The sequence below is a fragment of the Exiguobacterium sp. s157 genome (genome assembly GCF_018618205.1).
Taxonomy (GTDB): domain Bacteria; phylum Bacillota; class Bacilli; order Exiguobacteriales; family Exiguobacteriaceae; genus Exiguobacterium; species Exiguobacterium chiriqhucha.
Window position 1 is genome coordinate 1 of the sequence record NZ_JACSLQ010000001.1, and the last position, 230,686, is coordinate 230,686.

The 230,686-nt window shown below is 52.4% G+C and carries 228 protein-coding genes, 14 tRNA genes, 2 rRNA genes and 1 other annotated feature (1 of these 245 cut by a window edge); of the genes, 178 read left to right on the forward strand and 66 right to left on the reverse strand.

Features of this window, described 5'->3' with window-relative positions:
• The 16 genes from KNP67_RS00005 to KNP67_RS00080 form a co-directional block, all read left to right on the forward strand.
• Positions 1-83 (forward strand): 23S ribosomal RNA (locus KNP67_RS00005); the annotation flags it as partial.
• 98 nt (positions 84-181) lie between these two features.
• Positions 182-297: ribosomal RNA gene (gene rrf, locus KNP67_RS00010) — 5S ribosomal RNA — on the forward strand.
• A gap of 8 nt (positions 298-305) precedes the next feature.
• A tRNA-Asn gene (locus KNP67_RS00015) sits at positions 306-380 on the forward strand.
• A gap of 13 nt (positions 381-393) precedes the next feature.
• A tRNA-Ser gene (locus KNP67_RS00020) sits at positions 394-484 on the forward strand.
• 19 nt (positions 485-503) lie between these two features.
• A tRNA-Glu gene (locus tag KNP67_RS00025) sits at positions 504-578 on the forward strand.
• Positions 579-595: 17 nt separating this feature from the next.
• A tRNA-Met gene (locus KNP67_RS00030) sits at positions 596-669 on the forward strand.
• A 7-nt stretch (positions 670-676) separates the two neighbouring features.
• Positions 677-752 (forward strand) — tRNA-Asp (locus tag KNP67_RS00035).
• Positions 753-779: 27 nt separating this feature from the next.
• Positions 780-855, forward strand: a tRNA-Phe gene (locus tag KNP67_RS00040).
• A 3-nt stretch (positions 856-858) separates the two neighbouring features.
• A tRNA-Tyr gene (locus KNP67_RS00045) sits at positions 859-942 on the forward strand.
• Between the two features lie 3 nt (positions 943-945).
• Positions 946-1,016: transfer RNA gene (locus KNP67_RS00050), tRNA-Trp, on the forward strand.
• 18 nt (positions 1,017-1,034) lie between these two features.
• Positions 1,035-1,110: transfer RNA gene (locus KNP67_RS00055), tRNA-His, on the forward strand.
• A gap of 6 nt (positions 1,111-1,116) precedes the next feature.
• Positions 1,117-1,191 (forward strand) — tRNA-Gln (locus KNP67_RS00060).
• Between the two features lie 4 nt (positions 1,192-1,195).
• Positions 1,196-1,270 (forward strand) — tRNA-Gly (locus KNP67_RS00065).
• A gap of 8 nt (positions 1,271-1,278) precedes the next feature.
• Positions 1,279-1,352: transfer RNA gene (locus tag KNP67_RS00070), tRNA-Cys, on the forward strand.
• Between the two features lie 9 nt (positions 1,353-1,361).
• A tRNA-Leu gene (locus tag KNP67_RS00075) sits at positions 1,362-1,442 on the forward strand.
• Between the two features lie 160 nt (positions 1,443-1,602).
• Positions 1,603-2,643 carry a DUF2332 domain-containing protein gene (locus tag KNP67_RS00080; protein ID WP_214755935.1) on the forward strand — a complete coding sequence of 347 codons (1,041 nt, stop codon included), beginning with the start codon at positions 1,603-1,605 and terminating at the stop codon, positions 2,641-2,643.
• Between the two features lie 41 nt (positions 2,644-2,684).
• Here the strand turns inward: KNP67_RS00080 and KNP67_RS00085 are convergent, their stop codons facing one another.
• Positions 2,685-3,278 (reverse strand): DUF6241 domain-containing protein, encoded by a 594-nt coding sequence (locus KNP67_RS00085; RefSeq protein ID WP_029595998.1) that lies wholly within the window; start codon positions 3,276-3,278, stop codon positions 2,685-2,687.
• Positions 3,279-3,638: 360 nt separating this feature from the next.
• On the opposite strand from KNP67_RS00085, the gene desA reads away from it, so the two are divergent.
• From desA to KNP67_RS00120, 7 genes are all read left to right on the forward strand, one after another.
• Positions 3,639-4,658, forward strand: coding sequence for a Delta(5) desaturase DesA (desA, locus tag KNP67_RS00090; RefSeq protein ID WP_021065768.1), 1,020 nt, complete (start codon positions 3,639-3,641; stop codon positions 4,656-4,658).
• Between the two features lie 225 nt (positions 4,659-4,883).
• A tRNA-Gly gene (locus tag KNP67_RS00095) sits at positions 4,884-4,954 on the forward strand.
• A 78-nt stretch (positions 4,955-5,032) separates the two neighbouring features.
• The gene (gene queG, locus KNP67_RS00100) at positions 5,033-6,181 is read left to right on the forward strand and encodes a tRNA epoxyqueuosine(34) reductase QueG (protein ID WP_029595997.1); all 1,149 of its coding nucleotides are present in this window, start codon (positions 5,033-5,035) and stop codon (positions 6,179-6,181) included.
• Positions 6,162-6,605: a methylated-DNA--[protein]-cysteine S-methyltransferase gene (locus KNP67_RS00105; protein WP_021066741.1), complete on the forward strand. Its 444-nt coding sequence runs from the start codon at positions 6,162-6,164 to the stop codon at positions 6,603-6,605. The genes queG and KNP67_RS00105 overlap by 20 nt, the downstream gene beginning before the upstream one ends.
• Positions 6,606-6,615: 10 nt before the next feature.
• Entirely contained in the window at positions 6,616-7,089 is a 474-nt protein-coding gene (trmL, locus tag KNP67_RS00110) for a tRNA (uridine(34)/cytosine(34)/5-carboxymethylaminomethyluridine(34)-2'-O)-methyltransferase TrmL (RefSeq protein WP_021066740.1), read from the forward strand.
• A 226-nt stretch (positions 7,090-7,315) separates the two neighbouring features.
• The gene (locus KNP67_RS00115; protein ID WP_021066738.1) at positions 7,316-7,873 is read left to right on the forward strand and encodes a DUF5366 family protein; all 558 of its coding nucleotides are present in this window, start codon (positions 7,316-7,318) and stop codon (positions 7,871-7,873) included.
• Entirely contained in the window at positions 7,870-8,760 is an 891-nt protein-coding gene (locus KNP67_RS00120) for a hypothetical protein (protein ID WP_058765770.1), read from the forward strand. Before KNP67_RS00115 ends, KNP67_RS00120 begins: the two co-directional genes overlap by 4 nt.
• A 30-nt stretch (positions 8,761-8,790) precedes the next feature.
• On the opposite strand, the gene KNP67_RS00125 is transcribed toward KNP67_RS00120, so the two are convergent.
• Positions 8,791-10,578 carry a transglycosylase domain-containing protein gene (locus tag KNP67_RS00125; RefSeq protein WP_236355803.1) on the reverse strand — a complete coding sequence of 596 codons (1,788 nt, stop codon included), beginning with the start codon at positions 10,576-10,578 and terminating at the stop codon, positions 8,791-8,793.
• A gap of 152 nt (positions 10,579-10,730) precedes the next feature.
• Here KNP67_RS00125 and KNP67_RS00130 point away from each other — a divergent pair, with 152 nt between their 5' ends.
• The 4 genes from KNP67_RS00130 to KNP67_RS00145 are packed head-to-tail and all read left to right on the forward strand — an operon-like array spanning position 10,731 to position 16,925.
• Positions 10,731-11,885, forward strand: coding sequence for a glucose-1-phosphate adenylyltransferase (locus tag KNP67_RS00130; protein WP_029595994.1), 1,155 nt, complete (start codon positions 10,731-10,733; stop codon positions 11,883-11,885).
• Between the two features lie 34 nt (positions 11,886-11,919).
• Positions 11,920-13,020: a glucose-1-phosphate adenylyltransferase subunit GlgD gene (gene glgD / locus KNP67_RS00135; RefSeq protein WP_214755674.1), complete on the forward strand. Its 1,101-nt coding sequence runs from the start codon at positions 11,920-11,922 to the stop codon at positions 13,018-13,020.
• A 10-nt stretch (positions 13,021-13,030) separates the two neighbouring features.
• Positions 13,031-14,470 (forward strand): glycogen synthase GlgA, encoded by a 1,440-nt coding sequence (glgA, locus tag KNP67_RS00140; RefSeq protein ID WP_214755675.1) that lies wholly within the window; start codon positions 13,031-13,033, stop codon positions 14,468-14,470.
• A gap of 22 nt (positions 14,471-14,492) precedes the next feature.
• The gene (locus tag KNP67_RS00145) at positions 14,493-16,925 is read left to right on the forward strand and encodes a glycogen/starch/alpha-glucan phosphorylase (protein ID WP_214755676.1); all 2,433 of its coding nucleotides are present in this window, start codon (positions 14,493-14,495) and stop codon (positions 16,923-16,925) included.
• A gap of 13 nt (positions 16,926-16,938) precedes the next feature.
• Here the strand turns inward: KNP67_RS00145 and KNP67_RS00150 are convergent, their stop codons facing one another.
• Positions 16,939-17,757, reverse strand: coding sequence for a sulfurtransferase (locus KNP67_RS00150; RefSeq protein ID WP_029595991.1), 819 nt, complete (start codon positions 17,755-17,757; stop codon positions 16,939-16,941).
• 99 nt (positions 17,758-17,856) lie between these two features.
• Between KNP67_RS00150 and KNP67_RS00155 the strand changes: the two genes are divergently transcribed.
• From KNP67_RS00155 to KNP67_RS00165, 3 genes are all read left to right on the forward strand, one after another.
• The gene (locus tag KNP67_RS00155) at positions 17,857-19,584 is read left to right on the forward strand and encodes a phospho-sugar mutase (protein ID WP_214755677.1); all 1,728 of its coding nucleotides are present in this window, start codon (positions 17,857-17,859) and stop codon (positions 19,582-19,584) included.
• 125 nt (positions 19,585-19,709) lie between these two features.
• Positions 19,710-20,468 (forward strand): transporter substrate-binding domain-containing protein, encoded by a 759-nt coding sequence (locus KNP67_RS00160; protein ID WP_029595989.1) that lies wholly within the window; start codon positions 19,710-19,712, stop codon positions 20,466-20,468.
• The gene (locus KNP67_RS00165) at positions 20,465-21,115 is read left to right on the forward strand and encodes an amino acid ABC transporter permease (RefSeq protein WP_214755678.1); all 651 of its coding nucleotides are present in this window, start codon (positions 20,465-20,467) and stop codon (positions 21,113-21,115) included. The genes KNP67_RS00160 and KNP67_RS00165 overlap by 4 nt, the downstream gene beginning before the upstream one ends.
• 55 nt (positions 21,116-21,170) lie before the next feature.
• Here KNP67_RS00165 and KNP67_RS00170 read toward each other — a convergent pair whose 3' ends face one another.
• The 3 genes from KNP67_RS00170 to KNP67_RS00180 form a co-directional block, all read right to left on the reverse strand.
• Positions 21,171-22,007: a DUF6671 family protein gene (locus tag KNP67_RS00170; RefSeq protein WP_029595988.1), complete on the reverse strand. Its 837-nt coding sequence runs from the start codon at positions 22,005-22,007 to the stop codon at positions 21,171-21,173.
• Positions 22,008-22,150: 143 nt separating this feature from the next.
• Entirely contained in the window at positions 22,151-23,251 is a 1,101-nt protein-coding gene (locus tag KNP67_RS00175) for an ABC transporter ATP-binding protein (protein ID WP_021066727.1), read from the reverse strand.
• A gap of 103 nt (positions 23,252-23,354) precedes the next feature.
• Positions 23,355-24,206, reverse strand: a complete 852-nt coding sequence (locus KNP67_RS00180; RefSeq protein WP_214755679.1) for a PucR family transcriptional regulator — start codon at positions 24,204-24,206, stop codon at positions 23,355-23,357.
• Positions 24,207-24,282: 76 nt separating this feature from the next.
• On the opposite strand from KNP67_RS00180, the gene KNP67_RS00185 reads away from it, so the two are divergent.
• The 4 genes from KNP67_RS00185 (at position 24,283) to KNP67_RS00200 (ending at position 28,241) form a co-directional block, all read left to right on the forward strand.
• Complete coding sequence (locus KNP67_RS00185) at positions 24,283-25,374, forward strand: DUF445 domain-containing protein (protein ID WP_214755936.1); 1,092 nt, start codon at positions 24,283-24,285, stop codon at positions 25,372-25,374.
• 35 nt (positions 25,375-25,409) lie between these two features.
• Positions 25,410-25,781 carry a YlbF/YmcA family competence regulator gene (locus KNP67_RS00190; protein ID WP_021066724.1) on the forward strand — a complete coding sequence of 124 codons (372 nt, stop codon included), beginning with the start codon at positions 25,410-25,412 and terminating at the stop codon, positions 25,779-25,781.
• 130 nt (positions 25,782-25,911) lie between these two features.
• A complete protein-coding gene (locus KNP67_RS00195) occupies positions 25,912-27,687 on the forward strand; it encodes an SLC13 family permease (RefSeq protein ID WP_251130769.1) in 1,776 nt (591 codons plus the stop codon).
• A gap of 62 nt (positions 27,688-27,749) precedes the next feature.
• Positions 27,750-28,241 (forward strand): hypothetical protein, encoded by a 492-nt coding sequence (locus KNP67_RS00200; protein ID WP_214755681.1) that lies wholly within the window; start codon positions 27,750-27,752, stop codon positions 28,239-28,241.
• A 32-nt stretch (positions 28,242-28,273) separates the two neighbouring features.
• Here KNP67_RS00200 and KNP67_RS00205 read toward each other — a convergent pair whose 3' ends face one another.
• The 3 genes from KNP67_RS00205 to KNP67_RS00215 are packed head-to-tail and all read right to left on the reverse strand — an operon-like array spanning position 28,274 to position 30,595.
• Positions 28,274-28,492 (reverse strand): YhzD family protein, encoded by a 219-nt coding sequence (locus KNP67_RS00205; protein WP_214755682.1) that lies wholly within the window; start codon positions 28,490-28,492, stop codon positions 28,274-28,276.
• Positions 28,493-28,535: 43 nt separating this feature from the next.
• Positions 28,536-29,624: a DNA polymerase IV gene (dinB, locus tag KNP67_RS00210; protein ID WP_251128724.1), complete on the reverse strand. Its 1,089-nt coding sequence runs from the start codon at positions 29,622-29,624 to the stop codon at positions 28,536-28,538.
• Between the two features lie 59 nt (positions 29,625-29,683).
• On the reverse strand, positions 29,684-30,595 hold the full coding sequence (locus tag KNP67_RS00215) for a magnesium transporter CorA family protein (protein ID WP_214755683.1): 912 nt from the start codon (positions 30,593-30,595) through the stop codon (positions 29,684-29,686).
• A gap of 172 nt (positions 30,596-30,767) precedes the next feature.
• Here KNP67_RS00215 and KNP67_RS00220 point away from each other — a divergent pair, with 172 nt between their 5' ends.
• Entirely contained in the window at positions 30,768-31,640 is an 873-nt protein-coding gene (locus tag KNP67_RS00220) for an HD domain-containing protein (RefSeq protein ID WP_214755938.1), read from the forward strand.
• A 37-nt stretch (positions 31,641-31,677) separates the two neighbouring features.
• Here KNP67_RS00220 and KNP67_RS00225 read toward each other — a convergent pair whose 3' ends face one another.
• A complete protein-coding gene (locus tag KNP67_RS00225) occupies positions 31,678-32,679 on the reverse strand; it encodes a peptidylprolyl isomerase (protein ID WP_058765782.1) in 1,002 nt (333 codons plus the stop codon).
• Between the two features lie 151 nt (positions 32,680-32,830).
• On the opposite strand from KNP67_RS00225, the gene KNP67_RS00230 reads away from it, so the two are divergent.
• Positions 32,831-33,169: a DUF1878 family protein gene (locus KNP67_RS00230; RefSeq protein ID WP_021066716.1), complete on the forward strand. Its 339-nt coding sequence runs from the start codon at positions 32,831-32,833 to the stop codon at positions 33,167-33,169.
• On the opposite strand, the gene KNP67_RS00235 is transcribed toward KNP67_RS00230, so the two are convergent.
• A complete protein-coding gene (locus tag KNP67_RS00235; protein ID WP_021066715.1) occupies positions 33,153-33,716 on the reverse strand; it encodes an HTH-type transcriptional regulator Hpr in 564 nt (187 codons plus the stop codon). The genes KNP67_RS00230 and KNP67_RS00235 overlap by 17 nt on opposite strands.
• A 59-nt stretch (positions 33,717-33,775) precedes the next feature.
• The gene (locus KNP67_RS00240; protein ID WP_251130754.1) at positions 33,776-34,132 is read right to left on the reverse strand and encodes a hypothetical protein; all 357 of its coding nucleotides are present in this window, start codon (positions 34,130-34,132) and stop codon (positions 33,776-33,778) included.
• Between the two features lie 174 nt (positions 34,133-34,306).
• Between KNP67_RS00240 and KNP67_RS00245 the strand changes: the two genes are divergently transcribed.
• Positions 34,307-34,636 (forward strand): hypothetical protein, encoded by a 330-nt coding sequence (locus KNP67_RS00245; protein ID WP_235045179.1) that lies wholly within the window; start codon positions 34,307-34,309, stop codon positions 34,634-34,636.
• Positions 34,637-34,690: 54 nt separating this feature from the next.
• Here KNP67_RS00245 and KNP67_RS00250 read toward each other — a convergent pair whose 3' ends face one another.
• Positions 34,691-35,119: an HIT family protein gene (locus tag KNP67_RS00250; RefSeq protein ID WP_214755684.1), complete on the reverse strand. Its 429-nt coding sequence runs from the start codon at positions 35,117-35,119 to the stop codon at positions 34,691-34,693.
• Positions 35,120-35,251: 132 nt separating this feature from the next.
• On the opposite strand from KNP67_RS00250, the gene KNP67_RS00255 reads away from it, so the two are divergent.
• A complete protein-coding gene (locus tag KNP67_RS00255) occupies positions 35,252-36,301 on the forward strand; it encodes a hypothetical protein (RefSeq protein WP_131472243.1) in 1,050 nt (349 codons plus the stop codon).
• A 47-nt stretch (positions 36,302-36,348) separates the two neighbouring features.
• Here KNP67_RS00255 and KNP67_RS00260 read toward each other — a convergent pair whose 3' ends face one another.
• Positions 36,349-36,603, reverse strand: coding sequence for a GlsB/YeaQ/YmgE family stress response membrane protein (locus tag KNP67_RS00260; protein ID WP_021066710.1), 255 nt, complete (start codon positions 36,601-36,603; stop codon positions 36,349-36,351).
• A gap of 167 nt (positions 36,604-36,770) precedes the next feature.
• On the opposite strand from KNP67_RS00260, the gene KNP67_RS00265 reads away from it, so the two are divergent.
• Positions 36,771-37,508: an ABC transporter ATP-binding protein gene (locus tag KNP67_RS00265; protein WP_029595973.1), complete on the forward strand. Its 738-nt coding sequence runs from the start codon at positions 36,771-36,773 to the stop codon at positions 37,506-37,508.
• Positions 37,505-38,635: an ABC transporter permease gene (locus KNP67_RS00270; protein ID WP_214755685.1), complete on the forward strand. Its 1,131-nt coding sequence runs from the start codon at positions 37,505-37,507 to the stop codon at positions 38,633-38,635. The genes KNP67_RS00265 and KNP67_RS00270 overlap by 4 nt, the downstream gene beginning before the upstream one ends.
• Before the next feature lie 39 nt (positions 38,636-38,674).
• Here the strand turns inward: KNP67_RS00270 and KNP67_RS00275 are convergent, their stop codons facing one another.
• A complete protein-coding gene (locus tag KNP67_RS00275; protein WP_021066707.1) occupies positions 38,675-39,973 on the reverse strand; it encodes an ammonium transporter in 1,299 nt (432 codons plus the stop codon).
• 129 nt (positions 39,974-40,102) lie between these two features.
• Between KNP67_RS00275 and KNP67_RS00280 the strand changes: the two genes are divergently transcribed.
• The 16 genes from KNP67_RS00280 to KNP67_RS00355 all read left to right on the forward strand — a co-directional run bounded on the left by KNP67_RS00280 (position 40,103) and on the right by KNP67_RS00355 (position 57,595).
• A complete protein-coding gene (locus KNP67_RS00280) occupies positions 40,103-40,408 on the forward strand; it encodes a MerR family transcriptional regulator (RefSeq protein WP_131472247.1) in 306 nt (101 codons plus the stop codon).
• Between the two features lie 116 nt (positions 40,409-40,524).
• Positions 40,525-41,574: a uroporphyrinogen decarboxylase gene (gene hemE, locus KNP67_RS00285; protein ID WP_021066705.1), complete on the forward strand. Its 1,050-nt coding sequence runs from the start codon at positions 40,525-40,527 to the stop codon at positions 41,572-41,574.
• Positions 41,571-42,500 carry a ferrochelatase gene (hemH, locus tag KNP67_RS00290; RefSeq protein ID WP_021066704.1) on the forward strand — a complete coding sequence of 310 codons (930 nt, stop codon included), beginning with the start codon at positions 41,571-41,573 and terminating at the stop codon, positions 42,498-42,500. Before hemE ends, hemH begins: the two co-directional genes overlap by 4 nt.
• Positions 42,493-43,878 carry a protoporphyrinogen oxidase gene (hemG, locus tag KNP67_RS00295; RefSeq protein WP_029595969.1) on the forward strand — a complete coding sequence of 462 codons (1,386 nt, stop codon included), beginning with the start codon at positions 42,493-42,495 and terminating at the stop codon, positions 43,876-43,878. Before hemH ends, hemG begins: the two co-directional genes overlap by 8 nt.
• Before the next feature lie 89 nt (positions 43,879-43,967).
• Positions 43,968-44,855 carry a Cof-type HAD-IIB family hydrolase gene (locus KNP67_RS00300; RefSeq protein ID WP_242679012.1) on the forward strand — a complete coding sequence of 296 codons (888 nt, stop codon included), beginning with the start codon at positions 43,968-43,970 and terminating at the stop codon, positions 44,853-44,855.
• 68 nt (positions 44,856-44,923) lie between these two features.
• Positions 44,924-45,913 carry a lipoate--protein ligase gene (gene lplA, locus KNP67_RS00305; RefSeq protein ID WP_021066701.1) on the forward strand — a complete coding sequence of 330 codons (990 nt, stop codon included), beginning with the start codon at positions 44,924-44,926 and terminating at the stop codon, positions 45,911-45,913.
• A 157-nt stretch (positions 45,914-46,070) separates the two neighbouring features.
• A complete protein-coding gene (locus KNP67_RS00310) occupies positions 46,071-46,544 on the forward strand; it encodes a PTS sugar transporter subunit IIA (RefSeq protein ID WP_131472251.1) in 474 nt (157 codons plus the stop codon).
• Between the two features lie 103 nt (positions 46,545-46,647).
• Positions 46,648-48,195 carry a long-chain-fatty-acid--CoA ligase gene (locus KNP67_RS00315; protein WP_131472253.1) on the forward strand — a complete coding sequence of 516 codons (1,548 nt, stop codon included), beginning with the start codon at positions 46,648-46,650 and terminating at the stop codon, positions 48,193-48,195.
• 96 nt (positions 48,196-48,291) lie between these two features.
• Positions 48,292-48,594 (forward strand): metal-sensitive transcriptional regulator, encoded by a 303-nt coding sequence (locus KNP67_RS00320; RefSeq protein WP_021066698.1) that lies wholly within the window; start codon positions 48,292-48,294, stop codon positions 48,592-48,594.
• 12 nt (positions 48,595-48,606) lie between these two features.
• A complete protein-coding gene (locus KNP67_RS00325) occupies positions 48,607-50,718 on the forward strand; it encodes a heavy metal translocating P-type ATPase (RefSeq protein ID WP_029595965.1) in 2,112 nt (703 codons plus the stop codon).
• Positions 50,715-50,921 carry a copper chaperone CopZ gene (gene copZ / locus KNP67_RS00330; protein WP_029595964.1) on the forward strand — a complete coding sequence of 69 codons (207 nt, stop codon included), beginning with the start codon at positions 50,715-50,717 and terminating at the stop codon, positions 50,919-50,921. The genes KNP67_RS00325 and copZ overlap by 4 nt, the downstream gene beginning before the upstream one ends.
• Before the next feature lie 345 nt (positions 50,922-51,266).
• Positions 51,267-51,929: a response regulator transcription factor gene (locus KNP67_RS00335; protein ID WP_029595963.1), complete on the forward strand. Its 663-nt coding sequence runs from the start codon at positions 51,267-51,269 to the stop codon at positions 51,927-51,929.
• A gap of 29 nt (positions 51,930-51,958) precedes the next feature.
• Positions 51,959-53,305 carry a sensor histidine kinase gene (locus tag KNP67_RS00340; RefSeq protein WP_241764604.1) on the forward strand — a complete coding sequence of 449 codons (1,347 nt, stop codon included), beginning with the start codon at positions 51,959-51,961 and terminating at the stop codon, positions 53,303-53,305.
• Between the two features lie 122 nt (positions 53,306-53,427).
• The gene (locus KNP67_RS00345) at positions 53,428-53,877 is read left to right on the forward strand and encodes a competence protein ComK (protein WP_251130755.1); all 450 of its coding nucleotides are present in this window, start codon (positions 53,428-53,430) and stop codon (positions 53,875-53,877) included.
• 108 nt (positions 53,878-53,985) lie between these two features.
• On the forward strand, positions 53,986-57,054 hold the full coding sequence (locus KNP67_RS00350) for an efflux RND transporter permease subunit (RefSeq protein ID WP_131472257.1): 3,069 nt from the start codon (positions 53,986-53,988) through the stop codon (positions 57,052-57,054).
• Positions 57,055-57,184: 130 nt separating this feature from the next.
• Complete coding sequence (locus KNP67_RS00355; RefSeq protein ID WP_021066691.1) at positions 57,185-57,595, forward strand: hypothetical protein; 411 nt, start codon at positions 57,185-57,187, stop codon at positions 57,593-57,595.
• A 27-nt stretch (positions 57,596-57,622) separates the two neighbouring features.
• On the opposite strand, the gene KNP67_RS00360 is transcribed toward KNP67_RS00355, so the two are convergent.
• Together KNP67_RS00360 and KNP67_RS00365 are read right to left on the reverse strand one after the other, a co-directional pair.
• The gene (locus KNP67_RS00360) at positions 57,623-57,979 is read right to left on the reverse strand and encodes a hypothetical protein (RefSeq protein WP_021066690.1); all 357 of its coding nucleotides are present in this window, start codon (positions 57,977-57,979) and stop codon (positions 57,623-57,625) included.
• 55 nt (positions 57,980-58,034) lie between these two features.
• Positions 58,035-58,415, reverse strand: coding sequence for a truncated hemoglobin (locus tag KNP67_RS00365; RefSeq protein WP_021066689.1), 381 nt, complete (start codon positions 58,413-58,415; stop codon positions 58,035-58,037).
• Positions 58,416-58,574: 159 nt separating this feature from the next.
• On the opposite strand from KNP67_RS00365, the gene addB reads away from it, so the two are divergent.
• The 9 genes from addB (at position 58,575) to KNP67_RS00410 (ending at position 74,146) form a co-directional block, all read left to right on the forward strand.
• A complete protein-coding gene (addB, locus tag KNP67_RS00370) occupies positions 58,575-62,015 on the forward strand; it encodes a helicase-exonuclease AddAB subunit AddB (protein ID WP_214755686.1) in 3,441 nt (1,146 codons plus the stop codon).
• Positions 61,999-65,601 (forward strand): helicase-exonuclease AddAB subunit AddA, encoded by a 3,603-nt coding sequence (gene addA / locus KNP67_RS00375; RefSeq protein ID WP_214755687.1) that lies wholly within the window; start codon positions 61,999-62,001, stop codon positions 65,599-65,601. Before addB ends, addA begins: the two co-directional genes overlap by 17 nt.
• Positions 65,602-65,716: 115 nt before the next feature.
• On the forward strand, positions 65,717-66,079 hold the full coding sequence (locus tag KNP67_RS00380) for a response regulator (protein ID WP_021066686.1): 363 nt from the start codon (positions 65,717-65,719) through the stop codon (positions 66,077-66,079).
• Entirely contained in the window at positions 66,076-68,634 is a 2,559-nt protein-coding gene (locus KNP67_RS00385) for an ATP-binding protein (RefSeq protein ID WP_214755688.1), read from the forward strand. Before KNP67_RS00380 ends, KNP67_RS00385 begins: the two co-directional genes overlap by 4 nt.
• Positions 68,635-68,778: 144 nt before the next feature.
• Entirely contained in the window at positions 68,779-69,159 is a 381-nt protein-coding gene (locus tag KNP67_RS00390) for a YisL family protein (RefSeq protein WP_029595956.1), read from the forward strand.
• Between the two features lie 102 nt (positions 69,160-69,261).
• Positions 69,262-70,263, forward strand: a complete 1,002-nt coding sequence (locus KNP67_RS00395; RefSeq protein WP_021066683.1) for a class I SAM-dependent methyltransferase — start codon at positions 69,262-69,264, stop codon at positions 70,261-70,263.
• Positions 70,264-70,336: 73 nt separating this feature from the next.
• Positions 70,337-71,863: a phytoene desaturase family protein gene (locus KNP67_RS00400; protein WP_125318023.1), complete on the forward strand. Its 1,527-nt coding sequence runs from the start codon at positions 70,337-70,339 to the stop codon at positions 71,861-71,863.
• On the forward strand, positions 71,860-73,338 hold the full coding sequence (locus tag KNP67_RS00405; protein WP_214755689.1) for a phytoene desaturase family protein: 1,479 nt from the start codon (positions 71,860-71,862) through the stop codon (positions 73,336-73,338). Before KNP67_RS00400 ends, KNP67_RS00405 begins: the two co-directional genes overlap by 4 nt.
• Positions 73,307-74,146 carry a phytoene/squalene synthase family protein gene (locus KNP67_RS00410; RefSeq protein ID WP_058763050.1) on the forward strand — a complete coding sequence of 280 codons (840 nt, stop codon included), beginning with the start codon at positions 73,307-73,309 and terminating at the stop codon, positions 74,144-74,146. The genes KNP67_RS00405 and KNP67_RS00410 overlap by 32 nt, the downstream gene beginning before the upstream one ends.
• A gap of 429 nt (positions 74,147-74,575) precedes the next feature.
• Here KNP67_RS00410 and KNP67_RS00415 read toward each other — a convergent pair whose 3' ends face one another.
• The 6 genes from KNP67_RS00415 to ybaK form a co-directional block, all read right to left on the reverse strand.
• On the reverse strand, positions 74,576-76,042 hold the full coding sequence (locus tag KNP67_RS00415) for a phytoene desaturase family protein (protein WP_058763052.1): 1,467 nt from the start codon (positions 76,040-76,042) through the stop codon (positions 74,576-74,578).
• 14 nt (positions 76,043-76,056) lie between these two features.
• Entirely contained in the window at positions 76,057-77,124 is a 1,068-nt protein-coding gene (locus KNP67_RS00420; RefSeq protein ID WP_029595952.1) for a glycosyltransferase family 2 protein, read from the reverse strand.
• Entirely contained in the window at positions 77,121-77,819 is a 699-nt protein-coding gene (locus KNP67_RS00425) for a lysophospholipid acyltransferase family protein (protein ID WP_029595951.1), read from the reverse strand. The genes KNP67_RS00420 and KNP67_RS00425 overlap by 4 nt, the downstream gene beginning before the upstream one ends.
• A complete protein-coding gene (locus tag KNP67_RS00430; RefSeq protein ID WP_021066675.1) occupies positions 77,785-78,537 on the reverse strand; it encodes a carotenoid biosynthesis protein in 753 nt (250 codons plus the stop codon). Before KNP67_RS00430 ends, KNP67_RS00425 begins: the two co-directional genes overlap by 35 nt.
• An 87-nt stretch (positions 78,538-78,624) precedes the next feature.
• Positions 78,625-79,323, reverse strand: coding sequence for a CDP-diacylglycerol--serine O-phosphatidyltransferase (gene pssA / locus KNP67_RS00435; protein WP_131472269.1), 699 nt, complete (start codon positions 79,321-79,323; stop codon positions 78,625-78,627).
• 20 nt (positions 79,324-79,343) lie between these two features.
• A complete protein-coding gene (gene ybaK, locus KNP67_RS00440) occupies positions 79,344-79,808 on the reverse strand; it encodes a Cys-tRNA(Pro) deacylase (RefSeq protein WP_131472271.1) in 465 nt (154 codons plus the stop codon).
• A gap of 155 nt (positions 79,809-79,963) precedes the next feature.
• Between ybaK and KNP67_RS00445 the strand changes: the two genes are divergently transcribed.
• The gene (locus KNP67_RS00445) at positions 79,964-80,698 is read left to right on the forward strand and encodes an enoyl-CoA hydratase/isomerase family protein (RefSeq protein ID WP_029595950.1); all 735 of its coding nucleotides are present in this window, start codon (positions 79,964-79,966) and stop codon (positions 80,696-80,698) included.
• A 46-nt stretch (positions 80,699-80,744) separates the two neighbouring features.
• On the opposite strand, the gene KNP67_RS00450 is transcribed toward KNP67_RS00445, so the two are convergent.
• Together KNP67_RS00450 and KNP67_RS00455 are read right to left on the reverse strand one after the other, a co-directional pair.
• Positions 80,745-82,103, reverse strand: coding sequence for an MATE family efflux transporter (locus KNP67_RS00450; RefSeq protein WP_021066671.1), 1,359 nt, complete (start codon positions 82,101-82,103; stop codon positions 80,745-80,747).
• 156 nt (positions 82,104-82,259) lie between these two features.
• Positions 82,260-84,044: a glycoside hydrolase family 13 protein gene (locus tag KNP67_RS00455; RefSeq protein ID WP_214755690.1), complete on the reverse strand. Its 1,785-nt coding sequence runs from the start codon at positions 84,042-84,044 to the stop codon at positions 82,260-82,262.
• Positions 84,045-84,415: 371 nt separating this feature from the next.
• Between KNP67_RS00455 and KNP67_RS00460 the strand changes: the two genes are divergently transcribed.
• The 11 genes from KNP67_RS00460 (at position 84,416) to KNP67_RS00510 (ending at position 97,365) form a co-directional block, all read left to right on the forward strand.
• Positions 84,416-85,681 carry an extracellular solute-binding protein gene (locus KNP67_RS00460; RefSeq protein WP_214755691.1) on the forward strand — a complete coding sequence of 422 codons (1,266 nt, stop codon included), beginning with the start codon at positions 84,416-84,418 and terminating at the stop codon, positions 85,679-85,681.
• Positions 85,682-85,786: 105 nt separating this feature from the next.
• On the forward strand, positions 85,787-87,142 hold the full coding sequence (locus tag KNP67_RS00465) for a carbohydrate ABC transporter permease (protein ID WP_021066668.1): 1,356 nt from the start codon (positions 85,787-85,789) through the stop codon (positions 87,140-87,142).
• Position 87,143: 1 nt separating this feature from the next.
• Positions 87,144-87,977: a sugar ABC transporter permease gene (locus KNP67_RS00470; RefSeq protein WP_021066667.1), complete on the forward strand. Its 834-nt coding sequence runs from the start codon at positions 87,144-87,146 to the stop codon at positions 87,975-87,977.
• 23 nt (positions 87,978-88,000) lie between these two features.
• Complete coding sequence (locus tag KNP67_RS00475; protein ID WP_214755692.1) at positions 88,001-89,512, forward strand: alpha-amylase family glycosyl hydrolase; 1,512 nt, start codon at positions 88,001-88,003, stop codon at positions 89,510-89,512.
• Between the two features lie 51 nt (positions 89,513-89,563).
• Positions 89,564-90,607, forward strand: a complete 1,044-nt coding sequence (locus KNP67_RS00480; protein ID WP_021066665.1) for a LacI family DNA-binding transcriptional regulator — start codon at positions 89,564-89,566, stop codon at positions 90,605-90,607.
• Between the two features lie 236 nt (positions 90,608-90,843).
• Positions 90,844-91,815 carry a YsnF/AvaK domain-containing protein gene (locus tag KNP67_RS00485; protein ID WP_021066663.1) on the forward strand — a complete coding sequence of 324 codons (972 nt, stop codon included), beginning with the start codon at positions 90,844-90,846 and terminating at the stop codon, positions 91,813-91,815.
• 87 nt (positions 91,816-91,902) lie between these two features.
• Positions 91,903-92,712, forward strand: coding sequence for a YsnF/AvaK domain-containing protein (locus tag KNP67_RS00490; protein WP_021066662.1), 810 nt, complete (start codon positions 91,903-91,905; stop codon positions 92,710-92,712).
• A complete protein-coding gene (locus KNP67_RS00495; RefSeq protein WP_021066661.1) occupies positions 92,709-93,116 on the forward strand; it encodes a general stress protein in 408 nt (135 codons plus the stop codon). Before KNP67_RS00490 ends, KNP67_RS00495 begins: the two co-directional genes overlap by 4 nt.
• Before the next feature lie 210 nt (positions 93,117-93,326).
• Positions 93,327-95,624, forward strand: a complete 2,298-nt coding sequence (locus KNP67_RS00500) for a glycoside hydrolase family 65 protein (protein ID WP_214755693.1) — start codon at positions 93,327-93,329, stop codon at positions 95,622-95,624.
• 146 nt (positions 95,625-95,770) lie between these two features.
• A complete protein-coding gene (locus tag KNP67_RS00505) occupies positions 95,771-96,619 on the forward strand; it encodes a YitT family protein (protein ID WP_021066659.1) in 849 nt (282 codons plus the stop codon).
• A 74-nt stretch (positions 96,620-96,693) separates the two neighbouring features.
• Complete coding sequence (locus tag KNP67_RS00510; protein ID WP_214755694.1) at positions 96,694-97,365, forward strand: 5'-methylthioadenosine/S-adenosylhomocysteine nucleosidase family protein; 672 nt, start codon at positions 96,694-96,696, stop codon at positions 97,363-97,365.
• Positions 97,366-97,421: 56 nt separating this feature from the next.
• Here KNP67_RS00510 and KNP67_RS00515 read toward each other — a convergent pair whose 3' ends face one another.
• A complete protein-coding gene (locus KNP67_RS00515; protein ID WP_029595940.1) occupies positions 97,422-98,234 on the reverse strand; it encodes a Cof-type HAD-IIB family hydrolase in 813 nt (270 codons plus the stop codon).
• 164 nt (positions 98,235-98,398) lie between these two features.
• Here KNP67_RS00515 and KNP67_RS00520 point away from each other — a divergent pair, with 164 nt between their 5' ends.
• The 11 genes from KNP67_RS00520 (at position 98,399) to KNP67_RS00570 (ending at position 105,140) form a co-directional block, all read left to right on the forward strand.
• Positions 98,399-98,593, forward strand: coding sequence for a YjzD family protein (locus KNP67_RS00520; RefSeq protein WP_021066656.1), 195 nt, complete (start codon positions 98,399-98,401; stop codon positions 98,591-98,593).
• A gap of 66 nt (positions 98,594-98,659) precedes the next feature.
• Positions 98,660-99,079, forward strand: a complete 420-nt coding sequence (locus KNP67_RS00525; RefSeq protein ID WP_214755695.1) for a thioredoxin family protein — start codon at positions 98,660-98,662, stop codon at positions 99,077-99,079.
• Positions 99,076-99,858: a phosphatidylserine decarboxylase gene (locus tag KNP67_RS00530; protein ID WP_051627745.1), complete on the forward strand. Its 783-nt coding sequence runs from the start codon at positions 99,076-99,078 to the stop codon at positions 99,856-99,858. Before KNP67_RS00525 ends, KNP67_RS00530 begins: the two co-directional genes overlap by 4 nt.
• A gap of 128 nt (positions 99,859-99,986) precedes the next feature.
• On the forward strand, positions 99,987-100,613 hold the full coding sequence (locus tag KNP67_RS00535) for a YqeG family HAD IIIA-type phosphatase (protein WP_021066653.1): 627 nt from the start codon (positions 99,987-99,989) through the stop codon (positions 100,611-100,613).
• A 134-nt stretch (positions 100,614-100,747) separates the two neighbouring features.
• A complete protein-coding gene (yqeH, locus tag KNP67_RS00540; RefSeq protein ID WP_029595938.1) occupies positions 100,748-101,860 on the forward strand; it encodes a ribosome biogenesis GTPase YqeH in 1,113 nt (370 codons plus the stop codon).
• Positions 101,857-102,642, forward strand: coding sequence for a shikimate dehydrogenase (aroE, locus tag KNP67_RS00545; RefSeq protein WP_021066651.1), 786 nt, complete (start codon positions 101,857-101,859; stop codon positions 102,640-102,642). The genes yqeH and aroE overlap by 4 nt, the downstream gene beginning before the upstream one ends.
• Before the next feature lie 5 nt (positions 102,643-102,647).
• On the forward strand, positions 102,648-102,944 hold the full coding sequence (yhbY, locus tag KNP67_RS00550; RefSeq protein WP_021066650.1) for a ribosome assembly RNA-binding protein YhbY: 297 nt from the start codon (positions 102,648-102,650) through the stop codon (positions 102,942-102,944).
• Complete coding sequence (locus KNP67_RS00555; RefSeq protein ID WP_058763065.1) at positions 102,941-103,510, forward strand: nicotinate-nucleotide adenylyltransferase; 570 nt, start codon at positions 102,941-102,943, stop codon at positions 103,508-103,510. Before yhbY ends, KNP67_RS00555 begins: the two co-directional genes overlap by 4 nt.
• Positions 103,500-104,057, forward strand: coding sequence for a bis(5'-nucleosyl)-tetraphosphatase (symmetrical) YqeK (yqeK, locus tag KNP67_RS00560; protein WP_021066648.1), 558 nt, complete (start codon positions 103,500-103,502; stop codon positions 104,055-104,057). Before KNP67_RS00555 ends, yqeK begins: the two co-directional genes overlap by 11 nt.
• A gap of 10 nt (positions 104,058-104,067) precedes the next feature.
• Entirely contained in the window at positions 104,068-104,415 is a 348-nt protein-coding gene (gene rsfS, locus KNP67_RS00565) for a ribosome silencing factor (protein WP_214755696.1), read from the forward strand.
• Complete coding sequence (locus KNP67_RS00570; protein ID WP_021066646.1) at positions 104,415-105,140, forward strand: class I SAM-dependent DNA methyltransferase; 726 nt, start codon at positions 104,415-104,417, stop codon at positions 105,138-105,140. Before rsfS ends, KNP67_RS00570 begins: the two co-directional genes overlap by 1 nt.
• A 154-nt stretch (positions 105,141-105,294) precedes the next feature.
• Here the strand turns inward: KNP67_RS00570 and KNP67_RS00575 are convergent, their stop codons facing one another.
• On the reverse strand, positions 105,295-105,843 hold the full coding sequence (locus KNP67_RS00575) for a GrpB family protein (protein ID WP_029595934.1): 549 nt from the start codon (positions 105,841-105,843) through the stop codon (positions 105,295-105,297).
• Positions 105,844-106,061: 218 nt separating this feature from the next.
• On the reverse strand, positions 106,062-106,475 hold the full coding sequence (locus tag KNP67_RS00580) for a VOC family protein (RefSeq protein ID WP_214755697.1): 414 nt from the start codon (positions 106,473-106,475) through the stop codon (positions 106,062-106,064).
• 154 nt (positions 106,476-106,629) lie between these two features.
• Between KNP67_RS00580 and KNP67_RS00585 the strand changes: the two genes are divergently transcribed.
• From KNP67_RS00585 to KNP67_RS15525, 6 genes are all read left to right on the forward strand, one after another.
• Complete coding sequence (locus KNP67_RS00585; RefSeq protein ID WP_021066644.1) at positions 106,630-107,211, forward strand: DUF2238 domain-containing protein; 582 nt, start codon at positions 106,630-106,632, stop codon at positions 107,209-107,211.
• Positions 107,212-107,319: 108 nt separating this feature from the next.
• A complete protein-coding gene (locus KNP67_RS00590) occupies positions 107,320-108,789 on the forward strand; it encodes a catalase (protein ID WP_021066643.1) in 1,470 nt (489 codons plus the stop codon).
• A gap of 114 nt (positions 108,790-108,903) precedes the next feature.
• The gene (locus KNP67_RS00595) at positions 108,904-109,443 is read left to right on the forward strand and encodes a sugar O-acetyltransferase (RefSeq protein ID WP_214755698.1); all 540 of its coding nucleotides are present in this window, start codon (positions 108,904-108,906) and stop codon (positions 109,441-109,443) included.
• A 46-nt stretch (positions 109,444-109,489) separates the two neighbouring features.
• Positions 109,490-109,618: a hypothetical protein gene (locus KNP67_RS15460; protein WP_285800915.1), complete on the forward strand. Its 129-nt coding sequence runs from the start codon at positions 109,490-109,492 to the stop codon at positions 109,616-109,618.
• Positions 109,619-109,684: 66 nt separating this feature from the next.
• A complete protein-coding gene (gene nfsA / locus KNP67_RS00600) occupies positions 109,685-110,437 on the forward strand; it encodes an oxygen-insensitive NADPH nitroreductase (RefSeq protein WP_131472295.1) in 753 nt (250 codons plus the stop codon).
• Positions 110,344-110,934: a YrvL family regulatory protein gene (locus KNP67_RS15525; protein WP_353048233.1), complete on the forward strand. Its 591-nt coding sequence runs from the start codon at positions 110,344-110,346 to the stop codon at positions 110,932-110,934. The genes nfsA and KNP67_RS15525 overlap by 94 nt, the downstream gene beginning before the upstream one ends.
• Positions 110,935-111,002: 68 nt before the next feature.
• Here KNP67_RS15525 and KNP67_RS00610 read toward each other — a convergent pair whose 3' ends face one another.
• The 3 genes from KNP67_RS00610 to KNP67_RS00620 form a co-directional block, all read right to left on the reverse strand.
• Complete coding sequence (locus tag KNP67_RS00610) at positions 111,003-112,124, reverse strand: TlpA family protein disulfide reductase (protein WP_214755700.1); 1,122 nt, start codon at positions 112,122-112,124, stop codon at positions 111,003-111,005.
• A 63-nt stretch (positions 112,125-112,187) separates the two neighbouring features.
• Entirely contained in the window at positions 112,188-113,588 is a 1,401-nt protein-coding gene (locus KNP67_RS00615; protein WP_131472301.1) for an MBL fold metallo-hydrolase, read from the reverse strand.
• A gap of 69 nt (positions 113,589-113,657) precedes the next feature.
• Positions 113,658-113,954: a rhodanese-like domain-containing protein gene (locus KNP67_RS00620; protein WP_214755701.1), complete on the reverse strand. Its 297-nt coding sequence runs from the start codon at positions 113,952-113,954 to the stop codon at positions 113,658-113,660.
• 113 nt (positions 113,955-114,067) lie between these two features.
• On the opposite strand from KNP67_RS00620, the gene KNP67_RS00625 reads away from it, so the two are divergent.
• The 4 genes from KNP67_RS00625 to KNP67_RS00640 all read left to right on the forward strand — a co-directional run bounded on the left by KNP67_RS00625 (position 114,068) and on the right by KNP67_RS00640 (position 118,079).
• Complete coding sequence (locus KNP67_RS00625; RefSeq protein WP_242679019.1) at positions 114,068-114,439, forward strand: rhodanese-like domain-containing protein; 372 nt, start codon at positions 114,068-114,070, stop codon at positions 114,437-114,439.
• 40 nt (positions 114,440-114,479) lie between these two features.
• Positions 114,480-115,259, forward strand: a complete 780-nt coding sequence (locus KNP67_RS00630) for a sulfite exporter TauE/SafE family protein (protein WP_029595924.1) — start codon at positions 114,480-114,482, stop codon at positions 115,257-115,259.
• Between the two features lie 195 nt (positions 115,260-115,454).
• Complete coding sequence (locus tag KNP67_RS00635) at positions 115,455-117,362, forward strand: LTA synthase family protein (RefSeq protein WP_131472305.1); 1,908 nt, start codon at positions 115,455-115,457, stop codon at positions 117,360-117,362.
• A 102-nt stretch (positions 117,363-117,464) separates the two neighbouring features.
• Positions 117,465-118,079: a class I SAM-dependent methyltransferase gene (locus KNP67_RS00640; RefSeq protein WP_029595922.1), complete on the forward strand. Its 615-nt coding sequence runs from the start codon at positions 117,465-117,467 to the stop codon at positions 118,077-118,079.
• 19 nt (positions 118,080-118,098) lie between these two features.
• Here the strand turns inward: KNP67_RS00640 and KNP67_RS00645 are convergent, their stop codons facing one another.
• The 4 genes from KNP67_RS00645 to KNP67_RS00660 form a co-directional block, all read right to left on the reverse strand.
• Positions 118,099-118,293: a hypothetical protein gene (locus KNP67_RS00645; protein ID WP_021066752.1), complete on the reverse strand. Its 195-nt coding sequence runs from the start codon at positions 118,291-118,293 to the stop codon at positions 118,099-118,101.
• A gap of 106 nt (positions 118,294-118,399) precedes the next feature.
• Positions 118,400-118,948, reverse strand: a complete 549-nt coding sequence (locus KNP67_RS00650; RefSeq protein WP_035385683.1) for a cysteine hydrolase family protein — start codon at positions 118,946-118,948, stop codon at positions 118,400-118,402.
• A 65-nt stretch (positions 118,949-119,013) separates the two neighbouring features.
• Positions 119,014-119,751, reverse strand: a complete 738-nt coding sequence (locus KNP67_RS00655) for an ABC transporter permease (RefSeq protein WP_021066754.1) — start codon at positions 119,749-119,751, stop codon at positions 119,014-119,016.
• On the reverse strand, positions 119,729-120,664 hold the full coding sequence (locus tag KNP67_RS00660; protein WP_029595920.1) for an ABC transporter ATP-binding protein: 936 nt from the start codon (positions 120,662-120,664) through the stop codon (positions 119,729-119,731). The genes KNP67_RS00655 and KNP67_RS00660 overlap by 23 nt, the downstream gene beginning before the upstream one ends.
• A 335-nt stretch (positions 120,665-120,999) precedes the next feature.
• Here KNP67_RS00660 and KNP67_RS00665 point away from each other — a divergent pair, with 335 nt between their 5' ends.
• From KNP67_RS00665 to KNP67_RS00675, 3 genes are all read left to right on the forward strand, one after another.
• Positions 121,000-123,846 (forward strand): 2-oxoglutarate dehydrogenase E1 component, encoded by a 2,847-nt coding sequence (locus KNP67_RS00665; protein ID WP_214755702.1) that lies wholly within the window; start codon positions 121,000-121,002, stop codon positions 123,844-123,846.
• Positions 123,847-123,864: 18 nt separating this feature from the next.
• Positions 123,865-125,142, forward strand: coding sequence for a 2-oxoglutarate dehydrogenase complex dihydrolipoyllysine-residue succinyltransferase (gene odhB, locus KNP67_RS00670; protein ID WP_058763087.1), 1,278 nt, complete (start codon positions 123,865-123,867; stop codon positions 125,140-125,142).
• A gap of 91 nt (positions 125,143-125,233) precedes the next feature.
• Positions 125,234-126,804, forward strand: a protein-coding gene (locus KNP67_RS00675; protein WP_131471677.1) for an IS3 family transposase whose coding sequence is annotated in 2 segments (ribosomal slippage) — positions 125,234-125,873 and positions 125,873-126,804 — 1,572 coding nt in all. Because the reading frame shifts where the segments join, the coding sequence is not laid out codon by codon here.
• 60 nt (positions 126,805-126,864) lie between these two features.
• Here the strand turns inward: KNP67_RS00675 and KNP67_RS00680 are convergent.
• Positions 126,865-128,460 (reverse strand): diguanylate cyclase domain-containing protein, encoded by a 1,596-nt coding sequence (locus tag KNP67_RS00680; protein ID WP_214755703.1) that lies wholly within the window; start codon positions 128,458-128,460, stop codon positions 126,865-126,867.
• 157 nt (positions 128,461-128,617) lie between these two features.
• On the opposite strand from KNP67_RS00680, the gene KNP67_RS00685 reads away from it, so the two are divergent.
• The 4 genes from KNP67_RS00685 to KNP67_RS00700 all read left to right on the forward strand — a co-directional run bounded on the left by KNP67_RS00685 (position 128,618) and on the right by KNP67_RS00700 (position 131,483).
• Positions 128,618-129,289, forward strand: coding sequence for a DsbA family protein (locus tag KNP67_RS00685; protein ID WP_021066759.1), 672 nt, complete (start codon positions 128,618-128,620; stop codon positions 129,287-129,289).
• Positions 129,286-129,702 (forward strand): disulfide oxidoreductase, encoded by a 417-nt coding sequence (locus KNP67_RS00690; protein ID WP_021066760.1) that lies wholly within the window; start codon positions 129,286-129,288, stop codon positions 129,700-129,702. Before KNP67_RS00685 ends, KNP67_RS00690 begins: the two co-directional genes overlap by 4 nt.
• Positions 129,703-129,713: 11 nt before the next feature.
• The gene (locus KNP67_RS00695; RefSeq protein WP_029595916.1) at positions 129,714-130,301 is read left to right on the forward strand and encodes an SCO family protein; all 588 of its coding nucleotides are present in this window, start codon (positions 129,714-129,716) and stop codon (positions 130,299-130,301) included.
• An 81-nt stretch (positions 130,302-130,382) separates the two neighbouring features.
• Positions 130,383-131,483 carry an MBL fold metallo-hydrolase gene (locus KNP67_RS00700; RefSeq protein WP_251128784.1) on the forward strand — a complete coding sequence of 367 codons (1,101 nt, stop codon included), beginning with the start codon at positions 130,383-130,385 and terminating at the stop codon, positions 131,481-131,483.
• A 22-nt stretch (positions 131,484-131,505) separates the two neighbouring features.
• On the opposite strand, the gene KNP67_RS00705 is transcribed toward KNP67_RS00700, so the two are convergent.
• Positions 131,506-132,723, reverse strand: a complete 1,218-nt coding sequence (locus KNP67_RS00705) for an MFS transporter (protein ID WP_131471020.1) — start codon at positions 132,721-132,723, stop codon at positions 131,506-131,508.
• Positions 132,724-132,886: 163 nt separating this feature from the next.
• Between KNP67_RS00705 and relB the strand changes: the two genes are divergently transcribed.
• Positions 132,887-133,105 (forward strand): type II toxin-antitoxin system RelB family antitoxin, encoded by a 219-nt coding sequence (gene relB / locus KNP67_RS00710; protein WP_029595913.1) that lies wholly within the window; start codon positions 132,887-132,889, stop codon positions 133,103-133,105.
• Positions 133,106-133,159: 54 nt separating this feature from the next.
• Here relB and KNP67_RS00715 read toward each other — a convergent pair whose 3' ends face one another.
• On the reverse strand, positions 133,160-133,855 hold the full coding sequence (locus KNP67_RS00715; protein ID WP_058763095.1) for a DsbA family oxidoreductase: 696 nt from the start codon (positions 133,853-133,855) through the stop codon (positions 133,160-133,162).
• Positions 133,856-133,941: 86 nt separating this feature from the next.
• The gene (gene trhA, locus KNP67_RS00720; protein ID WP_029595912.1) at positions 133,942-134,586 is read right to left on the reverse strand and encodes a PAQR family membrane homeostasis protein TrhA; all 645 of its coding nucleotides are present in this window, start codon (positions 134,584-134,586) and stop codon (positions 133,942-133,944) included.
• A gap of 124 nt (positions 134,587-134,710) precedes the next feature.
• Here trhA and KNP67_RS00725 point away from each other — a divergent pair, with 124 nt between their 5' ends.
• Positions 134,711-135,235, forward strand: a complete 525-nt coding sequence (locus KNP67_RS00725; protein WP_029595911.1) for a DUF1836 domain-containing protein — start codon at positions 134,711-134,713, stop codon at positions 135,233-135,235.
• A 41-nt stretch (positions 135,236-135,276) separates the two neighbouring features.
• Here KNP67_RS00725 and KNP67_RS00730 read toward each other — a convergent pair whose 3' ends face one another.
• From KNP67_RS00730 to KNP67_RS00745, 4 genes are all read right to left on the reverse strand, one after another.
• The gene (locus KNP67_RS00730; protein ID WP_214755704.1) at positions 135,277-135,555 is read right to left on the reverse strand and encodes a hypothetical protein; all 279 of its coding nucleotides are present in this window, start codon (positions 135,553-135,555) and stop codon (positions 135,277-135,279) included.
• A 14-nt stretch (positions 135,556-135,569) separates the two neighbouring features.
• A complete protein-coding gene (locus tag KNP67_RS00735) occupies positions 135,570-136,184 on the reverse strand; it encodes a PH domain-containing protein (RefSeq protein WP_021066768.1) in 615 nt (204 codons plus the stop codon).
• Between the two features lie 13 nt (positions 136,185-136,197).
• A complete protein-coding gene (locus tag KNP67_RS00740; protein ID WP_214755705.1) occupies positions 136,198-137,031 on the reverse strand; it encodes an aldo/keto reductase in 834 nt (277 codons plus the stop codon).
• A 61-nt stretch (positions 137,032-137,092) separates the two neighbouring features.
• Positions 137,093-138,004, reverse strand: a complete 912-nt coding sequence (locus KNP67_RS00745) for an MBL fold metallo-hydrolase (RefSeq protein ID WP_214755706.1) — start codon at positions 138,002-138,004, stop codon at positions 137,093-137,095.
• 362 nt (positions 138,005-138,366) lie between these two features.
• Here KNP67_RS00745 and abc-f point away from each other — a divergent pair, with 362 nt between their 5' ends.
• The 3 genes from abc-f to KNP67_RS00760 all read left to right on the forward strand — a co-directional run bounded on the left by abc-f (position 138,367) and on the right by KNP67_RS00760 (position 141,877).
• A complete protein-coding gene (gene abc-f, locus KNP67_RS00750; protein WP_214755707.1) occupies positions 138,367-140,061 on the forward strand; it encodes a ribosomal protection-like ABC-F family protein in 1,695 nt (564 codons plus the stop codon).
• Between the two features lie 12 nt (positions 140,062-140,073).
• Positions 140,074-140,850, forward strand: coding sequence for a hypothetical protein (locus tag KNP67_RS00755; RefSeq protein WP_214755708.1), 777 nt, complete (start codon positions 140,074-140,076; stop codon positions 140,848-140,850).
• A gap of 115 nt (positions 140,851-140,965) precedes the next feature.
• Positions 140,966-141,877: a cation diffusion facilitator family transporter gene (locus KNP67_RS00760; RefSeq protein WP_214755709.1), complete on the forward strand. Its 912-nt coding sequence runs from the start codon at positions 140,966-140,968 to the stop codon at positions 141,875-141,877.
• Positions 141,878-141,918: 41 nt separating this feature from the next.
• Here KNP67_RS00760 and KNP67_RS00765 read toward each other — a convergent pair whose 3' ends face one another.
• The 3 genes from KNP67_RS00765 to KNP67_RS00775 all read right to left on the reverse strand — a co-directional run bounded on the left by KNP67_RS00765 (position 141,919) and on the right by KNP67_RS00775 (position 144,532).
• A complete protein-coding gene (locus KNP67_RS00765) occupies positions 141,919-143,058 on the reverse strand; it encodes a zinc-dependent alcohol dehydrogenase (protein WP_058763103.1) in 1,140 nt (379 codons plus the stop codon).
• Between the two features lie 107 nt (positions 143,059-143,165).
• Positions 143,166-144,023 (reverse strand): metallophosphoesterase, encoded by an 858-nt coding sequence (locus KNP67_RS00770; RefSeq protein WP_214755710.1) that lies wholly within the window; start codon positions 144,021-144,023, stop codon positions 143,166-143,168.
• Between the two features lie 95 nt (positions 144,024-144,118).
• Positions 144,119-144,532 carry an organic hydroperoxide resistance protein gene (locus tag KNP67_RS00775; RefSeq protein ID WP_021066776.1) on the reverse strand — a complete coding sequence of 138 codons (414 nt, stop codon included), beginning with the start codon at positions 144,530-144,532 and terminating at the stop codon, positions 144,119-144,121.
• Positions 144,533-144,650: 118 nt separating this feature from the next.
• On the opposite strand from KNP67_RS00775, the gene KNP67_RS00780 reads away from it, so the two are divergent.
• Both KNP67_RS00780 and KNP67_RS00785 read left to right on the forward strand, forming a co-directional pair.
• The gene (locus KNP67_RS00780; protein WP_214755711.1) at positions 144,651-145,097 is read left to right on the forward strand and encodes a MarR family winged helix-turn-helix transcriptional regulator; all 447 of its coding nucleotides are present in this window, start codon (positions 144,651-144,653) and stop codon (positions 145,095-145,097) included.
• Positions 145,098-145,116: 19 nt separating this feature from the next.
• On the forward strand, positions 145,117-146,043 hold the full coding sequence (locus KNP67_RS00785; protein WP_214755712.1) for a CAP domain-containing protein: 927 nt from the start codon (positions 145,117-145,119) through the stop codon (positions 146,041-146,043).
• A 43-nt stretch (positions 146,044-146,086) separates the two neighbouring features.
• On the opposite strand, the gene KNP67_RS00790 is transcribed toward KNP67_RS00785, so the two are convergent.
• A complete protein-coding gene (locus KNP67_RS00790; RefSeq protein WP_131471030.1) occupies positions 146,087-146,560 on the reverse strand; it encodes a glutathione peroxidase in 474 nt (157 codons plus the stop codon).
• Between the two features lie 163 nt (positions 146,561-146,723).
• Between KNP67_RS00790 and KNP67_RS00795 the strand changes: the two genes are divergently transcribed.
• Positions 146,724-147,245 carry a VanZ family protein gene (locus KNP67_RS00795; protein ID WP_131471031.1) on the forward strand — a complete coding sequence of 174 codons (522 nt, stop codon included), beginning with the start codon at positions 146,724-146,726 and terminating at the stop codon, positions 147,243-147,245.
• 290 nt (positions 147,246-147,535) lie between these two features.
• Entirely contained in the window at positions 147,536-148,834 is a 1,299-nt protein-coding gene (locus tag KNP67_RS00800; RefSeq protein WP_214755713.1) for a murein hydrolase activator EnvC family protein, read from the forward strand.
• A gap of 33 nt (positions 148,835-148,867) precedes the next feature.
• Here the strand turns inward: KNP67_RS00800 and KNP67_RS00805 are convergent, their stop codons facing one another.
• The 3 genes from KNP67_RS00805 to KNP67_RS00815 all read right to left on the reverse strand — a co-directional run bounded on the left by KNP67_RS00805 (position 148,868) and on the right by KNP67_RS00815 (position 151,262).
• Positions 148,868-149,074, reverse strand: coding sequence for a hypothetical protein (locus KNP67_RS00805; protein WP_021066782.1), 207 nt, complete (start codon positions 149,072-149,074; stop codon positions 148,868-148,870).
• A 42-nt stretch (positions 149,075-149,116) separates the two neighbouring features.
• Positions 149,117-149,962: a GNAT family N-acetyltransferase gene (locus tag KNP67_RS00810; RefSeq protein WP_131471033.1), complete on the reverse strand. Its 846-nt coding sequence runs from the start codon at positions 149,960-149,962 to the stop codon at positions 149,117-149,119.
• A gap of 85 nt (positions 149,963-150,047) precedes the next feature.
• Complete coding sequence (locus KNP67_RS00815) at positions 150,048-151,262, reverse strand: dicarboxylate/amino acid:cation symporter (RefSeq protein WP_131471034.1); 1,215 nt, start codon at positions 151,260-151,262, stop codon at positions 150,048-150,050.
• Between the two features lie 211 nt (positions 151,263-151,473).
• Between KNP67_RS00815 and zapA the strand changes: the two genes are divergently transcribed.
• From zapA to KNP67_RS00850, 7 genes are all read left to right on the forward strand, one after another.
• A complete protein-coding gene (zapA, locus tag KNP67_RS15335) occupies positions 151,474-151,695 on the forward strand; it encodes a cell division protein ZapA (protein WP_021066785.1) in 222 nt (73 codons plus the stop codon).
• 8 nt (positions 151,696-151,703) lie between these two features.
• On the forward strand, positions 151,704-152,240 hold the full coding sequence (locus tag KNP67_RS00825) for a CvpA family protein (RefSeq protein WP_021066786.1): 537 nt from the start codon (positions 151,704-151,706) through the stop codon (positions 152,238-152,240).
• A gap of 69 nt (positions 152,241-152,309) precedes the next feature.
• Positions 152,310-154,019 carry a DNA polymerase/3'-5' exonuclease PolX gene (polX, locus tag KNP67_RS00830; RefSeq protein ID WP_131471035.1) on the forward strand — a complete coding sequence of 570 codons (1,710 nt, stop codon included), beginning with the start codon at positions 152,310-152,312 and terminating at the stop codon, positions 154,017-154,019.
• Positions 154,020-156,374, forward strand: a complete 2,355-nt coding sequence (locus KNP67_RS00835) for an endonuclease MutS2 (protein ID WP_131471036.1) — start codon at positions 154,020-154,022, stop codon at positions 156,372-156,374.
• 7 nt (positions 156,375-156,381) lie between these two features.
• Positions 156,382-156,798 (forward strand): DUF350 domain-containing protein, encoded by a 417-nt coding sequence (locus KNP67_RS00840; protein ID WP_214755714.1) that lies wholly within the window; start codon positions 156,382-156,384, stop codon positions 156,796-156,798.
• 269 nt (positions 156,799-157,067) lie between these two features.
• Positions 157,068-157,529 (forward strand): hypothetical protein, encoded by a 462-nt coding sequence (locus KNP67_RS00845; protein WP_131471037.1) that lies wholly within the window; start codon positions 157,068-157,070, stop codon positions 157,527-157,529.
• A gap of 155 nt (positions 157,530-157,684) precedes the next feature.
• Positions 157,685-158,638 carry a sensor domain-containing diguanylate cyclase gene (locus KNP67_RS00850; protein ID WP_131471038.1) on the forward strand — a complete coding sequence of 318 codons (954 nt, stop codon included), beginning with the start codon at positions 157,685-157,687 and terminating at the stop codon, positions 158,636-158,638.
• 95 nt (positions 158,639-158,733) lie between these two features.
• On the opposite strand, the gene KNP67_RS00855 is transcribed toward KNP67_RS00850, so the two are convergent.
• From KNP67_RS00855 to KNP67_RS00865, 3 genes are read right to left on the reverse strand one after another with little or no spacing between them, the layout of a single operon-like run.
• Positions 158,734-159,354, reverse strand: coding sequence for a hypothetical protein (locus KNP67_RS00855; protein WP_131471039.1), 621 nt, complete (start codon positions 159,352-159,354; stop codon positions 158,734-158,736).
• Positions 159,266-161,902 (reverse strand): FtsX-like permease family protein, encoded by a 2,637-nt coding sequence (locus KNP67_RS00860; RefSeq protein ID WP_214755715.1) that lies wholly within the window; start codon positions 161,900-161,902, stop codon positions 159,266-159,268. Before KNP67_RS00860 ends, KNP67_RS00855 begins: the two co-directional genes overlap by 89 nt.
• Complete coding sequence (locus KNP67_RS00865; protein ID WP_214755716.1) at positions 161,895-162,587, reverse strand: ABC transporter ATP-binding protein; 693 nt, start codon at positions 162,585-162,587, stop codon at positions 161,895-161,897. Before KNP67_RS00865 ends, KNP67_RS00860 begins: the two co-directional genes overlap by 8 nt.
• Before the next feature lie 205 nt (positions 162,588-162,792).
• Between KNP67_RS00865 and KNP67_RS00870 the strand changes: the two genes are divergently transcribed.
• From KNP67_RS00870 to KNP67_RS00900, 7 genes are all read left to right on the forward strand, one after another.
• A complete protein-coding gene (locus KNP67_RS00870) occupies positions 162,793-162,996 on the forward strand; it encodes a hypothetical protein (RefSeq protein ID WP_214755717.1) in 204 nt (67 codons plus the stop codon).
• A 222-nt stretch (positions 162,997-163,218) separates the two neighbouring features.
• Positions 163,219-164,985 (forward strand): DUF262 domain-containing protein, encoded by a 1,767-nt coding sequence (locus tag KNP67_RS00875; RefSeq protein WP_214755718.1) that lies wholly within the window; start codon positions 163,219-163,221, stop codon positions 164,983-164,985.
• Positions 164,986-165,054: 69 nt separating this feature from the next.
• Complete coding sequence (locus KNP67_RS00880; protein ID WP_214755719.1) at positions 165,055-165,384, forward strand: nucleoside triphosphate pyrophosphohydrolase; 330 nt, start codon at positions 165,055-165,057, stop codon at positions 165,382-165,384.
• Complete coding sequence (locus KNP67_RS00885) at positions 165,377-167,734, forward strand: DEAD/DEAH box helicase family protein (RefSeq protein ID WP_214755720.1); 2,358 nt, start codon at positions 165,377-165,379, stop codon at positions 167,732-167,734. The genes KNP67_RS00880 and KNP67_RS00885 overlap by 8 nt, the downstream gene beginning before the upstream one ends.
• A 13-nt stretch (positions 167,735-167,747) precedes the next feature.
• On the forward strand, positions 167,748-168,191 hold the full coding sequence (locus tag KNP67_RS00890) for a hypothetical protein (RefSeq protein WP_131471050.1): 444 nt from the start codon (positions 167,748-167,750) through the stop codon (positions 168,189-168,191).
• A gap of 8 nt (positions 168,192-168,199) precedes the next feature.
• Positions 168,200-168,457 (forward strand): hypothetical protein, encoded by a 258-nt coding sequence (locus KNP67_RS00895; RefSeq protein WP_131471051.1) that lies wholly within the window; start codon positions 168,200-168,202, stop codon positions 168,455-168,457.
• Positions 168,458-168,584: 127 nt separating this feature from the next.
• The gene (locus tag KNP67_RS00900; protein WP_214755721.1) at positions 168,585-170,123 is read left to right on the forward strand and encodes a hypothetical protein; all 1,539 of its coding nucleotides are present in this window, start codon (positions 168,585-168,587) and stop codon (positions 170,121-170,123) included.
• A gap of 111 nt (positions 170,124-170,234) precedes the next feature.
• Here the strand turns inward: KNP67_RS00900 and KNP67_RS00905 are convergent, their stop codons facing one another.
• From KNP67_RS00905 to KNP67_RS00925, 5 genes are all read right to left on the reverse strand, one after another.
• On the reverse strand, positions 170,235-170,591 hold the full coding sequence (locus KNP67_RS00905) for a DUF1304 domain-containing protein (RefSeq protein ID WP_131471053.1): 357 nt from the start codon (positions 170,589-170,591) through the stop codon (positions 170,235-170,237).
• A gap of 1 nt (position 170,592) precedes the next feature.
• A complete protein-coding gene (locus KNP67_RS00910; RefSeq protein WP_021066808.1) occupies positions 170,593-170,886 on the reverse strand; it encodes a putative quinol monooxygenase in 294 nt (97 codons plus the stop codon).
• A gap of 15 nt (positions 170,887-170,901) precedes the next feature.
• Positions 170,902-171,540 (reverse strand): nitroreductase family protein, encoded by a 639-nt coding sequence (locus tag KNP67_RS00915; protein WP_058763170.1) that lies wholly within the window; start codon positions 171,538-171,540, stop codon positions 170,902-170,904.
• A 23-nt stretch (positions 171,541-171,563) separates the two neighbouring features.
• Entirely contained in the window at positions 171,564-171,974 is a 411-nt protein-coding gene (locus tag KNP67_RS00920) for a MarR family winged helix-turn-helix transcriptional regulator (protein WP_034776750.1), read from the reverse strand.
• 121 nt (positions 171,975-172,095) lie between these two features.
• Positions 172,096-172,848: a hypothetical protein gene (locus KNP67_RS00925; protein ID WP_214755722.1), complete on the reverse strand. Its 753-nt coding sequence runs from the start codon at positions 172,846-172,848 to the stop codon at positions 172,096-172,098.
• 179 nt (positions 172,849-173,027) lie between these two features.
• Here KNP67_RS00925 and KNP67_RS00930 point away from each other — a divergent pair, with 179 nt between their 5' ends.
• The 16 genes from KNP67_RS00930 (at position 173,028) to mnhG (ending at position 186,697) form a co-directional block, all read left to right on the forward strand.
• Entirely contained in the window at positions 173,028-173,429 is a 402-nt protein-coding gene (locus KNP67_RS00930) for a GntR family transcriptional regulator (RefSeq protein ID WP_131471055.1), read from the forward strand.
• Positions 173,404-174,285 (forward strand): ABC transporter ATP-binding protein, encoded by an 882-nt coding sequence (locus tag KNP67_RS00935; RefSeq protein ID WP_021066815.1) that lies wholly within the window; start codon positions 173,404-173,406, stop codon positions 174,283-174,285. The genes KNP67_RS00930 and KNP67_RS00935 overlap by 26 nt, the downstream gene beginning before the upstream one ends.
• Complete coding sequence (locus KNP67_RS00940) at positions 174,275-175,408, forward strand: ABC transporter permease subunit (protein WP_021066816.1); 1,134 nt, start codon at positions 174,275-174,277, stop codon at positions 175,406-175,408. The genes KNP67_RS00935 and KNP67_RS00940 overlap by 11 nt, the downstream gene beginning before the upstream one ends.
• Positions 175,409-175,419: 11 nt before the next feature.
• Complete coding sequence (locus KNP67_RS00945; protein ID WP_214755723.1) at positions 175,420-175,887, forward strand: DUF4825 domain-containing protein; 468 nt, start codon at positions 175,420-175,422, stop codon at positions 175,885-175,887.
• Between the two features lie 137 nt (positions 175,888-176,024).
• Entirely contained in the window at positions 176,025-177,698 is a 1,674-nt protein-coding gene (locus KNP67_RS00950) for an AMP-binding protein (RefSeq protein WP_214755724.1), read from the forward strand.
• Positions 177,699-177,778: 80 nt separating this feature from the next.
• The gene (locus KNP67_RS00955; RefSeq protein WP_021066819.1) at positions 177,779-178,357 is read left to right on the forward strand and encodes a fatty acid metabolism transcriptional regulator FadR; all 579 of its coding nucleotides are present in this window, start codon (positions 177,779-177,781) and stop codon (positions 178,355-178,357) included.
• Positions 178,358-178,437: 80 nt separating this feature from the next.
• Positions 178,438-179,211: an electron transfer flavoprotein subunit beta/FixA family protein gene (locus tag KNP67_RS00960; protein ID WP_021066820.1), complete on the forward strand. Its 774-nt coding sequence runs from the start codon at positions 178,438-178,440 to the stop codon at positions 179,209-179,211.
• 13 nt (positions 179,212-179,224) lie between these two features.
• Positions 179,225-180,190 carry an electron transfer flavoprotein subunit alpha/FixB family protein gene (locus KNP67_RS00965; RefSeq protein ID WP_131471059.1) on the forward strand — a complete coding sequence of 322 codons (966 nt, stop codon included), beginning with the start codon at positions 179,225-179,227 and terminating at the stop codon, positions 180,188-180,190.
• 107 nt (positions 180,191-180,297) lie between these two features.
• Positions 180,298-180,612, forward strand: a complete 315-nt coding sequence (trxA, locus tag KNP67_RS00970) for a thioredoxin (protein ID WP_021066822.1) — start codon at positions 180,298-180,300, stop codon at positions 180,610-180,612.
• A gap of 278 nt (positions 180,613-180,890) precedes the next feature.
• A complete protein-coding gene (locus KNP67_RS00975) occupies positions 180,891-183,329 on the forward strand; it encodes a Na+/H+ antiporter subunit A (RefSeq protein WP_131471060.1) in 2,439 nt (812 codons plus the stop codon).
• Positions 183,313-183,753 carry a Na(+)/H(+) antiporter subunit B gene (locus KNP67_RS00980; protein WP_131471061.1) on the forward strand — a complete coding sequence of 147 codons (441 nt, stop codon included), beginning with the start codon at positions 183,313-183,315 and terminating at the stop codon, positions 183,751-183,753. The genes KNP67_RS00975 and KNP67_RS00980 overlap by 17 nt, the downstream gene beginning before the upstream one ends.
• Positions 183,753-184,094, forward strand: a complete 342-nt coding sequence (locus KNP67_RS00985) for a Na(+)/H(+) antiporter subunit C (RefSeq protein ID WP_131471062.1) — start codon at positions 183,753-183,755, stop codon at positions 184,092-184,094. The genes KNP67_RS00980 and KNP67_RS00985 overlap by 1 nt, the downstream gene beginning before the upstream one ends.
• Complete coding sequence (locus KNP67_RS00990; RefSeq protein WP_131471063.1) at positions 184,087-185,571, forward strand: Na+/H+ antiporter subunit D; 1,485 nt, start codon at positions 184,087-184,089, stop codon at positions 185,569-185,571. The genes KNP67_RS00985 and KNP67_RS00990 overlap by 8 nt, the downstream gene beginning before the upstream one ends.
• A gap of 7 nt (positions 185,572-185,578) precedes the next feature.
• Positions 185,579-186,064, forward strand: coding sequence for a Na+/H+ antiporter subunit E (locus tag KNP67_RS00995; protein ID WP_131471064.1), 486 nt, complete (start codon positions 185,579-185,581; stop codon positions 186,062-186,064).
• On the forward strand, positions 186,061-186,360 hold the full coding sequence (locus KNP67_RS01000; RefSeq protein ID WP_131471065.1) for a Na(+)/H(+) antiporter subunit F1: 300 nt from the start codon (positions 186,061-186,063) through the stop codon (positions 186,358-186,360). Before KNP67_RS00995 ends, KNP67_RS01000 begins: the two co-directional genes overlap by 4 nt.
• Positions 186,338-186,697, forward strand: coding sequence for a monovalent cation/H(+) antiporter subunit G (mnhG, locus tag KNP67_RS01005; protein WP_214755725.1), 360 nt, complete (start codon positions 186,338-186,340; stop codon positions 186,695-186,697). Before KNP67_RS01000 ends, mnhG begins: the two co-directional genes overlap by 23 nt.
• A gap of 108 nt (positions 186,698-186,805) precedes the next feature.
• On the opposite strand, the gene KNP67_RS01010 is transcribed toward mnhG, so the two are convergent.
• Positions 186,806-188,119: a dihydrolipoyl dehydrogenase family protein gene (locus KNP67_RS01010; protein ID WP_214755726.1), complete on the reverse strand. Its 1,314-nt coding sequence runs from the start codon at positions 188,117-188,119 to the stop codon at positions 186,806-186,808.
• A 72-nt stretch (positions 188,120-188,191) separates the two neighbouring features.
• Here KNP67_RS01010 and uvrC point away from each other — a divergent pair, with 72 nt between their 5' ends.
• Together uvrC and KNP67_RS01020 are read left to right on the forward strand one after the other, a co-directional pair.
• Positions 188,192-189,976: an excinuclease ABC subunit UvrC gene (gene uvrC / locus KNP67_RS01015; protein WP_029595863.1), complete on the forward strand. Its 1,785-nt coding sequence runs from the start codon at positions 188,192-188,194 to the stop codon at positions 189,974-189,976.
• Entirely contained in the window at positions 189,973-190,779 is an 807-nt protein-coding gene (locus tag KNP67_RS01020; RefSeq protein ID WP_214755727.1) for an aminoglycoside adenylyltransferase domain-containing protein, read from the forward strand. The genes uvrC and KNP67_RS01020 overlap by 4 nt, the downstream gene beginning before the upstream one ends.
• Positions 190,780-190,827: 48 nt before the next feature.
• Here the strand turns inward: KNP67_RS01020 and KNP67_RS01025 are convergent, their stop codons facing one another.
• Entirely contained in the window at positions 190,828-191,220 is a 393-nt protein-coding gene (locus KNP67_RS01025) for a YslB family protein (protein ID WP_242678873.1), read from the reverse strand.
• 223 nt (positions 191,221-191,443) lie between these two features.
• On the opposite strand from KNP67_RS01025, the gene KNP67_RS01030 reads away from it, so the two are divergent.
• From KNP67_RS01030 to KNP67_RS01145, 24 genes are all read left to right on the forward strand, one after another.
• Positions 191,444-192,061: a succinate dehydrogenase cytochrome b558 subunit gene (locus KNP67_RS01030; RefSeq protein ID WP_021066834.1), complete on the forward strand. Its 618-nt coding sequence runs from the start codon at positions 191,444-191,446 to the stop codon at positions 192,059-192,061.
• 15 nt (positions 192,062-192,076) lie between these two features.
• Positions 192,077-193,834, forward strand: coding sequence for a succinate dehydrogenase flavoprotein subunit (gene sdhA / locus KNP67_RS01035; protein ID WP_131471070.1), 1,758 nt, complete (start codon positions 192,077-192,079; stop codon positions 193,832-193,834).
• Positions 193,835-193,842: 8 nt separating this feature from the next.
• A complete protein-coding gene (gene sdhB / locus KNP67_RS01040) occupies positions 193,843-194,631 on the forward strand; it encodes a succinate dehydrogenase iron-sulfur subunit (protein ID WP_207391685.1) in 789 nt (262 codons plus the stop codon).
• 9 nt (positions 194,632-194,640) lie between these two features.
• Positions 194,641-195,081 carry an acyl-CoA thioesterase gene (locus KNP67_RS01045; protein ID WP_131471072.1) on the forward strand — a complete coding sequence of 147 codons (441 nt, stop codon included), beginning with the start codon at positions 194,641-194,643 and terminating at the stop codon, positions 195,079-195,081.
• A gap of 71 nt (positions 195,082-195,152) precedes the next feature.
• The gene (locus KNP67_RS01050; protein ID WP_021066838.1) at positions 195,153-195,416 is read left to right on the forward strand and encodes a phosphocarrier protein HPr; all 264 of its coding nucleotides are present in this window, start codon (positions 195,153-195,155) and stop codon (positions 195,414-195,416) included.
• A gap of 116 nt (positions 195,417-195,532) precedes the next feature.
• Entirely contained in the window at positions 195,533-196,339 is an 807-nt protein-coding gene (gene racE / locus KNP67_RS01055; protein WP_031200117.1) for a glutamate racemase, read from the forward strand.
• Positions 196,332-197,081, forward strand: coding sequence for a ribonuclease PH (gene rph, locus KNP67_RS01060; protein ID WP_131471073.1), 750 nt, complete (start codon positions 196,332-196,334; stop codon positions 197,079-197,081). Before racE ends, rph begins: the two co-directional genes overlap by 8 nt.
• Positions 197,078-197,668, forward strand: coding sequence for an XTP/dITP diphosphatase (locus tag KNP67_RS01065; RefSeq protein ID WP_131471074.1), 591 nt, complete (start codon positions 197,078-197,080; stop codon positions 197,666-197,668). Before rph ends, KNP67_RS01065 begins: the two co-directional genes overlap by 4 nt.
• A gap of 5 nt (positions 197,669-197,673) precedes the next feature.
• Entirely contained in the window at positions 197,674-198,186 is a 513-nt protein-coding gene (locus tag KNP67_RS01070; protein ID WP_131471075.1) for a metallophosphoesterase family protein, read from the forward strand.
• Positions 198,187-198,727: 541 nt separating this feature from the next.
• The gene (locus tag KNP67_RS01075) at positions 198,728-199,633 is read left to right on the forward strand and encodes a hypothetical protein (protein WP_131471076.1); all 906 of its coding nucleotides are present in this window, start codon (positions 198,728-198,730) and stop codon (positions 199,631-199,633) included.
• Positions 199,634-199,721: 88 nt separating this feature from the next.
• On the forward strand, positions 199,722-201,014 hold the full coding sequence (gene tig, locus KNP67_RS01080; RefSeq protein WP_021066844.1) for a trigger factor: 1,293 nt from the start codon (positions 199,722-199,724) through the stop codon (positions 201,012-201,014).
• A gap of 210 nt (positions 201,015-201,224) precedes the next feature.
• Complete coding sequence (gene clpX / locus KNP67_RS01085; RefSeq protein ID WP_021066845.1) at positions 201,225-202,493, forward strand: ATP-dependent protease ATP-binding subunit ClpX; 1,269 nt, start codon at positions 201,225-201,227, stop codon at positions 202,491-202,493.
• A 70-nt stretch (positions 202,494-202,563) separates the two neighbouring features.
• The gene (gene lon / locus KNP67_RS01090; RefSeq protein WP_131471077.1) at positions 202,564-204,864 is read left to right on the forward strand and encodes an endopeptidase La; all 2,301 of its coding nucleotides are present in this window, start codon (positions 202,564-202,566) and stop codon (positions 204,862-204,864) included.
• Between the two features lie 3 nt (positions 204,865-204,867).
• The gene (gene yihA, locus KNP67_RS01095; protein ID WP_131471078.1) at positions 204,868-205,464 is read left to right on the forward strand and encodes a ribosome biogenesis GTP-binding protein YihA/YsxC; all 597 of its coding nucleotides are present in this window, start codon (positions 204,868-204,870) and stop codon (positions 205,462-205,464) included.
• Positions 205,465-205,587: 123 nt separating this feature from the next.
• On the forward strand, positions 205,588-206,754 hold the full coding sequence (locus KNP67_RS01100; RefSeq protein ID WP_131471167.1) for an AI-2E family transporter: 1,167 nt from the start codon (positions 205,588-205,590) through the stop codon (positions 206,752-206,754).
• A gap of 185 nt (positions 206,755-206,939) precedes the next feature.
• Positions 206,940-208,283 (forward strand): glutamyl-tRNA reductase, encoded by a 1,344-nt coding sequence (gene hemA / locus KNP67_RS01105; RefSeq protein ID WP_021066849.1) that lies wholly within the window; start codon positions 206,940-206,942, stop codon positions 208,281-208,283.
• 60 nt (positions 208,284-208,343) lie between these two features.
• Positions 208,344-209,261, forward strand: coding sequence for a hydroxymethylbilane synthase (hemC, locus tag KNP67_RS01110; protein WP_029595855.1), 918 nt, complete (start codon positions 208,344-208,346; stop codon positions 209,259-209,261).
• Positions 209,254-209,919, forward strand: coding sequence for a uroporphyrinogen-III synthase (locus KNP67_RS01115; RefSeq protein WP_029595854.1), 666 nt, complete (start codon positions 209,254-209,256; stop codon positions 209,917-209,919). Before hemC ends, KNP67_RS01115 begins: the two co-directional genes overlap by 8 nt.
• The gene (gene hemB, locus KNP67_RS01120; protein ID WP_021066852.1) at positions 209,916-210,896 is read left to right on the forward strand and encodes a porphobilinogen synthase; all 981 of its coding nucleotides are present in this window, start codon (positions 209,916-209,918) and stop codon (positions 210,894-210,896) included. The genes KNP67_RS01115 and hemB overlap by 4 nt, the downstream gene beginning before the upstream one ends.
• On the forward strand, positions 210,893-212,197 hold the full coding sequence (gene hemL / locus KNP67_RS01125) for a glutamate-1-semialdehyde 2,1-aminomutase (protein ID WP_214755728.1): 1,305 nt from the start codon (positions 210,893-210,895) through the stop codon (positions 212,195-212,197). Before hemB ends, hemL begins: the two co-directional genes overlap by 4 nt.
• A 47-nt stretch (positions 212,198-212,244) precedes the next feature.
• Positions 212,245-212,464: a binding site (T-box leader), on the forward strand.
• A 55-nt stretch (positions 212,465-212,519) separates the two neighbouring features.
• Positions 212,520-215,171: a valine--tRNA ligase gene (locus KNP67_RS01130; protein WP_029595851.1), complete on the forward strand. Its 2,652-nt coding sequence runs from the start codon at positions 212,520-212,522 to the stop codon at positions 215,169-215,171.
• Positions 215,172-215,265: 94 nt separating this feature from the next.
• The gene (locus tag KNP67_RS01135; protein WP_214755729.1) at positions 215,266-216,042 is read left to right on the forward strand and encodes a hypothetical protein; all 777 of its coding nucleotides are present in this window, start codon (positions 215,266-215,268) and stop codon (positions 216,040-216,042) included.
• 18 nt (positions 216,043-216,060) lie between these two features.
• A complete protein-coding gene (locus KNP67_RS01140; RefSeq protein WP_029595849.1) occupies positions 216,061-216,408 on the forward strand; it encodes a hypothetical protein in 348 nt (115 codons plus the stop codon).
• A 138-nt stretch (positions 216,409-216,546) separates the two neighbouring features.
• Complete coding sequence (locus tag KNP67_RS01145) at positions 216,547-216,894, forward strand: hypothetical protein (protein ID WP_029595848.1); 348 nt, start codon at positions 216,547-216,549, stop codon at positions 216,892-216,894.
• Positions 216,895-217,094: 200 nt separating this feature from the next.
• Here KNP67_RS01145 and KNP67_RS01150 read toward each other — a convergent pair whose 3' ends face one another.
• The 3 genes from KNP67_RS01150 to KNP67_RS01160 all read right to left on the reverse strand — a co-directional run bounded on the left by KNP67_RS01150 (position 217,095) and on the right by KNP67_RS01160 (position 218,992).
• A complete protein-coding gene (locus KNP67_RS01150; RefSeq protein ID WP_029595847.1) occupies positions 217,095-217,295 on the reverse strand; it encodes a hypothetical protein in 201 nt (66 codons plus the stop codon).
• Entirely contained in the window at positions 217,292-217,468 is a 177-nt protein-coding gene (locus KNP67_RS01155; RefSeq protein ID WP_158001045.1) for a hypothetical protein, read from the reverse strand. The genes KNP67_RS01150 and KNP67_RS01155 overlap by 4 nt, the downstream gene beginning before the upstream one ends.
• 87 nt (positions 217,469-217,555) lie before the next feature.
• Positions 217,556-218,992, reverse strand: coding sequence for a protein adenylyltransferase SelO (locus tag KNP67_RS01160; RefSeq protein ID WP_214755730.1), 1,437 nt, complete (start codon positions 218,990-218,992; stop codon positions 217,556-217,558).
• Between the two features lie 108 nt (positions 218,993-219,100).
• Here KNP67_RS01160 and KNP67_RS01165 point away from each other — a divergent pair, with 108 nt between their 5' ends.
• Positions 219,101-220,345 carry a bifunctional folylpolyglutamate synthase/dihydrofolate synthase gene (locus tag KNP67_RS01165; protein WP_214755731.1) on the forward strand — a complete coding sequence of 415 codons (1,245 nt, stop codon included), beginning with the start codon at positions 219,101-219,103 and terminating at the stop codon, positions 220,343-220,345.
• 44 nt (positions 220,346-220,389) lie between these two features.
• Positions 220,390-221,973 (forward strand): hypothetical protein, encoded by a 1,584-nt coding sequence (locus KNP67_RS01170; protein WP_214755732.1) that lies wholly within the window; start codon positions 220,390-220,392, stop codon positions 221,971-221,973.
• Positions 221,974-222,017: 44 nt separating this feature from the next.
• Here KNP67_RS01170 and KNP67_RS01175 read toward each other — a convergent pair whose 3' ends face one another.
• The 3 genes from KNP67_RS01175 to KNP67_RS01185 are packed head-to-tail and all read right to left on the reverse strand — an operon-like array spanning position 222,018 to position 224,654.
• On the reverse strand, positions 222,018-223,679 hold the full coding sequence (locus KNP67_RS01175; RefSeq protein ID WP_131471083.1) for a hypothetical protein: 1,662 nt from the start codon (positions 223,677-223,679) through the stop codon (positions 222,018-222,020).
• 14 nt (positions 223,680-223,693) lie between these two features.
• Entirely contained in the window at positions 223,694-224,257 is a 564-nt protein-coding gene (locus tag KNP67_RS01180; protein ID WP_214755733.1) for a PilW family protein, read from the reverse strand.
• Positions 224,205-224,654 (reverse strand): prepilin-type N-terminal cleavage/methylation domain-containing protein, encoded by a 450-nt coding sequence (locus KNP67_RS01185; protein ID WP_131471085.1) that lies wholly within the window; start codon positions 224,652-224,654, stop codon positions 224,205-224,207. Before KNP67_RS01185 ends, KNP67_RS01180 begins: the two co-directional genes overlap by 53 nt.
• 163 nt (positions 224,655-224,817) lie before the next feature.
• Here KNP67_RS01185 and KNP67_RS01190 point away from each other — a divergent pair, with 163 nt between their 5' ends.
• From KNP67_RS01190 to KNP67_RS01215, 6 genes are all read left to right on the forward strand, one after another.
• Positions 224,818-226,044, forward strand: a complete 1,227-nt coding sequence (locus KNP67_RS01190; protein ID WP_131471086.1) for a G5 domain-containing protein — start codon at positions 224,818-224,820, stop codon at positions 226,042-226,044.
• Positions 226,041-226,322: a hypothetical protein gene (locus KNP67_RS01195; protein WP_214755734.1), complete on the forward strand. Its 282-nt coding sequence runs from the start codon at positions 226,041-226,043 to the stop codon at positions 226,320-226,322. The genes KNP67_RS01190 and KNP67_RS01195 overlap by 4 nt, the downstream gene beginning before the upstream one ends.
• Before the next feature lies 1 nt (position 226,323).
• Positions 226,324-227,982, forward strand: a complete 1,659-nt coding sequence (locus tag KNP67_RS01200; RefSeq protein WP_214755735.1) for an ATPase, T2SS/T4P/T4SS family — start codon at positions 226,324-226,326, stop codon at positions 227,980-227,982.
• A gap of 4 nt (positions 227,983-227,986) precedes the next feature.
• A complete protein-coding gene (locus tag KNP67_RS01205; RefSeq protein ID WP_021066866.1) occupies positions 227,987-229,021 on the forward strand; it encodes a type IV pilus twitching motility protein PilT in 1,035 nt (344 codons plus the stop codon).
• Between the two features lie 4 nt (positions 229,022-229,025).
• The gene (locus tag KNP67_RS01210; RefSeq protein ID WP_214755736.1) at positions 229,026-230,243 is read left to right on the forward strand and encodes a type II secretion system F family protein; all 1,218 of its coding nucleotides are present in this window, start codon (positions 229,026-229,028) and stop codon (positions 230,241-230,243) included.
• Between the two features lie 142 nt (positions 230,244-230,385).
• A protein-coding gene (locus KNP67_RS01215; protein WP_052090090.1) for a prepilin-type N-terminal cleavage/methylation domain-containing protein crosses the window boundary here: on the forward strand, positions 230,386-230,686 show its 5' portion. 161 nt of this gene lie beyond the right edge of the window; 301 of the gene's 462 nt are visible here — the first part of the coding sequence; the start codon lies at positions 230,386-230,388; the stop codon falls past the right edge of the window.

The window sequence follows — 230,686 nt, forward strand, 5'->3', positions numbered from 1 at the left end:
AGACGATGAGGTAGATAGGTCATGGGTGGAAGCACGGCGACGTGTGGAGCTGAATGATACTAATCGGTCGAGGCTTTGATCTAGTCTAAGGTTTGTATGAATTGATGAGTCTTCAGTTTTGAGAGAACAATCTCTTAAAAAATATTGACGTTATGACTAAATAATGTTAATATAATACTTGTCTGGTGGCGATAGCGAAGCGGCCACACCCGTTCCCATGCCGAACACGGAAGTTAAGCGCTTCAGCGCCGAAAGTAGTTGGGGGTCTCCCCCTGTGAGGATAGGACGCTGCCAGGCAAGATCGTTCCGCAATAGCTCAGTGGTAGAGCAACCGGCTGTTAACCGGTAGGTCGTAGGTTCAAATCCTACTTGCGGAGCCACTTTTCTCTTTTTGGAGAGCTGTCCGAGTGGCCGAAGGAGCACGATTGGAATTCGTGTAGGCGGCAAAACCGTCTCAAGGGTTCGAATCCCTTGCTCTCCGCCAGTTTTTCAATCAATAGTATGGCCCGTTGGTCAAGCGGTTAAGACACCGCCCTTTCACGGCGGTAACACGGGTTCGAATCCCGTACGGGTCACCATTTAAATTTTATATCGTCGCGGGGTGGAGCAGTCTGGTAGCTCGTCGGGCTCATAACCCGAAGGTCGTTGGTTCAAATCCAGCCCCCGCAATTAGTGTGGTCCTGTGGTGTAGCGGTTAACATGCCTGCCTGTCACGCAGGAGATCGCGGGTTCGAATCCCGTCAGGACCGCCATTTTTTCAATTAAATTACTACATACATGGCTTTGTAGCTCAGTTGGTAGAGCAAAGGACTGAAAATCCTTGTGTCGGCGGTTCGATTCCGTCCAAAGCCACCATGTGGGGGGGTAGCGAAGTGGCTAAACGCGGCGGACTGTAAATCCGCTCCCTCGGGTTCGGCGGTTCGAATCCGCCCCCCCCCACCACCTAGGGGCATAGTTTAGCGGTAGAACTACGGTCTCCAAAACCGTCAGCGCGGGTTCGATTCCTGCTGCCCCTGCTTTCTAATATAATTATGGCGATTGTGGCGAAGTGGTTAACGCACCGGATTGTGATTCCGGCATTCGAGGGTTCAATTCCCTTCAGTCGCCCCATTTTATTGGGCTGTAGCCAAGTGGTAAGGCATCGGATTTTGATTCCGACATGCGTAGGTTCGATCCCTTCCAGCCCAGCCATTATGCGGAAGTAGTTCAGTGGTAGAATACGACCTTGCCAAGGTCGGGGTCGCGGGTTCGAATCCCGTCTTCCGCTCCATTAAATTTGGCGCCATAGCCAAGTGGTAAGGCAGAGGACTGCAACTCCTCTATCGTCGGTTCGATTCCGACTGGCGCCTCCAACATAATATGCCGGTGTGGCGGAATTGGTAGACGCGCACGACTCAAAATCGTGTTCCTCTGGAGTGTCGGTTCGACTCCGACCACCGGTATCCGTAGATCCTAGCTGAGGCTAGGGTCTTTTTTTTGTATGTGAAAGTTTAAAAATAAAGGGAAGTGAGCGATGCGTAAGGAATAAGCAAGGAGTGTACGATTGTGCAAGGGGACGAAGGGGGAAGTACATTGCCGACAAATCAAATCGCTCAAGCTTTTATGAGATTTGCTTCAAACGAGTGTAGAGGTTCGAGTGTTCTTTATGAATCATTGTCGAACGAGATAGCGACAGACGTGTCGATTCTCACATTATGTGAGCAAGCCAATCCAGGACAGCCTATTCCGAACCTGTTGTTTGGAGCAGTCCATTATCTGCTCTTGAGTGGGCACCAGCATCCATTAGGCGACTATTACCCAAGCGTGGCCATTGAAGCGAAAGAGGTAGATGAAGGACTATTTCCGAGTTTTCAGCAATTTTGCAAAACTTATGAAACTGAGTTGGTTGCTCTCTTACAGACTAGGCTCGTTCAAACGAACGAAGTGAGACGGTGTGCGTATTTATATCCAGTGTTCGGTATGATTTCTAGATACTCAAAGCAACCGTTGTCTTTAGTGGAGATTGGTACGAGCGCCGGTCTACAGCTCTTATGGGACCAGTACAGCTATCGATATGACGACAGCGAACTGGTCGGGAACGTCACGTCATCCCTCGAGATTTCAGCGGAGGTGATTGGCGAAGGAAGACCTCGACTGAATCTACCGATTCCTCCAGTCCGGGAACGAATCGGGTTTGATTTGAATATCGTCGATTTGACCGATGGCGATGAAAAATTATGGTTGAATTCGCTTATATGGCCGGAACATACAACTCGTCTCGAGCTATTTGAACAGGCGAGTGCGTTGATCGGATCACAACCATTGGAGTTGATTCAAGGGGATGGAGTTCAATTATTAAAAACACGAGTCGATTCGATTGAAACGGACAGCATCGTCTGTATCTTCCATACACACGTGGCGAATCAAATGCCACTTGAAACCAAGTATGAGCTTTTGCGTCAAGTCGACTGTATCGGGGAGTACCGGGACGTCTGTCACATCTATAATAATGTCCAAGACAAGTTGCTCCACCTCGATCTTATTATCGATGGTAGGAAGAGTGAGTACGTGCTCGCTGAAACGAATGGGCATGGACGTTGGTTCAACTGGTTGCTATCACCAGAAACGGAAGAAAATCTTGAGCAAAGATTTGGTAAGCTCTAACCTCGGTTAGAGCTTTTTAGGATTAATGAAAAAAAGAACCATCACGGAGATGATTCTTCATATGACGTGTACGTCGCTTCGTCCAAAGTATGTAAGTAATCGGGTCCAAAATTGTTCAGGATAAAGAGTTCCTCTTCGTTCTCAGTCGCCAATCCGTTTGAGAATCCTCTATTCGCTTGGAGGAAATGCAACAAACGATCTTGCTCCGTGTCGGCTTTGGAGGAGTCGCCTTGTGACCAATTTTCGAGCATGATGTTCAATTCGGCGTATATGTCATCTTCGATCTTGAATTTTGATTTTAGAAGATTCAAGTATTCAGCCGATTGTTGAATATTCTGTGGTGTCATCGGAATCGCCCCCCATTTAGCACGAGCTGATATTTTTTGATGTGTCATCAAGTGCATGCTTTTGATCAATTCAGTTCGATTTGGTTTCTCTTCATTGAAAGAGACCTCTAGTTCAACGCGAGTCTTTGCGGTGGAGTTGCCTCTGCGGTCTAATGGGTCTTCCTTGGATACTTCGATTTGTAGTTCTTTGACGCGCTTTGCGTATTTGTCATCAAGATTCTCATTCTCGACACCTTGACTTAAGTTTTTATAAAACGTGTAGCTGATCCAAAAGACTGGAATGAGCAAGATGAGGACGCTAGTCGTGATGATGAGTCACTTCGGGGTAAATACCTGTTTCAGTTTTTTGAACAATATCATTGCCTCCTATCTGTACATAGTTGGATTTTAACATACTTCAAATACCATTAATCCCATATAAGGGATTAATATGGAAAAATAGATAAAAGAAACAAAAAAATGATTTGATAACTCATTTTGAATGAACGTTTTTCCATCTGTGATGTGATATAATTACCTGGTAATAATATTTTATGATGAATAAATTCTAATGACGGTCACGTTGCTCGTCAATCTCATACTGTATTTGGTTTCATATTTCATTTTTGTTGTCGTCATCGCTATTTGCAATTGAGGAGGAAGTTGTACATGAGTAAAGAAAAAATCGCCCAGCTCCGAAAGCATGTCTCGCCGTTTGAAAAGGCCGATGTGAAGAAGAGCGTCCGGCAGATGATCAACACAATCTTGCCGTTTCTTGCCGCCTGGATTCTTGCCTATCAGGCGCTCCAAATCTCGGTCTTCTTGACCATTCCACTCGCCATCGTCGCAGCTGGTTTTGTTGTCCGGATGTTCATCATTTTCCACGACTGTACGCACGGTTCGTTTTTCAAGAATAAAAAAGCGAACGCTATCGTCGGGACGATTATGGGGATTCTAACGTTGTTCCCATATGAGAAATGGAAACGAGAGCATTCGATTCACCATGCTTCGAGTGGTAACTTGGACAAACGTGGCGTCGGTGACATTTGGGTCATGACGATTGAAGAATACGTCGAGGCATCGAGATGGACTCGATTGCAATATCGTCTATACCGTAACCCGCTCGTCATGTTCGGTCTCGGGCCGTTGTTCTTGATTCTTGTCACAAGCCGTTTCAATCGGAAAGATGCGCGTAAAAAAGAACGGAATAACACATACCTCATTAACTTGTCGCTCGTCGTTCTCTATGCGCTCGTCATCGCGATTGTCGGTTGGAAAGCGTTCTTGATTGTTCAAGGCACGACGATGTTCACAGCCGGTGTCCTTGGAATCTGGTTGTTCTACGTACAGCATACGTTCGAAGACTCGTATTTCGAGGACGAGAGCGAGTGGGACTACGTGAAGGCTGCGATCGAAGGAAGCTCGTATTACGAGTTGCCGAAAGTGTTGCAGTGGGTAACCGGGAATATCGGTTTCCACCATGTTCATCACTTGAGCCCGCGTGTACCGAACTACAACCTTGAACAAGCCCATACGTCGACGCCGCCGCTCCAAAAAGCGACGACGATTGGTCTATGGTCGAGTTTGAAGTCGCTACGCTACAAACTGTACGATGCTCAGAACAAGACGTTCGTCACGTTCCGCGATATTAAGCACTTGCTTCGGGAACCGAAGACGTCATCGTTGTGACGCACATTCCTGCCGGCTTTGTCGGCAGGATATTTTTATATCGCCACAGCTATCTTATATTGAGATATGATTTAAAGAAGATAAATAAGGGAATTAGATGTACTCAGACAATAAACATATAGACTTGATAAGCCATCAAAGAAATTTCTTTAAAAGTGTTGACTTCCGAAAGGTATAGATGTATATTGATTGTAGTCGCTTTTACAGCCGACTCATATGAACCATGCGGGTGTAGTTTAATGGTAAAACCTCAGCCTTCCAAGCTGATGACGAGAGTTCGATTCTCTTCACCCGCTTCATCATCTCTCTGCCGACTGGCGGGGAGATTTTTTGTATGCGAAAATAGGCATGAAAGAGGTGATTCGATGAACGGGATGAGCCCGGAAAGACTTAAACAGAAGATTGTGGCGTACGCGACGACGATTGGGATTGACGAGTTGAAAGTGACGACGGCCGACCCGTTCATCGTCATGAAGCAACGTCTCGTGAAGCAACAAGAAAAGGGATTCGCTTCGGGGTTCGAGGAGCCTGATTTGGACAAACGGACGACACCGACGCTGTTACTTGAAGAAGCGCAGTCGATTATTGCAATCGCCATCTTGTATCCGAGCAAATTGAAGGACGCGCCGCGTAGTGTGGCCGATGAGCGCCGCGGTTTGTTCGCCCGGGCATCGTGGGGGCTCGACTACCATCGCGCTGTTGGCTCGAGACTCGAACAATTGCAGGCGTATATTGAACAGCTCGTCCCGGGCGTCCGGACACGCTCGATGGTCGATACGGGAGAGCTTGTCGATCGGGCGGTGGCCGAACGGGCCGGAATCGGCTTCAGCGGCAAGAACTGTTCCATCATTTCGCCCGAGAAGGGGTCGTACCTCTATCTAGGCGAGATGATCCTGGACACATACTTACCACCGGATGAGATGATTGAGGACGGGTGCGGAGAATGTACGAAATGCATGACGGCATGTCCGACGACGGCGCTTATCGAACCGGGTGTGCTCGACGCAAAACGTTGTATCGCCTATTTGACGCAAATGAAGACGCTCATGCCACGCGAGTTCCGCTCGAAGCTCGGTGGACGGCTTTACGGTTGCGACACGTGCCAACAAGTCTGTCCGTATAATCGGAAGAAGGATTGGCGCCATCATGAGGAACTGCTTCCTGAAGCGGAAATCGTCAAACCGTTGCTCGTCCCGTTACTGAACTTGAGCAATCGGGAGTTCAAAGCGAAGTTCGGCCATCTGTCTGGCGCATGGCGCGGCAAAAAGCCGATTCAGCGAAATGCGATTCTAGCGTTGGCCCATTATCGGGAACCATCGGCCGTGCCGGTGCTCGAAGACTTCATCCAACAAGATGAGCGCGAAGACATGCGGGCGACAGCGGTCTGGGCGATCGGGGCGATTCTCGGAGCCGAAGCCGAGACGATTTATCAACAGATTGAGTCGACGGAGACGTCGGAGCTCGTACATGAAGAGATTCGATTATTCCGAGAGGAGTGGAGTCATGAAGACCGTGTCATCTAAATGGGGAACGTTAGGCTATGAATTGAACGCCAATGGAAAGCTATGTGCGTTAGACTTTGCGGAGACGGAAGCGGATGATGGTTCGGCACCAGCTTGGCTGACCGAACTGATTGAACGTGTCGAACAAGACGGGCTTCAACCGTCTGACCGCGAGTGGATCGAGATGAACGGGACCGTCTTTCAGCAAGAAGTATGGGACGCGCTCTTAACAATCCCGTTCGGAGAGACGCGGACGTACAAACAAATCGCCGAACAAATCGGACGACCAAAAGCGGTTCGTGCGGTCGGCCAGGCACTGAACCGGAATCCGTTGCCCGTCATTTTCCCGTGCCATCGGGTCGTCGGTAGCGGAGGACAACTGACCGGTTTCGGTGGCGGTATTCATCAAAAACAACGATTACTTGATCTCGAACAAGTGAAGTGAGGAGTAGATTATGGCAATCCATGTAGTAATGTTCCAACCAGAAATCCCGGCGAATACAGGTAACGTCTCGCGCACATGTGCCGCGACGAATTCGGTGCTTCATTTGATTCGTCCGTTAGGTTTTTCGACAGACGATAAAATGCTCAAACGAGCCGGGCTCGATTATTGGCAGTTCGTCGACGTGCGGTATCACGATTCGCTTGACGAACTGTGGGCCAAGCACCCGGACGGAGAGTTCTTCTACATTACCAAGTACGGGGAACAGTACCCGAGTGACCTCGACGTGTCTGCGGTCGACAAAGACTATTTCTTCGTCTTCGGTCGCGAGACGAAAGGGTTGCCGATGGAAGTAATCGAGAATAACCTCGACCGTTGCATCCGCTTGCCGCAATCGAACCTCGTGCGATCGCTCAACGTCTCGAACACGGCGGCGATTATCGTCTATGAGGCGCTCCGCCAACAAGGATATGCTGGGTTGAAATAAAAAAAGAGCCGGATTCGTGAGAATCTCGGCTCTTATTGATTACCTTCAGGTTTTCTGTTGTATCCAGCTGTAAAGATAGCTGCGAGGAAGACGACGCTGATTCCGACCATTAGTAACAAACCCATCTGAAAATCCCCCTTTTGTTCTCCGTGACTACGAATATTATAATATACTTGATAATAGATTTGCACTGAATATGAGAAATTCTTGTGAAATTGGAGCCGATATGAAAACAAACGTGTACTTGTTAAGCTATGCCCCGTTGATTGGGATTATTCTGTTCTCGATGTCGCTTGCGATCGCCACGAGCGAGTATGTGATTCAATGGCTGACCCGTGTCGGTGTCTACAGCGAGATTATCGCCCTGTTGTCCGTACAGGAGTCAAAAGTGCTCGTGCTCGTCGTGTTCTTTACCATTTACTTCATGCTGTTCAGCGCCTTCAAGCTCGTGGCCGACACGTTCAATCAACTCGGATTCGCCTTCTTCGCGCGTGAGACGAACGGCAGCTCGCTCCATCGTCTCAAGCCAGGGGCGACGATTTTTCTGGTCGGGTCGGGAATCAGCTTCTTGTTCCTGAACTCGCTCCTTGCCGTCATCGCGGTATTGCTCGGCACATTCGTCCTCTATTTGTTCTATTACATATGGCAAGTCAGTCAGTTGATGTCGACGTTTCGGGCAATCGGTCTGCTCTTGATTCAAGCGATGATGTGGGCCATCCTGTTGAGCGGCCTCGCTTGGGCGATGCTACGCTTGTTTAACTCGGTCGGGGACATCATCCTATGACGGTGAATGCGACGATTCCCCTCATTCCGACCGAAGAAGTCGTCCAGGCATGGATGGGTTCGATGGTGCCACCGATGGACTTATTCATGGCGGATGCGAGACTCGTGACGCGACTCGGTGCGGATGCGAATGTCTTGATGATCCCACGGGCAGAATTCGACGTGCATCCGTCTTATCGGGACATCCGCATGGCCAACGCCTATACGTATTGGACCATCGACCGCGAGGCTGTTGTCGTCTTGCATGCGCCGCCGGGGTGGGTCGCGACATTATTGCCAGAAGTGAGACGCGAGTTGCTTGCCTATCAAGTCACGGTCGGACGGGGGCTCGTTTTCCCGGCGACTGACATGGAAATCGATTCGTTGGCGACTTCGATTGTGACGGTAGACGATGTGCCGTATCTCATCTTACATCAGTCAGCCTTTCAGGTGATGCCAGACGAGATGCGTCGTCAACTGACGTTCGAGTACGCCAAAGCTTGGGACGAGTGGACGGCGAGTTCTATTCCCGATACTTGCCCTGACCATGTGCGACGCCTTGCTAACACCTTCCCGGTCACGTCAGGCAGCAATTGCCTCGCGGCCACGCTGTTCGCGGTGACAGGTGCGGAGTGGATGGCGACGCAATGGGTCCATCCTGGCACATTCCTCCAGACGCTCGGTCAGGCTGGTTACATGAGAACCGAGTCGGAACTGACCGAACGAGGGGATGTGCTCACGTTCGTTGATGAGGCAGGGCGTGTCCAACACGCGACATACTGCATCGGCGCCGGACTCTTCTTCAACAAGAACGGGCAGACGCTGTTCAATCCATGGAAACTGATTCAACAACATGAACTGTTCGAGGCATGGGGGGACTACACGTGCCAGACGTATCGACGACCATAAAAAGCCAGGGACAACGATGTCCCTGGCTTTTTAGCGATGTGCTTCCGTCCAAACGATAGCAGGATAGGCCCGGTTGGCGAGCTCCGGGAACGGCCGCGGCGTGTCGGCGCCGAGCCAGATGGCCGTGATTGACTCATCGGTCAAACCGACGTACCACATGTCTTTATGCGAGTTCGTCGTACCGGTCTTCCCGCCGATATAAGGCCCTTTGATTTGGTTGGCGTAACGTCCCGTCCCGTAAGTGGTGACAGCGGACAACGCCTCCCGCATCGTCGCGACGGTCGCTTTCGACCAGACAGCTTGCTTCGTCATGCTTGGCGTGATCGTAGCTGCGCCCGACTCGAAGCGAATCTGTTTAATCGTCTGGCCGGACACGTACACGCCTTGGTTGAGAAACGGGGTATAGGCGGCGGCAAGCTCTTTGGGCGACACGCCTTGGGTCAAACCGCCGAGTGCGCTGGCGAGACTGTTATCGCTCTTAGCGTCCCACTGGCTGAACATCATGTCCGCCGTCGTATACGCTGCCTCTTGATCGATCGCGGTGAAGGCGGCGAGCGCCGGCGTGTTGTAGGAATACGCGACCGTATCGCGGAACGATACATCACCGAGGATACGATTTCCGCTGTTCGTCGGACAATACGTCCCGTAACAGACTGGCCGACCGTCGAGGATGGTATCGAGTTTCGCTCCGGTCTCTTCTATATAGGGCGCGAACACGAGGACAGGTTTGATGGCTGACCCAGGTTGGCGGAACGCTTGCGTGGCCCGATTGAATTCACCCGATTGGGTCATCTCTGAATCGACGAGGGCGATGATGCGTCCGTTCGGCGTCAGCTCGGCGTAGCCGCCGTTCAAACCGTTCGGCAGTTTTGTCATGACTTGTTTCGCCTGTTGTTGCCGGGCGACGGACAGATGCGTCTCGATTGTCGCTTGATTGGTCGCCAAGTAGTCTCTGGCTGCTTCTTCATCGAGATCATAACGTGAGCGGACGAGTCGAATCGCCTCTTTCATGACCGTATCCATATAATCGGGATAACGGACGACGTGTTGACGGTACGTCGCCGTCAGCTTCACCCCATGATGCGTTTCATACGCTTGTCTAGATATGACGCCGGCATCACGGAGCTGGGTGAGGATTCGATCTTTGCGCTCATAGAACGATTCTGACGGATCGAGCGGATCATATAAAGATGGATTGTTCGGGATGGTTAACAGGAAAGCGATTTGATTCCAGTTCAAATCTTCGAGCGGGCGGGCGAAATACGTCTCGGCTGCTGCTTGAATCCCGTAAACGTTATGTCCGAAGAAGATGACATTGCTGTATGCTGTCATAATTTCTTTTTTACTATATTGTTTTTCAAGCGCCCGGGCGAGCAATAATTCCTTCACTTTGCGCTCATATGTCCGCTCGTGCGTCAAATAGACGTTCCGGGCGAGCTGTTGGGTGATGGTGCTGCCGCCTTGGCGCGAGGATTCATTGGCGTTATTGATGAAAGCCCGAGCGATACCACCGAGGTCATATCCCGGATGGGCGTTAAACTTGCGGTCTTCGATGGTCATGATGGCTTCACGGAGGTGGGCCGGAAAGCGCGCGACAGAGACGTCATCGCGTCGACCGTTCAAATAGAGCCGTTCCGTCCCGCCTTTGTACGTCAACGTGACGGCATGTTTCGACGCGAGCGGGGTAGCGTTGACCGTCTTTTCACCCCACGTCATAATCTGTTTCGCTTGCTCAATTTCTTCTTTTAACGCTCCGCTGATCGTCCCGCCGACGGCTAACAGTCCAGCAAAAAATAGTGTCCCAATCCACGCTCGCATCGTCTCACCTCTCTCTTTATACATTATATCGTCAATCTTTCAAAAAAATTCAAAATGTAAACGTTATCATATAATAATTTGGGCAGGAATACATTAGGAAGTAGAGAAAGAGGGTAATAGATGTTTATATTATGAATTTAGGAGGCTGTACTATGAAGCAAGAAATGGTTGCGATGCTCCTCGCAGGAGGAGAAGGGAAACGACTCGGGCCTCTCACACGGAAGACGGCAAAACCTGCTGTCAACTTTGGAGGGAAGTACCGGATCATCGATTTTCCATTATCGAACTGTACCAATTCGGGAATCACGACGGTGGGCGTGTTAACACAATATGAACCACTGGAATTGAACCGTTACCTAGGCATCGGGTCAGCCTGGGATTTGGACCGCCGCAATGGAGGCTTGGCCATCTTACCACCATACCAAGCTCAGTCGGGAAAAAACTGGTACGAAGGTACGGCCAATGCGATTTATCGGAACTTGAGCTATATCGACGACTACGATCCGGAGTACGTGTTGATCCTATCGGGGGACCACATTTACAAGATGGACTATGAGAAGATGCTCGATTTCCATAAAGAGAAACAAGCCGATGTCACAATCTCAGTCATGGAAGTTCCATGGGACGAGGCGCCACGCTTTGGGATTTTGAATACGAGCGACGATCTTCGCATCAATGAGTTCGACGAGAAGCCAGAGAAGCCGAAGAGCAACTTGGCCTCGATGGGGATTTACATCTTCAACTGGAAAGTACTTCGGGAGCATTTGATTCAAGACGCGGAAGACGAGACATCAAGTTTCGACTTCGGGAAAAACATCATTCCGAACACGCTTCTCGACGGCTTAGACGTGTTCGCTTATAAATTCAAAGGCTACTGGAAAGACGTTGGAACAATTCAATCGCTTTGGGAAGCCAACATGGACTTGCTCGAAGAAGATCCACCGTTCGACCTTTACGATCCGAACTGGAAAATCTATTCGGTCAACCCGAACCAAACACCGCAATTCATCGGGAAAGATGCGTGTGTCGAACAGTCGGTCATTAACGAAGGCTGCCAAATCGAAGGCGAGGTCCAACATTCGGTCTTGTTCTACGATGTACGTGTCGGTGAAGGCTCGCTCGTCAAAGACTCGGTCATCATGCCGGGAGCACGGATTGGAAAAGATGTAACGATTCATCGAGCGATCGTCGCGAGCTGTGCCGTCATTCAAGACGGGGCGACAGTTGGCGAGCCGGGTGGTGAGATCGTTGTCATTGAACCACATGAAAATATCGAGAGCGGCACAGTCTTCAAACAACGTGTTTGATTTAAAAAAAGACCGACGCAAGGAGGCGTTACTGTTGACGAATGATTTGTTAGGAATCATCAACTTAGGAACTGAAGAGGGTTTATTTCCTGAATTCACGGGGCACCGCAATTTAGCGGCTGTCCCGTTCTCAGGGCGTTATCGCCTAATTGACTTTACATTGACGAACATGATCACTCAAGGCATCAACCAAGTTGGTATTTTCACACTTGATAAATACCGCTCACTCATGGACCACTTGGGATCAGGGAAAGAATGGGATTTGGACCGCTCACAAGGCGGCCTGCACATCTTCCCGCCGGCACTCAAACCTGACGGAGAAGCCTACCTCGGCGATTTGGCCAACTTCTCGATGCACCGCGAACATTTTGTGCGTAGCAAGCAACCGTATGTGGTCATCACAGGTTCGAACGTGTTGACGACAATCGATTTCCAAGACATGCTCGAGCATCACAAATCGATGGGGGCGGACATCACGCTCGCCTATACAGGCCATGAACAGAAGTGTGGCTATTGCCGCCCGATCCGTCTCGGCGAGAACGATCGCGTCGTCGGCATCGGTGAGCGCGGATACAGCCCGAGCGATGAGTATACGTATACGGAGACGATCGTCATGTCGAAAAACCTGTTCCTTCGTCTCGTCAATGAAGCGACGTCAAGAGGCGAGTATGACTTGCTCGACGGTGTCATCCGTCCGCAGCTTCACCGTCTCCACGTTCACGGGTATCACTATACTGGCAAAATGCAGGTGATTCACTCTGTGCTTTCATACTATAATGAGAGTATGCGCTTACTTCGTCATGAGGGAATCATTTACGACTTCCCACACATTTATACGAAGATTAAACATGAGCCACCGACACGCTATTTGAACGGGTCGAAGGTGAATGAGGCGCTCGTCGCGAACGGCTGTAAAATCAGCGGTGAAGTTCAAAACAGCATTCTCTTCCGCGGTGTCGTCGTCAGCGAACACGCCCGCGTTAAAAACTCAATCATTCTATCCAAATCGATCATCGAAGAAGGGGCTGTCGTCGAGAACGCCATTTTAGATAAAGAAGTGGTCGTCAAACGAGGGCAAGTCATTCGTGGTACGGTCGATGAACCGATCGTAATCGGAAAACGGACAACGGTGTAAGGGGGATATTATGAAAATATGGTATGTCGCTTCAGAAGCAGCACCGTTCATGAAAACGGGGGGGCTTGCCGATGTCATCGGCTCGCTCCCTCAAGCGGTGTCTAGCCTTGGTGAAGAAGTGAGTGTCATCATGCCGAAGTATGGCACGATTGCTCAAGAGTACGTAGATGAAATGGAATACATGTTCGATCTGATCGTTCCGGTCGGCTGGCGCAAGCAGTTCGGTGCCGTCCTCAAGCTTGAACGCGATGGAATCACGTATTACTTCATCGACAACGAATATTACTTTAAACGGGAAGGCGTGCTCTATGGCCATTACGATGATGCCGAGCGCTTCGCATTCTTCTCTCGTGCCGTGCTCGAGATGATCGGGAAGCTCGAAGCGGAAGACGTGCCTGACGTGCTCCACTGTCATGATTGGCAGACCGGTGTCGTCCCAGCCTTCTTGCGGATCCATTATCAACATATCGAGGCGTATCAACGCATTCGTACCGTCTTTACCATCCATAACCTGCAATACCAAGGCATCTTCCCGGAAGCGGTCCTCGGCGAGCTGTTACAGTTCGGTCCGGAACACTTCACGGCGGAAGGAATTCAACATAACGGTCTCGTCAACTACATGAAGGCGGGCATCGTCCATTCAGACCAAATCACGACGGTCAGTCCGTCGTATCGTGACGAAATCATGGAACCGTACTACGGGGAAGGGCTCGACGCGACACTCCGTTATCGGTCTGTCGACGTCCGAGGGATTTTGAACGGCCTCGATTTGGCGACGAATGACCCGAGCACGGACAAGCGCATCGCCCAGACGTACAATCTCGATACGGTCAAAGAAGGGAAGCTCGCCAACAAGCGTGAGCTTCAAGAACGGTTCGGCCTCGAGGTGCGTGACGATATCATGTTGATCGGTTTCGTCAGTCGACTCGTGGAACAAAAAGGCCTCGATTTGATTGAAGCGGTGAGTGAAGAGCTCGGGAACTTGGACTGTCAGTTCGTGTTCCTCGGGTCGGGTCAACCGGAATATGAAGGCATCGTCCATCACATGACGGCGTCGCACCCTGGCAAGGTCGGGTCGTATATCGGTTTCGATATCGAACTCGCACACTTGATTTATGCCGGATCGGACGCATTCCTCATGCCGTCCCGCTTCGAACCGTGCGGTCTCAGCCAGCTCATCTCGATGCGTTACGGGACGCTCCCAATCGTACGAGAGACGGGCGGACTGCGCGATACGGTCAAACCGTATAACGAATACACACAAGAAGGCACAGGTTTTGGTTTCTTGAACTATAACGCCCACGAGATGCTCGCGACAATCGAGAAATCGATTCGTGTCTTCTATGATGACAACAATTGGAACGCGCTCGTCCATCAAGCGATGACCGCGGACTTCAGCTGGAAACAATCTGCGAAGCAATACCGTGAGTTGTATCACCTATTTGCATGACCGGAAGGAGTTTTACACACATATGTTTACAGACAAACAGAGCTTCGTCACTTCATTCCAAGAGAGATTTGTCGCATTAAACGGGAAGTCGTTTGATGAAGGGACCGAGCAGGAAGTGTATCAAACGTTGGCCACGATGGTGCGCGAGCAGGCAATTCCGAAATGGATCAACACCCGCGACAAGCATGAAGAAAAACAAAGTAAACAAGTCATTTATTTCTCACTTGAATTTTTGCTCGGTCGTTTTCTGTACAACAATTTACTCAGTATGGACGTCCTCGAAGTCGTGCAAGAGGGACTCGATGAGCTCGGATTCAATTTCACCGATATTACCGAATATGAGCCGGAACCAGGTCTCGGTAACGGCGGTCTCGGCCGCCTAGCAGCCTGCTTCCTCGACTCGCTCGCAGCGCTCAGTCTCCCGGGACACGGGAACGGGATTCGCTACCGTTACGGCTTGTTCAAACAAAAAATCGTCGACGGCTATCAAGTCGAGTTGCCGGACAACTGGCTACGTGACGGGAACATGTGGGAGACGCGCCGAGCGGACCGGGCCATCGACGTCAATTTCGGGGGCTGGATTGAGATGCGCCAAATCGGGGATCGGCTCCGGGTCGTCCATCATCCGGACGAAGTCGTTCGAGCCGTCCCTTACGATATGCCGGTCATCGGGTACAAGAACGACGTCGTCAACACGCTCCGACTTTGGAATGCCGAGTCGCCGTTTGATGACGAGGAGTATATGGAACGGACGAAAGGTTCGTATAAAGATTTGCTGAAGTATAAGCAGTCGATTGCGACCATCTCTGAGTTCCTGTATCCGGACGACACGACGTACGAAGGAAAAGTGTTGCGTTTGAAGCAACAGTACTTCTTCGTCTCGGCGGGCGTCCAGTCGATGATTGCGTCTTACTTACGTCATAATAAATCTTTGAAGCACCTCGGCGACCATTATGCAGTCCACATTAACGATACGCATCCGGTCGTGGCCATCCCTGAACTCATGCGGATTTTAATGGACGACCACGGCTACGGGTGGGACGAAGCGTGGCGTGTGACGAAGAGCGTCATGTCGTTCACGAACCATACGCTCCTCGCCGAGGCGCTTGAGAAGTGGCCGGTCGAGATGTATGAACGGTTATTGCCGCGCATTTATCAAATCATCACCGAAATCAATCGCCGCTTCTGTAAAGACGTCCTCGTCAACTATCCGCATCTCGAGCCACATATGGGCGAGATCGCGATCGTGTCGAACGAACACATCAATATGGCGAACCTTGCCGTCGTCGGCTCACATTCGACGAATGGGGTCGCTCGGATTCACACGGACATCTTGAAGCAACGCGAAATGCGTCACTTGTATGAGATGTTCCCACTCCGGTTCAATAACAAGACGAACGGCATCACACATCGACGCTGGCTCCTCAAGTCGAACCCACGCCTCTCGAATTTGATTACGGATGCGATTGGTTCGTCATGGATCGAACATCCGAACGACCTTGAGAAGTTGATGGGTGTCTCAAAAGATGCGAGCTTCCAAGAGCAGGTCATGAACGTGAAACAACAAAACAAACTTGACCTAGCCGGCTATATCCAAGCTGAGACGGGCATCGCCGTCGATCCGGACTCGATTTTTGACGTCCAAGTCAAACGGCTGCACGCCTATAAACGTCAATTGATGGACGCGATGCACATTCACGCGCTCTATCAAAAGATTCAAGCCGATCCAACGTTCACGATGGTCCCACGGACGTTCATCTTCGGGGCGAAGGCGGCACCAGGTTATTATTACGCCAAAGAAGTCATTCGCTATATCAACGCCCTCGCCTCGATGATCAACAATGACAAACGGGCGAGCCGCTTCATCAAGGTCGTTTTCCTCGAGAACTATCGTGTCTCGATGGCCGAGCGCATCTTCCCTGGTTCGGACTTGAGTGAACAAATCTCGACAGCGAGCTACGAGGCGTCAGGTACCGGCAACATGAAGTTCATGATGAACGGGGCGCTCACAATCGGGACGCTCGACGGCGCCAATATCGAGATTCGCGACGCGGTCGGCGACGACCACATCTTCATCTTCGGATTGACACCGCAAGAAGTCATGAACTATAAGAAGTTCGGCGGTTACCATGCGGCCGACATCTATCATGCGAACACGGACGTGCGCAACGTCGTCGACGGACTCGTCAACGGGACATTCGACAAGGTTGGAGAATACCAATTCCAAGCGATTTTCGATTCGCTTCTCGTCTATAATGACGACTTCCTCGTCTTGAAAGATTTCGCGTCATACATGCAGGCACAGCGTCGTGTCGATGAAGTATTCGCCGACAAGGCACGCTGGGCCGAGAGTTCGATCGTCAATACGGCCAAATCGGGTATCTTCTCGAGTGACCGGACGATCACAGAATATGCGAACGCCGTTTGGAACATTAAACCGACGAGCGTCAAATAAAAAAATCCACCCGTTACGGGTGGACCTTGTTTTCTGGATAACTAATCCAATCAGAGTAAGAGCCGGGGTACAGACGCACATCGTCTTTACCGAGGGCGTGTAGCGCCAAAATGTTGACGCAGGCGGTGACCCCGCTCCCGCAATAAAAGATGGGATTCGGGACATCGAGGACGTCGGCGTAATGCTCTTTCAAATCGTGGAAGTCTTGAAGCGTCCCTAAGTCGGTGACGGCCTCGGTATAGGGACAGAGCACGGCGTTCGGGATATGCCCGGGCTTGCGGTCAATCGGTTCATGGCTGCCGTCGTAACGGTCGGCCGTTCTTGAATCGTATAACCCACCAGTGACGGTGGCGGCGCGCACGTCTTCAATCGTCGCGATCATCTCGTCTTGGAAGACGGGTGTATAGTCGGAAACGGGATAGGACGGGACGTCTGTCGTCGTCTCCCCGCAGTAAGTGATGCCGGATTGGATGCCGCCTTCGAGCACGATGACGCGCTCATGGCCGGCCCACTTGAATAACCACCACGCACGAGCGGCGAACGGGAAGCCGTCGTCGTAGATGATGACCAAGTCATCGCGTTGAATCCCGATGCGGCGGAGCGTTTCGGTCCATGCCTGTTTAGACGGCAGCGGATGGCGTCCGCCGTGCTCGGACAACGGTCCGGACAAGTCTTCCATCAAATCAAGGAAGACGGCGTTAGGCAGATGTCCTTGTCGATACGCATACTTTCCGTATGAGGCGTCGTTTAATGAATAGCGGCAATCAATGAAGCGGATCGAGTCCGTATGGACGATGTGTTTCAATTCTTGGGCACGCATAGTTGGAAACATAGTATCACCTCGAAGTTTCGTTACTCCCATCGTATACAAGATGGAACAAATTGGCGAGTACTTCGATTGAATTTTTGAATGTCGAAAGGGGAACTGACCATGACATGGCAACAGACATATGACCGATGGAAACAACACAAGGCGCTCGAGCCGCATTTGCGCGCCGAACTCGAGGTGCTCGAGCAAGACGAGACATCACTCGAGGATGCCTTCTATAAGACGCTCGAATTCGGGACGGGCGGTATGCGCGGTGAAATCGGTCCAGGGGCAAACCGGATGAACATCTATACGATTCGCAAGGCATCGCAAGGCTTTGCCGATTTTATCGCCGCGTCAGGGGAAGAAGCGAAACGTCACGGCGTCGTCATCGCCCACGACTCGCGTCACTTCTCGCCAGAGTTTGCGCTCGAGGCGGCACGCACACTCGCTTCGAACGGGATTAAGACATACTTGTTCCCGAGTTTGCGGGCGACGCCAGAGTTGTCATTCGCCGTCCGTCATTTGAACGCCTTCGGCGGCATCGTCATCACGGCGAGCCACAACCCGCCGGAATATAACGGCTTCAAAGTGTATGGCGCCGACGGTGGACAATTGCCACCGGCCGAAGCCGATGAGCTCGTCTCGTACGTCAATGCCATCGAAGATGAATTGAAGATTGACGTTAAAGATGAGGCACCGCTTCGGTCCGAGGGCACACTCGTCACGGTCGATGCGTCGGTCGATGCGGCATACATGGAAGCTCTCCAATCGATTCGGATTCATACGGACGTCCAAGGCGATCCGCTCAAAATCGTCTATTCACCACTTCATGGGACGGGACGTCGCCCGGTCATGGAAGGATTGAAAGCATATGGGTTCGAACACGTCACCATCGTCGACGAACAGGCTGAGCCGGACGGGGCATTCCCGACGGTCAGTTATCCGAACCCGGAAGAACGAGCTGCCTTCGAGCTCGCGATGCAGTACGGCGACCGCGTCGGGGCCGACTTGCTCATGGCGACGGACCCAGACGCCGACCGTGTCGGCTTCACGGTCCGTGACCGCAATGGCGAATGGTTCGTCTTGACGGGGAACCAGACCGGGGCGCTTCTCATGGATTACATTTTGTCTCAAAAAGTGGAGACGGGGACGCTTCCGACGAACGGCTTCGTCGCGAAGACGATCGTCACATCAGAACTCGGGGCGGCCATCGCCAAGGCGTATGGGGTCCACCTCGAGAACACGCTCACCGGTTTCAAATTCATCGGCGAGAAAATCAAGCAGTATGAAGAGTCGGGCCAGTACCAGTTCTTATTCGGTTACGAAGAGAGCTACGGTTATTTGATTGGAGACTTCTGCCGTGACAAAGATGCCGTCCAGGCGTGCTTACTCGGCGCCGAGATGGCGGCTTTCCATAAACAGCACGGGCGCACGTTGTACGATGCCCTCCAAGCCGTCTATGAGAAGTATGGCTTCTACGAGGAGTCGCTCCAATCGATGACGTTGAAAGGGAAGGCCGGTCTCGAACAAATCGGTCGAATGATGGAGGCGTTCCGCGCCAATCCGCCACAAGAAGTCGGCGGCTACGAAGTCGTCCGCTTCGAGGATTACAAGCAACAAGTCGCGAAAAACTTGCAGCAAGGCGAGACGGAAGCGATCGAGTTGCCATCGTCGAACGTACTCAAATTCATCTTCGAGGACGGCTCATGGTTCTGCCTGCGTCCGTCTGGGACCGAACCGAAAATCAAATTCTATTTCAGTGTCCACGCCGATAGCGCGGAGAAAACGACAGTGAAACGGGAAGCGATTGAACGTGATGTTATGAAGCAAGCGAAAGCAATCGATTAATCGACGACACCGCCCTGACGAGGGTGGTGTCTTTTGTTTGACAAGATATGCCCCCCTCAGTATGATGAGTGTATTGTTCATAACCATGTAATCATATACGGATTATCAGGAAGGCGGAAATTACCATGAAAAAATCATTAACAGCAGTACTTGCAATCGGAGCATCGTTCGGGGTGCTCGCGGCTTGCGGGACAGAGACAGACAGCGGCTCAGAAGAAGCCGTCATCACAGTCGGGACAGAAGCGACGTACCCGCCATTCACGTACAAAGACAAAGGTGAAATCACAGGGTATGACATCGACGTATTGAACGAAGCGGCCGAGCGTGCCGGTTACACGGTCGAATACGAGCCGATGGACTTCAAAGGACTCGTACCGGCCCTCGACGCAGAACGCATCGACATGATTGCCAACCAAATGAGTATCACGCCAGAACGTGAAGAGAAATACGCGTTCTCAACTCCGTACGCGGTATCAGGTGCGCAAGTCATCGTCGCTTCGGACAACGAAGACATTCAAGGCATCGATGACCTCGACGGCAAAGTCGTCGGCTCGACACAAGGTTCAGTCTACGCGCAGCTCGCTGAAGAAGCCGGTGCTGAAGTGAAGTTCTACAAAGGCGCGAACCAAGTGCTCCAAGACCTTCAAGTCGGACGTCTCGATGCGGCACTCAACGACCGTCTCTTCATCTTGACGGAGCTTGAGAAGACAGGTTACGACGTGAAAGCGGTCGGAGACGTCTTCAATAAGAGTGAAGCGGGCTACATGACGCGTCAAGACTCAGACGTGCTCGACAAGTTGGACGACGCGTTAGCTGAGATGCAAGAAGACGGCACGATGGCTGAGATCGGTGAGAAGTACTTCGGTGAGGACATCAGTCAATGAGTGAACTGATCACGACCGTCATCGAGAACCGTTCGGCCTATATCGAAGCCGTACAATTGACGCTGATCGCCAGTATCCTGTCGATTATCCTCGCCTTGGTGCTCGGTCTGATCATTGCGTTACTGCATAGCAGCCCAGTTAAAGTGTTGCGTTTATTTACCCGGACGTATATCTCATTCTTCCGGGGGACGCCACTTCTCTTGCAACTTCTCATCCTGTACGTCGGTTTGACCGGATTCGTCCAGTTGAGCGGAATGCAAGCACTCATCTTCGGGTTAGGCCTTCACTTTGCGGCCTATATCTCGGAAGCGTTCCGGGCAGCCATCAATTCGGTCGATCAAGGGCAAGTCGAGGCAAGTGTCGCCCTCGGCATTCCGCGTGCGAAGCGCTTTAAAGACATCATCTTCCCACAGGCGCTGTCGCGTGCGATCCCACCAGTGTCGAACTCGGTGATCGATATCATCAAATCAACGTCGCTCGGGTCGGTCATCGCGGTGCAGGAGTTGACATACGTCTCGGACCAAATCGCAGCGACGACGTATCTCGTCATGCCGCTCCTCTTGTTCTCGGCGTCGATCTATTGGATTTTATCGACGCTCATCCAAGCAGGACAGCATCGGCTTGAACGTCGCTACGCGATTCGTTAACCAAAAAAGCAGCCATGATTTCTCCTTATGGGGAGATAGCAGGCTGCTTTTTTTATTAGGGATTACACACATCACAATATCTTGGAGATGTGTATAAATCTCCAAGATATTCGGTTTGTTGATACTTACAAGTCGAGCAGGCATAAACATGTTGCATTATTTGTTTTGTGGGAGTATGACATTGCTCGCATAATTGACCAGGTACTTTGCGGACGATACGGAAGCCCGGTGTGCCACAGGATGGGCAGAGTGAGTTTGCCTGTTCAATGAGTTGCCTCGTCGCGCTCTCAATATTTTTCATTCGAGTTGGGTTGGCATACGCCCGCATGTCTGTCTCGATAAAGACCTGTCGATTCGTTGACTTATTAAAACAGTATGTAAAAGCTTCTTTTAATAGCGATTCACTGGTGATGTCTTTTAGCATAATGGATGAATGTTCATCATCTGATCGGAGAATCACATGATGATCTGGAAAACCAACTTTATTAACAAACTGCAGTGCAGAAGGGTAATCTTGAACGATTGTATGACTGAAGTTTGTGTCGAGTCCTTCATAATAACCATGTAATTCAAGCTCTAATTCGTCATCTTGCAGTAATACCAGTTCAGTATTCCAAGGAATGGGCGCGAGAGGATGGAATCCGAATGTGCCTTCGCTCGCTACCCCAACATGATGATTGGTCAGTTCCAGACCCCTAGTCGCTTTTTTTCTTGCTGTATCAAATTGAGATTGTTTTCGACTGATTTCCCGTGTGAATGTTCCGAATTGATCAGTGTCGAGCGGACTCACGTGTACGTTGCATCCGAATGCGTCCTCAAGGAGAGGTTTGATAACTTTTTCTTTTTGGTGAATTGTCACCAATAGCACATCTCGATCTTTTAAATAATTCATAAATGGTTTCCTTTCTAAGCAAATCAGAGTCCTTATAAAGACTATAAAGGAATAATTCACGCAGTGTAAACGCCTATGGAATAGTATGAAATAAAAAAGAAGTGAACCGTATGTATACGGTTCACTTCAACATATCGTAGTGCTTAACGGATGACGAGTTCTGTCTCCGTGTCGAAGAAGTGAGCTTTCGTCATATCGAGTGCGAGTGTGACATCGTCACCCATGTGGATGTTCGAACGTCCATCGATCCGTGCCGTGAACTGGTGGCCACCGAGTTCAGCGTACAAGTACGACTCAGCGCCCATGAGCTCGGCAACGTCGATGTGCGTGCGGAACGTGTGCGTCGTTGGCGAGTCGATGTAGATTGGCTCATCGTGAATCGATTCTGGACGGATTCCGAGCACGAGTTCTTTGCCGACGTAACCGCGGTCACGAAGACCTTTCATTTTGCCTTCAGGGACGTTGATTTCTTCGCCGCCGACGAGGAACTTCCCATCAGCCAATTTTCCGCGGAAGAAGTTCATCGAAGGTGATCCGATGAAGCCGGCTACGAAGATGTTGTCTGGGTTTTCGTATACTTCTTTTGGCGAACCGACTTGTTGGATGATTCCGTCTTTCATGATGACGATCCGAGTCGCGAGTGTCATCGCTTCCGTTTGGTCATGGGTAACGTAAATCGTCGTCGTGTCGAGACGGTTGTGCAACTGGATGATTTCCTTACGCATTTGAACGCGAAGCTTGGCATCTAAGTTTGAGAGCGGCTCATCCATCAAGAACACTTTGGCATCACGAACGATGGCACGGCCGATGGCGACACGTTGACGCTGACCACCAGAGAGTGCTTTCGGCTTACGTTGAAGGTATTCTTCAAGTCCGAGGATACGGGCCGCATCTTGGACGCGACGGTCGATTTCATCTTTCGGGAACTTGCGAAGTTTCAAACCGAACGCCATGTTGTCATAAACACTCATGTGCGGGTAAAGTGCATAGTTTTGGAAGACCATGGCGATGTCGCGGTCTTTCGGTGCGACGTCGTTCATGCGCTTGCCGTCGATGATGAAGTCGCCGCTCGAGATTTCTTCGAGTCCTGCGATCATACGGAGCGTCGTCGATTTACCACAACCTGAAGGTCCGACGAAGACGATGAATTCGCGGTCTTTGATGTGCAAGTTGAAATCGCTGACTGCCTTCGAGTCACCACCATCGTATATTTTATCAATGTGATTTAATTGAATTTCTGCCATGTCGTTAGCCTCCTGGGAATCTGTTCTTGTATAATAGCGCTTACAAGACTGATTATACGATGAAACCGCTTGCATCGAATATGTACACGTTGCACAAAAACGATTACTCAGATTTGTGCAACGTGACAATCAATTGGAGCAGACCGGCATCGTAGAACTGCCTAGCGTCATAACCGGTCGCTTCGTAGAGCCGATCGAGCCGATAGTTGAGCGTATTTCGATGCATGAATAACGCCTTGGCCGTGTGCGATACGTTCAACGAGTGGGCGAACAACGCCTCCAATAAATCGATCGTCGTCTTATCGAGTGACGCGACGACAGGGGCCGTCAGACGGGGACGTACATCAAAAGTCTCATGGCGTTGTAGTAAATAATGGTATAATAATTGACTAGCAGGGTAAGCTTTAGTAGAGAGCTTGGCGAGTGGGAGTAGCGCCTGATGCTGGTGATAAAGTGGCGCAAGGTCACCGAGCGGACGTGCGCTATAGACGACATGCGCCTCGACGTAACAATCGCTCGCGATCGCCCGCAAGACGTCTTCGAACTCGGTCAGCTCGACGAACTGATCGGTCTCAATGATTTCAACGTGAGACCGGGTCATGAGAACAATCTCTGCTTCAGGCATAAAGTCAGCTAACACGTCTAAAAATTGTTCGAGTGCCTCAGGGTCTTGATAATGCAGGACGAGCGACATGAGACGGAACGGCCGGTCGAACCGGTACGCATCGGTGAGTAGACGGTCCTGCCATTTGGCTTGTCGTGGGTCGAGTCTTGTCAGGAGTGGGGTGGCGAACCATTCAAGCAGCTGTCGCTCACGCTCCGTCAGCTCCAGTTTAGGGAGACCGAAGACCGTGCCGTCCTGGGCTTGATACCAGCGAACGTCACTGGACGCTTCTTCGGACCGATGGACAGCCATCGGGAAAATCGATTTAATTCGTTCAAACGTAGTCAACACAATCACCTCTTCAATAAATGTATCATATTTCAGATCGGAGGCAGACAGTTTGGAGAGTCTAGTCAAAGTATTCATTATGATCGCCATCGGTGCGACAATCGGGGGAGTGACCAACTTCCTCGCCATCAAAATGTTATTCCGGCCCCATCACCCTAAATATATTGGGAACATGCGCGTCCCGTTCACGCCAGGCTTGATCCCGAAACGGCGCGATGAGTTGGCGACGAGCCTCGGTAAGACCGTCGTCAAACACTTGTTGACCCCGGAAGGGATGCGTAAGCGCCTGCTCGATGAACAGGTCGGTGGCCACATCACGTATTACGTCCAAGGTGAGGTGCGGACGATGCTGCGCTCGGATCAGACGATTCGATCGCTCATCGAACCACTTTATCCGGATGCCGAGACTCGTGTCTTGGCAGAAGCGGACACGAAGCTCCGCCAAGAGCTCCGGCTCGTCCTCGCAGATGTGAAGTCGCGTAAACTGTATGAGATTCTCGGTGAAGACGGCATGGACCGCGTCCGGGGCATCATTCCGGAGATTGTCGATACCTTGCTCGTCAAGTCGGAGGAGTATTTCTATTCCGTCGAGGGTGAGGCCCAACTTCGACACATGGTCGACTCGTTCGTCCAGCGTCGACTTGGATTCATCGCCGGTTTCGTCCAGAACTTGAATTTTGTCGAGATGATTCGACCGGAGATTATCAATATCCTCCGCGGCGGCTCGACGCGATCGGGTATGGCGGAAATGATTACACGTGAGTTCGAACGGTTCAGCGAACGGTCGGTCGATACGTTGCTTGACGACCGTCTAGAGGAACGGTTGATTGACGGTGTGACGACGGAAGTCGTCTCGCGCTTGCCGGTCGGGGAGTTGCTCGATCGAACGGTCCACTCGTACACACGGGACATTGAAGACCGCGTCGTCGACGAGCTCGTCCCGGCTGGAGTACGACTCGTCATTACGCGCTTCACGGATCAAATGGAGACGATCATGGACCGCCTCAAAATTGACCAAATCGTGCAAGAGCAGGTGAGCTCGCTCGATACATCGTACCTCGAAGAGATTGTTCTCTCGATCTCGAAACGAGAGTTCCGGGCAATAACATGGCTTGGCGCCTTGTTAGGTGGTATGATTGGGTTGATTCAAGGGTTGATTGCCATCATTTAAGAGGCACGCCCTAATAGTATTTAGGAGGACGTCACATGTCACAAACAAACTTGTACGATCATGCTTACCAATTGGAAAAAGCACTTCGCGATTCTGAGGAGTTCACAAATCTCTCTTCACTATACGACCGTGTCAATGCGGATGCAGAAGCGAACCAGTTATTCGCTGACTTCCGTGACATCCAAATGACCCTTCAACAGAAGCAGATGCAAGGCGAAGAAATCTCTGAACAAGAGATGATGGACGCGCAAACGAAAATGATGGGCGTTCAACAGAACGAATTGATCATGGAGCTCATGCAAGAAGAGCAACGCATGCATCAACTCGTCACAGAAGTGACGAAAATCATCATGAAGCCACTTGAAGAGCTTTACGCTCCAATGGTCAATGATCACGAAGTTCAATAAGACGTGATGCGGATGGCAATCGAGCCATCCGTTTTTTTGTTGCCAAGATTGTCACCCACTTTATGATAACGCTTACATGATGCGTGGTATAGTAAGCTTGTAGAAACTTTCACAAGGAAGGGTGGACGTGATGGTCACCTTGGTGATTTTAACGATCATGATTATCGGGTTTATTGGAGGCTGGCTCCGAGCCGACTTGGTTGCGCTCATCGGTCTCTTGTTGCTCGTCTTGACGAATCAATTGACGCCGGTCGAAGCGATGGCCGGTTTTTCGAATTCGGTCGTGCTCATGATCGCCGGACTGTTCATTGTGGGGGCCGGCCTATTTCACACAGGTTTGGCCGAACGGTTAGGTGCTGCGCTTATCCCGTTCGCAAAAGGGAGTGAGGTGCGTCTTTTTCTCGTCTTGATGGTCACGGTGACCTTGTTGTCGAGTCTCATGTCGAATACGGGGACGGTCGCCTTATTGATTCCGGTCGTCCTCGCCATGTCGAGACAGATGGGGACGAGTCCTGCCAAACTGTTGATGCCGCTCGCGTTCTTCTCGAGTATCGGCGGAACGATGACGCTGATTGGGACGCCGCCGAACCTGGTGGCGGCTGAGACGTTACGGAACACGTCCGCTGGCACGCTCGGTTTTTTCGCGCTCTTACCGATTGGGCTCGTCATGGCAGTCGTCGGGCTGTTCTATTTCTACGTCATCGGCAATCGATTGCTCGGTACGAGCGATGTGCGCGCCGCGACGATGCCACGCTTGGCGGTGCCGCACGTGAGCCTATTCGCCTTATCCCTTTCGAAAGGGCACCCTTTAATCGGGCGGACGCTCCGCGACGTCAATTGGTCACGAGACGGTCTAATCGTCGTCGGCGAACAACAAAAAGGCATGACGCACCGCTTTGTCACGGCACGTGCGGATACGCGTCTCACTGAAGGTCAAGTGTATGTCAGCGGAGCAGAGGCGGATGTCCGGCGAATTGCCGGAAGGGAAGGGGTGACGGTGGAACACGTCGACTTGAAGGCCGTCTACGGGAAAGATAGCGGCGTTGCCGTCTTCACCATCCCAACGGATAGCCCGCTCGTCGGTCGTTGTTTATCGGATAGTCACTTGCGCAACGAATATCGGTTGAACGTGCTTCAAGTCATCCGTCCGAACGAAGAGATTGCCATCACGCGATTGAAAGATGTTTCGCTCGAGCGCGGAGATATGCTCGTCGCGCAAGGGGAGTGGAGCGATTTAGAGCGAGCTGGGGACGAGACGTCCCTGTTGCTCGCCAATGAGCGGGTGACCGATGTCGCGAACCGGGCCGTGTCCGAGCGTCATCAGCTGGCAGCGGGTCTCATCATGCTCATGATGGTCACGCTCCTTGTCTTCGAGTGGGTCGACCCGACCGTGGCGGTATGGCTCGCAGCACTGGCCATGGTGCTCACCGGAGCCGTGCGGCATATGGATGTCGCCTATGACTCGATTCAGTGGTCATCGTTGTTATTGATTGCCGCGATGATTCCCGTCGGTCAAGCACTCGACAATGCCGGGATTATGGCCTGGCTCGTCACGTGGATCAGCGACTCGTTCGGTCAAGCCGGACCGGTCTGGGTGCTCGTCGCCATCTTCCTCGCGACGATGGCGCTCAGTCAAATCATCTCGAACACGGCGACGGCCGTCTTGTTCGCACCGCTCGCCGTATCACTCGCCGCGGCACTTCAAGTGAGTCCGGTCCCATTCGTCGTCGCCGTCGCGATTGCAGCCTCGCTCGCGTTCATGACCCCGTTCGGTTCGCCGACGAATGCGATGGTGTTCGGAATCGGCGGCTACCGTTTCTTTGATTTCGTCAAAGTCGGCTTGCCGTTGCAAGTAGTGACAGCGGTCATTGCGATTTTCACGATCTTACTCATCTTTCCGTTTTGAAGGACATGTTGATTTATCTGCCTAATATGTAAAAAAATGCTAAATAATGAGGTGGAGAAACGATGTGGAAACGAATCGGAATCATTGTATGTGCCCTGCTGCTTGCAGCCTGCTCGAATGAGAGCGAACAGCCGGCACCGACGCTCGGGGCGGATGCCAAAGTGGCCAAGGCGTACTTAGAGGAGCAAGGCTATGACGTCGTCTCTTATAGAGGGAATAGAACGTCGAGTTTTGAAAAGGAAGATCTGCTTGAGTTGCCAACGCAAAGTACGTGGCAAGTCCAGACGCCGCCGCCGGATGACTATATCGGACGTGACATTCGACATGAGTACTTTATCGTCCGCGACCATCCGCTCGATGATGTTGCAGAACTCGGCCAGACGAACGTCTCGGTCATGATGGTGGACGGCGAGATCATCGGCGGGACGTCATATCCGGATTCGGCCGAGCCGCTCGTCGGCAGTGCGTACTCGCTAGACGGCAAGACGGTGGAAGAGCTGCATCCCGATTACATGGAGTGGCGCAGCGAGTGGGAAGCCAAATATAGCGAATGAACAAGCGCCTCGGGATTCCCGAGGCGCTTCTGTTATGAGGCCGTGCCTTTCAGTTTTCCTGGCAGTTTACAGCGCTCGAAGTAGATCAGTTGGCCGCGACGTGCGATGCGGGCCCCTTTATGGAGGTGCCCGGCTTCCTCAAGCAACGTGAGTCCTTTCGTTTTCGCCTCGTCATTGCTTGCCGCAGTAAATGAATCGTTCAAGACGACCGTGCCGTCGTTCTCGAACGCTGTGATCGTATACTGTTCCATCCGTTCGCCCCCCTTTACTTCCATTGTACTGAATGACCATTCATTATTCAAGCGAAGGTTTCGTCAGCTCCTCGAACGTGAGCTGACGCGCCGTCTCAGTACGGGGAATCAAATCGGACACCGTCATCCCGATCAAGCGGACCGGTTCAGTGATCGCCATCTCGTCGAACAGGCGGCGGGCGAGCCGTTTAATCTCGTCGTGGTCGTGCGTCGGATGGTTCAGTTTGATTTGGTGGCTCCGGGCCTGGAACTCGCTCGTCTTGATTTTAATCGTCACCGTCTGGCAACTGAGTTCGCGTCGGTCGAGTTGATGGAGCACGTCTTCGATTTCCGGGACGACCCGTTCATACACTTCTTCCGGGTCATCGAGGTCGAACGCGAACGTCGTCTCGGAGCCAATCGATTTTTGTTCCCGCGTCGGGACGACGGGACGGTTATCACGACCGGACGCGAGTTCATATAGTTGGCTCCCGCGGTCGAATCCGAAAATGGCCTTCAGTTGTTCAGGTTGCGCACGCTGTAAATCGGCAATCGTATGGTAGCCGTGCTTGAACAGTGTTTGGGCCGTCACTTTACCGACCCCGTGCATCGTCGTGATCGGGAGCGGGGCGAGGAACGACTCGACATCGGCTGCTTCGACGACAGTCAGTCCGTTCGGTTTGTTGAATCCTGAGGCGATCTTGGCCACGAACTTCGACGGGGCGACTCCGGCCGAGGCCGTCAGTCCCGTCCGGCGTTTGATTTCCCCGAGGATATAGCGCGCGATATAAGGGCCGGACGTGCTCATGAGTGTGTTCTCGGTCACATCCAAATAGGCCTCGTCGAGCGAGAGCGGTTCAACGAGCGGCGTGATAGACTTGAAAATCGCCATCACTTGTTGGCTGACGTGCCGATAAACGTGAAAGCGCGGTTTGACGAACGTCGCCTGAGGACAGAGCGCAAACGCACGCCGTGACGACATGGCGCTGTGCACCCCGTATTTTCTCGCCTCATACGAACAGGTGGCGACCACACCACGGCTGTGGGGGGCGCCACCGACGATGACAGGCTTATCACGTAAATCAGGACGGTCCCGCTGTTCGACCGAGGCGTAAAACGCGTCCATATCAACGTGGATAATCAATCGTTCCATGTACATCACCTTTCTATGGCAGCTGCTCCTTTTAGTATACCGAACTTTTGTTCGTTTTTTTACTGTTTTCTCTTTTTCCGTTGTTTTTCTAGACGTTTTTGATTGTGGACTTGATTCGGGAACTGTAAGAGCGAGCCAATCCAATTCTTCCGTTTCAACCACGCATAGACCAAGCCTGTGAAGAGCATGATCATCATCCAGGCGAACAGATAACCGAGCGGCCACTTCAGTTCAGGCATCGCTTTGAAGTTCATTCCCCAGATGGCACCGAAGGCGACGACTGGTGTCGTCAATGCCGTGAAGACGGTCAACGCCTTCATAATCTCGTTACCGCGAAAGTTCGACAGCGTCGAGGCGAGGTCGGTTAACGCGATGACATCGGCTTGATAATGTTCGATTAACGTCAAGAGCCGGTCGACCCGGTACGTGGCAAGTCGATAAGCGTTCAACTCGTCCAAGTCGATATCGAGGAACGCCTCACGTCCGGCCATGAGCAACTCACGGTATGGGACAACGGTATCGGACCACCGTTCAATCTCGCTGCGGAGTCCGAAAATCTCATTCATAAATTCGGGAGGGACTTGCCCGCTCATCTCGCGTTGGGTCATCATCAAGCGTTCTTCATACTCATCGATGCCGTGGAAATAATAGTCCATTTTTTCAGAGAGCAGGTCATAGAATGCCTCGATTGGCGAGTCATACTGCTTCGCGGCGACCGTCTCGCAATATAGCTCATCAAACCCGATTGTCCACAGGAAATCTCGGGTCACGAAATAGTGCCCGATTTTTTGTGGTTCGCGTTCCAACTGTTCATAATCGAGCGTGAGCGATCCGTACATATAATCGCGTTCGACGATGATTTTTGTGACTTTCGCCGTCGTCAATTGTTCGAGCCAATACGTGTACGCTTCCTCATAGTGATTGTCGACATGTACAATTTCTTCTGGTCGTGTATACCAATTCCAATTCATCTTCCATTCCCCCAATATGCTTCTCTCTCAAGTATTCCCGCTTTTCTTAGAAAGTTGGCATCTGACCTGAACTTTCGTTAAGATGTAGGTACTGACAAGAAGAGAGGTGCTTTTTTTGACGACTACTAAAATTGGTCAGCTCAAAGTGGGCGACACGTTGAACCAATATGTGATGATTAAACAATCGTATCGAGGACTCGCCGGGAACGGCAAACCATATTTGACGCTCATCCTATGCGATGAGAGCGGAGAGATTGAGACGAAAGTATGGGACAGTGCCGATACGGACAAATATGCGACGAAAAAAATTGTCCATGCTTCCGGGGAAGTGATGGACTACCGTGGCCGGACCCAGTTGAAGTTGAAACAAATCTCCATCATCGAAGGTGAGACGGACATCACGCCATACGTGCGCTCGGCCCCAGTGCCGAAGTCAGAACTCGAGACAGGGATTCGCGGCTATATCGAGGCAATGGAGCACGTGGGGATGAAACAACTCGTGACGGCGCTTGTCGACCGGAACGAGGAAGCTTACTTCACGTATCCGGCAGCGGTGCGCCATCACCATGCGGTCTATTCGGGACTCGCCTTCCACGTCCTGTCGATGCTGAAGCTGGCTGACACGATGTGCGACCTCTATCCGCAATTGAATCGGGACTTGCTCGTTGCAGGCGTCGTGCTCCACGACTTGGCGAAAGTAATCGAGTTGTCGGACGCAATCACACCGGAATATACGCTCGAAGGCAAACTGCTTGGGCACTTGTCGCTCATGGCATCTGAAATCGAAGTCGTGGCACGCGAGCTCGGCACCGACCGTGAAGTCGTGACGTTGCTCCAACACCTCGTCCTCAGCCATCACGGGAAACCGGAATGGGGATCGGCGAACGCGCCGCAGCTCCCGGAAGCCGAGATGCTCTTCTTCATCGACAACATCGATGCCCGGATGAACATGTTCGATAAGGCGTTCGAAGGGGTCGAACCTGGTACGTTCACAGAACGGATCATGGCGCTCGATAACCGGGCGTTCTATAAACCGAAGTTATGAAGGCATATAAAAAGACGTCCCGCGGGACGTCTTTTGTTTATTGCTGCTCTGTCGATTCCTCGGCTGGAGCTTCTTCTGTACCTTCTTTTTCCGCTTTGAGAGCGTCTTTCACGGCATCGAACTGTGTCGATGCTTTCGCATCTTTCACATCGACGTTATATTTCTCGATCAACTCGGCATAGATCTTATTCGCGTCGACAGAAGCGGCTTTTTCAGTCGCCAATGCTTCACGGATGCGATCTTTCTCGTCTTCGAGTTTAAGGTCTTTTTCTTTACGGTCCATGACTTTGATGACGTGGAAGCCGAACTGTGACTGAACCGGCTCAGAAACTTTGCCAACGACGTCTTCTTGGAACGCGTACTCTTCAAATTCAGGGACCATGGCGCCGGCTGAGAAGTAACCGAGGTCGCCACCTTTTTCACCAGAACCTGTGTCTGTCGATTTTTCTTTCGCGATGTCAGCGAAGTCGCCACCGTCGTTCAATTCTTTAATAATCGCTTGTGCTTCTTCTTCTGTCTCGACAAGGATATGGCTCGCCTTGACTTCGACGTTTTCTTTCGCGAACTGTGCTTCGATATCTTCGTCTGTGACTTCAACGAGTTCTGATTTCGCAGCATCGACGAGCATTTGACCGCGGAGCGCTTCTTTGAACTCGTCCGTGTTCGTCATGCCGGCTTGTTGAATCGCTTGCTCAAACTCTTCTTTCGAGTTGAACTGCTCTTCGGTCTTGCTGAACTCTTCGTCGACTTTTTCTTGCTCGACTTTATCGCCGTACTCTTTTTCAAGCAATTCGTTCATCGTTTCTTGGAACGCAAGTTGTGGGACCATGCGGTCGTAGCTCATGTCGGCGATTTCGCCGCGCGTCACTTCGCCGCCTTCAAATGAAACAACTGTAGAGTTGTCAGAAGACCCGCCGTTTGTCGCCGCGTACGTGCCGCCGACACCGATGAGAAGTGCAATCGCTGATGCGCCGACGAGGGCGCCTGTTGAAAACTTCTTATTCTGTTTGTTCGGTTCATTCGTCATTCCGTTTGACATATATTCCACCCCTATAAATCTATAAGTTTCTAAATCCGACTATACCACATTTTGTTAATGATAACAGCTGTTCTCTTGCCTGTGTAGTATCATAGCACAGAAACGTGTCGTATAATGATGAAAGAGAATGTGAAATGATGGGGTGGAGAACGTGTCGTTAGAAGAGAAAATCAATCAATTATCGTTTCAAATGGAACTGTTGCTCGGGGCGGTCGATTGGTCGGAACGGCCCTTTGAACATGAGGTGCTCAAGGCAAATCTGACACGGCAAGAAGTCGTTGCGTTTTTCGCGTTGTTGGATGATATCCGAGAACGACAAAACGAGCAAATGCGCTACGGGCTGTCGTCCGTGGAGCCTTTGCTCGTTCATTTCGTCGGGATGCTTCATCCCCATTTAGAGGCCGAGACGATTCTCGCGGCGTGTGTGCGCCAAGGGATGGCGCTAGACGTCACGGAACCGCTGTATCGGCAGGTCAAGCTTCTTTACTGATCTCGTCGTCCTCAGGGCGACGTCCGGCTTCTTCCGTGATCATCTTCGACGTTTCTGCAAAGATGTCCATGAAGTTGTCGCCATACAAGCGGCGAACGATTGCGGTGATGTCCGTCAAGTCCGGGAATTTCCCGTACAATTCTTGGAGCGGGAGCGAGGCGCGGAAGACGCCGTTCTCTTCCGGATCGAACGCATGAATCGTCTCGAGCAAGAGCGCTTCACCTTCAGGCGTCAATTGGACGTACGTATTTCGTTTGTCCGTCTCCTTTTTCGAGAACGTGAGCAAACCGCGGTCTTCTAACTTCTTCGAGAAGTTGAACGCCGTCGATACGTGCATGACCCCATATTTGGCGATCTCTGAGATCGAAGCGCCGCCGAGGGCGTGAGCGATCCATAAAATATGGTGCTCGTTTATGTTCAAATCGAACGGTTTAATCCAATTTTGCCAGTCTTTCTCGACCGTCTTCCACAGTGCCTTACTAAGCTGAATGATTTTATGACTATAGAGCATGGCCTCAGGGCCAGTGAATTCTTTTTCGTGTTCCATGTCGATCCATCCTTTCCGATACAATGTGACTAAAACGACGGGCGATGACGACAGACCGGTCAGTTGGCCTTTTCCGCTTTCGCTTCGGTCGCATCTGACTGTACGTTCGAAAGCTCGTTTAGGTTTCCTTGGATCCGCTCGATTGAAGGCTGAATGTCTTGTTGATAGCGTTCGACTTCGGCTTTCACTTGATTTGTCAATTCTTTTCCTTGTAACTTACCTGCCGCCGCAACTTGCGACGCATCTTTAGCGACTTTTTGGAATTGTTCTTTCAACGTAGTGATTGTAGACGCTCGGTGTTGATTGGCCGCCGCGTCATTCGCCGTTCCACGGGCGAGTTTTTTCACGGTCACAGCTCCTAGAAACGCTACGACAAAGCCGAAAGCAACCCAATCGCGACGATTGTGATTCGACAATACATTCCCCTCCTCGAGCACGCTGATACTAGAATACATTCTTTTCATATTATTTTACCAAAAAAGAGAGATTAAAAACCTATATCTTAAATAAAATTTTTCAGAACATTCAATTTTGACCGAAAAATCATTTTATTTTAAACTGTAGGTAAAGGAAGGTGACCTCCAGTGAATATGCAAAAGCGTTGGGTTGATGACATGTTAGACCTGTATAACGCGGCCAAGCGACTGGGAGATGACCCTTGGGCACAGACAATAATGGAAGCACTCGAGGCGGGATATGAAGCGTCGGAACATAATGAACAGACGCGGAAACAAACTTTGCTTGAAAAGCGACTGATTGAAATAGACGCCCGTCTAAATTTGTTAAGAAAAGAATTCGAACAAGCGGAATCTGTCAAATCGCGGCAACAGTTATACGAGCAGGCGATTAAATTACAAGTCGAGCGTGCCCAAATCGAAGAGGAGCGGAAACGCCATCTCGATTCAATCAACTCGTCATGAGGCGCAAGACAAAAAATGGACCGGTCGCTCAACAGGCGGCGGTCCATTTGTTCGTTACAGGTTTGCTTTGATGCCTGCGGCGATCGTCTGCATGTCGTCAGATGAGTATGCGTCTTGATGCGTTTCCCACTTGGCGCCAAACCCGTCCGCCTCGCCGTAGCGCGGCAAGAGGTGGATGTGGAAGTGATAGACGGTCTGTCCAGCAATCGCTTCGGCGTTAGACAACACGTTCATCCCGATCGCACCTGTTTCACGCTGAATCGCGTTCGCGACGGCAGGGACGGCTTGGAAGACGTCACGGGCCACGTCGGCCGGCAATTCATAGATGTTACGGGCATGATGTTTCGGAATGACGAGCGTATGCCCTTTCGTGACTTGAGAGATATCGAGGAACGCGACGACGGCTTCATCCTCGTATACCTTATACGACGGGATGTCGTTGTTGACGATTTTACAAAAGATACAGTTGTCCTCAGTGTGCATGCTGACTCCTCCATTCATGAATGACTAATCCATCTCATCATAACATGGAAATTCGGGCGGAAGAACGATTGTCCGGACAGACGATGCCCCTTACACTGAAAACAATAGCAAGTAGAGAGAGGAAGGGAACGGATGGCGTATGTACGATCGAAGAAACCGTCGCGGCGAAGAAATATCTACCTCGGGCTCCTCGTGACGCTCGGTGTCGGCCTCGCGGTCGGTGTTTTCTATCAATGGGGATATAAACCGGCTGCCGCCAACGACAAGATTCACGTTCGCTTCAAGGACGCCTTGTTGACCGAAGACGTCAGCTTCTTCCAGGAGAATGTCGAATATGAATCAGAACCGCTCACGCGAGCTGAGGCGCTCCGGTTCATGGGGTGGTTGAATGAAGAGAAGTCAATCCGCGGTGAGGCCATCTCGGAAGTGGCACAGGACCGGTCGGACCGAGCACAAGGCATGGAGACGGATGGATTGTTCCGGCTCGTCGATACGGGCGAAGGGCGGTTCGGCTTTGCGGATTATCAGATTGAGTTGTTGCCAAAGACGTTGCGTGCTTCGGCAGACGTTCCACTGACGAATATTTGGATAGACGGGGTGCAGGAGGGACGGATTGATGAGGCCGGCGAAGCAGTTGAGATTGTTCGCATGCCGGGCCGCTACGACGTCAAAGCCGTCGCCGTCGTCGATGGGGAAACGGTGACCGAGACCGAGGCCGTGACGTTGACGGAAGATGCGCAACTGGCGTTTGGCTTGTTGCCGGACCAGGACGAGACGGTGGCCGGACAATTCGACCTCGAGCGGGCCGAATTGATTGAAATCGAGGTCGAGGCGCAAACCGGTCATTCGATTGAGACGCTTGAGGCGCTCATGAACAAACGGGAACAGACGGTCGTCGACGAGATCGGTGAACCGATGGAACGGGGCGACGTCTGGCGCTATGATGGGATGGAACTCCGGTTTGTCGACGGCCGGGTCGATCGCATTGATATCGATTTACAGAAGCGGCCCGACGACCTGCTCGCGCTCTTGGGCGAACCGAATGAAAAAGTCGAGACGGACCTCGGCCTCGAATGGCGCTACGACCGGACGTTGCTCGAGTCGATTTTCACGTTCTTGCGCTTACAGAGCGAGAAACGGTTCATCGAGCGGGATGAAGCCATCTATCTCATTTTGACATGACAAAAAAAGGGACCCTCGGCGAGGGTCCCTTTTACGTGAGCCGTAGATTAACGTTTACGGTTCATTGATTTCATAACGAACGATACGATCAAGATCAAGATAATCGCACCGAGAAGTGCTGGGATAATCGCGATGCCGCCAACTGCAGGACCGAAGTCTCCGAAGATGAGGCCACCGAGCCAAGCACCGATGATACCAGCAATGATGTTCCCGATGACGCCACCTGGTACATCCTTACCTAAAATAAGACCTGCTAACCAACCGATAATACCCCCGACGATTAAAGTGATAATCCAACCCATAAAAACATTCTCCTTTCTGTTTTGTCCATTGTTCTCACTAACAATTTTATGGAACAATGGAAGTAATGAATAAGTTTTAAAATGCCTTACAGTTCAGATTATTCCCATGTGACAGCTTTTAAAACATATATCACAAAAAAAAGTTGAAAATGAGGGGTGGAGTTTTCATGTTGCACGTCGACCATTTGAATGGCGGTTATATAGGTAAACAAGTGTTGCACGATATTTCGTTTGATGTAAAAAAAGGTGAGCTCGTCGGGCTGATAGGGCTAAACGGAGCCGGAAAATCGACAACAATCAAACATATTTTAGGATTGCTTGATCCGATTTCAGGATCGGTCGAAGTCGATAGTCAAACACTCAGCTCGTCAGAAAAGAATTATCGTAAGAAAATAAGCTATATACCCGAGACCCCTATTTTGTATGACACGCTGACGTTGCGTGAACATTTGACGTTGATCGGAAAAGCGTATGACATTGATGCGGCAGATTTAACGAACCGGACCGAGCGATTGGCACGAGATATGCGGATGGAGAAGCAACTGGACTGGTTCCCGTCCGTCTTTTCGAAAGGAATGCGTCAAAAAGCGATGATTCTATGTGCGCTCGTGACGAAGTCCCCGCTTCTCATCGTCGATGAACCGTTCGTCGGACTCGATCCACTCGCGATTCGTCAACTATTGCGATTGTTTGACGAGTATAAGGAAGATTGCGCCATCTTAATGTCGACACACATTCTAGAGACGGCCGAGCGCCACTGCGACCGTTTCGTCTTCTTGCACCAAGGGGCGGTCATCGCGACCGGGACGGCCGCGCAACTGCGCGAGACATACGGTCTGCGTCCGGACGCCACGCTCGATGACATCTATGTCGAGGCGATTGAGGCCGAGGAGCGGAAACGATGAACGTATTCAAACAACGATTTGGCGTCTGGGTGGAAGACGTCGTGAAATACAGCCGCTACGTCGCGAACGGTGGCTTGTTATTCACGCTTTATTTCACGCTCATCTACGGGGCGTTCGTGTATAACCAATTTTTGACGGATTTGGACCCGGCTTTTCCGAGTGAATGGATCGTGGCGCTGATTTGGTTGCTCCTTCCGCTCGGTCATCGTCCCCGAACGTTGATTCAAGAAGCGGATCAAGTCTTCCTATTGCCGCGTCTCGGTGAGATTCAAGCGTTCATGACAGGCATCCGCCTGTTCAATGTCGTCTTTGCCGCCGTCCGCGCCATCCTCGTCATGCTTGTCGTGTTGCCGCTGCTCGTCCGGACGCAAGCGCTCACGTCGGTCGAAGTCGGAGCCATCCTCGCCACGAGTGTACTCATTTCAGCCGCGGGTCGTCTCGCCAAGTTGGAGGGGATTAAATACGTCGTCTTGCCGAGCGCACTCGCCAGCGGCTTCCTCGTATTGTTCGGTGTGCCGTTGTTGACGCCAGTGCCCGCACTCGTCCCGTTTGTCCTGCTCCACGTGCGACGGAATCGGCGCATCCCGCTGCTTGACTGGCTCACGCTCGAAGAAAAGAGCAAAGCCCAGTTCAACCGGGTCGTCAGTTGGTTCGTCGATGTGCCGACGATGCGGGAAGACGTGCGGGAACGGTCGTTCATCGTGAGCCTGCTCGAGCGGTCGGTGTTGAAACAGGCCGATGCCGCCCGATACGTGTACGGGCTCCGGGTCATGCGGTCGAACGATTCGCTCGATCTCGTGTTGCGTCTTTCCGTCGTCGCGCTCGTTGTCATGTGGCTCTCGGGTGGATGGTATGTCGGGTTGGTCGTCCCGCTTTTCGTTGGGTTGACGGCGCTCCAGCTCGTGCCATTATTTAAACGGCTCGACACCGTGTCGATGGCGTCGTGGTTGCCAATCACACGTACCGAGCGGCTCGTCGCCTATAAATGGTGGGCGACGCGGCTGTTGTTCGCGCAACTGCTCGCCCTTGGCGTTGCCTCGCTCTTGTTTGGGGCGACGTGGGACGCGCTCGTCGGTCTCGGACTCGCGTACGTGGTCGTCCGATACTACTTGAGTCGATTGACATGAAACAGGGACACCCGCATTGGGTGTCCCTGACTGTTGTCGTTATTTTTTTGGTGACATGACCGATACGCTCGACCCGAGAATTTTCGGGAGACGTGCCGGAGTTTCAGGTTCTGTCTCGACTTCACCGTATGCGGATACACCGTGCTCGGCGATGTCGAGGCCGATATCTTCTTGTTCTTCCGTGACACGAAGACCGATCGTGACGTCGAGGAGTTTCAAGAAGGCGTAGCTACCGCCACCGGCGATGACCATCGCAATCAAGACGCCGAGTGCTTGCACACCGAGTTGAGTCAAGCCGCCGCCGTAGAAGAGGCCGGCCGAACCGATGCCTGTGATCTCGACCAAGCGAGGCGAGGCGAAGAATCCGAGCGCGAGTGTCCCGATGATTCCCGCGACACCGTGCACCGAGAAGGCGCAGAGCGGATCGTCGATATATTTCGCCATGAGGATGCTCGTACCATACGTGGCAATCGAAGCGAGGGCACCGATGACGATGGCGGCCCAAGGTTCGACGAAGGCGCAGGCAGCGGTGATGGCGACGAGTGCCCCGAGGACACCGTTGACGATTGTCGGGATGTCGGCCGTTTTCTTGTGAATCATGACGATGGCGAGAGCGCCGAGAGCGCCGGCAGCCGTGGCGAGCATCGTCGTAAGAGCGACGTAACCGAAGAAGCCGTCCGCGACCGACATCGTCGATCCGGCATTGAAACCGAACCAGCAGAGCCAGAGCACGAGTCCACCGACGACCGTCAAGACGTGGTTATGACCGGCGAGTGATTCCGTTTTACGACGTGGTTTTAAGATGATGGTGGCCATAAGGGCAGCCATTCCGCCTTGAAGGTGGACGACAGCCGAACCGGCGAAGTCTTGCATGCCCATCGTCCCGAGAAGTCCACCAGCCCATACAGAGCGGGCGACGATTGGATACAGGATGGCGACGAAGAAGACGCCGAACAAGACGTATGCAGACAGTTTAGCCCGTTCTGCGAACCCACCCCAGGCGATGGCGAGCGCTACGGCGACGAATGACAACTGGAACAAGAATTTGATGTCGATTGAGACGTTGGCCCAATCGAGGCTCGTGAACGATCCGTTCATGAAGAATCCTTCCGTCCCGAACCAGCGGGTCCCGTCCCCGAATGAGAGGCCGAAGCCGACAGCCCAAAAGGCGAGTGCCGCCACAGAGAGGCTGATGATTTGTTTGACTGCGACGTGCCCGGCGTTTTTAGCCCGGAGCGTCCCCGTCTCGAGCAACCCAAATCCAAGTTGCATCGTCAAGACGAGCAAAGCGGCGATGAGTACGAACAGCGTGTCCATATAATATAAGATGTCTTCCATGTTGCGATTCCTCCTTTTTTTCGATTGGTGATTCAAAAGTTGTTTTCAGTGTAAGACGAAAAATTCGACTTGGATTGCAATTTGTCAGATTATCTGACATAGTTTTTTTGTGAGGGAGGAGGACGAGCGATGGACTATAAGTCGAAGAAAGTAATTGGAATGGGCGTCATTACTGAACTGACGGGACTTTCGGAGCGACAAGTCCGCTATTATGAGTCAAAAGGGCTCGTCTTTCCAGAACGGACAAAAGGCGGTTCACGTAAATATTCTTTCCATGATGTGGAACGATTAATTGATGTGGCCTCGAAGCTTGAAGACGGCTGGCGGATTCAAGACATTAAAAATCGCGAGAAGCGTTTGTCGACGAAACAGCGTGACGATTTGATTCGTGGTCAGCTCAATTCGGCATTCCGCACGTATCCGCCAAAGAAATGACACAAAGAAAACACAATGAAAATGCTTCACATTAGCATTATTCTAATTAATTTCTGTATAATGTTTTTGAGTTCACATACCTATAGAAGAAGAGTGTAGGAGAATTATAGAGGGGAATGACGCGACGTATGAACGATACTATTTTGAAGGCGTTTAAAGGAGAGGCGACAGACTATGTGCCCGTCTGGTACATGCGCCAAGCCGGACGCTACCAACCAGAATATCGTGAGATCAAAAAAACGAGGACATTATTCGAAATCACGCATGATGCCGAATTGTGTGCCTACGTGACAGAGCTCCCGGTAAAACAACTAGGAGTCGACGCGGCCATTCTGTATAAAGATATTATGACGCCACTCCCGTCGATGGGCGTGGATGTGGAAATCAAGAGCGGCATCGGTCCGGTCATTGATAACCCGTACCGGACGATGGAAGACGTGGAACGCTTAAAACCGCTCAACACGGACGACATCTCGTACGTGTTCGAGACGATCCGTTTGCTTCGGGAACGTTTGGAAGTCCCGCTCATCGGGTTCTCGGGCGCACCGTTCACACTCGCGAGTTATATGATTGAAGGCGGCCCATCGAAGAGTTACCATCGGACGAAAGCGCTCATGTACGCTGAGCCGGACGTATGGAACGCACTTATGGAGAAGCTTGGCGACATGGTCATCACGTATGCGACGGCGCAGGCGGAGGCTGGCATCCAAGCGTTCCAGTTGTTCGACTCATGGGTCGGGACGCTTAGCCGCAAAGATTATGTTCGTTATATTAAACCAACGACAGAACGGATCTTCACCGAGTTGCGCAAGCTCGACATTCCGCTCATCATGCACGGTGTTGGAGCGAGCCATCTCGTTGAAGAGTGGCAAGACCAGCCGCTCGACGTCGTCGGACTCGACTGGCGTCTGTCGATTCAAGAAGCGCGCGACCGCGGCATCACGAAAGCGGTCCAAGGTAACCTTGACCCGTCATTCTTGCTGGCTCCGTGGCCGATCATCGAAGCGAAAGTGAAAGAAATCCTCGATGAGGGGATGAAACAACCTGGATACGTCTTCAACTTGGGACATGGGGTGTTCCCGGAAGTCGATCCGTCTGTGCTCGTCAAATTGACAGCATTTATCCATGACTACTCACGTGAAAAAATGGGAGGCAAATCATTATGAAAACCGTCGGATTACTCGTAATGGCTTATGGGACACCGTACAAACCTGAAGATATCGAGCGCTACTATACGCACATTCGTTATGGCCGCAAGCCTTCACCGGAAGCACTCCAAGACTTGACGGAGCGCTATGAGGCCATCGGTGGCGTGTCGCCGCTCGCGAAAATCACAATCGATCAAGCGGAGACGCTCCGTGACATCTTGAACGAGCGCCACGTGGGCGAAATCGACTTCAAGCTCTATATCGGGCTCAAGCACATCGAACCGTTCGTAGAAGACGCGGTCGCGCAAATGGCGAACGACGGCATCAAAGAAGCGGTCTCGGTCGTATTGGCCCCGCACTACTCGTCATACAGCGTCAAGTCGTACAACGGACGGGCGCATGAAGAAGCCGCGAAATACGGCATCGAGATCCGTTCGGTCGAATCGTGGTACGATGAGCCGAAATTCATCAATTGGTGGGCGGAAGCCATCAAAACGACGTTCGCGAACTTGCCGGTGCCGGCTGAGAAGGCTTGCTTGATCGTCTCGGCGCACAGTCTGCCAGAGAAGATTTTGGCAGGTGGCGACCCGTATCCGGATCAATTGAAAGAAACGGCTGACAAAATCGCCCAAGCGGCGGGCGTACCGAACTATGAGGTCGGTTGGCAGTCGGAAGGCAACACGCCTGACCCGTGGATCGGGCCGGATGTCCAAGATTTGACGGCTGAACTTTATGAAAAGCATGGCTATGAAGCGTTCGTTTACACGCCGGTCGGATTTGTCGCGGATCACCTCGAGGTGCTCTTCGATAACGACGTGGAATGTAAAGTCGTCTGTGACCGCCTCGGCGTTCACTACGCGCGTCCTAACATGCCAAACGCGGAGCGGAGCTTCATTGAAGCCATCGCCGATCGCATGGAAAGCGTGATTGTACATCATGCGTAATGTAACGATTGTCGGTGGTGGGATCACAGGTCTCACCGCCGCTTTTTATGCCGAGCGCTATTTACCGAACGACGTCACGATCAAGCTCGTCGAGACGAGCGGACGGTTAGGCGGAAAAATCGATACGTTTGAAACGGGGGAATTTGCGGTCGAACGAGGGCCCGACTCGTACGTGTTCCGCAAGACAGCGATGACGGATTTGATTCATGACGTCGGTCTCGGTGATGAAATCGTCCGAAACGGGGTCGGTCAAGCGTACGTGCTCCATCATGACGGGCTGCATCCGATTCCGAAACAGACGGTCATGGGCATCCCGCTCGACGTCGATGCGTTCAAGGACACGACACTCTTATCGGACGAAGAACATGCCGCACTCCGGGCGATGCTCTTATCGCCACCGGACGTCGAAGCACCGGAAACGGACGTCTCCCTTGGCTTGTACTTGCGTGAACGGGTCGGGGACCCGATCGTCGACCGGCTGATCGAACCGCTTCTTTCCGGGATTTACGCGGGAGACATCGATCAGATGAGCGCCTTGTCGACGTTCCCACAGTTTATCGAAGGCGAGAAGAAACATGGGAACTTGTATGAAGGGATGCGTCACTTGCGCCCTGAACAACGGGTCGCGGAAGTCGGCGCCAAGAAAGTTGGACAGTTCGCTTCACTCAAACGAGGATTGAAGTCGCTCACTGATCGTCTTGCCGAGCGGCTAGAGCGCACCGAAATCATCTTGAACTGTTCGGTCGAACAAGTCGAGGAGATTGAAGGCGGCTATCGCCTGCTGACGAATCGAGGCGATATCGAGTCCGATCACCTCATCTTGACGGTCCCGCCCCGGCTCATCCGTCAGTTCTTACCGAAAGTCGACAGTAATTTTCTCGCGGATATGAAACCGCACGCGACGGCGACGTGTTCGCTCGTATTCAAAGAAGACGATATCGAGCTGCCGTTCGTCGGGACGGGCTTCGTCACGAGCCAGGAGGCGGATGTGACGATTACGGCGTGCACGTTCATCGACCAAAAATGGCCGCATGCCGTGCCGGAAGGGTATCACGTCCTGCGCGTCTTTCTCGGACGTCCGGGCGCCGATGAGATCGTAGATGCGTCCGATGAGGAGATTGTCGCGACGGCGTTACGTGACCTTGGCGGCTTGATGACGATTAAAGCAGCACCGCTCGAGACGGTCGTCAGCCGGCTCCGGGACGGGTTGCCACCTTACGCCGTCTTCCATTCCGACCGGGTCCGCGCGTTGCGCGCCGAGATGGGCCGCGTCTATCCAGGCATCTTGCTCGCAGGCATCGCCTATGACGGAATCGGCATGCCAGACTGCATCAAGAGCGTCCATGAACAAATCAAAGCGCTCGCAGAAGAAGGTTAAAGATTCGTGAAGGGAGGTGTCGGATTATTCCGATGGCCTCTCTTTTTGTTATAGTTATAAGCGAAACAGAAAAAGAGGAGTGGATGTTGATGACAACGTACAAATTGTTCGTATCCGATATGGATGGCACGATCCTGCACAACCACACGAAAATTGCACCCGAGACGGCAGAAATCGTCCGTGCGGCAGAAGCACAAGGGATTCGCTTTGCGATTGCGACGGGACGCAATTACTTCAACGCGAAAGAGATTCTCGACGAAGTGGGCCTCACGTGCCCGATCGTCTCTTCGAACGGCGGTCGCGTGCTGACGGAAACGGGTGAAGTGCTACATGAAATCGATTTGACGACAGAAGAGGCGCTCGAGGTCGTGTCGGTGTTGCATCAAGACCACAAATATTCGGACGTCTTTTATGAAATGTATTCAGAGGCGGGCCTCGTCGCGAGCCGACTCGATTTGATCGATGCGACGATGGAGAACTTGAAGCAGAACGGCGATGAGCGGTCGCTCGAGATGTATGAGTTCTTCCAAAAACGTTATTACGTCAACGAGGACGTCCGTCTCGTCGAAGACATCGAGGATTTCATCAAGAATGAGGCCGGACGCGTCTATAAATTCATCGCCTTTTCGAGTCATTTCGAGAAGATGTCCTCACTATGGACGGAAATCGATGAGCGCGTGGAAGGCGTTTACGTCACGTCTTCAGGCAATGACAATATCGAAGTCATGGCGAACGGGGCCGATAAAGGGCACGGCGTCAAAAAATTGGCCGAGCATTTCGGCGTCGATTTATCGGAAGTCGTCGTCATCGGGGACAACTTGAACGATGTCCCGATGTTTGAGGTGGCCGGTAAAGCGATCGCGATGGGCAATAGTCACGAAGAGTTGATTGCCATTAGCCACCACGTCACAGAGCGTCATGACGAATACGGCGTCGCGAACGCATTGAAGCGCGTCATGAACGGGGAATGGAAGTAAACAAGTTGTAGCGTCGGGCCGCCGTCTCGTATAATACAATTAACGATTATCCTTAGGAGGAACCTACTGTGAAATTTATTTTCAACCCGGATATCCGGGACCCGAAACTCAACTTGGCGGTCGAGGAGTATATCCTCAAACATTTGAACGTCGAGCATGAGGATTATTTCTTGTTCTATATTAACGGCCCGTCGATCATCATCGGCAAGAACCAGAACACATCAGAAGAAGTTAACTTGAAGTATATCGAAGAGAACGGGATTGACGTCGTCCGTCGTTTGTCGGGCGGCGGTGCTGTCTATCATGATGAGGGCAACTTGAACTTCAGTTTCATCACAAAAGATGACGGCAACTCGTTCAACAACTATAAGAAGTTCACGCAACCGATTGTCGACGCCTTGAAGCAACTCGGCGTCGAGGCAGAGTTGACGGGACGTAACGATATCCAAGTCGGCGAACGAAAAATCAGCGGGAACGCCCAGTTCACGACGCGCGGCCGTATGTTCAGCCACGGAACACTCATGTTCAACTCGAACATCGAGGAAGTCGTCAACTCGCTCAACGTCTCGGAAGAGAAGATGCGTTCTAAAGGGATTAAATCGGTCCGTAGCCGTGTCGCTAACATCACAGAGTTCTTAGAGGAAGAGATGGCGATGGAGCACTTTGTCGAGGCGCTGCTTCATTCCATTTATGACGGACAGGAACCAGAACGTTACGTGCTTCGCGATGAGGACTGGGAAATCGTTCAAGATATCTCGAAAGAGCGCTATGCGAACTGGGACTGGAACTTCGGAAAATCGCCGAAGTTTGATGTCGAGTCGAAACGTCGATTCCCGATCGGTACGATCGACGTCCGCTTGAACGTCAACAAGGGTACAATCACGGAAGCGAAAATCTATGGGGACTTCTTCGGTGTCGGGGATATCCATGACGTCGAACAAGCCCTCGTCGGAACGCGGTTCGAACGCGGCGCGATTCGGGAACAATTGTCACAGCTTGACGTCAAACATTACTTCGGCAACGTCGAGCTCGAAGAACTCGTCGATCTCATTAGCTGAAGCGGGTTTTCATGCAGAAGGGCCTCCCTACAGAGGTCCTTCTTTTTGGCGTTTTCGTGACAGGTTGTCTGGACCGTTGCGTGTCGTTCCGGCGAGGCGTATCATAATCAGTGCAAGCGCTTTCGTGAGATGGAGTCAACCAATGGGAGGAAACGATATGTATCGATTTATCACTGAATGGATGGACACGAATTTGATGTGGGTGACGGAGCAACCGACATTTGATCTCGCCGTCCAAGCGATTGGACTTGAACTCGAAGGTCGAGGTATCGTCAATGACACGTTCGCGCGCGTCGTGACGGAGCAAGAGCGGACGATCCCGTCGGGCGTTACCGATGTCGCCGTACCGGTCGCTGTCGTCGATGTACCGCTTCACGTCGCAAAACAAGACGGCATCACCTTGTTGCATCTCAATCAACCGTTTGCGATGCAGACGATTGCGGGAGAGAGTATTCGGGCCGAAGCGATTTTCTTCATCACGGCGACGACGGAAGCGAAACAGTCGGCGCTCCATAAGTTGATGGACGACTTGCTCATGGACGATGAGACGTTACAGGCGCTCGTGCACGTACAGAGCCGGACCGGATTGTATCATTTGCAGACGATGGACTTGAAAGCGTTTTCTTATTGAGGCGTTTCATGTACAATGAAGATAACTGAAAAAGAGCGCGGCTGCCGTGCTCTTTTTTACGGCTCAAAAGTGAATAGTCATTCATTTTCAAAGGGGGATTATCATGGCAAACTTAGTCACGGCACTACAAGGCGTGGTGGCCGCGCATCCGAACAAGGCGGCCTACGTGTTTGGGGAAGACACGGTCAGCTACGGACAGTTCTATGGACAAGTCGAGGCGATGGCGGCGACGCTTGAGCAAAAAGGCATCGGTCAAGGCGACCACGTCGCGCTCGTCCTCGGCAACAGCCCCGCGTTCTTGATTTCGTATTTCGCGGTGCTCGCCCGAGGTGGGGTCGTCATTCCGATCAACCCTACATACACACCGGATGAGATGGCCTACATCTTGCTCGATGGCGACGTGAAAGCGATTGTCGCGTTGTCGCCGCTCGTCGCGCAAGCGGAAGCCGCACTCACGAAATTACCGCAACTCCGACTCGTCATCTCGGTCCCGTATGCAGACGTACCGGCGTTGAAGCGGGATGGGGACATCGAGTTCTTACCGTTCAGCGAGGCGTTCGCGACGACGAAAGTTGAAGTGGTCGAAGTCGATGAGGACGAGGTCGCTGTCATCCTGTATACGAGCGGGACGACCGGGAAACCGAAAGGCGCCTTGTTGACACATCTCAACTTGTTCTCGAACGCCCATTCGATCGGGGAGTATTTGGAGATCACGCCGGAAGACAAAGCGCTCGCCGCCTTACCGATGTTCCACGTCTTCTGTTTGACGGTCATCGTCAACGCACCGCTCCTGCGCGGGGCGACGATTGTCATCTTGCCAAAATTCTCACCGCAGGACGTGTTCGACCTCGTCCCAAAACATCGCGTCAGCATTTTTGCCGGTGTCCCGACGATGTACAACTTCCTGTTGCAGACGGCGATGAAAGTTCCAGCATACGCTTCGGCGCTCAAGCACGTCCGCGTCTTCGTATCCGGTGGAGCGAGTCTGCCGGTACAGTTGCTCGAATCGTTCGAGCAAAAGTTCGAGTGTAAGATTCTCGAAGGATACGGTCTGTCCGAGGCGTCACCGGTCACGTGTTTCAATCCGCTCCACGGCGAGCGGAAAGCCGGATCGATCGGTCCGTCAATCGTCCACGTCGAGAACAAGGTCGTCGACGAACTCGGCGAAGAGGTCGGGATCGACGAGGTCGGTGAACTGATCGTCCGTGGACCGAACGTGATGAAAGGCTATTATAAACTACCGGAAGAGACGTCGATGACGCTTCGCGACGGGTGGCTCTATACAGGCGACTTGGCGAAACGTGACAAAGACGGTTACTTTTATATCGTCGACCGGAAGAAGGACATGGTCATCGTCGGTGGCTATAACGTCTATCCGCGCGAAGTCGAAGAAGTGCTTTATCAACATCCGGGCATCGTCGAAGCAGCCGTCATCGGGGTACCGGATGCCGAACAAGGGGAAGCGGTCAAAGCGTTCATCGTCACGCGAGACGAACAGGTGACGCTCGACGAGATCCGAGCGTTCGCGGCGACGAAACTGGCGAAGTACAAACAGCCGACGCACATCGAGATCATCGAGGAGCTGCCGCGGAACACGACCGGGAAGATTTTACGGACCGTCTTGAAGAGCGAGCAATTCCAACGCAATTGACGGGAGAGAAGGACGACGAAATCAGTCGTCCTTTTTTTGTTCAAAAGATTTGACACCGTTACCGGGTAGGGGTATATTGGTGGTGAGGTGATAATCATGGAAGAATTCATGCATGACCAACCAATCGTTCCGCGTGAAGACGCAGAACGTGAAGCGCTCAGCAAACGGCTGCGCCGGATCGAAGGACAAGTACGTGGGATTCAAAAGATGGTCGAGAGCGACCGCTACTGCGTCGACATTTTGACCCAGACGTCAGCCATTCAAGCGGCACTCAAACAAGTCGAGATGCAACTGCTCGAACGTCACATGCGTAAATGTTTAGTCCATGCGAGTGAAACGGAAGACATGGACCCGTACATTGACGAATTGATGACAATCGTCAGCCGCATCAAGAAGTAAGGAGGTGTTCCGATGAAAACCGTCGAACTGTCGATTCAAGGGATGACATGCGCCGCATGCTCGGCCCGCATCGAGAAAGTGTTAAATAAAATGGACGGTGTTGAAGCGACCGTCAACTTGCCGCTCGAGACGGCGACGATTCGCGTCGACGACGGCATCACCGAAGACGAACTGATCGCCCGCATCGAAAAAATCGGTTATGGCGCAGAACGAAAGGCGGAACTGACGCCAAAACACGACCTGCGCCCGCTCGAGCGAAAAGTGCTCATCTCGGCGCTGTTGTCGGCACCGCTTCTGCTCGTCATGATTACGCACATCCCGGGTGTGACGTTCCATGCCGATTGGCTCATGAATCCGTGGTGGCAATTCGCGCTCGCCACACCGGTCCAGTTCTGGATCGGGGCCCAGTTTTATAAAGGGGCGTATAAGAGCCTGAAGAGCGGCGCGGCCAACATGGATGTGCTCGTGGCGACAGGGACATCGGCGGCTTACTTTTATTCCGTCTTCGAGATGCTCGTGCATCCGATGCATCCGTCGCTCTATTTTGAGACGAGTGCCGTTTTGATTACGCTCGTATTGCTCGGGAAATGGTTAGAGGCCCGAGCGAAAGAAAAAACGACGGACGCGCTCAAGTCACTTTTATCGTTACAGGCGAAAGAAGCGATTTTACTTGTTGACGGTGTGGAACGGCCAGTCGCGATCGACTTGGTCAAAGCCGGTGACGTCATCGTCGTCCGCCCTGGCGAAAAAGTGCCGGTCGATGGAAAAATCGTCGAAGGTGAGACGGTCATCGATGAGTCGATGTTGACCGGGGAATCAATCCCATCTGAGAAAAGTGTCGGCGCCGATGTTGTCGGCGGAACGATTAACCGCTCGCACCGGGTCTTGATGGTCGCCGAACGTGTTGGCAGCGAGACGATGCTCGCTCAAATTGTTCGTGTTGTTGAACAGGCGCAGACGGACAAAGCCCCGATCCAACGACAAGCGGACCGGATTTCCGGTGTGTTCGTTCCAATCGTCGTCGCCATCAGCGCCTTGACGTTCGCCGTCTGGACGCTTGGCTTCAATGATTTGGACATGGCGATCCGGGCCTCGATCGCCGTTCTCGTTATCGCTTGTCCGTGTGCGCTCGGTCTCGCGACACCGACATCGATCATGGTCGGGACGGGCCGTGCCGCCGAACGTGGTGTCTTGTTCAAAGGTGGCGGTCAGCTCGAATCGTTGAATGGGGTCGATATCGTCGTCTTCGATAAGACGGGGACGCTCACGAAAGGTACGCCGGAAGTCGTGGCGACGTTCGGAGAGACGTCGTTCTTGAAACAAGCCGTCATGGCCGAACGTCAGTCGACGCACCCGCTCGCCGAGGCAATCGGTCGGGGCGAAGGGGACGGTCAGGTCGAACGCGTTGAAGAGTTGGCCGGTCGAGGATTGAAAGCGGTCGTGGATGGGAAACCTCTTCTTATCGGCTCGGTCCGCATGATGCAAGAAGCTGGATTGGCATTACCGGAGTGGGACATGCAGGCGATGACGCCGGTCTATGTGGCCGACGAGTCTGGGGTCGTTGCGGCGTTTGGTCTGCAAGATCGGTTGAAAGACCAAAGCCGTGCCGTCGTCCAACAACTTGCCAAGACGAGACAAGTCTACGTCTTGACCGGTGATCGGAAAGAAGTCGCATTCGACGTCGCCCGTCAACTCGGGATTCCGGAAACGAACGTCATCGCCGAGGTACTGCCCGTCGAGAAGGCGGATCATGTCGAGGCGCTGAAACGCCAGGGCCGTGTGGCCATGGTCGGGGACGGGATGAATGACGCGCCGGCACTTGCTGTCGCTGACGTCGGCATCGCCTTCGGAAGCGGGACGGATATCGCTCTTGAGGCGGCCGATGTCACCGTGATGGGGCAAGATATCGATGGGGTGAACCGTGCCATCGAGATGAGTGCGTTGACGATGCGTAACATTCGTCAAAATTTGTTCTGGGCGCTTGCCTATAACAGTCTCGGTATCCCGGTCGCAGCCGCCGGTTTGCTTGCCCCGTGGATTGCCGGGGCGGCCATGGCGTTCAGTTCGGTCTCGGTCGTCTTGAACGCGTTACGATTGAAAACACAAGGAGGAACATCCAAATGAATGAAACGACATTAAAAGTAGAAGGTATGACATGTAATCACTGCAAGGCGGCGGTCGAAGGCGCCTTGACAGAACTTGAAGGCGTCGAGTCAGCGATCGTCTCGTTACAGGACCATCGGGTCGATGTCATCCACAACGATAAAATTTCAGTGAAAACGATGATCGAAGCCATCGAAGAACAGGGTTACGACGTCAACGCATAATCGAGAGCTCCCGCCTAGCATGGCGGGAGTTTTTTTGTCATGTTCATGCTAAGAAAAGTATGCTATATTATAGGTGATAATGAGAATCGCTATCAGTAGGAAGGTGGAACATGATGGAACTCATGATGATCAGCGGTGTACTGGCCCTCCTTAGTGGCGGCACGGTATTCCTCGCACAACAGATGCGCACTCGGCCGACGCGGTAAGGAAGGGGGAACCCTTCTTTTTTTGTGGGCTTGTTTGCGTGTCGTGAACACATTGAGCGCGGAGGAAACGGCTGCATTCCCATCATTCATCCACAATTGTTTGATATGATAAATAAAAAACGTTGCAGAGGTGACTGGAATGTACACAATCTATTTAGTCGATGATGAAATCAATTTAAATAAGATGCTCGTCACGTATTTAGAGCAAGAAGGGTATCAGGTCCGTTCGTTCACCGACGGGACCTCGGCCCAGGCCGCAATCAAAGACGAACCAGACTTATGGGTGCTCGATATCATGCTCCCGGACCTCGATGGGTTCCAATTACTGAAAGAAATCAAAGCGAAAAACGCGTTCACGCCGACGATTTTCATTTCGGCGCGAGATGAGGATATCGATAAAATCATCGGGCTCGAGATGGGGTCTGACGATTACATCGCCAAACCGTTCTTGCCGCGCGAGCTTGTCATCCGGGTGAAGAAGTTGATTGACCGGGTATACGGCTCAAAATCGAACGAACATATCGAGTATGGGGAATATACGATTTATCCCGAGAAACGTCTCATCCGACACGAACAGGATGAAATCGATTTGACGTCGAAAGAGTTCGACTTATTGCTCCTCTTCCTCGAACACCCGGGTTCGGCATTGTCGCGTGAACAGATTCTCGAAGGCGTCTGGGGCCATGACTATTTCGGTTCGGACCGCGTCGTCGATGATTTGGTGCGGCGCCTGCGGAAGAAATTGCATCGCTTGGAGCTCGAGACGCTTTATGGCGTCGGTTATCGACTCGTTAAGCCATGAAGCTCGATCACCTTCAGCCGAAGCGGCTCATGTGGAAAATCTGGGTGTTGATTCTCCTCATCATCGTGACGCTCGCCTTGATGATTTTATTGACGATTCGTTCCTCAATCACGCAGTTCATCGATGAACAAGTGTATGAGACGTTACAAGATGTCGATTATTACCTGGGTAATACGAACGAGTTGGAAAATATCCCGCAAAATCCGATTGAATATGACCGTCGCCAACAAGAGTCCCGTTCGGTCAACCAGCTCATCTTTCTGCCGAACGGACGAATCATTTATGGGTCGGCCCCACTCGAACTGACGAACCGGATGTATCAAGAGGCGATCGAACAGACGAGCGAGGTCGCTAAATATCAGACGACGATTGACGGAGAGGATGTCTACTATATCATCCGTCAAAACGAATACGACGGGGAGCTCATCTATCAGGCATCTTATGCGTGGGACGCCTATCGCCGTGAGCTCGTCTCGACGCTCTACTGGCGCATCTCGATTTTAATCGGGGTCATCAGCTTGCTGTCGTTGATTCCAGCCTTATGGATGTCGCGTGAGCTGACGAAGCCGATCGTCGAGATGGAACGGGCGGTCGAAAAAATCTCGAACCGTCAATGGGAGACGGTGCTCCCACTCGCCCGTCAAGACGAGCTCGGCCAATTGGCCCGCTCGATTGACGCGATGCGGCAAGAGTTGCAAGAGCAGGACGTGGCCCAACAGGCGTTGCTTCAAAACATCTCCCACGACTTGAAGACGCCGATCATGGTCATCCGTGGTTACGCCCAATCAATCGGGGACGGCATCTATCCGACCGGAGACTTGAAAGGGTCGGCCGAAGTCATTGATGAAGAGGCATCGCGTCTCGAGAAGAAAGTCGTCGATTTGTTGTACGTCACCAAGCTGGAATATTTCAAAGGCCAAGAGATGCGACTTGAACCAATCAATCTTGATAAATTGGTGGAGCTGCTCGTCAGCCGGTTCAAATTGCGTGGCAACTTGGACTGGACGGTCGAAGGACATGCCGGTGAGATGCTCGGTGATGGGGAACAGATTCGCGTCGCGTTCGAGAACGTGCTCGATAACGCCTTGCGCTACGCCGAATCGAGGATTCATATCCGTCTGTCTCACACTGAGGCAGGCGTCGAGATTACGATTGAGAACGATGGTCCACCGGTCGATGAGAACCTCGATTTGTTCCATCAATTCTCACGCGGAAAACAAGGAAAGTTTGGGCTCGGTCTCTTCATCGTTCAACGGATTGTGACGCTCCATGAGGGGACGGTCGCCTTGGGAAATACGAGTGACGGAGTTGCTGTACATTTTCACTTTCCGCCATCGAATTCGAATCCAAAACTAAAGTTAGATTATCGAAATTAAAAAATCAGCCACTCGTTGGCTGATTTTTTTAGTTGGAAATGTTTGAGCTCGATTTGTGGAAACGGTGACTCCTTGGTATGAATGAGAGGTAAGGCAATACATCCATGATGGAGGCAGATCAGATGACTCAGTTGACGAATGAAACAAGAGCTTTGATTCCGGTGTTTAATGAGTACGGGGAGGCGGAGACGCTCGTCTATCAATCCGATGGTGTCCGACGCTTGAAAGGCTCACCCCTTCACTTACTCGAATCCGCCTGTCTGTATTACGGTTCAAGTATCCAAGGACGGATTGAAGCGGCCCGTGACGTACTCGGACCGCACCGGAAAACGCCCGTCATCATGGATTGGCATGCAGATGCCGTATTTTTCCCGACCATTGCCAAAGAAAGCCCCGACTGTGCCTGGATCAACTTCTCTCAAGTCTATGATGCGAAGAAGAGCGGAAAAGGGAGCCGAATTATCTTTCATTCAGGTGAATCGGTCGAAGTGCCGGTGTCGAATCATACCGTCTATAAGCAGAAGCAGCGTTCCATCGAGTTATCGTATTCGTTTCAAAAACGCTTTCACTGAAACACATTCAATCAGCTTTAAAGATTGAAATCGATGACGAACCCCTCTATGATGAAGAAGAATAGTTCATATGTGTATTTGCACATCATCTGAAAGTGAGGGGTCAACATGTTTTTTCAAAAAATGATTGAACGAGGAAAACTGGTCATCGTGTTTTTACTCGTCGCAGTCGTTGTCGGGGTGCTCACGTTCTTCCAACTTCCGAAGCGTGAAATTCCGGAGACGAGTGTCAATATCGTCTTGATTCAGACGCCATATCCAGGCGCGACCGCAGAGACGGTCGAACGGAACGTCACGAATATTTTGGAGACTGAATTGAGAGGACTCGAAGGAATCGAGAATGTGTCATCATTATCCGCATCCGAGTTCTCAAACATCACAGTCGAGTATGAAGACGGCTTCGACCGAAGTGAGCTCCAGGCGAACGTGCGCCAAGCCATCTCGGATGCCGCACCGCGCTTGCCTGAGAATGCGCTGGCACCGACCGTCAATGATTCGATCGGACAATTGCCGGTCGCTTCATATTTGTTGACTTCGGACGACCGCGAAACGTTGCAAGCGGCTCGAGAAGATGTCGAGCGGTTGGAGGAACGATTGTTGCGGACCGAAGGCGTGACCGGTGTGACAATCAAAGGATTGCCAGAAACCGAATTCGTCGTCTCGCTCGACTCGGCCGAACTCGGGGAGCGTCAACTCGCCTTCCCGGACGTTTTGACGGCCATCAATGAAGAATATAAGACGACACCGCTCGGACGCCAGTCGACGGAAGAGGGCATCTATCAGTTGGCGATCGACAGTTTGACGAACGTCAATGATATGGGCCAAGTCGTCGTCGGATCGGTAGACGGGACGCCCGTTCTACTCGAAGACGTCGGTACGGTCGAAGAGACGGAAAAAGCGGTCACCGACCTCGTCTCGCTCGATGGGATGCCCGCCATTTCCTTGACGGTCACAATCGAGTCGGGACAAGATATCCCGACGCTGCAAGAACGCGTCGATGAAGTCGTCGCCGCAGAAGTCGGAGACGTCTCTGGCGTCGAGCTCGTCCCTTATTACGAGCAGGCCAAAGCGGTCGACGCGATCTTCTCGTCGTTGACAAAAGAGTTCATCGTCGCCATGATTGCCGTCATCGTCGTCACGACGATTGGATTGACGGTATCAGGATCCATCATCGTCAGCTTGGCGATTCCATTATCGTTCTTGCTCGCGTTAATCCCGCTTCGCTTCACGGGGGTCGACTTGAACCAAATCTCCATCATCGGTGCCATCATCGCCCTCGGGATTCTCGTCGATGACGCCATCGTCGTCAACGACAACATCCTGCGTCGTTACCGGAAAGGGGATACGGCGATGGGAGGTGCCGTACGCGGGACGAAAGAAGTGTGGGGCTCGATCGTCACTTCGACGCTCGCCGTCGTCTTCGCTTTCTTGCCATTGACCCTCTTGTCAGGTGCGAACGGGAACTTTATCCGCGCCTTGCCGACCGTATTGGCGTTATCGGTGCTCGCTTCGATGGTCATCAGTTTGACTCTCGTCCCGATTGCCCAATACTGGTTGAACCGGAAACAAGTCAAAGTCTCGAAACGAGAGCCGGGTTGGTTAGGGAAACCACTCAACCGTCTCAGTAATTTCTATGCGGACACGTTGTTGCCAAAAGTTGCGAAGCGTCCATGGACGTTCGGACTCGTCGGTTTCGTCATCACGACCGCCTTGTACGGATTGATTCTATTGACACCATTCGAATTTTTCCCGGCCGCGAACCGACCAGAAGTCGTGACGAGCGTCACATTACCGGTCCAGACCGACTTGGAAGAGACGGAACGGAGACTTCAAGCCATCGAGGAAGAGTTCCAAAGCATCGATGGCGTCACCGAGACGTCCATCTTTGCCGGGGGCGGGTTACCGAGCCTGTTCACGGGTGGTCTCGACCAAACAGGTGACAATACCGGCCAAATCGTCGTCCGTGTCGATAACGAGACAATCGATGCGATTCAATTGATTGATGAGTATACGACACAAATCCGGGAAAACAACCCGGACGCTGAAATCTTCTTGGATACGCAACAACAAGGACCGCCGACTTCGGCACCTGTCGAGTTCACGATGCGCGGCGAGACAATCGACGAGCTCGTGGCGGCACGGGATACCGTGAAAGCAGACCTCGAAGAGATTGACGGCGCACTCGTCCTCGATAACATTAAAGAGCCGTTCCAAACACTCACGTATGAGCTCGACCGTGACGCGATGGCGGCCGCTGGCGTGACCGCGAAAGCGATCAGTGACCAGATTCGCCTCGTCACGGACGGGATTCCGATCGGAACGTTCGATGATGGTGTCGAACAGCGCGATGTGAAAATTGTCGTCGATGCGGAAGCAAACCGTGAGGCGCTCGCTTTAGACGATATTCTCGTCCCAGTCGAAACGGAAGCCGGCCCACCGGTCGCACCGCTCAGCACGTTCGTCACCGAAACGACGACGGAACAGATTCAACAGATTCCGCGTGAAAACGGAGAACGGACCGTGACGCTCCAAATCTTTGCGAGCGAAGGTATGGACGAGGAAGCGTTCAAACAAGACGTCGACCGCGTGCTCGCCGATGCGAAGTCTGCATTGACCGATGACGGGATCGCGTTTGATCAATCGGGGGCAAGTGACACACAAAACGAGTTCTTCCTTGAACTCGCCACGTTGTTCGTCGTCGTCTTGTTCTTAATCTTCTTGATTATCGCATTCCAGTTCAATTCATTGTCACTACCGATGCTCGTCCTGTTCACGATTTACTTGGCGATTGCCGGAGCTGTCGTCGGACTGTTCATCACACAGACGCCATTTAGCTTCATGGCTTCGATGGGGATTGTCTCGCTCGCCGGAATCGTCGTTCGGAACGCCGTCGTCTTGTTCGAGTTCATCGAGCAAGGGATTCGGGACGGCATGGCTGTCACGACCGCTGTCTATGAGGCAGGGCGGGCCCGGATTCGTCCGATCCTGTTGACGGCCTTGACCGCCGTCGTCGCCCTCTTGCCGGTCGCGTTCGGACAAGACCCACTCTTCAAACCACTTGCCATCTGTATCGTGTCAGGGATTCTGTTCTCGACGGTACTGACGCTCGTGCTCGTCCCGGCCTACTACTTGATTTTGGCGAAACGTCGCCACCGGGATAAACCGTTCACAGAGTAATTGCATGACGACAAAGGATGGCCCGAGGTGGGCCATCCTTTGTTCGTTTACGTCGGGAGACGTATGTTTTTGTGAGATGCTCTATGGGTATAATAAGAGAAGGACTTCACAATATTGGAGGGAATCAACGATGAATGATTCATACACATGGTTAAATCGCCGGACAATTCGCCCGGCTTACAGTGCGACAGGGGGACGAGCGTGGACGAGCGAACGCGTCGTCCGTCCGGATGCAGCGCGGGGGAAGACGGTTCGCGGTGTCAAACGCGTCCGTCGTCCGTATACGGATGAGCATGGAAATCGCCGTTATACGACGGGGCGTGTCGTCATCACCGACGCGGCTCGCAAAGCGCGGGCCAACGGTCATGGTGAGTCGGCCGTTCAACTCGAGTTGTCGGTGCCGACACCGTACGAGCGGGTCAAAGAGATGATTCCGACGAAGAAAATCCTCGTGCCTGCCATGGCCGGGATTGCCGTCGCTGGTGGGATTGCGGGAGTCATTTATGCACTCCGCAAGAAAAAGCGGAACAAAGGAAAATAAAAAAATCGCCCAACTCGGGCGATTTTTTTATTTGAGACGATCCGCAAGAATCCGTTCGAGCTGTTGCTCGCCGAGTTCGCGCATCTCTGCTTCATTCTCTTCATCGTATGCCTCGTCAGTGAAACGTCCGACGAATTCGACTTTCCCGTTGCCGAGTTCACGGAAGACGAGGTTTTTGCGGTCCTGATAAAAGACGACGCGGTACTCTCGTCCGTTCTCGTGCATATAGTTGAACACACCTTTAATGTGGTCCATGTTCTTTTCTTCGGGTTGGTCTTCTTCCTCTTCGTCCTCTTCGAGGGCGTCGGCGAGGACTGCCGTCGGTTCTACTTCTTCCGTTTCTTCTTCAGACGAAACGGCCTCTTTCTTTTCTTCTTCTGTCATGAAAAACGACCTCCTTTACTTACTTTCTTATCATACCCGCTTTTCGAAAGGCTGACTACTCAAAATGGTGCGAGCAGACGCGGACGACGTTCGAGGATGACATGATCAAGCGATGGAACAGCTGTTGTTTGATCGACTCGGGCGCATCGACCGTTTTGAGCGCTTGCTCCATGCAGCCGAGCCAATGTCCGGCATGAGTCTCAGAGATGGGGTGGTCACGATGGATCATCGCCAAGTTACCGCCACCACGACGTTCCGTATACAGTTTCGGTCCCCCGAGCAACTGTGTTAAAAATTCGAATTGATGCGCTTTGACCCGCTCTTTGTCGTCCGGAAACAACGGCAACAAGACCGGGTCGGCGTAGACGAGATCATAAAAGGCGTCTACGAGCTGTTGGACTCCACGCTCGCCGCCGAATTGTTCATATGCACTCATGTTCATTTCCCCCTCATACGTCCAGTCTAATCGATTTTCGCTGAAATTGGGAAGGATGCGGGCTGGCCAATTTTCTTGCCGGGGTCTCGAAGGATTTCCCTCTACAAACTGCGCGGAATGGGTCATAATAAAGAAAAAAGGGAAGGGGTGTTCGCCTAAATGACGGTCACTTTTCACGTCGGGCGTTCCGGGAGCGGAAAAAGCGAATGGATGACGAAACAAGTCATCGAAGAGCTGAAGCGTGACCCGAGCGGACCGACCATCTATATGCTCGTCCCAGACCAAATGTCGTTTGAAATGGAACGGAAGATGGCGATGACCGACGGCTTGAACGGGTCGACCCGGATTCAAGTCTTATCGATGCGCCGTCTCGCCTTTTTGATGATGCGCGACCGTGGCGTCGCGACCGAACAGTTTTTGGACCAGACGGGGACACATTTGCTGTTGCGCCGTGTCGTCGAGATGAACGAGGAACGCTTGACCTTGTTCCGCCGGACGATGAATCAGTTCGGTTTCTATGAGGAATTGAATGCGTTGATCACGCTACTCAAACGAGGACTCGTCGATCCGGAGCAGTTGCTCCGCTTGAGCGAACAAGACCAACACCGTTCGCTGAAACTGCAGGACCTGTCCATCCTGTATGAAGGTTTCTTGACGATGACAGCGGGGAAATCGCTGCACGCCGAAGATTACTTTAACGTGCTGCTGCAACTGTTACCGGACATCGACTTGACCGGGACCCGGTTTTACGTCGATGGGTTCAATGAATTTTCCGAGCAGGAGCTGGCAGTGCTGGTCGCTTTGGCGGAGAAGGCGCCGCTCGATGTCCTGTTGACGATCGACCCGGATTCGCTCTACCGGCCCCATCCGTCGTTCGGACCGACACAGCGTACGCTCATGCGCTTCAAAGAGCTGGTATCCGAACGGGGTATCTCGTCGAGTGACACGCCTCATACGGGTGCGCCTCGCTTCCAACATCCGAGCTTGGCCTATCTCGAGGCCACGTTCGGGCAAGTGACGGCAGCCCCGTATACCCGTCCCGATTCGAACGTCGTGTTACACGCGGCCGTCGACCGGTCGGTGGAAGTCGAGGCCGCCGTCCGTGAAGTCGTGCGTCTCGTTCGTGAGGAAGGCTTCCGTTACCGCGATATCGCGTTCGTGTCCCGTTCGCTTGAAGCGTACGGCGATTTGGCGACGCAGGCGCTACAAAAAATGAACTTGCCGTTCTTCCTCGATGAGCGACAACCGATGCTCGATCATCCGGTCGTCGAATTACTGAAGGCGACGATTGAAGTCGCACTCCGTGGATACCGGGAAGAGCCGGTGTTTCGCGCACTGAAGACGGAATTGATTCTGCTCGATGAGGAGCATCGACGCACATCGGTCGACCGGCTCGAGGCGTTCGTGATTGAACGGGGGATTAAACATTACCATTGGCATGACGCGTGGTACTTGAAACGTCGTGCCGAGGAAGAGGCACGGTTGACCGGGGAAGAACTCGACGTAGAGACGGCGCTCAATCGCTATCGGCAAACCGTCGTCGACACGTTCGACCCGTTGTTGGATGACTTGAAGGCAGCGAAGACGATGCAGGCTTACACGCATGCCATCTACGCATTCTTGGAACGAGTCGGCGTGGCGTCCTGTCTTGCCCATTGGCGAGATGAGGAGCTCGAAGAGGCACGCTTGCTCGAGGCGCGCGAACATACGCAAGTATGGGACGCGGTGTTGCACTTGCTCGAACAGCTAGAGGCGGCCGCACCGGACGAGACGCTTTCGACCGAGCTGTTCCTCCAAATGATGGACACCGGGCTCGATAGTCTGCGCTATGCGCTCGTCCCGCCTTCTTTGGATCAATTGACGGTCACCGATTATGTTCGGGGCCGGTTGCTTGATAAGAAAGTCGTCTTCCTGCTCGGAGCGAACGAAGATCAAATCCCGCTCGTCTCGACCCAGTCGAAACTATTGACCGACCAGGACCTCGACTTCATGCACGAGAACGGCGTCCGGGCTGGGAAAGCGACCGAGCACTTGTTTGACGATGAGACGTACTATTTGTATAAGGCGCTCACTGCACCGAGTCATCGGCTGTTCGTCAGCTACGCCCTCGTCGACCGCGCCGGCAAGGCGATTCAGCCGGCCAGCTTCATCGCGGACCTGAAGGCGCGGCTTGGCGGTGGCAAGGTCGTGACGACCCACTTCGCAGAAGCCGGGGAACATCGCCCGAGCGACCAGTTGTCGTTCATCACGAACGTGAATCAGACGGCAGCGGTCACGGCGCTCGAATTACAGCGGCTCAGTCGCCACTACCCGATTCAAGACACGTGGTTCACGGTATATAACGAGCTGTTGAAACATCCGGAAGGCCGCGAGCGGATCCGGTTATTGACGAGCGCGCTCTTCTATCAAAACGTGCCCAAGCCGTTACCGGAAGACGTCGCCAAGTCGCTGTACACGAACTCGATTCGGGCGAGCGTCTCGCGGCTGGAGACGTTCCAAGCCTGTCCGTACCGTCACTTCGCCAGTTACGGCCTTCGTTTAAAAGAGCGCCGTTTGTATCGCTTAGAGGCGCCAGATATCGGCAACTTGTATCATCGCACCATCGAGCACATGTCGCAGACCGTGCAGATGGAAGGGAAAGAATGGCGTGATGTGAGCCGGGAGGAATGTTCTTCTCTCGCTGAGGCGGCCGTCGAGCTCGTCACACCAGAGATTCAAAACGCGATTTTGATGAGTTCGAACCGGTATGGCTATTTGAAGAAGAAATTGACCGACGTCGTCAGCAAGACTGCGGAAGTGTTAATCGAGCAGTCGAAACGAGACGGGTTCGATCCGGTCGCCTTTGAGCTCGCTTTCGGCAGCGGCAATTTCCCGCCGGTATCGTTCACGCTCAGTAACGGGGCGACGTGCGAACTCGTCGGTCGGATTGACCGGGTCGATACGGCTTCGATTCACGACCAATTGTACGTTCGGATCGTCGATTACAAGTCGAGTAAACGAGAGATCGACTTCGCCGAGATTTATTACGGGCTCGCGATGCAGATGCTCATCTATTTGAAAGTGTTGATTGAGCAGGCGAACGCCTGGACGCAAGAGAACGTCGCCCCAGCGGCCGCGCTCTATTTCCACGTCCATCGCCCGCTCGTCGCTCCGGCCGAGACGGATACCGACACCGAACGCAAGGTGCTCGAGTCGTATCAGATGCAAGGGTTGCTCGTCGATGATCCGGCCATTTTAGAGATGATGGACCGGACGGCGAAACTCGACCAGAAAAAATCAATCGTCATCCCGGTCAAGTACAAGAAAGACGGGACGCTCGATGCGAACACGACGAAAAAAGTCGTCTCGCCACCGCAACTCGAACAGTTGATGGACCATGCCATCGATTTGGCCCAATCGAGCGCCGAGGCGATGTATGACGGTGAAATCGGGGTCGAACCGTATGAGTATAAAGAACGCCGGCCATGCCAGACGTGCCCGTTCCAAAGTGTCTGTCACTTTGATGAGGCGTTGTCCAACGAGGCACGGCAATTGAAAAAGCTAGAAAAAGATGACGTCTTGTCAAGATTAGGAGGTGACGTCGATGCAGTGGACGAATGACCAACAAGCGGCCATTGATGCCAGAGGATCGCACGTGCTCGTCTCGGCGGCAGCCGGTTCCGGCAAGACGGCAGTCCTCGTGGAACGACTTGCGAGCCGTCTCTTGGATGAGACGGACGAACTGACGGCCGACCGCATGCTCGTGGTCACATTCACGAATGCGGCCGCGGCCGAGATGAAGCGGCGAATCGCCAAAGCGCTCGATCAAGCGCTTCGTGACGACCCGGAGAACGCATATATTCGCAAACAACGCCAAATGCTCAACCGAGCACTCATCACGACGATTCACTCGTTCTGTCTCGAGATGATTCGAGAGAATTACTATTTGCTCGACCTCGACCCGGCGTTCAAAATCGCTGAAGAGCGTGATTTGGTGCTCTTGCAGGACGATGTGCTCGAAGACGTGCTCGAAGACGCCTATGGCGAACAAGACCAAGCGTTCTTCGCCTTGATTGACGCCTATACGTCCGACCGCGGGGACAGTGAGATTGAGGAGTTGATTCTCGGACTTTATCACTATGCGCGAACACTGCCTGACCCGGAAGCCTACCTGGATGAGCTCGTCTCGTTGTATCAATTTGACGGGGACCCGGACGATGAGCAATTGCTGATCGAATTCGGTCACCTGCTTTGGGTAGACATCGAGAAAGCGTTGCGTCAACTTCGTCGCGTCGCCATCGAGCTTCGGCTCGCCGGTTATGAGGCGCAATCCGCGAACGTGCAACAGGCGATTTTGCCGTTCGCGAACCTTGATCCGGACTCGTTCAAGTGGAGCGAGCTCGAGACGGCTTCCCGCGCCGTCAAATTCGGGACGATGAAATCCGTCCAAAAGAAAGACGAACATCATGTCTACCACACGGTGTTGAAACCGGCCTACGACCAGGCGAAGAAGAAGTTGAGCGAAGCGACCGCACAGGCCGGCACGAGCGGAGCGGACTATTTAGAGGTCTTGATGACGCAACGTCCGCTCGTCGAGACGCTCGTCAAGACCGTCCGGACGTTCGGTGCCGCCTATGAGCAGGCGAAGCGGGACCGCGCCTTCGTCGATTTCAGCGACCTTGAACATTATGCGCTCGCGATTTTGCGCGACGGGGACGGACCGTCCTCGGTCGCATCGCTCTATAAACAGCGCTTCGCCGAAGTGTTGATCGATGAGTATCAAGATACGAACGAGATCCAAGAAACGATTATCGGACTCGTCAGCCACGAAGCCGAACACGTCGGCAACTTGTTCATGGTCGGCGATATCAAACAATCGATTTATCGGTTCCGCCATGCCGAGCCGCGTCTGTTCATCGAGAAGGCGACCCGGTTCAAACAAGATGGTTCGGGACAACGGATCGACCTGTCCCAAAACTTCAGGAGCCGGGCCGAAGTGCTCCATGGCATCAACGACTTGTTCGTCCGGTTGATGGACGAGGAAGTAAGTGAGATCGAATACGATGAGGCGGCCCGACTCGTGCCAGGCCGGGCGTATGAGGAGCTCGAGGCGAGACCTGAGCTGATTCTCGTCAATGGTGAGAGTCGTGATCTCTCGAAACAAGAGCTCGAAGGACGCGCCATCGCGACCCGGATTTTAGAACTTGTCTCGGGCGAGGAACCGTTCAAAGTGACCGATGAGGCGACCGGCTTGCTGCGGTCGTGCGAATATCGCGATATCGTCATCTTGGTCCGCTCAAAAAAAGAGCGCGTCGAACAGCTGATGGATATTTTGACACAGTACAACATCCCGGCCTATACCGATTCAGACGGCGGCTATTTCCAGGCGACCGAGATTCGCATGATGCTCGCCGCGTTGAAACTGATTGACAATCCGCTTCAAGACATCCCGCTCGCGGGAGCGCTCCGTTCACCAATGTTCGGCTTCAGTGACCAAGAACTGGCCAAGATTCGTCTTGAATCGGAGGACTCGTTCTTCGAGGCGCTCAAAGCGAAAGCGGACGATGAGGATGACCTCGGTCTGAAGTGCGGCGATGTGCTCGACGCGTTGTCAGCGTGGCGCACGTTCGCACGGAACCATAGTTTGTCGGAGCTGATTCAACAAGTGTTCAACGACACCGGCTTCTACGATTTCGCCGGTGGCTTGCCAGGTGGGAAAGGACGCCAAGAAAACTTGAAGGCGCTCTATGATCGGGCCTTGTCCTATGAACGGAGCGGATACCGCGGTTTGTATCGCTTCCTCCGCGTGATGGACCGACTGCAAGATAACGGTGAGGATTTGTCAGAGGCGCGTTCGCTCGGCGAAGAAGAGAACGTCGTCCGAATCATGACGGTCCATAAGTCGAAAGGACTGGAATTCCCGGTCACGATCGTCGCCCAGCTTGGAAAGCAGTTCAATAAACGCGACCAAATGCAGCGCGTCATCTTCCATAAACGGTATGGCATCTCGCTCGACGCCATCGATGTCGTCACCCGGACGAAGACGGAGACGTTCGTCAAAGAGATGATTCGCCGCGATCTCGATGCCACGATGAAAGCCGAAGAGATGCGCGTCCTGTATGTCGCCCTCACCCGTGCCAAAGAGAAATTGATTTTGGTCGGGACGATTAAAGAACCGGGGAAACAGATTCAGCAGTGGCTGCACGTCGAGCAGACCGGGACGACGTTATCGGCCGAGTCGCGTCGTGACGCGAAGACGTATCTCGATTGGGTCGCTCCGGCACTCCTGAAACTTGAAGGGGCTGCCTCGTTCTTAGAACAACAGGGCTTGCCGGTTATCGCTCCGCAACAAGAAGCGACACCGTGGACGTATCGCATCATCGGTGAGGGAGATTTGGCAGAAGTCGCCACGCTCCAAGAGATGATGGCGCAGCTCCATCACGTCAAACAGTTCGAGGCGATCGATTTTCCGGTGAAAGACGAAGCGAACGTCAGTGAGTTCGTCCACAAGGCGTTCGCCTACGCCTATCCGGCACAGGCTGCGACGGAGACAGCGGCCAAACAAACGGTGACCGAATTGAAGCGGGCGCTCCAGCTTGAACAGGCTGCGTTCGAAGAGACGTACCGGGCGACGGACACCCCGTATCGAGAACCAAAATGGAAGCAATCTCAGCAGACAGGAGCCGAACGGGGGACAACGCTACATCTCGTCTTCCAATTGATCGACCCGTCCGAGCCGCTCGATGTCCAAATCGACCGCTGGGAAGCGGAAAGCATGCTCAGCCCGGTCGAGGCCGAAACGGCACGGCTTGCGAGTCCTGAAATCGAGGCGTTCTTTGCCTCGGAAACGGGACGCGCGTTGACAGCAGCGCTTCAAACTGGGACAGGTTGGCGTGAGCTACCATTCACGTACACGGTCCCGGCCGAGCGAGTCAATCCAACGGGGACGTTCACCGACGAGCACGTGCTGATCCAAGGGATTATCGATTGTCTGTTTTATGACGGAGAGACGTATGTACTTCTCGATTATAAATCGGACTCTGTGCTTTTCTCGAGCGACTCCCGTGACGCGGCAAAACAGATGTTACGTGACCGCTATCACGTCCAACTCTCGCTTTATCGTGAGGCGATTGAGGCGATTTGGGGAATCACGGTCGGGCAGATGCTCATTTATTCGCTCGAATTGCAGGAAATTGTTGTATTATAATGTAGACGTTGTGAAGAAAAAGGGGTACGGTTATACACCGTACACCCTTATTTTTTGTGATTACGAACTGAATCCGTTAAAATAATGGAATGGGATAAAAAATGGAGGAATCGTCATGGTAAAAATTTTACTAGCAGAAGATGAAGAAGTATTACGCATGCTTGTTTTAGATACATTAGAAGATGAAGGATATGACATTGATGAAGCGCCAGACGGCCTTGAAGCCTATCGGCTAATCGAACAGAACGAGTACGACCTCGTGATTGTCGACCATATGATGCCAGGCATGACCGGTCTTGAGGTCATTGAGAAAGTACGAAAACTGCCAGGACGTCAACATACGAAAGTGATGATGCTCACGGCGAAGAGCCAACAATCTGATCGTGATTGCGCGAATGAGATTGGCGTCGACTACTTTATTTCGAAGCCGTTCAGTCCACTTGAATTGGTGAAGATTATAGGAGGCATCGTGAATTGAACAGATGGTTTAAACAAAAACTCGGTCGCGACCTCATGGTCGTCCTCTACTCGTTCCTCGCGCTCGCGCTCGTCGGCTCGATTTTCATGTATATGTACATGGAAGAACGTGTCGCGGAGAGCGAACGACGGCTACAAGACGTCGATCAACGCATCGAACGTCTGAATACGCTTTGGGACGACTGGCAAGGCGTCCAATATGAGGCTCGAGGTTATCTCGTCTTTGGTGATACGGAGGCGCTCGAGCGGGCTAAAGAGAAAGAGAACGAGTTCCAACAAGAAATAAACTGGTTCAAGAGCGTCGTCCAGACGAAGCAAGGTGAGATTTTCGCGGAGGACTTGCAAGAGTTTCATGACTTCTATTTCGGTGTCATCCTTCCGGTGACGACGGAGTACGGTCAATTGCGGGCAGAAGGTGAAATCACCGAGACGACCATCGACCCAGAGACGGTGTTGGCGTTGCCGACAGCCCAGCGTTTGATTGAGCAGGGCGTCGTCCCGTACAGCCCAGAGCGCGGGATTGATACGCTCGGACCGATTCAACAGATTGAGACATCATTGTCAGATTATAAATCTTTGATGAATAGCGAGAAACAAAAAGTGTACGATGCTTGGAAGTTGAATAACGACATTCTTCAGTTCTTGTGGATTGCGAGCATTTTGTCGTTCGCGGCCTTGATTTTATTGTTCATCCAACCGTTCTTGCGCCGTCAAACGCGTTTGATTTCACGTCTCTCGATCGCATCGGACCGTCTGCTTAAAGGCGAGATCGTCGATTTGAGCGACCAGATGGAGCGTGAAGATGAGATTGGGACGATGTCACGGTCGTTTAACAAAATGGCCGAGACGCTTCGTGACAACGAACGTCACTTGATTGAGAAGAACCACGAGTTGCAAGCGCAACAAGAAGAGTTGATTGCTCAACAAGAAGAGCTTCAAGCGCAACAGCAAGAGCTTGAAGAGATCTTGGAGCAGACGCAACAGAACGAGCAACACTTGGCTTATCGTAACGAATTGACCGAGACGCTCGCGGCCCGCGATTCGCTCACGGCCTATCCAGAAATTATCGAGAAGCTCGTCGCCATCACCGACTCAGAAGTCGGCGCGCTCGTCTTCGTCGATGCGACAGGTTCATTCTCGATCACGAGCCACGGCTTGAACGAGACGCTCACGCGTCAATTGCTCGATAGCGAGAATTCGGTCTTGACGCGGGCGATGACACTGCGGACGACCGTCCATTCGTCGAAACAAGTCGCGAGCGACCATCCGCTCCCGTATCCATACTATATGTATGAGACGGCCGTGCCGGTCCATGATCCGACGGATGACTCGATTATCGCGTTCATCTATCTCGTTCGTTATAAAGACCGCTTCACGCAGACACAGATGGGCGACATTATGTCGTTCGCCCGTCAGTTGTCGCTCTCACTTCTCCGGATGCGTCTGTTTGAAGAGATGACCCGTGAGAAAGGGAAGACGGAACGGATTCTCGACTCGATTCGCGAGGCGGTCATTTACGTCGAACACTCGACCGATGACGTCTTCGTCAACCGTCCGCTCTATGAGATGTTCCCTGAGCTTGACGACATCACGTCGAGCGAACTCGCGGAACTATCATGGAACGAATGGCGCGAGACGATTTCAACGACGGTCGATCAAGAAGATGATTTCTTGAAGTATACCGATCGTTTGTTCACGGACGACTTCCCGCATGACAGCGTGAGTTTCTCGATTCGTAAAGGGGAGATGAACCTACAGATGTATGCGGAACGCATCGTCGTCGGCGGGTTATCGAAAGGAACGTTACTCGTCTTCCGTGACATCACGAGCGAGACCGAGGCGGAGCGCTTGAAGAGCGAGTTCATCTCGACCATCTCCCATGAATTACGTACCCCGCTCTCTTCGATTTATGGGTTCACCGAGCTCATGGTCAAGAAGCAGTTGCCGAACGAGAAGCAAGCGAAATACTTGCAGACGATTCATGCCGAGACGGAGCGCTTGACGCATCTCGTCAACGACTTCCTTGACGTACAACGGATGGAAGCCGGCAGTCAAATGTATGACCGCGAACAGCTCGACGTCGAGCCGGTCATTCGCGATATGATGACGTTCTATGAGGCGTCATCGTTGAAACACCAGTTCGAGCTCGTCACGGCCGATGATCGCCCGTACGAACTGTTCGCCGACTGTCAGAAGTTCAAACAGTTGATGAGTAACTTGCTCTCGAACGCCGTGAAGTATTCGCCGCGTGGCGGGAAAATCACAGTCGAACTGGCCCATCACGACCAATCCATTTCGATTAAAGTGAAAGACCAAGGAATCGGGATTCCGAGCGATGCGCTCGACCGACTCTTCGACAAGTTCTATCGTGTCGACAATTCGGACAGCCGTGAAATCGGCGGTACCGGACTCGGCCTTCCGATCTGTCAGGAAATCGTCCGCGGTCACGCCGGTCAGATTCATGTCGAGTCGGTGCAGCATCAAGGCTCGACGTTCACGGTCGTCATTCCAAGTTATGAATACGCCGTCCGTGAACAAGAAACGACGACAGCTTAATCACGTCAGCAACGCAAGGCGCCTATCGATCATCGATGGGGCGCCTTTTTGGTGGAAGCGAAAATTTTTCAATCACCTGCTTGACCGTAAAGCGAGCGACTCGTGTACAATAGAGATTGTACATAATGGAAAGGGGGACTTTGAATGCCATTGACTGCATTCCTACACACGCACGTCACGAGCTGGATTTTATTACTCGTCTTGTTCGCTGTCGCCTACGTCGGCTATAAGAACGCGAACAAGAGCGGGAAGATTGCCCACATGGTGTTTCGACTCATGTTGCTCGTCGCGTTCGGCACAGGACTTTATTTGTATTTACAATTGAACGGTGGCGGCATGTTCTATCACGTGAAAATCACGGTCGGACTGCTCACGCTCATCTTCGGTGAGATGACGCTCATCCGTGTGAAGAAGAAAAAACCAGCGAACGCGATGTTCGGCGGTTTCGTCGTACTTGCACTCGTGACGATTTTCATCGGCTATGCGTTGCCATACGGACAGTCGTTCTTTAGCAATTTCATTTAAGGTTGATTCCCATTCCGCACATCGGAGTGGGATTTTTTTGTTTGTCCGTAAATTATTAGGGGAAAATAAAAAAATCAGTGATAACGATGATGAGGTGAAATGATGGAACAACAAATGAATGAATGGTCACGCGTCTTGCACGCGCGAAGATGGATGAAACAAACGGAATCGTTCCTGCCGCTTTGGCACGGATATATCGGCTATAAATATGGATTGTTCGATGCACTCCAAGGCGGGGCCAGCTTTGCGGAGATGACGCTTCGCTTGAAGCAACCGTTGACGAAGCTCGCGCTGGAGCGTTGGCTTGAAGTGGGGGTCGCCGTTCGTCATTTGAAGAAGAGAGGCTGGCGTTACTTCCCGACACGTAGTTTGAAATATCAATTGTCGCATGAGGATGAGCGCAGTATCGGTTTCATGCTGCAAGAGATGATGGAGCTGCATATCCCGGCGCTCATCGCTTACCCTGACTTTTTAGAGTCGGGCAAACAGAAGACGTTCGATGGGGCGACGCATGGACAGGTCGTTGCACAGACGTCGACGCTCGTCGAGACGGTCGCTTTCCCAGTCGTCCAACAACTGTTGCGTCAGGCCGACGTGAAGACGATGCTCGATATCGGATGCGGGCACGGTGGTTACTTGCGTAAACTGCATGGCCTCGAACCAGAGTGGAAGTTGACCGGGATTGACTTAGAAGAGGACGTCATCGCCGAAGCCCGTGAGCAGGATGAGTCAGGTGATATTCGTTACGAAGTGGCCGATTTCATGGAATGGGATCATGAGGACCGGTTCGATGCCGTCATGATGAACAACATGCTCTATTACTTCTCGCCAGAAAAACGAATCGAATTGCTCGAACGGATGCTCGAGAACCTCGAGGCGTCCGGTGTCGCTGTCCTCGTCACTCCGCTCGCAGAGACGCCGCTCGGCTCTCGGTTTGCCTCGGCGTTCAATGCGTTCATGACCCTCCACGACAACTTGCATCCGTTACCGACAATTCGAGAGTTGCGCCGTCAAATGCAGCAAGTCGGCTTTGAAAATATTCGCTTTATCCCATTCATCCCGGAAGGATCATGGTATATCGTCATTGCCGAGCGCGGCAATTGACACATGGCGGACACACGACGAGCCGATTCAAATTTGAACTTGTCTCCAGTCATTTCTATAATGAGATAGAAGCATAAGAGACTATTCACATAGGGAGTTGTTCAACGTGTCGGAAAAAAGAGTCGCCGTGATCGGTGCCGGACCAGGAGGACTTGCGGCTGCGATGCTGCTCGCAAGCCGTGGTGTGAAGGTAACAGTATTTGAGAAGCAGGCGTTCGTCGGTGGACGAACGTCTCGTCTTCAAGTCGGAGAATTCGCGTTCGATCGTGGCCCGACTTTTTTAAATATGCCGTATATTTTAGAAGAGATTTTCGAAGAGACGGGTCGCGATTTACATGACTACGTCGAGATGAAACGCCTTGAACCGATGTACGACCTTTATTTCGATCGAGGGAACCGGGTACTGTCGATGACGACCGACCGCGATCAAATGCATCAGGCGATTGAAGAGCAGTTCCCTGGGAACGGGGAAGGCTATGAGCGCTTCATGGCCGAACAAGCCATCAAGCTGTCGAAGTTGATGCCGGTCCTGCAGACGGCGCATGACAAGCTGACGGATTACGTGGCCACACGTGTTTTGAAGGCGTTGCCGTTCTTGTCGATTGGTAAATCGTTATATGACGTGTTATCGGAATACTTCACGAGCGAGGAGCTGAAGTACGCCTTCACGTTCCAAGCCAAATATTTAGGGATGTCGGCTTGGGATTGTCCAGGCGGCTTCTCGATTTTGTCGTATATGGAGCATGCCTACGGCGTCCATCATCCGATTGGCGGCGTGAACCAACTATGTACAGCGATGGCGCGCGTCATCGAAGAAGAGGGCGGCGAGATTCGTCTCGGAGAAGGCGTTGACCGTCTCTTGCTCGATGGGAAACGTGTTAACGGTCTCGTGGCGAACAACGTGCATTACGCGTTCGATGAAGTGATTGTCGGTGCCGATTTCGCCCATGCGATGACGACGCTCGTCCCGAGCGATGCGCTCACGCGTTGGAGTCCGAAACAACTGAAGAAGAAGCGCTACTCGTGTTCGACGTTCATGCTCTATCTCGGGCTCGATCGCGTCTATGACGACGTCGCCCATCACTCGATTCATTTCGCAGACGACTACGAGCGTAACGTGAAAGAGATGACGCAAGACTTGAAGCTGAGTGAAGACTTCTCCTTCTACGTGCAGAACGCGTCAAACATTGATCCGACGCTGGCACCAGCCGGTAAATCGTCACTCTACGTCCTCGTGCCGGTCCCGAATAATCTGTCGAACTTGCCTTGGGAGAAGCTCGAGGCGACGATGACGGAACGTGTCCTCGATGCGCTTGAGACGCGTTCACCGTATCGCGACATTCGTAACCATATCGAGGTCATGCAGCCGCTCACGCCGAACGACTGGGAAGCGTTCGGTGTATATGAAGGAGCCACGTTCAATCTCGGACACAACTTATCGCAGATGATGTATTTCCGTCCGCACAATCAGTTCGAGGAACTCGATCACGTCTGGCTCGTCGGAGGGGGCACTCATCCAGGCAGCGGACTGCCGACGATTTTTGAGTCGGCGCGGATCACGGCGAACCTATTGCGTGACCGGGCAGGTGTCGGCCAATGAACATCAGCTTCGTCGGTGCCGGAATCGGGTCGCTTTACGCGGCCTTGCTCCTGACCCATAAATATCCGTCGCTACACGTGACCATCTATGAGAAAGAATCCCGCGTCGGGGGGCGACTCAATTATGTCGAATTCGAGAACGGCGCCCGCGTCGATGAGGGGCCGACCATCGTCCTGTTACCCGGGAAACTGAAAAGTCAGCTTCAAGAAGCCGGGTTCCCGGAACGTGAGCTCGAACTGCTTGAAGTCGACCCGCTCTATCGCCTCCGTTATGAGGATGGGACGACGTTCTATAAATATCGCGATATCGAGCGCCAGGCGGCCGAAATCGACCGTCTTTTCAACGAGGGTGCCGGATTCAAAAAATATATGGCCCAAAAACGAGAAGAGTATCGCCTCGGCTTCGACGCGTTCTTGGACCGGGGCTATAAGAGCAAGACAGATTTGTTCGAGCCGAAGTTATTGATGCTCCTCATGCGCTTGAAGGCGTATGAGACGGCCCACGAGAACATGAAACGCTTCTTTAAGGACGAACGTCTTCGTGTCGCCTATAGTCTGCAAACGCTCTACATCGGCGGCAACCCCTATGACACGCCATCCCTCTATGGCTTGATTCCGTATCGGGAGCAAGAAGAGGGGATTTGGTACGTCAAAGGAGGATATTTCTCGCTGGCGACGAAAATAGAACAAGAGTTGAAGCGCCGGGGCGTCACGTTCAAGCTGAACGCGAACGTGGAACGCGTCCGCGTCGCCGAAGGTCGGGCGGATGCGGTTGTCGTCGACGGAGTCGTCCATCCGTATGATGCGGTCGTCGTCAACGGCGACTTCCCGCTCATGGAACGCTTGATTGATGGCGTCAAGCCAAAGTCGTATGAACCGTCGAGTGGGACGCTCTTGTTGTATTTTACCGTGAACGGGGACATCGACTTGCCGGTCCACCAATTCGATTTGCCGACTGATTTCGCCGGGTCGATGCGGACCATCTTCGAAGATGGTAAACTGAGCAAGTATCCAGCGATGTATACGTTCAATCCGTCCCTCATCGATGACTCGCTCGCACCGACGGGCACGAGTGTGCTGTACGTACTCGTACCGGTGCCGCGTAAATTGGAACGGAAAGACTTTGAAACGAGCGGTGCAATCGAGCATTTGATCGGCCGCATCGAACGGATGGTGCCCGATTTCAGAGACCGTGTCTTGGAAATGAAAGTCCGGACGCCGATGGACGCGGAACGATTCGGCTTGTTCGAGGGCGGAAGCTTCGGCATCGCCCCGAAATTGGCCCAGTCGGCCGCATTCAAACCGCAGGCCCGTCCGTATGCCCAGATCGACCGTCTCTATGCGGTCGGGGCATCGGTCCATCCGTGCGGAGGCGTTCCAATCGTCATGATCGGCTCGCAACTGTTAGTGAAAAGAATGGAAGAAGAAATGGGGGCATTGTACCATGACGACACAAGAAGCGTATCGTCAATGTGAAGACGTAATGAAAAAAGGCTCGCTCACGTTCTATCGGGCCTTTTCCCTGCTCTCTAAACCTGACCGCCAAGCCGTGGCTGCGGTCTATACGTTTTGTCGGACACTCGATGACGCGGTCGACGAATCTGATAGCCCCGAGGAAAGTTTGACGCATTTTTTGGCCGAGTTCGATCGTTTCTTGGCGGGCGAACCATTGCCGGATGCGCTCTGGGTGGCGCTCGAGGATGTCTGGAAGCGATACGACATGGACGTCGAACCGTTCTTCGAGTTGGCCGAAGGCATGAAATGGGACTTACATAAGACGCGTTATGCGACGCTCGAGGAGACGGAGCAGTATGGCTATTACGCGGCCAGTACCGTCGGCTTGATGCTGTTACCGATTCTCGCGCCGGACGCCGATGCGGGTGGACGCCAGCAATTGAAGCAAGGCGCCATCGATTTAGGAATTGCCATGCAGTTGACGAACATCTTGCGCGACGTCGGGGAAGACCTCGATCGGGACCGGATTTATGTGCCCCAATCGTTGCTCGCCGAGTTCGGTGTCGAGGAAGCCGATTTGTTTGCGCGGCAAGTGACTCCGGCGTTCATCGACGTCTGGGAGACAGTGGCCCGTCGCGCGGAAGCGTTATACAGCAGCGCCCGGGAGACGCATCACTTGTATCCTGTGACGAGCCGGAAGCCTGTCGCGGCGGCAGCGCTCCTCTATGAAGGGATTTTAGATGCGGCCCGGCAGAACGGGCATGACGTCTTCACGAAGCGGGCGTATGTCTCGACGATTCAAAAAGGCAAACTGTTGACCAGATTATAAGCAAGGGCGGTCGTCTTGAGACGGCTGCCTTTTTTGCGCACAAAAAAACCACTTTTGGCGGGGGACCAAAAGTGGTGTAAGCGTTATGTGATTCGTTCATCGGGGAAACGAACGAATCGGACGTGATGAACCCTAAAGATGTGCCTCGTTTCATGGGGAATGAAACAATGGGGCATCTTCGCTGAAGCAGGATGCTTGATGGACTAAGGGGGAACATCAGATGCATGCTGTTCCAGCTGCGGGATACGAGTGGGGAAACTCGCTCATCACTTTTTTCTCGGGTGTGACAAGTTCAAAACGCGATAGGCTCGGGGAAGCCATTCGATCGCTACAGGTGTAACTAACGTTACAAAACTGCTTGAACTCGAATATGATATTATCACGTCTGTCCCGTGTCGACAAGTGTCGAATCCTCTGTTCACAAAATGTTCAAATTGTCAGAGGTATGTCCTCTAACATCGATCGGGCCGCGAATTGTCCTGAAAGCGTCACCATCGGGCTACCGCCACCAGGGTGGGTCGAACCGCCCGCAAACCAGATGTTTGAGACGTCTTCGGAACGGGCCGACGGACGGAAAAACGCTCCTTTTTTCGAGTTGGCCGACGTCCCGTAAAGCGCTCCGTAGTAGGCGTAAAAATCACGGGTCAAATCGAGTGGAGTGACGCGGCGATGGAACAAGACATCGCTGTCTTCCCAATCGACACCGAACGTGCGGAGCCGTCGACGAATCAAATGCTCATACGTCTCGGCATCGATATCGGTCATATGGGCCGGCGCATTGACGAGGATAAACAAGTTATCGCCGGCTTCTCCCATTGACGGGTCGGTATGGGCCGAGTTCGAGATATAGATCGTCGGCTCATCGGCATAGCGTTCCTCTTCAAACAAGGCCCGGAACTCGGCCTCGTAGTCGTCTGAGAAATAGACGTTGTGATGGGCGAGGTTCAATCGTTTGTTCAAGCCGATCATGATGACGAAAGCGGACACCGATGGCTCGATCGTGTCGCGTGTCGGTACCGGGAACGAGGGACGGTCCATCGCGTCGACGAGACGCGGATATTGCGTGAGCAGTTCCCCGTTCAGAAGGACGGCATCGCAAGACATGACCTCTTCGTGGTCGATGACGACCGCATGGGCCTTCCCGTTCGTCACTTCGATTTTCGTCACCTCATGGCCGAGCCGGAACTCGACGCCGAGCTCGCTCGCCCGTTTCGCGAAGCCTTTCGCGATCGTCCAGTTCCCGCCTTTGGCGAAATAGACGCCGTCATTCAGCTCGAGATGCGAGATGAGCGCGAACGTGCCTGGTGTGACGTAGGGGCTGCTGCCGATATACGTCGCATACCGGTCGAGCGCTTGGATGATGCGAGGGTCCTTGAAGTACTTTTTATGGAGCGCATGCAGGCTCTTGAGCGGATGCACTTTCATCATGTCGGCCCAAAGACCGGTATCGATTTTCGAGTCCATCCGCGTGAAGAAGCGGTGATTGGCAATCTCGAACAGTTTTTCCGCCTCGTCTAAGTAAGCGGCCAATTGATTTTTATCGGCTTTGTCGCCGGTCAGACGGCGCACCTCAGCTTCCATTTTTTCGCGGTCCGAATCGAATGTGAACGTCGAACCGTCGGAGAAGTGGTTGACCGTGTGCGACTCGAGTTTGACGAGCTCAAAATAGTCATCCGGGTTGGCGCCGCTGTTGCGGATGACGGAGCGGAACACGTCCGGCATCGTAATCGTATTCGGTCCGAAGTCGAAGCGGTGTCCATCGGTGATAATCGGCATGAGCTTCCCACCGACATGCTCGTTCTTTTCAATGACGGTCACGTCGTAACCGCGGGCGGCCAAGGTGACGGCGGCACTCAAGCCGCCGAGACCGGCCCCAATAATGGCGATATGTTTCATAGTATGCCTCCTAATTATTGATACGTCCGGCCTTTCCATGAAATCGGCTTCCGTCGCCATTTGCGCACGACCGCGCTCGACAAGAGGAGCAAGTAGGCGATGAGACTGAACGGGTGGAGCCAAAACTGGCGGCCACCCGATTTGACATCGATGGCGAGGCGCGCGAGCAAAACGAACGCGCATGCCAAGAATGAAATCCAGTCCATGCGGACGAGAAAGACGATGAAAGCAGACAGCTGGATGCCGTAGTAGAGAAAGAAATAAAGGGCGATGCCCACTGCTTCATTCATTCCCTTGAATACGTTCTTTGAAAACCCATTCCAGACTTCTTCATTCGTCGCATACATGTCACACGTGATATACGGCGAGACGTTGACGAGCGACGTGATCTTTTTCCGACGTTTGAACTCGCGGCAGAGATCGATGTCGTCAATCAATGAATCATGAATCGAGGCGTGCCCTCCGACATCCTCGTAGCTCGCCCGCTCGACGAGGACGTTCATCCCGTTGGCCGCGGCGAAGGCAGGATGACGGACTTTTCGCCAAAACAGGGGCAAATGCTGGGCGATTAAGACGTGCTGCATCGGAATCAACAGTTTGCCGAGCCAAGTCGGTGTCGGGAAACGGGGGAAGCCGGACAAGAAGACCGCTCCTTCGCGGGCGAGTGTGCCGTGAAGTCGACCGATGAACGTCGGGTCGATCGTCACGTCGGCATCGAGGAACAATACATACGGCTCGGTCGTCCGGGTCGCCAACTGATGGCATGCATGGACTTTACCGGCCCAGCCTTCCGGGAGCGGCACCCCACGGAAGATGGTGAAGCGGGAATCGCCCGCAATCGCTTGAACGAGCGCCTCATATGTACCGTCCTCGGACCGGTCCTCATACAAATAAACGTGACATTCATCCGTCAAGGCTGCCTTTAAACTTGTGACGAGTTTCGGCACGTTCCGCTCCTCGTTCCGAAGCGGGATGCAAATCGCGGTCGAAGGGACAGGGGCCGGAGCGGTGAGCGGCCGGAGGAATAGCAAGTTCACCAGCGTGAAGACGAGCATCAGGGACGTGATGACGAACAGAATCATGAGCGGCCTCTTCCGAGTTGGAGCACGTGCTCTGTCCAATCCGCCAAGCTGCGCTTCGGAGGGAACAGCTCGATATAGCGGTCGGATTGTGCGATCACGTCGTCGCGCGTATCGTCATATAGTCGCTCAAGTGCTTTGGCGAGCTCTTGTTTTTGGTCACGTCGCGTCTTAGAGACGACCGTATGGTTGCGGAACCGCACATAGACGAGCGGGGCGGCGTGGGACGCGAACGTATAATAGATGGCGCACAACCGGACTTCTGGATTGTGAATCAGCATCGTTGCACCGGAACCGATCTCGAGCGGGCGATGCTCCTGTGGATACTCACGTCCTTGCGGGAACACCCAGACGGACTTGCCAGCGAGTAACAGCCGATTAGCATAGTCGAGCGAGGCGCGCACGTCCGATAGTTTGCCTTTTTTGATGGAGAACGCACCTAAGTGGCGGAAGAACGGGAAGCGGCGCAGTCCATCCTCATCCATCAAGACGTGGACGTCGTGACGCAAATAATATTCGTTCAACATGAGCAGAATCATCCCGTCCCACCACGAGCTGTGTGTGCTCAAAAACAGTCCAGGTGTCGGCACGTCATCGGCCCGGACGTGAATCGTATGGAAAAACGGACGGATTTGACGCTCTTTGACGAACGTCGAGAACAGGTTATTGAACCATTTCTTTTTGCTCGCTTCGATCATGACGGCTCCTCCGTTCTATCAAGATGAGACCTGCGGCGGTCACGAGGCTGAGGACACCGATCCCGTAGAGACCGGCGTTGACGGCCGTGACTCCGAACAAGGCGTGAAGCATGACGAACAAATAACGGCCGTGCCCGAGCAACATCGGTTCCGCCTCGACTTCAAACCGGTCGAGTAACCAAGAGAAAATGAGCGACAGTCCGAACCAACCGACGAAGTTTTGCGTCGGGATATCATAATACAAACCGTCATTGGCCCATTCCCAATAGCCTTTCACGTTCGCGGCGACCGGATCGATTGCCATGTCGAGCCAAACAGCGAGGAATGGGACGAGCCAGAGCGTGCGGTTCTTGAACGAGAACAAGCGGGCGACGGCAAAGCTCGAGCCGATGACGGCGAGCCAGGCTGCACCGATTGTGACCGGTACACCGAACACGGTCGGACCGAACGCCTCGGCGTAGATATACTCGCTGAACGGGAACCCGGTTTTGACACCGAGCGTCTCGACAGCGATTGAGCCGAAGAAGATGAACGGGACAATCCAGCGGGCGTGGCGGACGCCGTCCGCGATCACCCAACCACCGATGGCCCCAGCGAGCCATAAGAATACCGGGTTTGCCCATTCGAGCCAACTCGGCAACAAATCAAAGCCAACGAGGACGACCCCGATGACATACCAAACTAAAAACCATTTCCAAATCCATGGATACACTTTCATTTCATCACCTCTATTACCATTCTAGAGAGGTTTGTGACATCCGTCTAATAAATGCATGCAAAAAAAGAGCCCCTCGAGAGGGACCCATCAATTCGCCATCCGTTTTCGTTTCTTGACGAACGAGAAGGCGATGAATAAGACGTAGAATGTGACGGCGATGAACCAGAACGACGGCCATTCTTTCCACCGGGCCAGAATCATGTACGTCAAGTAGATGAGACTGACTGTGATGATGAACGAATGGCGCGGGAGCGGCACATCTTTGAAACTCGGGATACGCACGCGGCTGACCATGAGCAGGGCGAGACCCGTGAAAAAGATTGGGGTGAGCAGTTCATTAATCTGGTCCCCGAACGTCGTCACGACGGCGAGCAATCCGCCGGCCGCAGTGATTGGGACACCTGAGAAGTAGCTGGCCGAGACGTTCGTCGCCGATAAGTTGAAGCGGGCCAAGCGGTAGGCGCCGAACAGCGGGAATAAGGCGGCGAAGAAAAGACCGTAGTTGCCGTAGTCGATAAAAAACGTGTAGTAGGCGAGTAATGCCGGGGCGACCCCGAACGTGACGACATCGGCGAGCGAGTCGAGTTCTTTCCCGAAATCACCGGCCACACCGAGCATACGGGCCAGCCGTCCATCGAGACTGTCGAGCATCATGGCGATGATAATCAATAACGTCGCGTTCGAATAGTCGCCACGCGCCGCATAAACGATGGCCAAGACGCCACAGAACAAGTTGCCGAACGTAAATGAGTTAGGAATCCACGAGCGGATTCGTTCTTTCCACATAGATATTGCCTCCATCTTTTTTATTGAGTGAACCAGCGGCCGTCCGTGAACCGGAGCAAATCGGCCGGTGTGAGTTCGAGTTGATAGCCGCGCTTTCCGGCCGAGATGATGATCGTGTCTTTTTGTTTGGCGCTGTCGTGAAGGAACACGGGGAAGCGCTTCTTCGCACCGATCGGCGAGACCCCACCGCGGATGTACCCGGTCAGCGCCTCGAGCTCTTTCACCGGTACGGGCGAAGCCTTTTTGACACCCCAGGCCTTCGCGGCCGCTTTTAAGTCGATATCGAGCTCTCCTGAAATCAAAAAGAAGGCGAATCGGCGTTGCTCGTTCTCGAGACAAATCGTTTTATACAGTTGGTCGAGCGGTTTACCGAGTGATGCGGCGACATGCTTGGCCGAGACGTCGGACTCGTCCACTTCATATGTGTGATACGTGAACGGGACGTTCCGTTGTTTCAGTTGTCTTGCGGCGTTTGTCAGTTGCATCGGTCCCACCCTTTCGTTGAACGACTCTTTTAAGAATAGCAAATAGTGGTAGCGTCGGGCAATCGAACTCGGAAAGTTTTCATGACAAGAAGGAAACAGAATCCATGATAGAGAAATGAATAGTGATTCATTTTATCATGAAGGGGGAAATTAGGATGGAAACGATTCAACTGGAACAGCGGAACGGGGTCGGCTGGCTGAAATGGGACCGGCCGGAAAAATTGAACGCATTAAATGAGACGTTGCTTCGCGAGGCGAGGGAAGCGATGGAGCAGCTCGTGGCGGATGAGGCCGTCCACGTCATCGTGCTCGTCGGGCAAGGACGTGCCTTCTCATCGGGACAGGACTTGACGATTGAGAGTGACGCCGACTATGGAGTGTATTTAGAAGAGGTGTATCATCCGCTCGTGCGGGCGCTTGCCGACTGTCCGAAACCAATCATTGCCGGCATTCATGGGGTCGTCGCGGGGGCGGGTCTCAGTCTGGCGCTCGCCGCGGACGTCCGGCTCGTCGCAAGGTCGACGAAGTTCAGTTCGGCGTTCATCAAAATCGGTCTCGTCGCCGACGCCGGGGGACCATACCATTTACGACGCTTGATGAGACCAGATCTCGCGCTCGCTTGGATGTGGAGCGGCAGCACGATTGACGCCGAACAGGCCGAGACGTTCGGTCTCGTCACGGAGCTCGTCGAGGATGAGGCATACTTGGAGCGGTTGACGACATACGCCGAGACGCTCGCAGCCAAGTCACCGACAGCGGTGCAAGGCATGAAGGCGTTGTTCCGAGCCGATTCGTTCGAGGACGGGCTCGAGCAAGAGATTATCTGGCAACGGAAATGTGGGCAGACGGACGTTCATCGCCAGGCGATGCAGGCATTCTTAAATCGATAATCGATAAAAAAAGAAGCGGTCACAGCGACCACTTCTTTTTGATTGGTTATGAAGTTGGCTTCGGTTCGAACTGGAAGCCTTTTTGTTGCCACGTCCCGTATTTCCAGCGCCGGAAGGCGAAGAAACCGCGGAACCACTCGTCGAGTGAGAAGGCGAGCCAAATCCCGAGGACGCCGAGCCCCATCTGGAGACCGAACAAATAACTGAAGACGACGGCGACGCCCCACATCGAGGCGATTCCAATCATGACCGGGAAGCGAACGTCGCCGACCGACTTGAGCGAGCCCATCAAGACGATGTTCATGGCACGACCTGGCTCCAGGATGAGCGTCGCCCATAAAATCGGTACGCCGACGGCGATGATGTCCGGGTTCGACGTGAACAGGCCGAGCAACGACTTACCGAAGACGGCGAGTCCGAGTGAGGCCACGAGTGATGCAAACATGGCGAGCTTCAACGTCTTGACGGCGCGGGTATACGCCTCTTTAAACCGTTTCCCGCCGATGTCACGGGCAATCAACAGCTGCGTCCCTTGCGCGACGGCGACCGTGAACAAGAAGGCTAGCATCGACAGGTTCATGACGTAGACGCGGGCGGCGAGGGACGCCTCACCCATCGTGGCGATGAAACCGGTGATGATGATTTGTGAGAACTGATACGACAAGTTCTCTCCGGCCGATGGTACCCCGATTTGGAGCAAGGCACGGATATCATCGCGTTGCGGCTTAATCAATTCTTTGAGCGGGAAGCGGAGCATGAGTCGCTTCTTGACGATCCAGAACAAGAGTACCATCGCCGAGAAACGGGCGATGACGATGGCCCAGGCGACACCGGCGACACCTGTCACCGGGAGGCCGAACCAACCCATGACGGCAATCATGGCTCCGATGGCCGTGATGATATCGATGAGAAGCGTCGCGAGCATCGCATGTTTCGTCATCCCGTGACTCCGGAGGACGGAACTGAGCGCCATGATGAGCGCCTCGGTGAAGAGCGACAACCCGACGATTTGTAAAAACAAGAGACCGTGGTCGAACAGCTCATCCGATAGACCGAACAGGCGGAGGAACGTCTCACCGAACAAGAACACGACGGCGACCATGATCACGCCGAGCCACATGTTCAAGCTGACGGCAGAACGGGCGAAGTCGCGGCTCTTCTTCATCCGATTGGCGCCGATGGCTTGACCGATCAAGATGGTCGCGCCGACCGACGTCACGCTGAAGACGATTAAGAAGACGTTCAAAATTTGGTTGGCGACGCCGACTGCAGAAGCGGCGGCATCTGAGTAATGGGCCAACATGAGCGTGGCGATAATCCCGGTCCCCATATGGAGCGCGAGCTCGATGAAGATCGGCCACGATATTTTAAATAAACTGAGCTGTTCGGTGTTTTTGTTCGGCATGTGTATTCTCCCTTGTTTCTACAATTCTCTCTATGAAATATTTACGTTGTCAAAATCACAAGGGTCATGTTACTCCTTTTGATATGAAAAAGAAAGGGATTTAGCAAATTATTTTCAACAAAAAAAACACCCGCCGAAACGGGTGCAAAACCGAATTTATTTCATTTTCAAAATCGTGGCGCTGAACGGTGCGAGTTCGACTTCAAGTGAGTCTACATCGCGGTCGTGAAGCAAATCGTAAGCGCTTCCCGTATGCCAGAGTGGGTTCAGCTTCGATACCGTCTCTGAGTTATTGAAGTATATCAAATATGTCTCGTCTTTCGTGCAACGCTCAATGATGAGTGCGTTCGACTCGTTATCGACGAGGTTGAAGCGATACGACCCGGCGTTAGCAAGCACCGGGTGCTCTTTGCGAAGTCGAATCAATTTTTGGATATAGCGGAACAGCTCCCGGTCTTCCTGCGTCTCATCCCACGGCATGCAACGACGGCAGCCCGGGTCTTGTTCACCTTCGAGACCGATTTCATCCCCGTAATAGATACATGGGCTGCCCGTGTACGTGAGCATCGACGTCATGAGCAACTTGAACTTTCCTTTATGTCCTTTCGCTCGTGTAAGGGCACGCGGCGTGTCGTGCGAATCGATCAAGTTGAACGTCACTTCGTTCACGTTCGTCGTGTTCATCATCTCGACGCGCGTCAATTCATCCCGGAACTCGGAAGCGGACGTCCGGTCGAGCGCGAAATAGTTGAGGCTCGCGTTCGTGAACGGGTAGTTCATAACCGCATCGAACTGATCGCCTTGAAGCCACGGCTGCGCGTCATGCCAAATCTCACCGAGGATGTACGCTTCTGGGTTCGCTTGTTTCACGGCTTTCCGGAAGTCGCGCCAGAACGCATGATCGACTTCGTTGGCGACGTCCAAACGCCAGCCGTCGATGCCGAACTCCTCGACCCAATAGCGCGCGACTTCTAATAGATAAGCTTTTAGCGCCGGGTGCTCCGTATTGATTTTCGGCATGTTCTTCTCGAACGCGAACGTATCGTAGTTCGGCTTCGGTGTCGTCTCGATCGGGAAGTCACGAAGGTAGAACCAGTCCCGGTACTCCGACTGCGGTCCGTTCTCGACGACGTCGAGGAACCACGGGTGATTGTACCCGACGTGGTTGAAGACCGCGTCGAGCATGACTTTAATCCCGTTCTCGTGCAGAAGATCGACGAGTTGTTTGAACTGTTCCTTCGTTCCGAACTGAGGATCGATTTCCATATAATCGAGCGTATCGTATTTATGGTTCGTCGTCGCCTTGAAGATCGGGCAGAAGTAGATGCCGGTAATGCCGAGGTCGACGATGTGGTCAATATGATCGATGATCCCTTGGAAGTCGCCGCCGAAGAAGTTGGTGACCGTCGGCTCGGTGCTGTTCCACGGAAGCGTGCCTTCCGGGTCGAGTGACGAGTCACCGTTCGCGAACCGGTCCGGGAAGATTTGATACCAGACCGTATCTTTCACCCACGACGGGGCATGGAAGATGTCGACCGGGTTGATGAATGGGACGCAGAAATAGTAGCCCGTGTCATCGAGCGGCTTATCTTCGAACCAACCTTTTTCCGTATAGACGGCCGTCTCATTGCCGTCATGGAGACGGAAGCCGTAACGGAGCCGGCGGAATGGCGGCTTGATGGCGATGAACCAATAGTCGTATAGGTCGTCGTGTCCAATCTTTTCCATCGGTGTCTCGAACGTGCGCCAGAAGCTCGGCTTGTCCGGATCGAAGTTCCACATGGCCGGGTCTTCCGAATGCCAGTCATATGGGTCATTCCAAATTAAGTCAACAGATTGGATATCATTTCTTTTCGTATGGAATCGAATATGTATCGTTTCTCGGTCGTACTTGTACACGAAAGGGGACATGGCGCGATGATAGATAGCTTCTTTAATCAAATGAAATCATTCCTTTCTCTCTTAGGGTTGTTACCATTTTACACTGTATGTTCAGAAAAGAAACAACAGTTGTGAAAACGTTTGCTCAAGCAAAGGGTAATAAAGCGTTTACATTTTGTCAATCGTTCGATTCCTTGTTTCATAAGAAAAACACCTACAAAAAGTTCAAAAAGAGATAAATGGGACAACAGCAGGAAAAATTCCTAAAAAAAAGTCTTGTAAAACGCTTACACAACTGTATAATAAAAATTGAGGTGAGGATGCAAACGTTTTCACTAACCTACTGATTCTGTAGCGGAGTTGTTTAAAATCAGTAGGCCAGTGCGATTGCGCAAATCTGACCATACTATTCCTTGGGGAGGTTTTTCATCATGAAGATGAAAAAAATGGTAGCAGGACTTTCAACGGCAGTATTCGCTTTCGGTGCACTTGCTGCATGTGGTGGCGGTACGGACAACGGTTCTACTAACGAAGGCGGTTCTTCTAGCGAGAACAAGCCAGAAAAAATCGTAATTTGGGAAGATATTGAAAAGTCGGAAACGACGAAAGAAGTTGCGAAGGCGTTTGAAGAAGAACACGGCGTCGCAGTTGAAGTCGTTGAAGTTCAAATGACGGATCAAAAAGACAAGTTGGCGCTTGATGGCCCAGCTGGTAAAGGTCCTGATATCGTTCTCGTACCACACGACCAAATCGGAACGATCGCTGATCAAGGTCACTTGGCTCCAATTACGGATGAAGGCGCACTTGAAGCGTTCACAGACGCTTCGAAATCGGCTGTCATGTTCGACGGACAAGCTTACGGCTATCCGAAATCAGTTGAAACACCAGTCCTCATGTACAACAAGGATTTGGTATCAGAAGCTCCTACTTCAATGGACGACTTGTACAAGTTGTCTACAGATCTTAAAGACAAAGGCGAGTACGGCTTCCTCGGTCTTTGGGATAACTTCTACTTCGCTCACGGTGTAGTGGCTGGCTTCGGCGGTTACGTCTTCAAAGAAGACGGCGGCGCGCTCGACCCAACCGACGTCGGTTTGAACAACGAAGGCGCAGTTGAAGGCTTCGACTACATCGGCAAATGGTACCAAGAAGGCCTCTTCCCTAAAGGGTTGATCGGCGAGTCTGGTGGCCAAGCGATGGACCAACTCTTCACTGAGAAGAAAGCACACACAGTCATGAACGGACCATGGGCCGTAGATGGTTACAAAGATGCCGGCGTCAACCTTGGAGCGTCTGCATTGCCGACACTTCCAAACGGTGAGCCAATCAAGACGTTCATGGGCGTGAAGACATACGCACTTTCTGCTTACACAGAAAACCAAGAGTGGGCTGAAATGTTCCTCGCAGAACTTACGAACGAAGAGAACGCATTGAAGATGTTTGAAGCTTACAACGAGATCCCACCAGTAGCAGCACTCGAGTCGAATGAGACAATCACGTCGAACGAAGTTGCGAAAGCGGTATTCGATCAAGCGACGAACGCAATCCCAATGCCTAACATTCCTGAAATGGGACAAGTTTGGGAGCCAATGGCACAAGCACTTCAGCTCGTAGCAACTGGCAAGCAAGATGCACAAAAATCAGCTGACGATGCTGTTAAAGTCATCGAGCAACAAATCCAAGCGAACAACCAATAAGGACAAGAAATGATGGGGTACGCCGACTGGCGTTCCCCCTCATTTTCTAGAATTGAGCAAACGCTTGCTCGATTGATTTGCTCAAATTGAAAGGAGAAATTGAGGATGGCTTCAATTGCGAACCCGAAAACGCCGGATCAACGTCCGGACAAACAACCGACCAATCATGCTCGGAACGCTGCATTACTATCGATCATTCCGGGAGCCGGTCAATTTTATAACAACCAAAAAGCGAAAGCGATCGCTTTCTTTATTGTCATCATGTCTTATTTTGCAGTAAACTACGATCTCTTTTTCAAAGGAGCGGGCGCTGGACCTGGTGACCGTGGAGGTCTTTGGGGATTGATCACGCTTGGCGAAGTGGCAGGACCTCGTAACGACCATTCCATCTTCTTGATGGTAGAAGGTATTGTCGCGTTAATCTTACTTTTCTTCGGTATCGCATTTTATGTCTGGAACATTCGTGACGCTTACCGAGTCGGTCGCATTCGTGATCAGCACCTAAACGTTGCAACGTTCCAAGTGCAACTTCGCAACTTGCGCGACCACGGATTCCCGTACTTGATGTTAATCCCGTCGCTCATCTTGCTCGTCTTCACGGTTATTCTTCCATTGATCTTTACATTCTTGATTGCCTTCACGAACTATCGCTACAACAACGCACCACCGGCGAAGCTCGTCGAATGGGTCGGATTTGAGAACTTCACACGAATCTTTGAAATTGATATTTTCCGTGACACGTTCGTCGGCGTTCTTGGTTGGACGCTCGTCTGGACAGTCGCTTCGACGGTCGGTGTCATCGCCATCGGGATCTTCCTTGCAGTTCTCTTGAACCAAGAAGGTCTTCGCTTCCGTCGTTTGTTCCGCTCAATTTTGATTTTGTCATGGGCCGTACCGGCGTTCATCACGATCTTGATTTTCCGTTCGATGTTCAACGAATCGTTCGGGGTATTCAATACGACGATTCTTCCGGCGTTCGGACTTGATCCGATCAACTGGATGACCGATCCGACGGCGACACGCAGTGCGCTCATCTTGATTCAATGGTGGCTCGGCTTCCCGTTCATCATGACGCTCATGACTGGGGTACTTCAATCCATCCCGGGTGACTTATATGAAGCGGCGACGATTGACGGTGCGACCATCTTTGATAAGTTCCGTTTAATCACATTACCGATGCTCTTGTTCGCAACAGCACCGATTCTCATCACGCAGTTCACGTTCAACTTCAACAACTTCAACATCATCTATCTCTTTAACGGTGGTGGACCGGCTGTTCCGGGCCAAACTGCCGGTGGTACCGATATCTTGATTTCATGGATTTACAAATTGTCGCTCGGAGCCAACCCGCAATACGGACTTGCGGCTGCGATTACGCTCATCTTGTCATTCTTCATCATGACACTTGCCGTCATCCAGTTCCGTCGGACAAAATCTTTCAAAGACGAGGATATGATCTGATATGAAAAAACAAAAACGAATCAATTTGGCGTTCTCTTATGTCATCTTGACGCTTGCGTCGATCATCATTCTCTATCCAATGCTTTGGGTGGTCGGGACGTCATTCAACCCGGGTCGTACGATCACATCGACCATCATTCCGTCGAACCCGACATTTATTCACTATAAAAACTTGTTCGATCTATCTATTTCGGATTATAGTTTATGGTATGTGAACACATTAAAAATTGCAGTCATCACAATGTTGCTCTCAGTCGTTTTGGTAACGATTACAGGTTATGTCTTCTCGCGTTACCGTTTCGTGGGACGGAAGAACTCGCTCGTCATGTTCCTCGTCTTACAGATGGTCCCGCAATTCGTTGCCATCATCGCCATCTACGTGCTCTTGAACATGCTCAACCTTCTTGATACGCACACAGCCCTTATTTTGCTGTATGCCGGAGGCGCAATCCCGATGAACACGTACTTGGCAAAAGGTTATTTCGATACGATTCCGAAAGAGCTCGATGAAGCTGCTCGGATGGATGGTGCCGGTCACCTTCGTATCTTCTGGCAAATCATTTTGCCGCTCGCGAAGCCAATCGTCGCAACGATCGCCTTGTTTAACTTCATGGGCCCGTTCAACGACTTCATCTTGGCATCGCTCGTCCTTCGTTCACCAGAGAAACAGACGCTCGCGGTTGGTCTTTACAACATGATCTCTCGACAGTTCGACAACAACTTCACGTTGTTCGCGGCAGGCGCCGTCCTTTCGGCCCTCCCAATCGTCCTCTTGTTCTTCATGTTCCAACGCTACTTCGTCTCGGGTCTCACTGCCGGTGGTACGAAAGGATAATACTCACTTAAGGGGGAAGCGATATGAGGCGAGGCGTCGTGCTCGTTCTTCTGTCGCTTCTTTTGTTTCCAACAATCGTCGGAGCGAAAGAAGCAGCATCATGGGAACAGGAACGCATGTACTTTATCATGGTCGACCGGTTTGTTGACGGGAATCCGGACAACAATTCGCAGGTCGACAAAGATGACCCGAAAGCCTTTCACGGGGGCGATATCCGCGGCGTGATTGAAAAGCTCGATTATATCGAGTCGCTCGGGTTCACGTCCGTCTGGTTGACACCGGTGTTTGAGAACATGCCGGACGGCTATCACGGATATTGGATTAAAGATTTTTATAACATCGATCCCCAATTTGGGACGAAAGAAGATTTGCAAGAACTCGTCGACGAGGCCCATAAACGGGACATGAAAGTCATCCTCGACTTCGTCGTCAACCACGTCGGTCCGAAACATCCATGGGTCGAAGAACGACCGGACTGGTTCCATGACGAGTTGCCGATCGTGCTTTGGAACGATCAAGAACAAGTCGAGACGCACTGGCTGTTCGACTTGCCGGACTTCAAAACGGAAGATCCGGAAGTGAAAGACTACTTACTCGAGGCGGCCACGTATTGGATTGAAGAGACCGGCATTGACGGCTATCGTCTCGATACGGTACGTCACGTCGACAAACCGTTTTGGGAAGACTTCGTTAAAGCGGTCCGGGCCGTTGACCCCGACTTTTATCTGTTGGCCGAAGTGTTCGACCCAGATCCACAGTACGTCGCGGAATATGATGACCTAGGCTTCAACAGCATCACGAACTTCACGTTTTACGACCGCGTCTCGAAGACGATGACGCAAAAGTCGGCGAGTGTGGACGAAATCGACGTGGCCGCCAGCTACGCCGAGACGTTCTTCAACGACCCGAACCAAATGGCGACATTCCTCGATAACCACGACGTAGAACGATTCATGCACGTCGCGGAACTCGGCGGGGCCGAGTCGGCCGAGCGTCGCCTACGCCTCGGATTGTTCGCCCTTTATGCGTCTCCAGGCATGCCGATCGTCTTCCAAGGGACGGAGAACGCACAAAAGGGCGGAGCCGATCCGGCGAACCGGGCCATGACCGATTTCCCTGGAAATGAAGAGCTCCATGAATACGTCACGATGATGAACCGGATGCGAGAGGAATATCCCGTCTTCGCGACCGGCGAACAACGCATGATCGCCTCGAAAGACGGCATGGCCGTGTTCGAGCGTCGTGACGGCGACGATGTCGCTTTGTACGCTATCAATATGAACGCCGAGGACCGAGAGATTGAATTCGAGGTAAGCGAAGTCGGAGAAGATACACGCCTTCGTGGTCTCTTGTTCTCACAACTTGTCACCGACAAACGTGGCACGTTCACCATCAAGCTCGCAGGAGAAAGCGCGAACGCCTACATCGTCGAAGAATCGGAAGTGAACATGTGGACGATCGGTCTACTTGTCATCGCCATCCCGATTTTCTTGACTGGATTGGTCATGTGGAAGCGTCGCAAGAGCGCGAGCTGACGATACCCTGTGATAGGGAACTATGAATTAACGGAAGCAAGGGGGATCATCATGCAAATCACGATTAAAGATGTCGCCAAACACGCCAATGTCGCACCGTCGACCGTGTCTCGCGTCATCGCCAACAGTCCGCGTATCAGTCAGAAAACGAAAGAGCGTGTACGCAGTTCGATGGAAGAACTCGGGTACCATCCGAACATTCACGCGCGAAGTCTCGCCAACCGCTCGACACAGTCGATTGGTCTCGTCATGCCGAGCGCAGCGACGAAAACGCTTCAAAATCCATTCTTCCCTGAAGTACTGCGTGGAATCAGTACGAAAGCCCACCAAAACGGTTACTCGCTTTACATGACGACGGGCGTGACCGAAGAAGAGGTCTTGTCGGGGGTCATCGAGATGGTCCAAGGCCGTCGCGTTGACGGCGTCATCGTCTTGTACTCACGTGAAGACGACAAAGTCGTTCAATATTTACGTCAGACAAAATTCCCGTTCGTCGTCGTCGGGAAGCCGTTTGGAGATGCCTCGTCGATTACGTACGTCGACACGGACAACTATTTGGCCGGGCGTGAAGTGACGAAACACTTATACAACCTCGGCCATCGTTGCATCGCCTTTATCGGGGGATCCGATAAACTCGCCGTCACACAAGATCGTCGCAACGGGTACGCGACAGCGTTGATGGAGGCGGGCATCCCGGTTCGGGAAGACTATATCGCTCGTGCCGAGTTCATGACGAAGGGCGGGGCCAAAGCCGTGCGGGAGTTGCTCCAATTAGAGGAACCACCGACAGCCGTCGTCGTCAGTGACGATATGATGGCGCTCGGCGTCATCAGCACGCTCAGTGAGATGGGGCTTAAGATACCTGAGGACGTCGCCGTCGTCAGTTTCAACAACGTCTACATCGCCGAACATTCGAATCCGCCGCTCACTTCGGTCGAAATCAACATCTTCGGCCTCGGTTTCGAGGCAACGAACTGTCTGATTGAACAGATTGGAGACAGCGCGCCACCTTACGGGAAACGCGTCATCGTTCCGCATTATTTGGTCGTTCGTCAGTCATGTGGTCAGAAAAAGAAAACTGAAATCGTTGAATGAGGTCAAACCTTCCGTTTCATGCGGGAGGTTTTTTTATGTTCAATCCGGATGCATATAATAGAAGCGGAATCAATCGGTCAAAAGTCATATCGTTACAAATAGATTACAATCGTGAAAGAAATGCATGAAACGGAATTGCAAGGGAACATCTACATTACCGGCCGAATGGCAGATCATTACGAATCCGCCCAGCCAATAACCAAAAAAAATAAAGAATTTGAAAGGGAGATACAATCATGGATAACAAACGTTATGTAGGCACTTACTATCAGGAGTCAGAGCTTGTGTCAAAAATTGATGAGCTTCGCGCCCAAGGGCATCGCGAAGACGATCTGTACGTCGTTGTGAAAGATAAGTCGAACCTTTCGATGGTTCGCGGCGAAACGGATGCAGAAGTAAAAGAAACGAAAGCGTCATGGCTCGATCGTTTCTTCGGAGTAGCAGACGGCGGAGACGAAGTACGTCACACGTTCGATAAACTCGGCTTCTCAGAAGAAGAGACGGCGCGTCATCACCAAGATATCGAAAACGGCGGCATGGTCCTCTTGCTCGACAAGAATGACGGCGTGTTTGACGACGGACGTAACGATACGTTCGAAGGCGGCCGCACATCAGCTGGTTACGGATCAGAAGGTAACGAAGCGGGCAATATGACCGCGCGTGACTTCGGAACAGGGACTGGCGTAACCGGTGCCGGCATCGGTGCAACAGGTGCAGGCGTCAACTCGAACCGCTTCAACGATATGGATGAGGACATCCGTAACCGTACGGACTTGACGGACGAACAGAAACTCGAGTTGCACGAAGAGCGTCTCCTTGTGAACAAGGAACGTGTGCAGACTGGTGAAGTTCGCGTCGAGAAAGATGTCGTCGAACGCGAAGAACGCGTCGATGTCGAAGTCGAGCACGATGAAGTGTATGTCGAACGTCGCCGTGTCGATGGGGACCGTGAAGCGACAGGACATTCGTTCGATGCGACGACTGACCGCGATGAGATTCGCGTACCGGTCACGGAAGAACGTGTCGATGTGACGAAGAAAGATGTCGTTGCCGAAGAAATCATCGTCGGCAAAGAGAAAGTCAAAGATACGGAAACGGTACGTGAGACGTTGCGTAAAGAAGAAGCGCATATCGAAGGGGAAGACGACCTTCGCCATCGCGATCATGATCTCGATCGCAAACGTCGCGACGAGCGTGACCGCCTGTAATCGATTGACCAAGTACCTCGACAAGGATGGCTCTCTCTGAGGGACCATCCTTTTTTTCGCCAAGTAACCATAGGAGGAATCAATGCCATGAAACATGCGATTATCTCTGAAGTATTTGACCAGCCGGAGGCGCTGCTCAATCGAACGGTCGATTTGAAACGAGAAGGATACGCCGAAGAGGACATGTACGTCCTCGTCAAACGAGCCGACGTCGCGGACGCGGTCCGACGCCAGTCGAAGTTATATGTGCTCGTCACCGACGAACCGGGTACGGTCGCCTCACTCGTCACATCGAGCGAGCGACCGATTGAACGCTGGCTTGGTAGCATGCGGCTCACGAAGGAGCAACAGGATCGCTTCGCTCAGGAAGTCGAGCAGGGACGACTCTTCTTGTACGTCGATGCCGACCGTGGCGACCAATCGCTTGAGGCCGGCCGCCCGAAAATGAAATCAGAACCGGAGACGGAAGAACAGACACTTGCCTTGCACGAGGAACGCTTGACCGTCGAGAAACAAGCCGTTCAAACGGGCGAGGTCGTCATCAATCGACACGTCGCGGAGACAGTTCAAGAGATTGAAGTCCCGGTCCGCAGGGAACAGGTTCATGTGGAGCGGACACCAGGGTCAGAAGACGTGCTCGAGGACTATGACTTTAATCAGCCCGGCATTCGCACGATTGACGAAGGGGACCATCTCCGGATTCAAGTCATCGAGGAACGGGCGTTCATCGTCAAACGTCCTGTCGTCGTCGAAGAGATTATCGTCCGGAAACAAGTGACCGAAGACGTGAAAACCATGACGGAGACGCTCCGTAAAGAAGAAATTGAAGTGACCGAGGTCGGCCAGGCCGACGTCACGATTCATGACCAGACAACCCGAAAGGATGAGACACGATGAGCAAACGTCGATTTGTAGACACATACCAAGACGAGGCGGCCCTCGTCGCCAAAATCGATCAACTGACCGAGGAAGGCTATGAGGAGAGCGACTTATATGTCGTCGCGAGAGACAAAGATGACGTCTCGCTCGTCAAACGGAACACCGACGCAAAAGTGGAAGCAGCGAGCGCGAACTGGATGCAAAAGTTCGCGGGTGTGGCCGAAGGCGAGCAGGAAGTGAAGCGGGCGTTGCTCGACCTCGGTCTCGCTGACGACGACGTCAACCGCGCGTATGGCGATATTTTAAACGGAGGCTACGCCTTGATTCTCGATGAACCCGACACGGGGTTCAATGACGGAAACAACCCGGCGTTCGAAGGGCACGAAGCGAACGCGGCGTTCGGGCGCGACCAAGACAAGTGACTAGAGCACCTACTGCCTTCTTGAAAAGGTGGTAGGTTTTTTGTTTGCTCCAAAAAGTAAGAAAAAAGTTTATGCAAACGATTGCATTCTTGTGCGAGTCGTGTAAAATGAGAGGTGAGATTGAAATACAGCGCTTTCATAGACAAGCGGTTGCATGATTCGATTGTCTAATGACGAGTAGCCTTGTAGAGAAAAAGGAGTGGCAGACAGATGAAACGATTGTTTGCAGTCGACGAATGGAAAGTAACGGAAAAAGGCCTACATCCGGAAGAAAATCGCCTGGCGGAATCAATTACCTCGCTCGGGAATGGACATATGGGGATGCGTGGCAACTTTGAAGAAGAGTATTCAAACGATACACATCAAGGCTTTTACGTGGCCGGTGTTTATTACCCAGATAAGACACGTGTCGGTTGGTGGAAGAACGGTTATCCGGAATACTTCGCAAAAGTATTGAACGCGACGAACGTCGTTGGGCTTCGTGTCGCCATCAACGGGACGCCGGTCGACTTGGCGAAGTGGGAAGTGAAAGACTTTACGCGTGAACTTGATATGCAGCGCGGTGTCTTGACGCGGACGTTCACGCTCGTGAACGGGACGGAAGAGACGAACGTCGAAGTCGTCCGGTTCTTCTCAATCGTCGACAAAGAGATTTTGGCGATCCGTTACAACGTCACTCCGGTCAACTACGAAGCGAAAGTCGAATTCACACCTTTCTTGGACGGCGATGTCGTCAACGAAGACTCGAACTACGATGAGAAGTTCTGGTTGCCGGTCGAACACGGCGTCGAAGAGCGTTTCGGTTTCGTGACAACGAAAACGAAGAAGCTCGACTGGCACGTCACGGCATCGATGATTGCTGACGTCGAGGGGGCACGTTGCGAAGTGCTCGAAGCGACGGACCTTTACGTCGCCAACAAGTTCACGGTCACGGCACCAGCTGGTGAGACGGCGACGGCGTACAAGTACGTCTCGGTCGTCACGAACCGTGATTATGAAGTCGAGGCGTTACAATCGGAAGGGATGCAACGTGTCGAGATGGCGTTCGAAAAAGGCTTCGAAACGCTTCTCGCCGAGCAGACGGAAGCATGGCTCGCTCGTTGGGAAGACGCGGACGTCCGCATCGACGGCGACGCTGAAGCGCAGCAAGGTATCCGCTTCAACATTTTCAACATGTATCAGACGTATACGGGCGAGGACTCGCGCCTCAACATCGGACCGAAAGGGTTCACCGGCGAGAAATACGGCGGCGCCACATACTGGGACACGGAAGCGTATTGCCTCCACTTCTACTTGGCGACGACGAAACCGGAAGTATCGTGGAACTTGCTCAAATATCGTCACAACCAATTGCCGCAAGCAAAAGAGAACTCGGTCAAGAACGTCGGCATGGAAGGCGCCCTCTATCCGATGGTGACGATGAACGGCGAAGAGTGCCACAACGAGTGGGAAATCACGCATGAAGAGATTCACCGGAACGGTGCGATCGCCCACGCCATCTTCAACTATACGAACTTCACGGGCGACAAGTCATACCTAGGTCAATACGGACTTGAAGTATTGGTCGAGATCTCGCGTTACTGGGCGAGCCGCGTCAACTTTGTCCCGCACAAAGACGTGTATATGATTCTAGGCGTCACAGGTCCGAACGAATACGACAACAACGTCAACAACAACTGGTATACGAACTTGATTGCCGCGTGGACGCTCGAGTACACGCAAGAAGTGTACAACTATTTGAAAGAAGCAGAGCCAGCGCGCCTTGAAGAACTTGTCGCGACGCTCGGTCTTTCAGACGAAGAACTCGCGAAGTGGAACGATATCCAAACGAAGATGTACTACCCGAAAGATGACCTCGTCCCAGACGTGTTCATGCAACAGGACGGCTTCATGGATAAAGAACAGATTTTGGTGAAAGACCTCGATCCGAAACATTTGCCGCTCAATCAAAACTGGTCGTGGGACCGTATCCTCCGCTCGAACTTCATCAAGCAGGCGGACGTGCTCCAAGGACTGTATACGTTCAGCGATCGCTTCACGGTCGAACAGAAGCGGGCCAACTTCGACTTCTATGAGCCGCGTACGGTCCATGAGTCGAGCTTGTCGCCTTGCGTCTACTCGATTATCGCAGCCGAAGTCGGCTATGAAGACAAGGCGGTCGAGTTGTACCAACGTTCGGCACGACTCGATCTCGATAACTATAACAACGACACGGAAGACGGGCTTCACATCACGTCGATGGTCGGCTCATGGATGTCAATCGTTCACGGTTTCGCAGGAATGCGCGCCCTTGAGTCGGAGCTCACATTCAGCCCGATGATTCCTAAGGGCTGGAACGGGTACTCGTTCAACATGCTCTGGCGCGGTCATCACTTGACGGTCACGTCGACGCGTGAACAAGTGACGATCAAACAGACAGGTGGCACGGACGTGTCCATCCGCGTATACGGAAACATCGTCACAGTTCCGGCAAACGATGCCGTGACAATCGAGGCGGTGAAAGCGTGACCAAACGCATCAGCTCAACAAGTCGGCCTCGGCCGGCTTGTTTTTTTTATGAAGAGCGTGGACACATCCCATTATTTTTATGGTAGGCAGCACTAGAAAACTATGTTATCTTGATTCTTAGCCATTTTTGAAAGGGGAGACAAAACTTGACGGAAGCCGTTAAAGAACACGCTCGCATCGGAATCGTTTCGATTATCGGGGGAGTGTTCGTTGCATTATCCATGACATTATTTTTAATCCCGGCGGGGGTATACTCGACCGGATTTACGGGGCTCGCCCAAATTTTTACGCAACTGTTTGCGGGGACACCGTTTGAGCTCGGGGAAGGGATTTGGTTCTTCGTCTTGAACGTACCGCTGTTGATCGTCAGTTATTTCATGCTCGGCAAGAACATGATGATTCATACATTGATCAGCGTCGCGGCAGTCACCGTGTTCATTCGCGTGCTTCCGCAGTCGTCAATCATTTCGGACGACCCGCTTTTGAATGCTGTGTTCGGTGGGGTTTTGCTCGCCATCGGTTCGGGGATTACGATTCGTTTCGGTGCCTCGACCGGCGGATTCGATATCGTCGCCCTGATCTTAGCGAAGTTCACGAACAACTCGGTCGGCGTCTATCTGTTCCTCATGAACATGATGATCGCGCTTTGGGCCGGTGCGTTGTTCGGTTGGCAGACCGCGCTTTATACGATCGTCTTCTTATATGTGACGTCGAAAGTCATCGATGAGATTTATACGAATACGCAGCGCCAGACGCTCTTCATCGTCACGAGTCATCCGGACGAAGTGACGAAGGAGTTGCACCAGCACGTCTTCCGCGGCATCACGCTCATGCCGGCGATCGGCACATACTCGAAAGTCGAGAAAGCGACGCTCATGATGGTCGCTCAACGACACGAAGTGCGTGAAATCACACGCATCTGTAAAGACGCCGATCCAAGCGTCTTCATCAATATGGTCCCGACTGAAGATGTCGAAGGTGCGTTCCGACGCTAAAATAAACCCCCGCTGAACGCTCAGCGGGGGTTATTGTATAGGTAGAGATCAAACGAGTGTGAGGGGGACGTGTGATGATTGGAGTCAGTATTGCGACGAAATGGGAGTATGAAGCGACATTGGAGTATTATGACGTTAGCGTAGATGAGCGGTTCAGTTACCCGTATGGCGAGTATTTCAAGAGGACGCTTGATGATGTCGAACTCGTTTTCTACAGCACCGGTGTGCGGAAAGCGAACGGGGTCGGTGCTAATCAATATATGATGTCTCGCTTCAATTTAATGAAAGTGATTGTGGCTGGCACGTGCGCCGGAATCGACGATACGTTCAACCAGTTGGATATCCTCATCCCTCATCGCGCTGTTCAATACGATTGCACGGTCAAAGAAGTAGAGCCGCTGATCAAGCAATCGTTCATCGTCGACATTGAACTAGCGAACTACGGGGACGATTTTTTGACGGGTACCATTGCGACGGCCGATCGAGCGGTCGTGATGTGGAACGACTACCTGGAACTGAAAGGACACGACATCACCATCGCGGATACGGAAGCAGGCGCCATCGCGTATATCTGCAAGAAAAATGACGTCGAATGCATCGTCATCAAAGGAATCTCAGACTTCCCGACGGATGAACGTGACGCGGATCCGTATGACTCGAACGTGGAACAAATCAACGTGTACATCGCGAACACCCCGAAAGTGATGACCAAGATTTTTGACGACTATTTGTGGCGCTTTATTTGACCATGGTTAGAATCGAACGCAAAAAACACCGACTGCATGAACAGTCGGTGTGTGGATTATGCTTTGATGCCAAGTTTTTCTTCGAGGTAGATGGCGATGCCGTCTTCCATATTTGAAGCGGTCACTTCATCCGCGACGGCTTTCAACTGGCTGATGGCGTTGCCCATCGCGACGCCGGTGCCGACGTAGTCGAGCATCTCGAGGTCGTTTTCCTCGTCGCCGAACGCGATGATGTTTTTGCGGTTGATACCGAGATGTTTCGATACTTCGCGCAACCCGAGCGCTTTCGACGTGTTCTGGCTCATGACCTCGATCATGTGCTCTGGCATGCGCCATTGGCGGTTCAAGACGGCCTCGGCGTGGACTTTATTCAAACGAGCGCGGACGTTGTCGACGTGCTCTTTCGTCGCGTGGATGAGGAGCGAGGTCGGTTCTTCCTGCAAGTGTTTGAGCAAGTTGCCCGACGTGACGCTGAGCGCGCGCTCGGCGTACGGGCTGTAAAACTCTTGCGGATCTTTATGGAAGTAGACGTGGTCGGTCACTTCGACGACGATGTTGTGCGCTTTCGTTTCCGATACTTCCTCGATAATTTCGTGCGCCGTCTTGAGCGGAATCGGCCGGTGCGTCACTGCGTATGACGGATCTTTCGGGTGATGGACGAGCGCGCCGTTGAAGTTGATGAGCGGTGTCGTCAAGCCGAGCTCTTCGTAATACATGATCGAGTGGCGTTGTGGGCGACCGGTCGCGATCATCACTTCATGACCCGCCTCACGGGCTGCTTGAAGCGCGCGCACGTTGCGCTCACTGATCGTCTTGTCGTCGCGCAACAACGTTCCATCCAAATCGACTGCGATTAAATAACGTGACATAGGGTTTCCTCTTTTCTACGAGTTGCTTATTTCTCAAACCGTACCATATTTCCCGTTTCGACGGAAAGAATATACAATCGAGGTCGCACATTTTACGGTAACAATGCTATACTAAGGACGTATAAATTTTTCATGAATCATCTGTGAGATGGAGGGGACTATCGATGCGTTACTTAGTCACATTGTTCTGGGCGATCTTGCTTTCGAATACAGCAATTTTTATCATTTCTGCTGTCGATGGCGTGACGTTCAACGCGATGCTCGCGACATTCTTTGGCGTCGTCATCACGATCTTTATTGTACTCTTGGACACGCTTAACCAAGATATGGGGATTAGCGACGTCGCACAAGAGAAGTAAGACGTCTACAACCAAGCTGGCTCATATCCGAGTCAGTTCTTTTTATATTATTAGGAGGAATCGAATATGAAAAACAGTGCCAAACGGGCGAACTTCATCACGTTCGCCATCATCGGAGTCATCATCGTCATCGGTCTCGGCTTGTTGTTCTTCTTGAACAACGCGAATGAGGAGACGGGCGTCAACGCCGTCACACCTGACGAGCTCGAGACGAAGATTTCAGAAGAAGAGGAAGTCGTCGTCTACTTCTGGCAGACAGGTTGCGAATACTGTGAGCAAGTCAAACCATACGTCGAGCCACTCATCGAAGAGAATGACGCCGTCTCCATCAACTTGGCCGACCACAACGTCTGGACGACTTATGGCATCAACGGGACACCGACGATGATTCGTTTCCAAGATGGAAAAGAAGTCGGACGTGTTGAAGGAGCGGTCTCTGAGCAACAGTATGAAACGTTCTTTAAAAACGAGGAGGGCACACAGTGATCAAAAGCCGCTTATATCAGACTTTGTTTGAATTGAACGCGACCCCGGTCATTGCCAAGCGACTCCGTGCCTTCGCTGAATCGTCAGCGAGCCGGGCCTTCATCCCGTCGTTTGCGAAAACGTATCAAATCAACGTTGATGAAGCGGCGGAACCGATCGAGGCTTATCCGAGCCTGCACGCCTTTTTCACACGTCATTTGAAAGACGGGGTCCGGCCGATTGACGCCAACCCGAACTCGGTCGTCTCACCATGCGACGGCAAACTGTCCATCGTGGCCGATATTACGGACGACAGCCGCTTCGAGGTCAAGGGTCAGTCGTACACGCTCGCCGAACTGCTCGGATCGCAACAAGAAGCAAGACGTTACGCCGGCGGTACGGTCTGTGTCCTTTATTTGAGCCCGCGTGACTATCACCGCGTCCACGTCCCGCTCGCCGGGCGGGTGCTCAGTCATTATGAACTCGGTGACCGTTCGGCACCGGTGAATGACATCGGGTTGACGGAGACGGTTCGTCCGCTCTCACGCAACTATCGTCGCGTCACACGCTTCGAGACGGCCGTTGGAGTATACGAGCACATCATGGTCGGGGCGTTGAACGTCAATACGATCGAATGGACGCTTGAAGGCGAACACGCGGGCAAAGGCGACGAGGTCGGTTATTTCTCATTCGGCTCGACCGTCATCCTTTGTTTTGAGAAAGGCCGCGTCACCATCGACCCAGCCAAAATCGGCCCGGTTCGACTCGGAGAAGTCATCGGGACGATGCAAAACGGTTGATTTTTTAAAACTTTTTCAGGCCGACCGAACGATACACTAGTCGTTTAGTCGGTTTTCGTTTACCATAGAAGGGATATCACTACATGTATAGTAGTTGAATCGCTTTAGCTAATTGGAGGAATTTAACCGTGTTTAATCGACTTTATCCGAAACAGTTCGTCGCGTCAGTATTTGACATCGACCTTGAAGAATTGAAAGACCGTGGGGTACGTGTAATTTTGACGGACCTTGATAATACACTCGTGGCCTGGGACGTCCCGCACGCACCAGAGCTTCTTTTGCTATGGCTTGAAAAAGTGAAGTCACACGGCCTCGATGTCATCGTCGTCTCGAATAATAACGAGAACCGCGTACGTACGTTCACGGAACCGCTCGGCCTTCACTATGTGGCACGTGCGAAAAAGCCGTTACCGTCTGGATTCAAACAGGCGCTCGCAAAATATGGCTATTCGACGAAAGAAGCCATCTTCTTAGGCGATCAATTGTTCACGGACGTACTCGGTGCCAACATGGCCGGGATTCACGTCATTCACGTGCAACCGGTCGTCAAGACGGACGGACTCGTCACGAAGTTCAATCGCATGCTTGAAAAAGTCGTGTTCGCCCATATGAAACGTCGCGGAAAGTACGTGTTGATCACGAAAAAAGTTGAGGAACTCGCCGTCGATGCGAAGCGCGCCAAAGTGGCCGTCGCTGAGAAAATCGGTGAAGCGATGCACTCACGTTCCGAAGATTCACATAAAAAAGATGAATAAGGACCTCGAACGCACAGGAAGAAGGAGGCTGTCCATGTACGGCGCGTAAGGCGTCGGAATTAACGCTTCAGGAGTAGCGGCGAGGCGCTACAGTGAATGAAGAAGAGGCAACTTAAATGACAGCAGACAACATTATGGAAGAAACAACACGTTATTGCGCCGGTTGCGGTGTCGCTATTCAAACGGAAGACCCGACCGGTGCCGGTTATGCACCAAAATCGGCACTCGATCGCGAGATCGTCATTTGCCAACGTTGCTTCAAATTGAAGCACTACAATCAAATTCAAGACGTCGAATTGACAGATGACGACTTCTTGCGCATCTTGAATGGCATCAGCTCCAAAGAAGCGCTCGTCATTAAAATCGTCGATATTTTCGACTTCAATGGCAGCTGGTTGCCAGGGCTACAACGCTCAGTCGGCACGAACCCCGTCCTTTTGGTCGGGAACAAAGTCGACTTGTTACCGAAGTCGGTCAACCCGAACCGGATGGCCAACTGGATGAAGTCTGAAGCGAAAGAACTCGGCTTGAACCCGGTCGATGTGCACTTGATCAGTGCCAAAAAAGGGCACGGCATCGACGAGCTCGCAGAGAAGATTGAGTACTATCGTAAAGGCAAGGATGTCTATGTCGTCGGTTGTACGAACGTCGGGAAGTCGACGCTCATCAACCAAATCATCAAGCGTTTCGGAGCAGAAGACGAGGCCATCATCACGGTCAGTCATTTCCCGGGAACGACGCTCGATTTGATTGACGTCCCGCTCGACGATGATGCGAACCTGTACGATACGCCGGGGATTATCAACCGTCATCAAATGGCGCATTATGTCGATGCGAAAGATTTGAAGACGATCACCCCGAAAAAAGAGATTAAGCCGCACGTGTTCCAATTGAACCCGCAGCAGACACTCTTCTTCGGTGGACTCGCCCGTCTCGACTACATGGAAGGCAACAAGCGCTCGTTCGTTGTCTACATGTCGAACGAGTTGAAGACACACCGGACCAAGCTCGACAAAGCAGATGAACTATACGAAAACCATATCGGTAAGATGCTCAATCCGCCGAACGAGAAAACGTTGCAACTATTGCCTCCGCTCGTGCGTCACGAGTTCAGTCTCCGTGACGGCGTCAAGACAGACATCGTCTTCAGCGGACTCGGTTGGGTTGCGATTCACGGAAAAGGTGGACGCATCGCCGCGTGGGCACCAAAAGGAGTTGCCGTCACATTGCGTGAGGCGCTCGTATGAGACTGGCCGTCATCGGTCACCCGATTGCTCATTCGCTCTCTCCCGTCCTGCACGAGCAGTGGCTGAGAGCGTCTGGGCTTTTCGGGCGCTATGAGGCGCTCGACGTCACCCCGGACGAAATCGAGGACTTGTTTCAACAGATGCGTGACGGTGTCTGGGACGGATTCAACGTCACGATCCCGTATAAAGAGGCTGTCATCCCGTACCTTGATACACTCGATGTGGCGGCCGAAGCCGCTGGTGCCGTCAACACGGTGTATAAGCGGGACGGGAAGCTGATTGGGACGAACACGGACGGTGCTGGCCTCGTCGCCGCGCTCGACCGCTGGACCGATTGGACGGGTCATGTGCTCGTCATCGGGGCGGGTGGGGCAGCGCGTGGCATCATCAGTGCATTGCCGACCCGTGACGTCACGGTCACGAATCGAACGATGGAACGGGCGGAGCGTCTCGCGGACGCGTTCGGGATCGAGGCGCAGGCGCTCACAGATGTCGAGATCGCACGGTATGACGTCATCATCCAGACGACATCGGTCGGCATGGACGGGGTCGATTCACCACGATCGTTAAAAGGTTTACGACAAAACACTGTCGTTTGTGATATCATATATCGTCCACTCGTCACACCGTTTTTAAAGGAAGCCGCCAAAGCAGACGCGAAAATCGTCAACGGAACTGCCATGTTCGTCGGACAAGGCGCTTTGGCGTTTGAATATTGGACAGGTGTGAGACCGGATCAACTTGTCGGAATGAAGTTAATTGAACGCTTATTGGAGGAATAAATAGTATGTTATCAGGTAAACAAAAACGCTTTTTACGTGCCGAGGCACACCACCTCTCGCCGATTTATCAAGTCGGAAAAAATGGAGTGAGTGAAGCGATGTGCAAAGACATCAGCGACGCGCTCGAAAAACGTGAGCTCTTGAAAGTTCAAGTGCTTCAAAACTGTACCGATACGCCGAAAGACGTAGCCGGAGAATTGGCTGAAGGCACGAAAGCCGAAGTCGTTCAAGTCATCGGAAAAGTCATCGTCTTGTACAAACAGGCGACTGAGAAAGAAAATCGCCAAATCAAACTCCCATGAGCCGCATCGGCCTGATGGGAGGCACGTTCGACCCGCCACATCTCGGTCATTTATTGATCGCCGAACAGGCGCGCGAACAGTTGGAACTCGATGAGGTCTGGTTTCTGCCGGCGGCGATTCCGCCGCACAAGGCGGGCTTCAGCCCGGCTAAAGACCGAATCGAAATGACCCGGCGGGCGATTGCAGATCAACCTGCGTTCAAACTAAGCTTGATTGAGTTTGAACGTGACGAACCGTCCTATACGGTCGAGACGATGAGACGGTTGCGGGACTTGTTTCCGGACGACACGTTCTTCTTCTTGATTGGGGCGGACTCGCTCGAATCACTTGAGAAGTGGTACGATTACGAGACGCTCGTCACCCTCGTCACGTTCGGGGCTGTCGCGCGTCCGGGCAGCCGCTACCGCATCCCGAAACAGGCAGATGTGCGCACGATCGATATGCCGCAACTCGAGATCTCGTCGACCGATATCCGGGAGCGGACGAGACGGGACAAGTCCATCAAATATCTCGTCCCGCTCGATGTCGAAACTTATATCAAGGAGCGCGACTTGTATGACGTATGAGGAAGCACAATCATTGATTGAGGCGACGTTGCCCGAGAAACGCTACATCCACACGCTCGGTGTCGTCGAGACGGCCGACCGGTTGGCCCGCTTGTACGGTGCCGATGTGGAAGCGGCGCGACTCGCGGCGATGTTGCACGACTATGCGAAATATTTGGATGCCGACATGATGCGGCAAGTCGTGGTCGAGGAGAACCTCGACCCGAGCTTGCTTGCGTTCGATGACGAGCTGTTGCATGCGCCGGTCGGGGCCATCCTGTTAGACCGAGCGTACGACCTTGACCCGGCCGTCGTGTCGGCCATCAAGAACCACACGACCGGAGAACCGGGCATGTCCCGGCTCGACCAGATTTTATTCGTTGCGGACGCGATCGAACCGAATCGGTCGTATCCCGGCGTCGACGTCTTACGTGACCTCGCGGATCGTTCGCTCGAAGCGGCCGTCGTCGCGACGTTGCGCCAGACGATTGCTTATTTATTGAACAAGTCGGTGCGGATTTTCCCGCTGACGATTGAGACGTATAACCATTTTGTGAAAACACCCTAGGAGGTACAGTATGACTGTAAAAGAAGAATTAGAATTGATCGTGAAGGCCGCTGACGATAAGCGTGCCGAAGATATCGTCGTCCTCGACATGGAAGGCATCTCACCAGTTGCAGATTATTTCGTTATCTGCCACGGTAACTCAGAGAAGCAAGTCCAAGCGATCGCGCGCGAAATCAAAGACGTGGCCGGAGAGTATGAGCTTCCGCTCCACAAATTCGAAGGCATGGACTCGGCACGTTGGGTGCTCGCTGACCTCGAAAACGTCGTCGTCCATATCTTCCATCGCGATGACCGCGACTACTACAACCTTGAAAAACTGTGGGCAGATGCGCCACAAGTGGAAGTAGAAGTCGGCTAATGGCGTACGAAGGGTTCGCCTACGTCTACGATGAGTTGATGAAAGATGCCCCGTACGAGGACTGGGTCGCCTTCGTGCGCCGCCATGTCAAAGACGGTGCATCGCTTGCTGACGTCGGATGCGGGACGGGCTCGGCGACGATTCGCTTGGCGCAGTATTACGAGACGATCGGACTCGACTTATCTGAGTCGATGCTCGAAGTCGCCCAAGAGAAAGCGCTCGAGGCAGGCATCACGCTTCCGCTCTGGCAACAGGATATGCGGGAGCTTGAATTGCCACATCCGGTGGACGCCGTGACAATCCTCTGTGACTCGCTTTGCTATCTCGAGGATGAGGCCGATGTCATCGACACGTTCGAGGCGGTGTACGAACAATTGAAACCGGGCGGCATGTTCATCTTTGATGTGCATTCGCCAAACAAGATGCAGACGCTTTTCAACCAGAAGACGTATGCCTCGAACGGGGAAGATTGCTCGTATATCTGGTTCGCCGACCCAGGCGAAGCACCGCTCTCGGTCGTTCACGATTTGACGTTCTTTGTCGCCCTTGAGGATGGCACGTATGAGCGTGTCGAAGAGACGCATGAGCAACGGACGTATGAGCCGGGGCAATATATGCAATGGCTCATCGGAGCCGGCTTCCATGTGAAATCGGTCACGGCCGACTTTACGGACCAAGCTCCGGGCCCGAACGCAGAACGAATCTTTTTTGTCGCCCAGAAATAAACGAGACCCCATCGCGGATTTGCGATGGGGTCTCGAGCTGTTAACGAATCAAATCGCAATATGCGGTCTGATTCTTTTTTTTATTGATGGTTCTGCCCGAAGTGAAGCATTGCTGCAGTCATGTTTGCCCAATTCGTGTTTCCATGCCTCCAAGTCAGGTGTTTAATACTTGATTTATAAAGGCAGCTTTAGCTTGAGTATACTTTTCTCGGTCATTACGAAATTCTTTTGCTAAATGTCTTTTAAGAAGCCCGTATTCATTTACAAGCGAAGGATTGTCTCGTAATTTATCTCGAAACTCAATCTGTTTTCCCCAACGATCTTCTGTTATTTTCATGATGTGTAAATGAGCAACTCGCTTATCATTTTTTACTTTCACAAAAAATCTCCGCCAGGATTGTCCATCTAGTTCAGGTGGTACATAGTGCCAATCATGCAACGTTAACGTATCAACAATATCGTGGATTTTTTCAAACGATTCGATCCCAATCATCACATCTATAATCGGTTTTGCGGGTAGACCAGGAACGGCCGTACTACCTATGTGTTCCGCTTCCTTGATGTCAAACTTTGAAAGTAAGTCGAACAACTCTCTTGTTTCTTGTAGACCTAACCGTGCCCACTGCACATTAGAATCTTCTATTTCAATAGTCTCATAAGCCCAAATCGGAATATTTGAGTGTTCGTGTTTGTCTTCTTTCATGAGTTTATCCCATCTCCCTGAAAGTTTTTTTCACTTTATACGCAGAACCTCATTTTAAAACGCGATATAGAGAACCAGATTATTTTTATCTCATGTTGCTTACAGGCTTGTTTCTCCGTTCATAAGTAATTCAGTGTTGATTCATGGCCCCGTCATAATGCTAATCATAAAAAGAGTCGAAAAACCCCATCGCAAGTAGCATGGGGTCTTTGTCATGGTCAAGCCTCGTGACTGAATTGCCATTGGACACCGAAACGGTCTTCGACCATACCGTACGCTTTGCTCCAGAACGTCTCTTGGAGCGGCATGAGGACACGGCCGCCGTCAGATAGGGCCTCGAATTCACGACGGATGGCGTGGAGGTCATCTGTCACGACGGCGAGCGTGATGTTCTGTCCGAACGTGACCGGACCGTCCGGCATCGCGTCCGAAAACATGAGCGAAGTGCCGTGGACGCTCAGACGGGCATGGAGCACGAGGTCGGCCAGCTCATCCGGTACCGGTTCACCGTCCGGTCCAGGCTGGGCAGCGAACGTCATGATGTCCGGGGCGGGCTCGGCGAAGACGTCGGCATAAAACAGGACGGCGTCGCGACAGTCGCCATTGAAATTGAGGTAAGGGTTGATCGGCATGAGTGTTCCTCCTCGAATCGTTTCTTTCAGTATGAGACAAACCGATGACGGAAGAATCCGACAAAAGCACGAATTTTCGGAAGGGATTGTTGAAACGGTCGCTGAAAAGGGAATACGGTAGGTGAGACATTCTTACGAAGGAAGGCGCGCAGAGATGAAACTGACACGAGGACGTCTATTGGAATTCGGGTTCGTGTTGTTCATGGCGGTCATACTCGTCACGTCGATCATCGAAGGAGAGTGGTTTGACGCGAGCGTCGCCGGGGCAGGGATCGTGTCGGGTTTGATTCCGTTCATCCTCGAGAAGACGTTCAAAACCGAGTTCGACGCTAAAATGAAAGTCGCCTATATCTTATTCTTGTTTGCGTCGCAGTACTTGGGGTCGATTGTCGGCTTGTATTCGAACGGTTGGTGGGACACGTTTCTTCACGTGTTGAGCGGCGTCTTCTTGGCGTTTCTCGGCTTCGATTTCTTAAGTCGACTTGATGAGGACATCCGACTTGAGATGCCGAAGCGGTTCGTCTTCGTCTATATCGTCGTCTTCGCGATGGCCGGGGCGGCACTTTGGGAAATGTATGAATTCACATCTGACTTGCTATTGAACACGACGATGCAAGGGAACGGGAACGACGACACGATGGTCGATCTCGTTGCCGGATCACTCGGCGGCATTATCGCAGCCTTGCTCGTGACCGAGATTCACCGGAAAGAACAACACAAGAAACGTAAAAACTGAAAGCGATTGCAAAACGCCCGAGCAGTACTCGAGCGTTTTATTTGTAATAATTATTATCTTTTAATATCATTAACTTTGTAAGAATAATTATAAAGAGGAGGCAACAATATGGATCAACATCGTCGTCTAACTACTAACCAAGGCGTCCCAATCGGGGATAACGCCAACTCCATCACAGCGGGTCGCCGCGGCCCGACACTTCTCGAAGATTATCAACTCATTGAAAAACTCGCCCACTTTGACCGTGAGCGCGTGCCGGAGCGGGTCGTTCATGCCCGTGGTGCCGGAGCACACGGTGTCTTCAAAGTTAAAAATAGCATGAAACGATATACAAAAGCCAAATTTTTGCAGGAAGAGGGACAAGAGACACCAATCTTCGCTCGCTTCTCAACCGTCATTCATGGTCTTGGCTCACCAGAGACGCTTCGTGACCCACGTGGATTCTCGGTCAAGTTTTACACGGAAGAAGGGAACTATGATTTCGTCGGAAACAACTTACCGGTCTTCTTTATCCGTGACGCCATCAAATTCCCAGACGTGATCCACTCACTCAAACCGGACCCACGGACGAACTTGCAAGACCCAGACCGTTTCTTCGACTTCATGTCGCTCACGCCGGAATCGACGAGCATGCTCATCCACTTGTTCAGCGATGAAGGGATTCCAGCTTCATACCGTCATATGCGCGGTTCATCGGTCCACTCATTCAAATGGGTCAACGAATACGGAAACACGGTGTACATAAAACTCCGTTGGGTCCCAAAACAAGGCGTTAAAAACTTGTCGATGGAAGACGCGGCGAAAGTACAGGCCGAAGACTTCAACCATGCGACACGCGACTTGTTCAACGCCATCGAGGAAGGCGACTTCCCAGAATGGGATCTCTACGTCCAAATCCTCGACCCGGCCGATATGGACAACTTCGACTTCGATCCGCTCGACGCGACAAAAGACTGGTTCGAAGACGTCATCCCGTATCAACTCGTCGGCACGATGACACTCAACAAAAACGTCGACAACTACTTTGCCGAGACGGAATCGGTCGGCTTCAACCCGGGCGTGCTTGTACCTGGGATTCAACCGTCGGAAGACAAAATGCTCCAAGGTCGCTTGTTCTCCTATTCGGATACGCAACGTTACCGGATCGGAGCGAACTACTTGCAGCTCCCAATCAACTGTCCGTTCGCACAAGTGTCGAACAATCAGCGTGATGGCGTGATGCCGTTCAAACAACAAACGAGCCCGGTCAACTATGAACCGAACCGCTATGAGGACGCACCGAAACCGGACGCGGCTTATATCGAGACGGAACAACCACTCTCAGGCGTGGCCGGACGTCAAAAAATCGAGAAGACGAACGACTTCGGTCAAGCTGGAGAAGTGTACCGTCGCTACTCGGAAGAAGAGAAGACGGCACTCGTGAACAACTTGGTGGCGCATATTAAAGAAGTTCGCCATGAAAACACGGTGCTCCTCTTGATCTGCAACTTCTACCGGGCCGACCGCGACCTCGGTGCGCGTCTCTCGGAAGCACTTAACGTCGATATCACACCGTTCTTGAGTCAAGTGACGGAATAATTATTTTAAGCAGAGTCGGCAACAGCCACTCTGCTTTTTTGCGTATAATGAAGAGCGCAGGGATGGCTCGTTTTGACTAGCAGGCCCTAATCCATATGTCAGGAGGAACATGTGATGAGAGAGACCATTTATTATGAACGAGGAACTGACGCTCTGAAGCGTCAAGGAAGACGTGCACAGCGGCTCGTGCAGCGCTTCAATGCATCTGAAGTCGATGATGATACGTTACGAGCGTCAATCCTCCGTGAACTATTTGGTACAGTGGGTGAAAATCCGGTCGTTGAACACAATTTTCATTGTGACTTAGGCACTAACATTCATGTGGGAAATCGATTTTATGCAGGCTATAATTGTACGATTTTAGATATGGCTGAAGTAACGATTGGCGATGACTGCATGATTGGACCGAACGTCGGGATTTATACGGCAGGACATGCGTTACCTTCACGTGACCGAAACAAGAGTGGGATCGCTACCCCGATTCATATTGGCAACGATGTATGGATTGGAGGGAGTTGCGTCGTTTTGGCAGGAATAACGATTGGCGATGGTGCGGTTATCGCTGCAGGTTCCGTTGTAACGAAAGATGTTCCTCCGAACGTCGTGGTGGCTGGAAACCCAGCCAAAATCATCAAAGCGATTGAGCAAGAATGATGATGAAACAACGAACTAATACGTTGCTGAACAGTTCCCGTTTCGTTTGAATGAACATGGCTTGATTCCGACGCTTGAAGAAGCGGAACGCTATTGTACATACAGCAATCAAGAAGACGTGGAGACAGAATCTGTCCTTTGGCTACCGTGGGCGATTTTTGAGGTGGATGTCTGAATAGAAGCTTTCAAAATTGTCCCGATCTTGTGGTTATGCCAAGATAAGAAAAAAGGGGGATGCTTCATGAATCAAGTCATCGAAACACTACTGAACCACCGCTCTGTCCGCTCGTTCACGGACGAGACGTTGACCGACGAACAAATCCGGCTCATCGTCGAGAGCGCCCAGCGCGCGTCGACGTCGAGCTTTATCCAAGCCTATTCCATCATCGGGGTGACCGACCCGGAGAAGAAAGCACGTCTGGCCGAAATCGCCGGCAACCAGCAATACGTCATCGACAACGGTCACTTCTTCGTCTTCTGCGCCGACCTATATCGACACGAGTTGATTGGAGAACTGCGGGAGGCCGAAGTGAATGCGACGCTCGAGACGGACGAGAAGTTGCTTGTCGCGGTCATCGATGCCGCGCTCGCGTCGCAAAATGCCGTCGTGGCCGCCGAATCGATGGGCCTCGGCATTTGTTACATCGGTGGGATTCGCAATGATATGTTCGCTGTGAAGGAACTGCTCGGTCTGCCGGAGCGGGTATTGCCGCTCTTCGGACTTGCCGTCGGTGTACCGGAGCACGTCGAAGGTCAAAAACCGCGCCTCCCGCTCGAACATATTTATCACGAGAACACATACGTCGCAGACGCCGAGCAACTGAAACAAGAACTCGATGCGTACGATGCGACGATTCACGACTACTACGCGGCCCGTGGGTCGAACCAACGAAGCGACACGTGGACCGGACAAATGGGACGGATGTTATCGAAACCGACCCGGCTCGACGTAAAAGACTTCTTGAAGACTCAAGGTTATTTAAAGCAAAATTAAGAACCGCTCAGGCGGTTTTTAATTTGGGGACGCTGTCTAAACAGAAGGAGGCAATCACGATAAAAGGAATCAAACCTTTATTGATTTGTACGTTGATTATTTCAATCATATTGATTGTGTTTACATCTCTTGAATTTCTAATCTTGAAAATACTCGGTCTACAATATGAATCGTTGTGGAGTCTGCTCCTCTTCTTCCTCGTATACGGACTGTCAGAGATCCCGATTAACTTGTTTCTGTCGGCTTTATTGAAGGCGTTGACGACTCTCAATGTCATCCAATCACATACAGGGATGTTAGCTTTGTTCCTTCACATCATGAGTACATTCATCATTGTTAACATCATTGACCGATTGATGACGTCTGTGTCGATTTCTCAACTGGGGATCAGTCTGTTCTCGCTTGTCACAGGTCTAGTAGGGTGGTTATCTATTCAACAAGATCCTGATCCTCCAAAACGAGGTTCAAAAGAATTTGAAGCTTACGAAAAAAGATGAGTAGAATTACCGGCGAGACAAATAAAGGAGCGGCTTTTCTCAATCGAGAGAAAACCGCTCCTTTATTTTCAATTTGTCTGAGCATCGAGCCAGGCGTGGTCAATGGCGCCGAATTGCTTGGCGACGATGACTCCATTTTCATCGAGGACGTACGTCGTCGGCATCGCCTGAATCCGATACGCATCCCCGACGATTCCTTCTTCGTCATAGACGACTTCGAACGCATCTTCATACGGGGCGACGAACGATTCGGCATCAGCGACATCCCGTTCGCTCGTCGTCGTATTGACGGCGACGATGGTCACATCGTCTTGTTCACGGGCAAACTTGGCCATGTCAGGCATCTCGGCCCGACACGGTGGGCACCACGACGCCCAGAAGTTGACGACGATCCGTTCGCCGCGCAACTCACTCAAGTTGAACGTCGTCCCATCCGTCCGCTTCAATTCGAAGTTCGGTGGCACTTGACCAATGTTCAAACCGGTCTGAGACGAACCGGCTTCGAGTCGTGGTGTCTCGTCTGGTAGGCTGGCGTTGATGATGGCGAGCACGACGATGAGACCGAGTCCGTATTGAAGGGTCTTCTGGGACGGTCGCGCCACGTAGGCGGCGACGGCGATTAGAAGGAAGAACGGAATGACCCACCACAACTCGAACGTACCGGTGACGATTGACCCGATCAACCAAATCGAAAATGCACCGACCCCCGTCCAGAGCAGTGCTCCGAGCGTCGGTGTCCGCATCCAGCGCCACGTCGAGATAAGCAGTAAGACGATGAGGGCGGCCATATAGAGATGGAGCGGTTGCGATGAAGAAAGCAGCGGGAGCGTCCCATATTTCGGGACGACGAGCGTCATCGCAAACCAAAGGAACAAGGCCGAGAACAACCAATAGCCACGAAGGCTAGGCGAGAGCCGGTAGACGAAAAATGCAATCACACCAGCGGCGATCAGGATTGACCACGTGCCCCCGGTCGCATAAAGGGATAAGGCCAAACTACCCGTCGACGCGAGACCGAGGACGATTGCACTTCCTTTCCACGCGAGGAAACCGGCGAACCATGTGCCGAGGACGGCGTCGCGGTCTTTTTCCGATAAGCCGATTTTTTTAAAACCGATGTAGAGAATGAGCAGGCTGACCATCATAGCCAGTAAATCGAGTCGAACGTTCAATGGACCGATCGCAATCACACAATCCCTCCTAGAGAAAAAGCGCCCAGACGAGTGGGCGCTTTCTTTGTTTGTAGTATAGCATTAGCCGATTTGTTCTGCATTGAGGACAGTCTTCATCGCACCGTAGCCACCGAGGATGTTTTGGATATCCTTGTAGCCGAGTGATTGAAGCACGCTCGCGGCCATCCGTGAACGGACGCCTGACGCACAGTGAACGGCGATCGTTTGGTCTGTCGGGAGACCTTCGTGGTCGCGCGCCAACTTACCGAGTAGGATGCGCTCTGCTTTCTCATAGTGGCTCGCGTTCCATTCCGTCGCATTCCGGACGTCGAGGACGAAGACGTCACCTTTTTCAGCTGATTCAATCGCTTGTTCCGCTGTCACGTCCGTGTACGTTTCCGTCAAGAGTTCTTGATCGAGCTCTTCGACTGGGACGATGAAGCGGAGACGGTCGAGACCGATTGATTGAAGATCCGTCTGCACTTGTTCGACGTCTTCCGCGCTCGCGATGAGCGTGATGTCTTTGTCGAAGTTGACGAGCCAGCCGGCCCATGAGACGAATTTCGTGTTGTATGGGATGTTGATGGTGCCAGGGACGTGTCCTTTGGCGAATTCTTCCCCTGTACGTGTATCGACGACTTGTGTCTCGTCGACGAGCGTGTCGAGGCGGTCCGTACCGACGACTTCCGGACGAGCGATCATGTTCGTCACTTGAATGCCTTCTTTGTTTACTTTCTTCATCATTGCGAAGTAGTTCGGCGGTTCTGGTTGATCCGTCGTCAACTCTTTGATGAACGCATCTTGATCAGTCATTTGAAGTGCCCAGTTCGTCGCTTTCTCGTAACCGACTGTCGATGTCGGGATGGCGCCGAGTGCTTTCCCACAGGCACTGCCGGCACCGTGGCCCGGCCAGACTTGAACGAAGTCAGGAAGAGCTTTGAACTTCTTGAGCGAGTTGAACATTTGCTCGGCACCGATGGCTGTCGTTCCTTTTACGCCGGCTGCTTCTTCGAGCAGGTCAGGACGACCGATGTCGCCGACGAAGACGAAGTCGCCTGTGAAGATGCCCATCGGTTGTGTTTGGTTCCGGTCGTAGAGCAAGAACGAGATGTGTTCTGGCGTGTGACCTGGTGTATGCATGACTTCGAGTGTGACGTTACCGACTTTGAACGTGTCGCCATCTTTGACGAGTTTTGAATCGATGTCTTTCGCGAACGCATATTTCCATGACGCGTCACCTTCGTCTGAGAGATAAGCTGTTGAACCGGTGCGTTTCGCAAGCTCGAGTGAACCTGATACGAAGTCGGCGTGGATGTGAGTCTCAGCCGTCGCGACGATTTTCATGCCTTCTTTTTCAGCTTCCTGAAGATACGGTGTGATGTTACGGGCCGGGTCGATGACGACGGCTTCGCCGGTCATTTGGCAACCGACCATATAAGATGCTTGTGCTAATTTTTGATCATAGAAATAACGTAATAACATGTGGAATACCCCCTAAGAATAGTTGACTGTAAACGACTGTGTTTTTTTAACTGTATATATAGAAGATTGTTAGACCGTTTCACCTGTCCAGCACATCATGCCGCCATCGACGTTGACGCCATCGAAGCCGAGTGAGTCGAGGTAAGCCGAAGCGTTCATGCTTCGTCCGCCTGCCGCACAGATGACGTGAATCGGTTTCGAACGATCGAGCTCATCGACTTTCGCACCGAATTCAGAGAGTGGGACGTTTTTCGCTTGCTTGATGTGGCCACCTGCAAATTCGTCTGTCTCTCGAACATCAATCAAGTTAAGCGTCTCATCAGATTGAAGCAACTTTTCTAGTTCAGTAGTCGAAATGGTTTTCATGAGTGATAAATCTCCTTTGTGATTCAAGAATTTTTGAAGTGAGTTTCTTTCGTTGTTTTTAATATACCCCCTGAGGTATACTGAATGCAAGAAAAAGAATCGGAGGTCGAAAATTGAAGAAAATCATGATGATTGTATCGATTTTAGTGCTAGCGACGGTCGGAATCGTTCTTTTTACGTCAGATGAGAGTGAAATTACAAAAATCGACGTCGAAACACTACAAAACAGATTGGAAAACGAAGAAATAACCTTGTTAGACGTCCGAGAAGTGGATGAATACGAGGGGGGGCATATTGAAGGAGCGGTGAACGCACCACTTTCATCATTAAATGCAACCGAATTACCTTATCCGAAAGATGAACCGATTTATGTCATCTGCCAGAGCGGAAATCGAAGTGCTCAAGCGGCACAGCTGTTGCAAGAACGTGGCTACACGGAAATTTATGATATCTCAGGCGGCATGATTGCTTGGGAACAACAATAAAACTTACTTATATAGAGGGTAGGGAATTGGAGGAGTTAATATGGAATTTGGATTTATTATCACCATCTTTTTGATCGGCTTTATCGGGTCGTTCATTTCGGGGATGGTCGGGATTGGCGGATCGATTATTAAATATCCGATGCTGTTGTACATTCCACCGCTTCTCGGCTTCGCAGCGTTCAGCGCCCATGAAGTATCGGGAATCAGCGCGATTCAAGTTTTCTTCGCGACAATCGGTGGGATTTACGCATACCGGAAAGGCGGCTACTTGAACAAGCAGCTCATCCTGTATATGGGTGTCGCCGTGTTGATCGGGAGTTTCATCGGCGGCTACGGCTCGACGCTCTTGTCTGAGAACTTGATTAACGTCGTCTACGCCGTGCTCGCGACGATTGCGACAATCATGATGTTCTTACCGAAAAAGAACGTCGAGGACGTCCCGCTCGACCAAGTCACATTCAATAAAGTGATTGCAGCGAGTTCGGCGTTCGTCGTCGGGGTGGCCGCGGGAATCGTCGGGGCGGCAGGCGCGTTCATTTTGATGCCGATTATGCTCGTCGTGCTCCGGATTCCGACGAAGATGGCGATCGCGAGTTCGCTCGCCATCACGTTCATCTCGTCAATCGGCTCGACAGCAGGGAAAATCATCACCGACCAAATTGTGTGGGAACCTGCCGTCATCATGATTATCGCCAGTTTGATCGCCGCACCGCTCGGCGCGAACGTCGGTAAAAACATGAAGACGAAATCACTGCAGATGATTTTAGCGTTACTCATTTTAGCGAGTACAGTAAAAATTTGGATGGATATCATCGGGTGAGCGAATCACTCGTAATCGGCTACCGAGGCGACTCGGTAGTCTTTTTTTCGTAAACATTGCAATCGGATTGTTAAGTTTGTGTATAGTTGTAAACGTCAATTAGTTGAATTGAGTTCAAGGGAACGTTAAAATATAGCTTATACGTCTAAAAAGAAAATGAATCTTTAACTTGAATTCCATATAAGGAGTGTTTACATGAATCCCATGAATCAATCGAAAGGAAGGATGGACCGCTTCCGCCAGACGGCGCTCGACTCGTTCAAGACACACCGTCTGTTTTGGATGTTCACCATCCTGTTATGGACGAAGTCGCTGATCGCGTATCAGTTCTTCTTCAATATGCCGGCCGAGAACGCGGTCCAGGCATTCATCCTCATCATCAACCCGCTCAGTTTCACGTTGTTCCTGTTCGCTTTCAGCTTCTTCTTTGGGGGGAATAAGCGGAAGTGGGCACTGTACAGTCTGTACCTCGTCTCCTCGCTCATCTTGTTCGCGGATACGACGTACTATCGTGAGTTCACAGACTTCTTGACCGTACCGGTCTTGTTCCAGTCGTCGAACATGGAGACGCTCTCGTCTTCATTCCTGTCGCTTCTCGAATGGAAAGACTTGCTCCTATTAGGGGACCTCGTTGTGCTTCCATTCCTACTATGGAAGATGAACGAGACGAGCCAGGCATCGCAACGCCGCGTCTTAATCACGTTCGGTGCGGCCGCGGCCTTGTTCGGGTTCAACCTCGTCCTCGCCGAAACGGAGCGTCCAGAACTGTTGACGCGCTCGTTCGACCGAGAGCTGTTGGTTAAAAACTTAGGAACGTTCAACTTCCACGTCTACGACGCCATGCTCCAAACGAAGACGTCGGCCCAGAAGGCGCTCGCAGACGGTTCTGAACTGGATGAAGTCGAGAATTTCACACGTCAGAACTATGCGGCTCCGGACCCGGAGATGTTCGGGAAGTATAAAGGCAAGAACGTGGTCGTTGTCTCGTTCGAGTCGGCCCAAAACTTCACGCACAACATGAAAGCGTCGAACGGCGAGTACATCACGCCGAACTTGAACAAACTGATCGAAGAGTCCCACTACTGGCCGAACTATTACCATACGACCGGCCAAGGGAAGACGTCAGATGCCGAGTTCGCACTCGATAACTCGCTTTACGGCCTCTCACGTGGAGGAGTCTACTTCACGAACGCCGACAACGAATATAACGCGTTACCAGAAGTCATCAAAGATGACAACTATTACTCGGCCGTGTTCCACGCCAACAACAAATCGTTCTGGAACCGCGACCAGATGTATCAAAACATCGGCGTCGACAAGTTCTTTGACGAAGCCAGCTATGACCTCGGAAACCCCGAGGATATGACGGAGTGGGGTCTACTCGATGATGAGTTCTTCCGCCAATCGGTACCGATGCTCGAAGAGCTTCCGGAACCGTTCTACGCGAAGTTCATCACGCTGACGAACCACTTCCCGTATACGATGCCGAGTGAAAAGCACGAGCTCGTCCCGAAATTCGAGACGAACTCGACGACACTCAACAACTTCCCGCAAGCGCTCGCTTACCAGGATTATGCCCTCGGCTTGTTCATCGATGAGTTGAAGGCGAACGGCATGTGGGACGACACGATTTTCGTCGTCTACGGTGACCATTACGGGATCTCGACGAACCATAATGACGCGATGGCCGACTTGCTCGGCAAAGACGAGTTGACGCCATACGATGTGGCTAAACTTCAAGCGGTTCCGTTCGCGATCCACTTACCGGGCCAAGACAAGGGTGAAGTGCACGAGACAATCGGAAGTCACGTCGACATGAACCCGACGATTCAGCACTTGCTCGGAATCGATACGTCTGAACAGGTCGGATTCGGGAATGACTTGTTCTCGAAAGAGCATTATGACCGCGCCATCTTCCGTGATGGAACGGTCGTGACGCAAGACCATCTGTTCACGCAGTCGATGTGTTATGACGCCAAGACTGGCGAAGTCGCTGAAGATGGTGCAGCATGTACGCCACTTGAAGAAGAAGCGAATAAAATCCTTGAGATGAACGACCAGCTCATCTATTCGGATTTACTTCGCTTCAAGCAAGACCAATAACGAGGAGAGGAAAGGTTGGAGACAATCTTTTCTCTTTTTTTGTGGTCGTGGCGTGCTAGGAAGACTAAGATGAAAGCACAGTAGCTTTCCAAAGGAGAATTTATGACATTAGATTATACGGGAGAACGGGTCATCCCAGATCGCATGGACCCGCTGAACGGCTTGTTGCTCGAACATATCGCCCGTTACCATTTCGCCTTGTTATACATGAACGGACGCGTCCTCGATTTTGCGAGTGGGAGTGGATATGGCAGTCAATTGATTGCGAAGAACTTGAAAGGGATCGTGACCGAGGTCGTCGCTGTCGACTTGTCAGAAGAGGCGACACGTTATGCGAAAGGGCGTTATCACCATCCGAACGTCAACTATATCGTCGGCGATGTCGTCGACCGGACGTTGCCGGACAAACTGGGGACGTTCGATTGCATCGTCAGCTTCGAGACGATTGAACATGTCACCGACTATGAGGCGTTCATGGCGAACGTGTGGGACTTATTGAAGCCAGGCGGAATCTTGGTGTTGTCGACACCGTTCGGTCAAGGCGTTGGGCAACCGACGAATGAGCCCTTCCATGCCCATCAGTTCACTGAGGCCGAGTTTGAGGAATTATTTACGGCCTTCACATCGACCGAGTTCTATTACCAGCGAGGCGTGCTCGTCGAACCGAAGCGGGGGACGCGTCATTATCCAATCGGCATCACCGTCGCGGTCAAATAAAAAATCCCGATGAACGAGGTCATCGGGTAATGAAATAGTATAACAGGCCGAGCGCCAAAAATGAGACCGGGAACAAGACGATATACGTCCACGACACCATTGACCAGCTTTTCTTTTGATTGTAGTCTGATTTGTCTTTCCCGAGTCCGACCATGATCGTAAAAATGAGGGCAAGCACGCAAACGAGTAACGATAATCCAATTGTGAGATACATGTTGTCACATCCTTCATTGTTTCTTCATATATCAAGCATAGCTGAAAACAAAACGAAAAAGCCTCTGAAATGTTGGGATTCTGTGTCCAACAATCAGAGGCTTTTATCACACCTGGGTATCTTTTATATACGTGTCGGCATCATCGGTCGAAATGCCGAGCGCCTCGTGGATGACGGTCAAGGCGCTGTCGTTGCGCTTGTCCGTCTCGGCGGCGACACAGTCGCGCGGGACGTGGAGCTCATACTCGCGCATATAGCCGTCGTTCGCCGAGAACAAGATACAGATGTCCGAGGCGACACCGGTCAGGACGAGCGATGTGACCTCAAGTTGACGCAACAAGATATCGAGCTGCGTCCCGTAAAACGTCGAGTGCCTTGGTTTGATGATGAAATACTCTTTGTCTTCCGGTGCAATCCGTTTTGCGATAGAGCTGCCTTTCGACGACTCGACGTGACGGATGATATCCTCGGTGCTGTCTTTCCACTGACCGAAGTTGTCGTTGCAATAGATGACCGGCCAATCGTTCGCCTTAAAATGCCGCTTCAGTTTTAATATCGGGTCGACAATTGGCTCCGTGTTTCGAAGTAGGTCCTCCCCGCCGACAAAGTCGAAATCATTGAACATGTCGATGATGAGTAACGCCGTCTTTGACATCGTGGTCCCTCCATTCAAAATGAGTCTCACATTATGAAGTACCACTCTGCCGACTGCGTTAATCGTCATTCAGCGAACGTTTTGCTTCGGAATACGAATGCTGTGATGATATAGAACGCGACGATATGAATCAACACATAGAACGCCGAGAACCAAATCGTTACGTCCATTGTTTCCATGAAGCCAGGGCTCTGGTAATAAATCGACAGGTCCGTATGCAAGAAGACGATCCATTTGGCAATGTCCGGCTTCCAAGCGATGAGGAGTCCGCCGATCATCGTCGAAACGAAGTTCGCGAGCACGGTGAAGCCGATGACGACACCGACGGACTTGAAGACGACCGAGAACATGAGCGTCAAGAAGATGACGAAGACGCCGCTCGAGACACTAAGTAAGACGTTGCGGAACTGCTCGAACGTCAATGCTCCGTCGAGCGTCCAGGCGAAGCCATACGTGACGGCAAGGATGAACACGAATTGGACGAGCATGATCAAGAGCGCGGCGACAAGTTTCGAGAGTAAAATCCGGTCACGCGAGTAAGGGCTCATGAGCAAGTGCTTCAACGTATCAAATTTCAACTCATTTCCAATCATCTCGGCTGTGAACACGATCGTGAAAATACCGAGGAACGTCATGGCGGCCATCGTCGCATAGTTGACGAATGTTTCCGCGTCACCTGGATTGTCGCCGCTCCGGACGATGAAGTACGTCAAGATGATAATCCCGGTATACATGCCGAGCGCGATCAACGGTTTGATCGTGCGCCGCCACTTCATAAATTCATTGGCTAGTAATGAACGCATTGTTCGTGCCTCCTTCTTTCTTCGTCACTTTCAAGAACTGCTCCTCAAGGGTCTCGTGTTTCATGCCGATTTGATAGACCGCGATGTCGCGATCGACAAGATGTTTCAACAAGTGCGGGATATCCGTTTCCGGACGTGGGACGATGAACGTCTCGGCCGATTGTTGAATGATTTTCACGTCATCGAACGCGAGTGCGACGACATCGAGCGCCTCGTTCATTTGTTTGCGGTCGACTTTACAGAGGATGACGCTCTCCGTCTTCGCTTCGCCGTCACCTTGAATCGATTTGATTTGTCCTTGGTCGATGATGGCGAACCGATCGGTGATCAGTTCCATCTCGCTCAATAAATGACTTGAGATGAGGATGGCGATGCCGCGATGGTCGGCTAAATGCCGTAAGTAGTTACGCAAATCGGCGATTCCGGCCGGGTCGAGCCCGTTCGTCGGTTCGTCGAGAATCAAAACTTTCGGGTTATGGAGTAGGGCACGGGCAATCCCGAGGCGCTGTTTCATCCCGAGCGAGTATTGTTTCACTTTCATATCAAGTTTCGTCTCGAGTCCGACGAGGGCACCGAGGGCGTTCAAATCAACTTTCTTTAAGCCGGGAATCAAGTTCATCGCGTGAATCAAGTTCTCGCGGCCCGTCAAATATGGATAGAAGGCCGGGTTCTCGACGATGGCTCCGATGCGACTGAGCGCTTGTTGGCGATCTGTTGAGACGTCGAACCCGTCGACAGTCACAGTTCCGTGTGTCGCCGGCATGAGGCCGGTGATAATGCGGATTGTCGTCGTCTTCCCGGCACCGTTCGGTCCGAGGAATCCGAAGATTTCTCCAGGGGTGACGTCAAAACTGACGTTCGTCAGGACGTTCGTCTGTCCCATTTTCTTGTGTACGTTTTGTACGGATAACATAAGGTCACCTTGCTTTCGTTGAGAGTATTTTCCAACTGGATTACCGTACTATACGGGGTAGATTGAAACAAGGTTTCACCTATTTTTGAAATTGTTGAAACAAAAGCCTGATTTCACAATTTGTTGATAAGGAAAACTTATCGAAATAGTATGGACGAATTGTGAATTTGAATGGGTCTTTCCATATGGAAAGGTGTAGTATGGAGAGGAGAGAAAGAGGCAAGATTTGGCTCTTTTTGCAGGACGAATCAGAAGGATGAACTGCTTCGTGCTTAATGTTAAAATGAAAGCGTTCACACATCGGACGCACAGGAACGGATAGGGGGATTTATTCAATGGGAGAGTCGTCGAACGGTCGCGAAGAAGTGCAAGCATTTTATGGTCCAAACTTAGGCTATATCGTTGAATTGTACGAGCAGTATGTGGAAGACCCAGAATCAGTCGATGCGGAGACGCGTCAATACTTTGACGAGCACGGGGCACCGGAAGCGAGCGCACCTGTCGCGCCGGCTGCATCGTTTGATTTAGAGAAAGTCGTGGCAGCGACACGGTTGGTCAATGATATCCGGGCACTCGGCCATAAAGCGGCCGACATCTATCCGCTCAAAGACCACCCGCGCGAGCACGGCTTATTTGCGTTTGACCGCTACGGGTTGAGTGAAGCGGACCTCGAGCAAGTACCGGCTCACTTGTTGTCGGAAGACGTGCCGAAGCCGGGTGCGAACGCGCTCGAGCTCGTTCGTCACTTGCTTGACGTCTATACAGGACCGGTCGCCATCGAGCTCCGTCACTTGGATGACATGGAAGAGAAGCGTTGGATTCGCCGCCGCATCGAGCAGGGCGCATTGAAAGCGAAATACTCGAAGAACGAGAAAATCGAGTTGTTCCAACGTCTAGCGGAAACAGAGTTGTTCGAGTCGTTCCTTCATAAGACATACGTCGGACAAAAACGCTTTTCAATCGAAGGGCTCGACGCGATGGTGCCGCTCCTTGACGCGATGGTCGGCGGCCTCATCTCGAGCGGGTCAGAACATATCAACATCGGGATGGCCCACCGTGGACGCTTGAACGTGCTCGCGCACGTGCTCGGCAAACCGTATGAGATGATTTTCGCTGAGTTCCAGCACGCTCCGAATAAAGAATTGATTCCGTCGGAAGGATCGATCGGCATCAACTTCGGTTGGTCCGGCGACGTGAAATATCACCTCGGTCTCGACCGCAGAGTGTTAGAAGAGAAGAAAGAGGTCCGCTTGAACCTCGCCAACAACCCGAGTCACCTCGAGTTCGTCGGTTCGGTCGTCGAAGGGTATACGCGCGCCGCGCAAGACGACCGCTCTGAAAAAGGGATGGCCGTCCAACATGACGACAAGGCGGCATCAATCTTGATTCACGGGGATGCTGCGTTCCCAGGTCAAGGCATCGTCGCCGAGACGCTCAACATGACGAACTTGAATGGTTATCGTACAGCCGGGACGGTCCACGTCATCGCCAACAACACGATTGGCTTCACGACCGACCCGAGCGACTCGCGCTCGACACGTTATGCGAGTGATATCGCCAAAGGCTATGAGATTCCGGTGTTCCACGTCAATGCGGACGATCCGGAAGCGTGTGTCGCTGTCGCTAAACTGTGCAGCGAGTATCGCGCCAAGTTCCATAAAGACATTCTCGTCGACTTGGTCGGCTACCGCCGCTACGGTCATAACGAGATGGATGAGCCGATGAACACGAACCCAGTGCTCTATAAGGCCATCAAAGAACACAAATCGGTCCGTCATGTCTATGCCGACGTGCTCGAAGCGGAAGGCGTCATGTCGAAAGAAGACAAAGCGACGATCGAGCAATCGATTGAAGACCGTCTTAAATCGGCCCGTGACCTCGTCCCGGCTGAAGAAGAAGATGCCGACATCATCTTGCCGGAAGCGGTCCACAAAGGCTTCCCGTTCGTCGAGACAGGTGTCGAACGTGACGTGCTCCAGCAATTGAATGACGAATTGCTCGTCTGGCCGGAAGGCTTCGGCGTGTTCCATAAGTTGCAAAAAGTGCTCGACCGTCGCCGTGACGCGTTCGCGGACAACGGGAAAGTCGACTGGGGCCATGCCGAGACGCTCGCTTACGCCTCGATCATCTCGGACGGCACACCAATCCGTTTGAGCGGACAAGATTCGGAGCGAGGTACGTTCGCGCAACGTAACATCATGTTGAACGATGTCGAGACAGGCAAGAAGTTCTCGCCGCTCCATCACTTGTCGACGGCGAACGCCTCGTTCTCGGTCCACAACAGCCCGCTCTCGGAAGGTTCGGTGCTCGGTTTCGAATACGGCTACAACGTGTTCGCCCAAGACACGCTCGTGCTTTGGGAAGCCCAGTACGGCGACTTCGCCAACTCGGCGCAGGTCATGTTCGACCAGTTCATCTCGGCCGGTCGCGCCAAATGGGGACAGAAGTCAGGTCTCGTCATGCTGTTGCCGCACGGGTATGAAGGCCAAGGGCCAGAGCACTCGAGCGCCCGCATGGAGCGTTACTTGACGCTCGCCGGAGAGAAAAACTGGACGGTCGCGAACTTGTCGACGGCCGCGCAGTACTTCCACATCTTGCGTCGTCAGGCGAAGATGCTCGACACGGAACAAGTCCGTCCGATGATCATCATGACACCGAAGAGCCTGCTCCGTCATCCGCTTGCAGCCTCATCGGTCGATGAACTGTCAGACAATAACTTCCGTCCGATCATCGAACAAGTCGGTCTCGGTGAGAATCCGGACAAAGTCGAACGTCTCGTCTTCTGTTCAGGGAAGATGGCGATCGATCTCCAAGAAGCGACGATGAAGTCAGAGGAGTCACTCGACTTCCTGCACATCATCCGCGTCGAAGAAATCTATCCGTTCCCGGTCCGCGAGATCCGTGAATTGATCAGCCGCTATCCAAACACGAAAGAGATCGTCTGGGTTCAAGAGGAACCGAAGAACATGGGGGCATGGACGTACATCGAGCCGCGTCTCGAAGCGGTCACATCGAACCGTCTGAACGTCCGCTACGTCGGCCGTCGTCGCCGTTCGAGTCCGGCTGAAGGAAACCCGACAGCCCATAAACAAGAACAAGCACGCATCATCCGTGAAGCCATTTCACGTGACGCCGTCTCGGCTGCTGCCGGCACGAGCACATACCAAAAAGATCGTAAATAAGTTAAGGGGGAACTCATTGTGATCGAAATCAAAGTACCGGAATTAGCAGAATCCATTACGGAAGGAACGGTCGCGTCTTGGCTCAAACAGCCAGGCGACCATGTCGAAAAAGGGGAAGCCATCGTCGAACTTGAGACAGACAAAGTCAACATCGAGGTGCCTGCCGATGAGTCGGGTACGCTCGACGAGCAATTGGCGGCCGAAGGGGACACGGTCCAAGTCGGACAAGTGATCGCTCGCCTCAGCTCAGGTACTGGTGGCGGCACGGCTGTCGCGACGAAGACAAAAACGGAAGCGGCGACAGAAACTGCTCCAGCACCAGCTGAGACGAAAGTCGAAGCGGTCGGAGAAGCGAAGAAAGTCGAGCGCCGTGAAGAACATGTCGCGAGCCCAGGCAAAGGACCGATCGCGACACCGGCGGCCCGCAAATTGGCCCGTGAGAAAGGCATCGATTTGTCAGCCATCCAAACGAACGACCCGATCGGCCGCATCAACGTCCATGACGTGACGAGCCACGAGTCGAAACCGGCACCGACGCCAACGCCACAAGCACCGAAAGCTCCGGCAGCGGCACCGCAACCAGCAGCGAGCGGCAAAGACGAAGAGCGCATCAAAATGACGCGCCGTCGTCAAACGATTGCCAACCGTCTCGTCGAAGTGCAACAGACGGCAGCGATGCTGACGACGTTCAACGAAATCGATATGTCGGCTGTCATGGCGCTCCGCAAACGTCGCCAAGAGAAGTTCATCAAAGACAACGACGTCAAACTCGGGTTCATGTCGTTCTTCACGAAGGCGGCCGTCGCGGCACTCAAACGGATGCCGTACTTGAACGCTGAGATTCAAGGCAACGAGATCGTCTTGAAAAAATACTATGATATCGGTATCGCCGTGTCGGCTCCGGACGGTCTCGTTGTCCCGGTCGTCCGCGAAGCGGATCGCAAGAACTTCGGTGAGATCGAGAAAGACATCTTGCACCTCGCCGATAAAGCACGCAATAACAAGCTCGGGTTGAGCGACCTCACAGGTGGAACGTTCACGATCACGAACGGTGGCGTCTTCGGCTCACTCTTGTCGACACCGATCTTGAACGGCCCACAAGTCGCGATTCTCGGGATGCACTCGATTCAACTCCGCCCAATCGCTATCGACGCGGAAACGATGGAGAACCGCCCGATGATGTACGTGGCGCTCTCGTATGACCACCGCATCGTCGATGGTCGTGAGGCCGTGACATTCCTCAAGCACATTAAAGACATGATTGAAGATCCAGAACAATTGTTGTTCGAAGCGTAATACAAGAAGGTCCATGCCGAGCATGATATGCTCCCCAATAGGTAGACAGATGAAATAACAAATCTGTTTATCTGATTGGGGAGTGTTTTTTATGGCGAGAAGTCGGCATTCAATCGAACAAAAACTGAGTGCACTACGGATGATGGAAGAAGAAACATATACGTGGAAGGAAATCGAGGAGGCCCATGACGTCTCTGAGCATACCCTCCGGGTGTGGAAAGTGAAATTCGAGACCGGCGGAATCGACGCCTTGAAGGAGTCGAGGACATGGAAACTGTACACAAAGGAACAGAAAATAGCGGCCGTACGTGACTATCTCGATGGGGTCACCATGGTGGAAGTCCTCTCCAGACATCAAATCAGTAGTCGTTCGGTTCTATATCGGTGGATCAAGAAGTATACTAGTCATAGCGAGTTAACAGATTCGAGAAAAGGGAGGGATCGAGCTATGACAAAAGGGAGAAAGACCACATTCGAGGAACGCATGGAGATCGTCAGGTATTGCCTGGACAATGGACGGAACTATCAACGGACGGCCGAGATATTCGCCGCGTCGTACCACCAGGTCTACGGCTGGACGAAAAAATATGACGCCGACGGCGTGCACGGGCTCGAGGACCGCCGCGGACGGACGAAGCAAGAAGAGGAACTGACCAACGAAGAGAAGCTCGAACGTCGCATCCAACAGATCGAGCGGGAGAACGAGCGCCTGCGGGCCGAGAACCTGTTCCTAAAAAAGTTAGAGGAGATCGAGAGGAGAGGTTGATCAGCCAAATCCGGCTACAATTGCGTTACATGGCGATCGAGGAAATGTCGACGACCGACACGTTCCCGGTCGTGCTCCTGTGCGAGATCGCGCAGGTCTCACGGGCCGCCTACTATAAATGGTTGAAGCGTACCGTCTCGGTACGCGAGGAGGAGAACCTAAGCCTACTAGAGGACATCCGCCTCCTCTACGACCAGGTGAACGGGACCTACGGCTATCGACGGATCACCATGACGGTCAACCGGAGACGACGCCAGCATGGCCTGCCGGCATACAACGAGAAGCGTATCTATCGTCTCATGCGCATCCATGAGATCCGTTCGGTCATCCGCCAGAAGCGAAAACGGCACAAGAAGTCGTCACCGCAGCATGTGGCCGAGAACCTGATGAACCGAGAATTCAGCGCGTCCCGACCGGACGAGAAGTGGTGCACCGACGTCACCGAGTTCAAATATGGCGCCGGAAGGAAGGCATATCTGAGCGCGATCATCGACCTTTATGACGGCTCGATCATCGCCTATCGCATCGGGAAATCCAACAACAACGCGCTCGTCTTCCAGACGATGATCCCAGCCATCGCGGGGCTCCGTTCAGGAGCGAGTCCGATGATCCATAGCGACCGGGGGTTCCAATATACCTCGAGAGGGTTCAAACGCATGGTGGAAGACGCGGGGCTGACCCACAGCATGTCCCGGGTCGGACGTTGTCTCGACAACGCCCCGATCGAGGGTTTTTGGGGTACCTTGAAAGTCGAGATGTACTACCTGCGTGAGTTCCAGGCCTACAGCGAACTTACATCAGCCATCGAGACCTACATCTCGTTCTACAACCATGATCGTTTCCAGAAACGACTAAACGGCTTGAGCCCTGTAGAATACAGGTCTCAAGCCGCATAGTCCGGTTTTCATTATTTGCCCTGTCTACTTGACGGGGAGCAGTTCAGCATGGACCTTTGCTTATGCGATGAGCGTCTCATCGAGCGTGATTTGATGCTTTCCGTTCGCCTTTGAGCGATAGAGCGCCTGGTCCGCCCGTTCGATGGCGGCGTGTGGCACCGTCTCCGTCTGCCAGAGCGAGGCGCCGATACTTGCCCCTACGCTTGTCGTCCCGCCTTCAATGGCGATCGGTTCGGACAGGGAAGTGATGAGGTCTTGTCCGATTTGAGTGATCAATCGTTCACTCTTTCCATTCCGTTCGAACAAGAGGAAGAACTCGTCACCGCTCAACCGGACCGGATAGGCACCATCGAGCGTAACGCGTTTCAACCGTTCGGCAATCTCAATCAAGACATCATCGCCCGTGGCGTGTCCATACGTGTCGTTGACGGCTTTGAAACCGTCGAGGTCGATATAGAAACAGACGTACTCGTTCTTCGTCGCTTGGGCTTCGTTCAAATAGTGTCGAAGCGCCGTCCGATTCGCGAGTCCGGTCAAGACGTCACGGTTGACGAGTGACTCGTAATGGACACGTTCTGTCTCAGATTCGGTGAGAGACGAGACAAGTGACTCGAGGGCGAATGCGAGCGACTCAATCTCATGAATTCCAGACTGGTGCGGGAACGTCTTGGCCTTCCCTTCCTTCATCAGAGCAGCCGTTTCGGTGATCCGTTGTAACGGTCGCGTCACAATCGAGGCGAGGAACCATCCGAGCGTAGACGTCACGAGCGAGGCGATGAGACCAATCCATAATATTTTGTTCTCTAGTTCGATGACCGGGGCGAACGCGACTTCGGTCGGTTGGCGAACGACGACACTCCAACCGAGTCCGGCGTAATCCTCATAACCTTCACCGATGGCGACACCAGTCAAATAAGAAGTTCCGTCCTGCCACGTGTCGACGTGCCAGCCTTCTTTCAATGACGTCGGGAGCGGTTTGCCGACGAGGTGGTCGGGACCGAGCAACACCGTGTTGTCACGTCCGCTGACGACGAACAAGTCGGTATACTCGGACTGATGGTGGAGCGTCCGGTTGAAGTGGCGGAGCACTTCATTGCCCCATTCCCAACTGAGGTGGGTCGCGAGCACGCCTTGGAAGGTCCCGTCACGGACGAGCGGGACGCTGATGTCGACGAACTGGAGGACTTCGCCACTCGGGTTCGGCAACAGCTCGGCGAGCAACACGGCTTCATGCACATCGCCGATGAACGGCTCAGTCTGTGCCTCGAGGAAAACAGGGCGTTCTTTGATGCTGGCGCCTTCTAAGATTCCGTTCGTCGAAGCGACGACGTTCCCCGACGCGTCGGTCACGCCCATCCACGAGAAAGCGGGGATGTTCGTCTGGACCTGGTCGAGCAGGGCCCGGCTCGAGGCAGGGTCGTTCAAGGCGTCAAGCCCTTGAAGTAATTGCACTTCTTGATAGCGTGACCACATGTAAAAGTCGAGCTTGTCGACGAGCTGATGCGACGTCATCGACAACCGTTCCCCAATCTCCGCTTCGAGCGAGGCGGCGGAACGTTGACTCGTCATATACGTAAGCGTGATAGTGAGTAAAAAAACGAGTGTGGCGATGCTGAGCGCCAAAATGAGACCGAGACGCATCGAAAATGATTTCATGAACAAATTCCTCCTACAATAACAACATCCACTTTGTTCATCGTCATTTTTTCCATGACATGAAGCAAAGTTGAGAAAAAACAAGGTCGATTTCGTGGAAACAGATAGCGCTTTCGTTATAATGAAAGACGAATCGATACAAATAGAGGTGAAACGATTGAAACAGAACAAACTATTAGTCATCGCGACACTGCTCGCGGTCGCCCTCGTGGCCGTCGTGGTCGTCTTGATGAATCAACCGACCGAACAAGCCGAGACGGCGGCACCGGCGACGACAGAACACGTGTCGACGGAAGGTCAGCCGACGCTCGGTGATGCGGACGCACCCGTCTCGGTCGTCGAATTCGGGGATTACAAATGCCCGTCTTGTAAACAGTGGGGCGAAACGGTCTATCCGAAGTTGAAAGAAGACTATATCGATACAGGGAAAATCAGTTTCAGCTACATTAACGTCCTGTTCCACGGACAAGAGTCGATTTTGGCATCGCTCGCGTCTGAGTCGGTGTATAAACAAGACCCGGACGCGTTCTGGGAGTTCCATAAGGCGCTTTACGACGCGCAACCGGCGAGTCAACAGCACGACGAGGCATGGGTCACGGTCGAGCGGTTGACAGAGATTGCGAGCGAGACGACATCGGTCGATGTGGCGAAGCTCGAGGACGATTTGAGTGAGAACTCGACGGTGCTCGAACAGGTGAGTCTCGATGACGGGCTCGTCAAAGAGCACGGTGTCCAGTTCACACCGTCAATCATGATTAACGGCGTCATGCTCGAGGACCCGTTCGATTACGAGACGATTGAGCGATTGATTGAGCAAGGCACGCCATGAAGCAGTCATTCTTGACCCGTTATGGTCTGTATCTCGCTTGGCTCGTCGCCCTCACGGCGACGCTCGGCAGTCTTTATTTCAGCGAGATTCGCGAGTTCGTGCCATGTGAGCTCTGCTGGATTCAACGCATCTTTATGTATCCGCTCGTCATCTTGCTCGGGGTCGCCGTGTTCACGGACGACCGGGCGGTGAAGAAGTATGTATTGCCGCTCTCCATCCTCGGAGGTCTGGTTTCACTGTACCATTATTTGGTTCAAAAAGTACCCGGTTTCGCCGATATCAAGCCGTGCGTGCAAGGCGTACCGTGCAACGTGCAATACATCAACTGGTTCGGGTTCGTGACGATTCCGTTCCTTGCCTTGACGGCATTTACTTTGATCACGCTCCTCGTCTGGCGCGTGAGACGCAATTGACAATGAAGGAGATGGAACGTGTGAAGAAATGGATGCTCATCGGATTGATCAGCTTGATGGCGGTGCTCGCCGCGTGCGGCCAGGAGATTGAAGACCCGCTCAATTGGGAGATCGAGTCGTTCGACTATATGAATCAAAATGAAGAGATGGTTAGTCTGGACGATTTGAAGGGCAAAGTTTGGATGGCCGACTTCGTCTTCACGAGCTGTGAGACGGTCTGTCCACCGATGACGTACAACATGACGAAACTCAATGAAGCGCTCGTCGAGGAAGGCGTCGAAGACGTCCAATTCGTGTCGTTCAGCGTCGACCCGACCGTCGATACGCCGGACAAGATTCAAGCGTTCATGGCTGATTACGACTTGGCGAAAGCCGATTGGCAATTCTTGACGGGCTATTCGCAAGAAGAGATTGAGGCGTTCGCGCAACAAAACTTCAAAGCGCTCGTCCGCAAACCGTCAGAAGGCACCCAAGTGGATCACGCGACGTGGTTCTATCTCGTCGACCAGGACGGGAAAATCATCAAGGCGTATCAAGGATTCCAAGACGTGCCAATCGAGGATATCGTCAATGACATCAAGATTTTACAGAACTCATAAGACGGCCCGTGCCGTCTTTTTTGTATTCGAAAACAGGGGAATCGGCGTTGGTGCCGTATAATGAATAAGGTAGAGGAGTGGATGGAATTGAAGAAGACACTATTATTTTCATTGATGGGCCTGGCTGCCGTGACAGGTACCGTGCTCACGCAATATAAACCGTTCGGAAAAAAGCCGAAGGCGCTCCGGTCGCCGAACCTGGTGAACGGCAAGTTTCAGAATCAGCTCGAGACGCCGATGCGGTTCTCATCGGACGACATGATTTCGATGTCGAAGGAATATTTGAATCCGGACTCGCTCCGGAAACCGAGCGAGCGCTTACCGGTCGTCCCGATCGACTTCAGCGAGAAACTCGGTTCAAGCTTCACACGCATCTATTGGCTCGGACACTCGGCGATGCTCGTCCAAATGGACGGTAAGACGATGCTCGTCGACCCGATGTTCGGCCGGAGCCCATCGCCGCTCCCGTTCGCGAAGAACGAGCGGTTCAGCGAAGACTTGCCGTTCGAGCTCGACGGCTTGCCGGACATCGATGTCGTCTTGCTCACGCACGACCATTACGACCATTTGGACTATGCGACGATTCAAGCGATTCAAGACAAGGTTGCCGTCTTCATCGTCCCGCTCGGCGTCGGTAGCCACTTGAAACGGTGGGGCGTCGGGGCGGAACGCATCGTCGAGCGCGATTGGGGCGAGACGTTTGACTTCGGCTCATGGACGTTCGTCTGTACGCCGGCTCGGCACTTCTCGGGCCGCTCGCTCACCGACCGCAACGCGACGCTCTGGGCGTCATGGGTCGTCCTCGGCGAGACGGACCGCCTGTTCTTCAGCGGGGACGGCGGGTATGGACCACACTTCAAAGAAATCGGCGACGCGTACGGACCGTTCGATTTCGCGGCGCTCGAATGCGGACAATACGATGAGCGCTGGCCGGACGTGCACATGCAACCGAGTGAGACGGCACAGGCGTTCCGTGACGTGCGGGCCGACAAGATGCTCCCGATTCATTGGGGCGCGTTCACGCTATCGTTCCATGCCTGGTTCGACCCAGCTGAGCAGATGGTGGGGCTCTTACCACGAGAGGACGTGCTCACGCCACGAATCGGTGAGCGGATCACACTCGACGGACGGAACGACACGACCAACTGGTGGCGTGACATCGAAGACACGAACAAGCGATGACCGAATCGGTCACCGCTTGTTTTTATGAAGAGAGGCGTTCGGCCTCGTCCGGTTCGATATGAAGTTTGTGTTTGCGCGTATAGACGAGGAACGCTGCCGTCATGAGGATCGAGCTGATCCCGAACAAGACGACCATGAGCTGTAGGCCGATCAAGTCGAGGAAGAATCCAGTGACGAGCAACACGACTTGGAAGACGATCCGGTCGAGCATGTTCCGGAACGAGAAGAAGCGGCCGTGATAGTCTTTCGGCATCCGTGTCTGGAAAATCGTCACGGCCGTCGGGAAGAAGCAACCGACCGAGAAGCCGAACAAGACGAATGCGGCGATCGAGACGGCCGGGATGTCGGCGAAGTAAAGCATGAGCTGGGCGATTCCAATCAAAAACGAGAACGTGAACAAGATGGAGAACACGGAGAACTTCTCACCGATCCGTTTGATGAGGAACGCACCGACCATGAAGGCAATCCCTTCGGCCGTGTAAATCCATCCTTTGATTGCCGTCGAATCTTGCAGCTCGCTAATGTTGATGACGAGCAAGTTGAACCCACCGATGAAGAGGAGCGGGATGAGCGTCATGACGAGTGTCATAAAGATGACCGGAATCGATTTGATGATTGGAAAGACGTCCTTGAACCCGCCGGACGATTTCGCGTCCACTTTCTTCGCAGACGGGACGGTCGTCTCGTCGATCTTCAAGAACCACGTCGCGACGGCGAGAAGCAGATAAGCGACAAGCGAGAGCGCGTAGACGTCCCGAAGTGAGATGAGCGTGAGCAAGATGCCGGCGATGGCCGTCCCGATGACCCGGGACAGCGTCGACACGTTCATATGCACCCCGTTCAAGGCGAGCAGCTCCCGTTCCTTGACGATGAGCGGGATGGCGGCCTGGAGTGCCGGGAAGTAGAACGCGGCCGACCCTTGCAGGAAGACGAGGAAGACGACCATCCACAGCACGCTTCCCGTCTCGATGGCGACGAACATGAATAGAACGCTCAGCGCCCGGACAATACTTGAGATGAGCATGATTTTCTTTTTCGAGCCTTGGTCGGTGAGACGGCCGGCGAGCGGCCCGATGGCGACCCCGGCGAGCAATCCGCCAGCGAGGATGAGCGCCTTGACGAAGTCAGACGGCACTTTCTCCTGCATGAACTCCAAGTTACCGATGATGCCGAGCCAAAGCCCGAGACCGGCCACAAACTCCCCGGTCAAGATGATCCAGACGTTGCGATTTTTCCACATATGGTTAAGTCCTCGATTCTTATTAGGTAATAATAATTATCCTTCAGAACGATTTAGAAAGCTACAAAAAAGAAGCCGGGATTCGGCTTCCGAGAGATATAAGTTTTGACTACATGAACATTTCCATTTTGTAATACAATGTTCCATATAGGAGGTCGATTGTATGAGGACGATATCTTTTGAACTCAACGAAGAAGACGAGCGTCTGATTAGAGCGTATGCGAAGTCTAAGAACCTCTCCCTCTCGACTCTCGTTCGGGACACTGTCTTTGAACGTATCGAGAATGAACTCGATTTGAAATTTTACAACGAAGCAATGCATAGGCACAAAGAACGTTCTGAAACCATTTCATTTGAGGATATGATGAAAGATTTAAATTAACAAAAAAGCATTCGTCCAAATATGGGCGAATGCTTTGCTTTTATTCGTTTCACATCAAATATCGCAGTTATCGTCCGTGCACGTCGCGCCACCCGAGAGCACTTGAAGCGTCGGTGCCGATTCGGCCCACGTCTTCTCGAGCACTTGCGTGAACGCCTCGGTCGGCTGGGCGCCAGAGACGCCATATTTATTATCGAAGACGAAGAACGGGACACCGGTGATGCCGAGGTCGCTCGCGCGCTTCTCTTCAGCGCGGACGTCTTCTGTGTATACGTCTGAAGCGAGCACGTCTTTCACGGCGTCGGCATCGAGTCCGACACTTGTTGCGATCTCGACGAGGACGTCGTGGTCGCCGATATGTTTCGCGTCGACGAAATACGCCTTAAGGAGCGCTTCTGACAATTCTTTCTCTTTTCCGACCGTCTTCGCATAGTGCGTCAACCGGTGTGAGTCAAGTGTACCCGTGACGACCATGTTGTCGAAATCGTACTCAAGTCCGACGGTGCGGGCCTGGGCGGCGACTTGGGCCGTCGTGCCTTTCGCCTGCTCGAGCGGCATGTTGTATTTCTTCGCGAGTGCTTCGTAAATCGAACGCGAGTCCGACGTCGGTGCGTTCGGGTCGAGCTCGAAGCTCTTGAACTCCACTTCGACGTTGTCCGCGTGCGGGAACTGTTCGAGCGCTTCTTCTAGACGGCGCTTGCCGATATAACAGAACGGACAGACATAGTCTGACCAAACTTCAATTTTCATATTTAATCCCTCCTACAGTCAGTGTAGGATGTCTTGAAATCGAAGTAAATGAATGTGCTCACGAAAAAAGCCCTCGCAAGGAGGACTTAGAAAACGTACCAGAACACGCAGACGAAATGGGCGAAACTGCCGAACAAGATGAACAAATGGAACACCTCGTGGAAGCCCCAACCGCGCCAGTTGACGAACTTCGGCTTGAAGCCGTAGATGAGCCCGCCAATCGTGTACATGACGCCACCGAGGATGAGCCAGAAGATGCCGGCGTTGCCGATGACGTCATGAAGCGGTCCGATGAAGAACACCGATAACCAGCCCATGCCGATATAGAGCGCTGTCGACAAGAAGCGTGGTGCGTGGAACCAGACGAGCTTGAAGATGATCCCGAACAAGGCGAGCGCGTGGACGGTGCCGAACAACACCCAACGCGTCGGCCCTTCGAGCGCAAGCAACGTGAGCGGGGCGTACGTCCCGGCAATCAAGGCGTAAATCATCGCATGATCGATTCTCCGGAAGAAGGCGATGACGTTCGGTGAGGCGATGATGCTGTGGTACAGACCGGACGACAAATAGAGAAAGACGAGGCTAATGCCAAACAAAATCGCAGCCATAATGGCGAGCGGCTCGCCGAGCAGTGACGCTTTCACCGTCATCGCAATCAACGCGACGAACGCGAGCACGGCACCGGCCAAGTGGGTCAGTGCGTTAATCGGTTCCCGAAAAATCGAATTCATGTAAAACACTCCTTATCACGTCATGTAGTATCCATAACTACATGATAAGCTGTATACGTCAGAACGACAAGGTTTTTGTTTCGACAAATCCGGTTTGTCCGTATACTGAAGGGGAGGTGATTCGATGAAACCGCATGAAATTGTAGAGACGGAAGGGACGTTGCCGAAGCAGGTGCTCCCGACGATTGACTTATATATGGACCAAGTCATCCAGCTGTTCGAGCAACATTACGGCAAGATGAAGCGGAGTGACGACGAGACGATTTTAACGAAGACGATGATCAACAACTACGCCAAAGGTAAGCTGTTCCATCCCGTCAAAAACAAGAAGTACACGAACGAGCACTTGATGTTGCTCAGCCTGATTTACGAGATGAAAGGATTGCTCTCGATCAATGACATCAAAGAGACGCTCCGGCCGCTGAACGAGTCGGACGAGGGCTTCTCGCTCGAGGACTTCTATGACGCGTACCAGGTTCAGAAAGAACAGAACATGCAGGCGTTCGAGGAACAAGCCGAGACGCTCCTCGCCAACGTGCGCACGAGTGAAACGAACGGCATCCAACAGTCGCTCGCCATCGCCTCAGCCGTCCATATGAGCCACTTGTTCCAACGGCTCGCCGAACAGTTGATTGATGAAAGCAAATGAAAATGCCCCTTAGAATCCGATTGGAGTCTAGGGGCATTTCTTCATTTAAGGCGTTCGCGTTCAATGCGCTCGCCTTTGTGATACAGTTTGGCGATGAGAAGTGGTAATAGATAACTTACGGTCACAAGAATGGTGATAATCCATATGAGATTATAGTCTAATAATAGACGTTCATACGCGACCGATAAAAACACGATGGCGATGACGTGGACGATTAGATGTAGCTGTCCGAACAAGGCGTTGAGCATACTGCTAATAAAGACGGTCAAAATCACTAGCATGAACAAGAAGAATCCAATCAACAGCCACATGAGGTCCATACGTCACCGCCTTTTTAGTTGTTGATGTACTTCTCGAACACGTCACCGAAATCTTTGCGGTTCCACTCGTGGTAGTGACCTTTAAGCCAGTCGAAGCTCTGTTCATTCAATTCCTTGAACGTCGAGGCGACATTCATATCGCCTTGACGAAGCCCGCTCAAAATCGACACCGAATGCGTGAGCGAGGCGTTGGCATACTCCATCATCTTCCGGCCTTCGCGTTGTTTCTCGGCGATGGCGAGGAGCGATTTGTACAAGTCTTTCACATGCTCGATTTGTTTCTTGTTCACGTCAATCGAATACGGCTTGTCGCCGATGGTGAATTTGATCTCGACGTCCATGTCGACCGTGCCGGCCGTCTCGAACATGACGTTATTCAATGGGAAGTGGGCGTATGGATAGCGATACAAGACGCGTTTCGAACTCATCGCGCTCGTCCCGTCGAGGTGAATCATCGCCAAGTTCGTGAAGCAGTACTCGTCCGATTTCGACTTGATTAAGAAGTAAATCTTCTCGTTGTCCTCATGGAGGACGTAATCGTCCGAATCCGCCTTATCGAAATCTTTCGGGTCGATGACTTCACCGATATCGCTGAAGCCCGTCAAATCAGAAGCTAGTTTTTTGAACATGTCAAATCTCTCCTCAGTAGTGGATTTTGTGCATCTCGTTCGGGTCAGACCCGGTCCGCTCGTTTCGGTTGAGTCCGTCGATCGCGTGCATCTCTTCTTTCGTCAACGTGAAGTCGAACACCTCTATATTCTCACGAATTCGACTCGGCGTGACCGATTTCGGGATGACGGCGACACCGTTCTGTAAGTGCCAACGCAGGATGACTTGAGCCGGTGATTTCCCGTGCTCGGTCGCAATCTCGGCGATGACCGGATCCTCAAGCGCCTCGCGCCCTTTCATGAGCGGGCTCCACGCCTGGATTTGAATATCGTACCGCTGGCAGAACGCGATCAACTCTTTTTGGGACAAGTATGGGTGGATCTCGACTTGGTTCACTGCCGGGACGATCGAGCACGACTGGATGATCTGTTCGAGGTGGCTGACCTCGAAGTTCGAGACCCCGATGGCCCGTACCTTGCCTTCCTCATACAACTGTTCGAGCGCTTTATATGTCTCGACGAATTTACCGAAGCGCGGCATCGGCCAGTGAATCAAGAACAAGTCGACGTACTCGAGACCGAGCCGGTCGAGGCTGTCTTGGAACGCTTGGAGCGCCTCGTCATAGCCGTGGAACTCGTTCCACAGTTTCGTCGTCACGAAGATGTCTTCCCTCGGGACGCCGGATTCGCGAATCGCTTGGCCGACGCTCTCCTCATTCTGATAGATAGCGGCCGTGTCGATCAATCGATAGCCCGCGTCAAGCGCTGCTTTGACCGTATCGACCGTGACTGCCCCGTCTTCCACTTTGTACACGCCGAGCCCGAGCATCGGCAGTTTCACATCATTGTTGAGTGTTGTCCATTCCATATTGATTCCCTCCCTCTCAACTCTTACGTTACCGAAAATCGCACGGAAGTGAAAGCGAAAGCTACAGCCGAATGCTTTCGCCGTGAGACTTGATCACGATTTGGTCACGTTCGAGCTTGGCAGCGGCGACGAGTCGTTCATACGGCTCCTCGACCGGTTCGTACGATAAGACGAACGTGTCCCAATGCATCGGGAAGAAACGTTTCGCACCGTTCTGTTTGAACATCGTCCATGCCTGTTCCGGCGTGCAGTGGGCTTCCTCGAACGACTCCGGTTGATAGGCACCGATTGGGAAGAAAGCGAGGTCGATCGGTTCTTTGTTCGCGAGCCCGTTGAACGACTCGGTGAACGCCGTATCCCCGGCGAACAACATGCGGACGCCTTTATATTTCAAGACGTAGCCGTTATAGCCTATATGTTTGTCCCACGGGAAACGATTACCCCAGTGGGCGACGGGGATGGCTTGGACGTGAAGCCCGTTCGCGAGCGTCAGCTTGTCGTGCGGATGCATCTCGAGCGTCTGCAGACTCGGGTATTTACGTAACAGCTTGCTCGTGCCCGGGGCCGAGATGACGACCGTGTCGCGGGTGATCAGTCGTTTCAGACTCTTATGGTCGAAGTGGTCCATATGGGCGTGGCTGAGCAGGATGACGTCGACGTGCCCGATCTCCTCAATCGAGAGGGCAGGGGCGGTATGACGTTTCATCCCGAACGTGACCGGCCCGACGTGGACGCCAATCCGCTTCGAGAACACCGGATCCGTCAAAATTTTCAATCCGTACCAATGGATGAGCACGGTCGAATGGCCGACCCAAGTGGCACTGATCATCGTCTCATCGAACGAGGCGAGGTCCGGTTTGACCGTCGGGACTTTAAAAGCCGGTCGAGGCAGTCTTCGTTTCAATCGGGTATATAAGAACGTACCGACGCTCGCCAGGACGGCGCTCGGGACGAGCAGGTTTCGTAATCGCATAACAGTCACCTCATCATCTAAGATGGTTTAATCATACCGCTCGACCGACGACCCCGCATCCGCCGGAAGGTGTAGAAAAAATGGGAGATTGTGGTCCGGCTCTTGCGAATCCGCTTTCAATTTGGTACGGTGACAGTAACTTAGGAAAGGAAGGTACCGCGTGCCATGAAAAAGTCACACTCCCTCAACTGATGAAACGAATCATCACTGTTCGCACGAACAGTCACGGGTGAAGTGTGTCCAATTTCAGGCTAAGGGGTGACCCTTCTTTCCGCTTGACCGGATCTCTTCACACCACCGCACGTTGCGGATGGTGTTTTTTGTTTCATCGCGTATCGGACAAACTAGCGAGGTGAAACAATATGTTAAGTATGAAGCAAGTCCGGTTCGACCACGACCGGCAACCCTTATTCGACAACGTCTCGTTCGACGTCGCTGCAGGCGAACGGGCCGTCTTGTTCGGCCAGAACGGGTCCGGCAAGACGACGCTATTCAAGCTGCTCATAGGTGAACTGGCCCCACAGTCAGGTTCGATTGACGTCTTGGGCACGATCGGTGTCGTCGAACAGACGGTGTTTGATGGAGAAGAGACCGCGCTCGACTACGTCATGCAAGGCGACTTGGCGCGCTACAATCTCTACCTTGCCGTCACATCAGGGGATTCGGCGCGCGTGCTCGAAGCGTATGACGAGGCACTCGCGGTTGACGCCTTCGCGCTCGAACTTGAGGCGAGACAAGCCCTCAAACGACTTGGTCTTGACGGACATGACTCGAGCCGACTCCGCGAGTTGAGCGGCGGTGAACAGACACGGGTCCAACTCGCCCGTCTCACGATGCGACACGTCGATATCGTCCTGCTCGACGAGCCGACGAACCATCTCGATTTGGACTCAATCGAGTGGCTGACACGTTGGGTGGACGAGTTTTCGGGGACAGTGCTCGCTATCTCCCACGATCGTCAATTCATCGATGACGTTGCGACGGTCATCCTCGAGCTGAATGAGGGGACCATCGTCCGCTATCCGGGCAACTACACGGCGTATAAACATCAGAAGGCCGAGGAACGGGTACGCGACGAGCGAGCCCATGCCCGCTATATGGCGCGGAAGTCGGAGCTGCTCGATATGATCGCCCAATATAAGGGCTGGCATTTGAAAGCGAAAGCGACGGCGAGCGTGCGAAGTCCAGGCGCTCAAAAAAGCGCGGCGAACCTTGCCATCAAGATGAAGGCCCGGGAACGTAAACTCGAACAACTCGAAGGGACGCGACCTGAGCGTCCGAAAGATGCGGCCCATATCTCGGTTCGCTTCCAAGCCAACCCACTCGAGGCGAAGACGTGGATTGCGGTCGACGACATCTCGTTCGGTTACGACGACCCCCTCTTTGAGCGACTCTCGCTCACGGTGAACCGGGGTGACCGCATCTCCATCGTCGGGCCGAACGGGAGCGGGAAGACGACGCTGTTGAAACTATTGATCGGCGAACTCGCACCGAAGACCGGGGACATCAAGCGTCATCCGAAACTGAAAATCGGTTACTTCTCACAGACGCTCGCCCGACTGCCGGCCGAAGGAACGTTGCTCGAGGCGCTCCTGGCCGAAAGTGACATCACCGAGACGGAGGCGCGGACGCTGCTCGCCCATTTCTTGTTCCGCCGTGATGAGGTGTATAAGCCGATTCGAGAGGCGAGCATGGGGGAGAAGTGCCGCATCGCCTTCCTCATCTTGTACTTCTCGGACGCGGACCTGCTCGCCCTCGATGAGCCGACGAACTATTTGGACGTGGCCACACGGGAGCAAATCGAGGCCGCGCTCGAAGTGTATCGAGGCGGATTGATTCTTATCTCGCATGACCGGACGTTCCACCGCTTGACGGACCGGACGATCGAGCTCGGGGAGACGGTGCGCGTGCTCGAGTCCGGAAATACAAAGCCGGTCGACGTTGACGCGACGCTCCAGACGCTTGAGACATTGACGAGCGAACCGCATATTTTCTTCGACGAGGCAGGAAACGGCATCCCCCTTGCCGAATCCGAACAGAATAGACGAAACAAATAGGGGTGGAATCACATGAAAGAAGAAGTTCGGGCATCACGGGCCGCATCACGGAAACGGAAGCGGTTATGGCAAACGGCGACGGTCATCGCATTGATTGCTTCACTCGTCGGCGTCATCGCCTTCGCGGCCCTCATGGACACGAAGAAATCGGCGTTGCCGGAGACAGACGACATCGCGACCGAGTCGGTCAATAATGAATCAGAGCCGACAGAAGGAGACGAGCCGGAAGCGGAGGCCGACGAGTCAGCGGGAACGTACGTCTATATCGCGGCACCTTATACGAAAGTGTTCGCCGACGACCGGGCGACGGTCATTTATGAGGCCGACCTCGGTGACCGGTTCGAACAACTCGAGGCCGTCAGCGGTTTTGTCAAGCTCCAATTGAATGAGCGGACGACCGGATGGGTGACGGAAGCACAAGTGACGGGAGAAGCGACGAGCATTTCCGATGACGATGTGACCGCGGCATGGAAGACCGTCGTCCCGACGGCGGATGCGGCGACAATTGAAGTGCTCGGCCAAGACATCGACAGTGTCCGGGCCACGCTCGGTACCCCGAAAGCGGTCCAGCGTGACCAAGTGAACGAATACCATTTCTATGACGGCTTCTTCTTGATGGTACGTGACCAACAAGTGCGGGCGATCGACTGGGACCGCCAAGCGGTCGCGACGCCTGATGTGACGGCGACGAGCAGTCAAAACGCCGGCAGTTGGTATGAAGGTGAGACTCGCCAGTTGAAGTTGTTCCCCTATGACGGCGTCATGCGGGTCCGGCTCGAACAGAAATAACGACAATCGTCGAGAGGACATCCCTTTCGGCGATTGTTTTTATGTATTCATTCAAATGAACGTTTGAATGTTTGAGGTGGAAGGTATAGACTATATAGAGAGAGGGGGAGAAACAATGGGCGCACATCACGATCATCACGGGCACGACCATCACCATCATCATACGACGAACCAACGGGCATTATTCTGGTCGTTCGTCCTGATTGCGACGTTCATGGTCGTCGAAGTCATCGGCGGATTATGGACGAACAGTTTGGCGCTCTTGTCGGACGCGGGGCATATGCTTAGCGACGCGGCGGCACTCGGGCTCAGTTTCCTCGCTGTCCGGTTCGGAGCACGGCAAGCGACGCCAGAGCGGACGTTCGGCTATCGACGCTTCGAGATTTTGGCGGCGTTCGTCAACGGCTTGACGTTGCTCGTCATTTCCATCTATATCATCATCGAGGCGTATCAACGCTTGTTCGCACCGCCAGAGATTTTAAGCGGCGGCATGCTTACGGTCGCCATCATCGGGCTGCTCGTCAACATGATTGCGGCGTGGCTGCTCATGCGGGGCGAGCGTGACAACTTGAACGTCCGCAGTGCGCTGTTGCACGTGTTCGGCGATTTGCTCGGCTCGGTCGGGGCCATCACGGCGGCCGTGTTGATTATGGCGTTCGGCTGGACGCTCGCCGATCCGATCGCGAGCCTGTTCGTCGCCGTGCTCATCTTGGTCAGCGGCTATCGGGTGACGCGGGAGGCGATTCATATCTTGATGGAAGGGACACCGGATCAAGTCGACGTTGTGGCGATGCAACGGGAGCTCGGAGGTATCGACGGTGTCAAAGAAGTCCATGACTTGCACGTCTGGTCGATTTCATCGAACGAACTCGCTGTCACGTGTCACGTCTTAATCGAGGCGGATACGGACGACCAGCGCGTCTTGCATGATGTGACGGAACGAATCCGTCAATTCGCCACGTTCGAGCGTTCAACCGTTCAAATCGAACGGGAAGCGCAATGTTGTGAGAATCGAACGATTTGGTAAACGAAGAAGCGGTCCCTGACAGAAGTCGGGGACCGCTTTTGTTATGGCTTCAAGACGACTTTGACGCAGTCGTCCAAATGATCGTTAAAGATTTTGTATGCGTCGGCCGCCTGTTCAAGCGGCAAGCGGTGCGTGATGATGTCGGTCGGATCGAACTTCTTGTCGACGATCATCTGGAACAGCTCGGGCATGTAGTGGATGACCGGTGCTTGTCCCGTCCGGATGCTGACGTTACGGGTGAAGAAGTCGCCGAGCGGGAACTGGTTATAGTTCATCGCATAAATCCCGGTCAATTGAACCGTCCCGAACTTCCGGACCGCTTCTTTGGCGACTTTGATGGCGCTGAGCGTGCCGCCTTGAACCATCAACTTTTGCTCTACTTTCTCGATTGGAGACATTTTGCCGTCGAAGCCGACACAGTCGATGACGACGTCAGCACCGCCGTTCGTGATCTCATAAATGTATTTGCCCGTATCGATCGGGTCTTTCATGAGAACGGTCTCAACGTTGTTCGACAATTTGGCTCGGTTCAAGCGATACAATTCCGGGTCGACGGCGATGACGCGTTTCGCGCCACGCACCCAGGCGAGCTTTTGTGTCATTAGTCCGACCGGTCCCGAACCGAGGACGACGACCGTGTCGCCGGCTTTCATCCCGGAACTGTCCAAACTCCACCAAGCGGTCGGGATGACGTCGGAGAGGAAGAGGAGTGCTTCGTCGTCGAGTTCGCACGATTCAGGAATGACGAGCGGCATGAAGTTGCCGTAAGGCACTTTCAAATATTCGGCCTGCCCCCCAGGATGGTTCCCGAACTGCTCGGTGAATCCGAAATAGCCGCCCGCGTCCGTATGCGGGGCGTGGTTCGAATTGTCACACTGACTCTCCATCTCGTTCTCGCAATAGAAACAATGGCCGCACGAGACGTTGAACGGTAAGACGACCCGGTCGCCTTTTTTCACTTTCGTGACATCCGGTCCGACTTCCTCGACGATGCCCATCGGTTCGTGCCCGATGACGTAGCCATGTCGGGTCGGCATGTTGCCTAAGTAGATGTGCAAATCTGATCCGCAGATGGCCGTTGAGGTGATTTTGACGATAATCTCTTCCCGATTCTCAATCTCTGGGTCTTTCACGTCTTTCACTTCGATGTTCTTTGCTCCTTGATAGGTGACAGCACGCATTTGTCCACTTCCTCCCTTTTTTCAAAAACAGGTAAGTCACAACAAGAGTACTGTACCCCTCCCTCACGCATGCGAATCCGATTTTTAGGGAAAATAGGAAAAGGGGCTCACTGAGGAGCCCCGGTCCCAGTGACGTCGATGACGACGATCTCCGGTGGGTTGAACACGCGCGGTACGCTGACGCTATAGTTGAAGCCACGCCCGATGACGTGGGTGAACGACTCATGTTCGTACAGGCCGCCGGCATACTTCGGGAAGAAGCCCTGGTCCGGCGCGTACAGTCCGTTCAATAAATAGGGGATGCGAACCTGCCCGCCGTGGGCATGGCCAGACAGGACCAGGTCGAACGGTAGGGCGGCGTATGTCTCGACTTGTTCGGGCCGGTGTGACAAGAGCAGGCTGAACGCCGTCTCGGTGTCGACACCGCCGAGCGAGGTCAGGGCCGTCTCTTCCCAGCTCGCCTGAATATTTTCGGTATACGTCCGGAGTGGGTCTTCGAGCCCACCGACGAGGATATCGACCCCGTTGACGTTGACCGAGGCCGTCTCATTCTCGAGTACCGTCACGCCGTAGGAGCGGAACACGTCTTTGACGTCGTGACGGACGAAGTCGTCAGAGCCGTCAATCTCGTGGTTACCGGTCACGAAATACATCGGCGCGATGCCCTGCAGCCCTTCAATCAATTCGAATGAGGCGTCGGGTGAGCGGAAGCGGTCGAGGATATCGCCGGGAAGGGCGATCAAATCCGGTTCCTGTTCCCGCACTTTGTCGATTAAGACGCGTTGGTCGTCCCCGTACGAATAGCCGTGCAAATCGGACAATAGGACGACCCGGAACGATTGTCCCGACGCGAGCTTGTCCGACTCGATCGCGTAGTTTCGGACGGTCAGTCCGTTATAGAAAGCGGCGAGGAGGAACGCGACTCCGACGCCGATCGTCACATATTTACGTTTGCCTTTGAACATCGTCCGCCTCCTCTCGATGAATCGTTCGTTTCTTCAGTTTACTCTGTTGATGCTCCGGACGCAAAAAAAAGCCCGCTCGGAAGCGGGCCATCGAATTATGCTGCTTTAGCAGTCAACTTGACGTCGACATTGCCGCGTGTCGCTTTCGAGTACGGGCAAACTTGGTGTGCCGCTTCGACGAGACGTTCCGCCGTCGCTTGATCGACACCTTTGATTTCGACTTCGAGTTCGACCGAGATGAAGAAACCTTCATCGTCTTGGTTGAGCGTCACGTGTCCAGTGACGTTCGTGCCGTCTGTTTTAATACGTTCTTTGCCGATGACGAGGTTCAAGGCGCTACCGAAACATGCCGCGTAACCTGCTGCGAAGAGTTGCTCCGGGTTCGTCGCTTCGTCCGCGTGTTTTGAGCCAGGCATTGATACGTTCAAGTCGATGACGCCGTCCGTCGATGTGACGCGACCTTCGCGGCCACCGATTGCAGTTGCAGAAGCTGTGAATAATGGTTTCATGATTCAATTCCTCCATTTCGTTTTTGGGCAATTAAGTTGTGCACAATCTAATTATAGGGCAGTCAAACAGATAAGCAAATGATATGCTTGTCCTAAGACTATAGTCGGAGGAAATTTTATGAAAAGTTCGTTAACATTAGAGCATCAGATCTGTTTTCAGCTCTATACCGCTTCAAAAGAGCTTACGAGATTATATCGCCCGATTTTGGCGCCGTTAAACCTGACATATAGCCAGTACTTGGTCATGCTCGTCTTGTGGGAAGAAGACAATATCGATTTGAAACAGCTCGGGGAACGACTCACGCTCGATTCGGGCACGTTGTCACCGCTCGTCAAGCGGCTCATGCAACTCGATTACGTGGAGAAAGTGCGGGCGACCGACGACGAGCGCCGTGTCCTGTTGTCACTCACGCCGTCCGGGAGCGCACTGCGTGAGCAGGCCGAGGAGGTACCGCTCAAAGTGAGTGGTATGCTGAATATAGATGAAGCGACGTATATCGCTTATATGGAGATGCTCATCGACATCAAGGCACGGTTGCGTGCGTTCGGTGAGCGCAAGGAGTAGGTTTTCGAAAGGAGACACGATGTTTCGTAAACTAGTGATTTTATTGCTCGCCATCGGCGTGTATGCGGCCTGGAAATTTGAAGTGCCGAACGTCTCGGCGCCGACGAGCATTCAAGTGAAGTCGACGGAAGTGGCGGAGGACCAACAAGAACGCTCGACCGACGCCCCGCGCTTCACGAGCCAATATGCTGGGCACGACTGGTACTTGCTCGAGAAGAGCGGCGACCGTAGCCTCGAGTTGATCGATGCTGACGGATCGAAGCAAGGCCAGTATCAGTTCGAGACGGGCAGTATCTTTGAAGGGCTCATCGTGGGCGAGACGACGCGACAACAAGTCGAGCAAATCGGTTTCGATGAGGTCAAGTCATACAATAAGGGATTGAAACGCTATTTGATTCCGGACGACCCGTCGTTCAACGTCTATGCGATTGATGATGACTACGTGACGCTGTTCTTCGATCAGCATGACGACGACAAGCTGAAAGCCGTGCTCACCGTCGACCGGGACGTCGAGGAATCGAGTGAGGGCTATTACGGTGACGTGTCGGAAGACAATCTCGTCGCGAACGAACAGTTGATGCGAATACTCATGAACTGGGACCGCCAGAAGTTCGGACTGTCGGCGCTCGCCGACTATGAGCCGCTATTACCGGTCGTCCGCGCCCATAGTGAGAACATGGCCCGGAACAACTTCTTCAGCCATACGGATCCCGAAGGCCGCGATCCGTTCGAGCGGATGAACGAGGCCGGCATCGCGTACTCCCTCGCCGGCGAGAACTTGGCGATGGGGCAGATGAGCGTTTTTCATGCCCACTGGGGATTGATGAACTCGCTCGGCCACCGGGAGAACATCTTGAAAGATGGCTTCACCCACGTGTCGGTCGGCCTCGTCTACAATGAGGAGTCGAGCCCGTTCTACACGATCAACTTCATCACACCGCGTTAACAAAAAGGATGGCCTGCCGGATTGCGGCGGACCATCCTTTTACTTATAAGAGACGTTTGACGGCCGTCTCGATCTCATCCGGCGTCGTTTGCGGCGAGAACCGTTCGATGACGTTGCCGTTCCGGTCGACGAGGAACTTCGTGAAGTTCCACTTGATTGTCTTCGAACCGAGCAGGCCTGGTGCTTCTTTCGATAAGTATTGGAAGAGCGGGTGGGCGTCTTTGCCGTTCACGTCTACTTTGGCGAACATCGGGAACGTCACGCCGTAGTTCAATTGACAGAACTCGCTGATTTCCTCGTTCGACCCCGGGTCTTGATTGCCGAACTGGTTGCATGGGAAGCCGAGGATATGGAACCCTTGGCCCTGATAACGTTCATATAATTTCTCGAGCCCGTCGAGTTGCGGGGTGAAGCCGCATTTGCTCGCCGTGTTGACGATTAATAGGACGTCACCTTCGTATTTGGATAGCGGTTGGAGCCTGCCGCTCATGTCGGCTGCTTCATATTGATAGATCATGTTGATTCCCCCTTTTTTCTTTTCATTATACCAATCGCGATTTCAAGACACGACTTTGAACCGGTTGTTCGCAATCAAATTGTCATGAAATGATGAAGTCGTTGTTACAATGAAACGTGATGGACGGCGTATAATGAGACTCGTTGTAGAAAGGAAAGGTGTCATGTACATATTGAAAAATGAATTTATATGGATCGGTTTGATCCTGATCGGCTTATTCTTCTCGAGCGCGACCCCGTATTCGGACCAAAGCATCGTCTCACCGCTCGAACGCATCAATTGGACATGGGCCGAGCCCATCCTCGCGACCGTCGACTTCGAGTACGCCGGGGGACCGGTATCGCTCGAGACGAAAGGGAGTGCCGGCTTGATTGAGTTCTTGATTCGGAAAGCGGCGCACTTCACCGTCTTCTTCGCACTCGGGGCACTTCTCGTCAAAGCGGTGTCGCGCACGCGACTCCATGCTGGGCTGACACTATTGTTCGCCTGGGCGCTCGCGAACACGGTCGCCATCTTCGATGAGTTTCATCAAAGTTTGACGCCCGAGCGGACGCCGCTCATCCAAGACGTCTTGCTCGACAGTTTTGGTGCCGCCTGTGGCATCCTCTTGATTGGCGGGTTTCTGCTGTTCAAACAAGGGCGTCATAAACGGTCACGATCGGGGTTTGTCGCTCCAAGGTGGTAAAAAAATCGTATAGGTAGTTATTTGAAAAGCGCTTTCATGAAGTGCTTTTCTTTTTGATTTATAACGTTTGTGTGACAAGCAAAATTGCAAAAGCCCTTTATACCCCCATTTTTAAACGGATAAAACCTAAAACAGGTCAATGTAATGGGAATGAAATATAAGTGTAAAATAACTTTAGGTTTAGATTGCTATAATGAGTCTCAGAGCGATATCGAATTTCGCCTATTAATTTATAATTTATGCGATCTATATTATATAGAAATTCAGAGAACTCAGCGGAGGGAAGCACATTGGTTAACTTGAAGAAACTTGCAGCAACCGTCACTTTAGGAGCTCTTCTCATTAGCGGCACGACACCTGGCTATGCAGCGTCACTTACAGACAAGCAGAAAAAGGTGCAACAGCAGCAACAACAGAATAACAGTGAACAGAGCAAAGCGAACGCCTCGATCAAAAAACGTGAACAGGCGATCAGCAAAGAGCAGCAAGAAATCAACAAGTTAGATGCTGAACTCCAAGACGTCATCAACGACGTCGCGCAAAAGAAAGCTGAGATTCGTGCGACACAACAAAAAATTGCAGCCCTTCAAAAGCAGATTAAACAATATGAAGCAAAAATGAAGGCGCAAGAAGAGCTCATGAAAGAGCGCATGGCCACGATGCAAAAAAATGGCGGCGGCTCGATTGACTGGGCAGAGTTCATCTTCGGCTCGAAAGATTTCGGTGACTTGCTCACACGCATGATCACAGCTGGTACAATCCAAGAGAACGATAAACAAATCTTTGAAGAATACCAAGCGACAAAAGAAAAATTGGCGAAAGCGCAAGCTGAATTGAAAGCCGAGCGCGATGCTCTCGTGAAACAAAAAGAAGAACTCGAACAACGTCAAAAGACGCTCAACAAGAAAATGAAAGAGCGCGCAGCGAAAATCAAGAAACTCAACGCTGAGAAAGTGAAGTTCGAATCAAAATTGATGAGCCTCCAAGAGATGGAGTCAACACTCAAGTCACAAGAGAAAGCGATCAAGGCTGAAATCGAGGCACAGCGTCGTGCGGCCGAGGAAGCGAAACGTGCGGCGGCAGCTGCGGCAGCGGCTGCGAAGAAACAACAGAGTTCAAACTCGAATGCAGTCAGCACGCCGACAGCATCGGCGGTAGCCTCAGTACCAGCAAGCGGCGGCATGTTCCAACGTCCGTCGGGCGGTCGTCTCTCACAAGGATGGGGCGCGGCGAGCGGTGCGAACGGCTACACGTTCCATAATGGAATCGACTTGGCTGCACCGGTCGGCACACCGATTCGTGCGTCGCAAACAGGTACGGTTACGACTGCGGGATGGGGCGGCGCCTACGGGAACCACGTCATCATCACGCACGTCTTGAACGGTCAGGTTTGGACGACTGTATACGCACACATGAGCTCGGTATCCGTATCGGCTGGACAACGTGTGACACAAGGTCAACACATCGGCGGCATGGGTAGCACAGGCAACTCGACTGGCTCGCACTTGCACTTCGAGATCCACCGTGGCGGCTACTCGTACTCATCTTCGAGCGCAGGTAACACGGTCAACCCGGCTTCATTCTTCTAAGCCTATACAAAAAGTGATCGACGAACGCGTCGATCACTTTTTTGTTGCCTTGTACGCGATAAAGGTCAGCAGGGCGGCGCCGATGACGCTCAGCCAGAGCGTGTCCCAGTTCGGGTCGTCGAGCATGCTCCGGCCTCCAAGAAACACCATATAGCCGAGCACAGCGAGCGTGACGACCGTCAAGGCGGTCAACCGTACCCGGCGCGGGATACGGAGCCACCAACCGAATAATCTGTTCATCAAAAATCGCCTCCACCTACAGTATAGGGGAGGCGCATCAAATCAGCTAGGCAATCGAATCCACGCCGAAGTGAAGATTCTTTCATAACCGACTTCTTTGTAAATCTTGTTCGATGTCGGGTTGCTCAAATCCGTATAGAGCGTACAATATTGTTTCGACGTCAAGAGCTCCCGGCTCAGCTCGGCGACGAGCGAGCGGGCATAGCCGCGCTTGCGCAACGCTTTTGGCGTGTAGACAAACGAGACAGTGACGCCGTTCGCGGTCTCGCGCGATTTCTTCGCGCACGAGACGACCTTGCCGTCGACTTCCCAGACGTACACTTCTTGATTCTCGAGCATCGTCGCAATTTTTTGTGTCGCGTTTGCCTTCGACGAGACCGGTAAACCGGTATCCTTTTCGAACGCGTTATACGCCTTCACGAGGAATGCCTCATCGTCCTCGGTAGCCCGTCGCATCGACCCTTCCGACAGCGGGATGTCGTTGACGTGATCAAGACGATACAGACCTTGCTCCATGAAGACTTTCGGCTCTCGCGCCGTCAGGATGTACCAGAGCGTGTAGAAATTCATCGCTAGATCGGCTTGCGAGACGACCTCGGTGAAGGGGATATCCCCGTTTAACAGTTCAGGCACGAGCAGACGAAGGACGTCATCCTCTCGCTCATGCTTCACGAGCACATAGTTGAGCGGATGGGGCGGAGTCACTTGCAGGATTGCGAGCACATCACCGTCATCTTCGACGGTCAGTTGATGATACGACTCGTATCGGCCTTGCTTGATGGCATCGAGCACGCCAATCATCAAGCTGTTCTCGGCCTCATGTTCGAGCAGGTAGGGCATGACACGTTCTTCAAATCCGGACAGGTCGTTCCAACGAATCAGTTCCATATGAACACCCTTTCAGCGTATGTATACAAAACGGGCAAACCTGATGGCTTGCCCGTTTTTTCATTCTATCAAATTAGAGACGAGATTACGCGATTTCCTCGCGTTCTTTTGCGTCATCCAAAATCTTTGTGTTGCGTTTGAAGTAGTGGACGATTTTGGCGATGGCGCCGTCTCCCGTGACGTTTGTCGCCGTACCGAAGCTATCTTGTGCCAAGTAGAGGGCGATGACAAGACTGAGCATCGTTTCGCTGAATCCGAGCATCGAACCGAACAAACCGAGCGAGGCCATAACGGCTCCACCTGGAACGCCTGGTGCTGCGATCATCGTGACGCCGAGGGCGAGGATGAACGGGAGCACGATCGCGAATGACATCGGCATGCCGTTCAAATACATGAGGGCGACACCGACCGATGTGAGCGTGATTGTCGACCCTGACAAGTGGATGGTCGCACAGAGCGGCACCACGAAGTTGGCGACGCCTTCGTCCGTGTTGTTCGCTTTCGCCTGACGAAGTGTAACCGGGATTGTCGCCGCTGACGACTGTGTCCCGATGGCTGTGAAGTACGCCGGCATCATTGTCTTCAAGAGACGAAGCGGGTTCTCTTTGTTGAGAGCACCTGCGACTGAGTATTGAATCAAGAGCATCGTCAAGTGAAGGACGATGATCGTGACGAAGACGAGCGAGAACACCGAGAGAATCTCAGCGACTTGTCCGGCGTACGTCATGTTCATGAAAATTCCGGCGATGTGAATCGGTAATAGTGGAATGATGACTTTGCTGATGAGTAGTTCAATGATATCGCGGAAATCCATGGCCAAATCGAGCGAGCGCTTGCTTTCGATGGCGGCAATCCCGATGCCGATGACGAAGGCGAGAATGAGCGCCGTCATGACGCCGAATACTGGTGGGATCTCAAACTCCATGAAGCTTTTCAAAAGAGCTTCTTCCGGGTTTTCGGCAGACGCCGTGCTGCGTGACAAAATTTGCGGGAACAACGTGCTCGTCGTGAAGTAAGCGAGCGTCCCGGCGACGATTGTGGAGATGTAAGCGATGGCGGCCGTCAAACCGACCAATTTCCCAGCGCCTTTTCCAAGTTCCCCGATTCCTGGAATGATGAAAGCGAGAATGATTAGTGGGATGGCAAAGCCTAAGAACTGCCCAAAGACTGTGTTGAACGTGACAAATGTCCGGACAATCCAGTTCTGGCTTTCTGGTACGATGCTACCGAGTAGAATCCCGAATGCGATAGCGATGATGATGCGACCTAGAAGGCCAATACGTAATTTCAAATAAATCATCCTCTCTTAATGTTTGAATTGTTGCTATTTTCGCACATTTAGCGACGTGTTGCCACCCTATCTTTCATTTTTCAACGAAGATTGACGTTTGACAACTTTGAAATAGGGTATCACAAAATGTTGGAGTGGAAAAGGGAGGGACCTTCTTCTTTTCCTAATATACAAACGATGTTATGATTAATTTTGAATAGACGTAAAGGAGGGGTGACGCGTGCAGGTACAACGAACAACGATTCATATCGCGGGTCAGGACTATACGATCGTCAGCGAAGAGCCGGCCGATCATGTGAGGGAAGTGGGCTTTCTGGTCGATAGCAAGATCCGTGAGATTCGTGAACAGTCCCCTCATCTAGACGCTCGTCAGGCAGCAGTGCTCGCCGCTATCCAAATCGCGAGTGATCACGTCAAAACTAAACGAAATACGGGAGAATAAATCACTTTATGGTTACTCTACTTATACTGTTTTTCTTGTTCATCGGGATCATTAACGGATTCCGTCGCGGGGCGATTTTGCAGCTCGGCCATTGGGTCGCGCTCATCATCAGCTTCCTCGTCGCCAATGCGTACTACCGTGATCTCGCCGAAGCGTTCAAGCTATGGATTCCATACCCGTCGCAACTCGACGGGTCGCTTCCAGAAGGTGTCATCGATTTAAACGCACTGACAGGACTCGAGATGACGTTTTATAACGTCTTCTGGTTCGTCGTCTTGTTCGTCATCACGAAGCTCGTCTTGCATCTCATCCTATCGATGCTCGATTTCTTGACGGACTTGCCGATCTTGCGTCAATTGAAAGGAATCATCGGAGCGGTCCTTGGCTTCTTCGAGGCGTACGTGATCACGTTCTTCATTTTGTGGGTCATCGCGTTCGTACCGATGGCAAGCGTCCAGAGCGCCGTCGACAACTCGTCGCTCGCGACGTACATCATTCAAGACACGCCATATCTCTCTGAATGGTTCTCGAATAAGATGTTGTAACACGACAGGCCGGAATGCAAGCTAGTGCTTGTGTCTCGGCCTTTTCTGTATGGAAAAGGGGGAAGCACGATGAATAAAGTCGAAGCGATGATGCTGCTAGAAAAAATCGCGCAATATATGGAGATTAAAGGGGAGAACCCGTTCAAAATCAATGCCTTCCGTAAAGCCGCGACGGCGCTCGAGAACACCGAACTCGAACTCGAGGACATCGAGGATTTGACGACGATCTCCGGGATCGGCAAAGGGACGGCCGCCGTCCTCGAAGAGTGGCGGGACACGGGCCGCAGTGAAACGCTCGAGTCACTCCAAGAAGAGATTCCATACGGCCTCATGAAACTGCTCAAAATCCAAGGGCTCGGTGGCAAGAAGCTAGCCAAGCTCCGCGAAGTCGGCGTCGTCGATCTCGAGACACTGATTACCGTATTAGAAGACGGTACGGCTGCGAGCCTCCCGGGCTTCGGTGCCAAGAGCGTCGAGAAGTTGCTCACGGCGGCACGGAACCTCGAGTCACGCCCGGAGCGTCTCGCATACGCCATGATGCGCCCGGTCGTCGAAGAGATTGAAACGGTGCTCGAAGCTGAACCGCTCGTCTTACGCCATTCAGTCGGGGGCAGTTTCCGCCGCGCCGAGGAGACGTGTAAAGACCTCGACTTCATTATCGCGACCGAAGAGCCTGTCGCCCTCCGTGACAAGTTGCTCGCCCTTCCGTTCATCAACGAGGTGATCGCGGCCGGAGAGACGAAAGTGTCGCTCGTCCTCGAGCGCGAGGAGATGGTGTCGGTCGACTTCCGCATGGTCGAACCGGGCGCCTTCGCCGCGACGCTCCATCACTTCACCGGCTCGAAAGACCATAACGTGCGCATGCGCCAGCTCGCGAAAGCGAAAGGTGAGTCGATTTCTGAGTACGGCGTCGAGACGGCGGACGGCCTCTGGCAACCGGAGACGGAAGCCGAGCTGTTCGAACGTTACGGACTGCCGTTCATCCCGCCGGAGCTCCGGGCAGGCAACCTCGAGTTCGAGCACGACCTCTCGAAGCTCGTCACGCTCGACGACATCAAGGCCGACGCCCATATGCACACGGTCTGGTCGGACGGGAAGTTGACGGTCGACGAGCTCGTCGCGGCGATGAAAGCGCGCGGCTATGAGTGGATTGCCATCACCGACCACGGCAAATACATGTCGTTCGTCAACGGCTTGACCGAAGAACGGCTCGAGGCGCAAGGGGAAGAGATTCTCGCTGCCGCCAAGAAACACGACATGCACGTCCTGCGCGGTGTTGAGATGGACATCCGCCCGGACGGGACGCTCGACTATGAGCCTGAGTTCTTGGCGACGCTCGACTACGTCGTCGCCTCGATTCACTCGAAGATGGACCAATCCGTCGACGAGATTATGGCTCGGCTCGAGAACGCCTGCCGCTCGCCGTACGTCAACGTCATTGCCCATCCGACCGGGCGCCTCATCGGGCGCCGTGACGGTTATCCGATCGACGAGGAGCGCTTGATCGCCCTCGCGAAAGAGACGGGGACGGCGCTCGAGTTGAACGCGAACCCGAACCGGCTCGATTTGACTGCCTCGACGCTGAAGAAAGCGAAGGCGGCCGGGGTTAAACTGATGATCAACACCGATACGCACCACCCTGATATGATGGAAGATATGGCACTCGGCGTCCTGCACGCCCGGAAAGCCTATCTCGAACCGTCAGACATCATCAACTGCCTCTCGTTCGAGGACGCCAAGGCGTTCATCGACGCGAAGCGACAGAAAGGAACATGCTAGATGGATCACGCGTTACGCGTTTTAGAATATGAAAAACTCCGCCAGCAGCTCGCCGCCCACGCCGCGAGCTCGCTCGGAAAAGAACGGGCGCTCAACATGCAGCCCGACTATACGTACGATCGGGTACTGTCGAACTTGAACGTCACCCGCGAGGCGACCGAGGTCGTCCGACTCCGCGACCGGTTGCCGCTCGGCGGACTGACCGATGTCCGCAGTGAAGTGAAGCGTGCCGCCATCGGCTCGGTCCTCTCGACGAGCGAACTGCTCGCCGTCGCCGCCGTCATGTACAGCGGGCGCCAAGTGAAGAACTTCTTCGAGAAGCTGCACGAGGACAATGAAGATCTCCGTATCCCGCGCCTCGATGAGTATGCCGAGCGCTTGACGAAGCTGATCGAGGTCGAACAGACGATCCGTCACGCCATCGACGACCAAGGCACGGTCCAAGATTCGGCGAGCGACCGTCTCCGTGGCCTCCGGACTCAGCTCCGTAGCTTTGAAGGCAGCGTTCGTTCACGGATTGACAACATCCTCCGTAACAACGCGAAGATGCTGTCGGACGCCATCGTCACGATTCGGAACGACCGCTATGTCGTCCCGGTCAAGATGGAGTATCGCCAAGCGTTCGGCGGGATTGTCCACGACCAATCGGCATCAGGCCAGACGCTCTTCATCGAGCCGCAGGCGATTGTTTCGATCAACAATGAGATTCAAGAAGTCCGCTTGAAAGAGCGCGCCGAGATCGACCGCATCTTGAGCGAACTGTCAGACCTAGTCGGCGGTGTCGCTGATTCGGTCGTGACGAACCTCGACGTGCTCGCCACGCTCGACTTTGTGTTCGCAAAAGTCGCCTACGGGCATCAGCTCAAAGCGACGGAACCGAAACTGAACGATGAACGCGAAATCAAGTTGAAACAGGCGCGTCATCCGTTCATCCCGCAAGATGAGGTCGTGCCGATCACGGTCGAGCTCGGCGAGGCGTTCACATCGCTCGTCATCACGGGACCGAACACAGGCGGGAAGACGGTCACGCTCAAGACGCTCGGACTGCTCCAACTGATGGTGCAGTCAGGTCTCTATGTACCGGCCGAATTCGGGACGGAGCTGTCCGTCTTTGACGCCATCTATGCCGACATCGGTGATGAGCAGTCAATCGAGCAGAGCTTGTCGACGTTCAGCTCGCACATGACGAACATCGTCAGCATGCTCGACAAGATCGACTTCATGTCACTCGTCCTATTCGATGAGCTCGGTGCCGGGACCGACCCGCAAGAAGGGGCGGCCCTTGCCATCGCCATCCTTGACGAAGTGAAACGTCGCGGCGCCCGTGTGGCGGCGACGACGCACTACTCGGAACTGAAGGCGTACGCCTATAACCGGGAAGGCGTCATGAACGCCTCGATGGAGTTCGATATCGAATCGCTCAGCCCGACGTACCGCCTATTGATCGGCGTACCGGGGCGTTCGAACGCGTTCGAGATTAGTCGACGTCTCGGCTTATCTGAACAGGTCATCGACAAGGCGCGAAGCCATGTCGGCACCGACGCCGAGTCGGTCGAATCGATGATCAATGAGCTCGAGGCGGCCAAGCATCGCGCCGAGCAGCTCGAGAAAGAATTGATTGTCAAACGCCACGACCTCGAAACTGAACAGGCTGCGTTCGAAGCGAAGCTGACCGATTTCGAGCGTGAGCGCGACACGATGTACGGCGAAGCCGAGGCTCGTGCCGAAAAGGCCGTCGAACAAGCGAAGCGCCAAGCGAACGAAGTCATCGACCGCTTGAAGAAGCTTCGTGAGGAAGGAATCGTCAAAGAGCACGAGATCATCGCCGCGAAGAAACAGCTTGAATCGGCGAAACCGACGCTCCAAGATAAAAAGATTCAAAAAGTGAAACAAAAAGCGCAACAGAAACGTACGTTCAGTAAAGGCGAAGAAGTGAAAGTGACGACGTTCAACCAAAAGGGCTATATCGTGAAGCAATTGAACGATAATGAGTACAACGTCCAAGTCGGGATTATGAAAGTGAACGTCAAAGCGGACGACCTTCAAAAAATCGGGCCTTCGAAAGAGCAGTCGCTCCAGTCGAAAGGCAGCTCGCTCAAGCGTCAGAGCTCGACGAAGTCGGAGCTCGACTTGCGCGGCGTTCGGGTCGAAGAAGGACTTTCCCGCCTCGACAAATATATCGACGAGGCACTCGTGTCGGGGTACGACAACGTCCGCATCATCCACGGTCTTGGGACCGGGGCGATGCGCCAAGCGACGCAGGAGTATCTTAAAGGACATCGTCACGTGAAGAGTCAGCGCCCCGGTGGGATGGGTGAAGGCGGACTCGGTGTCACGGTCGTCGAACTGAAGTGAGGGGAACATGGCAATGGGGAATGTGAACGTCAACGTATTGCTTGAATCGCTCGGCCTGTATTCTATCGCCGGACTCATGATTGTCGTCGGTCTCGCCATCTTCGAGGTGACGACGCCCTACAGCAATTGGCGCGAGATTCAAAAAGGAAACATCGCCGTCGCACTCGCGACCGGCGGGAAAATCGTCGGTCTCGCCAACATCTTCCGCGTCGTCGAGAGCCACCACGACCAGACGATGGATGTGTTGGTCGGGGGGAGCTTCGGCTTCGTGCTCTTGTTGGTGACGTATTGGCTATTCGAATTTTTGACGCCGTCGCTCAAAGTGAACGAGGAGATCGGGAAAGGGAACATCGCCGTCGGACTGATGGCGTTCCTGCTCTCGATTGGGGTCTCGCTCGTCGTCGGCGCAGCGTTGGTGAGGTGAAGACATGGTATATGAGAGACTAGCGAAGATTCTCTTCATTGGGGCTGGCCTGTTTTTAGTGGCAGCGGCACTGTGGTTTATCTTTTATTGATTCGAAGCACGGAGCGTCCGAGATGGGCGCTCCGTTTTTGATTAGTTTCTAAAAACGCATGCCCCTGCTGTTTGAATTTTGGGCAATGAGTAAATCTGATTTGAATTATAATCATCTCTATCGGTAGAGAATGAAGGCAGTAAGTGCTTATTAGAACAATCGATTGGAGGAAGTATGAATGGCGATTGATTTAGATTTTTTGATGACGACGGAAGATTATGTGCTCGAGACGGAATCGTTTCAGATGAAAGGTGTCACCTATTATCCACTTGAGTGGACGTTTTTCGGGGCAAATGACCCGACGATGTTGCTGACGTGGGACGCGGAACGTGACCGCATCCTGATTCGTTTTGAGCAATATGCGGTGTTTCTCGGGACAATCGAAGACCATAGTATACATGAAGAAGGACTACGCAATGCTTACCCAATCGTGAAACTGAAGACGTCTCGCTTCACACGATTCGCCGCAGAGAACATGGGTACTGAGCGAGTCAACACGTACCGAGGCGAACTATCGCATTATGTGATTCGGACGTTCGAACAAGAGTTTCACGTCTTGGCATACGACGATCCGACCGTGCTCGACTTGGGGAAAGTCGGAGAGACGGGCGTCGTCATCGAGGTCGTAGAGGAGGCATGAACGAAAGCGAAGGAGCGAGTGATCAAATTGAACGTTCGTCCATACGCCTGTCTCTATTTTCAATCCTCCCATGGTAAAATGAAGGAAGATGAAAAAAGAGGCACAGCCTTTCAATCCATAGGCTGTACATAAAATGGGATGGGGTGGAAGGGTGTATGAACACACAATTTGAAGAATTGAAGATGTATGAGAGCTTTGACGAGCTGGCGAATGATGTCCTTGACCTCGCAAATGAAATTTTGCCCGAGCAAATGTTTTATTTGACTGCGTTCACGGATTCACAACAGGTCATCTTGAAACTGTCCAATCAAAAATCATCGATTCAGATTACGGAGAACATGGTCGTAGATTTGAGCAATTCTGTTTGCGGTCGCATCGATTTCGAGAACAATCGACCGTTGCGATATGAAGACGTCAAGCGAGACTGTGATGTGGAGGAAGTGGAGCGGCTACTCAACGATGTGAACATCCGCTCATATTTAGGCATCCCAATCTCACTGACGAACGGTGAAAAGTTCGGCACGTTGTGTGCCGTCAATGATGAGGCGAGTCTGTTGGATCCGAGAAACATCGCGTTACTCCAACGAATCGTCAAGCTGTTCTCGTATTATTTGGAACTAGAACGTTTTGTATGGCGAGATATGTTGACGGAGCTGTACAATCGACGCTACTTGACGAAGTACTTTGAAGACGACTTGAACGCGCACGGTGCGCTCTTTTTCCTCGACTTGGACGGGTTCAAAAGCGTGAACGATCGATACGGTCACGACATCGGGGACACCGTCCTGCAAGAAGTGGCGGCAAGGCTTCAAACGATTGTGAACGAACAAGGTGATGCGTTCGCGGTTCGGTTAGGCGGAGATGAGTTCGTTCTCCACTTTTCACAGGCCGCGGGTCGAGACGAATGGGGCCACATCGCGACTCAGATTATCGATGAGTTAAGTAGGTGGGATGAAGGTTACCAAGTCTCGACGAGTATTGGCATCGTCACATACATACGTGATGAGCGTACGACGTTGGTCACGCTGTTGAAACAAGCGGACGAGGCGCTATACCGTGCCAAGTCTTCCGGAAAACGAACGTTCAAATTCGTTCACGAACCATATTGAACAGACTGAATAAGACGAAAGAAAAGGAAGATTGTCCCGATGCGAGTCGGTTCAATCTTCCTTTTTTGTGCTTAGATTTAACGAAGTGATTCAGGTTAAGGCACATCAATTTTAACGGTATACACTTTCGGCATGGCGCCACTTGAAGCATACAAGACGAGCGTTTTCTCTTTCTCTGGAACGAGGAAGACCAAATCGATTTCGGATTTTTCGCCTGCGAAATAACGAAAACCGTTTTTGAACGCTTTTTTATTGTGGTTGACCATATCGATTGGACTATATTTTTTCCCGTCTGGCGTGTACATGCGGAACCCGTTCGGTCGATAGTCCATAGTGCCGCCATATCCATCATCCTCATGAAAGAGAGAGAGGGGCAGATTGACGAATCGTTTTCCAGCTTCCGGTTCGGTCCCATCCGGTGAGGCGTAGACCGGTTCCCCGACTTGGAATTCACGTTTCTTCATTAGTGGATCCCCGATAAACGTTTGGAACGTACCGAGGTTCATGATTTTTTGAAGATTATCTTCTTTTGGTGTGGTAGCTTTGGTTTCTTTCGGTTTATCAGCCTTTAAATCAGCCTGTTTCGCACCCGTTGTCTGTGCGGTTGGGGGTGGTGTCGACTTCGCCTCATCCATGACCGGTTTGACTTCTGGAGACGTGAAGACGAACAAGCTGATGATACCGACGACGAGAGCGGTCGCGGTCGTGCCGAGCACGAGACGGAACCGTTTTTCTACTTTTTTCTGGTTGACGACGTGTCCGCATCACACCGGTCACGACCGGGATGAAGATGGTCGCGAACAGGAACGGTAACTCGGACGTCGGGAACTTCTGATACATGATGGTGACGATGATGATGGTGACCGTCACGCCGAGCAGCCCGGCGAAGAAACCGGTCAACGCGCCTTCCGTCAAGACGAGGCGACGAATGGACGTGTTCTGCCAGCCGAGCGATTTCAAGACGGCGAGCTGTGGCTTGCGCTCCGAAACGTTTTGCCACATGATCTCGGTCGTCGTCAGCATGGCGATGAGCAAGGCGACACCCATGGCGACGTAATGCATCGTCCCGACTTCAAGGGCGACGAACTCGCCGATCCATGTCGTATACAAGACGCCTTGGAGGCGGAATGTGACGAACAGGAAGAAGCCGAATAGACTCGTCGGTAAGGCGATGGCGAGAATCGACAACGTCGTCCGCGGCCAATACGTCACGAGCTGGTTCAAACTCATGCCGACGCTCGAGCGGGAGCGGAGCAGACGACGTCCTTTCGACACTTCGCCAGACTGCATCGTCTCATACGGTTTGATGCGTCGAACGAGTCGAATCGGGATGAGCGTCCCGAGCCAATAAATCAACAGACCGGCCAAGCCGATCAACAGGATGCGGGCAATCGACGTCGAGCCGGCTGCCGTCCATAGGAACGTCCCAAGAATCATCCACGAGATGAGCGCGACCATCGAACCGAGAATCGTCGCCTCTAGGAACAAGAGTTTCGACAGTTGGCTCGGTCTCCAACCGAGCGATAACAGAATGGCGAACTCTTTCTTCCGTGCGTACAGCATGATGATGTTTGAGCTGAACACGTATAGCATCGCGACGAGGATGACGCTCGCGACGACGCCGGAGAAGCCGAGTTTCGCTTCTTGGAAAATCGTGATCGATGACCCGAGTTTGATCCAAGGCTGTTGTATCCATCCGAGGGCGCTCTCTTCTTTGAGTCCAGGGAGATACGTGACGGCATATTGTGGAGACGAGCCGAGTGTGACGTCCGTGATGAGACCGGTCTGATCCTCAATCTCTTTGGCCACGGCTTGCAGTTTCGCCTCACTCTCTTCGTTTAAGACGTCCACGCCTTTGACGTTGACGCGAATCGCCGAGATGGCTTTGTCGCCGGCGATGGCGAACGCGGCATCGAGTGTCGTCAACATCGAAGGTGGTTTCGTGAGGAAGCTGTACGGGTTGTTCGTCGGCTTGACCGTCGTCGGTGGGTTGACCGGCTCGTCTTTCGAGTTCATGACCCAATCGGCACTCGCCGGGAAATACGTCTCCATCGGCAGTTCCGTCAGCGGGTCTTTCGACAACTTCAGTTTCGACGGATCGAACAAGCCGATGTAGTTATATTTCACCTTCGGCGCATCGTTGAGGTCTTCCGCGTATTTATTTGACTTGCGATACATACTTTCTTGGCCGTAAGCCACTTGCCCCTCAGCGAGGAACGGTTTGATTTGATACGAGTACGGCCAACGTTTCGGGAATGGGCTCGTCACGCCTTCATATACGAGAGGTGAAGCCTTCTCGGCAAGCCAAGTATAGTCAACCGTGACACGAGGGTCTTGCGGCTGTGGTGTCCCTTCTAAAATGTGTTTCGTGATATTGTCGTGCATTTGTTGCGCTGTAAAGTCGTATGAGGCGACTTCCGTCCCTTTCAAGCTATCGAGGTATTCATCTTTTCCTTGATCGAGATACGTTTTGATGAACGCCTCTTGATCAGTTGTATCGACATCCACTTCTTCAATCGTGTAGTTGATTGAGGCATCGACGTAGTCTTTTGAACTCATCAAAATCGGAATGGTCGTGATGTCTTCATCGTAAGGCTCTGGGAGATCCTCTTCGTTGAAATAACGACTGAACTCTGTTGCTTGTACGGCATCGTCTAAGCCGACGAGTTTCGCTTCGGCGACCGGGTCGATCCCAGCCAACATGACATCGCTCCCGTAAGAGAGGGGAGACTCTTCGTATAGGGCGGTCGGACCGATTCCGATGTGGGTCGAATCACCGTTCGGCATCCAGCCGACCCAAAAATAAGCTTTCAAATCTTGGAAGTCATTGATTTTTTCAATGCCCGTATCGATGAGTGTATTCATCTTGAGTCGATAAAGACCCGCTTTATCAAACGCATGCGTTTGCGTGAACGAACTAGAATAAGTCGACCCAATCATCGCGATCGGGGCCGCGACATCGACGTCGGCAATCTGTTGAACCGTCTCGTACTGTTCGCGCGTGATGCCGCCTTCGAGCCCGCTCATATAGTTCGGCTCGAGCAGGTTCAAGTCCTCGGTCACGCTGCGGCTGCCTTCTGGCCGGACGACGATATGGTATGACGAATCCCACCGTTTTTGCAGCTCGTTGACGACCGTGCCGTTGTTCGCCTGGGTCACTCCGAGTAGATAGCTGAGCCCGGTACTGACGATAAGTATCCCGACCATGAGCAGGATGAACCGTTCCTTATTCCGCCACCATGAGTTCCAGATGAACTTAAGCATGATGGACGTCGCTCATGGCGACGACCTGCCCGTCGCGCATCTCGATTTTTCGGTTCGCCCGGTCCGCGAGCTCCGGGTCGTGCGTGACGAACAAGACACCGCAGCCGTTGTCCCGGTTCAGACGCGTCAACAAGTCGAAGATGATATCGCCCGTATGGGTGTCGAGGTTTCCGGTCGGCTCATCCGCGAGTAGCCACTTTGGACGGTGGATGAGGGCGCGGGCGACGGCGACTCGCTGTTGCTGACCGCCGGACAGCTGGGACGGCAGCGAGTTCGCCTTGTCGCTCAAGCCGACTTCGTTCAACAGTTCGAGCGCCCGTTGTTCGCCGTCGTAGTCGACTTTCCGCCCGAACAGCGGGGCCATGACGTTCTCGAGCGCGGTCAACGTCGGGATCAGGTGGAACTGTTGGAAGATGAAACCGATGTTGTCGAAGCGGAAGTCGGCGAGCTGTTTTGCGGACAAGGTCGAAATCGGTTCGCCGTTGAATAGGAGCGTGCCGTCGGTTGGACGGTCGAGTGTGCCGATCAAGCTAAGCAACGTCGATTTCCCTGAACCGGATGGACCAATAATCGAGATGAAGTCGCCATGGGCGAAGTGGAGGTTCACATCGTCGAGCGCGAGCGTCGCGACGTCGCCGTTATCAAAGCGTTTCGTCAAGTGTTTGCATTCAAAGGCGTAGTCCATTGGAAGCTTCCTCTCTTGGTGGAATGAAATAGTCATTATTAAATATGTAAGAAAACGTAATTTTCTGACTATTTATCATAGTGTAAAGGAAAAACTTTCCTGTTGAAAGCTGAGAAAATTTTCGTCTTGGTTTCGAGAGGAGTATGGGCTGGAATGGGGAAAAGGGTTAATAGAGTTCGGAATTGAATGAAAGGGAGTGGAAACAATGAAACAGTTCGAGATTGAGTTCCATATGATCAATGATGAGGTGTTGACGCAAGTGGTGGAAGCGGAGAGTCGTTATGCGGCGCTCGAATCGATTTATCAGTCGTTCCGTCATGCGACGGACGGGTTCGTCCAGTTCGAGGATGAGTGGATCATCTTCCACGACCATGTCGTGTATGTGAAGGCGTTTGAGATTGTGGAGTAGGTTTCAATTTTCAAAAACCATTAGCTACAAAGAAAGTTGAGAGTGAAACTCAATTCAATTAACAAATAACTAAATGAAAATTTTAAAATATGTTCATTTTATTTGGATTCAAAATTATATAAAGTATATCCAATTATTTGATATACTTTCATTGGTATAATACCTTACTTATTTAAAATTAATTTTTACGTTACTAAAAGTTTTGTAGAGGATGATTGTATAATGGCGACAGCGATTGAAGTAAATAAGCAAAGTGTAAAGCAACTTTTAGAGACTGGAAAAGAGCATAAATTTGTTATTCCTGAATATCAGCGACCATATGCATGGACAGACGAACAAATTCAGACACTATTCGACGACTTAGTAGAGTATACGGGAAATAATAGCGAAAGCACTTATTTTCTTGGTACAATCGTTTCTTATGAAAATGAGAATAGGGAACAAGAAATTATCGATGGACAGCAAAGACTTACTTCTTTATTTCTATTATTGCGGGCAATATATACAAAATTAGATTCGATGACAGAAACAAAAGAAGTGCGAAATTTTAAAAGACAGATTGAATCTGCGTTATGGCAGCAAGATGAACTGACTGCGGAAGTTGATTTTGATAAAACGCTCATTGAATCTAGAGTGATGAGAGACAAAGGGAATGTAACGTTCTCAAATATTTTAAAGCAAGGTATGTACGAAATAGGGGCAAAAGATAATTATTCGTTGAACTATAAACTTTTTCAAGAGTTGATTGAGAAGTTTGCAACGAGCGAACCAGAGTTATTCTTTTGGTTTACTCGTAATTTATTAAATAAAGCAATCTTGTTGCCGATTACCGCAGATTCGCAAGACACTGCCCTTACTATTTTCTCGACTTTAAATGATCGAGGCCTAGCATTATCGGATGCAGATATTTTTAAAGCAAAAATTTATAATCGATTAGACTTGATGGAGAAAGCAGATTTTATTGAACAATGGCAACAACTGGACGAGGATGCCCAAGACGCAAACGAGAGTATTCAAAAGCTATTTTATTATTATATGTTTTATTTAAGAGCATTAGAAAATGACAGAAATACGACTACCCCTGGTGTTAGAAAGTATTATTCAAGAAATAACTTTGAGCAACTATACAAAGATGATGTTATAAAAAATCTAACATCAATACTGAACTTGTGGATAGTCATTAATAATAATGTTGAGATTGAAGAAGATTGGTCAAAAAATGTTAAGATAAAACAGGTATTAGATAGTCTAACCTCTTACCCTAATGAATTTTGGAAATACCCTGTTGTTATTTATTATCTAAAGTATAAGGAATCCCAAAAATTTGATGAGATGTTTTTACAATTTCTAAAAAAATTATTGGCAACTCTTGCAGCGAGGTACGTTGTAACTCCTACGATAAATGCTGTAAAGAGAGGGATACTCAATTTAAATGCTGAAGTTGTTAATTCACCTACTCCTAAGTTTGATTTCCCTAATGTAGATGAAAAAGAATTTAAAGACAAAGTAAAAGTTGCTCATCGAAATACTGTTCGAATGTTATTGAAAATTCTAGCGTATGAAAAGCAGCAAGAACTGTTGCCTGATAGATGGGAAATTGAACATATACTTCCGCAGAAGTGGCAATCGAGCTATTTCCCTTCTAGTTCCGAGGAAGAAGTTAGAAAGATAGTAGAACATATCGGAAATAAAATACCATTTGAAAAAAAATTGAATATCGTTGCTAGCAATGGTTATTTTAAAAAGAAACAAGAAAGTTATAAAAAATCTAAAGTGATTGCATTGATAAATTTATCAAATCAACATAGCGATTGGGGTTTAGATGAAATTCGAGAGAGAGACATTCGTATTTCTGACGAACTATTGATTATTTTTAACGAGTGGGGATTAAATCAATTACAATTTTCAATTCAGGATGACTCAAAACCGATGCCAACAGCAGAAGACTTGGAAAAAATTGATGAATTAAGAAGCAAAGGGTTTATTTGACTCCCCAGTACTAATCATTCTGTATATTGTATAGCTAATACATATACGAATATGAGAGGAGAGAGTTCAATGATTCAATACAATAAACTAATCCGGGACCGCATCCCTGAAATCATTCATGAAGCAGGACAGATTCCTGTCGTCAAACATCTCAATCAAGCTGAACATTTCGAACAGGCTCGCTTGAAACTCTATGAAGAAATCAAAGAGTATGAAGAGACGAATATCGATGAAGAATCACTCGAAGAACTTGCTGATATTCTGGAGCTCGTCTATACGCTTGGAAAGATGCATGGTGCGAACTTTGAAGAATTAAATCGCATCCGTGAGGAGAAACGAGAGAAGCGGGGCGGTTTTGAAAAAGGCCTTTTCTTGGAAGAGGTCCTTGATCATGAGTGAGTTACGTCTTCACACCAGTCATTTACGAATTCCATTACAACACCAAATCGACGCGGCGACTGAAATTTATATGGTCGTCGCGTTTGCGCAAGTATCGGGTGTTCAAGAACTCGTCGCTTCACTTAAGCAAGCAGTCCATCGCGGTGCCCAAGTCCGCATTCTGATTGGGGACTACCTCTATTTGACGAACCCGGACGCGCTTGAAATGTTAATGAACATTCAAGGCGTGGAGCTACGGCTCTATCGATCGAAAGGTCAGTCATTCCACCCGAAAGCGTATTTGTTCCGCACACAAGATGGAGGGACGTTCTTTGTCGGCTCGTCCAATCTGTCGCATAGCGCCTTGAATCGAGGTGTCGAATGGAACGTTGAGATACCGGCGAGCATCTCGGAGGACGTGTTTGAACAGTCGGTCGATGCGTTTCATGAGCTCTTTTATAGCGACTATGCCCAAATCATGAACGCCGTCTCATTACAACCTTATAGAGAAGAGTATACGGCCCGGCAAGATCGGATGAAAGAAGCTGAGCAAATTGCAGCGCCGGCCCCGGTCTATATCGAGGACGATACAATCACACCGAACACTGTGCAAGACGCTGCTTTAAAGGCGTTACGCGAGACGATGGACGAGGGCAGACGCAAAGCGATGCTCGTGCTCGCTACAGGACTAGGAAAGACGTACTTGAGCGCCTTCTTCGCGCGCCAGTTCAAACGAGTGCTCTTCATTGCCCATCAAAAAGAGATTTTGCTTCAAGCTGAGGCATCGTATAAGAAAGTCGCAAGCGAATGGAAGACGGGATTATTGCTTGGTGGTGACTCGAGAGATGAGGAATCGGCAGATGTCTTATTCGCCTCGATTCAAACGTTGGCATCGAAACATCGGATGCAACAGTTCACACCAGATCAGTTTGATTTGATTGTCGTCGACGAGTTCCATCATTCGGCGGCACCATCCTATCGGCGTGTCCTTGACTACTTCGAGCCGAAATTCTTGCTCGGATTAACGGCAACGCCGGATCGGTTGGACGGAGGAGACGTCTATGCTTTATGTGATGACAATGTCGCGTATCAGATGCACTTTACCGAAGCGATTGAAGAGTCGTATTTGACACCATTCCATTACGTTGGGATTTATGATGAGATTGACTATTCGCAGATTCGACTGATTAACGGTCGTCGCTATGATCAGGACGAACTGTTGGCGGAGCAGTTGAAGGAAAGTGTCGCTCAAAAAATCTTTGATGCCTGGCGGATGCATCATCAGACCAGAGCTCTTGGCTTCTGTTCGTCGGTCACTCAGGCTGAGTATTTGGCCGACTATTTCCGCCTGCAAGGTGTTCAAGCCGTAGCTTTACATAGTCAGGCAAAATATAATCGTGCTGATGTGATGCGTCAATTGAAGCAAGGACATCTCGATATCATCTTCGCGGTCAACTTGTTCAATGAAGGTGTTGATATCCCGGGAATTGATACGCTATTGTTCTGCCGCCCGACCGAATCGTTGACTGTCTTCACGCAACAGATTGGTCGTGGATTACGTCTATTGAGTGGGAAGACGCACTGCACCATCATCGATTTGATTGGGAACTATAAGAACATCGATAAAAAGTTGGCGCTGTTGACGACGAAGCGGCAGCCGATTGTCAAAGCACTTCCTACAGATGTGGATTTACCAGGCGAATGTACCATCGAATTTGATTTACATGCCATCAATTTATTGAAGCGAATGGTCACCCGTTCTTCGACACGGCGACAACAGTTGGAGCGGAACTACTTCATGGTGAAAGAAGAACTCGGAAGACGGCCGAGTTATCTAGAGTTGATTCAACGAGGCGAATACTCGATGGATGCCTATCGCTCGGAATGGAAGAAAGATGGAGGGTATTACGGGTTCCTCAATCGGATGGGGGAGCTGGATGAGGAAGAGAGTCACCTGTTTGAAGAGGCGAAGTCGCTGTTGCTTGAAGTAGAATACACAGACATGACGAAGAGCTATAAGATGATTGTGTTATCCATTATGCTAAGTCGTGGAATCGATGGGTGGCTTCAACCACTTTCAGCGAGCGAGGCGGCTCGTCCATTCTATGAGTTCATCAATGAATTCCCATATCGTCAGCAGATTGACGGACAGACGAAAGACTTCCAATCACCGTTCCATCAGCAAAAGATTGAAAAGTTACTGTTGCGGATGCCATTTGATAAAATAGCTAAAGGACCGTTCTTCGTATCAGAGGAGTCATTACATATCGAGCATAATGAAGCGTATGCTCATCCTTTAGTTTACGAATGGGTCAGTCAAATTGTTGAAGTCCGACTGCATCATTACTTCAGTCGGAAAGCTTCAGATTGAGGGTGGTATAATTATGGAAGATCGACTTAAGCGGTTCATTCAGTACATAGATGAGTTCGATAGACAGGGACCTTACAAAATGAACGTACTGAAGATTATGTTAGAGCGAGGTCCTCATGATTGGCATACGCCAATTTCAATAACTGAACTCGCAAAACCTTATTATGATTTAGTGAACGAGCAACTCCGTTCTTATACTCTTAAAAATATAAGTGCGGACTTTACAACGAACTTTTCACAAGCAAAAATGGAACGGCATTTAAGAACACTGCCATTAAAGTATCTATCGACCACTTCAACTAGAGTAAGCAACATTTCTCCACCCTTTGAATTAATTGATGACATGTTTTATGTGAAGGAAGAGTATCGTATAAATGGTGAATCTGCTCATAACAGAATCATTAATGCTGTGGAACAAAAGTTCGAAGAGTACCTAGAAGTATTTAGTGAAAGGTGAGGGATAACTTGAAACGCGCACTACTTCGCAAAATCCAATTCGCCCTCCAGCATCACGGTGGGACGGCGTCATTGAAAGAAATTAACGAATACATCGAGCGGTCATACTATCAACTTGAACTCGATCGGTATAAAGATTGGAAGGCTCACGTTAACAAACAGATTCGGGCCCATTCGAGTGATTCGGCCAGCTTCGCGGGTAAAGAAGACTTGTTTTATTCCACGGGAAATAAGGGCATCTGGGGCCTTCGCCAACCGAATAAGTAACCGAAAGCGGAACCATTTCAGTTGGTTCCGCTTTCAATATTTACAATCCGTCACACCCCCTTGTCACAAAGTCGACAATACGTTACACTTCGAGACAGTGTGAAAAAAATGTATAAGGGGTTTATCCATGGAAATCGTTCAGCAATTATCGCAAGTACAATTACTCAACCAATTCTGGTTGCTCATGGCCTTCGTCATCCCGATGGTCATTTTATCGCGGATGGTCGTGGCCGGCTCACGGTTCTCACCAATCCTCGTCATCGTCATCTTCGGTCTCGGACTTGGTTTCGCCATGGTCGAGATGGGCATCGCGACACCGGGTCTTCCTGAATTCCCGCTCGTCGACTTCATGTCACGGACGACGATCATCGCGCTCGTCGTATCGTTCTTCGTCGGTGGACAAGAACTTCGTAAGATTTTGAGCAAGCAAGAGCTCGACGTGAAGGATATCGTCGTGCCGTCTAAAGAAGAGATGTTCCTCGGGACAGGGCGGACACAGTTCATCTTCATCGTCCGTTCGTTCTTCTTGCTCGTCGGTCTCGAAGGGTTCTTCCGTATGATGATTCAACCGGGCGCGGCAGAGGGCATCATGCTCTACTACCCGATCCTCGCGTTAATCGGTCTCGCGGCATCTTTCCTCTTGATCGACCACAAGGCGCAAATCGACGACAAGAAGGTATACATGCGTAAAGGTGTCATCGAGACAGTCTTGATGCTCGTCATCTTGTTCGTCTCGTACGGCATCGCCATGGCGGTACAACCAATCATCGCATTGCCACAGATTTTCTTCGCCATGTTGCTCTCGTCAGCACTCGGTGCCATCTTCCACAATTGGACGTATGGACCGACCGTCCGTGCGCTTCTGTTCGCCGGGATCCCGGTCGTCTTGGCCGCCAACTTCATGGTCGGTGGTTCACGAATCGGTGATGCGTTCGCCATCGAAGGCATGAACTCGATTCTCGTTTACGGTTTCTTCGGTCAATTGTTCTGGATGTTCGGTGGGATTGCGCTCCTCATGTGGTTCGCCCGCACAGGACATATCCGCAACCTCGCACCAGGTATGGCCGGCTCGCTCTCGCACAGTGGTCTCACAGGTGCATGTACGGCTGGTGACTTCGGTCAAGTGGCAGCAAAACGTGCCCCAATCATGATTAACATCCCGTTCTTCGGTCACATCTTCGTGTTCTCGATTTTGGCAGTCAGTGCCGACAACGGGGCGCTCTGGATTTGGCCGACGGCAATCATCGTCTTGGTCGGTCTCACATTGACGGCGCTCTCGCTCAAAAACTTGCGCGGTGCCAACGGAGAAGACTTCAAAGAAGTGAAGGCGCTCATGCAGTTCTCGTTCGGTTGGCAGATGATGGCGGTCTTCGGTGGACTTGTCATCCTCAGCTTCAGCACGATCGCGTTCGACTACACGACGATGGCTCAATCGTCAGCCATCTCGCACTTTGGTCTCTTCGCAGCCGTCCAAGGCGGCATGTTCGGGACAGAAGCATCGCTTCTCATCCCGCTTATCTTCTCAATGCCGTTCCTCGTCCACCCAATCGTGTTCTACATGTTCGGAAAGGCGCTCGATAATAACGGTGAAATGCCACGCGTACCGGTTTACGCCATGGCGCTCATCGGTGTCGTCGGAGTCTCGTTCGCGATTCTCGGCGTATAACAAACAGCCGCTTCTACAAATGCGTAGAAGCGGTTTTTTGTGTGCCGAAACATCGAACCGATGAATCGATGAGACAAAAAAACGGCCGACACGAAGTCGACCGCTTCAGGCTCACCACAACATGGACAATAGCGTCAAAATCGCCAATCCGCCTTGCGTGAGGATGATTTTTTTATTGCTCGTCATACTGCCGTACAGCGCGACGAGCACGATATAGATGAGGAGCATCGTGACAATCTCGATTGACTGGCTGACGAACAACCCGTACAGCAAGCCGACGCCGATCAATCCGTTATAGACACCTTGATTCTTGAACAGCACCGACACGGAATCACGCGCGAGCTCTTGTTCCGTCATGTTGAAGACACGGGCCGTTGTTTTTGAACGAGTGGCGAACGTCTCTAAATACAGGATGTAGAAGAACTCGAGTGCGACGAGCGTTCCGAGGACGAGGGTGAGTCCGGACATGTTAGTTGGCCGTCGCGACTTCCGTCACATGGAGCACCGGCTTCGCCGTCACGTAATTGCCTACGTTTTGGGCGAACGCGATGAGGTCCGGGTTTTGGTTGTGTTGTTCGACGGCCGCTTGATCGGCCCAGTTCTCGATCATGACGAAGCGGTTCTCTGAAGTCGTCGATTGGAACAGTTCATAGCTCAAGCAACCGGCTTCTTGTTTCGACGAGTCGATGAGCTTGTTGATGTCTGCCAAGAAGTTGTCAAATTCCGTTTCTTTCACGTCGAAAATAGCATTGATTAAGATCATGTGGGTGTCCTCCGATTATTTGAATGATGTGATTTTTTCAGCGTCGAGACGTACCGATTGGTAGCCTTCTTCTGCAGCTTTACCGACCGAGAGAATCATGACCGGCACGTAACGATCTTTATCTAAACCGAACGCTTCCGCGAGTTGGTCTTTCTCGAAACCACCGATTGGGTTCGTGTCGTAACCGTGAGCACGAGCGACGAGCATAAATTGCATCGCTGCGAGACTCGAGTCGATTTTGACGATGTCGTTCATCTCTTGTGTCGACAAGTTCTTGTAGTACGGAAGGATGGCGCCGAGCTGTTGGTCGCGTACTTCTTGTGGCATTTTGCCTTCTGCGACAGCTTGGTCATAAATCTCTTCACCGAGCTCGTAGCATTCCATGTCGCCGAAGATGAGGACCATCGCAGCCGACGTGTCGTTTTGACGGACGTTGAAGCGGATGAGCGGCTTGAGCGTTTCTTTCGCCTCAGGGCTCTCGACGACGACGAAGCGCCACGGTTGCATATTGACTGAAGAAGGGGCCGTTGTCGCTTCCTCGATCATTTGAAGCATTTCAAGTTGTGAGATTTTAACGTTCTCGTCGTAGACGCGGATCGATTTACGACCGAGCATCACGTCAGTGAATGTGTTGTTTTCGAATGTAGTTGCCATGGATATTACCTCTTTCTCTCTTGTTATAGTTGGTTAAGCTTTTGCAGCAGACTCGACAGCTGATTGATCTCTGACTCGGACAGCACTTTCGTGATTAAGTGTTTGCCGCGGTCGTGGTCTTGTTCACAACTCGTCAAGTCATGCTTGGCTTCGTCGGTCAAATGGACGAACACTTCACGATGGTTCGCGGTGTTCCGTTCTCGTCGGACGTAGCCTTTTTCTTCAAGGATCTTCAAATGGCGGGTGATGGCCGCATTGTCGATTTTCATCGCCTGCTGAATTTCGCTTTGCGAACAGACGCCCTTGTCATGCACAATCATGAGCATCTCATAGCGGGTCAGGCTGAAGCCCGTCTCTTTCTCGAACGAGGTTGCGACGCGTTGGTCCGCCAGTTTGATTTGGTACAGCAGTCGGCTGATATCTCGTAATTCCATCTGTGGTGTCTCACCCCTCTCATTTGATAAGTCAATTGTTGACTCGTCAAATGTAAAATATTCACGACGTGCTGTAAAGGAGAATGCTCACAAAAAAAACATCCGCTTTTGCGAATGGTGATCAGTCTTCATATTTGGTGCCATCGAAGTGGTAGTCATGGATGAACGTCGTCTCGTCGAAACCATACAGTCGATCGTGTCGATTCAAGTCCTCAATCGTCTGAATTTCATGCATCGCCGGTTCTCCCGGTAAGGAATCGCGGGCGACGTTCAAATACCGCTCGGTGAAGTCATCATCCTCATACGGTGTCCCGTCGAATGAGAAGTGAACCGAATAGACGTCGTCCTCCAAAGCGCGAATCACGTCGAGCATTCGTTGTTTCTGTGCATCGGTGTTCGCCCAGTCCTCATGGAACATGACCGACACGTCCAAGAACTCTTTCGACTCGACGTCGAAGACGGACGTCGGGCTAGGGCGTATAGTCGTCGCAACCCCTTCATCCACACCGGTCGGCACACTCGCGCGGACCGTCTCTGCCTCCGTCAACAAGTCGAGCTGCTCGAGTCGCTCCTTGAACGTGTCTTCGGCCTCTTGTTGCCAGACGTGTTCAAGCACGTTGTCATGGATCGTTTGATCAGACCGATACGTCTCGGCCCAATAGTCCCCTTCGAGTATCGGATCGGTCAGCGTGAACTCGGCCGCATAGCCGCCCATCTTCCAGTCGCGCTTGAGCGTGACCTCGACGTCCTCTCCATATGTATCTTCAATATAGGATGCGTATCGTTCTTCCTCATCTTGTTTTGCATACGTCGACCATGTCGTGCCAAGCGCGGTCACGGCGACAGCGGTCGCGACTAACCATCGTTTTCTCATTTTTGATTCACCTCTCTACCAATGTACCTGAAATGGAAGTGTCCTACCTCGGTCCAAAGTCGTATTCAATTTATTACCAAATACCTGTAAACTGAAAGTGCCCTTGAAGAACTAATATCTTTACGTGTACTAATACATATAATACACTTAAGTTACGTACACAAGAAAGGGTGTGACCCATGTTATATAAAATTGATATGAAGAGCGTGGAACCGCTGTATGAACAAATCGTTAACCAGACGAAAGCGCTCGTCATCCGTGGCATTTTACGTCCAGGGGATAAAGTCATGTCGGTGCGTGAACTCGCGACCGACCTCGTCATCAATCCGAACACGGTCAGCAAGGCGTATCAGGAACTCGAACGGCTCGGCTTGCTCGAGATGCATCGCGGACGCGGGACGTTCGTGTCCGAGGACTGGATTGACCAAGACTCGCCGCGCGCGCCGATCCTTGAAGCAATCAAGAAACTCGCCATCGATTGCCATTATGCCAATATTGAGCTCACCGAAGCGCTGACGCTATTTGAGACAGAGTATAAGAAAGTAGGGGAGAACCATGCTGACAGTACAGCAACTGAGTAAGACGATCGATCGCCAGCAAGTGTTAGAAGATATCGACTTCACGGTCGACTCCGGTGAAATCATCGCGCTCGTCGGACGGAACGGGGCCGGCAAAACGACGTTGCTCCGGACAATGGTCGGTATCATTCGACCGGATAAAGGTGATGTCCGTTACGGACCGTCGAGCATCTTTGAGAAGGCGGAGTTGAAGCGTGACGTCATCTTTGTCCCGGATTCGGCCGACGCCCTCAAACATTATACGATTAACGAGGCGGCAGCGCTCTACGAATCGATTTACCCATCGTTCAACCGATCGATTTTCAGAGAGACGCTCACTCGCTATAACATCGACAACAAGAAGATTCGCCAGCTCTCGAAAGGGCAGAAGGCGATGGTGACGCTCTCGCTCGCGTTCGCCGTCCAAGCGAAATATTATCTGCTCGATGAACCGACGGACGGACTCGACGTCGTCGCCAAGTCGGACGTTTTGAAGCTGATGATCGCCCAAGTCGAGGCACGTAACTGTTCCATCATCGTCTCGAGTCACCAGTTACATGAGCTCGAACGAATCGCCGACCGCATCATCATGATCGAGAAGGGCCGCGTCAAGGCGATCATGTCGCTCGAGGAGGCGCGCGAGACGAGCGTCAAACTGCAAGTCGTCTTCAACGACCAAGTACCGGTCGAACTGCTCGAGCGCAAGGACATCGAAATCATCAATGTGACCGGACGCGTCGCCTTGTTCATGGCGAAAGAACGGACGAAAGAGCTCGATACGTTCGTCGATGCGCACGACCCGATGCTCGTCGAAGAAATCCCGATGTCGCTCGAAGACATCTTCCGGGTCCAATTAGGAGGTGAGGCAAGTGTCTTTTAAAGTCCTATTAAAGAAAGATTGGAAACAAGTCTCGATTTTGTGGATGTTGCTGGTTTTTCTCGGAGTGATTGCGTTCACGGTACCAGTTTGGTCACAAATGCAATACTTTGACCAGGAACTTCGTAACATTCAAGAAAATCCAGATGAATATGCCGATTGGATCGATGGGGATTCGTCTGATTTGTCCGTCCAAGACTTTTTTAATGAAAATAATGGGACAGGCTATTGGATTGGTGACTTACAATCGCTCATACCGATGGGTGGGGTATTGTTTTTATTCGTTATTTTTGGTGCTCTCATGGCATCCGTCTTGATTGGAGCAGAACGGAACAGTCAAATGTCCGATTTCACGATGTCTCTCCCGTTCACAAGGAATCAGCTTTACATATCGAAATGGTTAATTGGAACGGTAGGAATTATTGTATCGTCTGTGCTCGGTGGTACGCTCATGATAATGATGATTCGCTTCTCGGACTACGCGTTTTTAATGGAAGGAAGCACGAATCGAGTCATCGCGCTTGTCGTTCTTTTGATGCTTAGTGGTATCTCTTTCTTCTCAGCTGCTCTATGGATGGGATCGTTCGGAGGAGAATCGATTTCACAGGTGATTTGGACATTCATTGCGTTAGTCTTCCCAATTGGTTTGATTGCGCTCGTGCAAGGATCTGTCTATGCGTTTTCACAACAGTATGATTCGAGGTATGCATTCTTCGACGATTTGTTCCAGAGTACGTTTTTACGTGTTTTGTCGCCATTCTCTAACTTGGCAAACGTAGACATGTATCAATACTTTACTAACCAAGCTGAATGGCAGAAATTCTTAGCAATTGCGCCATGGAGCGCACTAGCTTTCATCGCATTATCATTCGGACTCGGCCTTTGGATGTTCAACCGAGCACCTCAAGAAAACAACGGACGATTTTTTATGTTTTCGAAATGGCTATGGCTGATCCACATCATCATGGTTCTCTGTTTCGCCATGTTAGGAGGAATCGTTCTCTCAGCATTCTCGATGCAGTCAGGTTTTGCACTATACATCGTTGGCTTCCTGATTGGCGGCTTCATCGCCCACTTGCTCGCCAAACGGTTGCTTTACCGCTTTAACTTGAAACTAAAATCGTAAGGAGGATTCTCATGAAACGGCTCAGTCTGCTCGTCGCCTTGCTCGTCATGCTCGCGGGATGCGGGGATACCCATCGACCGAACGCCTTCCAATACAAAGATTCATACGTCGGGGACAACAGCGCCGTCTCGGGCATCGCCCAGACGTTGCCGATGCATGACTGCTACAAGTCGATCGAGCTACAGACGTCGAAGCGGCCGTACGGCTTGACGGTGCGCTATAGCGACCCGGAAATCGACCGCATCGAGCAAGAACGGTTGGCAATCCGCAACGCGGCGACGTATTTCACGCTCGTCCAAAACGCGGAAATCGTTCGCTTCGCCTTCCCGAACCGGACGTACGCATTCTCACGCCCGGAGATGGAGGCGTGGCTCGACATCGACTTCTCGACGATCAAGTGGGAAAAAGAGTTGAAGGACCGCTTGGACGAGAAAATCAGCAACGAAGAACAGACGGAAGCCTATTTCAAGAGAATCTGAACGTGTGCGGAAACTTTCATCCGCACACGTTTTTTCGATATTTTCTGAAAATTATCGGGTAAAGGGTAGATGAAAGCGTTTTCTTGGCATTATAATAGAGTTAACTGAATGACTATTCATTCCAAGGAGGAAAAGCGATGAACAAACCGTGGTTGCAAGATTATCCAGCTGACATGCCGAAAACGATTGACTATGAGGTGAAGCCGCTCTATGATGCGCTATCCCGAGCCGCGACCGATTTCCCGAACAAGACCGCCATCTCATTCATCGGCAAAGAGTTGACGTTCGCCGAAGTCGACGATGCGGCGAAACGGTTGGCGACGATGCTTCAATCGAAAGGGCTGCAAAAAGGGGACCGTGTCAGTCTGATGCTACCGAACTGTCCGCAATTCGTCATTTCGTTCTATGCGGTCCTGTACGCCGGCGGTACGGTCGTCCAGACGAATCCGCTCTACACGGAGCATGAGCTCGAGAACTTAATCACGGACTCCGGTGCGAGCATCATCGTCACGCTCGACCTCCTGTATCCAAAATCACTTCGTGTGAAGCAGAAGACGGACGTCAAAACGATTATCACGACGAGTATCGCCGACTATCTGCCGTTCCCGAAAAATAAGCTGTATCCCATCAAAGTGAAGCGCGAGAACAATATCGTCATCGATACGACAGGTTCGGTCGCGTTCAAGGACTATAAACAGTTCGATCCAATCACGCCGGTTGCGGTCGACCCGAAAGAAGACGTCGCGGTGCTGCAGTATACGGGCGGGACGACGGGACTGCCGAAAGGCGTTATGCTGACCCACTTCAACTTGACGGCGAACGTCGACCAGATTTCGAACTTCTTCTATAGATATAACCGTGGTGATGAGAAACGCGTCTTATGCGTCGTGCCGTTCTTCCATATTTACGGCATGTCGTGCTGTCTGAACTTCGGGATGGCGAACGGATATGAGCTCGTCCTCGTGCCACGCTTCGACGTCACCGACGTCCTGAAGACGATCAATAAGAAGAAACCACACTTCTTCCCGGGCGCCCCGACGATGTACGTCGGTATCCTCAATGACCCGAAACTGAAGAAATACGACTTGTCGTCAATCGAGGCGTGTATCTCGGGATCGGCCCCGCTGCCGGTCGAAGTACAGGAGCAGTTCGAGAGCATCACGGGCGGACGCATCGTCGAAGGCTACGGCTTGTCGGAGACGTCACCGGTCACACATGCGAACTTCTTATGGGATAAACGGATTGTCGGCTCAATCGGGGTGCCGTTGTCGGACACTTCTGCTAAAATTGTAAAGGCAGACGGAGAGACACTGGCCGATATCGGCGAGATCGGGGAGATCATGCTGCACGGTCCGCAAGTCATGAAAGGGTACTGGCAGAAGCCAGAAGAGACGGCAGCCGTCTTGAAGGACGGATGGCTCGCGACCGGTGACCTCGGCTATATGGGCGAGGATGGATTCTTCTATATTGTCGACCGGAAGAAAGACATGATTATCGCCGGAGGCTTCAACGTCTATCCGCGTGAGATTGAAGAAGTGCTATACGAACATCCGGCCGTCAAGGAAGCTGTCTGTATCGGCGTACCGGACCCGTATCGCGGTGAGACGGTCAAGGCGTTCATCGTGACGCGTGACGGCACCAGCGTGATGGAAGAAGAGCTCGACAAGCACTGTCGCGAGAAGCTCGCAGCGTATAAAGTACCGAAGCTGTATGAGTTCCGGGAAGAGTTGCCGAAGACGTTCGTCGGTAAGATTTTACGTCGTGTCCTCGTCGACGAAGAGAAAGCGAAACAAGTGAAACAAAGCAGTTGACACAAGCGCGTCACATGATAGAATAATAAATGAATGAACCATCATTCATTTTTAAGCAGCGGTAAGGAGCTTGGGTGTTTATGACAAAGAATGGATCAAAAAGTGACCGCATTATCGATGCGGCAGTGAAAGTGATTGCGGATCATGGCTATCACGGTGCAAAGGTGACGGCCATCGCCAAAGAGGCGGGCGTCGCCGACGGAACGATTTATCTGTACTTCAAAAACAAGGAACATCTGTTGATTGAATTGTTCCAGACGAAGATGGGCCTGTTCATCGACTACTCGAAACAACAAATCGAGCGGGAGACGACGGCCGGCGACAAACTGTATCAGTTGATTGAGTCGCACTTGAAGCAACTATCGGCCGATTACGACCTCGCCGTCGTGACGCAAATCGAGCTCCGGCAGTCGAACTTGGCGCTCCGACAAAAGATTAGCGAAGTGCTCAAACCGTACTTGAACTTAATCGATGCGGTCGTACAACACGGAATCGACACCGGCGAATTCGATCGCGATCTCGACTATCGACTCGCTCGGCAGATGATTTTCGGCACGATCGACGAAGTGGTCACGAGTTGGATGGCGAGCGGCTTCAAGTATGACTTGATGTCGACGCTACCGAAAGTACACCATATGTTAAAAAAAGGGCTTGCTTAACCGTAAGCCCTCTCGCTAGCTCAAAAAATGAACGCTGATTCATGAATGATGGTGCGAACAACTTATAAGGGGGAACTACGATGAATATTTTTGTATTGCTGAAGCGTACGTTCGATACAGAGGAAGCGATTCAGCTCGAGAATGGGGAAATTCAAGAAGACGGCGCTGAGTTCATCATCAACCCGTATGACGAATATGCGGTCGAAGAAGCCATCCGTAAGCGTGACGATCTCGGGGGAGAAGTCACGGTCGTGACGGTCGGACCAGAAGACGCGGACAAAGAACTTCGGACGGCGCTCGCGATGGGTGCGGACAAAGCGGTCCGCATCTCAATCGAGGATGACGTCGAGGACGCAGACCATGTGACGATTTCGAAAGTGCTCGCCACGTACTTGAAAGAGCAAGCGCCAGATCTCATCTTCGCAGGGAACGTCGCCATTGACGGCGGTAGCGGCCAAGTCGCACCACGTGTCGCTGAACTGTTGGACATGAACTACGTGACGACGATCACGAAACTCGATATCGACGGCACGACAGCGACGGTCACACGCGACGTCGAAGGGGACACTGAAGTGATCGAAGTGGCGCTCCCGCTCCTCGTGACAGCGCAGCAAGGATTGAACGAACCGCGTTACCCGAGCCTTCCAGGCATCATGAAGGCGAAGAAGAAGCCACTCGAAGAACTCGAACTGTCGGACATCGACCTCGATGAAGACGAGATCGAAGCGAAAATCGAGACGATCGAACGTTTCTTGCCAGAAGAGAAGAAAGCTGGGCGCATCCTTGAAGGGGATACGTCGTCACAAGTGAGCGAGCTCGTTCAATTACTTCGCACGGAAGCAAAAGTCATTTAAGGGGGACACATAGATGAAAGCTTTAGTACTCGCAGAAGCGCGTGAAGGCGCGTTACGGAACGTATCATTTGAAGCAATCGCTGCAGCGAAGCAATTGACGGACGACGTGACGGCAGTCGTCATCGGGGATGACGTCAAAGCACTCGCGACGGAACTCGGGGAGTACGGCGCGGGTCGCGTCCTCGTCATCGAAGACGAGCGTCTCAAGCACTACACGCCGGACGGTTATGGGCAAGTGCTCCGCCAAGTCATCGACCAAGAGTCACCGGACATGATCGTGCTCGGTCATACGGCACTCGGGAAAGACATCGCCCCGAAACTCGCAGCGCGTCTTGACGCAGGTCTCATTAGTGACGTCGTCTCAATCGAAGGGTCAGGCAAAGAAGCCGAGTTCGTCCGCCCAATCTATTCAGGGAAGGCGTTCGAGAAAGTGAAATTCAAAGACTCGGTCATGTTCTTCACGATCCGCCCGAACAACATCGACGCACTTCCGCGTACGGCCGGGGCGAGCGCTACGGTCGAGACACCGAGCGTTGAACTGAAAGACCTCGCCATGATCGTCAAAGAAGTCGTCCGCAAGGCGACCGGTAAAGTCGACTTGTCAGAAGCGAAAGTCATCGTCGCCGGTGGCCGTGGTGTCAAGAGCGAAGACGGCTTCAAGCCGCTCGAAGAGCTCGCTGAACTGCTTGGCGGGGCCGTCGGTGCTTCACGTGGAGCATGTGACGCCGACTATTGCGACTACGCGCTTCAAATCGGTCAGACCGGCAAAGTCGTCACGCCGGACCTGTATATCGCCTGCGGCATCTCGGGCGCGATTCAACACTTGGCCGGCATGAGCAACGCCAAAGTCATCGTCGCCATCAACAAAGATCCGGAAGCGAACATCTTCAGCGTGGCCGATTACGGCATCGTCGGCGACTTGTTCGACGTCGTCCCACTCTTGACGGAAGAGTTCCGCAAACACCTCGTCAATAGCTGATATGCAGAACGTTTGGGGAAACGTACCCTCCGTGGTATACTCTGAACATGAAATGCATGAGGGTGCTTCATCCGGCTCTCACATCTTACTGGGGAGGTATTTACCAAATGGCTATTAAACACGCAACGACTCAAACATTTGAACAAGAAGTAAAAGAGGGCGTCGTCCTCGTCGATTTCTGGGCAGCTTGGTGTGGACCGTGCCGCATGATCGCACCGGTACTCGAAGAGCTTGACCAAGAGATGGGCGACCAAGTCCAAATCGTCAAACTCGACGTTGACGAGAACCCAGAAGTAGCGGGCGCTTTCCAAATCCAAAGTATCCCGACACTTATGATGTTCAAAGACGGACAACCTGTTTCGAAAACAATGGGCTTCCAACCAAAAGAAGCACTCAAAGAGTTTATCGCGACAGCACAATAATGCCCAAAACAACCGCTCGGGTTTCCCGTCGGTTGTTTTTTTATACGCCATTCTAAAATTGAATCGTGAGATTTTTTTTACATTTTCCGACGTGTTCTTTCATATTTAAAAGTTTTAAAATGATTTAGAATTGTGAATAAACGGGGAAGTTTTTATCATGGCTAAGAACGGAAAATTTACGTTATACTCATGTAGAGACGTGATGTAGTCAGATGAACCTACTTTTAGGTTCACCTTGTTACAGCACTTGTACGACTCTGTTCGAAGGAGGAATTTTCTTGTCGGTGTTACATCTCGCAATTTTATTGCCGCTTCTGGCGGCGCCGTTTATCCCGTTTCTGTTTCGGGCTTTGAAACGAATACATACGGGTTGGTTTGTGTTGGTCGTGCCAACGCTGTTGTTCGTGTACTTTTTCCGTTTTATCAGCGTCACGAGTGACGGGGGTGTCGTAACTGAAACGGTACGATGGATGCCATCGCTCGGCATCAACTTCACGGCGTATGTGGACGGTCTCGGTCTTTTATTCGCGCTCCTCATTACGGGGATTGGAGCGCTTGTTGTCTTGTATTCAATTTATTACTTGAACAAAGACAAAGAATCGCTCGGTCATTTTTACGTCTACTTGCTCCTCTTCATGGGCGCGATGCTTGGTGTCGTTCTATCTGACAACATGGTCGTCATGTACATGTTCTGGGAATTGACATCAATTTCGTCATTCCTGTTGATCGGGTATTGGTATGAAAAAGAGCGTTCCCGTTACGGGGCGCGCAAATCGATGCTCATCACTGTTTTCGGTGGGCTGTCGATGCTCGGTGGGATCGTGGTTCTCGAGTCGATCGTCGGCTCGTTCAGTATCCGTGACATGGTTGCAAACCAGGCGTTGATTGCGGAGAGTCCTTTCTTTATCGCAGCGATGATTCTCATCTTGCTCGGCGCCTTCACGAAGTCGGCGCAATTCCCGTTCCACATCTGGTTGCCGGACGCGATGGAAGCACCGACCCCGGTCAGTGCATATCTCCATTCGGCGACGATGGTCAAGGCCGGTCTCTATCTCGTTGCACGGATGAGCCCGGTGTTCCAAGAGTCACCGATCTGGCTCTGGACGATTGCAGCGGTCGGGACGTTCACGTTGTTCTGGGGTTCATTCAACGCGGTCAAACAGACCGATTTGAAAGGAATCCTCGCCTTCTCGACCATCAGTCAACTCGGACTCATCATGTCGCTCCTCGGCCTTGGTGCCGCGGCGCTTCATTATGACGGTATGGATGATAACATCTATATGGTCGCGACGATCGCGGCAATCTTCCACTTGATCAACCACGCGACGTTCAAAGGGTCTCTGTTCATGATGGTCGGGATTGTCGACCATGAGACGGGGACACGTGATATTCGCAAACTCGGCGGTCTCATGACCGTCATGCCGATCACGTTCACGATTGCCGTCATCGGTTCGTTGTCGATGGCAGGGTTACCGCCATTTAACGGCTTCCTCAGTAAAGAGATGTTTTTGAAGGCGACGACGAAGGTGTTCTCGATGGACTTCTTCGCGCTCGATACAATTGGTATCTTGATTCCGGTCGTCGCGTTCATCGCGAGCGTGTTCACATTCATCTACAGTTTGATCATCTTCACACGGACGTTCATGGGCAAAGCCCAATTCGACAAGTTGCCGAAACAGCCGCACGAGGCCCCGATTGGGATGCTGATTCCGCCGGCGATTCTCGCCATCCTCGTCGTCGTGCTCGGTTTCGTGCCGAACGTGTTGTCGAACTCGCTCATCAAGCCGGCCGTCGAGTCAATCTATCCGACGCTCGTCGCGAGCGGTCAAGATGTGAAGGTCGATATTTACTTCTGGCACGGATTGACACCTGAACTTTATATGACGATCGGGGTCATCTTGCTCGGGACGCTCATGTTCTTCACGATCAACAAGTGGATGGGAATCTATAATCGGATCCCACACCGCATGACGCTCAATGGCATGTATGACGGGTCGCTCGTCTGGTCGAATAACGCGGCGTACCGCTTTAAAGACAACTATATGACCGGTTTCATCCGCTCGTACTTGATTTACATTTTCGTCTTCATGTCGGGGATGCTCTTGTTCTCGATGTGGTGGTACGACTTGTTCAACTTCTCGTTCGGCGAGTTGGCCGAGATTGCGCCATATGAATATGTGCTTGGTGCCGTCATTGTATTGAGTGCTCTCGCAATTCTGTTCATGCGCTCACGCCTCCCGGCCATCATCTTGCTTGGTGTCGTCGGATATAGCGTTGCGTTGTTCTTCGTCTTCTTCGAAGCGCCGGACCTCGCGCTTACCCAGCTTGTTATCGAAACGGTGTCGGTTGCGTTGTTCCTGCTCGTGTTTTACCACATGCCTGACATCAGCAAGAAAGAAGCCCGGATGCGCTTCAAAGTCGGCAACGCCATCGTGTCTGTCCTTGTTGGGGTTACGGTCATGATGCTTAGTTTCATGACATTGTCGAATAGATCACTTAGCTCGATTTCGGAATACTATAAAGAAAACGTATACGATTTGGCTGCCGGTAAGAACATGGTCAACGTCGTCCTTGTTGACTTCCGTGGCTTTGATACGTTGTTCGAGATTATCGTCCTCGCGATTGCTGGTCTCGGTATTTATACGATGATTAAGTTTAGAACGACCGTACAACGCACGAAAGGAGACGATGCAAATGGACATGAAGCCAAAAAGTAATAAACGTGTCAATGACGTCATTTTACAGACGGCAGCGGTGATTATTTTCTTCATCATTATCGTCTTCTCGATTCACTTGTTCTTCTCGGGTCACTACTCACCAGGCGGTGGTTTCATCGGAGGTTTGATGACAGCAGCGGCACTCGTGCTCCTGCTCCTCGCCTTCGACTCGAAGACACTTGCCACAGTGTTGCCATTCGATTATCGACGCATGACGGCACTGGGGGCGCTCATCGCCGTATTGACCGCGATGCATTCGATTTTCTTTAACTTGCCGTTTTTAACGCACGCCTACGATAAATTCGATTTGCCATTGCTCGGTGAAGAGACACTCCATACAGCGATTGCGTTTGACCTTGGGGTCTACTTAGTCGTCATCGGTGTCACGATGACCATCATTCAAACGATTGGAGAGAGTGAATAATGGAAATCTTCGTTAGCATCATTATCGGTGCCTTGACGATGTGTGCAGTCTATATGATTCTCTCAAAGAGTTTGTTGCGCATCATCATCGGTACGGCATTGTTTAGTCACGCCGCTCACTTGCTCGTCTTGACGATGGCAGGATTGAAGACAGGCGCCGCACCTGTCCTTGTAGACGGCGTGACCGATTATACCGACCCGTTACCGCAGGCGCTCGTTCTTACGGCGATCGTCATCAGTTTCGGGGTGACCGCGTTCTTCTTGGTACTTGCTTACCGCGCCTATCAAGAGCTGAGCACGGATAATATGGAGGAAATGAAAGGAACGGAATCGAATGATTAACTTACCTGTGTTTCCGATTGTCATCCCTGCGCTTGCGGCAATCATCATGATGTTCCTGCCAAAGAACGTTCGCCTTCAACGCGGCATGGCACTCGGGTCAATTGTTATCACGTTACTTGTATCACTTTTATTGGTGCATACCGTATCACAAGAGGGCATTCTGACCCTCAATCTCGGGAATTGGCCGGCGCCGTTCTCGATAACCCTCGTATCGGACATGTTATCGGCGTTGCTTGTCACGACATCGACGCTACTCACACTCTTCATTGTCTGGTTCGCCGTCCATTACTTCTCGGTCGCTTATGAGGAGAATTACGTGTACGTGGCGATGCTGTTTTTACTTGTCGGTGTCAATGGGGCGTTCACGACAGGTGATATCTTCAACTTGTTTGTCTTCTTTGAAGTGTTCTTGATTTCGTCATACGTCTTGATCGTCCTCGGCGGCAAAGGTGTCCAGCTACGCGAGTCGATTAAATACTTGCTCGTCAACGTGATCGCTTCGGCGCTGTTCGTCATGGCGGTCGCCTATCTATACGGTGCGGTCGGGACACTAAGTCTAGCGGACCTTGCTCAGAAGATTCCGCTTGTCGACAACCCGAACGTGATCTCGGTCATTGGGGTTATGTTCATCATCGTCTTCGGATTGAAAGGTGCGCTCGTGCCGCTCCATTACTGGTTACCGGGATCGTACGTCGTCGCTCCGACACCAATTCTCGCTTTGTTTGGTGCACTTCTGACCAAAGTTGGGGTCTACTCGATTCTTCGGACGTATACGCTCCTCTTCGACGTGAACGGTACGTTCTTGCAGACTTTTTTAATCGTCCTTGCCGTGCTCACAATCATCACAGGGATGGTTGGGGCAATCGCTTATAATGACGTGAAGCTCATCATCATCTACAACATTATGATTGCCGTCGGGGTAATTCTGTATGGGATTGCAATCAATACGCAGACATCACTCGAGGGTGCGCTCTACTACTTGATTCACGATATGATGATCAAAGCGGTGCTGTTTATGCTCGTCGGGATAATGATTGGCATTACTCGCTCCGGTCAGCTTCGCGATATGGGAGGATTGATCACACGCTTCCCGTTGTTCGGCTGGGCGTTCTTCATCGCAGCGCTCTCGCTTGCCGGGATTCCACCGCTCAGTGGCTTCTTCGGAAAGCTTCTCATCATTCAAGGTGGTGTCGGGGAAGGGGACTTGTTCGGACCGATTCTCGTCCTCATCTCGAGCCTGTTCGTCTTGTTCTCGGTCATCAAGATTTTCTTGTACGGCTTTTGGGGAGAAGAACGCAAGCATTATGACGGACCGCTCGTCCCATATACGAGCCGACTGCTCGTCCCGGTATGCCTGTTGCTTGCTGTGGCGGTCGCATACGGTTTCGGAGCCGAGCTGATGCATCCGTATATTACCCAGGCAATCGAACCGCTCACACAACCAGAACTTTACATCGATGCCGTACTAAAGGAGTGACAACGAGATGGCCTATCAAATCTTAATCAACTTTTTCTTGGCGTTCATCTGGATGTTCCTCACGGGATCGTTCACGACGTACGGTTTTCTCATCGGGTATTTGCTCGGTTTGCTCGTCATCTTCATGATGCGCCGCTTTTTCCGGGAGTCCGGTACCAATTTTTATTTTACACGCGTCATCAAGCTCGTGAAGTTGTTGCTCATTTTCTCGCGCGAGCTCGTCATGGCGAACTTTGAGGTGTTGCGCCTCGTCTTGAGTCCGAAACTTGAAATTCAGCCTGGTATTTTCCGATACGAGACGTCGCTCAAGTCGGGCTGGAAAATCAGCCTCTTGTCGATGCTCATCTCGTTGACACCAGGGACACTCGTCGTCCAAGTATCGCAAGACAATAAGATCCTCTATATCCATGCTCTTCATATGCCGGATAAAGAGGCGCTCAAGCAGGACATATATGATAACTTCGAATCAAGCATTAAGGAGGCGACGGAATGATGCATTGGTTAGACGTTTTGATTTATATCTCACTTGCCATCCTTCTCATCGCGATGCTGTTCATGTTGTATCGGGTTGTGAAAGGGCCGACGACACCAGACCGCGTCATCGCCCTCGACTCGATCGGGATTGCCCTCATCTCCGTCGTTGCGCTCTTGTCGATTTTACTGGACACGACGATGTTCTTTGAGGTCATCCTCTTGCTCAGTATTCTTGCCTTCATCGGGACAGTGGCGTTCTCGAAATATCTAGAGAGAGGAGCGATTATCCATCATGACCGCGACAATGATCTTTGATATATTGACCGGTGTATTTACAATCATCGGGGTGTTCTTCACTGTCGTGGCGGCAATCGGCCTCCTCCGGTTGCCTGACATCTACTCGCGAACTCACGCGGCGTCGAAGTCGGCAACACTCGGTGTCATGTTCGTCCTGTTCGCGGCGGTGCTCCATGTCTGGGTCGACCAGCGTGTCTTCGATGCCCGTCTCTTACTTGGATTGTTTTTCGTCTTGTTGACGGCACCCGTCGGTGGTCATTTGATTGCACGGGCGGCACATGCGAAAGGCGTACCGCTCTGGAAAGACTCGCTTCAGGACGCGTTGAAAGAAGATAAGGATAAAGGATTGGAATGATAAAAAAGACTCGCTGCGGCGAGTCTTTTTTATGTGTGACAATCGGCTGTGCAGAACCGTTCATATTGTGAGCTCCTCTAAGTTGATTGTCGTATGTTGGAGAAAACGTTAAATTAAATAGCTCAAGTCGGACGCGGACGTCGGATAGGCGAACTCCAAGTGTTTGACGTGTTGATGGGTGATATTGTTTTGTATAATGAACGAGAACAAGTTGATCAGTTCCGGCGCGTGTTGCCCGATCAAGTGGGCCCCGAGCACGTGTCCGTCCTTGCTGAGCAAGATGCGGGAGAACGCCGTCGTGTCGTTGATGCGCTCATACGTGAGGAAATGGGACAAGTCGTTGTCTTTACACTCGTAGTCGATGCCTTGCGCCTTGGCCTCGTCGACCGTCAGCCCGACCTTGGCAATCGGTGGTGTCGTGAAGACGACCGTCGGGGCGGGGCGCTCGGGGAGCGGACGCGTGTTGTTGCGGAGCAGGTTGAGCGCGGCGATGCGACCTTCCTGTCCGGCGAACGGGGTGAGGGCCGGGTTACGGCTCTTGGCGACGTCTCCGGCCGCATAGACGTTCGGATTCGTCGTCTGGAGAAACTCGTTGACCAAGACGCCGCCGTGGTCGGACTCGATGCTGGCCGCATCCAAGCGAAGTCGCTCGATGCTCGGAATCCGCCCGGTGGCGTTAAGTACGAGCCCTTCAAGGGTAGAGTCATCTGATAGTGTCACGACGTCGCCATTGATGTCGACCGGTTCGATTCCATAGCGGACATCGATCCCGATTTGAATCGTCTCATCGACAAGCCGTTTGACGACTTTACGGTCGAATGGCTTCAGCGCCCGCGACCGGACGAGGAGCGTCACGTCACATCCGAACCGGCGCAGAATATGGGCGAACTCGAAGGCGATATAACCGGCTCCGACGATGATGACGTGTTGCGGTAACACCTCAAGGTCGAAGACGTCGTTGCTCGTGATGGCAGCGTCTCCGCCGGGAATGTCGAGTGGACGCGGAATTTGCCCCGATGCGATCAAGAATTGATGCGCCGAAATTTCATGTCCTCCGATGACAATCGAGTCTTCATCGATGAAATGTGGTTCGCCTTCGAACAAATCGATGCCGTGTTCTTGCCAATGATGCATCTTCGTCGTCGGGACGGCAAAACGGTATTCGTCGACACGATGTTTGAAGGCGTGCCAGTCGAGCTTGAGTTCGCCGGTCACACCGAGCGGTTTCATCCGTTCGGCCCGGGCAATCAGGTTGGCTCCTTCCGCGAGCATTTTTTTCGGGTCACACCCGCGCTGCGGACATGTCCCGCCGAACGTCCAATTCTCGACAATCGCAATTTGTTTACCGGCGTCACGTAACACGCTGGCGGCCTGGCTCGCTGCCGAGCCGCTGCCGATGATGATGACATCGTACCGTTTCATTCAAAAACCCTCCCTCTGAGACTTCATCAATTTTTTCCCGTCTGGAAGGAACCTAAACTGAGGTGATCGAATTTGAGTCATTCTGACCACATTAAACATAAATTGGCGCTCCTCCCGGATGAGCCCGGCTGTTACTTGCATAAGAACGAGTACGGCGAAATCATTTACGTCGGGAAAGCGAAAAATCTGAAAAACCGGGTCCGGTCGTATTTCACCGGGGCGCACGACATCAAGACGATGCGGCTCGTGGCCGAGATTCGCGATTTCGAATATATCGTCACGGCGAGCGAACTCGAGGCACTCCTGCTCGAGATGACGCTCATCAAAAAGCACGACCCGAAATATAACATCCGCTTGAAGGACGACAAGTCGTACCCGTATATCAAAATCACGAACGAGCCGTATCCGCGACTACTCACGACGCGGAAGCTGAAACGGGACGGCGGCTTCTATTTCGGTCCGTATCCGAACGCCTACGCCGCCAACGAGACGAAGCGGTTGCTCGACAAGCTGTATCCGCTCCGGAAATGCCAACCGATGCCGCGCAAGCTCTGTCTGTATTACCACATCGGCCAGTGCCTCGGACCGTGTGAGCTTGCCATCGACACGGACGAGCAAAAAGAGATCGTCCAAGAGATTCGACGCTTCTTGAACGGGGAGACGAGCGAGACGCTCGCCAAACTTCAAGTCGACATGGGACAGGCTGCCGAAGACATGCAGTTCGAACGCGCCGCCGAGCTCCGTGACCAAATCCGGGCCGTCGAATCGATTATGAACAAACAGAACATGATTACGGCCGACCCAACAGCACGCGACGTCTTTGGCTACACACTCGACCGCGGCTGGATGTGCGTCCAAGTGTTCTATATGCGGGGCGGCAAGATGATCGAGCGCGACGTATCCCTGTTCCCACTTCATGGGGAACCGTCCGAGGAGCTCGAGAGTTTTATCGTCCAGTTCTACGAGCAGAACGTCTTGCCGAAGGAAGTGCTCGTCCCTGAGATCGTCCGCATCGATCTGTTGAACGAGGCGATCGGCACGAAAGTGATGCAGCCGAAACGAGGGGCGAAGCGACAGTTGCTCGACTTGGCGACGAAAAATGCAGGCATCGCCTTGAACGAAAAGTTCGAGTTACTCGCCCGCGACGAAGAGCGGACGCTCCTCGCCATGCGTGAGCTCGGTGAGGCGATCGGTATCCCAAACTTGTCGCGCGTCGACATCATCGACAACGCCAACATCCAAGGGGCGGACGCCGTCTCGGCGCTCGTCGTCTTCGAGGATGGCAAGCCGCTCAAGAAGGAATACCGGAAATACAAGATTCGTACCGTCCAAGGACCGGACGACTATGAGACGATGCGAGAGGTCGTGCGCCGTCGGTTCCGCCGTCTGTTGACGGAAGAGAAACGTCTGCCGGACCTGTTATTGATTGACGGGGGAATCGGGCAATTGAACGCCGCCCTCGATGTGCTGCAAAACGAGTTCGGGCTCGACTTGCCCGTCGGCTCGTTGAAGAAAGATGACCGTCACCGGACGAGCCAGCTCTTGTTTGGGGAAGGCGGCGGGGTCGTCGAATTGAATTCACGCTCGAGCGCGTTCTATTTGCTGCAACGTATGCAAGACGAGGTCCACCGCTTCGCCATCACGTTCCACCGCAGCCTGCGGACGAAGAAGATGACGAAGTCGGTGCTCGACGATATCCCGGGCGTCGGACCGAAGCGGCGTCAGCAGTTGATTCGTCATTTCGGGTCGATGAAGCAGATCCGTCTCGCCTCGCTCGAACAGTTGAAAGAAGCGGGTCTGCCGGAGAAGTTGGCCGAGACCGTAATCCAATACGTCCATGAGGAGACCGATGAATGAACCGAGACGCATTAGCCGATTTTCCAGACGAGACATCCCCTTTTATCGAACAGTTTATTCGTGGACTTAGTGACGTGACGGACGCGATTCGACATGCATACGTGCACGGGTCTTTGACGATGGGAGGCTTTCATCCGCGACAGAGCGACGTCGATTTACTGTTCGTGAGCGACCAAGACCTGTCGGACGAGGAACGGCTCGGTTTGATGCGACTGTGCCTGGAGACTTCGACGCAGCCTTATCCGCTCGAGCTGACCGTGCTGACGGAACGAGCGTTACAAGAATGGGTCCATCCGAGTCCGTTCGAGTTTCATTATAGTGAGCAATGGCGCATGCGGTTAGAAGAAATGTCAATCGATGAACTGCTCCATGAGCAACGCGGAATGACGGATCCGGATTTGGCCGCCCATCTTAAAGTCATTATGGAGCGGGGCCGTGTCTTGTTCGGGGCTCCGCTGCATGAGTTGTTGCTCGGGTTTGAGGATGGACATTACCGAGAAGCAATCAAGGGCGACGCGTTGGATTGCTTCAGCTCGCTCGAGAATCATCCCGTGTATAGCGTACTGAATCTCGTGCGGGTGATGGCCTATGAGATAGATGGACGTGTGCTCGCCAAACGAGAAGTGCTCGATTGGGCAAAGCGACAACCGATTCCGCCCGATCTCCTGCATGTCATTCAAAAAGCGGTAGCGGCGTATGCGGGCGAAGACATGACGTTCTCAAGGTCGGAGCTCATCGAGTTTCATTTCTTCGCCCATGAGCGCCTCTTCCCGCATGAAGAGATGGATGAGTTAGAGGATTAACTCAAAAAGAAAGAGCCGATGCGGTGTAAAAATCGCATCGGCTCTTCGTCATTCATACGTATCTTTTCGGTCTAGTTGGACGGTGATGTGGACGGCCTCGCGCGTCACGTCGGCATATCCTTCGGCGACGCATTGGAAACGACCCGCAATCTGTTCGGCTAAGAAGCCAGCCTCGAGCTGGAAGTAGCCCGTCGCCTTCTCTTGGGTTGCGGGTGGGGGCGTGAGCTCGAACAAGAATTTATTTCCTTTTTCTTTCAACAGCGTCAAATCTCCCCAGCCGGCCTCACTAAAGAAGGCGCTCAGTTCCTCATTGGGCATGACCGGGAACTTGCGTGCGACCCGTTTACCCGACCAATAGATGACTTGGGCGTAATCGTCCCCAAGCAAATCCGTCAACACATAATCGCGCAACAGTTCGATCGCGAAAGTGGGTTGGCTCATCGTTTCCATCTTCTTCCATCACTCCAATCTCTCTATACCATTATAACGACGAATCGGCTTTTGGTCACCGGGTATTTTGCAAAAGAATGTGTCACAAATCGGTCAGGTTGTCTTGTCATACAAAATTCACAAGAGTAGAATAGGAGACAGAAAGCTATATTTACATTTGAAAACGCTTTTATTTACAAAACGAGCCAAGGGCTCGTACAAAGGGGGAACTAGAATGGCTTCGCAGCGTGACTATTTCAGTCGTAAAGTCCATTCGCTACTTGGGGTCATCCCAATCGGCCTGTTTTTGATCGTCCACTTGTCGGTCAACTACTATATCGTCGATGGGGTGGAGTCGTTTAACAAGGCAGCAAAATTCATGGAGAGCTTACCGTACTTGTACTTCCTTGAAGTCACCATCATCGCTTTGCCGATGATTTTCCACGGCGTGTATGGCGTGTATTATGCGTTTCTCGGTTCGATTAACACGAATCGTTACTCATACGCGCGTAACTGGATGTACATGCTCCAACGATTCACGGGCGTCTTCCTCGTCATCTTCATCGCATGGCACGTTTGGGAAACGCGCTTGGCGAAGTTGCGTGGCGTTGAAGTGAATGCGGAGATGATGCAAAACATCGTCGACAATCCGCTCATGCTTATCTTCTACATAGTCGGGATCCTCTCGGCTACGTTCCACTTCGCGAACGGTCTCTGGTCGTTTGCCATCACGTGGGGGATCACACAGTCGCCTCGTTCACAGCGCTTCATGAGCTACGTCTCAGGCGCGGTCTTCTTGGCACTATCTTTTGTCGGCATCCGTTCAATCTTGACGTTCGCTGGCATCTTGTAATAGGGGGAAAAGTACATGGCAAATCAAAGTTTGATCGTCATCGGTGGCGGTCTAGCTGGACTCATGGCGACAATCAAGTCGGCTGAGATGGGTGTTCCGGTAAAACTATTCTCGCTTGTACCGGTCAAGCGTTCACATTCAGTTTGTGCACAAGGCGGCATCAACGGTGCCGTCAACACGAAAGGGGAAGGGGATTCTCCTTGGCAACACTTCGATGATACGGTCTATGGGGGCGACTTCCTCGCCAACCAACCGCCAGTCCAAAAGATGGCGGAAGCGGCACCGAAAATCATCCACATGTTCGACCGGATGGGCGTCATGTTCAACCGGACGCCGGAAGGTCTTCTCGACTTCCGACGTTTCGGCGGCACGCTCCATCACCGCACGGCTTACGCCGGTGCGACGACAGGGCAACAGCTTCTTTACGCACTAGACGAGCAGGTCCGTCGCTATGAGGCGCAAGGGCTCGTCGAGAAGTATGAAGGCTGGGAGTTCCTCCGGGCCATCATCGATGAATCAGGCGTATGCCGTGGTGCGGTCTGTCAGGATTTACGCTCGATGGAAATTAAAGCGTTCCCATCGGATGCGGTCATCCTTGCGACAGGTGGCCCAGGAGTCATCTTCGGTAAATCGACGAACTCGGTCATCAACACCGGCCAAGCGGCTGGAGCGGTTTACCGTCAAGGCGCGGTCTACGCGAACGGCGAGTTCATCCAAATCCACCCGACGGCGATCCCAGGGGACGACAAGCTTCGTCTCATGAGTGAGTCAGCACGTGGTGAAGGCGGACGTGTATGGACGTATAAAGACGGCAAACCATGGTACTTCCTTGAAGAGAAGTATCCGGCCTACGGAAACCTCGTGCCGCGTGATATCGCGACGCGTGAGATCTTCGACGTCTGCGTCAACCAGAAGCTCGGCGTCAACGGCGAGAACATGGTGTACCTCGACTTGTCGCATAAAGACTCGAAAGAGCTCGACATCAAACTCGGCGGTATCCTCGAGATTTACGAGAAGTTCGTCGGCGACGACCCGCGGAAAGTCCCGATGAAGATTTTCCCGGCCGTTCACTATTCGATGGGCGGACTCTGGGTCGATTACGACCAAATGACGAACATCCCAGGGCTATTCGCTGCCGGTGAGTGCGATTACTCGATGCACGGTGCCAACCGTCTCGGTGCCAACTCGCTCCTCTCGGCTGTATACGGCGGGATGGAAGCCGGTCCTGCGGCCGTTCATTACATGCGCGGTCTCGACCAAGCGACAGAGAGCGTGCCAGAAGCACTCTTCAACTTCAACGAACGTGAAGAAATCGAGCGGTTCAACGACATCCTCGCGATGGAAGGTACGGAAAACGCGTATCAAATCCACCGTGAGCTCGGCGAACTCATGACCGACAACGTCACGGTCGTTCGTTACAACGATAAGCTCGAAGCGACGGATCTCAAACTCCGTGAACTTCGTGAACGCTATAACAACATCTCCGCGACCGATACGGCCCGCTGGAGCAACCAAGGGGCATCGTTCATCCGACAGCTCGACCACATGCTCGACCTCGCACGCGTCATCACACTCGGCGCCTTGAAACGCGATGAGAGCCGTGGGGCTCATTACAAACCGGACTTCCCGGAACGTGATGACGAGCGCTTCATGAAGACGACGATGGCACGTTATAACAATGGGGAAGTCGATATCTCGTATGAAGAGATCGACGTTTCGTTAATCCCGCCACGTAAACGGGATTACTCGAAGAAAGGGGCGAAGACGAAATGACGACGCCGATGCAAGCAGATCAAAAAGACATTCGTTTTATCATTGAACGCCAGGACGGGCCGGATCAACCGACCTATACGGAAGAGTTTACCGTCCCGTACCGTCCGAATATGAACGTCATCTCGGCACTGATGGAAATCCGCCGGAACCCGGTCAACGCGAACGGGGACAAGACGACACCAATCAACTGGGACATGAACTGTCTCGAGGAAGTGTGTGGCGCTTGTTCGATGATCATCAACGGCAAGCCGCGCCAATCGTGTACGGCACTCGTCGATAAACTCGAGCAGCCGATCCGTCTTGCTCCGATGAAGACGTTCCCGGTCGTCCGTGACCTTCAAGTCGACCGTCAGCGCATGTTCGACGCGTTGAAAAAAGTGAAGGCTTGGGTTCCGATTGACGGGACGTACGATCTCGGACCAGGACCACGGATGCCAGAGAACAAGCGTCAATGGGCGTATGAACTATCGAAATGTATGACGTGCGGTGTCTGCCTCGAGGCATGCCCGAACGTCAACGACAAATCGAGCTTCATCGGACCGGCCGCCATCTCGCAAGTCCGTCTCTTCAACTCGCATCCGACCGGCGCCTTCCATGCGGAAGAACGTTTGGAAGCGCTCATGGAAGACGGTGGCCTCGCACAGTGCGGAAACGCACAAAACTGTGTCGAAGTTTGTCCGAAAGGCATTCCGCTCACGACGTCTATCGCTGCGATGAACCGTCAGACGACGCTTCACTCGTTCAAATCGTTCTTCGGTAGCGATAAAGGCCGCACCGGTTCTGCGGTTGAGGCGTAAGGGATCCGGATGACGAAGTACTTCCGGGAAGCCGATTGGGAAACACGTGTCAGAGCAGGGGTCGCGCTAGATGTCAAAGTCCGATTTTCGGAGTGCGACCCGTACGGCCATATGAATAACACGATTCCGTTCATCTATTTTGAGGATGCGCGCATCGAGTTGCTTGAAGCGACTGGGTTCTCGTTGAAAGATGGGTTCGTCGTCGTGGCGGACGCTCAGTGTGACTATGTCCGCCAGGTGATGCCGCGCCAACCGATCAAGGTGTATGCCAATGTCTTGACGGTCGGAAACACTTCATGTGATATTCATTACGGGGCATATGATGGAGAACAGCTCATGTTCGCGGGGCGCACGAGCCTCGTGCACTTGTCGAAATCCGGTCGTCCGACCGAATGGACTCCAGAATATAAAAATCGCTTGCAGAATTTTTGCGAATCCGCTATCATTTGATAATGAGTTCACAAACAATTATTTTGCAGGTCCGCCTGTAGAATTGAAATTTGAAGGGAGACTATCACGTCATGGAAAAAACGTTCACAGTCGTTGCAGATTCAGGAATTCACGCTCGTCCAGCTACACAGTTGGTTAACACAGCTTCTAAGTTCCAATCAGATATCAACCTTGAGTACAACGGTAAGACAGTAAACCTCAAGTCAATCATGGGTGTTCTTTCACTCGGAATCGCTAAAGATTCTACAATCAAAATCACTGCAGCTGGTGACGATGCAGAAGAAGCGGTTAACACGCTTTCTGACATGCTCACAAGCGAAGGTCTTGCTCAGTAATTGAGCGACGGACGAGGCGGCCAATCGGCTACCTCGTCTTTTTTGTTTGTCACGAGACCGTTTCTTTTTCAGAATCGGCTTTTTTGGTAAGATAGATGGGAATGGAAGTGATGATCATGAAACGAGCGATTGGAGTACTCGATTCAGGAGTTGGCGGCTTGACGGTGGTCAAAGAACTGATGCGCCAACTACCGAAAGAAGAAATTATCTATATCGGCGACACGGAACGGTGCCCGTATGGCCCGCGCCCGCACGATGAGATTGAAGCCTATACGTGGGAACTGATTGAGTTCCTGTTAAGCAAGAACGTGAAGATGATCGTCATCGCCTGCAACACGGCGACAGCAGTCGTCTTGAAAGAGGCGCGCAAACGCCTCAACATCCCGGTCATCGGTGTCATCGACCCGGGAGCCCGCGCGGCCGTCAAAGGGACGCGCAATAAACATATCGGCGTCATCGGTACGAAGATGACGATCGAGAGCAACTCGTACGAGACGGCGCTCCGGCACGTGGCCGGCGAGATTGATGTGTACTCGCTCGCCTGTCCGCCGTTCGTCCCGCTCGTCGAAGCCGGCGAACTCGACGGGGAACGCGTCCGCGCAATCGTTGCCGAGACGATTCGGCCGCTCCAATCTTCCGAGATGGATACGCTCATCCTCGGGTGCACGCACTATCCGTTGCTCGCGCCGGTCATTCAAGACGTCGTCGGACCGGACGTCCACTTGATTTCGTCCGGTGACGAGACGGCGCTCGAAGTGGCGGCCATCCTGGACTTCAAAGAGCTCGAGAACGACCTCGACACGGTCCCGGCGCACCAGTTTTATGCGACGGGGGACGTCGTCATCTTTGACCGGCTCGCGACAGAGTGGCTCGGTCAGCCCGTGAGAGCGGAGAAAGTAGAGGTGTCCGGTGTCGATGCGTAACGAACGAAAACAGGACGAGCTCCGGCCCGTCGAAATCGTTCCTCATGTGAACAAGCATGCGGAAGGATCGGTCCTCATCTCGATTGGGGACACGAAAGTCATCTGTACGGCGACGGTCGAAGAACGCGTCCCGAACTTTTTGCGCGGCAAGAAGCAAGGCTGGATTAACGCCGAGTACGCCATGCTTCCACGCGCGACCGGCAACCGTACGGTACGTGAGTCGGTTCGCGGGAAACAGTCGGGCCGGACTATGGAGATTCAGCGTCTCATTTCCCGGTCGCTCCGCTCGGTCGTCGATTTGGAACGGCTCGGCGAACGGACGATTTGGATTGACTGTGACGTCATCCAAGCGGACGGGGGCACGCGCACGGCCTCGATCACCGGCGGTTTCTGCGCCCTCGTCCTCGCGGTCGATGCGCTCATCCGTCAAGGCAAGCTTGACGACACGCCGATTAAAGAAGGCGTCGCGGCCATCTCGGTCGGACGGACCGACGAATTGCTCCTTGACTTGAACTACGAAGAAGACGCCGCGGCTGAGGTCGACATGAACGTCGTCATGACGGCGAGCGGACGTTTCGTCGAAGTGCAGGGCACGGGGGAAGAGGCGACGTTCACGTTGCTCGAGATGAACGAGATGCTCCAGATGGCCCAGAGCGGGATCGAGACGCTGTTCAAGGCGGCTGAAGACGCGCTCGGTGCCTCATGGTGGTATGTCGGGGAACAATTGGAGGAGACAACATGAAGTTGATTATTGCGACACATAACGCAGGAAAAGTGAAAGAGTTGGAGGCGATGTTGACGCCGCTCGGCTTCGAGGTCGAGTCATTGCTCGACTATCCGGACGCGCCGGAGACGGACGAGACGGGCACGACGTTCGAAGCGAACGCCGAACTGAAAGCGAAGGAAGCGGCCCGTTACTTCGGCCATGCCGTCCTCGCTGACGACTCGGGGCTTGAAGTCGACGCGCTCGACGGGGCACCGGGTGTCCATTCGGCCCGCTTCGCCGGACCTGAAAAATCGGACGCGGCGAACAACGCCCTCTTGCTCGAGAAGTTGAACGGGGCGACCGACCGGACGGCACGCTTTATCTGTGCCCTCTGTCTGGCCAAACCATCAGGGGAGACGTTGACGGTACGCGGTACGATTGAAGGGACGATCGGCTACGCGCCGCACGGGGAGAACGGCTTCGGTTACGACCCGCTCTTCATCGTCCCGTCGCTCCATAAGACGGCAGCAGAACTTGAACGCGACGAAAAGGCGGCGGTCAGTCACCGCGGTCAAGCACTACGAAAGTTAGAGGCAGAAATCATTCCGTTCATGAAAGGGTGACCCGTATGCGTTTTCTCGTAGTCAGTGACAGTCACGGATTGACAGAAGAACTATCGATCATCTTTAATCGGCACGAACAAGAAATTGACGACGCGTATCATTGTGGCGACTCGCAACTCGCGCTCGTCGACGAGCACCTACTCCCGTATCACACGGTGCGCGGCAATTGCGACTTCGGTGGCGACTTGCCGCTCGAGCGAATCGAGGAGACGGCTGAAGGCACGATTCTTATCGTCCACGGCCATCACCACGACGTGAAGTACGACTTGAACCGGTTGCGTTATCGGGCCGAAGAGGTCGGGGCGAACGTCGTGTTGTTCGGCCATTCGCACGTCGCCGGAGCGTTGATTGAGGACGGGGTGCTCTATGTGAACCCGGGCTCGATTCGGATGCCGCGCGGACGGAGTGACAAGACGTATGTACTGATGGATCTCGAGAACGGGCAGGCCAACGTCCGCTTTTATCGGTCTGAGGACGGTTCAGTCGTCGAGGATCTCGATGTGAGCGGAAAGCTGTGACGGAATGAAAAGAAGGAATTGACAGCAAACCATTTTTCTATTATAGTTTTCTTGTCAATGTCCCAATAGCTCAGCTGGATAGAGCAACGCCCTTCAAGACAAATAGGAGCCTTTATAGGGAAACAGAAACCTATGGAGTGGACGACACTATATCGGTGAAGCCTTAACAGATCATGCTGATGGTAATACCGAGGAAACTTATTTCCTTTCGGGGACAAGATGGTTCGAAGGACTAAAGGTCATCCTTTAGAGGTAGAGCCATTGAAGGAGCACCTTGCTCGTGAGGTTCCGTAGAGACTACACGTGTCGCACCTGAAATGGTGAAGATATAGTCCAGACTACAAACAACACACGTTGGTGGCGAAAGCCATGGTGGTAAGCTAAGGCGTCGGTCGGGGGTTCGAATCCCTCTTGGGACACTTCCATTTAAAATAGAGATAGCCTCCACGGAGGTTGTCTCTTTTTTCGTTTTTCGGGGTATTGATTGACAACGAATCGATTCCTAACGGAAGATGGAGATGAATGGAAAGGGTGTGGAGAGATGGCAAAAGAGAAAGCGTACCCGTTTCCTGGGAACTGGTCGCGGCTTCAGAAGATGATTCAAGAGGCGGACACGGCCGGAGAACGGCAACGGGTCGAACCGATTCTGTGGGATTGGTATGAGGCAGTGCCCGGTGATCCCTTTGTTTTCATGGAACTATTCCAATGTCTGATGGAACGTCCGGAAGAACCGGAGACGCTTGAGAAACTCGAAGAACTCGTCACGACTCAGATGACGGTCGCAGAAGAACCTGCAGCCGGCGGGCTTCAAATCGCCCAGTATTACATCATGCGTGACCAACCGTTCGAGGCGGCCCATTGGATCAATCTCTATCTCGAATGGCAAGAGAAGACCGATCACGTCAACACACAAGCACATCAAGTACTGCAAGTGTTGAAGTTGACCGAGTTCCCGGCCGCGATTGCTAAAGTGAAGCGAATCCTTCATCGAGGCGGAATCGGCGAACAGATCGAGACGCTTGAACACGTCCATTTCAATATCGACGATGTCCTCGACAACGTCTTGAAAGAGCTCCTCGTCGCGGAACGTCCAAAGTTGATGAAGTTGATCGTGCTCCAAAAAGCGTTCGACGAGTTGTCGGTCATCGAATGGACCGATCTCGGGACACGGCACCGATTGACGCAAGACGAGGCGACCGTGCATACGCAAGCGTGGGAAGCGATGACCAATCAATTGCAGCGGGTCGTGTACGGTGACGAGATTGCGACACAACTGCTTATGAATTACATGTACACGCACTACCCGTTCACACCACGAGAAGCGTCTGACGTGGAGGTGGCGCTCGGACAGGCGAAAACGGCCATCTTGCAACACGAAGAAACTGACGGCCTAGCAGCGGAAATCCTCGAGGCGGACATGCGTTTCACCGAGGCGTTTCTAGACTAAATCCTTGTGTGCAGTCGCCGGATTTATGTTATAATACGGATTGTTGTACATTCTTGTACGTATAAACGAATTGTTGGAGGGACTTAGCATGACAGCAAAATGGGAAAAAACATCAGGTAGCCAAGGCGTACTCACGTACGAAGCACCTGCAGAAGCTTTTGATAAAGCAGTCGACGCCGCATTCAAAGATGTCGTCAAAACTTTGAACGTGCCTGGCTTCCGTAAAGGGAAATTGCCACGCCCAATGTTCAACAAAATGTACGGAGAAGAAGCACTCTATCAAGATGCGCTCGATATCCTCTACCGTGACACAGTTCAAGGTGCGGTCGAAGAAGCTGGTTTCGAACCAATCGCTCTCGAAAACATCGATGTAGACGGCACGCTCGAAAAAGGCAAACCTGTAACGTTCAAAGTAACGTTCGTCGTTGAGCCAGAAGCTGAGCTTGGCGAATACAAAGGTCTCGAGTACGAAGCTGTTGAAACAACAGTCACTGACGAAGAAGTTGCAGCTGAACTTGACGCGCTTCAACAGCAAGGCGCAGAGCTTGCTGTCAAAGAAGGCGCAATCGAAAACGGCGATACAGCTGTCTTTGATTTCGCAGGTTTCGCTGACGGAGAGCAATTCGAAGGCGGCACGGCTGAAAACTACACGCTCGAAATCGGTTCAGGCCAATTCATCCCTGGATTCGAAGAGCAAATGGTCGGCTTGACGGCTGGCGAAGAAAAAGACGTTGAAGTAACATTCCCTGAAGAGTACCACGCTGATAACTTGGCGGGTAAACCAGCGACATTCAAAGTCAAACTTCACGAAGTCAAAGCGAAGCAAGTTCCTGAGCTCGACGACGAGTTCGCAAAAGACATCGACGAGTCAGTTTCATCACTCGACGAGTTGAAAGCGAAAATCCGTGAGCGTTTAGAAACTGCGAAGAAACAAGAAGCGGAAGGCACAATGCGCGACCAACTCGTCGAGCAAGCAACAGCTAACGCAACAATCGACGTACCTGCAGTACTCGTTGACCAAGAAGTAGATCGCATGGTTCAAGAGTTCGGCACACGTGTTTCTTCACAAGGAATCGACCTCGACATGTACTTCCAGCTTACTGGAACGACTGAAGAAGCGATGCGCGAAGAGATGAAAGAGCAAGCTGAAGAGCGCGTTAAAGCTCGTCTCGTCTTGAAAGCAATCGCTGAGAAAGAAGCGATCGAAGTGTCTGACGAAGATGCTGAGAAAGAACTCGAAGAAATGTCTAAACTTTACAACATCGCACCGGATCAACTCCGCACGATGCTCGCGCCACAAGGCGGAATCGAGACACTTAAAGGTGACCTCAAATTCCGTAAAGCGATCGACGTTCTCGTTGAAAACGGGAAAGCGAAGTAATCGGATGACAGAAGGACGGCTGCCTAGCAGTCGTCCTTTTTTTCGTCACGACACTTTGCATGTGTTTATCTTTGATGAAGTGATTTGTTCATGCTACAATTATTGCAACGCAGAGATGTAAATGTCTTTTCACGGTGCATGCGCACCTGGGAATACAAATAGGCGATTTATCGCACTTACATCCATTTTCATTTAGAAGGGGTGTACCGAATGTTCAAATTTAACGAGGAAAAGGGGCAACTCAAGTGCTCGTTTTGCGGAAAATCGCAAGAACAAGTCCGTAAATTAGTCGCCGGTCCTGGCGTATACATTTGTGACGAATGTATCGAACTTTGCAATGAAATCGTTGAGGAAGAGCTCGGTGTGGAGGAAGAAGTTGAATTTAAAGACATTCCAAAACCACAAGAGATTCGTAACATCCTAGACGATTATGTCATTGGTCAAGACCGCGCCAAACGTGCGCTTTCAGTAGCTGTCTATAACCACTATAAACGCATCAACGCCGGTGGCCGTTCGGATGATGTCGAACTTTCGAAGTCGAACATCGTCATGATCGGACCAACTGGTAGCGGTAAGACGCTTCTCGCTCAGACGATGGCTCGCGTCTTGAACGTCCCGTTCGCAATCGCGGACGCGACGAGCTTGACAGAAGCCGGTTACGTCGGGGAAGACGTCGAGAACATCTTGCTCAAGTTGATTCAATCGGCTGACTATGATGTCGAGAAGGCTGAAAAAGGAATCATCTATATCGATGAAATTGATAAGATTGCCCGTAAGTCGGAAAACCCATCGATCACGCGTGACGTTTCGGGTGAAGGCGTTCAGCAGGCACTTCTTAAAATCTTGGAAGGGACGGTCGCAAGCGTACCGCCGCAAGGTGGACGTAAGCATCCGCATCAAGAGTTTATCCAAATCGATACGACGAACATCTTGTTCATCGTCGGCGGCGCGTTCGCTGGCATCGAAGCGGTCGTTAAACGCCGCATCGGGAAGAAAGTCATCGGCTTTGGGAACGACCAAGAAAACCGCGAGTTGACGCAAGAAGACTTGCTCGCCCGCGCGCTTCCGGAAGACCTTCAGAAATTCGGATTGATTCCTGAATTCATCGGTCGTTTACCGGTTATGGCGACGCTCACGACGCTTGACGAGGAAGCACTCGTCGAAATCTTGACGAAGCCGAAGAATGCTCTCGTTCGTCAGTACGAGAAAATGCTCGAACTCGACGATGTCGAACTCTCGTTCACAGACGAGGCGTTGGTTGAAATCGCCAAACTTGCGATCAAACGTAAGACAGGCGCACGCGGTCTCCGCTCGATTATCGAAGAAATGATGCTCGATGTGATGTTCACTGTCCCATCGCGCGACGATATCGAGAAAGTCATCATCACGGATGAAACGATTACGGGTCTTGCCGGTCCGAAATACGTACTTCGCGATGGTACTGTCGAACAGACAGGCGACAATAAAGAGACAGCATAATTTTGAACGAAAAAGGCTCAAACACTCGGCACATCCGAGTTTTGGGCCTTTTTGCACAGGAGGCGTTGTAATGGAACAATTACCAATCCTTCCTTTGCGTGGAGTCGTGGTGTATCCGCTCATCGGAGTGACAATCGACGTTGGGCGTCCGCTCTCCCTACGAGCACTCCTTGCCGCAAAGGAACACGAGACAGATTTGATTGTTGTGACACAAAAAGAGACGGGGAAAGAATCACCTAAACCGGAAGACTTGTACGCGATCGGGACACGCGTCCATATCGCCAAGATGAGCGAGCTGTCGAACGAGACAGTCCGCGTCCGCTTAGTCGGGAAAGAACGCGTCAAGATCAACTCGATTGAAGAGACGAAGGAAGGCTGGTTCGCAGACGTCGAGCCACTTGAACTCGTCGAAGGGGAAGAAGTCGAGCGGACGGCACTCGTGCGCTTATTGAAAGAACAGTTCGGAAAACTCGTCGGGTCCATCAAAGGATTGTCACCGGACGAGCGTCGTCGTTTCGAGATGTATGAACGGCTCGAGTCGTTGACCGACTATATCGCTTCGAAGCTCGACGTCGACGTCGACATCCGCCAAGCGATGCTCGAAGAACCGGACGCCGTCAAACGCGGCTTAGAGCTGCTCGAGATTATGACGCACGAGGTCGAGATCATCGAGCTCGAGCAAGAGTTGCGCGAACGGACGAAGAAGACGATCGAACAGGCACAAAAAGAGTACTATTTGCGCGAACAGATGAAGACGATTCAGCAAGAGCTCGGCGACCAGTCGCAAGAGTCTGAACCGAACCGTCTCCGTGAGAAACTCGAGGCGCTCGATTTGCCTGAGACGACACGGAAGAACGTCATGCGCGAAGCCGAGCGGTTGAACGTCGTCCCGGCGACGTCACCCGAGTATGCCGTCATCCGCAACTATCTCGACTGGATCGCCTCGCTCCCGTGGGGCATCGAGACGGAAGATAAACTCGACGTCAAACATGCGGCCGATGTGTTAGATGACGACCACTACGGGCTCGAGTCGGTGAAAGACCGAATCCTCGAGTACTTGGCGGTCCGTCAATTGACGAACTCGCTCCGTGGACCGATTCTTTGTCTCGCCGGACCTCCAGGGGTCGGGAAGACGTCACTCGCCCGCTCGATCGCGTCGGCGCTCGAACGTCACTTCGTCCGTGTCTCGCTAGGCGGAGTGCGTGACGAGGCCGAGATTCGTGGGCACCGTCGCACATACATCGGTGCGATGCCAGGCCGCATCATCCGTGGTTTGAAACAGGCCGAGAGCAAGAACCCGGTGTTCTTGCTCGACGAGATCGACAAGATGGCGTCCGATTTCCGGGGTGACCCGGCGTCGGCCATGCTCGAAGTGCTCGACCCGGAACAGAACGTCTCGTTCTCGGACCACTATATCGAGGAACCGTTCGACTTATCGAACGTGCTCTTCATCGCGACGGCGAACGACGTCTCGCAAATTCCGGCGCCGCTCCTTGACCGGATGGAACTCATCCAAATCGGCGGCTACACGGAACTCGAGAAAGTCGAGATCGCCAAGCGTCACTTGGTACCGAAACAGTATAAAGAGCACGGCTTGAAGAAGAGCCAGCTCACGATTAAAGAGGACGCACTTTACGAAGTCGTTCGCCGTTACACGCGTGAGGCCGGTGTCCGGAACTTGGAACGCGTCATCGGTTCACTTTGCCGGAAAGCGGCGAAGCAAATCGCCATCGGCGAGAAGAAACGCGTCACCGTCTCATTGAAGAGCCTCGGCGACTACCTCGGGAAACCGAAGTACCGCTACGGCAAAGGGGAGACGGAAGACTCGATCGGTGCTGTCACCGGACTCGCCTACACGGCGTTCGGGGGCGACACGCTCACGATTGAAGTCGCACTCGCACCTGGTAAAGGCAAGCTCCAGTTGACGGGGAAACTCGGTGACGTCATGCAAGAGTCGGCGCAGACGGCGTATAGCTACGTCCGTTCAAACGCGGAACGGTTCGGGATTGACCCGACGTTCTACGAGCGCCAAGACGTGCATATCCACGTGCCGGAAGGTGCCGTCCCGAAAGACGGTCCGTCGGCGGGGATTACAATCGCGACGGCGCTCATCTCGGCGTTGACCGGCAAGAAAGTCCGCCGTGACATCGGGATGACCGGGGAAATCACGCTCCGCGGCCGCGTCCTGCCAATCGGTGGATTGAAAGAGAAAGCGCTCGCCGCACACCGAGCCGGCTTGACGACCATCGTCATTCCGAAAGACAATGAGCGTGACATCGATGACATTCAAGACACCGTCCGTGAGAAACTGACGTTCGTCCCGGTCACGACGCTCGATCAAGTATTAGAAGTAGCATTTGGAGGAAATTAAATAATGAAAATCACTAAAGCAGAATTTGTCACGAGTGCCGTCGCACCTGACCATTACCCGATTCATGAGTTACCGGAAGTCGCACTCGCCGGACGTTCGAACGTCGGGAAGTCATCGTTCATCAACAAGATTTGTCAGCGCAAAGCACTCGCACGGACGTCTTCGAAGCCAGGGAAGACGCAGACGCTGAACTTCTTCAACATCAACGATGAAATCATGTTCGTCGACGTGCCGGGCTATGGCTACGCGAAAGTCTCAAAGACGGAGCGGGAGAAGTGGGGCATCATGATGGAGCAATATTTGACGTCACAGAGCGCGCTTCGCGGCGTCGTCCTGTTGGTCGATATCCGTCATGAGCCGTCAAGTGACGACGTGACGATGTACAACTTCTTGAAGCATTACGAGATTCCGGTCATCGTCGTGGCGACGAAACTCGATAAAATCAAGAAGGCGCAACGTCAAAAACATGAGTCGGCCGTCAAACGCAAGCTTCAGTTTGAATCGACTGACCGGTTCGTCGCCTTCTCGGCTGAGACAGCCGAAGGGAAAGACGAGGCGTGGAAAGCGATTTACGATTTGTTGACACGCGAAGACGACTGAACGAGGCGAGGGGATTCCCTCGTCTTTTTTGTTTTCATGGTTACCGGAGCGGGTATTTATCGTATAATTGTCTACATATTGTTAGGACAAGAGAATATTGAACGAGGTGGAAGGATGCATATTATGTTTGGAAACAAATGGTACCGCGCATTATTTTGGACGTTGACGATTTTCTTGGTCATCTGGGTCGGGACACAGATCTCATTCGTGTTCGAACCGGTGAAGGTAATCTTGGCGCTCGTCACGGTACCGCTCATCATTGCTGGACTATTCTTTTATTTTCTCGTCGGCATCGTCGACTACTTGGAGAGACGTTCCGGGAAACGCGGCGTATCCGTCGCCATTACCTTGACGTCACTCCTGCTCATCATCACAATCGTCTTCAGCGTGCTCGGACCGCTTCTCGTCGAGCAAGTGACGTCACTCGTGAACGCCTTGCCGAGCATCGCGAAAGAGTTGCAGGTGCAAATCTTCGCCGTTCGGGACTCGCTCATGGAAAACGAGTTCTTGTCACGATTCGTCAATGAGAACGATGACATGTTCACCGACTTCACGAACAACGTCACGACGTATCTCGGAGACGTCTTCGGGAATGTCGCGTCATCGTTCGGTCGTCTTGTCGGCTTCATCACGTCGGCCGTCATCACAATCGTCGTCATTCCATTCATGCTTTTGTATATGTTACTTGACGGGAAACGTCTTCCGGACTCAATCGTGAAGTTGTTGCCGTCGAGCTATGAGCGTGAGACACGCAACATTTTGCATGACATGCATACGACGGTTAAAAACTACGTCCATGCCCAGTTGATCGTGGCGTTCTTCGTCGGAATCACGTCGCTCATCGGATTATGGATTATCGGACTCGACTATGCCATCCTACTCGCGCTCTTCATGATGGTGACGAACATCATCCCGTACGTCGGACCGTTCCTCGGTGCGGCACCGGCCGTTGTCGTCGCTTTCATCCAAGATCCGATTAAAGTGCTTTGGGTCATCGTCGTCATCATCATCGTCCAACAGATCGAATCGAACGTCATCTCGCCGCTCATCCAAGGCAAGTCACTCAAGGTGCACCCGCTGACGATCATCATCGTCTTGCTCGTCGCCGGGAACTTGGCCGGGATTATCGGGATGCTCATCGCGGTTCCGTTCTACGCGGTGGCGAAAGTCGTCGTTCAAAATATCGTCCGCATTTACAAGCTGAGGGAACGGAAACATTACCTCGAAGCGGAGGAAGAAGAAAAGACCCAAGAGAGTACAATCATCACCGATCCATCCTCTTTAAAATGAGGAATCAAGTAGAAATGGTCTCTATGTCCGTTTCTACTTTTTTTTGTCACAAAAAGTTCTTAAATTATTTCACAAAAATCGAACAGAAGATTATAGTTCCTAAATAAAAATTGTTATAATGTACGGTAGAGATGTGAAAAAGAAGAGACAACCGTCGGTGGATTTTGGATGAGGGGAAGAGGTACATGCATATTGTCGTCGTTGGACTAAATAACAAGACAGCCCCTGTCGCGATTCGGGAGCAGTTCTCGTTTGGGGAGCAAGAAATCGTGGATGCGATGATTGCACTTCGCGAAGAGAAAAGCATATTTGAATCGGTTATTTTGTCGACTTGTAACCGAACAGAGCTATATGTCGTCACAGACCAGCTCCATACGGGTCGTTATTATACAAAACGGTTTTTAGCGAACTGGTTTGATTTAGAGATGGACCAATTCACCCCTTATTTATCGATTCGTGAAGGAGAAGAGGCGATTCGCCACTTGTTCCGCGTCACGTCTGGACTCGATTCGATGATCATTGGGGAAACACAGATTTTAGGACAAGTGAAATCGAGCTTCTTCCGCGCCCAAGAGAACGGGACGACGGGAACGGTGTTCAACAAACTGTTCAAAGAAGCCGTGACGCTCGCCAAACGTGCCCATACTGACACGCAAATTGGGGAAATGTCGGTATCGGTCAGCGCGGCAGCAGTCACGCTCGCCCAGGAAATGTATTCGTCGCTCGATGATAAACAAGTCGTCGTCGTCGGTGCGGGTGAGACAGGCGAGTTGACGACGCTCAACTTGTTCGAGGCCGGTGCGAAACAGATTGCCGTCTTTAACCGGACCGAGAGCAAAGCGAAAGCGGTCGCTGACAAGTTCAAAGGCCGGGCCCACTCGATCCGTGAGATTGCTTGCGGCTTGCTTGACGCTGATATTTTAATTAGCTCGACCGGTGCGAAAGAAGCCGTCATCGCCTATGATGACGTCGCCGCAGCACAACTGCTCCGCCGGGAACGTCCACTGTTGTTAATCGACATTGCCGTGCCGCGAGATATCGATCCAGCGGTCCGGGCGCTTCCGGGCGTCCACTTGTTCGATGTGGATGACTTGAACGGCATCGTCAATAAAAACTTGGCGGCCCGTCTCATCGAAGCCGAAAAGATTGAAATCAAAATCGATGAGGCGATTCAAGAGTTCCAAACGTGGCTCATCACGCTTGGTGTCGTGCCGATCATGAATGAATTGCGCGCCCGTGCGCTCAACATTCAAGAAGAGACGATGGAAAGCCTCGAGCGCAAGCTCGATCATCTGTCGGACCGCGATAAAAAAGTCATCGGCAAGCATATGAAGTCAATCATCAACCAGATGCTTCGTGAACCGATTGATTACATCAAAGACGCCGCTGCGCAACCAGATGCGAACACACGCATCAATCAGTTCGTGGAGACGTTCGGTCTAGATGTCGACGTCCCTGACGCCGAACCGGAAACGGAAGAAGCCGAAGCGATGTCAGCGAAAGCACCACTTCGCGCCTTGATGCGCTAATACAAAACAAAAAAAGGCGGCGGATCTCGTCGCCTTTTTCTATGAAGGGGATAACCGATCATGCGTAAAATTATCGTCGGCTCACGCCGCTCACAACTTGCGATGACACAGACGAAATGGGTCATCGATCAATTGAAGAAAGCCGGGGCTCAAAACGAGTTCGAAATCAAAGAGATCGTGACGAAAGGGGACCAAATCGTCGACGTGCAACTCTCGAAAGTCGGCGGCAAAGGGTTGTTCGTCAAAGAGATTCAGCAACAGATGCTCGCCGGGGACATCGATTTCGCGGTCCACAGCATGAAAGACGTCCCGGCCGAGTTGCCGGAAGAGCTCTATATCAGCTGCATGCCGAAACGCGTCGACGCCCGTGATGTGCTCATCTGCGAGAACGGCTATACGCTCGAGACGCTCCCGGAAGGTGCCGTCATCGGGACGAGCTCACTGCGCCGCGGTGCCCAAATGCTCGCCGCTCGCCCGGACTTCGACATTCAATGGATTCGCGGGAACATCGACACGCGCCTCAAAAAACTCGAGACAGAAAACTTCAACGCCATCTTGCTCGCTAAAGCCGGGCTCGAGCGCATGGGTTGGACGGACCGCGTCGACTTCGAAGCGCTTGACGCCGACATGATGGTCCCAGCCGTCGGACAAGGTGTACTTGCCATCGAAAGCCGGAAGGACGACGCTGAAGTGACGGCAATTCTACAATTGCTCCATGACGACGTGACGGCGAAAGCTGCGACGGCCGAGCGGACGTTCCTCAAGGCGATTGAAGGCAGCTGCCACGTACCGGTCGGCGGTTATGCGACGGTTGATGGCGACGACGTGACACTCACAGGCCTCATCGCCTCGGTCGACGGCAAAGAAGTGCTCCGCGTGACGAAGACGTCGTCAGACGCGGTCGCACTCGGGAAAGACGTAGCAGACGACCTGCTCGGACGCGGCGGGCGCGAAATTCTCGCCTCGGTCAATGCGTGACGTCTGGTACACAGGGACAAAACGACTGACCGCTTCGCAGCGAGCCCGGCTCACCGCGAGCGGTCTTTCCGTTCATCACGTCCCGCTCATCGAGACGAGATTGACGCACAACCAGATGCCGATCAGCCGATTCGATTGGCTCGTCGTGACGAGCCAGACAGCGGTACCGGCGCTTTGTGACGTCCCACGTGACGTCAAAGTCGCGGCCGTCGGCGAGAAAACGAAACAAGCACTCGAGGCCGTTGGATTCACCGTCGCGCTCATGCCGGAGACGTTTACGGGCGAGGCGTTGTTCCATGACCTTGCAACTGTCGTAAAGTCAGACGAGGTCGTCTTGTTCGCCCGGGGCGACTTGGCGAACACGGCGCACATGACGCAACTCGAAAACGTCCACGACTGGGTCGTCTATGAGACGATTGGCCGTGAACTGACAGAGACGGAAGTCGAGGCGCTCGAAGGAATCGAAGCGCTCCTCGTGCTCAGCCCGTCCGCCGTCCGGGCGCTCACGCCATATCTCGACCATTTCCACGGGACGTGGTACGCCATCGGTGAAGTGACCGAGCGCGCCGTCCGGGAAGTGTCGACGTTACCGGTCCGAGTGCCTGAGTGTTATACTATGGATGCATTAATACAGTGTATAGGGGAGGATTTTTCATGAACCAGTTTGACCGTCATCGTCGTCTTCGTTCATCGAAGTCAATGCGTGCACTCGTACGTGAAAATCATGTTCGGAAAGAAGATTTGATTTACCCGCTCTTCATCATCGAAGGGACAGACATTAAACGCGAAGTCAGCTCGATGCCGGGCGTCTTCAACTTCTCGCTCGACCGTCTCGAGGACGAGATCAACGAGATCGTCGACCTCGGTATTCAATCGGTGCTCTTGTTCGGCGTACCTGAACATAAAGACCCGGAAGGTACGGAAGCGTATCATGACCACGGCATCGTCCAAGAAGCGATCCGTAAAGTGAAAGCGTGGGCACCACAGCTCACGGTCATCGCCGACACATGCCTGTGCGAATATACGTCGACAGGCCACTGTGGCATCGTGAAGAACGGTGACGTCGATAACGACGCGTCGCTACCACTTCACGTCCAGACGGCCATCACGCAAGCGCAAGCAGGCGCTGACATCATCGCGCCGAGCTCGATGATGGACGGCTTCGTCGCCGCGATCCGTGAAGGACTCGACCAAAACGGTTTCAACCATATCCCGATCATGAGTTACGGCGTCAAGTACGCATCGGCGTACTACGGACCGTTCCGTGACGCAGCGCAATCGGCACCTGGTGAAGGCGACCGCAAAGGCTATCAGATGGACCCGGCCAACCGCCGTGAAGCGTTCCGCGAATCACAATCGGACGTCGAGCAAGGCGCCGATTTCATGATCGTCAAACCGGCGCTCGCGTTCATGGACATCATCCGTGACATGCGCGACTCGCTCGATATGCCGATCGTGGCGTATAACGTGAGCGGAGAGTACGCCATGGTCAAAGCGGCTGCTTTGAACGACTGGGTCGATGAGCAACGCATCGTCATGGAGACGATGGTCGGCTTCAAACGGGCCGGTGCGGACCTCATCGTCACATATTTCGCAAAAGACGTCTGTCGCTATTTGGAAGGAGACTACGCATGACCTACAAACAAACACGCTCAGAAGCGGCGTTCGAACAAGCACGTCCGCTCATGCCGGGCGGGGTGAACAGCCCGGTCCGTGCCTATAAATCAGTCGGCATGACGCCAATCTTCGCTGAACGCGGTGAAGGCTCACGCGTCTACGATATCGATGGCAACGAATATATCGATTACGTCCTCTCATGGGGACCACTCATCCTCGGCCACCGCGACCCTGTCGTCACGAAGGCGATTCAAGAGCAAGCTGAGAAAGGCTGGACGTTCGGGACACCGACCGAGCTCGAAACGAAAATGGCCGAGCTCGTCATCGAGCGCGTCCCATCGATCGAGATGGTGCGCATGGTCAACTCGGGTACGGAAGCGACGATGGCGGCACTCCGCCTCGCACGCGGTTACACGGGCAAGACGAAAATCTTGAAGTTCGAAGGCTGCTACCACGGTCATGGCGACTCGCTCCTCATCAAGGCCGGTTCGGGCGTCGCGACGCTCGGTCTCCCGGACTCGCCGGGCGTACCGAAAGACTTGGCGAGCCAGACGCTCACGGTGCCATATAACGATTTGGATGCTCTCCGCATCGCCTTCGAGAAGTTCGGCGACGATATCGCTGGTGTCATCGTCGAACCGGCGGCCGGTAACATGGGCTTCGTGCCACCGCAACCTGGCTTCCTCGAAGGACTCCGCGAGATCACGGAACAATACGGCTCGCTCCTCATCTTTGACGAGGTCATGACCGGATTCCGGGTCGGCTATAACTGTGCCCAAGGCTACTTCGGCGTGACGCCGGACTTGACGTGCCTCGGGAAAGTCATCGGCGGCGGCCTTCCGGTCGGTGCCTATGGCGGGAAACGCGAGATTATGGAACAAATCGCGCCACAAGGACCGATTTACCAGGCAGGGACGCTCTCAGGGAACCCGCTCGCGATGATCGCCGGCTACACGACGTTATCGCAACTCAAGCCTGAGCACTACGCCGAGTTCGAACGCAAAGCGGACCGTCTCGCTGAAGGCTATACGAAAGCGGCCGAGAAGTATAACATCCCGCACGACACGAACCGGGCCGGCTCGATGTTCGGATTCTTCTTCACGAATGAGAAAGTGACGAACTTCGAGAAGGCGAAGACGGCGAACCTCGACTTGTTCCGCGCTTACTATCAGAAGATGGCGGCGCGCGGCGTGTTCTTGCCACCGTCACAGTTCGAAGGATTGTTCCTCTCGACCGTTCACACGGACGAAGATATCGACTTGACGCTCACAGCGGTCGACGCGACGTTCAAAGAGCTGCAACAAGAGTTTTCATTGTAATCTTGACGGAAACAGCTTCTGTCGCTACAATTGTTTAACAGATACGAACAAAAGCTACGATGAGGAATAGTACGCAATCAACATCCTTTTTCAGAGACGCGGCCGCTTGGTGTGAGGCCGCGAGGGATGGTGCGGAAGTCGCCTCGGAGCTGACCTTTTGAACGAAGTAGGAAGGTCCGGTCCATCGACCGTTATTCGATTTTGAGGGCGCCACATGTGGCGAACTAAGGTGGTACCGCGGAAGATACGGCTTCTTTCGTCCTTAGCGTTAAGGACGAGAGTAGCCGTTTTTTTGTCCACATCATTAGAGGAGGTTGGGCATATGGCCAACGAGACAAACGAAATCACCATGCCGACGAAGTACGATCCAAGTGCGACGGAAGCGAAATGGTATGACTACTGGTTAGAGAACGACGTATTCAAAGCAGACGAGGACGATTCAAAACAGCCGTACACGATTGTCATCCCGCCACCGAACGTAACAGGGAAACTTCACCTCGGACACGCGTGGGACACGACGCTCCAAGACTTATTGACGCGCCTCAAGCGCATGCAAGGATATGACGTCCTCTGGCTCCCAGGGATGGACCACGCCGGGATCGCGACACAAGCGAAAGTCGAACAGAAGCTCCGTGAGGACGGCATTATGCGCTATGACCTCGGACGCGAGAAGTTCCTCGAGAAGACGTGGGAATGGAAAGACGAGTACGCCGATACGATCCGTGCCCAATGGTCAAAACTTGGCCTCGGTCTCGACTACTCACGTGAGCGCTTCACGCTCGACGAAGGACTCTCGAAAGCGGTCCAGGAAGTGTTCGTCCGCCTCTATGAGAAAGGCTTGATTTACCGCGGCGAATATATCGTCAACTGGGACCCGGCGCAAAAGACGGCCGTTTCGGATATCGAAGTAATCTATCAAGAAGTCGAAGGCGCGTTCTATCACATGAAATACCCGCTCGCTGATGGCTCAGGCCACATCGAGATCGCGACGACGCGTCCGGAGACGATGCTCGGCGATACGGCCGTTGCCGTTAACCCGAAAGATGAGCGTTACGCGCACCTCGTCGGCAAGACGATCATGCTTCCGGTCATGAACCGCGAGATTCCGATCGTCGCTGACGACTACGTCGACATGGAGTTCGGTACAGGTTGCGTCAAGATCACACCGGCGCACGACCCGAACGACTTCGAGATCGGGAACCGCCACGAGCTCCCGCGCATCCTCGTCATGGACGAAGGCGGCAAGATGAACGAGAATGCTGGCAAGTACGAAGGGCTCGACCGTTTCGAATGCCGCAAGCAACTCGTCAAAGACCTAGAAGCAGACGGCACGCTCGTCAAGATTGAGCCACACACGCACTCGGTCGGTCACTCGGAACGTTCAGGCGCAGTCATCGAGCCTTATCTTTCGAAACAGTGGTTCGTCGACATGGAGCCGCTCGCGAAAGCAGCGCTCGAAGCGCAAGGACATGACGATACGAAAGTCAACTTCGTCCCAGAGCGGTTCGAAGGCACATACCTCCGTTGGATGGAGAACATCCGTGATTGGTGTATCAGCCGCCAACTCTGGTGGGGTCACCGCATCCCGGCTTGGTACCACAATGAGACAGGTGAGATTTATGTAGGTAAAGAAGCACCGGCGGACAGTGAGAACTGGCATCAAGATGAAGACGTGCTCGACACATGGTTCTCGTCAGCGCTTTGGCCGTTCTCGACGATGGGCTGGCCGGATACGGACTCGGCAGACTTCAAACGTTACTTCCCGACGAGCGCGCTCGTCACGGGTTACGACATCATCTTCTTCTGGGTATCTCGCATGATTTTCCAATCGCTCGAGTTCACTGGGAAGCAGCCGTTCAACGACGTGCTCATCCACGGTCTCATCCGCGACTCGGAAGGCCGCAAGATGTCGAAGTCGCTCGGTAACGGCGTCGACCCGATGGAAGTCATCGACCAATACGGCGCGGACTCGCTCCGCTGGTTCCTCCTTACGGGATCGACACCAGGGAACGACCTTCGTTTCTATTGGGAGAAAATCGAATCGACATGGAACTTCGCGAACAAGATTTGGAACGCGAGCCGTTTCGCCCTTATGAACATGGACGGCATGAAGTATGAGGAGATCGATTTGTCAGGTGAGAAGACGCTCGCTGACAAGTGGATTCTCACTCGCTTGAACGACACAATCGACCAAGTGACACGTCTCGTCGACAAGTATGAGTTCGGCGAAGCCGGCCGTTACTTGTACAACTTCATCTGGGAAGAGTTCTGTAACTGGTACATCGAGATGGCGAAACTCACGCTCTACGGTGAGGACGAGGCTGCGAAAGCGACGACGCGTTCAGTGCTCGCGTACACGCTCGACTCAATCATGCGTCTCATGCATCCGTTCATGCCGTTCCTCACAGAGGAAATCTGGCAGCACTTGCCGCACGAAGGCGACTCGATTGTCCGTGCGAGCTACCCGACACGCCGCGACGAGCTCCACTTCGCGGACTCGGTACCAGCGTTCGAAGCGGTCATGAACGTCATCCGTTCGGTCCGTAACATCCGTTCGGAAGTGAACGCCCCAATGTCGAAACCGATTCAGCTCTTCATCTCGACGTCGGATGAGGCGACACAAGATTACTTGAGCGCGAACGAAACGACAATCGGCAAGTTCACGAACGCGACCGAGCTCGAAATCGGACGTGGCTTGACGGCTCCTGATAAGTCGATGTCAGCCATCATGACGGGTGCGGAACTGTTCATCCCACTCGCTGACCTCATCAACTTTGAGGAAGAAATCGCCCGTCTTGAAAAAGAAGTGGCGAAGTACGAGAAGGAAGTCGAGCGCGTTCAGAAGAAACTCGGCAACCCAGGCTTCACTGGCAAGGCACCGGCTCACGTCATCGACGAAGAGAAGGCGAAAGAGAAAGACTACCTCGACAAACGTGACGCAGTCCGCGCCCGTTTGGAAGAGTTGCGTAAATAATGAATCAACCTTCTTTGGAGACTTGTTCTCCGAAGAAGGTTTTTTTGTCGTTTGGTGGAATTTAGGAGAGGAGACGATATAAAGGTGGTGTGACATGAGACGAATCGGAATGATGTTAAGTTTGGCAGTTATGGGACTGAGTGGGTGTGTGGCGGAACGAGCTGAACCGATCGAACCGACGGAATCAGGAGTGACAATTAATGAAAGTGCAGAAGAGACGTCTTCCAAGGATATTCCCGTAACGACGGACAAAGAAGTGTTCGGCTCGATGATTGAGGACGTGCCAAAAGGGACCGTTCGACTAGTTGATGCGGTCACGGCCCAATACACACTTCAATATACAGATGGTACGTCCGAGCGACCAGCGAGAGACGGTGTAATCTATGAAACCGTCATCGATGATCTCGGGCTCATTGCCATTAAGTTACCAAACCGCGACGATTCGTTCGGCGTATTCAACTATTCACGGGACGAGGAGTGGGGGTTGCACGGGATTCAAAACTTTACGATTCCCGAGGCGGCCGAAAAAGTCCGACACGGGTTGGACTTGCCTGAAGAAGAGCTGTTTGTCGACAACTTCGAGATGAGTCAGCTCGAGCGGCCGGTGGAGATGTGGACGTTGTATGATGAGACGCAATGCATCACGATTTTAGTGACCGATGCTTTCAGTGTGGCTGACGGAGAATTGATTGAACGGCGTGACGTTTCGAATGAGCGGTATCGCTTGAATCAACCGGAAGGGAACGGCTTGTTTTACGTAGACCAGGGCAAGCTCATCGTCGTGACGGGCAATGTGTCGGAAGAGGTGTTGCTCGACCTTTCGGACTCGCTACCGGAGGCGTGGTCGGTGGATTTTCCAATTAAAGAATAAATTGAAGCAGGCGAAAGGATGAGTTCTAATTTGCCAGTGCACGAATTTGATTTATGGGAACGAACATTGAAAGCACCTACACGTAATCCAGATTATAATGGCTACACTGAGGTTGATGATGATTTTATCCAAGAGCTTATGGAAGCGTGCTCGATTATGCGGACCTATTTTCATTCGTATCATCGTCCTGATCTCGGGCTGGATTATTACGGAATTACCCTCATCCCAAACGAATCGTTATCGATGTTTTATGACATCGTCACGCAGTCACGTGTATTCCATCGTTCAGAAGAGTTGAGCGATTTGGCGAGTCTCATCATTCAAGCCGAACGCGAAGGCAAAGACTTGGTTCATTTTGGGATTTAACGGACTAAGAAAATAATTATACATTGCCATTCGTTACATAGACTCTCATTGAGAATGCGTGTTAGGAACGTAGGTCGAAACTTGGTTAAGTCGATGAAGGTATTTAAAGTGTACATATTTTTACAGGGAGGGATGGCCATGCCATACACGCACGAATTCGGTGTATTGGATTCAACAAATCGTCAATCATCATATGATACGTATACACCTGAACACTTCGATTGTGTCTCGGTGGATGGGGAGTGGGTGGATGAGTTTATCGAGGAGCTGAACGAGATGCGCACGTATTTCCACTCCTATGACCGTCCTGGATTCGGATTAGACGAATGCGGGATCACGCTCATTCCATATGAGTCACTGGCGCTGTTCTATCAAGTCGTCAAAGCGATGATGTACACGCATGAGTCGGAACAACTGAATCGACTTATTTCCAAAATCACACAAGCCCAAGTAGACAAGAAGGACATGATTCATTTCGGACTATGAGTCTATAGAAAAGAACAACCCCGAGCATCGTCATCGATGTTCGGGGTTTCGTTTGCGTTCGATGTAGATTATGCCAAATACAGTGGCGGCAAACAAAACATGCAAGAGGAGCGGTTGAGGATAACCAATGCGGAATAGGTGCATGGCATAGACGACATAAAGGATGCTTCCGAATCCTACCAAGACGGAATAAAGAACCTTCATACGTCTTCTTCCTCCGGTTCTGTCCAAAACGGAAGACGACCGGTTGTCACGAAATACGAGGACGTGAGCAGGACGCCGATTGCGAGTCCAGTTACTTGCGGCTGAATCGGCTGACCCGTAAATGACAGATAAAAACTGTAGACGAGATAGGACGTGGATAAGACGATGATTGCCATGAGCAAGATAGTCATCTTCATTTCGATTCATTCCATTCAAGGTTATTCAAATGTCTCATCAAGGTGGAAAAGGAAACAGCAAAGAAAAAGGCAGGCATTAGCCAGGCCCAGTCATCTATGAATGGTCCTTGCAATAGCTCGATTGACATCAAGCAGGCAAACCCTAACGCAATGAGTGAAGTGAGTAGAAGCATGTTGAACCTCCTAAAAGTGATGTTATCCACTTTACGCTCGAAAATGAAAAAGGTTCCAAAAAAACCATCCTGCCGAAGCAGAATGGTTCACGTGCCACAAAACGTCTGATACGGATACGTCCGTGGTGGTCCTGGTGAGACATAGCGTCCATAGTCGGCTTCATAATCGTAAGGCTTCCGCAATACGTCGAGCAGTACTTGCGTCGGACCGAAGTCGCCGCGCTCGGCTGCTGTGAGGGCGGCCTCGACGTGATGGTTGCGAGGAATGACGGCCGGGTTATGCTGACGCATGAGCCGGATGACGTCCTCATCAGGAAGACCTTGCTCTCCGAGGCGTTTTTGCCAAGCGGACAGCCACGCCTTGCCATCATCTTGCTTAGCAAAGGCAAGCGAATTTGTGTCGCCGAGTGTGAGCGCGCGGAACGTGTTCGTGAAGTCAGCCTCAGACTCCATCATGAGTCGGAGCAACTCGTCTGTCAGTTCATCGTCGCCATCTTTTCGGACGTAGAGCCCGATTTTATGGGCGAGGCCAGTAAAGTATGCTTCTTTATACGTTTCCGTGTAGTCGTTCAACAGTTTATTGGCGATATCGACGGCGGTTTCTTGCGTGTCAGCGAGGAGCGGCAACAGCGTCTCGGCGAGGCGGGCCAAGTTCCACGACCCGATATACGGCTGATTCGCATAGGCGTAGCGTCCCTCGCGGTCGATGGAGCTGAAGACGGTGTTCGGGTGATACGTATCCATGAATGCACATGGTCCGTAATCAAGACCTTCACCGCTGATGAACGTGTTATCCGTGTTCATGACGCCGTGGATGAATCCGACGAGTTGCCAATCCGCGATGAGCTTCGCTTGGCGGGTGATGACGCGGCCGAGGAACTGTTCATAGCGATTCGGCTGTCCTTCAAGATCAGGGTCGTGGCGCTGAATCGCATAGTCGGCGAGAGCGATGACGTCATCAATCGATCCGGCCGCAGCGGCATATTGGAACGTACCGACGCGCAAATGGCTTGCCGCGACGCGCGTCAAGATGGCACCATGCTTCGGTCCTTGGCGCATGATCGGCTCACCGGTCGTGACGACGGCGAGCGCCCGGTTCGTCGGGATGCCGAGGGCGTGCATCGCCTCACTGATGAGGAACTCGCGCACCATCGGTCCAACGGCGGCCCGTCCATCGCCTCCACGCGAATACTCGGTCGGACCTGAGCCTTTCAATTGAACATCGACACGCTTTCCGTTCGGGGCGACATGTTCCCCGAGCACGAGTGCTCGTCCGTCACCGAGCATTGTGAAATGGCCGAACTGGTGGCCGGCATACGCTTGTGAGAACGACGTCTCCGTCTGGCGATTACCGGCAAAGAGTGCGACGTCTTGACGTGCTTCGGCGTCGAGTCCGAGTGTCTCGGCGAGCGCTTCGTTCCAAAGGACGAGCTCGGGCTTATCGACCGGATGGACCGGTCCCCGGTCGTAAAAGATGTCACGGAGATCGAGGTAGGTCGCCTCGAAGTTCCAATTAGTTGTCATGGTGATTCCCCCTTCTTCGCCTCGAGTATAGCACAGCCGATTCCTTGCATAGCGCTTCGCGAATTTTGGTAAGATGAGAGGGAAGTGTGAAAACAGGAGTGATGGAAGATGGAGACGAGACTAGACGTATTAAAATGGCTGAACGGGCAGCTGCGGTTCGGGATTAAGCCGGGCCTGAAACGAATCGAGTGGATGCTGAACGCGCTACAAATCAAGGAATTGCCGTCGATTCACGTGGCGGGGACGAACGGGAAAGGGTCGACGGTCGCTTTCTTGCGGGCCATGGCGACGAAACAGGGCTTGAACGTCGGGACGTTCATCTCGCCATACATCATCCAGTTCGAGGAACGGATCATGTTGAACGGGGAACCGATTCGAGAAGAGGACCTCATCCGCATCGCCAATAGAGTCCGTGACTGTGCGAACTCGTCACCAGAGACGTTGACGGAGTTCGAACTGCTGACGGTCATGGCGTGGCTCTATTTCCATGAGCAACAGCCTGACCTCGTCATTTGGGAAGTCGGGCTCGGAGGACGTCTCGACTCGACGAACGTGTTACAGAAGCCGCTCGCGACCATCGTGACGTCGATTGGACATGATCATCAAGGGATTCTCGGCGACACGCTCGAAGAGATTGCCCTCGAGAAGTTCGGTATCATGAAGTCGGGTGTGCCGATGTTCCATAGCTTGACGGAGAAGCGGTTGATTGAGTTGCTCGAACAACAAGGTGAGACGATGGACGCGCCGATTCACGACGTCACGCCGCTCGTCTCATCCGTAGAGGATGGGGCCGACACGGTCGTCACGTATGATGGGATGCCTCCGGTGACAATCGGATTGACCGGACACCATCAAGCGTATAACGGAGCGTGTGCTGTCGCCGTCGCGCGACATCTTGGGTGGAAGAAAGAAGCGATTCGAGCGGGACTCGAGTCAGCGCAACATCCGGGACGCTATGAGCTCATCTCGAGACAGCCACGTATCGTGCTCGACGGGGCACATAACGCGGAAGGCGTCGCCGCACTCGTCGAACAACTGAAACTCGAGCGTGACGTGACTGTCCTCGCGGCCATTCTCGCTGATAAGGACCGCGAGGCGATGGTCGCGTCGCTCCAGACGGTGGCGGACGTCTATGAGACGACGTTCGATTTCCCGCGTACTCGAACGAAAGACAGTCTGATTGCCGACGGGGCCCGTTACGCGGACTGGCAGGAGTGGTTGGCTGCGTGGTTCGAAGCACCGAAATCTGAGACGCTCGTCGTGACCGGGTCGCTCTACTTTATCAGTGAAGTCAGAACCTATTTCCAAAGTTTGAAAAAAACCGCTTGTGAACAGGAAGAAAAAGGGGTATGAATTAACTGAAGAAGTGTGATGACAAACCGACTGGAGGCACAACGATGAAGAGGCAGCTAAGATCCAAGTACGGGTTCCTCATAGTAATAGGGATGGTCTTATTGTTGTTCGCGTATACATCAACGTTTGCGAATAACGGGAACGGAAGAGGAAATGGGAACAATAACGGCAATAATGGTAACGGTAATGGAAACAAACAGGGCATTGTTTTTCAAACGGATATTAAAGATGAGACAATTCGAACAGTTACACCAGAAGCTGTGCTCATAGGAGACAGTTTTGATTTGACATATGACTTGTCATTGAATAACATTCTTGATTTTACAAACGGTCCGAACATCAATTCTTACAAGTATGTAGAATGGGCTGTGACAATTGAAGAGACAATTCCAGAAGGATTATCTGCAGTCGTAACTCCTTCAACAGCTCACAATTTAAATTTTGATCCTAAAACACGTCTCTTAACGGGAACAATCAATGTACTCTGTGGAAAGAAAAACTCCGGACTTGAATCTTGTAATGATTATAAGAATGCAGCATTCTCTGACCTCATCACCGTCAAATTGATTGCAGAAAAACCGGGTAGTTATACGTTCGAAAACGGACGGTATGCCTATTCGTTGGAAGCTGACCATTCTGGGAATGGGAGCGGTGCGCAAAAACATAATCGTTCGTTCACTGATGCTGGGAGTGGCTTCACAAAAACGACGGTGACGGTAGAAGAACTGAAAATCAACGTTCCAAGTGAAACGACGATTTATTTGGGGAATTCAAAAACGGTAGAAGCTAACTTAGCGACTGTGAAAGCGGCGATTCCACCAAATGCGAAACTCACATGGGAAATTGATAAGTCCAGTTTCGTAAATCAAACGAATTCAACGAATCAAAGCGTTACGTTAAAAGCGTTGGATGCCGGTGAGGCGACTGTGAAAGCCGTTTATGAATACGCGAACGGTCAAAAAGTTAAATCAAATGATATGAAGGTTGTCGTAAAACTACCGGATTTATCATTAACTACAAATGATCAAGAACTTTGGGTGTACAAAAATGAAGCAGGAACATTGGTTAAGCAACAGACTTTATTGACATTGGAACAATTGGTGGAAGATAAACAAGCTCTTGCCAATCCGCTTGCTGTAAAATGGAACGCTGATTCGTCCGCCTTGAAAATTCTCTCAAGTCAAAACACGTCTGCTACCGTACAAGCCGAGCATGGGAGTACGAGCAACGTTTCGGTCGTTGCGAAATTAAAGGATTATATCGGACAGACGATGCCTGTCTTGATTAACGTGAAAGAGTATCCACAAAAAGTCTCGACACCGAACGTCATTCTCTACATGACAGACAGCCCATATAGCTATCCGGTCAAATTCTGGCCGGAGACGGCAAACGTGACGGGTTACGGTTTGACTGTCCTCGAAGGAACGGATGTCATGACCGCAAAAGATGGCGTATTGACACTCTTGAAGCCGGGTATCGCGAAAATCGGTCTGGTCACAGAGGACGTCAGTGCATCATTTAAAGCAGGAGAAGGTCCGAAAATCATCAGCCAAACGTTCTACGTCCGCGTCAAAGCAGGTACGGATCCGAACCCAGGAACCAAAGATCCGTCTGGCGATTTCTATTAATCTCAATCATAGAAAAGAGGCTACTCGTGAGAGCAGCCTCTTTTTCATTTCTTCAATTGTTGACCGACGAACAGTTGGAGCTGGTTTGTGACCGGGAGCGTGTCGATTTGGCGGAATACACCCTCATTATATTCCATGACGAGACGTGAATCGTCGACGTCTGGAGAGGCAATCACATTCCCAGGAGCGAAATAAGCTTGTTTATTCGCCTGTTGCGGTAATGATTTAAACGAACCGCGGAATGTGTTTACTTCGAGCGGCCCTTTACTATACAGACCGCCTTTCATGTTGACAATGGAGCCGACAGAATAGAGTCGAGTCGGTTCAGTCGAAGCGCTGTACATAAATGCTTGGAGCGTCGAAGAACTGTCCTGGAATTCATTGATTCGATTCAATAAAATTTTTCCTTCGGCGAGCAGGACGAGTGAACTGTCATTCGCACCAGAAGCGACCGGCAATAAATCCGCGCGATCAATGAACGCGTCTCCTAATGTATAAACGGTCGTATTGAACGCGACTTTCCCACGAATCGTCAAATCCCCATTAATGATTAGTGGGCGGCTAATGGTGATGGTGTCTAATGCGTCGATGGTGACATCTCCGTTTAAGAGAAGCGGGACGGTGCTGTTCGTAATCGACTTGGTGATGACCATCGGACCTGTCACACCTACTGGAAGATTGACGAGTTGTAACGTTTGGACCGAATTGAGCTGGCTGGAATCGATAAACTCGGTCGGCCGTTCACGTGGCGTTGTCTCTCCATCGACGACGTAAGTTTGCTTGAGAAAGGGTGAAATCGTCGATGTCGGGATTAACGTTGATTGAAACAGCGTTTGCTTCGGTGAATTGGTATAAGGCAATTTACCGGCAGTGGCACGGTGTCGGTTCGCGAACTGGATGACCGAGTAATTCAAGTTAAAGCGAGAAAAGGTACTCTCAACCGGACCAATCTCAGGTTCATAGTTCACACCAGGCGTGGTCGAATTCGTGAAATAGTTCGGCGTCTCGCAGCCGTCGCACGTCGCCCCGTTTCCGAGGTCAATGCGGCCATCGAGATAAAACCGGCTCGAGGCGCTATTGTTCAGCGTGTTGATTTGGTCTTTCAGTTGGTACTTCGCGTCGCGTTCGAGTGCGAGCTTTGTCCCCGCAAACAAGTTCCCTTCAATCTTCGGTGGACCATTGACCGTCAACGTGTCGTCCGACCCGAGCACGTAATAGAGGAATGACGGCAGCGCCGTCACATACACTTCTTGGCTATACGAGCTCGTTTGCATCGGCTGTTCCGGCTTCGCTTTCGTCGTCCCGGTCGCGGTCAACGTGAGCACCGTCGTGAACGGGGCGTTCGCCTGGTCCGCTGTCGAGCGGGTGATTGAGTAGCGGATATCGTTATCGCCCGATTGGCGCGTCCCTGCATACAACGTATCCTGTTTAAGTACAGTCTCGACTTTCGCCTGGAACAATTGCTCGTTCTCCATATACGGTTGGACGACATTCGCATCGTGGAGCGGGAACGTCGCTCGGAGGTCGGCGACGAGCACATCGAGCACGCCTTTGACGTCGGTATCGAGTTGCGTCTCATCGACACGGAGATTCGTCTGCTTGTTCGTGGCCAAGTTGACTTGAATCGCTGCGAGCGAGAGGACGGCGAGTGCCGCCATCGTCACGAGGACGAGGATGAGGACGTAGCCTCGTTCATCTTGTTTCATTTGACTCCCTCTTTTCATAACGGGATGGTGCTCGTGAATGTTTTAACGAGCGTCGTATCTTCACGAGAGGCGAGTGTCACTTGAATTTCAATCAATCCAGAAGTGATATATGCCTCACGTCCGCGCCTTGGATCGGTCACTTCGTCGCGGAGGTCGATGTCGACGGACTGAACGATGACGTCAGGATTGTTCGTCACAAAGCTCGACGGGTCGAGCTCGAGAACGGCGTCCTCTATATAATCGCCTTGACGATACAGGATCCCTTCCGTCGAGATGCGTGGGGTATGGAGACGGTGGAACGAATATGTATCCCCGTTGACGGTCAAGGCGTCGAACTCGGTCCGGTTGATGTCTTGGAGGACACTCGTGATCAAATAGTCGGCCTCGCTTCGAAGCGAGCTCGTATCGTTCGTCAGACGGAAACCGAGCGAGCCGGACAAGAAGACGGTGATCACGATGCCGGCGAAGATGGCAGAGATGATGAGTGCGAGCAACAACTCGACGAGCGTGACGCCGTCCTCACGGTCACGGAAGCTCCGGAACGTCCGTCTCAGGGAATTTATCTTGAAGCGTCGCATTCGTCACCACTCCTTTCAACGTAATCGGTTGGAGCAACGTCTCCGAGGCGACGGTAATCTCGACGTTGACGAGGTCAGCGGCCGGCTCATTGCCCGGAGAGAGGATGGTCACATCGAAGGCGCGCCCGTTGATCGTGACGTCACATAAATCGCAGACGTTGGCCGGTGTCTGTTGGAGCGCCGCGATATCGATCGGGTCCCGTGTCTCGGCTGCCCGGCGCTTCAATGTATTGAGCGTGTTTTGGGCGACTTGGTTCGCCACGGTCCGGTCAAGATCCGAGGAGGTGATTCGCAAGCTTTGGGAGAAGATATTCATGAGCGATAATGCCAGGATCGAGACGACGACGATCGAGACGAGTACTTCGACGAGCGTGAAACCTTGTTCGGAACGGTTCAACGCATTGACCTCCTTTTCAAAATTCATTTAAAGATAGGAAAAAAGAGACTTTTAACCTGAAATAATTGTTATTTTCTGTACAATGCATATTATACTAAAGTTACAGTGGGAACGGATAGTAATTCAAAAGTCTCATTTGACTTGAAATAGAGGGGGAAATGGAATGAAGCGATATGGGATGCATTTGTTCATCCTGGCGGGACTTGTCCTGCTCGTGTCATTGCCGACGATCGGGCTCGTGAACTATCTCGACGCCTCGGCGAAGACGAGTGCTACATATAAAGAGACGACCGTGGCCGGCATCGATGTGTCGGGGATGACGAAGGAAGAGGCGGTCGTCCGGCTCGATAACGCCATCAAAGACTTCAACAACACGCCGTTCACGGTGACGCTCGTTGATGGGACGGCCCTCGAAGTCGGCAAGGACGTCGTCTCATTCAACGTCGATGCGACGCTCAAGACGGCTTCTGAACCGGGTACATATCCGCTCGTCACGACGGTCGACGAAGAGCGGTTGACGCCTTACTTAGAGAATCAACCGGTGACGCTATCGATGGTGACACCACCGCTCGTCGAAGCGGCATCGAACTTGAACTCAGATGTGGTCCTCGAGATGACGGCGACGGAGAGCGAAGTCGTCGCCTCGATCACCGTCAGTCCGACACCAGCGATGCGCTCGGCACTCGAACGGATGAACGGCTTCGAGATGGAAGCCGGGGACATCTTCAGCTTGAAAGCGTTCGGGGAAGATTTTGACGCGCTCAGCACGCTCGGGTCATCGATGTATCAGTTGTTTGCGGCGACACCGTTCCAAATCCTTGAACGTGTGCAACATGAGACGCTCCCGACCGGCATCGAGCTCGGTTATGACGTCAAAATCGACGAACGCTCGAACTTTGCTGTCCAGAACACGGAACAGACACCGTACGCGCTCATCGTACTCGAAGAAGGGAACGCGATGACGGTCCAATTGCTCGGTAAAGTATTCGTTGGAGCGTACGAGTCGCGCGTCGAAGACGTGACGAGCGTCCCGTACCAAAACATCGTCCGCTTCTCGCCATCGCTTACAGCTGGTAGTTCGTCTGTGACCCAGTCCGGACAGACCGGTGAGTCAGGCAAGCTATACCGTGTCCGCATCACGGATACGGGCGAGTCGCTTGAACTGCTCGGATTCGATTTTTACGAGCCGATTCCGGAGATTGTGACGAAAAGTTCCGTCCCGCTCCCACCTCCAGAGCCTGTCGAACCGGTCATCCCAACTTTCCCAGATGAAACACTGGAAGATGACCCGTTCGATGACGATGTAGAAGATGACGGATTGAATCAGTTTGAAGAACAGCCACCGGTTCATGACACAGATCCGGTACCAAGTGAGGGGGCAGTCGGATGATCGGATATTTAATTTTGATCGCCTTTTGGGTACTCGCCACATTGACCGTGTTCGCCTTGTCGATTCCGTACGTTCGGAAACGCGAGACGAAAGGGGTCATCGTATTGCTCGTCGCCGTGCTATCGCTCGGCGTCTATAGCCTGTACGTCGAAGGGCTCGAGCGGACGTGGTGGGCGTGGGTCCTCCTCGCCCTCGGTTTGGCCGGCGGTGCGGCACTCAGTGCGTTCATCGAACAGCGAGACGTCGCACAGGAGGTACCACAGAGGATGGTGAAGTAAGTTGAGAAGAATGAAAAAACGGCTCGGCGAGATGCTCGTCGAGGCGGGTATCATCACGCAAGGCCAGCTCGACGAAGCGCTCGCACAAAAGCGGACCGGGGAAAAGCTCGGGGACGCGCTCATGCGATTAAACTATTTGACCGAGACGCAATTGATTCAAGTGTTGCACGAACAGTTGAACGTGCCGGTCATTTCATTATATTCAGAAGATATCAACGTGACCGTGACGAAACTCGTCCCGAAAGTCATCGCCCAAAAACATGACATCATGCCGATTTCGCTACAAGGCAATACGTTGTTCATCGCGACGTCGGACCCGCTTGACTTGATTGCCATCGATGACGTCCGGCTTCAGACCGGGATGAACATCGAGGTCGGGATCGCCACACGCGAACAGATTCGTAAGACGATTGGCCGCTATTACGAGATGGACGCGTCACTCATCGAGATTTTAAAAGAAGAAGCGCCGGAACTCGAACGCGAGGAGACGGTGTCGCGAGATGACGCACCGGTCATCCGTCTCGTCAATCAGCTCTTCTTGAGCGCCATCGACCAACGAGCCTCAGATATCCACTTCGACCCGCACGAGAAACAGTTGCACGTGCGTCTTCGAGTCGACGGTGATTTACGAACCGAAGCCATCTATCCGAAAAAGATTCAAAGTGTCATGTTGACGCGCCTCAAGGTCATGAGTAACCTAGACATCACCGAGAGCCGCTTGCCGCAGGACGGACGCATCAAATATACGCTTCGGGGCCGCCCTTACGACTTCCGCGTCTCGACGCTCCCGACGATGTATGGCGAGAAAATCGTCATCCGGGTGCTCGATTCATCGGAAGGGTTGACCGATTTGACGAAACTCGACTTCGGCGACGAGAACGAGGTGGTGTACCGCGACATGCTGAAACGGCCGAACGGGATTATCCTCATCACTGGGCCGACCGGTTCAGGGAAGTCGTCGACGCTCTATGCGTCGCTGCGCGAATTGAACGATGAATCGAAGAACATCATCACGGTCGAGGACCCGGTCGAGTATCAGCTCGACGGCATCAACCAAGTCCAAGTCAACGCCAAGGTCGGCTTGACGTTCGCGTCGGGTCTCCGTTCGATTTTGCGACAAGACCCGAACATCGTCATGGTCGGGGAAATCCGTGACACCGAGACTGCCGAGATTGCCATCCGGGCATCATTGACCGGTCACTTGGTGTTATCGACGTTACATACGAATTCGGCCATCAGCTCGATCACTCGCTTGATCGACATGGGGGTCGAACCGTTCCTTGTCGCCGCCTCGACGTCCGGACTTGTCGCCCAGCGGCTCGTCCGTCGCGTCTGTCGGGACTGTGGCCACGAACAGCCCGTCTCGAAACGGGAACAGGAACTGTTTGCGGCTGAAGGCGTCCCTGTCGAACGAATCATGCGCGGCAACGGATGCGCGTCATGTAACTTCACGGGGTACCGCGGCCGGCTCGCCATCCATGAGGTCGTGCCGATTGACGAAGGATTGCGCCGATTGATTATGAACCAAGCGACGGAGGCCGAGATGGTCGCCTATGCGAAAGCACAAGGCGTCCGCTTCCTCCTCGCCGATGGACTCGAGAAAGTCGCACTCGGGCTGACGAACACCGAAGAGATATTGAGAACAGTGATAACGGAGTGAGCCTATGATCCATCAGTCGATTGAAGTGATTTTAACGAAAGCGGTCGAACAACGCGCCTCGGACATCCATTTGACCGCCGGCTCGCCGCCGATCATCCGGGTCGACGGCAGTCTCATCACGATGGGTGACGAGAAAGTGTTGCCGCTCCATATCGAGAGCTATTTGAAAGAGATTATGACCGAAGAAATGCGGGGCCGGCTGGAGATGCAGCGCGATCTCGACTTCTCGTTCGGAGTGCCGCGCGTATCGCGGTTTCGTGTCAACGCCTATTACCAACGGGGCACGGTCGCCATCGCGTTCCGGTCCATTTCCGGGGAAATCCCGACGATGAACGAGCTCGATTTGCCGCAAGTGTTAAAGCGGTTGATTGAGAAGCCATACGGGCTCATCCTTGTTACGGGTCCGACCGGGTCGGGGAAGTCGACGACGCTCGCCGCGATGATTCATGAGATTAACCGCACGCAGCGCAAACGTATCATCACGCTCGAAGATCCGATTGAGTATTTGCATTCGCACGATCAGAGCATCGTCGACCAGCGTGAGATTGGCTCCGACGTCATGAAGTTCGTCGACGGTCTTCGGGCCGCGCTCAGGCAAGACCCGGACGTCATCTTGCTCGGGGAGATGCGTGACCTTGAGACGATTTCGACGGCGATGACGGCCGCTGAGACGGGGCATCTCGTCATGGCGACGCTCCATACGTCGAGCGCGATGTCGACCGTCAGTCGGGTCATCGACGCGTTCCCGGCCGAGCAACAGGACCAGATTCGGACCCAGCTCGCCAACGTCCTGCTCGGTGTTGTCAGTCAGCGTCTATTTCCGCGCGTCGACGTCCCGAAAGGTCGTGTCGCCGCGATGGAGATTATGATTGGCAATCCTGCCGTTGCCAACTTGATTCGGAATGAAAAGGAGTTCCAACTCCCGACCGTCATCCAGACGAACCGGCAGAACGGGATGCAGACGATGGACATGGCAATCGAACAGCTCGTCCGTCAAGGCGTCATCAACCCGAACGCCGTACCAAATGAAGAGAGGTGACTGAATGGCCATCTTCCAATACGAAGGCAAACTGCTGAACGGAAAGCGTAAGAAAGGGCGGGTCACCGCCGTCTCGCTCCGGGAGGCGAAAGAAAAGCTGCGCCAAGAATCGATTCTCGTCACCGAGCTCGCTGAACTCGAGTCGACCGGATTGAATAAAGAAGTGAACTTGCTCCCTGAGCGGGTCAAGATTGAACATTTGATTATGTACGTGCGCCAGTTCGCGACGCTCATCCGGGCCGGCGTGCCAATCGTTCGGGCGACGTCCATCTTGCGCGTCCAGTCCGAATCGAAAGTGTTGAAGAAGACGCTCAGCCAAGTCGAGGACGATTTACGCGAAGGGATTGCCTTCTCGGAGGCGATCAAGAAGCATCCGCGCGTGTTCTCAAACTTCTTCAGCTCGATGGCACTCGCAGGTGAGGCGAGCGGGAACTTGGAGGAGGCGCTCGACCAAATCGGGCTCCAGCTCCAAAAACAATATGACGTCAAACGGAAAGTCATCTCGGCGTTGACGTATCCGCTCGTCGTGTCGATCGTCGCCATCGGCGTTGTCGCGTTCCTCATGGTCAACGTCGTCCCGACGTTCGCGAGCATCTTCGGACAGCTCGGCGGGGAACTCCCGCTCATCACGCGCATCGTCGTCGCCGTATCCGATTTCGTCGCCGCCTATTGGTGGCTCATCTTCGGTGGGGCCCTTATCGCCTTGCTCATCTTCACTTGGATGTTGAAGCGCGATAAGGAACGGTATGTGATTGATGGATTGTTGTTGAAGATGCCGATTTTTGGTCCAATTGTCCTAAAATCGCAAATCGCGTTATTGACGCGAAGTTTGGCCGTCTTGCTGCAAGCGGCGGTCCCGATTTTATCGGCAATTGAGATCACCGAGAAGATCGTCTCGAACCGTGTCATCCGTAAAGGTCTTGCTCAAGCACGCAAGATGATGGCACAAGGAATTCCACTCCATGAACCGCTCGAACGGAACGATAGCTTTCCACCGCTCATGACGCAAATGATTGCGGTCGGCGAGGAGAGCGGGGATTTGGACTCGATGTTGAACGAGGTCGCGGAGTTTTATGAGACCGAGGTCGAGACGACGACAGACCGCCTGAAATCGATTATCGAGCCACTGTTGATTGTCGTCTTGGCGAGCATCGTTGGCGTCATCGTCATCGCGATTGTCGTCCCGATGTTCCAAATTTATGGCGATATCCAAAATCAGTAGAAACTTTTTATTTATTTGCAGATTTGTATCTTTTCAATCCTAAATTTTGAATGTATAGTAAAATTGTTCTACTTATTATTAGGTCAAAGGTAATGCATGCAGCACACAACACAGCACAACACACAAAAGGGGAGAATGAATCATGTTAGAGAAAATGAAAATGATTTGGCAAGATGCCAAACAATTGAAAGATGAGCGCGGACTCACACTCGTCGAGTTGCTCGTCGTCGTCGTTATCTTGGGGATTATCGCAGCCATCGCCGTTGTCGCAATCGGTGGGATTATCGAGAACTCGAAGAAGGACGCGATGGTTGCCGATGCGAAACAGATGGTAAGTGCAGCGAAATTATATACAGCTTCGAACCCAAAAGCAGGAACACTTGATTTTGCAGCAGGTAAGAATGGCGAACAGTACCTTTCTCAATTAAAAGATCCATTTGGAG

Excerpts from the sequence above, each read along its gene's own strand:
- KNP67_RS00495 (WP_021066661.1), top strand. The coding sequence starts at position 92,709 with ATGAGCAAACGTCGATTTGTAGACACATACCAAGACGAGGCGGCCCTC.
- KNP67_RS00615 (WP_131472301.1), bottom strand. The coding sequence starts at position 113,588 with ATGTTATTACGTTATTTCTATGATCAAAAATTAGCACAAGCATCTTAT.
- KNP67_RS00245 (WP_235045179.1), top strand. The coding sequence starts at position 34,307 with ATGCAAAAGCGTTGGGTTGATGACATGTTAGACCTGTATAACGCGGCC.
- KNP67_RS00765 (WP_058763103.1), bottom strand. The coding sequence starts at position 143,058 with ATGCGTGCTGTCACCTATCAAGGAGCAAAGAACATCGAAGTGAAAGAC.
- KNP67_RS00200 (WP_214755681.1), top strand. The coding sequence starts at position 27,750 with ATGTGGAAACGAATCGGAATCATTGTATGTGCCCTGCTGCTTGCAGCC.
- hemB (WP_021066852.1), top strand. The coding sequence starts at position 209,916 with ATGAACCAGTTTGACCGTCATCGTCGTCTTCGTTCATCGAAGTCAATG.
- KNP67_RS00735 (WP_021066768.1), bottom strand. The coding sequence starts at position 136,184 with ATGTTCAAAAAACTAGCTTCTGATTTGACGGGCTTCAGCGATATCGGT.
- KNP67_RS00865 (WP_214755716.1), bottom strand. The coding sequence starts at position 162,587 with ATGGACTACGCCTTTGAATGCAAACACTTGACGAAACGCTTTGATAAC.
- KNP67_RS00580 (WP_214755697.1), bottom strand. The coding sequence starts at position 106,475 with ATGCCGATCAACCCTTACCTCAATTTCAATGGCGACTGTCGCGACGCC.
- KNP67_RS00255 (WP_131472243.1), top strand. The coding sequence starts at position 35,252 with ATGGCGTATGTACGATCGAAGAAACCGTCGCGGCGAAGAAATATCTAC.
- KNP67_RS00410 (WP_058763050.1), top strand. The coding sequence starts at position 73,307 with ATGACGACACAAGAAGCGTATCGTCAATGTGAAGACGTAATGAAAAAA.
- KNP67_RS00635 (WP_131472305.1), top strand. The coding sequence starts at position 115,455 with ATGAATCCCATGAATCAATCGAAAGGAAGGATGGACCGCTTCCGCCAG.
- KNP67_RS00900 (WP_214755721.1), top strand. The coding sequence starts at position 168,585 with ATGGAAATCGTTCAGCAATTATCGCAAGTACAATTACTCAACCAATTC.
- KNP67_RS00390 (WP_029595956.1), top strand. The coding sequence starts at position 68,779 with ATGCCATTGACTGCATTCCTACACACGCACGTCACGAGCTGGATTTTA.
- KNP67_RS00660 (WP_029595920.1), bottom strand. The coding sequence starts at position 120,664 with ATGTTATCCGTACAAAACGTACACAAGAAAATGGGACAGACGAACGTC.
- KNP67_RS00480 (WP_021066665.1), top strand. The coding sequence starts at position 89,564 with ATGCAAATCACGATTAAAGATGTCGCCAAACACGCCAATGTCGCACCG.
- KNP67_RS00885 (WP_214755720.1), top strand. The coding sequence starts at position 165,377 with ATGAGTGAGTTACGTCTTCACACCAGTCATTTACGAATTCCATTACAA.
- KNP67_RS00325 (WP_029595965.1), top strand. The coding sequence starts at position 48,607 with ATGAAAACCGTCGAACTGTCGATTCAAGGGATGACATGCGCCGCATGC.
- KNP67_RS00160 (WP_029595989.1), top strand. The coding sequence starts at position 19,710 with ATGAAAAAATCATTAACAGCAGTACTTGCAATCGGAGCATCGTTCGGG.
- KNP67_RS00955 (WP_021066819.1), top strand. The coding sequence starts at position 177,779 with ATGACAAAGAATGGATCAAAAAGTGACCGCATTATCGATGCGGCAGTG.
- KNP67_RS01115 (WP_029595854.1), top strand. The coding sequence starts at position 209,254 with ATGCGTGACGTCTGGTACACAGGGACAAAACGACTGACCGCTTCGCAG.
- KNP67_RS00655 (WP_021066754.1), bottom strand. The coding sequence starts at position 119,751 with ATGCGTTCATTACTAGCCAATGAATTTATGAAGTGGCGGCGCACGATC.
- KNP67_RS01030 (WP_021066834.1), top strand. The coding sequence starts at position 191,444 with ATGGCTTCGCAGCGTGACTATTTCAGTCGTAAAGTCCATTCGCTACTT.
- KNP67_RS00980 (WP_131471061.1), top strand. The coding sequence starts at position 183,313 with ATGAAGCCAAAAAGTAATAAACGTGTCAATGACGTCATTTTACAGACG.
- KNP67_RS00695 (WP_029595916.1), top strand. The coding sequence starts at position 129,714 with ATGGAACGTGTGAAGAAATGGATGCTCATCGGATTGATCAGCTTGATG.
- KNP67_RS00205 (WP_214755682.1), bottom strand. The coding sequence starts at position 28,492 with ATGGAACAGTATACGATCACAGCGTTCGAGAACGACGGCACGGTCGTC.
- KNP67_RS00575 (WP_029595934.1), bottom strand. The coding sequence starts at position 105,843 with ATGAAAGAAGACAAACACGAACACTCAAATATTCCGATTTGGGCTTAT.
- KNP67_RS00585 (WP_021066644.1), top strand. The coding sequence starts at position 106,630 with ATGAAACTGACACGAGGACGTCTATTGGAATTCGGGTTCGTGTTGTTC.
- KNP67_RS00510 (WP_214755694.1), top strand. The coding sequence starts at position 96,694 with ATGATTGGAGTCAGTATTGCGACGAAATGGGAGTATGAAGCGACATTG.
- trhA (WP_029595912.1), bottom strand. The coding sequence starts at position 134,586 with ATGAATTCGATTTTTCGGGAACCGATTAACGCACTGACCCACTTGGCC.
- KNP67_RS00520 (WP_021066656.1), top strand. The coding sequence starts at position 98,399 with ATGCGTTACTTAGTCACATTGTTCTGGGCGATCTTGCTTTCGAATACA.
- KNP67_RS00985 (WP_131471062.1), top strand. The coding sequence starts at position 183,753 with ATGGAAATCTTCGTTAGCATCATTATCGGTGCCTTGACGATGTGTGCA.
- rsfS (WP_214755696.1), top strand. The coding sequence starts at position 104,068 with ATGACTGTAAAAGAAGAATTAGAATTGATCGTGAAGGCCGCTGACGAT.
- KNP67_RS00755 (WP_214755708.1), top strand. The coding sequence starts at position 140,074 with ATGAAAGAAGAAGTTCGGGCATCACGGGCCGCATCACGGAAACGGAAG.
- KNP67_RS00960 (WP_021066820.1), top strand. The coding sequence starts at position 178,438 with ATGAATATTTTTGTATTGCTGAAGCGTACGTTCGATACAGAGGAAGCG.
- KNP67_RS00525 (WP_214755695.1), top strand. The coding sequence starts at position 98,660 with ATGAAAAACAGTGCCAAACGGGCGAACTTCATCACGTTCGCCATCATC.
- KNP67_RS00470 (WP_021066667.1), top strand. The coding sequence starts at position 87,144 with ATGAAAAAACAAAAACGAATCAATTTGGCGTTCTCTTATGTCATCTTG.
- addB (WP_214755686.1), top strand. The coding sequence starts at position 58,575 with ATGACGGTCACTTTTCACGTCGGGCGTTCCGGGAGCGGAAAAAGCGAA.
- KNP67_RS00465 (WP_021066668.1), top strand. The coding sequence starts at position 85,787 with ATGGCTTCAATTGCGAACCCGAAAACGCCGGATCAACGTCCGGACAAA.
- KNP67_RS00650 (WP_035385683.1), bottom strand. The coding sequence starts at position 118,948 with ATGTCAAAGACGGCGTTACTCATCATCGACATGTTCAATGATTTCGAC.
- KNP67_RS01135 (WP_214755729.1), top strand. The coding sequence starts at position 215,266 with ATGAGACGAATCGGAATGATGTTAAGTTTGGCAGTTATGGGACTGAGT.
- KNP67_RS00125 (WP_236355803.1), bottom strand. The coding sequence starts at position 10,578 with ATGCGAGCGTGGATTGGGACACTATTTTTTGCTGGACTGTTAGCCGTC.
- KNP67_RS01210 (WP_214755736.1), top strand. The coding sequence starts at position 229,026 with ATGGCCATCTTCCAATACGAAGGCAAACTGCTGAACGGAAAGCGTAAG.
- KNP67_RS00450 (WP_021066671.1), bottom strand. The coding sequence starts at position 82,103 with ATGCCGAACAAAAACACCGAACAGCTCAGTTTATTTAAAATATCGTGG.
- polX (WP_131471035.1), top strand. The coding sequence starts at position 152,310 with ATGAATAAAGTCGAAGCGATGATGCTGCTAGAAAAAATCGCGCAATAT.
- KNP67_RS00145 (WP_214755676.1), top strand. The coding sequence starts at position 14,493 with ATGTTTACAGACAAACAGAGCTTCGTCACTTCATTCCAAGAGAGATTT.
- KNP67_RS00220 (WP_214755938.1), top strand. The coding sequence starts at position 30,768 with ATGATTAAACAATCGTATCGAGGACTCGCCGGGAACGGCAAACCATAT.
- KNP67_RS00835 (WP_131471036.1), top strand. The coding sequence starts at position 154,020 with ATGGATCACGCGTTACGCGTTTTAGAATATGAAAAACTCCGCCAGCAG.
- KNP67_RS00490 (WP_021066662.1), top strand. The coding sequence starts at position 91,903 with ATGAAACATGCGATTATCTCTGAAGTATTTGACCAGCCGGAGGCGCTG.
- KNP67_RS00730 (WP_214755704.1), bottom strand. The coding sequence starts at position 135,555 with ATGGACCTCATGTGGCTGTTGATTGGATTCTTCTTGTTCATGCTAGTG.
- KNP67_RS01100 (WP_131471167.1), top strand. The coding sequence starts at position 205,588 with ATGTTTGGAAACAAATGGTACCGCGCATTATTTTGGACGTTGACGATT.
- KNP67_RS00825 (WP_021066786.1), top strand. The coding sequence starts at position 151,704 with ATGGTTACTCTACTTATACTGTTTTTCTTGTTCATCGGGATCATTAAC.
- KNP67_RS01075 (WP_131471076.1), top strand. The coding sequence starts at position 198,728 with ATGGCAAAAGAGAAAGCGTACCCGTTTCCTGGGAACTGGTCGCGGCTT.
- aroE (WP_021066651.1), top strand. The coding sequence starts at position 101,857 with ATGAGACTGGCCGTCATCGGTCACCCGATTGCTCATTCGCTCTCTCCC.
- KNP67_RS00805 (WP_021066782.1), bottom strand. The coding sequence starts at position 149,074 with ATGAACAGATTATTCGGTTGGTGGCTCCGTATCCCGCGCCGGGTACGG.
- hemG (WP_029595969.1), top strand. The coding sequence starts at position 42,493 with ATGCGTAATGTAACGATTGTCGGTGGTGGGATCACAGGTCTCACCGCC.
- KNP67_RS01165 (WP_214755731.1), top strand. The coding sequence starts at position 219,101 with ATGGAGACGAGACTAGACGTATTAAAATGGCTGAACGGGCAGCTGCGG.
- KNP67_RS00515 (WP_029595940.1), bottom strand. The coding sequence starts at position 98,234 with ATGTCACGTTATTTAATCGCAGTCGATTTGGATGGAACGTTGTTGCGC.
- KNP67_RS00665 (WP_214755702.1), top strand. The coding sequence starts at position 121,000 with ATGGGAGAGTCGTCGAACGGTCGCGAAGAAGTGCAAGCATTTTATGGT.
- queG (WP_029595997.1), top strand. The coding sequence starts at position 5,033 with ATGAGCCCGGAAAGACTTAAACAGAAGATTGTGGCGTACGCGACGACG.
- KNP67_RS00345 (WP_251130755.1), top strand. The coding sequence starts at position 53,428 with ATGACTCAGTTGACGAATGAAACAAGAGCTTTGATTCCGGTGTTTAAT.
- KNP67_RS00175 (WP_021066727.1), bottom strand. The coding sequence starts at position 23,251 with ATGGCAGAAATTCAATTAAATCACATTGATAAAATATACGATGGTGGT.
- KNP67_RS00775 (WP_021066776.1), bottom strand. The coding sequence starts at position 144,532 with ATGAAACCATTATTCACAGCTTCTGCAACTGCAATCGGTGGCCGCGAA.
- KNP67_RS00850 (WP_131471038.1), top strand. The coding sequence starts at position 157,685 with ATGAACACACAATTTGAAGAATTGAAGATGTATGAGAGCTTTGACGAG.
- clpX (WP_021066845.1), top strand. The coding sequence starts at position 201,225 with ATGTTCAAATTTAACGAGGAAAAGGGGCAACTCAAGTGCTCGTTTTGC.
- KNP67_RS01150 (WP_029595847.1), bottom strand. The coding sequence starts at position 217,295 with ATGAAGATGACTATCTTGCTCATGGCAATCATCGTCTTATCCACGTCC.
- KNP67_RS00395 (WP_021066683.1), top strand. The coding sequence starts at position 69,262 with ATGGAACAACAAATGAATGAATGGTCACGCGTCTTGCACGCGCGAAGA.
- KNP67_RS00715 (WP_058763095.1), bottom strand. The coding sequence starts at position 133,855 with ATGAAAATTGAAGTTTGGTCAGACTATGTCTGTCCGTTCTGTTATATC.
- KNP67_RS00965 (WP_131471059.1), top strand. The coding sequence starts at position 179,225 with ATGAAAGCTTTAGTACTCGCAGAAGCGCGTGAAGGCGCGTTACGGAAC.
- trmL (WP_021066740.1), top strand. The coding sequence starts at position 6,616 with ATGGCAATCCATGTAGTAATGTTCCAACCAGAAATCCCGGCGAATACA.
- KNP67_RS00595 (WP_214755698.1), top strand. The coding sequence starts at position 108,904 with ATGAGAGAGACCATTTATTATGAACGAGGAACTGACGCTCTGAAGCGT.
- KNP67_RS01025 (WP_242678873.1), bottom strand. The coding sequence starts at position 191,220 with ATGAGCCAACCCACTTTCGCGATCGAACTGTTGCGCGATTATGTGTTG.
- KNP67_RS00355 (WP_021066691.1), top strand. The coding sequence starts at position 57,185 with ATGAATGATTCATACACATGGTTAAATCGCCGGACAATTCGCCCGGCT.
- copZ (WP_029595964.1), top strand. The coding sequence starts at position 50,715 with ATGAATGAAACGACATTAAAAGTAGAAGGTATGACATGTAATCACTGC.
- KNP67_RS00920 (WP_034776750.1), bottom strand. The coding sequence starts at position 171,974 with ATGGAATTACGAGATATCAGCCGACTGCTGTACCAAATCAAACTGGCG.
- KNP67_RS00990 (WP_131471063.1), top strand. The coding sequence starts at position 184,087 with ATGATTAACTTACCTGTGTTTCCGATTGTCATCCCTGCGCTTGCGGCA.
- KNP67_RS00115 (WP_021066738.1), top strand. The coding sequence starts at position 7,316 with ATGAAAACAAACGTGTACTTGTTAAGCTATGCCCCGTTGATTGGGATT.
- KNP67_RS00930 (WP_131471055.1), top strand. The coding sequence starts at position 173,028 with ATGTTATATAAAATTGATATGAAGAGCGTGGAACCGCTGTATGAACAA.
- lon (WP_131471077.1), top strand. The coding sequence starts at position 202,564 with ATGGAACAATTACCAATCCTTCCTTTGCGTGGAGTCGTGGTGTATCCG.
- KNP67_RS00810 (WP_131471033.1), bottom strand. The coding sequence starts at position 149,962 with ATGGAACTGATTCGTTGGAACGACCTGTCCGGATTTGAAGAACGTGTC.
- KNP67_RS00380 (WP_021066686.1), top strand. The coding sequence starts at position 65,717 with ATGGTAAAAATTTTACTAGCAGAAGATGAAGAAGTATTACGCATGCTT.
- KNP67_RS00570 (WP_021066646.1), top strand. The coding sequence starts at position 104,415 with ATGGCGTACGAAGGGTTCGCCTACGTCTACGATGAGTTGATGAAAGAT.
- KNP67_RS01130 (WP_029595851.1), top strand. The coding sequence starts at position 212,520 with ATGGCCAACGAGACAAACGAAATCACCATGCCGACGAAGTACGATCCA.
- KNP67_RS01195 (WP_214755734.1), top strand. The coding sequence starts at position 226,041 with ATGATCGGATATTTAATTTTGATCGCCTTTTGGGTACTCGCCACATTG.
- pssA (WP_131472269.1), bottom strand. The coding sequence starts at position 79,323 with ATGTGGAAAGAACGAATCCGCTCGTGGATTCCTAACTCATTTACGTTC.
- KNP67_RS00995 (WP_131471064.1), top strand. The coding sequence starts at position 185,579 with ATGGCCTATCAAATCTTAATCAACTTTTTCTTGGCGTTCATCTGGATG.
- KNP67_RS00420 (WP_029595952.1), bottom strand. The coding sequence starts at position 77,124 with ATGATTCTGTTCGTCATCACGTCCCTGATGCTCGTCTTCACGCTGGTG.
- sdhA (WP_131471070.1), top strand. The coding sequence starts at position 192,077 with ATGGCAAATCAAAGTTTGATCGTCATCGGTGGCGGTCTAGCTGGACTC.
- KNP67_RS00280 (WP_131472247.1), top strand. The coding sequence starts at position 40,103 with ATGGACTATAAGTCGAAGAAAGTAATTGGAATGGGCGTCATTACTGAA.
- KNP67_RS01000 (WP_131471065.1), top strand. The coding sequence starts at position 186,061 with ATGATGCATTGGTTAGACGTTTTGATTTATATCTCACTTGCCATCCTT.
- yqeH (WP_029595938.1), top strand. The coding sequence starts at position 100,748 with ATGGAAGAAACAACACGTTATTGCGCCGGTTGCGGTGTCGCTATTCAA.
- KNP67_RS01175 (WP_131471083.1), bottom strand. The coding sequence starts at position 223,679 with ATGAAACAAGATGAACGAGGCTACGTCCTCATCCTCGTCCTCGTGACG.
- glgA (WP_214755675.1), top strand. The coding sequence starts at position 13,031 with ATGAAAATATGGTATGTCGCTTCAGAAGCAGCACCGTTCATGAAAACG.
- KNP67_RS00950 (WP_214755724.1), top strand. The coding sequence starts at position 176,025 with ATGAACAAACCGTGGTTGCAAGATTATCCAGCTGACATGCCGAAAACG.
- KNP67_RS00460 (WP_214755691.1), top strand. The coding sequence starts at position 84,416 with ATGAAGATGAAAAAAATGGTAGCAGGACTTTCAACGGCAGTATTCGCT.
- KNP67_RS00645 (WP_021066752.1), bottom strand. The coding sequence starts at position 118,293 with ATGTATCTCACAATTGGATTATCGTTACTCGTTTGCGTGCTTGCCCTC.
- KNP67_RS00190 (WP_021066724.1), top strand. The coding sequence starts at position 25,410 with ATGTCACAAACAAACTTGTACGATCATGCTTACCAATTGGAAAAAGCA.
- KNP67_RS00270 (WP_214755685.1), top strand. The coding sequence starts at position 37,505 with ATGAACGTATTCAAACAACGATTTGGCGTCTGGGTGGAAGACGTCGTG.
- KNP67_RS00630 (WP_029595924.1), top strand. The coding sequence starts at position 114,480 with ATGGAATTTGGATTTATTATCACCATCTTTTTGATCGGCTTTATCGGG.
- KNP67_RS01010 (WP_214755726.1), bottom strand. The coding sequence starts at position 188,119 with ATGAAACGGTACGATGTCATCATCATCGGCAGCGGCTCGGCAGCGAGC.
- relB (WP_029595913.1), top strand. The coding sequence starts at position 132,887 with ATGAGGACGATATCTTTTGAACTCAACGAAGAAGACGAGCGTCTGATT.
- KNP67_RS00105 (WP_021066741.1), top strand. The coding sequence starts at position 6,162 with ATGAAGACCGTGTCATCTAAATGGGGAACGTTAGGCTATGAATTGAAC.
- dinB (WP_251128724.1), bottom strand. The coding sequence starts at position 29,624 with ATGGAACGATTGATTATCCACGTTGATATGGACGCGTTTTACGCCTCG.
- KNP67_RS00700 (WP_251128784.1), top strand. The coding sequence starts at position 130,383 with ATGGAATTGAAGAAGACACTATTATTTTCATTGATGGGCCTGGCTGCC.
- KNP67_RS00925 (WP_214755722.1), bottom strand. The coding sequence starts at position 172,848 with ATGAGAAAACGATGGTTAGTCGCGACCGCTGTCGCCGTGACCGCGCTT.
- KNP67_RS00785 (WP_214755712.1), top strand. The coding sequence starts at position 145,117 with ATGTTTCGTAAACTAGTGATTTTATTGCTCGCCATCGGCGTGTATGCG.
- KNP67_RS00320 (WP_021066698.1), top strand. The coding sequence starts at position 48,292 with ATGGAAGAATTCATGCATGACCAACCAATCGTTCCGCGTGAAGACGCA.
- KNP67_RS00860 (WP_214755715.1), bottom strand. The coding sequence starts at position 161,902 with ATGCTTAAGTTCATCTGGAACTCATGGTGGCGGAATAAGGAACGGTTC.
- KNP67_RS00225 (WP_058765782.1), bottom strand. The coding sequence starts at position 32,679 with ATGTCAAACGGAATGACGAATGAACCGAACAAACAGAATAAGAAGTTT.
- KNP67_RS00790 (WP_131471030.1), bottom strand. The coding sequence starts at position 146,560 with ATGATCTATCAATATGAAGCAGCCGACATGAGCGGCAGGCTCCAACCG.
- KNP67_RS00935 (WP_021066815.1), top strand. The coding sequence starts at position 173,404 with ATGCTGACAGTACAGCAACTGAGTAAGACGATCGATCGCCAGCAAGTG.
- KNP67_RS00445 (WP_029595950.1), top strand. The coding sequence starts at position 79,964 with ATGGAAACGATTCAACTGGAACAGCGGAACGGGGTCGGCTGGCTGAAA.
- racE (WP_031200117.1), top strand. The coding sequence starts at position 195,533 with ATGAAACGAGCGATTGGAGTACTCGATTCAGGAGTTGGCGGCTTGACG.
- KNP67_RS01190 (WP_131471086.1), top strand. The coding sequence starts at position 224,818 with ATGAAGCGATATGGGATGCATTTGTTCATCCTGGCGGGACTTGTCCTG.
- KNP67_RS00890 (WP_131471050.1), top strand. The coding sequence starts at position 167,748 with ATGGAAGATCGACTTAAGCGGTTCATTCAGTACATAGATGAGTTCGAT.
- KNP67_RS00310 (WP_131472251.1), top strand. The coding sequence starts at position 46,071 with ATGTATCGATTTATCACTGAATGGATGGACACGAATTTGATGTGGGTG.
- KNP67_RS01155 (WP_158001045.1), bottom strand. The coding sequence starts at position 217,468 with ATGCTTCTACTCACTTCACTCATTGCGTTAGGGTTTGCCTGCTTGATG.
- KNP67_RS00235 (WP_021066715.1), bottom strand. The coding sequence starts at position 33,716 with ATGGAACACGAAAAAGAATTCACTGGCCCTGAGGCCATGCTCTATAGT.
- KNP67_RS00170 (WP_029595988.1), bottom strand. The coding sequence starts at position 22,007 with ATGAATTATTTAAAAGATCGAGATGTGCTATTGGTGACAATTCACCAA.
- KNP67_RS01145 (WP_029595848.1), top strand. The coding sequence starts at position 216,547 with ATGCCATACACGCACGAATTCGGTGTATTGGATTCAACAAATCGTCAA.
- KNP67_RS00945 (WP_214755723.1), top strand. The coding sequence starts at position 175,420 with ATGAAACGGCTCAGTCTGCTCGTCGCCTTGCTCGTCATGCTCGCGGGA.
- hemA (WP_021066849.1), top strand. The coding sequence starts at position 206,940 with ATGCATATTGTCGTCGTTGGACTAAATAACAAGACAGCCCCTGTCGCG.
- KNP67_RS00555 (WP_058763065.1), top strand. The coding sequence starts at position 102,941 with ATGAGCCGCATCGGCCTGATGGGAGGCACGTTCGACCCGCCACATCTC.
- desA (WP_021065768.1), top strand. The coding sequence starts at position 3,639 with ATGAGTAAAGAAAAAATCGCCCAGCTCCGAAAGCATGTCTCGCCGTTT.
- KNP67_RS00880 (WP_214755719.1), top strand. The coding sequence starts at position 165,055 with ATGATTCAATACAATAAACTAATCCGGGACCGCATCCCTGAAATCATT.
- KNP67_RS00870 (WP_214755717.1), top strand. The coding sequence starts at position 162,793 with ATGAAACAGTTCGAGATTGAGTTCCATATGATCAATGATGAGGTGTTG.
- rph (WP_131471073.1), top strand. The coding sequence starts at position 196,332 with ATGCGTAACGAACGAAAACAGGACGAGCTCCGGCCCGTCGAAATCGTT.
- hemC (WP_029595855.1), top strand. The coding sequence starts at position 208,344 with ATGCGTAAAATTATCGTCGGCTCACGCCGCTCACAACTTGCGATGACA.
- KNP67_RS00915 (WP_058763170.1), bottom strand. The coding sequence starts at position 171,540 with ATGGCAACTACATTCGAAAACAACACATTCACTGACGTGATGCTCGGT.
- KNP67_RS01045 (WP_131471072.1), top strand. The coding sequence starts at position 194,641 with ATGACGAAGTACTTCCGGGAAGCCGATTGGGAAACACGTGTCAGAGCA.
- KNP67_RS00150 (WP_029595991.1), bottom strand. The coding sequence starts at position 17,757 with ATGTTTCCAACTATGCGTGCCCAAGAATTGAAACACATCGTCCATACG.
- KNP67_RS00195 (WP_251130769.1), top strand. The coding sequence starts at position 25,912 with ATGGTCACCTTGGTGATTTTAACGATCATGATTATCGGGTTTATTGGA.
- KNP67_RS00365 (WP_021066689.1), bottom strand. The coding sequence starts at position 58,415 with ATGAGTGCATATGAACAATTCGGCGGCGAGCGTGGAGTCCAACAGCTC.
- sdhB (WP_207391685.1), top strand. The coding sequence starts at position 193,843 with ATGCAAGCAGATCAAAAAGACATTCGTTTTATCATTGAACGCCAGGAC.
- KNP67_RS00415 (WP_058763052.1), bottom strand. The coding sequence starts at position 76,042 with ATGAAACATATCGCCATTATTGGGGCCGGTCTCGGCGGCTTGAGTGCC.
- KNP67_RS01160 (WP_214755730.1), bottom strand. The coding sequence starts at position 218,992 with ATGACAACTAATTGGAACTTCGAGGCGACCTACCTCGATCTCCGTGAC.
- abc-f (WP_214755707.1), top strand. The coding sequence starts at position 138,367 with ATGTTAAGTATGAAGCAAGTCCGGTTCGACCACGACCGGCAACCCTTA.
- addA (WP_214755687.1), top strand. The coding sequence starts at position 61,999 with ATGCAGTGGACGAATGACCAACAAGCGGCCATTGATGCCAGAGGATCG.
- KNP67_RS00725 (WP_029595911.1), top strand. The coding sequence starts at position 134,711 with ATGAAACCGCATGAAATTGTAGAGACGGAAGGGACGTTGCCGAAGCAG.
- KNP67_RS00360 (WP_021066690.1), bottom strand. The coding sequence starts at position 57,979 with ATGACAGAAGAAGAAAAGAAAGAGGCCGTTTCGTCTGAAGAAGAAACG.
- KNP67_RS00845 (WP_131471037.1), top strand. The coding sequence starts at position 157,068 with ATGGCGATTGATTTAGATTTTTTGATGACGACGGAAGATTATGTGCTC.
- KNP67_RS00425 (WP_029595951.1), bottom strand. The coding sequence starts at position 77,819 with ATGATCGAAGCGAGCAAAAAGAAATGGTTCAATAACCTGTTCTCGACG.
- KNP67_RS00590 (WP_021066643.1), top strand. The coding sequence starts at position 107,320 with ATGGATCAACATCGTCGTCTAACTACTAACCAAGGCGTCCCAATCGGG.
- nfsA (WP_131472295.1), top strand. The coding sequence starts at position 109,685 with ATGAATCAAGTCATCGAAACACTACTGAACCACCGCTCTGTCCGCTCG.
- KNP67_RS00120 (WP_058765770.1), top strand. The coding sequence starts at position 7,870 with ATGACGGTGAATGCGACGATTCCCCTCATTCCGACCGAAGAAGTCGTC.
- KNP67_RS00300 (WP_242679012.1), top strand. The coding sequence starts at position 43,968 with ATGACAACGTACAAATTGTTCGTATCCGATATGGATGGCACGATCCTG.
- KNP67_RS00780 (WP_214755711.1), top strand. The coding sequence starts at position 144,651 with ATGAAAAGTTCGTTAACATTAGAGCATCAGATCTGTTTTCAGCTCTAT.
- yihA (WP_131471078.1), top strand. The coding sequence starts at position 204,868 with ATGAAAATCACTAAAGCAGAATTTGTCACGAGTGCCGTCGCACCTGAC.
- KNP67_RS00770 (WP_214755710.1), bottom strand. The coding sequence starts at position 144,023 with ATGTTCAAAGGCAAACGTAAATATGTGACGATCGGCGTCGGAGTCGCG.
- KNP67_RS00340 (WP_241764604.1), top strand. The coding sequence starts at position 51,959 with ATGTGGAAAATCTGGGTGTTGATTCTCCTCATCATCGTGACGCTCGCC.
- KNP67_RS00430 (WP_021066675.1), bottom strand. The coding sequence starts at position 78,537 with ATGAAAGTGTATCCATGGATTTGGAAATGGTTTTTAGTTTGGTATGTC.
- KNP67_RS00405 (WP_214755689.1), top strand. The coding sequence starts at position 71,860 with ATGAACATCAGCTTCGTCGGTGCCGGAATCGGGTCGCTTTACGCGGCC.
- hemH (WP_021066704.1), top strand. The coding sequence starts at position 41,571 with ATGAAAACCGTCGGATTACTCGTAATGGCTTATGGGACACCGTACAAA.
- ybaK (WP_131472271.1), bottom strand. The coding sequence starts at position 79,808 with ATGCAACTGACAAACGCCGCAAGACAACTGAAACAACGGAACGTCCCG.
- KNP67_RS00485 (WP_021066663.1), top strand. The coding sequence starts at position 90,844 with ATGGATAACAAACGTTATGTAGGCACTTACTATCAGGAGTCAGAGCTT.
- KNP67_RS00265 (WP_029595973.1), top strand. The coding sequence starts at position 36,771 with ATGTTGCACGTCGACCATTTGAATGGCGGTTATATAGGTAAACAAGTG.
- trxA (WP_021066822.1), top strand. The coding sequence starts at position 180,298 with ATGGCTATTAAACACGCAACGACTCAAACATTTGAACAAGAAGTAAAA.
- KNP67_RS00185 (WP_214755936.1), top strand. The coding sequence starts at position 24,283 with ATGATCGCCATCGGTGCGACAATCGGGGGAGTGACCAACTTCCTCGCC.
- KNP67_RS00275 (WP_021066707.1), bottom strand. The coding sequence starts at position 39,973 with ATGGAAGACATCTTATATTATATGGACACGCTGTTCGTACTCATCGCC.
- KNP67_RS00250 (WP_214755684.1), bottom strand. The coding sequence starts at position 35,119 with ATGCACACTGAGGACAACTGTATCTTTTGTAAAATCGTCAACAACGAC.
- KNP67_RS00840 (WP_214755714.1), top strand. The coding sequence starts at position 156,382 with ATGGCAATGGGGAATGTGAACGTCAACGTATTGCTTGAATCGCTCGGC.
- yqeK (WP_021066648.1), top strand. The coding sequence starts at position 103,500 with ATGACGTATGAGGAAGCACAATCATTGATTGAGGCGACGTTGCCCGAG.
- KNP67_RS00165 (WP_214755678.1), top strand. The coding sequence starts at position 20,465 with ATGAGTGAACTGATCACGACCGTCATCGAGAACCGTTCGGCCTATATC.
- KNP67_RS00815 (WP_131471034.1), bottom strand. The coding sequence starts at position 151,262 with ATGATTTATTTGAAATTACGTATTGGCCTTCTAGGTCGCATCATCATC.
- tig (WP_021066844.1), top strand. The coding sequence starts at position 199,722 with ATGACAGCAAAATGGGAAAAAACATCAGGTAGCCAAGGCGTACTCACG.
- KNP67_RS00315 (WP_131472253.1), top strand. The coding sequence starts at position 46,648 with ATGGCAAACTTAGTCACGGCACTACAAGGCGTGGTGGCCGCGCATCCG.
- KNP67_RS00640 (WP_029595922.1), top strand. The coding sequence starts at position 117,465 with ATGACATTAGATTATACGGGAGAACGGGTCATCCCAGATCGCATGGAC.
- KNP67_RS01205 (WP_021066866.1), top strand. The coding sequence starts at position 227,987 with ATGATCCATCAGTCGATTGAAGTGATTTTAACGAAAGCGGTCGAACAA.
- mnhG (WP_214755725.1), top strand. The coding sequence starts at position 186,338 with ATGACCGCGACAATGATCTTTGATATATTGACCGGTGTATTTACAATC.
- KNP67_RS00080 (WP_214755935.1), top strand. The coding sequence starts at position 1,603 with ATGAGATTTGCTTCAAACGAGTGTAGAGGTTCGAGTGTTCTTTATGAA.
- KNP67_RS01050 (WP_021066838.1), top strand. The coding sequence starts at position 195,153 with ATGGAAAAAACGTTCACAGTCGTTGCAGATTCAGGAATTCACGCTCGT.
- KNP67_RS01070 (WP_131471075.1), top strand. The coding sequence starts at position 197,674 with ATGCGTTTTCTCGTAGTCAGTGACAGTCACGGATTGACAGAAGAACTA.
- KNP67_RS01180 (WP_214755733.1), bottom strand. The coding sequence starts at position 224,257 with ATGCGACGCTTCAAGATAAATTCCCTGAGACGGACGTTCCGGAGCTTC.
- KNP67_RS00745 (WP_214755706.1), bottom strand. The coding sequence starts at position 138,004 with ATGCGATTACGAAACCTGCTCGTCCCGAGCGCCGTCCTGGCGAGCGTC.
- KNP67_RS00910 (WP_021066808.1), bottom strand. The coding sequence starts at position 170,886 with ATGATCTTAATCAATGCTATTTTCGACGTGAAAGAAACGGAATTTGAC.
- KNP67_RS00875 (WP_214755718.1), top strand. The coding sequence starts at position 163,219 with ATGGCGACAGCGATTGAAGTAAATAAGCAAAGTGTAAAGCAACTTTTA.
- KNP67_RS00500 (WP_214755693.1), top strand. The coding sequence starts at position 93,327 with ATGAAACGATTGTTTGCAGTCGACGAATGGAAAGTAACGGAAAAAGGC.
- KNP67_RS00215 (WP_214755683.1), bottom strand. The coding sequence starts at position 30,595 with ATGAATTGGAATTGGTATACACGACCAGAAGAAATTGTACATGTCGAC.
- KNP67_RS00130 (WP_029595994.1), top strand. The coding sequence starts at position 10,731 with ATGAAGCAAGAAATGGTTGCGATGCTCCTCGCAGGAGGAGAAGGGAAA.
- KNP67_RS01065 (WP_131471074.1), top strand. The coding sequence starts at position 197,078 with ATGAAGTTGATTATTGCGACACATAACGCAGGAAAAGTGAAAGAGTTG.
- KNP67_RS00690 (WP_021066760.1), top strand. The coding sequence starts at position 129,286 with ATGAAGCAGTCATTCTTGACCCGTTATGGTCTGTATCTCGCTTGGCTC.
- KNP67_RS00740 (WP_214755705.1), bottom strand. The coding sequence starts at position 137,031 with ATGGAATGGACAACACTCAACAATGATGTGAAACTGCCGATGCTCGGG.
- KNP67_RS00905 (WP_131471053.1), bottom strand. The coding sequence starts at position 170,591 with ATGTCCGGACTCACCCTCGTCCTCGGAACGCTCGTCGCACTCGAGTTC.
- KNP67_RS00705 (WP_131471020.1), bottom strand. The coding sequence starts at position 132,723 with ATGTGGAAAAATCGCAACGTCTGGATCATCTTGACCGGGGAGTTTGTG.
- KNP67_RS01020 (WP_214755727.1), top strand. The coding sequence starts at position 189,973 with ATGAACCGAGACGCATTAGCCGATTTTCCAGACGAGACATCCCCTTTT.
- KNP67_RS00260 (WP_021066710.1), bottom strand. The coding sequence starts at position 36,603 with ATGGGTTGGATTATCACTTTAATCGTCGGGGGTATTATCGGTTGGTTA.
- KNP67_RS00155 (WP_214755677.1), top strand. The coding sequence starts at position 17,857 with ATGACATGGCAACAGACATATGACCGATGGAAACAACACAAGGCGCTC.
- KNP67_RS00760 (WP_214755709.1), top strand. The coding sequence starts at position 140,966 with ATGGGCGCACATCACGATCATCACGGGCACGACCATCACCATCATCAT.
- KNP67_RS00350 (WP_131472257.1), top strand. The coding sequence starts at position 53,986 with ATGTTTTTTCAAAAAATGATTGAACGAGGAAAACTGGTCATCGTGTTT.
- KNP67_RS00475 (WP_214755692.1), top strand. The coding sequence starts at position 88,001 with ATGAGGCGAGGCGTCGTGCTCGTTCTTCTGTCGCTTCTTTTGTTTCCA.
- KNP67_RS01170 (WP_214755732.1), top strand. The coding sequence starts at position 220,390 with ATGAAGAGGCAGCTAAGATCCAAGTACGGGTTCCTCATAGTAATAGGG.
- KNP67_RS00680 (WP_214755703.1), bottom strand. The coding sequence starts at position 128,460 with ATGAAATCATTTTCGATGCGTCTCGGTCTCATTTTGGCGCTCAGCATC.
- KNP67_RS01140 (WP_029595849.1), top strand. The coding sequence starts at position 216,061 with ATGAGTTCTAATTTGCCAGTGCACGAATTTGATTTATGGGAACGAACA.
- KNP67_RS00795 (WP_131471031.1), top strand. The coding sequence starts at position 146,724 with ATGTACATATTGAAAAATGAATTTATATGGATCGGTTTGATCCTGATC.
- KNP67_RS00335 (WP_029595963.1), top strand. The coding sequence starts at position 51,267 with ATGTACACAATCTATTTAGTCGATGATGAAATCAATTTAAATAAGATG.
- yhbY (WP_021066650.1), top strand. The coding sequence starts at position 102,648 with ATGTTATCAGGTAAACAAAAACGCTTTTTACGTGCCGAGGCACACCAC.
- hemE (WP_021066705.1), top strand. The coding sequence starts at position 40,525 with ATGACGCGACGTATGAACGATACTATTTTGAAGGCGTTTAAAGGAGAG.
- hemL (WP_214755728.1), top strand. The coding sequence starts at position 210,893 with ATGACCTACAAACAAACACGCTCAGAAGCGGCGTTCGAACAAGCACGT.
- KNP67_RS00620 (WP_214755701.1), bottom strand. The coding sequence starts at position 113,954 with ATGAAAACCATTTCGACTACTGAACTAGAAAAGTTGCTTCAATCTGAT.